This window comes from Streptomyces sp. NPDC059247 (genome assembly GCF_042754005.1).
Taxonomy (GTDB): Bacteria; Actinomycetota; Actinomycetes; order Streptomycetales; family Streptomycetaceae; genus Streptomyces.
Map to the genome: position 1 here is coordinate 1 of NZ_JBHYZW010000006.1, position 229,217 is coordinate 229,217.

At 73.4% G+C, this 229,217-nt stretch carries 195 protein-coding genes, 2 tRNA genes and 1 riboswitch (1 of these 198 running past the window's edge); of the genes, 76 read left to right on the forward strand and 121 right to left on the reverse strand.

The annotated features are described in order from the left end of the window. Positions 1–443: 443 nt before the first annotated feature. Positions 444–1,451, reverse strand: coding sequence for a stage II sporulation protein M (locus ACFXGN_RS13600; protein ID WP_384857760.1), 1,008 nt, complete (start codon positions 1,449–1,451; stop codon positions 444–446). Positions 1,452–1,571: 120 nt separating this feature from the next. On the opposite strand from ACFXGN_RS13600, the gene ACFXGN_RS13605 reads away from it, so the two are divergent. Next, on the forward strand, positions 1,572–2,585 hold the full coding sequence (locus ACFXGN_RS13605; protein WP_384857762.1) for an RDD family protein: 1,014 nt from the start codon (positions 1,572–1,574) through the stop codon (positions 2,583–2,585). A 19-nt stretch (positions 2,586–2,604) separates the two neighbouring features. Here ACFXGN_RS13605 and ACFXGN_RS13610 read toward each other — a convergent pair whose 3' ends face one another. From ACFXGN_RS13610 to ACFXGN_RS13645, 8 genes are all read right to left on the reverse strand, one after another. Continuing rightward, on the reverse strand, positions 2,605–3,219 hold the full coding sequence (locus ACFXGN_RS13610) for a hypothetical protein (protein ID WP_384857765.1): 615 nt from the start codon (positions 3,217–3,219) through the stop codon (positions 2,605–2,607). A gap of 132 nt (positions 3,220–3,351) precedes the next feature. Continuing rightward, positions 3,352–4,806: an adenosylhomocysteinase gene (gene ahcY / locus ACFXGN_RS13615; RefSeq protein WP_384857768.1), complete on the reverse strand. Its 1,455-nt coding sequence runs from the start codon at positions 4,804–4,806 to the stop codon at positions 3,352–3,354. A gap of 336 nt (positions 4,807–5,142) precedes the next feature. Then, the gene (locus ACFXGN_RS13620) at positions 5,143–6,108 is read right to left on the reverse strand and encodes a cation diffusion facilitator family transporter (protein WP_384857771.1); all 966 of its coding nucleotides are present in this window, start codon (positions 6,106–6,108) and stop codon (positions 5,143–5,145) included. Between the two features lie 66 nt (positions 6,109–6,174). Next, positions 6,175–7,326: a mannose-6-phosphate isomerase, class I gene (gene manA, locus ACFXGN_RS13625; RefSeq protein ID WP_384857773.1), complete on the reverse strand. Its 1,152-nt coding sequence runs from the start codon at positions 7,324–7,326 to the stop codon at positions 6,175–6,177. Positions 7,327–7,463: 137 nt separating this feature from the next. Next, positions 7,464–8,612: an SIS domain-containing protein gene (locus tag ACFXGN_RS13630; RefSeq protein ID WP_384857775.1), complete on the reverse strand. Its 1,149-nt coding sequence runs from the start codon at positions 8,610–8,612 to the stop codon at positions 7,464–7,466. A gap of 1,231 nt (positions 8,613–9,843) precedes the next feature. After that, positions 9,844–10,026, reverse strand: a complete 183-nt coding sequence (locus ACFXGN_RS13635) for a Trm112 family protein (protein ID WP_351791647.1) — start codon at positions 10,024–10,026, stop codon at positions 9,844–9,846. A gap of 102 nt (positions 10,027–10,128) precedes the next feature. Then, positions 10,129–11,493: a phosphomannomutase/phosphoglucomutase gene (locus tag ACFXGN_RS13640; protein ID WP_384857778.1), complete on the reverse strand. Its 1,365-nt coding sequence runs from the start codon at positions 11,491–11,493 to the stop codon at positions 10,129–10,131. 117 nt (positions 11,494–11,610) lie between these two features. Continuing rightward, the gene (locus tag ACFXGN_RS13645) at positions 11,611–12,036 is read right to left on the reverse strand and encodes a DUF3499 domain-containing protein (RefSeq protein ID WP_384858517.1); all 426 of its coding nucleotides are present in this window, start codon (positions 12,034–12,036) and stop codon (positions 11,611–11,613) included. Positions 12,037–12,335: 299 nt separating this feature from the next. Between ACFXGN_RS13645 and ACFXGN_RS13650 the strand changes: the two genes are divergently transcribed. Continuing rightward, entirely contained in the window at positions 12,336–12,791 is a 456-nt protein-coding gene (locus ACFXGN_RS13650) for a metallopeptidase family protein (RefSeq protein WP_384858519.1), read from the forward strand. A gap of 253 nt (positions 12,792–13,044) precedes the next feature. Here the strand turns inward: ACFXGN_RS13650 and ACFXGN_RS13655 are convergent, their stop codons facing one another. The 3 genes from ACFXGN_RS13655 to ACFXGN_RS13665 form a co-directional block, all read right to left on the reverse strand. After that, complete coding sequence (locus ACFXGN_RS13655; protein WP_384857781.1) at positions 13,045–14,571, reverse strand: DUF5719 family protein; 1,527 nt, start codon at positions 14,569–14,571, stop codon at positions 13,045–13,047. Continuing rightward, positions 14,568–18,353 carry a glycosyltransferase gene (locus ACFXGN_RS13660; protein WP_384857783.1) on the reverse strand — a complete coding sequence of 1,262 codons (3,786 nt, stop codon included), beginning with the start codon at positions 18,351–18,353 and terminating at the stop codon, positions 14,568–14,570. Before ACFXGN_RS13660 ends, ACFXGN_RS13655 begins: the two co-directional genes overlap by 4 nt. 425 nt (positions 18,354–18,778) lie before the next feature. Beyond that, entirely contained in the window at positions 18,779–19,042 is a 264-nt protein-coding gene (locus ACFXGN_RS13665; RefSeq protein WP_015033978.1) for a WhiB family transcriptional regulator, read from the reverse strand. A gap of 657 nt (positions 19,043–19,699) precedes the next feature. On the opposite strand from ACFXGN_RS13665, the gene ACFXGN_RS13670 reads away from it, so the two are divergent. The 4 genes from ACFXGN_RS13670 (at position 19,700) to ACFXGN_RS13685 (ending at position 23,183) form a co-directional block, all read left to right on the forward strand. Beyond that, positions 19,700–20,209, forward strand: coding sequence for a cysteine dioxygenase (locus ACFXGN_RS13670; protein WP_384857785.1), 510 nt, complete (start codon positions 19,700–19,702; stop codon positions 20,207–20,209). A 21-nt stretch (positions 20,210–20,230) separates the two neighbouring features. Continuing rightward, positions 20,231–21,187, forward strand: a complete 957-nt coding sequence (gene cofD, locus ACFXGN_RS13675) for a 2-phospho-L-lactate transferase (RefSeq protein WP_384857788.1) — start codon at positions 20,231–20,233, stop codon at positions 21,185–21,187. Further along, positions 21,184–22,491 (forward strand): coenzyme F420-0:L-glutamate ligase, encoded by a 1,308-nt coding sequence (locus ACFXGN_RS13680; RefSeq protein ID WP_384857791.1) that lies wholly within the window; start codon positions 21,184–21,186, stop codon positions 22,489–22,491. The genes cofD and ACFXGN_RS13680 overlap by 4 nt, the downstream gene beginning before the upstream one ends. 86 nt (positions 22,492–22,577) lie before the next feature. Beyond that, a complete protein-coding gene (locus tag ACFXGN_RS13685; protein ID WP_384857794.1) occupies positions 22,578–23,183 on the forward strand; it encodes a hypothetical protein in 606 nt (201 codons plus the stop codon). Positions 23,184–23,300: 117 nt separating this feature from the next. Here ACFXGN_RS13685 and ACFXGN_RS13690 read toward each other — a convergent pair whose 3' ends face one another. The 3 genes from ACFXGN_RS13690 to ACFXGN_RS13700 form a co-directional block, all read right to left on the reverse strand. Continuing rightward, on the reverse strand, positions 23,301–24,263 hold the full coding sequence (locus ACFXGN_RS13690; protein ID WP_384857797.1) for a DNA-3-methyladenine glycosylase family protein: 963 nt from the start codon (positions 24,261–24,263) through the stop codon (positions 23,301–23,303). Between the two features lie 178 nt (positions 24,264–24,441). Further along, complete coding sequence (locus ACFXGN_RS13695) at positions 24,442–25,524, reverse strand: sugar phosphate nucleotidyltransferase (RefSeq protein WP_384857800.1); 1,083 nt, start codon at positions 25,522–25,524, stop codon at positions 24,442–24,444. Positions 25,525–25,628: 104 nt separating this feature from the next. Further along, positions 25,629–27,446 (reverse strand): N-acetylmuramoyl-L-alanine amidase, encoded by a 1,818-nt coding sequence (locus ACFXGN_RS13700; RefSeq protein WP_384857802.1) that lies wholly within the window; start codon positions 27,444–27,446, stop codon positions 25,629–25,631. A gap of 136 nt (positions 27,447–27,582) precedes the next feature. Here ACFXGN_RS13700 and ACFXGN_RS13705 point away from each other — a divergent pair, with 136 nt between their 5' ends. From ACFXGN_RS13705 to ACFXGN_RS13720, 4 genes are all read left to right on the forward strand, one after another. Then, positions 27,583–28,335: a TIGR03089 family protein gene (locus ACFXGN_RS13705; protein WP_384857804.1), complete on the forward strand. Its 753-nt coding sequence runs from the start codon at positions 27,583–27,585 to the stop codon at positions 28,333–28,335. Positions 28,336–28,817: 482 nt separating this feature from the next. After that, positions 28,818–30,008, forward strand: coding sequence for an LCP family protein (locus tag ACFXGN_RS13710; protein WP_384857807.1), 1,191 nt, complete (start codon positions 28,818–28,820; stop codon positions 30,006–30,008). Positions 30,009–30,264: 256 nt separating this feature from the next. Continuing rightward, the gene (locus ACFXGN_RS13715; RefSeq protein WP_384857810.1) at positions 30,265–31,989 is read left to right on the forward strand and encodes an LCP family protein; all 1,725 of its coding nucleotides are present in this window, start codon (positions 30,265–30,267) and stop codon (positions 31,987–31,989) included. Between the two features lie 344 nt (positions 31,990–32,333). Next, positions 32,334–33,794, forward strand: coding sequence for an LCP family protein (locus tag ACFXGN_RS13720; protein ID WP_384858522.1), 1,461 nt, complete (start codon positions 32,334–32,336; stop codon positions 33,792–33,794). A 91-nt stretch (positions 33,795–33,885) separates the two neighbouring features. Here ACFXGN_RS13720 and ACFXGN_RS13725 read toward each other — a convergent pair whose 3' ends face one another. Further along, on the reverse strand, positions 33,886–34,917 hold the full coding sequence (locus ACFXGN_RS13725; RefSeq protein WP_384857812.1) for a glycosyltransferase family 2 protein: 1,032 nt from the start codon (positions 34,915–34,917) through the stop codon (positions 33,886–33,888). Positions 34,918–35,187: 270 nt separating this feature from the next. Here ACFXGN_RS13725 and ACFXGN_RS13730 point away from each other — a divergent pair, with 270 nt between their 5' ends. Continuing rightward, entirely contained in the window at positions 35,188–36,570 is a 1,383-nt protein-coding gene (locus tag ACFXGN_RS13730) for an LCP family protein (protein WP_384857814.1), read from the forward strand. A gap of 208 nt (positions 36,571–36,778) precedes the next feature. On the opposite strand, the gene ACFXGN_RS13735 is transcribed toward ACFXGN_RS13730, so the two are convergent. Further along, complete coding sequence (locus ACFXGN_RS13735) at positions 36,779–37,312, reverse strand: acyl-CoA thioesterase (protein WP_366443785.1); 534 nt, start codon at positions 37,310–37,312, stop codon at positions 36,779–36,781. Between the two features lie 130 nt (positions 37,313–37,442). Between ACFXGN_RS13735 and ACFXGN_RS13740 the strand changes: the two genes are divergently transcribed. Beyond that, positions 37,443–38,810: an LCP family protein gene (locus ACFXGN_RS13740; RefSeq protein WP_384857817.1), complete on the forward strand. Its 1,368-nt coding sequence runs from the start codon at positions 37,443–37,445 to the stop codon at positions 38,808–38,810. A 218-nt stretch (positions 38,811–39,028) separates the two neighbouring features. After that, positions 39,029–40,354, forward strand: a complete 1,326-nt coding sequence (locus tag ACFXGN_RS13745) for a UDP-glucose dehydrogenase family protein (RefSeq protein WP_384857820.1) — start codon at positions 39,029–39,031, stop codon at positions 40,352–40,354. A 66-nt stretch (positions 40,355–40,420) separates the two neighbouring features. On the opposite strand, the gene ACFXGN_RS13750 is transcribed toward ACFXGN_RS13745, so the two are convergent. From ACFXGN_RS13750 to ACFXGN_RS13765, 4 genes are all read right to left on the reverse strand, one after another. Next, the gene (locus ACFXGN_RS13750) at positions 40,421–41,344 is read right to left on the reverse strand and encodes a membrane dipeptidase (protein ID WP_384857823.1); all 924 of its coding nucleotides are present in this window, start codon (positions 41,342–41,344) and stop codon (positions 40,421–40,423) included. 137 nt (positions 41,345–41,481) lie between these two features. Then, positions 41,482–42,693: a dipeptidase gene (locus ACFXGN_RS13755; RefSeq protein ID WP_384857826.1), complete on the reverse strand. Its 1,212-nt coding sequence runs from the start codon at positions 42,691–42,693 to the stop codon at positions 41,482–41,484. Continuing rightward, the gene (purE, locus tag ACFXGN_RS13760) at positions 42,690–43,187 is read right to left on the reverse strand and encodes a 5-(carboxyamino)imidazole ribonucleotide mutase (RefSeq protein WP_384858525.1); all 498 of its coding nucleotides are present in this window, start codon (positions 43,185–43,187) and stop codon (positions 42,690–42,692) included. Before purE ends, ACFXGN_RS13755 begins: the two co-directional genes overlap by 4 nt. A gap of 47 nt (positions 43,188–43,234) precedes the next feature. Continuing rightward, the gene (locus tag ACFXGN_RS13765; RefSeq protein WP_384857829.1) at positions 43,235–44,428 is read right to left on the reverse strand and encodes a 5-(carboxyamino)imidazole ribonucleotide synthase; all 1,194 of its coding nucleotides are present in this window, start codon (positions 44,426–44,428) and stop codon (positions 43,235–43,237) included. 133 nt (positions 44,429–44,561) lie between these two features. On the opposite strand from ACFXGN_RS13765, the gene ACFXGN_RS13770 reads away from it, so the two are divergent. Then, positions 44,562–45,077 carry a GtrA family protein gene (locus ACFXGN_RS13770; protein ID WP_384857831.1) on the forward strand — a complete coding sequence of 172 codons (516 nt, stop codon included), beginning with the start codon at positions 44,562–44,564 and terminating at the stop codon, positions 45,075–45,077. A gap of 205 nt (positions 45,078–45,282) precedes the next feature. On the opposite strand, the gene ACFXGN_RS13775 is transcribed toward ACFXGN_RS13770, so the two are convergent. Both ACFXGN_RS13775 and ACFXGN_RS13780 read right to left on the reverse strand, forming a co-directional pair. Continuing rightward, positions 45,283–46,554, reverse strand: a complete 1,272-nt coding sequence (locus ACFXGN_RS13775) for an ATP-binding protein (protein ID WP_366443795.1) — start codon at positions 46,552–46,554, stop codon at positions 45,283–45,285. Between the two features lie 125 nt (positions 46,555–46,679). Further along, a complete protein-coding gene (locus tag ACFXGN_RS13780) occupies positions 46,680–47,357 on the reverse strand; it encodes a response regulator transcription factor (RefSeq protein WP_384857834.1) in 678 nt (225 codons plus the stop codon). Between the two features lie 428 nt (positions 47,358–47,785). On the opposite strand from ACFXGN_RS13780, the gene ACFXGN_RS13785 reads away from it, so the two are divergent. Next, positions 47,786–49,306 carry a peptide MFS transporter gene (locus tag ACFXGN_RS13785; RefSeq protein ID WP_384857837.1) on the forward strand — a complete coding sequence of 507 codons (1,521 nt, stop codon included), beginning with the start codon at positions 47,786–47,788 and terminating at the stop codon, positions 49,304–49,306. A 161-nt stretch (positions 49,307–49,467) separates the two neighbouring features. On the opposite strand, the gene ACFXGN_RS13790 is transcribed toward ACFXGN_RS13785, so the two are convergent. From ACFXGN_RS13790 to ACFXGN_RS13815, 6 genes are all read right to left on the reverse strand, one after another. Next, positions 49,468–50,871, reverse strand: coding sequence for a hypothetical protein (locus tag ACFXGN_RS13790; RefSeq protein ID WP_384857839.1), 1,404 nt, complete (start codon positions 50,869–50,871; stop codon positions 49,468–49,470). 14 nt (positions 50,872–50,885) lie between these two features. Next, positions 50,886–51,920 (reverse strand): hypothetical protein, encoded by a 1,035-nt coding sequence (locus ACFXGN_RS13795; protein WP_384857841.1) that lies wholly within the window; start codon positions 51,918–51,920, stop codon positions 50,886–50,888. Beyond that, positions 51,917–52,741 (reverse strand): hypothetical protein, encoded by an 825-nt coding sequence (locus ACFXGN_RS13800; RefSeq protein ID WP_384857844.1) that lies wholly within the window; start codon positions 52,739–52,741, stop codon positions 51,917–51,919. Before ACFXGN_RS13800 ends, ACFXGN_RS13795 begins: the two co-directional genes overlap by 4 nt. Further along, on the reverse strand, positions 52,741–53,436 hold the full coding sequence (locus tag ACFXGN_RS13805; protein ID WP_384858528.1) for a peptidase: 696 nt from the start codon (positions 53,434–53,436) through the stop codon (positions 52,741–52,743). The genes ACFXGN_RS13800 and ACFXGN_RS13805 overlap by 1 nt, the downstream gene beginning before the upstream one ends. A gap of 459 nt (positions 53,437–53,895) precedes the next feature. Further along, entirely contained in the window at positions 53,896–54,315 is a 420-nt protein-coding gene (locus ACFXGN_RS13810; RefSeq protein WP_351791560.1) for an ATP-binding protein, read from the reverse strand. Between the two features lie 75 nt (positions 54,316–54,390). Further along, the gene (locus ACFXGN_RS13815) at positions 54,391–54,762 is read right to left on the reverse strand and encodes an STAS domain-containing protein (RefSeq protein WP_384857847.1); all 372 of its coding nucleotides are present in this window, start codon (positions 54,760–54,762) and stop codon (positions 54,391–54,393) included. A gap of 223 nt (positions 54,763–54,985) precedes the next feature. Between ACFXGN_RS13815 and ACFXGN_RS13820 the strand changes: the two genes are divergently transcribed. From ACFXGN_RS13820 to ACFXGN_RS13830, 3 genes are all read left to right on the forward strand, one after another. Further along, entirely contained in the window at positions 54,986–55,909 is a 924-nt protein-coding gene (locus ACFXGN_RS13820; RefSeq protein ID WP_384857850.1) for an RNA polymerase sigma factor SigF, read from the forward strand. A gap of 156 nt (positions 55,910–56,065) precedes the next feature. Further along, positions 56,066–57,262, forward strand: a complete 1,197-nt coding sequence (locus tag ACFXGN_RS13825; RefSeq protein WP_384857852.1) for a DegT/DnrJ/EryC1/StrS family aminotransferase — start codon at positions 56,066–56,068, stop codon at positions 57,260–57,262. Further along, entirely contained in the window at positions 57,259–59,523 is a 2,265-nt protein-coding gene (locus tag ACFXGN_RS13830) for a lipopolysaccharide biosynthesis protein (protein ID WP_384857855.1), read from the forward strand. The genes ACFXGN_RS13825 and ACFXGN_RS13830 overlap by 4 nt, the downstream gene beginning before the upstream one ends. A gap of 81 nt (positions 59,524–59,604) precedes the next feature. Here ACFXGN_RS13830 and ACFXGN_RS13835 read toward each other — a convergent pair whose 3' ends face one another. The 5 genes from ACFXGN_RS13835 to ACFXGN_RS13855 form a co-directional block, all read right to left on the reverse strand. Then, positions 59,605–60,027 (reverse strand): hypothetical protein, encoded by a 423-nt coding sequence (locus tag ACFXGN_RS13835; RefSeq protein ID WP_384857857.1) that lies wholly within the window; start codon positions 60,025–60,027, stop codon positions 59,605–59,607. Continuing rightward, entirely contained in the window at positions 60,024–61,991 is a 1,968-nt protein-coding gene (locus ACFXGN_RS13840; RefSeq protein ID WP_384857860.1) for a hypothetical protein, read from the reverse strand. The genes ACFXGN_RS13835 and ACFXGN_RS13840 overlap by 4 nt, the downstream gene beginning before the upstream one ends. A gap of 252 nt (positions 61,992–62,243) precedes the next feature. Then, entirely contained in the window at positions 62,244–63,053 is an 810-nt protein-coding gene (locus tag ACFXGN_RS13845; protein ID WP_384857863.1) for a polysaccharide deacetylase family protein, read from the reverse strand. Further along, a complete protein-coding gene (locus ACFXGN_RS13850) occupies positions 63,050–64,357 on the reverse strand; it encodes a glycosyltransferase (RefSeq protein ID WP_384857866.1) in 1,308 nt (435 codons plus the stop codon). The genes ACFXGN_RS13845 and ACFXGN_RS13850 overlap by 4 nt, the downstream gene beginning before the upstream one ends. 745 nt (positions 64,358–65,102) lie before the next feature. Continuing rightward, the gene (locus tag ACFXGN_RS13855; protein ID WP_384857869.1) at positions 65,103–66,194 is read right to left on the reverse strand and encodes a GNAT family N-acetyltransferase; all 1,092 of its coding nucleotides are present in this window, start codon (positions 66,192–66,194) and stop codon (positions 65,103–65,105) included. 303 nt (positions 66,195–66,497) lie between these two features. Between ACFXGN_RS13855 and ACFXGN_RS13860 the strand changes: the two genes are divergently transcribed. After that, a complete protein-coding gene (locus ACFXGN_RS13860) occupies positions 66,498–67,709 on the forward strand; it encodes a cytochrome P450 (RefSeq protein ID WP_384858531.1) in 1,212 nt (403 codons plus the stop codon). A 52-nt stretch (positions 67,710–67,761) separates the two neighbouring features. Then, a complete protein-coding gene (locus tag ACFXGN_RS13865; RefSeq protein ID WP_384857872.1) occupies positions 67,762–68,133 on the forward strand; it encodes a VOC family protein in 372 nt (123 codons plus the stop codon). Between the two features lie 34 nt (positions 68,134–68,167). On the opposite strand, the gene hutI is transcribed toward ACFXGN_RS13865, so the two are convergent. Genes hutI through hutU form a run of 4 tightly spaced genes read right to left on the reverse strand, consistent with a single transcriptional unit; the run spans position 68,168 to position 73,711 of the window. Then, positions 68,168–69,415 (reverse strand): imidazolonepropionase, encoded by a 1,248-nt coding sequence (gene hutI / locus ACFXGN_RS13870; protein WP_384857875.1) that lies wholly within the window; start codon positions 69,413–69,415, stop codon positions 68,168–68,170. Between the two features lie 17 nt (positions 69,416–69,432). After that, entirely contained in the window at positions 69,433–70,773 is a 1,341-nt protein-coding gene (locus tag ACFXGN_RS13875; RefSeq protein WP_384857877.1) for a formimidoylglutamate deiminase, read from the reverse strand. Beyond that, positions 70,764–71,960 (reverse strand): allantoate amidohydrolase, encoded by a 1,197-nt coding sequence (locus ACFXGN_RS13880; protein WP_384858534.1) that lies wholly within the window; start codon positions 71,958–71,960, stop codon positions 70,764–70,766. Before ACFXGN_RS13880 ends, ACFXGN_RS13875 begins: the two co-directional genes overlap by 10 nt. A 17-nt stretch (positions 71,961–71,977) precedes the next feature. Then, positions 71,978–73,711, reverse strand: a complete 1,734-nt coding sequence (gene hutU / locus ACFXGN_RS13885; protein ID WP_384857879.1) for a urocanate hydratase — start codon at positions 73,709–73,711, stop codon at positions 71,978–71,980. Positions 73,712–73,814: 103 nt separating this feature from the next. Here hutU and ACFXGN_RS13890 point away from each other — a divergent pair, with 103 nt between their 5' ends. The 6 genes from ACFXGN_RS13890 (at position 73,815) to ACFXGN_RS13915 (ending at position 78,085) form a co-directional block, all read left to right on the forward strand. After that, positions 73,815–75,161: a diaminopimelate decarboxylase gene (locus ACFXGN_RS13890; protein WP_384857882.1), complete on the forward strand. Its 1,347-nt coding sequence runs from the start codon at positions 73,815–73,817 to the stop codon at positions 75,159–75,161. 33 nt (positions 75,162–75,194) lie between these two features. Then, complete coding sequence (locus tag ACFXGN_RS13895) at positions 75,195–75,674, forward strand: SRPBCC family protein (protein ID WP_384857885.1); 480 nt, start codon at positions 75,195–75,197, stop codon at positions 75,672–75,674. Between the two features lie 392 nt (positions 75,675–76,066). Then, positions 76,067–76,459: a hypothetical protein gene (locus ACFXGN_RS13900; protein ID WP_384857888.1), complete on the forward strand. Its 393-nt coding sequence runs from the start codon at positions 76,067–76,069 to the stop codon at positions 76,457–76,459. Continuing rightward, positions 76,456–77,232, forward strand: a complete 777-nt coding sequence (locus tag ACFXGN_RS13905) for a transcriptional regulator (protein WP_384857890.1) — start codon at positions 76,456–76,458, stop codon at positions 77,230–77,232. The genes ACFXGN_RS13900 and ACFXGN_RS13905 overlap by 4 nt, the downstream gene beginning before the upstream one ends. Continuing rightward, positions 77,232–77,666, forward strand: coding sequence for a roadblock/LC7 domain-containing protein (locus ACFXGN_RS13910; protein WP_384858536.1), 435 nt, complete (start codon positions 77,232–77,234; stop codon positions 77,664–77,666). The genes ACFXGN_RS13905 and ACFXGN_RS13910 overlap by 1 nt, the downstream gene beginning before the upstream one ends. A gap of 47 nt (positions 77,667–77,713) precedes the next feature. Beyond that, a complete protein-coding gene (locus ACFXGN_RS13915; RefSeq protein ID WP_384857892.1) occupies positions 77,714–78,085 on the forward strand; it encodes a hypothetical protein in 372 nt (123 codons plus the stop codon). 16 nt (positions 78,086–78,101) lie between these two features. Here the strand turns inward: ACFXGN_RS13915 and ACFXGN_RS13920 are convergent, their stop codons facing one another. After that, positions 78,102–78,941 (reverse strand): MurR/RpiR family transcriptional regulator, encoded by an 840-nt coding sequence (locus tag ACFXGN_RS13920; protein WP_384857894.1) that lies wholly within the window; start codon positions 78,939–78,941, stop codon positions 78,102–78,104. Between the two features lie 602 nt (positions 78,942–79,543). Further along, positions 79,544–80,935 (reverse strand): cystathionine beta-synthase, encoded by a 1,392-nt coding sequence (locus ACFXGN_RS13925; protein ID WP_384857897.1) that lies wholly within the window; start codon positions 80,933–80,935, stop codon positions 79,544–79,546. A 103-nt stretch (positions 80,936–81,038) separates the two neighbouring features. On the opposite strand from ACFXGN_RS13925, the gene ACFXGN_RS13930 reads away from it, so the two are divergent. From ACFXGN_RS13930 to ACFXGN_RS13940, 3 genes are all read left to right on the forward strand, one after another. Further along, a complete protein-coding gene (locus ACFXGN_RS13930) occupies positions 81,039–82,040 on the forward strand; it encodes an SGNH/GDSL hydrolase family protein (protein ID WP_384857900.1) in 1,002 nt (333 codons plus the stop codon). A 111-nt stretch (positions 82,041–82,151) separates the two neighbouring features. Continuing rightward, positions 82,152–83,372, forward strand: a complete 1,221-nt coding sequence (locus ACFXGN_RS13935) for an acetyl-CoA C-acetyltransferase (RefSeq protein ID WP_384857902.1) — start codon at positions 82,152–82,154, stop codon at positions 83,370–83,372. 424 nt (positions 83,373–83,796) lie between these two features. Next, a complete protein-coding gene (locus tag ACFXGN_RS13940) occupies positions 83,797–84,630 on the forward strand; it encodes a hypothetical protein (protein ID WP_384857905.1) in 834 nt (277 codons plus the stop codon). A 156-nt stretch (positions 84,631–84,786) separates the two neighbouring features. Here the strand turns inward: ACFXGN_RS13940 and ACFXGN_RS13945 are convergent, their stop codons facing one another. The 5 genes from ACFXGN_RS13945 to ACFXGN_RS13965 all read right to left on the reverse strand — a co-directional run bounded on the left by ACFXGN_RS13945 (position 84,787) and on the right by ACFXGN_RS13965 (position 88,707). Further along, positions 84,787–85,113 carry a hypothetical protein gene (locus ACFXGN_RS13945; protein ID WP_384857907.1) on the reverse strand — a complete coding sequence of 109 codons (327 nt, stop codon included), beginning with the start codon at positions 85,111–85,113 and terminating at the stop codon, positions 84,787–84,789. 113 nt (positions 85,114–85,226) lie between these two features. Next, complete coding sequence (locus ACFXGN_RS13950; RefSeq protein ID WP_384857910.1) at positions 85,227–86,123, reverse strand: Bax inhibitor-1/YccA family protein; 897 nt, start codon at positions 86,121–86,123, stop codon at positions 85,227–85,229. Between the two features lie 237 nt (positions 86,124–86,360). Beyond that, complete coding sequence (locus ACFXGN_RS13955; protein WP_384857912.1) at positions 86,361–86,840, reverse strand: hypothetical protein; 480 nt, start codon at positions 86,838–86,840, stop codon at positions 86,361–86,363. Positions 86,841–86,941: 101 nt separating this feature from the next. Further along, positions 86,942–88,288 carry a hypothetical protein gene (locus ACFXGN_RS13960; protein WP_384857915.1) on the reverse strand — a complete coding sequence of 449 codons (1,347 nt, stop codon included), beginning with the start codon at positions 88,286–88,288 and terminating at the stop codon, positions 86,942–86,944. A gap of 334 nt (positions 88,289–88,622) precedes the next feature. Continuing rightward, a tRNA-Leu gene (locus ACFXGN_RS13965) sits at positions 88,623–88,707 on the reverse strand. A 394-nt stretch (positions 88,708–89,101) separates the two neighbouring features. Here ACFXGN_RS13965 and ACFXGN_RS13970 point away from each other — a divergent pair. Beyond that, positions 89,102–89,872 carry an ABC transporter ATP-binding protein gene (locus tag ACFXGN_RS13970; protein WP_384857917.1) on the forward strand — a complete coding sequence of 257 codons (771 nt, stop codon included), beginning with the start codon at positions 89,102–89,104 and terminating at the stop codon, positions 89,870–89,872. Between the two features lie 55 nt (positions 89,873–89,927). Beyond that, positions 89,928–92,459: an ABC transporter permease gene (locus ACFXGN_RS13975; RefSeq protein ID WP_384857920.1), complete on the forward strand. Its 2,532-nt coding sequence runs from the start codon at positions 89,928–89,930 to the stop codon at positions 92,457–92,459. Positions 92,460–92,517: 58 nt separating this feature from the next. On the opposite strand, the gene ACFXGN_RS13980 is transcribed toward ACFXGN_RS13975, so the two are convergent. From ACFXGN_RS13980 to ACFXGN_RS14020, 9 genes are all read right to left on the reverse strand, one after another. Continuing rightward, positions 92,518–93,828, reverse strand: a complete 1,311-nt coding sequence (locus ACFXGN_RS13980) for a class I SAM-dependent methyltransferase (protein WP_384857923.1) — start codon at positions 93,826–93,828, stop codon at positions 92,518–92,520. A 205-nt stretch (positions 93,829–94,033) separates the two neighbouring features. After that, complete coding sequence (locus ACFXGN_RS13985) at positions 94,034–95,413, reverse strand: NAD(P)/FAD-dependent oxidoreductase (RefSeq protein WP_366443832.1); 1,380 nt, start codon at positions 95,411–95,413, stop codon at positions 94,034–94,036. A 369-nt stretch (positions 95,414–95,782) separates the two neighbouring features. Beyond that, positions 95,783–96,697, reverse strand: coding sequence for an exopolyphosphatase (locus ACFXGN_RS13990; RefSeq protein ID WP_384857924.1), 915 nt, complete (start codon positions 96,695–96,697; stop codon positions 95,783–95,785). Then, positions 96,694–97,302 (reverse strand): DUF501 domain-containing protein, encoded by a 609-nt coding sequence (locus ACFXGN_RS13995; RefSeq protein ID WP_384857926.1) that lies wholly within the window; start codon positions 97,300–97,302, stop codon positions 96,694–96,696. Before ACFXGN_RS13995 ends, ACFXGN_RS13990 begins: the two co-directional genes overlap by 4 nt. A gap of 39 nt (positions 97,303–97,341) precedes the next feature. Next, entirely contained in the window at positions 97,342–97,812 is a 471-nt protein-coding gene (locus tag ACFXGN_RS14000) for a septum formation initiator family protein (protein ID WP_366443836.1), read from the reverse strand. 90 nt (positions 97,813–97,902) lie between these two features. Continuing rightward, positions 97,903–99,189 carry a phosphopyruvate hydratase gene (eno, locus tag ACFXGN_RS14005; RefSeq protein WP_384857929.1) on the reverse strand — a complete coding sequence of 429 codons (1,287 nt, stop codon included), beginning with the start codon at positions 99,187–99,189 and terminating at the stop codon, positions 97,903–97,905. A 460-nt stretch (positions 99,190–99,649) separates the two neighbouring features. Then, complete coding sequence (locus ACFXGN_RS14010) at positions 99,650–100,363, reverse strand: transglycosylase family protein (protein ID WP_384857932.1); 714 nt, start codon at positions 100,361–100,363, stop codon at positions 99,650–99,652. A gap of 3 nt (positions 100,364–100,366) precedes the next feature. Continuing rightward, positions 100,367–100,539, reverse strand: a riboswitch (cyclic di-AMP (ydaO/yuaA leader). 258 nt (positions 100,540–100,797) lie between these two features. Continuing rightward, complete coding sequence (locus tag ACFXGN_RS14015; RefSeq protein WP_384857934.1) at positions 100,798–101,859, reverse strand: transglycosylase family protein; 1,062 nt, start codon at positions 101,857–101,859, stop codon at positions 100,798–100,800. 120 nt (positions 101,860–101,979) lie between these two features. Further along, complete coding sequence (locus ACFXGN_RS14020; protein WP_384857936.1) at positions 101,980–103,323, reverse strand: cytochrome P450; 1,344 nt, start codon at positions 103,321–103,323, stop codon at positions 101,980–101,982. A gap of 86 nt (positions 103,324–103,409) precedes the next feature. On the opposite strand from ACFXGN_RS14020, the gene ACFXGN_RS14025 reads away from it, so the two are divergent. Beyond that, positions 103,410–104,660, forward strand: coding sequence for a globin domain-containing protein (locus ACFXGN_RS14025; protein WP_384857939.1), 1,251 nt, complete (start codon positions 103,410–103,412; stop codon positions 104,658–104,660). Between the two features lie 76 nt (positions 104,661–104,736). Beyond that, positions 104,737–105,369: an NADPH-dependent F420 reductase gene (locus tag ACFXGN_RS14030; RefSeq protein ID WP_384857942.1), complete on the forward strand. Its 633-nt coding sequence runs from the start codon at positions 104,737–104,739 to the stop codon at positions 105,367–105,369. Positions 105,370–105,419: 50 nt separating this feature from the next. Here the strand turns inward: ACFXGN_RS14030 and ACFXGN_RS14035 are convergent, their stop codons facing one another. From ACFXGN_RS14035 to ACFXGN_RS14045, 3 genes are all read right to left on the reverse strand, one after another. Continuing rightward, positions 105,420–106,391 carry a nucleoside triphosphate pyrophosphohydrolase gene (locus ACFXGN_RS14035; RefSeq protein WP_384857945.1) on the reverse strand — a complete coding sequence of 324 codons (972 nt, stop codon included), beginning with the start codon at positions 106,389–106,391 and terminating at the stop codon, positions 105,420–105,422. 31 nt (positions 106,392–106,422) lie between these two features. After that, positions 106,423–107,073, reverse strand: a complete 651-nt coding sequence (locus ACFXGN_RS14040; protein WP_384857948.1) for a SurA N-terminal domain-containing protein — start codon at positions 107,071–107,073, stop codon at positions 106,423–106,425. Between the two features lie 79 nt (positions 107,074–107,152). After that, complete coding sequence (locus ACFXGN_RS14045; protein WP_384857951.1) at positions 107,153–108,148, reverse strand: glycosyltransferase family 2 protein; 996 nt, start codon at positions 108,146–108,148, stop codon at positions 107,153–107,155. Positions 108,149–108,275: 127 nt separating this feature from the next. On the opposite strand from ACFXGN_RS14045, the gene ACFXGN_RS14050 reads away from it, so the two are divergent. Then, positions 108,276–110,735: a YfhO family protein gene (locus tag ACFXGN_RS14050; RefSeq protein ID WP_384857954.1), complete on the forward strand. Its 2,460-nt coding sequence runs from the start codon at positions 108,276–108,278 to the stop codon at positions 110,733–110,735. A gap of 96 nt (positions 110,736–110,831) precedes the next feature. On the opposite strand, the gene fabG is transcribed toward ACFXGN_RS14050, so the two are convergent. From fabG to ACFXGN_RS14065, 3 genes are all read right to left on the reverse strand, one after another. Beyond that, complete coding sequence (fabG, locus tag ACFXGN_RS14055; protein ID WP_384857957.1) at positions 110,832–111,623, reverse strand: 3-oxoacyl-ACP reductase FabG; 792 nt, start codon at positions 111,621–111,623, stop codon at positions 110,832–110,834. A 121-nt stretch (positions 111,624–111,744) separates the two neighbouring features. Then, positions 111,745–112,257 (reverse strand): GNAT family N-acetyltransferase, encoded by a 513-nt coding sequence (locus ACFXGN_RS14060; RefSeq protein WP_384857960.1) that lies wholly within the window; start codon positions 112,255–112,257, stop codon positions 111,745–111,747. Positions 112,258–112,411: 154 nt separating this feature from the next. Continuing rightward, entirely contained in the window at positions 112,412–113,419 is a 1,008-nt protein-coding gene (locus tag ACFXGN_RS14065) for a helix-turn-helix domain-containing protein (RefSeq protein ID WP_384857963.1), read from the reverse strand. 1,506 nt (positions 113,420–114,925) lie between these two features. On the opposite strand from ACFXGN_RS14065, the gene ACFXGN_RS14070 reads away from it, so the two are divergent. The 3 genes from ACFXGN_RS14070 to ACFXGN_RS14080 all read left to right on the forward strand — a co-directional run bounded on the left by ACFXGN_RS14070 (position 114,926) and on the right by ACFXGN_RS14080 (position 116,493). Then, positions 114,926–115,336 (forward strand): hypothetical protein, encoded by a 411-nt coding sequence (locus ACFXGN_RS14070; RefSeq protein ID WP_384857966.1) that lies wholly within the window; start codon positions 114,926–114,928, stop codon positions 115,334–115,336. 81 nt (positions 115,337–115,417) lie between these two features. Further along, positions 115,418–116,125 carry an RNA polymerase sigma factor gene (locus tag ACFXGN_RS14075; RefSeq protein ID WP_384857969.1) on the forward strand — a complete coding sequence of 236 codons (708 nt, stop codon included), beginning with the start codon at positions 115,418–115,420 and terminating at the stop codon, positions 116,123–116,125. Next, on the forward strand, positions 116,122–116,493 hold the full coding sequence (locus ACFXGN_RS14080; RefSeq protein WP_384857972.1) for a hypothetical protein: 372 nt from the start codon (positions 116,122–116,124) through the stop codon (positions 116,491–116,493). Before ACFXGN_RS14075 ends, ACFXGN_RS14080 begins: the two co-directional genes overlap by 4 nt. 459 nt (positions 116,494–116,952) lie before the next feature. Here the strand turns inward: ACFXGN_RS14080 and ACFXGN_RS14085 are convergent, their stop codons facing one another. From ACFXGN_RS14085 to ACFXGN_RS14100, 4 genes are all read right to left on the reverse strand, one after another. After that, positions 116,953–117,330 (reverse strand): hypothetical protein, encoded by a 378-nt coding sequence (locus tag ACFXGN_RS14085; protein ID WP_384857975.1) that lies wholly within the window; start codon positions 117,328–117,330, stop codon positions 116,953–116,955. A 121-nt stretch (positions 117,331–117,451) separates the two neighbouring features. After that, positions 117,452–119,263 carry a protein kinase gene (locus ACFXGN_RS14090; protein WP_384857977.1) on the reverse strand — a complete coding sequence of 604 codons (1,812 nt, stop codon included), beginning with the start codon at positions 119,261–119,263 and terminating at the stop codon, positions 117,452–117,454. Further along, on the reverse strand, positions 119,260–119,868 hold the full coding sequence (locus tag ACFXGN_RS14095) for a hypothetical protein (protein ID WP_384857979.1): 609 nt from the start codon (positions 119,866–119,868) through the stop codon (positions 119,260–119,262). Before ACFXGN_RS14095 ends, ACFXGN_RS14090 begins: the two co-directional genes overlap by 4 nt. Before the next feature lie 181 nt (positions 119,869–120,049). Further along, a complete protein-coding gene (locus tag ACFXGN_RS14100; RefSeq protein WP_384857982.1) occupies positions 120,050–122,281 on the reverse strand; it encodes an N-6 DNA methylase in 2,232 nt (743 codons plus the stop codon). A 180-nt stretch (positions 122,282–122,461) separates the two neighbouring features. On the opposite strand from ACFXGN_RS14100, the gene ACFXGN_RS14105 reads away from it, so the two are divergent. Both ACFXGN_RS14105 and ACFXGN_RS14110 read left to right on the forward strand, forming a co-directional pair. Further along, positions 122,462–123,259, forward strand: a complete 798-nt coding sequence (locus ACFXGN_RS14105; RefSeq protein ID WP_384857985.1) for a DUF4190 domain-containing protein — start codon at positions 122,462–122,464, stop codon at positions 123,257–123,259. Between the two features lie 196 nt (positions 123,260–123,455). Further along, a complete protein-coding gene (locus ACFXGN_RS14110; RefSeq protein WP_384857987.1) occupies positions 123,456–124,232 on the forward strand; it encodes a hypothetical protein in 777 nt (258 codons plus the stop codon). A 168-nt stretch (positions 124,233–124,400) separates the two neighbouring features. On the opposite strand, the gene ACFXGN_RS14115 is transcribed toward ACFXGN_RS14110, so the two are convergent. From ACFXGN_RS14115 to ACFXGN_RS14125, 3 genes are all read right to left on the reverse strand, one after another. Continuing rightward, entirely contained in the window at positions 124,401–125,150 is a 750-nt protein-coding gene (locus tag ACFXGN_RS14115; RefSeq protein ID WP_384857989.1) for an N-acetyltransferase, read from the reverse strand. A 173-nt stretch (positions 125,151–125,323) separates the two neighbouring features. Continuing rightward, on the reverse strand, positions 125,324–126,010 hold the full coding sequence (locus tag ACFXGN_RS14120) for an HNH endonuclease family protein (protein ID WP_384857991.1): 687 nt from the start codon (positions 126,008–126,010) through the stop codon (positions 125,324–125,326). A gap of 270 nt (positions 126,011–126,280) precedes the next feature. Beyond that, positions 126,281–127,267 (reverse strand): hypothetical protein, encoded by a 987-nt coding sequence (locus ACFXGN_RS14125; protein ID WP_384858539.1) that lies wholly within the window; start codon positions 127,265–127,267, stop codon positions 126,281–126,283. Between the two features lie 164 nt (positions 127,268–127,431). On the opposite strand from ACFXGN_RS14125, the gene ACFXGN_RS14130 reads away from it, so the two are divergent. The 4 genes from ACFXGN_RS14130 to ACFXGN_RS14145 all read left to right on the forward strand — a co-directional run bounded on the left by ACFXGN_RS14130 (position 127,432) and on the right by ACFXGN_RS14145 (position 130,544). Next, on the forward strand, positions 127,432–128,049 hold the full coding sequence (locus ACFXGN_RS14130) for a TetR/AcrR family transcriptional regulator (protein WP_384857994.1): 618 nt from the start codon (positions 127,432–127,434) through the stop codon (positions 128,047–128,049). A gap of 114 nt (positions 128,050–128,163) precedes the next feature. After that, positions 128,164–128,505, forward strand: coding sequence for a PadR family transcriptional regulator (locus ACFXGN_RS14135; protein ID WP_384857997.1), 342 nt, complete (start codon positions 128,164–128,166; stop codon positions 128,503–128,505). Continuing rightward, positions 128,502–129,461: a hypothetical protein gene (locus tag ACFXGN_RS14140; RefSeq protein ID WP_384857999.1), complete on the forward strand. Its 960-nt coding sequence runs from the start codon at positions 128,502–128,504 to the stop codon at positions 129,459–129,461. The genes ACFXGN_RS14135 and ACFXGN_RS14140 overlap by 4 nt, the downstream gene beginning before the upstream one ends. 138 nt (positions 129,462–129,599) lie before the next feature. Continuing rightward, the gene (locus ACFXGN_RS14145; protein WP_384858000.1) at positions 129,600–130,544 is read left to right on the forward strand and encodes a phosphatase PAP2 family protein; all 945 of its coding nucleotides are present in this window, start codon (positions 129,600–129,602) and stop codon (positions 130,542–130,544) included. Between the two features lie 207 nt (positions 130,545–130,751). Here ACFXGN_RS14145 and mfd read toward each other — a convergent pair whose 3' ends face one another. The 3 genes from mfd to ACFXGN_RS14160 form a co-directional block, all read right to left on the reverse strand. Then, entirely contained in the window at positions 130,752–134,282 is a 3,531-nt protein-coding gene (gene mfd / locus ACFXGN_RS14150; protein WP_384858003.1) for a transcription-repair coupling factor, read from the reverse strand. Positions 134,283–134,793: 511 nt separating this feature from the next. Next, positions 134,794–137,364: an ABC transporter permease gene (locus ACFXGN_RS14155; protein ID WP_384858006.1), complete on the reverse strand. Its 2,571-nt coding sequence runs from the start codon at positions 137,362–137,364 to the stop codon at positions 134,794–134,796. Then, positions 137,361–138,149 (reverse strand): ABC transporter ATP-binding protein, encoded by a 789-nt coding sequence (locus ACFXGN_RS14160; protein ID WP_351786887.1) that lies wholly within the window; start codon positions 138,147–138,149, stop codon positions 137,361–137,363. The genes ACFXGN_RS14155 and ACFXGN_RS14160 overlap by 4 nt, the downstream gene beginning before the upstream one ends. Positions 138,150–138,421: 272 nt before the next feature. Between ACFXGN_RS14160 and ACFXGN_RS14165 the strand changes: the two genes are divergently transcribed. Continuing rightward, positions 138,422–139,948, forward strand: a complete 1,527-nt coding sequence (locus ACFXGN_RS14165) for an MFS transporter (protein WP_384858542.1) — start codon at positions 138,422–138,424, stop codon at positions 139,946–139,948. 66 nt (positions 139,949–140,014) lie between these two features. Continuing rightward, entirely contained in the window at positions 140,015–140,854 is an 840-nt protein-coding gene (locus ACFXGN_RS14170; RefSeq protein WP_384858008.1) for a hypothetical protein, read from the forward strand. Here ACFXGN_RS14170 and ACFXGN_RS14175 read toward each other — a convergent pair. From ACFXGN_RS14175 to ACFXGN_RS14215, 9 genes are all read right to left on the reverse strand, one after another. After that, positions 140,842–141,651, reverse strand: a complete 810-nt coding sequence (locus tag ACFXGN_RS14175) for an aldo/keto reductase (protein ID WP_384858011.1) — start codon at positions 141,649–141,651, stop codon at positions 140,842–140,844. The two genes, ACFXGN_RS14170 and ACFXGN_RS14175, sit on opposite strands and share 13 nt — an antisense overlap. Continuing rightward, positions 141,561–142,772 (reverse strand): JmjC domain-containing protein, encoded by a 1,212-nt coding sequence (locus ACFXGN_RS14180; RefSeq protein ID WP_384858014.1) that lies wholly within the window; start codon positions 142,770–142,772, stop codon positions 141,561–141,563. Before ACFXGN_RS14180 ends, ACFXGN_RS14175 begins: the two co-directional genes overlap by 91 nt. A 5-nt stretch (positions 142,773–142,777) precedes the next feature. Further along, positions 142,778–142,951 carry a hypothetical protein gene (locus ACFXGN_RS14185; RefSeq protein ID WP_384858017.1) on the reverse strand — a complete coding sequence of 58 codons (174 nt, stop codon included), beginning with the start codon at positions 142,949–142,951 and terminating at the stop codon, positions 142,778–142,780. Positions 142,952–143,175: 224 nt separating this feature from the next. Next, positions 143,176–144,024, reverse strand: a complete 849-nt coding sequence (locus ACFXGN_RS14190) for a helix-turn-helix domain-containing protein (protein WP_384858019.1) — start codon at positions 144,022–144,024, stop codon at positions 143,176–143,178. 20 nt (positions 144,025–144,044) lie between these two features. After that, complete coding sequence (locus tag ACFXGN_RS14195; RefSeq protein ID WP_384858022.1) at positions 144,045–144,569, reverse strand: DUF6879 family protein; 525 nt, start codon at positions 144,567–144,569, stop codon at positions 144,045–144,047. Further along, the gene (locus tag ACFXGN_RS14200) at positions 144,541–144,783 is read right to left on the reverse strand and encodes a hypothetical protein (protein WP_384858025.1); all 243 of its coding nucleotides are present in this window, start codon (positions 144,781–144,783) and stop codon (positions 144,541–144,543) included. Before ACFXGN_RS14200 ends, ACFXGN_RS14195 begins: the two co-directional genes overlap by 29 nt. A 168-nt stretch (positions 144,784–144,951) precedes the next feature. After that, a complete protein-coding gene (locus tag ACFXGN_RS14205) occupies positions 144,952–145,140 on the reverse strand; it encodes a DUF397 domain-containing protein (protein ID WP_384858028.1) in 189 nt (62 codons plus the stop codon). Between the two features lie 25 nt (positions 145,141–145,165). Next, positions 145,166–145,351 carry a DUF397 domain-containing protein gene (locus ACFXGN_RS14210; RefSeq protein WP_384858031.1) on the reverse strand — a complete coding sequence of 62 codons (186 nt, stop codon included), beginning with the start codon at positions 145,349–145,351 and terminating at the stop codon, positions 145,166–145,168. Further along, positions 145,348–146,214, reverse strand: coding sequence for a helix-turn-helix domain-containing protein (locus tag ACFXGN_RS14215; protein ID WP_384858034.1), 867 nt, complete (start codon positions 146,212–146,214; stop codon positions 145,348–145,350). The genes ACFXGN_RS14210 and ACFXGN_RS14215 overlap by 4 nt, the downstream gene beginning before the upstream one ends. A gap of 103 nt (positions 146,215–146,317) precedes the next feature. Here ACFXGN_RS14215 and ACFXGN_RS14220 point away from each other — a divergent pair, with 103 nt between their 5' ends. The 4 genes from ACFXGN_RS14220 to tgmC are packed head-to-tail and all read left to right on the forward strand — an operon-like array spanning position 146,318 to position 149,268. Next, on the forward strand, positions 146,318–146,884 hold the full coding sequence (locus ACFXGN_RS14220) for an ATP-binding protein (RefSeq protein WP_384858037.1): 567 nt from the start codon (positions 146,318–146,320) through the stop codon (positions 146,882–146,884). A gap of 10 nt (positions 146,885–146,894) precedes the next feature. Next, positions 146,895–147,167: a putative ATP-grasp-modified RiPP gene (gene tgmA / locus ACFXGN_RS14225; RefSeq protein WP_384858040.1), complete on the forward strand. Its 273-nt coding sequence runs from the start codon at positions 146,895–146,897 to the stop codon at positions 147,165–147,167. Beyond that, on the forward strand, positions 147,167–148,129 hold the full coding sequence (gene tgmB / locus ACFXGN_RS14230) for an ATP-grasp ribosomal peptide maturase (protein ID WP_384858043.1): 963 nt from the start codon (positions 147,167–147,169) through the stop codon (positions 148,127–148,129). The genes tgmA and tgmB overlap by 1 nt, the downstream gene beginning before the upstream one ends. After that, positions 148,126–149,268, forward strand: a complete 1,143-nt coding sequence (gene tgmC, locus ACFXGN_RS14235) for an ATP-grasp peptide maturase system methyltransferase (protein ID WP_384858046.1) — start codon at positions 148,126–148,128, stop codon at positions 149,266–149,268. The genes tgmB and tgmC overlap by 4 nt, the downstream gene beginning before the upstream one ends. A 160-nt stretch (positions 149,269–149,428) precedes the next feature. Here tgmC and ACFXGN_RS14240 read toward each other — a convergent pair whose 3' ends face one another. The 6 genes from ACFXGN_RS14240 to ACFXGN_RS14265 form a co-directional block, all read right to left on the reverse strand. Next, entirely contained in the window at positions 149,429–151,687 is a 2,259-nt protein-coding gene (locus ACFXGN_RS14240) for an FG-GAP repeat domain-containing protein (protein ID WP_384858049.1), read from the reverse strand. A 145-nt stretch (positions 151,688–151,832) separates the two neighbouring features. Beyond that, positions 151,833–152,216 carry a VOC family protein gene (locus ACFXGN_RS14245; RefSeq protein ID WP_384858052.1) on the reverse strand — a complete coding sequence of 128 codons (384 nt, stop codon included), beginning with the start codon at positions 152,214–152,216 and terminating at the stop codon, positions 151,833–151,835. Between the two features lie 288 nt (positions 152,217–152,504). Further along, positions 152,505–152,939, reverse strand: coding sequence for a VOC family protein (locus ACFXGN_RS14250; RefSeq protein WP_384858055.1), 435 nt, complete (start codon positions 152,937–152,939; stop codon positions 152,505–152,507). Between the two features lie 66 nt (positions 152,940–153,005). Further along, complete coding sequence (locus ACFXGN_RS14255; RefSeq protein WP_384858058.1) at positions 153,006–153,881, reverse strand: cellulose-binding protein; 876 nt, start codon at positions 153,879–153,881, stop codon at positions 153,006–153,008. Positions 153,882–154,045: 164 nt separating this feature from the next. After that, positions 154,046–156,514: an SUKH-4 family immunity protein gene (locus ACFXGN_RS14260; protein ID WP_384858059.1), complete on the reverse strand. Its 2,469-nt coding sequence runs from the start codon at positions 156,512–156,514 to the stop codon at positions 154,046–154,048. 7 nt (positions 156,515–156,521) lie between these two features. Beyond that, a complete protein-coding gene (locus ACFXGN_RS14265) occupies positions 156,522–157,511 on the reverse strand; it encodes an SMI1/KNR4 family protein (RefSeq protein ID WP_384858062.1) in 990 nt (329 codons plus the stop codon). Positions 157,512–157,777: 266 nt separating this feature from the next. Here ACFXGN_RS14265 and ACFXGN_RS14270 point away from each other — a divergent pair, with 266 nt between their 5' ends. Next, positions 157,778–158,290: a YwqJ-related putative deaminase gene (locus tag ACFXGN_RS14270; RefSeq protein ID WP_384858065.1), complete on the forward strand. Its 513-nt coding sequence runs from the start codon at positions 157,778–157,780 to the stop codon at positions 158,288–158,290. Positions 158,291–158,300: 10 nt separating this feature from the next. Further along, a complete protein-coding gene (locus ACFXGN_RS14275; RefSeq protein ID WP_384858068.1) occupies positions 158,301–158,792 on the forward strand; it encodes an SUKH-3 domain-containing protein in 492 nt (163 codons plus the stop codon). A gap of 117 nt (positions 158,793–158,909) precedes the next feature. Here the strand turns inward: ACFXGN_RS14275 and ACFXGN_RS14280 are convergent, their stop codons facing one another. After that, on the reverse strand, positions 158,910–160,283 hold the full coding sequence (locus ACFXGN_RS14280) for a sensor histidine kinase (RefSeq protein WP_384858071.1): 1,374 nt from the start codon (positions 160,281–160,283) through the stop codon (positions 158,910–158,912). A 149-nt stretch (positions 160,284–160,432) separates the two neighbouring features. Between ACFXGN_RS14280 and ACFXGN_RS14285 the strand changes: the two genes are divergently transcribed. The 6 genes from ACFXGN_RS14285 (at position 160,433) to ACFXGN_RS14310 (ending at position 165,381) form a co-directional block, all read left to right on the forward strand. Beyond that, positions 160,433–160,504 (forward strand) — tRNA-Gln (locus ACFXGN_RS14285). 110 nt (positions 160,505–160,614) lie between these two features. Beyond that, a complete protein-coding gene (glmU, locus tag ACFXGN_RS14290; protein ID WP_384858073.1) occupies positions 160,615–162,063 on the forward strand; it encodes a bifunctional UDP-N-acetylglucosamine diphosphorylase/glucosamine-1-phosphate N-acetyltransferase GlmU in 1,449 nt (482 codons plus the stop codon). A gap of 121 nt (positions 162,064–162,184) precedes the next feature. Then, a complete protein-coding gene (locus ACFXGN_RS14295) occupies positions 162,185–163,159 on the forward strand; it encodes a ribose-phosphate diphosphokinase (protein WP_366443889.1) in 975 nt (324 codons plus the stop codon). A 267-nt stretch (positions 163,160–163,426) separates the two neighbouring features. Next, complete coding sequence (locus tag ACFXGN_RS14300) at positions 163,427–164,005, forward strand: 50S ribosomal protein L25/general stress protein Ctc (protein WP_384858076.1); 579 nt, start codon at positions 163,427–163,429, stop codon at positions 164,003–164,005. A 172-nt stretch (positions 164,006–164,177) separates the two neighbouring features. Further along, on the forward strand, positions 164,178–164,774 hold the full coding sequence (pth, locus tag ACFXGN_RS14305) for an aminoacyl-tRNA hydrolase (protein ID WP_384858079.1): 597 nt from the start codon (positions 164,178–164,180) through the stop codon (positions 164,772–164,774). Between the two features lie 163 nt (positions 164,775–164,937). Next, positions 164,938–165,381, forward strand: coding sequence for a hypothetical protein (locus tag ACFXGN_RS14310; RefSeq protein ID WP_384858081.1), 444 nt, complete (start codon positions 164,938–164,940; stop codon positions 165,379–165,381). A gap of 136 nt (positions 165,382–165,517) precedes the next feature. Here the strand turns inward: ACFXGN_RS14310 and ppc are convergent, their stop codons facing one another. Beyond that, a complete protein-coding gene (gene ppc / locus ACFXGN_RS14315) occupies positions 165,518–168,247 on the reverse strand; it encodes a phosphoenolpyruvate carboxylase (protein WP_384858083.1) in 2,730 nt (909 codons plus the stop codon). A 281-nt stretch (positions 168,248–168,528) separates the two neighbouring features. Here ppc and ACFXGN_RS14320 point away from each other — a divergent pair, with 281 nt between their 5' ends. Next, positions 168,529–169,512, forward strand: coding sequence for an acyl-CoA desaturase (locus ACFXGN_RS14320; RefSeq protein WP_384858086.1), 984 nt, complete (start codon positions 168,529–168,531; stop codon positions 169,510–169,512). Next, the gene (locus ACFXGN_RS14325) at positions 169,512–170,186 is read left to right on the forward strand and encodes a TetR/AcrR family transcriptional regulator (protein WP_384858545.1); all 675 of its coding nucleotides are present in this window, start codon (positions 169,512–169,514) and stop codon (positions 170,184–170,186) included. The genes ACFXGN_RS14320 and ACFXGN_RS14325 overlap by 1 nt, the downstream gene beginning before the upstream one ends. A gap of 151 nt (positions 170,187–170,337) precedes the next feature. Here ACFXGN_RS14325 and ACFXGN_RS14330 read toward each other — a convergent pair whose 3' ends face one another. Continuing rightward, the gene (locus ACFXGN_RS14330) at positions 170,338–172,467 is read right to left on the reverse strand and encodes a S8 family serine peptidase (RefSeq protein WP_384858088.1); all 2,130 of its coding nucleotides are present in this window, start codon (positions 172,465–172,467) and stop codon (positions 170,338–170,340) included. 222 nt (positions 172,468–172,689) lie between these two features. Next, positions 172,690–174,330 (reverse strand): phospholipase A2, encoded by a 1,641-nt coding sequence (locus ACFXGN_RS14335; protein ID WP_384858091.1) that lies wholly within the window; start codon positions 174,328–174,330, stop codon positions 172,690–172,692. 233 nt (positions 174,331–174,563) lie between these two features. Between ACFXGN_RS14335 and ACFXGN_RS14340 the strand changes: the two genes are divergently transcribed. Both ACFXGN_RS14340 and ACFXGN_RS14345 read left to right on the forward strand, forming a co-directional pair. Beyond that, positions 174,564–175,202 carry a hypothetical protein gene (locus tag ACFXGN_RS14340; RefSeq protein ID WP_384858094.1) on the forward strand — a complete coding sequence of 213 codons (639 nt, stop codon included), beginning with the start codon at positions 174,564–174,566 and terminating at the stop codon, positions 175,200–175,202. A 195-nt stretch (positions 175,203–175,397) separates the two neighbouring features. Next, positions 175,398–177,155 carry an FG-GAP repeat domain-containing protein gene (locus ACFXGN_RS14345; RefSeq protein WP_384858097.1) on the forward strand — a complete coding sequence of 586 codons (1,758 nt, stop codon included), beginning with the start codon at positions 175,398–175,400 and terminating at the stop codon, positions 177,153–177,155. 84 nt (positions 177,156–177,239) lie between these two features. Here the strand turns inward: ACFXGN_RS14345 and ACFXGN_RS14350 are convergent, their stop codons facing one another. After that, entirely contained in the window at positions 177,240–178,082 is an 843-nt protein-coding gene (locus tag ACFXGN_RS14350) for a trans-aconitate 2-methyltransferase (RefSeq protein ID WP_384858099.1), read from the reverse strand. A 163-nt stretch (positions 178,083–178,245) separates the two neighbouring features. Here ACFXGN_RS14350 and ACFXGN_RS14355 point away from each other — a divergent pair, with 163 nt between their 5' ends. Continuing rightward, the gene (locus tag ACFXGN_RS14355; RefSeq protein WP_366443269.1) at positions 178,246–178,743 is read left to right on the forward strand and encodes a MarR family transcriptional regulator; all 498 of its coding nucleotides are present in this window, start codon (positions 178,246–178,248) and stop codon (positions 178,741–178,743) included. On the opposite strand, the gene ACFXGN_RS14360 is transcribed toward ACFXGN_RS14355, so the two are convergent. The 16 genes from ACFXGN_RS14360 to rsmI form a co-directional block, all read right to left on the reverse strand. Then, positions 178,702–179,472 carry a LuxR C-terminal-related transcriptional regulator gene (locus tag ACFXGN_RS14360; RefSeq protein WP_384858102.1) on the reverse strand — a complete coding sequence of 257 codons (771 nt, stop codon included), beginning with the start codon at positions 179,470–179,472 and terminating at the stop codon, positions 178,702–178,704. The two genes, ACFXGN_RS14355 and ACFXGN_RS14360, sit on opposite strands and share 42 nt — an antisense overlap. Before the next feature lie 241 nt (positions 179,473–179,713). Then, entirely contained in the window at positions 179,714–180,853 is a 1,140-nt protein-coding gene (gene galK, locus ACFXGN_RS14365; protein WP_384858104.1) for a galactokinase, read from the reverse strand. Then, positions 180,850–181,830, reverse strand: coding sequence for a UDP-glucose 4-epimerase GalE (gene galE / locus ACFXGN_RS14370; protein ID WP_384858107.1), 981 nt, complete (start codon positions 181,828–181,830; stop codon positions 180,850–180,852). The genes galK and galE overlap by 4 nt, the downstream gene beginning before the upstream one ends. Further along, positions 181,827–182,873, reverse strand: coding sequence for a galactose-1-phosphate uridylyltransferase (gene galT / locus ACFXGN_RS14375; RefSeq protein WP_384858110.1), 1,047 nt, complete (start codon positions 182,871–182,873; stop codon positions 181,827–181,829). Before galT ends, galE begins: the two co-directional genes overlap by 4 nt. 755 nt (positions 182,874–183,628) lie before the next feature. Continuing rightward, positions 183,629–184,312, reverse strand: coding sequence for a LuxR C-terminal-related transcriptional regulator (locus ACFXGN_RS14380; RefSeq protein ID WP_384858112.1), 684 nt, complete (start codon positions 184,310–184,312; stop codon positions 183,629–183,631). A gap of 213 nt (positions 184,313–184,525) precedes the next feature. After that, complete coding sequence (locus ACFXGN_RS14385; RefSeq protein WP_384858115.1) at positions 184,526–186,445, reverse strand: PQQ-binding-like beta-propeller repeat protein; 1,920 nt, start codon at positions 186,443–186,445, stop codon at positions 184,526–184,528. A gap of 13 nt (positions 186,446–186,458) precedes the next feature. Further along, positions 186,459–188,321 carry a PQQ-binding-like beta-propeller repeat protein gene (locus tag ACFXGN_RS14390; protein ID WP_384858117.1) on the reverse strand — a complete coding sequence of 621 codons (1,863 nt, stop codon included), beginning with the start codon at positions 188,319–188,321 and terminating at the stop codon, positions 186,459–186,461. A gap of 112 nt (positions 188,322–188,433) precedes the next feature. Continuing rightward, complete coding sequence (locus ACFXGN_RS14395; protein WP_384858120.1) at positions 188,434–190,239, reverse strand: ABC-F family ATP-binding cassette domain-containing protein; 1,806 nt, start codon at positions 190,237–190,239, stop codon at positions 188,434–188,436. 74 nt (positions 190,240–190,313) lie between these two features. Continuing rightward, positions 190,314–191,639, reverse strand: coding sequence for an acyltransferase (locus ACFXGN_RS14400; protein WP_384858122.1), 1,326 nt, complete (start codon positions 191,637–191,639; stop codon positions 190,314–190,316). 48 nt (positions 191,640–191,687) lie between these two features. Beyond that, positions 191,688–191,909, reverse strand: a complete 222-nt coding sequence (locus ACFXGN_RS14405; RefSeq protein WP_384858125.1) for a hypothetical protein — start codon at positions 191,907–191,909, stop codon at positions 191,688–191,690. 178 nt (positions 191,910–192,087) lie between these two features. After that, positions 192,088–193,059 carry a 4-(cytidine 5'-diphospho)-2-C-methyl-D-erythritol kinase gene (locus tag ACFXGN_RS14410; RefSeq protein ID WP_384858127.1) on the reverse strand — a complete coding sequence of 324 codons (972 nt, stop codon included), beginning with the start codon at positions 193,057–193,059 and terminating at the stop codon, positions 192,088–192,090. Next, positions 193,056–193,928, reverse strand: a complete 873-nt coding sequence (gene rsmA / locus ACFXGN_RS14415; protein ID WP_384858130.1) for a 16S rRNA (adenine(1518)-N(6)/adenine(1519)-N(6))-dimethyltransferase RsmA — start codon at positions 193,926–193,928, stop codon at positions 193,056–193,058. The genes ACFXGN_RS14410 and rsmA overlap by 4 nt, the downstream gene beginning before the upstream one ends. A 16-nt stretch (positions 193,929–193,944) precedes the next feature. Next, complete coding sequence (locus ACFXGN_RS14420) at positions 193,945–195,192, reverse strand: ubiquitin-like domain-containing protein (protein ID WP_384858133.1); 1,248 nt, start codon at positions 195,190–195,192, stop codon at positions 193,945–193,947. Between the two features lie 273 nt (positions 195,193–195,465). Further along, the gene (locus tag ACFXGN_RS14425) at positions 195,466–196,335 is read right to left on the reverse strand and encodes a TatD family hydrolase (protein WP_384858135.1); all 870 of its coding nucleotides are present in this window, start codon (positions 196,333–196,335) and stop codon (positions 195,466–195,468) included. Between the two features lie 41 nt (positions 196,336–196,376). Beyond that, positions 196,377–196,787, reverse strand: coding sequence for a hypothetical protein (locus tag ACFXGN_RS14430; RefSeq protein ID WP_384858138.1), 411 nt, complete (start codon positions 196,785–196,787; stop codon positions 196,377–196,379). 138 nt (positions 196,788–196,925) lie between these two features. Continuing rightward, complete coding sequence (gene rsmI, locus ACFXGN_RS14435; RefSeq protein ID WP_384858141.1) at positions 196,926–197,813, reverse strand: 16S rRNA (cytidine(1402)-2'-O)-methyltransferase; 888 nt, start codon at positions 197,811–197,813, stop codon at positions 196,926–196,928. Between the two features lie 52 nt (positions 197,814–197,865). On the opposite strand from rsmI, the gene ACFXGN_RS14440 reads away from it, so the two are divergent. Both ACFXGN_RS14440 and ACFXGN_RS14445 read left to right on the forward strand, forming a co-directional pair. Further along, positions 197,866–199,608 (forward strand): dolichyl-phosphate-mannose--protein mannosyltransferase, encoded by a 1,743-nt coding sequence (locus tag ACFXGN_RS14440; protein ID WP_384858144.1) that lies wholly within the window; start codon positions 197,866–197,868, stop codon positions 199,606–199,608. A 194-nt stretch (positions 199,609–199,802) separates the two neighbouring features. Then, complete coding sequence (locus ACFXGN_RS14445; protein WP_384858147.1) at positions 199,803–201,440, forward strand: penicillin-binding transpeptidase domain-containing protein; 1,638 nt, start codon at positions 199,803–199,805, stop codon at positions 201,438–201,440. A gap of 108 nt (positions 201,441–201,548) precedes the next feature. Here the strand turns inward: ACFXGN_RS14445 and ACFXGN_RS14450 are convergent, their stop codons facing one another. Further along, positions 201,549–201,773 carry a DUF6458 family protein gene (locus ACFXGN_RS14450; protein WP_384858150.1) on the reverse strand — a complete coding sequence of 75 codons (225 nt, stop codon included), beginning with the start codon at positions 201,771–201,773 and terminating at the stop codon, positions 201,549–201,551. Between the two features lie 175 nt (positions 201,774–201,948). Here ACFXGN_RS14450 and ACFXGN_RS14455 point away from each other — a divergent pair, with 175 nt between their 5' ends. Continuing rightward, positions 201,949–202,473: a YbaK/EbsC family protein gene (locus tag ACFXGN_RS14455; protein ID WP_384858153.1), complete on the forward strand. Its 525-nt coding sequence runs from the start codon at positions 201,949–201,951 to the stop codon at positions 202,471–202,473. Then, positions 202,470–203,321: an EamA family transporter gene (locus ACFXGN_RS14460; RefSeq protein ID WP_384858155.1), complete on the forward strand. Its 852-nt coding sequence runs from the start codon at positions 202,470–202,472 to the stop codon at positions 203,319–203,321. Before ACFXGN_RS14455 ends, ACFXGN_RS14460 begins: the two co-directional genes overlap by 4 nt. A gap of 47 nt (positions 203,322–203,368) precedes the next feature. On the opposite strand, the gene ACFXGN_RS14465 is transcribed toward ACFXGN_RS14460, so the two are convergent. Continuing rightward, entirely contained in the window at positions 203,369–203,785 is a 417-nt protein-coding gene (locus ACFXGN_RS14465) for an ATP-binding protein (protein WP_384858547.1), read from the reverse strand. A 284-nt stretch (positions 203,786–204,069) separates the two neighbouring features. On the opposite strand from ACFXGN_RS14465, the gene ACFXGN_RS14470 reads away from it, so the two are divergent. Continuing rightward, the gene (locus tag ACFXGN_RS14470) at positions 204,070–204,858 is read left to right on the forward strand and encodes a GntR family transcriptional regulator (protein ID WP_384858157.1); all 789 of its coding nucleotides are present in this window, start codon (positions 204,070–204,072) and stop codon (positions 204,856–204,858) included. Beyond that, positions 204,858–205,514, forward strand: coding sequence for a YdcF family protein (locus ACFXGN_RS14475; protein WP_384858549.1), 657 nt, complete (start codon positions 204,858–204,860; stop codon positions 205,512–205,514). The genes ACFXGN_RS14470 and ACFXGN_RS14475 overlap by 1 nt, the downstream gene beginning before the upstream one ends. Before the next feature lie 10 nt (positions 205,515–205,524). Here the strand turns inward: ACFXGN_RS14475 and ACFXGN_RS14480 are convergent, their stop codons facing one another. The 5 genes from ACFXGN_RS14480 to ACFXGN_RS14500 form a co-directional block, all read right to left on the reverse strand. Further along, the gene (locus ACFXGN_RS14480; protein ID WP_384858160.1) at positions 205,525–206,346 is read right to left on the reverse strand and encodes an SDR family NAD(P)-dependent oxidoreductase; all 822 of its coding nucleotides are present in this window, start codon (positions 206,344–206,346) and stop codon (positions 205,525–205,527) included. 79 nt (positions 206,347–206,425) lie between these two features. Continuing rightward, positions 206,426–207,748, reverse strand: coding sequence for a serine hydrolase domain-containing protein (locus ACFXGN_RS14485; protein ID WP_384858163.1), 1,323 nt, complete (start codon positions 207,746–207,748; stop codon positions 206,426–206,428). Positions 207,749–207,858: 110 nt separating this feature from the next. Continuing rightward, positions 207,859–208,605: an energy-coupling factor ABC transporter ATP-binding protein gene (locus tag ACFXGN_RS14490; RefSeq protein ID WP_384858166.1), complete on the reverse strand. Its 747-nt coding sequence runs from the start codon at positions 208,603–208,605 to the stop codon at positions 207,859–207,861. Beyond that, complete coding sequence (gene cbiQ / locus ACFXGN_RS14495; RefSeq protein WP_384858168.1) at positions 208,602–209,363, reverse strand: cobalt ECF transporter T component CbiQ; 762 nt, start codon at positions 209,361–209,363, stop codon at positions 208,602–208,604. The genes ACFXGN_RS14490 and cbiQ overlap by 4 nt, the downstream gene beginning before the upstream one ends. Position 209,364: 1 nt before the next feature. Continuing rightward, the gene (locus ACFXGN_RS14500) at positions 209,365–210,429 is read right to left on the reverse strand and encodes an energy-coupling factor ABC transporter permease (protein WP_384858171.1); all 1,065 of its coding nucleotides are present in this window, start codon (positions 210,427–210,429) and stop codon (positions 209,365–209,367) included. A gap of 133 nt (positions 210,430–210,562) precedes the next feature. Between ACFXGN_RS14500 and ACFXGN_RS14505 the strand changes: the two genes are divergently transcribed. Then, positions 210,563–211,099 (forward strand): SsgA family sporulation/cell division regulator, encoded by a 537-nt coding sequence (locus ACFXGN_RS14505; RefSeq protein ID WP_384858174.1) that lies wholly within the window; start codon positions 210,563–210,565, stop codon positions 211,097–211,099. A 39-nt stretch (positions 211,100–211,138) separates the two neighbouring features. On the opposite strand, the gene ACFXGN_RS14510 is transcribed toward ACFXGN_RS14505, so the two are convergent. Both ACFXGN_RS14510 and ACFXGN_RS14515 read right to left on the reverse strand, forming a co-directional pair. Further along, a complete protein-coding gene (locus tag ACFXGN_RS14510) occupies positions 211,139–213,340 on the reverse strand; it encodes an MMPL family transporter (RefSeq protein ID WP_384858176.1) in 2,202 nt (733 codons plus the stop codon). Between the two features lie 118 nt (positions 213,341–213,458). After that, positions 213,459–214,031 carry a TetR/AcrR family transcriptional regulator gene (locus ACFXGN_RS14515; protein WP_384858177.1) on the reverse strand — a complete coding sequence of 191 codons (573 nt, stop codon included), beginning with the start codon at positions 214,029–214,031 and terminating at the stop codon, positions 213,459–213,461. 251 nt (positions 214,032–214,282) lie between these two features. On the opposite strand from ACFXGN_RS14515, the gene ACFXGN_RS14520 reads away from it, so the two are divergent. Beyond that, entirely contained in the window at positions 214,283–218,086 is a 3,804-nt protein-coding gene (locus ACFXGN_RS14520; protein WP_384858180.1) for a S41 family peptidase, read from the forward strand. Positions 218,087–218,162: 76 nt separating this feature from the next. Here the strand turns inward: ACFXGN_RS14520 and ACFXGN_RS14525 are convergent, their stop codons facing one another. The 5 genes from ACFXGN_RS14525 to ACFXGN_RS14545 form a co-directional block, all read right to left on the reverse strand. Beyond that, positions 218,163–218,666 carry a GNAT family N-acetyltransferase gene (locus tag ACFXGN_RS14525; RefSeq protein ID WP_384858182.1) on the reverse strand — a complete coding sequence of 168 codons (504 nt, stop codon included), beginning with the start codon at positions 218,664–218,666 and terminating at the stop codon, positions 218,163–218,165. A 204-nt stretch (positions 218,667–218,870) separates the two neighbouring features. Next, the gene (locus tag ACFXGN_RS14530) at positions 218,871–219,056 is read right to left on the reverse strand and encodes a hypothetical protein (protein WP_366443234.1); all 186 of its coding nucleotides are present in this window, start codon (positions 219,054–219,056) and stop codon (positions 218,871–218,873) included. A gap of 98 nt (positions 219,057–219,154) precedes the next feature. Next, the gene (locus tag ACFXGN_RS14535) at positions 219,155–220,054 is read right to left on the reverse strand and encodes an SDR family oxidoreductase (RefSeq protein WP_384858186.1); all 900 of its coding nucleotides are present in this window, start codon (positions 220,052–220,054) and stop codon (positions 219,155–219,157) included. After that, positions 220,051–220,956 (reverse strand): alpha/beta fold hydrolase, encoded by a 906-nt coding sequence (locus ACFXGN_RS14540; RefSeq protein ID WP_384858189.1) that lies wholly within the window; start codon positions 220,954–220,956, stop codon positions 220,051–220,053. The genes ACFXGN_RS14535 and ACFXGN_RS14540 overlap by 4 nt, the downstream gene beginning before the upstream one ends. After that, positions 220,953–222,542: a flavin-containing monooxygenase gene (locus ACFXGN_RS14545; protein ID WP_384858192.1), complete on the reverse strand. Its 1,590-nt coding sequence runs from the start codon at positions 222,540–222,542 to the stop codon at positions 220,953–220,955. Before ACFXGN_RS14545 ends, ACFXGN_RS14540 begins: the two co-directional genes overlap by 4 nt. A 254-nt stretch (positions 222,543–222,796) precedes the next feature. Between ACFXGN_RS14545 and ACFXGN_RS14550 the strand changes: the two genes are divergently transcribed. Next, positions 222,797–223,444 carry a MerR family transcriptional regulator gene (locus tag ACFXGN_RS14550; protein ID WP_384858552.1) on the forward strand — a complete coding sequence of 216 codons (648 nt, stop codon included), beginning with the start codon at positions 222,797–222,799 and terminating at the stop codon, positions 223,442–223,444. Here the strand turns inward: ACFXGN_RS14550 and ACFXGN_RS14555 are convergent. Further along, a complete protein-coding gene (locus tag ACFXGN_RS14555) occupies positions 223,432–224,235 on the reverse strand; it encodes an exodeoxyribonuclease III (protein WP_384858194.1) in 804 nt (267 codons plus the stop codon). The two genes, ACFXGN_RS14550 and ACFXGN_RS14555, sit on opposite strands and share 13 nt — an antisense overlap. 51 nt (positions 224,236–224,286) lie before the next feature. Between ACFXGN_RS14555 and ACFXGN_RS14560 the strand changes: the two genes are divergently transcribed. The 5 genes from ACFXGN_RS14560 to ACFXGN_RS14580 all read left to right on the forward strand — a co-directional run. Continuing rightward, complete coding sequence (locus ACFXGN_RS14560; protein ID WP_384858195.1) at positions 224,287–224,766, forward strand: GNAT family N-acetyltransferase; 480 nt, start codon at positions 224,287–224,289, stop codon at positions 224,764–224,766. A gap of 158 nt (positions 224,767–224,924) precedes the next feature. After that, the gene (locus ACFXGN_RS14565) at positions 224,925–225,647 is read left to right on the forward strand and encodes a response regulator transcription factor (protein ID WP_384858554.1); all 723 of its coding nucleotides are present in this window, start codon (positions 224,925–224,927) and stop codon (positions 225,645–225,647) included. A 127-nt stretch (positions 225,648–225,774) separates the two neighbouring features. Beyond that, a complete protein-coding gene (locus ACFXGN_RS14570) occupies positions 225,775–227,763 on the forward strand; it encodes a sensor histidine kinase (protein WP_384858197.1) in 1,989 nt (662 codons plus the stop codon). Between the two features lie 323 nt (positions 227,764–228,086). Continuing rightward, positions 228,087–228,500 carry a hypothetical protein gene (locus ACFXGN_RS14575; RefSeq protein WP_384858200.1) on the forward strand — a complete coding sequence of 138 codons (414 nt, stop codon included), beginning with the start codon at positions 228,087–228,089 and terminating at the stop codon, positions 228,498–228,500. 143 nt (positions 228,501–228,643) lie between these two features. Beyond that, a protein-coding gene (locus ACFXGN_RS14580) for a class F sortase (RefSeq protein WP_384858203.1) crosses the window boundary here: on the forward strand, positions 228,644–229,217 show its 5' portion. 44 nt of this gene lie beyond the right edge of the window; only the first 574 of its 618 coding nucleotides appear in the window; its start codon is at positions 228,644–228,646; its stop codon lies beyond the right edge, outside the window.

A 229,217-nucleotide genomic window follows, 5' to 3' on the forward strand; every position in this document is an offset into this window, starting at 1 on the left:
GACCATCCGAAGATGGACGGGGTATCAACTAATCTGGCGTTGATTTTTGGCACGCTGTTGAGTTCTCAAGGTGCGGACGCTTCCTTCGTTCCTGTTCCCAGGCCCTCCGGGCGCTTCCTTCATTTCCGACTCTATCAGATCTTTCCGACCCGATTTCCTCGGCGCTTTCCGGTCCCTTTCGCTTTCGCTCCGGGGGCCTTTCGGCGTTTCCGACTTTATCAGAATCATTTGGGCCGACCTAATCGGTGGCTTTCGTGATTCGGATGAGAATCGGGGTGACTCCGTGGAATGAATTCCCGACCGGAGTGAGTGAAACCCTACTTGATTGCTGCCGAACTGTCCAGTTCTAGGCAACCGTTTGAATCTACCTCCCCACGCCGACCATGTCAATGGTTTTTGTGGGCACCGGAGGACCTTAGCAGGTCAGCGGGGTCGTACGCACATCAGGCGGCGGTCGGCAGGGCGGCGCCTCGGTCGGACTCCGCCAGGTCCCCCTGTTCGCCCCTGCGGGCGGCTCGGCCGCCGAGGACGTACACGTAGAGGAGGAAGACCAGCTCAGCGGCGATGCCGATGGTGATGCGGGCCCAGGTGGGGAGGCCCGACGGGGTGACGAAGCCTTCGATCAGGCCCGAGACGAAGAGCACCAGCGCGAGGCCCATCGCCATGCCGACGGCGGCCCGTCCGCGTTCGGCCAGGGCCGCCCGGCGGGTGGTCGGGCCCGGGTCGACGACCGTCCAGCCGAGGCGGAGGCCCGTACCGGCGGCGACGAAGACGGCCGTCAGTTCGAGCAGGCCGTGCGGAAGGATCAGGCCCAGGAAGATGTCGAGACGGCCCGCGGAGGCCATCAGGCCGATGCCGACACCGACGTTCAGCATGTTCATGAAGAGGATCCAGAGCACCGGGATGCCCAGGAACGCGCCCAGGACCAGGCACATGGCGGCGGCCTGGGCGTTGTTCGTCCAGACCTGGGCGGCGAAGGACGCCGCCGGGTGGCTGGAGTAGTACGTCTCGTACTGCCCGCCGGGGCGGGTCATCTCGCGGAGGTCGGCGGGTGCGCCGAGCGCCGCCTGGACCTCCGGGTGCGTGCCGATCCACCAGCCGATGAGGGCCGCGAGCAGGGTGGAGAGGAGTGCGGTGGGGACCCACCAGTGCCGGGCGCGGTAGACCGCGGCCGGGAATCCGGCGGTGAGGAAGCGGGCCGCGTCGCGCCAGGAGGCACGGCGGGTGCCGGTGACGGTGGCACGGGCGCGGGCCACCAGCTGGGTGAGCCGGGCGGTGAGCACCGGGTCCGGGGCGCTGGACTGGACGATCGACAGATGGGTGGCCGTGCGCTGGTAGAGGGCGACGAGTTCGTCGGCCTCCGCTCCGGTGAGCTTCCGGCCACGGCGGAGCAGGTGGTCGAGGCGTTCCCATTCGGCCCGGTGGGCGGTGACGTAGACGTCGAGGTCCATGATCGGCTGGTGCTCCCGGGCTTCGGCGGCGGACGGTCCGTGCTGCTGCGGCGCGCTGCCGGTCAGCTTGGCAGACTGGCGTTCGGAGGGGTCCGGAAGGTCGGGAGAAGGGTGGGTGCGGTGAGTGGTCTCGTGACGGGGGACGCTGTCGTCCTGGGGGTGCAGCCCGCGCGGCTGCCGAGCCGGACGCTGGCGGTGCTCATCGACCTGGTGGTGGTGTGGGCCGTGTACCTGCTGGTCACCCTGGTCCTCGCGGTCGCCACGGCTTCGCTGGACGAGGCGGCCGGCATGGCGCTGTCGATCGCCTCCTTCCTGTTGATCCTGGTGGGGGCGCCGATCGCGGTGGAGACGCTGACGCACGGGCGGTCCCTGGGGAAGCTGGCCTGCGGACTGCGGGTGGTGCGGGACGACGGGGGGCCGATCCGGTTCCGGCACGCGCTGGTGCGCGGGGCGATGGGGGTCGTGGAGATCCTGATGACCTTCGGCGTCGTCGCCTGTGTCGCTTCGCTGGTGTCGGAGCGCGGGCGGCGGCTCGGGGACGTCTTCGCCGGGACGCTGGTGGTGCGGGAGCGGATACCGGCCGCGGCGCGGACACCGGTGGTCCCTCCGCCGCCGCCGTGGCTGGTGGGCAGGTTCACCGGGCTCGACCTCTCCGCCGTGCCCGAGGCGCTGTGGCTGGAGGCGCGGCAGTACCTCACGCGCGCGGGTGAGCTGGATCAGGTGGTGGGGCGGCGGCTCGCGGAGCGGCTGGCCGACGAGCTGGTGGCGCGGACCGGGACGCCCCCGCCCCCGGGGGTGTCCGCCGACGCGTATCTCGCGGGGGTCGTCGCCGAGCGGCAGGCGCGGGACGCCCGGCGGGCGTTCGCTCCCGGGTCCTCCGCCTCGTTCTCGGCGTCAGAGGTGTCCGAGGCGTCCAAGGCGTCCGAGGTCTTCAGGGTGTCCGAGGTGTTCGGGGCGGTGGCCGGTGCGACGGGCGGGGTGCCGGGCGTCGGCGGGGGTGGGCCGGGGGGTGTTCCGCCGGGTCCCGTCGTCCCGGGCGGTCCGCCGGTGGCCGGGGCTCCGGACGCGGGTGGCTCCCCCGCCCCGGGTGGGGTTCCGGCTCCGGCCTCCACCGGGTTCGCGCCGCCCGCCTGAGGGGCCGGGCGCCGGTCTGTCAGGGGAAGACGGAGGGCGGGTCGTCCAGGTCCTCGAGTTCGATGCCGGGGGCCGCGAGGACGACGTCACCCGCGATGTGGACCGTGTGCCTCTCGCCCGTTTCCAGGTCGCTGACCTGGTATTCGTCCACGGTCAGGGGGCCGTTGTCAGTGGGGTGCGCTTCACTTCTCAGCAGGGCCCAGGACTGGTCGGTCGTGAGGGGGGCGAGCACGGGGTCCGTGAAGGCGACGAGCCTGACACGGGTCTCCGGGGACGCGGGGGTGAGGCGCAGGAGTCGTGTGAGGGCGACGAGGAAGGCCGGGGACGTTCCGGTGAAGGCGTGGGCGCGCACATTGCCTTCGTCGGCTTCGGCTCCGGTGGGGTCCGTACGGACCCAGGTGACGCCGTCGAGGGCCGCGCCGCGGACCTGCCAGCCGGCGGCGTGGAGTTCGAGCCGGAGGGGACGGCCGAGTTCGTCGACGGCCAGGTCGACGGAGCCCCGGTGGTCGCCGGTGGGGGTGGTGGTCGATGCGACGTAGCGCCAGCCGGAGGGGCCGGGCGCGCAGTGGAAGTGTTCTTCGCCGAGGGGGGTGTGGTCGTGCGGGTCGTGGAGCGAATATCGGCCGCGGGGCATGGGTCCTCGGGGGCTTCCGGGAGCGGTGGGACGGGGCAGGCCCCCGGCACGGGGTGCGGGGGGCCTGCCTGATTCCGTTACGGGTGGCCGGGGCGGCGGGGCGTCAGTGCGCGGCCGTCGCCTTCCGGGGCATCAGTAGCGGTAGTGGTCCGGCTTGTACGGGCCGTCGACCTGGACGCCGATGTAGGCGGCCTGCTCGGGGCGGAGGGTGGTCAGCCGGACGCCGAGGGCGTCGAGGTGGAGGCGGGCGACCTTCTCGTCCAGGTGCTTGGGCAGCACGTAGACGTCGGTCGGGTACTCCTCCGGCTTGGTGAAGAGCTCGATCTGGGCCAGGGTCTGGTCCGCGAAGGAGTTCGACATCACGAAGGAGGGGTGGCCGGTCGCGTTGCCCAGGTTGAGCAGGCGGCCCTCGGACAGGACGATGAGGACCTTGCCGTCGGGGAACTTCCAGGTGTGGACCTGCGGCTTGACCTCGTCCTTGACGATGCCGTCGATCTTGGCGAGACCGGCCATGTCGATCTCGTTGTCGAAGTGGCCGATGTTGCCGACGATGGCCTGGTGCTTCATCTTGGCCATGTCCCCGGCCATGATGATGTCCTTGTTGCCGGTGGTGGTGATGAAGATGTCGGCGGTCTCCACGACATCGTCGAGGGTCGCCACCTGGTAGCCGTCCATCGCCGCCTGGAGCGCGCAGATCGGGTCGATCTCCGTGACGATGACCCGGGCGCCCTGGCCGCGCAGGGACTCCGCGCAGCCCTTGCCGACGTCGCCGTAGCCGAAGACGACGGCCGTCTTGCCGCCGATGAGGACGTCGGTGGCCCGGTTGATGCCGTCGATCAGCGAGTGGCGGCAGCCGTACTTGTTGTCGAACTTCGACTTCGTCACGGCGTCGTTCACGTTGATCGCCGGGAAGAGGAGCGAGCCCGCCTGCTGCATCTCGTACAGACGGTGGACACCGGTGGTGGTCTCCTCGGTGACACCGCGGATCTCGGACGCCAGCTGGGTCCACTTCTGCGGGTTCTCGCCGAGGGTGCGGTTGAGGAGGCGGAGGATGTAGCCGTACTCCTCACTGTCCGCCGTCGACGGGTCCGGGGCCGAGCCGGCCTTCTCGAACTCGACGCCCTTGTGGACGAGGAGGGTGGCGTCACCACCGTCGTCGAGGATCATGTTCGGGCCGCCGGTGGGCGAGTTCGGCCAGGTGAGGGCCTGCTCGGTGCACCACCAGTACTCCTCCAGGGTCTCGCCCTTCCAGGCGAAGACCGGGACGCCCCGCGGGTCCTCGGGGGTGCCGTCGGGGCCGACGGCGATGGCCGCGGCGGCGTGGTCCTGGGTGGAGAAGATGTTGCAGGAGGCCCAGCGGACCTCGGCGCCGAGGGCCACGAGGGTCTCGATGAGGACGGCGGTCTGCACGGTCATGTGCAGGGAGCCGGTGACGCGGGCGCCAGCGAGCGGCTGCTGCTCGGCGTACTCGCGGCGGATCGACATCAGACCGGGCATCTCGTGCTCGGCGAGGGTGATCTCCTTGCGGCCGAAGACGGCCAGCGAGAGATCGGCGACCTTGAAGTCCTGGGGTGCGGCGGTCGTCATGACGGTGCTGCTCCTCGTGTGGTTCGGGTGTGAGGGTCGTGGGCGCCGGGCGCCACGGAACTGCCCTGGGCACACGGATGCCCGGGGTCTTCCACGGTGCCGTCGTCGGAGGCCCTCTCTCCCTCGGCCGGTCCTCACGGACCGCCCGACCGCCATCAGCAGCGACGTCTGGCTGGTCACGAATCTACACCGGTCGACCCGGCGGGCCACAGTCCGCATTCCGCCGACGACCGGCCCCCGGGGCTCGTACAGACGCGCGAGACCCCCGCGGCGGAAGGCGCGCGGGGGTCTCGGGACGGCGGGGCCCGGCGGGATCCGGCCGGTGGGCCGGGCCGGTCAGTGGGCGGGGGTGTCGGGTGTCTCGGCGGGGTTCCCGCCGGTCGCCGCGGCCTTCTCGCTGTAGATGTCCGGTTCCAGGTAGATGACCCGGGCGATCGGGACGGCGGCGCGGATGCGGGTTTCGGCGGCGTTGATGGCCTCCGCGACCTCGGTGGCCGATTCGTCGTGCCGGACGGCGATCTTGGCGGCGACGAGGAGTTCCTCGGGGCCGAGGTGGAGGGTGCGCATGTGGATGAGGCGGGTGACGGTGTCGCCGTCGACGACCGCCGCCTCGATCTTGCGGACCTCTTCGATGCCCGCGGACTCGCCGAGCAGCAGCGACTTGGTCTCGACCGCCAGGACGACCGCGATCAGGATGAGGAGGAGGCCGATGCAGAGGGTGCCGATGCCGTCCCAGACGCCGTTGCCGGTCAGCAGGGCGAGGCCGACGCCGCCGAGCGCGAGAACGAGACCGACGAGGGCGCCGAGGTCCTCCAGGAGGACGACGGGCAGTTCGGGGGCCTTGGCGCGGCGCACGAACTCCTTCCAGGAGAGGTCGCCGCGCAGCGGGTTCGACTCCTTGATGGCGGTGCGGAAGGAGAAGGACTCCGCGATGATCGCGAAGATCAGGACCCCGACCGGCCAGTACCAGGCTTCGATCGCGTGCGGTTCCTTGATCTTCTCGTAGCCCTCGTAGACGGCGAACATGCCGCCGACGGAGAAGAGCACGATCGAGACGAGGAAGGCGTAGATGTACCGTTCGCGGCCGTAGCCGAAGGGGTGCTGCGGGGTGGCGTCGCGCTGGGCCCGCTTGCCGCCGAGGAGCAGCAGGCCCTGGTTGCCGGAGTCGGCCAGCGAGTGGACGCTCTCCGCGAGCATGGACGACGAGCCGCTGAAGAGGAACGCCACGAACTTCGCTACGGCGATCGCCAGGTTGGCGGCGAGCGCCGCGACGATCGCCTTGGTTCCGCCTGACGCACTCATGGGTGTACGTGGTCCCTTCGTCGATGCACCGGCCCTGTCGCCGCGGTGCGGCCGGTCATTGTTGCATCAGGCCACGACGGTGGCGCGGAAGACCGCACCCGTACCGGTGAGTTCGAGGGGTTCGCCCGCCGGGACGAAGACCGATCCGCCGGGGGTGAGGGTCAGGTCGCCCGCCTTCGGGCGGCCCGCGACGGCGAGCAGGATCTGCGGGGTGGCGGCGGTCAGGTCGTTGGGCGCGGCGCCCTCGGCCCGTACGAACCGGGAGAGGCGGAACTCGTCGGTCGGGGTGTCGTAGACCTCCTCGCCCGTCGCGGACGCCTCGGGGCGCAGGACGCCCGGGTCGGAGGGCTCGAAGCGGACCACCCGGAGGAGTTCGGGGACGTCGACGTGCTTGGGGGTGAGTCCGCAGCGCAGCACGTTGTCGGAGTTCGCCATGATCTCGACGCCGAGGCCGTCGAGATAGGCGTGCGGGACGCCCGCGCCCAGGTAGAGGGCCTCGCCGGGCTGGAGCCTGACGTGGTTCAGCAGCATGGCGGCGATGACGCCGGGGTCGCTGGGGTAGTGGTGGGCGAGGCTCGCGTACGGGGCGAGGGCGCCGCCCAGGCGGTCGGCGGCGGCGGACGCGTCGGCGACGGTCTCCGCCATGTCCTCCGGGTCGGCGGTCAGCAGCGCCGTCAGGACCTCGCGGAGCGCGGCTTCCTCGGGCTGGGCGTGCAGCAGGTCCACGTACGGCTTGAGCGTGTCGACGCCCAGGTCCGCGAGGAGGTCGGCGGCCTCGGCGGGGGCGCGGAAGCCGCACAGACCCTCGAAGGGGGTGAGGGCGCAGATCAGTTCGGGCTTGTGGTTGGCGTCCTTGTACGTGCGGTGGGGCGCGTCGGCCGGGATGCCCGCGGCCTCCTCGGCGGCGAACCCGGTCCGCGCCCGCGCGAGGTCGGGGTGGACCTGGAGGGAGAGCGGGGCGCCCGCGGCGAGCACCTTGAGGAGGAACGGGAGGCGGGGACCGAACTTGTCCACGGAGGGACGGCCCAGTTCGCGTACGGGATCGGCTTCGATCAGTGCGTTCAGCGGTCCGCGGGCGGTGCGGGAGGGGGCGCCGGGGTGGGCGCCCATCCACAGCTCGGCCTGCGGCTCGCCGGTCGGTTCGGTGCCGAGCAGCCGGGGGATGGCCGTCGTGGAGCCCCAGGCGTAGGGGCGGACGGTGTTGACGAGGCGGTCCATGGTGCCTGCCAGCTCCTCGGGGTGGTGAGAAGGGTGCGGGGTGTCGGGAGACAGGTGACAGGGGGTGGGTGACGAGGGGGTTACGGGGGGTCGAGTACGGGTTTACGAAGGGGAGCGCGGGGGCTCGGGGGCGGGTTTCAGGGGGCCGTGCGCCCGTGGGTCGCCAGGGCGAGGTAGACCGCGGCGAAGTCCGTGACGGCGAGCAGTTCCGCCAGTCTCTCCAGGTCGCCGCCCTCCTCCGGTTCCAGTTCGCTGATGGCCGTGTCGTGGCCGAGGGCGAGTTCGCGGGCCGCGTGCGCGGCGGTCAGACCGTCCGCCGGGCGGTCGCGGAGCAGTACCACCCGGGCCCGGAGGGCCTGCGGTTCCTCCACCCGGTCCCGGAAGAAGTCGTCCGGGTCGGCGCCCGCCGCGAAGCCGCCCGCCAGCAGGACGCCGTGCGCGGGCAGTGCCTCCGGCAGTTCGGCCGCCAGCGCGGGCAGCCCGGCCAGGTCGGCGAGGACCGCGGCGAAACGGCGGCCCGCGGGGCCCGCCGCCGGGCCCTCCGTCCAGATCAGCGGGAGCGACTCGGTGAGTTCGGCGGCGAGGGTCTTCGCCGGGTTGCCGTAGGTGGCGACGGCCGGGCCGCAGCGTTCGGCCGTACGGTCCAGCCGGTCGGCGACCTTCTCCAGCGTCTCCGGCGGGGCGTCCAGGAGACCGACCCGGTCCAGGAGCGCGAGGAGCGGGGTGAACAGGGCCCACAGGGCGCCGGGACCGGCCGCGACGCCCTCGGTGTGCTCGTCGGGCGACTCGTGCGGGGCGACGGCCATCGGGACGAACAGGCCCACCGAGCCGCTGACGGTCTCCGCGAGCGGGGCCGTTCTCGGGGCGACGGCCACCACGGTGATCCCGCGCCGGTACGCCTGCTCCGCGAGGAGCGCCAGGCCCGGCTCCGAACCGTCCGTCGTCGGCAGCAGCAGGAGGTCCACGGGTCCGGCCCAGCCGGGCAGCGTCCAGCGCAGCGCGCCCGCCGCCGGGGCCACTCCGGTCGGCCGGAGGCGTACGACGGGGGCGGCGGCTCCGGCGAGGGCGCCGATCAGGTCGGCGACGGCCACGGCCGCCGCGCCGGGGCCCGCGACGAGGACCGCGCGGGGGCGGCCCTCGGGGCGGAGGTCGGCGATGCCCGCCTCCGTCGCGTGCCGGGCGGCGGTCCTGACCCGCGCGCCCGCCTCGGCGGCGGCGCGGAGGAGGCCCCGGCGGTCGGCCAGAGCGAGGTCGTCCGGGGCGTCGAGGAGCGTCTCGTCGAGCATGGGGCGGTGCCTCCCTGGGGGTGCGGGCTGTCGGTGCGCGGGGGCCCGTGCGGGGCGACCAGCGCGGGGTGCTTCGTGTACGGGTCCCCGGGCGGGTGGCCGGGGTGCGGGGTGTGCGGCTTCCGGTGCGTCCGGCCGCCGGTCGGACTCGGTGGGGCTCCCGCCGGTGCGGCCGGGAGGGCGGAGGTGCGGGCCTTCCCGTGAAGGGTGCTCGCCTTCGGCGGCTGCCCCTGGCGGGGTGGACGGGCCGGGGTCGGCCGTCCGGTGCGGGGTGGGCGGGGGTTTCGGTGGGGGCGGCCGTGGGAGCGGCCCTCCCGGACCGGACAGCCGGACCGACCTCCCGGACCAGCCACCCGGGCCGTCCACCCTGGCCGACCTTCCCGGACCAGCCACCCTGGCCGACCTTCCCGGGTCCGCTTTCCCGATTCTGTTTTCCAGGTCTGCCTTCCCGGGTCTGCTTTCCGGGTCTGCTTTTCCGGACCGTCCACCCTGGCCAGCCTTCCCGGACCGTCCACCCGGGTCGGCCTTCCCTGGACGGCTCTTCCGCGACAGCGCTCCCGGGCGGGGCCACCCGGGTGGTCTCTCTCCCCTGAGCGTCCTCCCGGGAGCGGGGCTTTCCGGCGGACCGGTGTCCGTCCGGAAGGGCCTTCTCCGGATGGACGGGGCCGGGAAGGCCCCTTCCGGACCGGTCCGTCCCAGGCAGGTTCGCCCGGGGCAGGTCCGCCCGGGGACCGGCTCTTCGGAGACCGGCCTTCCAGGAGCGGTGGCTCATGACCGGGTCCCTTCGTAGCGGTCCCCCACCAGATGGCTCTTTCCCCTGAGCTGCCCTTCCGGAACAGGTCGTCGGGAGTGGCCCGTGTCCCAGGCGGTCCGCTCGGGAGCTGCCCTTCCCCGAAGGGTCCGTCGTGGCGGGCTCTTCCAGGGGCCTTTCCGGGACGGCCCCTTGCAGCCGGGTCAGCCGGAGCCGTGCCTCCCCGGGTGGTTCCCTCCGGGGTGATTCCCTCCGGGGTGGTTCTTCCCGGGTGGTCCGGGCCGGGTTCTCGTCCGGACCACCCGGACGAGGACGGGGCTTCGTGGCTTCCGGTCCTGGGGGGCCCGGGGGCCCGGGGGTGGTCCTCGGTGTGCGGTCGGGTGTGCCCGCTCGAACACCGGCGGGCGGCTCCCGTCCCGTCCGCCGGGCCGGGCCGTCGGCCCCGGAGACGTACCCCCTCCTCGGGGGTGTGTCCCCGGGTCAGGACGGGCGGCGGGCCTCGTCCGTCAGGAGGACCGGGATGTCGTCGCGGACCGGGTACGCGAGGCCGCAGTCCTTGTTGGTGCAGAGGAGTTCGGGGGTCTCGTCCGCCGTGCGGTCGTTCAGCGGAGCGTGGCACGCGGGGCAGGCCAGGATCTCCAGGAGGCCGGCTTCGAGCGGCATGGGGTTTCCCTTCGGACAAACGGTGGTGGTGCTGCCCTGCGGGCCAGGTCAGCCTACCGCCGGGGGGGCGGGGACCGCCCCGTCCCCCGGCGGGCGCCCGGCTCAGTCCGTCGCCCGGACCAGGGCGAGGACCTCGTCGCGGACCTTGGCCATGGTGACCGCGTCACGGGCCTCGACGTTGAGGCGCAGCAGCGGCTCGGTGTTCGAGGCGCGGAGGTTGAACCACCAGTCCCGGGCCGTCACCGTGAGGCCGTCGAGCTCGTCGAGGACGACGTCCCCGTCCTCGTAGGCCGCGCGCACCTTGGTGGTGCTGGCCGTCTGGTCGGCGACGGTGGAGTTGATCTCGCCCGAGGCCGCGTAGCGGTCGTACGCGGAGACCAGGTCGGACAGGGTGCCGTCCTGGCCGCCGAGGGCGGCGAGGACGTGGAGCGCGGCGAGCATCCCGGTGTCCGCGTTCCAGAAGTCCTTGAAGTAGTAGTGCGCCGAGTGCTCGCCGCCGAAGATCGCGCCGCTCTTCGCCATCTCCTCCTTGATGAAGGAGTGGCCGACCCGGGTGCGGACGGGTTCGCCGCCGTGCTCGCGGACGACCTCCGGCACCGACCAGGAGGTGATCAGGTTGTGGATGATCGTTCCGCCGGGGTGCTTCGCCAGTTCGCGGGCGGCGACGAGGGCCGTGATCGCGGACGGGGGGACGGGCTCGCCGCGCTCGTCGACGACGAAGCAGCGGTCGGCGTCGCCGTCGAAGGCGAGGCCGAGGTCCGCGCCCTCGGCCAGGACACGGGCCTGGAGGTCGACGATGTTCTTCGGGTCGAGCGGGTTGGCCTCGTGGTTCGGGAAGGTGCCGTCCAGCTCGAAGTACATCGGGACGACGTCCAGGGGCAGCCCGTCGAAGACGGTGGGGACGGTGTGGCCGCCCATGCCGTTGCCCGCGTCGACGACAACCTTGAGGGGCCGGATCGCGGTCAGGTCGACCAGCGACCGCAGATGGTCCGCGTAGTCGGTGAGGGTGTCCCGCTCGGTGATCGTGCCCGGGGTCGCGGCGGCCTCCGGCGCTCCGGTCTCCGACCAGCGCTCGGTCAGTTCGCGGATCTCGGTCAGACCGGTGTCCTGGCCGACCGGGGCGGCGCCCGCGCGGCACATCTTGATGCCGTTGTACTGGGCCGGGTTGTGCGAGGCGGTGAACATGGCGCCGGGCAGGCCGAGGCTGCCGGAGGCGAAGTACAGCTGGTCGGTGGAGCAGAGCCCGATCAGGGTGACGTCGGCGCCGAGGCGGGCCGCGCCGCGCGCGAAGGCGTTCGAGAGGCCGGGCGACGAGGGGCGCATGTCGTGGCCGATGACGATCGCGTCGGCCCGGGTCACCCGTACGAAGGCCGCGCCGAAGAGCTCGGCCAGGGTCTCGTCCCACTGGTCGGGGACCACTCCGCGGACGTCGTACGCCTTCACGATCTGCGACAGATCGGCAGTCACGGATCCACCCTCCTGAGTTCTTCCACGCGGTGCGGCGCGTGTGCGGTGCGGCGCGTGTACGGAACGCCCAAACTACCCGGAGCGCCGGAGGGGGGACGCGACGGTGGCCGGTTGCGGTCAGTTCTCGGGGGAGCGCAGGACCCTGAGGTGCCCTCGGCGGCCGACCTCCATGGGGTCGCCGCCCCGGCCCTTGCCGCCCGCGTCGGCCGCGCGCTCCTGGGGGCGGGCCGCCTCCCGCACCGCGTTGGCCAGGGCTTCGAGGTCGTCGCCGCTGGGGCGGGGCGGGGCGGAACCGTCGGTGAGCCGCACGACCTCCCAGCCGCGCGGGGCGGTGAGGCGCTCGCTGTGCTGGGCGCACAGGTCGTAGCAGTGGGGCTCGGCGTAGGTGGCGAGCGGGCCGAGGACCGCAGTCGAGTCGGCATAGACGTACGTCAGTGTCGCGACGGCAGGGCGGCCGCACGCGGTGCGCGAACAGCGACGTACAGGGCTCACGACGTTGGACGGTACCGCACTCTTGAGCGGGCCGCGACGACTCTCCCTCAGGTCACTCCACCGTGTCGTGGCGCGGCCTCCGCCGCCGGGCCCTCCGGGCGGGCTCTCCCGACCTGCGGGGGAAGGCCCGCAAGGGCGTTCGCCCGGGAGTCGGCCCGGACGTTCCGGGGTACGGATCAGGCCGTCCACGGCCAGATGGCCGATCACCTCGGAGCACGGGAACGAGCGGACGATTGGCCGGATTGTTCTGGTTTCGACGCGGGGCCGGGCGGGCGGACGGGAGCGCGCCGGACGGCGGCGATGATGCTTCACGGTGCGCGGGGACCGAGGGGGGTTACGCTGCGTCAGTGATGGACAGTCCTGTGCCGCCGAGCCCCCAGCAGAGCCCCACGGAGCCCCCGGCGGAGCCCCGGGTGCGCCGTCGTGACCGGCACGGCCGGGGGATGCGCGGGCCCGTCGCCCCGCCGCAGGTGCCGCTCTCCGCGAGCCGGTCCGACACCTTCCGCGATCTGGTGCTGGACTCGGTGGAGCGGCTGGAGCGGCGCTGGCCGCAGCTGGCGGACGTCGAGTTCATGGTGATGGAGGTGCCGCCGCCGGTGCCGGGCGAGACGGTGCCGCTGGGCGGGTCCGCGCCCGCGGAGAAGGGCGAGCCCGCCCGGGTCGTCGTCTACCGGCGGCCGGTCGAGATCCGCTCCAAGAGCCGTGAGGACCGGGCGCTCCTGGTCCACGAGGTGGTCGTGGAACAGGTCGCGGAGCTGCTGGGCCTCTCCCCCGAGTCCGTCGATCCCCGGTACGGGCAGGACTGAGCCGTACGGGAGGGTCCCCGTAGGGGCCCCTCCATCAGGGGATGCCCGTACGGGGACCTGCTACGGGACCTGTACGGGCGGTGCCGTACGGGGCCGTGTGCGGGAGTCCCGGGCGGGGTTCCCCGTACGGGGTCCGTGCGGGGACTCCGTACGACTGCCCCTGCCCCTGTCCTCTGTCCCGTGGCTCCGTGGTCCTCACCTGGAGGGCCGTGCTTCCCCGTCCGTGGGGTGGCCGGTGTCCGGGGCGGGGCGGTCAGTCCAGGACGCCGAGGTCCTGGCGGGCCGCCGGGACCTCGACCATGCCCCGGTCGTCGAGGAGGGGCTGGACGGTGAACATCGGGACGCCGTCCTGCGGGAGCGACAGCATCCGCGACGCGTACACCTTGCCGCCGGAGACCGGTTCCACGGTCAGCGCGTAGGAGCCCTTGAGGCCCTCGGGGACGAGGTCGGTGACGGCGGTCGTCGTGCCCGCCTTCACGGTCACGGTTCGCGACACGGGCGTCCCCCCGGCGGACCCGGCCGAGGCGGTGATCTTCACCTGGGCGGCGGAGCCGACCGCCGTCAGGGCCAGTGTCGAGGCCTTGGCCCGGTTGTCGGCGACGGTCGCGCGGGCGGCGACCGGGGCCGTCGCGGGCACGAACGCGATCTCCGTGCCCGCTCCCTTGCCCCGGACGATCTGGAGCGCGGCGACGAACGGCACCGGCTTCTTCGGGTCGCTCGGGGTGAGGATCAGGGAGGCGGTCTGGCCCCGGGTGAGGTCCGGCAGGTCGAGGGAGGCCGTCATCCCGGACTTCACGAGGAGGCTGTCGGCGCCCGCCGGGACGATCGTGCCGGTCGCGGTGGCCAACTGGACCTTGAGGTCGGCGTCGTCGTCGCCGGGGACGTAGGCCGCCACGCGCACGGAGGTGGCGTCGGCCGGGATGCCGGGGAACACGGCGGTGCCCGCCGGGTCGGCGGAGGCCGGGAGCCAGTCCCCGCCGAGCTTCTCGTCGGAGGCGGCGAGGGCGGCGCCGATCCGGCCGCTGCGGGTGGTGACGTGGACGGTGACGTCCCACTGGCCGGGCTCGGCGGTCAGGGTGGACAGGAGGACCGGGACGGTGGAGCGGGCCGGGACCGGGATGCCCTCGGTGAACTGGGACTTGAGGGCGCCCTTGGCCCCGTAGAGCTGGATGTCGGCGACGGCCGCCGTGTCGTCCGGGTTGGTGAGGTGGACGTAGTCCTGGCGGCCCGTGGCGGTGGAGGCGGCCGGGAACCAGAAGTCGGTGTCGGGGACGCCGCAGGAGAGGCCGCGCAGACCGCGCGCGCCGCCCGCCGGGACGACGGTGGTCTGCTGGACGGTCCAGCCGGGGGCGAGGGAGCCGGTGGCGGCTCCGGCGAGCGCGGGGACGCCGCTGCCGTCGGCCTGGACGGTGACGGGCTTGCCGGGGGCGGTGACGGTGGCCGGGGCCTTGGCCGTCCCGGGCTTCTTGCCGGTGCCGTCGGCGGCGGCGTTCGCGGCGGGCCGCAGCTGGGCGGTGGCCCGCTCCGCCTTCCCGGCCTGGCCGTTCCGGTCCGTGCCCGTGCCCGGGGCGCTCGGCGGGGTGTACGAGGTGTAGAGGGTCTCGGCGATCTCGGAGGTGCTGGGGGCCGGGCAGACCACCGCGGCGCGCTGCACCGGCAGCCGGGCGGGGGCCTTGGCCTCGGGGGCGGCGGGGCCGCCGGGGGCGGTGAGGGACGCGAAGCCGGTGACGGCGGCGAGGGCCGTGGCGGCCGCGATCAGGGAGAGGGTGGTGCGCTTCACTGGTTGCTGCTCCCGTCGGGACGCTGCTGGTTCTCTCGGTCCTGGGCGTATCCCTGGCCGTAGCCGTACGGGTCGTAGCTCGGGGGGTTCTGGGGACCCTGGGGACTCCGGGGACCCTGGGGATTCTGGGGGTCGTAGTCCTGTCGGCCGTCGTACGCCTGCTGTCCCTCGTACTGCCGCCGCTCCTCGTACGTCGGCTGTCCCTCGTACGTCTGCGGCTGGGCGTAGCCCTGGTCCGGGTACGCCTGGTCGGGGTACCGCTGGTCCGGGTAGGGCTGCTGCGGGTCGTAGCCGTGCTGGGGGTACGCGTACGGCTGCTGCTGGTACGGGTCGGCGGAGTACTCCTGGCCGGGGTAGCCGGTCTGCTCGGCGTAGACCGGGGGCTGCTGCTGGGCGGGGACCCGCGGGTGTCCGGCGGTGTCCCACTCCTGGGGCTCGTACGTCTGCCGCTCCGGGGCGGGGGTCCCCTCCGGGTCGGTGCCGGGGTCTTCCGTCGCCGTCCCGGTCTCGGCCTCCGCCTCGGCGGCGGCGCGCAGTCGGCGGGCCCGGCGGCTGTCGCCCTCGGTGGCCTGGGCGGGGATCTCCGTCTCCTCCTCGGGCAGGTCGTCGTCGATCTGACGGCGGCGTCCGGGCAGGGCGAGGACGAGCAGGACGACCGCGAGGCCGGCCTGGATCCAGATCCACACGGTGTGGGTGAACGGCTGGTCGTACGTGACGTCGAGGCGACCGCCCCCGGCGGGCAGCTCGAAGCCCTGGGCCCAGCCGTCGACGGTGGTGCGGGGCAGTTCCTTGCCGTCGAGGGTGGCGGTCCAGCCGTCGTCGGCGCGGTCGGCGAGGCGCAGGACGCGGCCCGCGGGACCGGCCGGGACCTCGGTGTGCGCCTCGACGGGACCGGCGGCGACGGCGACCGGGGCGGCGGCCTTCGCGGTGTCGGCCGGGGCCGCATCGGGGTCCTTCGCGGCGGGCGGGACGATCATGATCCGGGCGATCTCGCGGTCGACGCGCCAGAGCGCGCTGCCGTCGAGCTGGCTGAGGCGGCTGAGACCGGGGGTGGAGTCGAGGACCCGGCCCAGTTCGCGCGGGGCGCCGTCGCGGACCAGGACGTAGCGGACGGCGTACCCGCTGAGTTCCTGGGTCTGGTCGGCGCCGGAGCCCGCGACCAGATGGGCGACGACGGAGTCGAGCCGCCGGTCGGGGTCGGCGGCGGCGGTGAGTTCGCCGTCGCCGAGGCGGGCGCCGGAGCCCCGGACCAGGGTGTAGGCGATCTCGCCGGGGGCGCCCGCGCCGAGGACGAGGGTGCGGGGCTGGTCGCGGGTGCCGCTCTCCTCGGCGACGAACGCCGGTACCTGCACGGGATCGCGGCGGGTCAGCGGGCCGTCGGCGCCACCGATCATCCAGCCGACGGCGGCGGCGGCCGGGCCGATGGCGCAGGCGAGGGCGATGAGGGCGGCGACGGGCTGGCGCCAGCCGAAGCCGTGGGCGGCGACGCGGGTGCGGCCCCCCTCGGCGCCGATCATGCCCGCGGCGATGAGGGCGGCGCCGTAGACGAGGGTGGCGGGTCCGGCCCAGCCGGTGCCGCCCGCGCCGTTCGACAGGACGGCGAGGAGGAGTCCGGCGAGGGCGGCGGCCCAGGCGGCGCGGACGGCGAGCTGCCGCTCCTCGCGGAGCAGTCCGGCCAGACCCGCGAGGACGAGGCCGAGCAGGAGGAGGCCGCCGGTGGTGCCGGGGCCGCCGGGGCTGGTGCCGAGCAGGTCGAGCGCGGTGGCCGTGCCCGTACGGACGTCGAGCCCGGCCTCGTGGAGGAAGGCGGCGGGGTCGGTCAGCAGGGTGAGCGACCAGGGCGCGAGGACGAGCAGCGGGGTGCCGACGGTGGCGAGGAAGCGCAGCCCGTACGCGGTGATGTCGGAGCGGCGGACGGCGAGCACGCCGAGCCCGAGGAGGACCGCGAGCGGCCAGACGACCGGGGTGAACGCGGTCGTGAGGGTGAGCAGGAAGGTGTACGCCCAGGTGGCGCGCCAACTGCCCCGGTCGGGCCGGTTGAAGCCGTGCGCGGCGACGGCGGCGCGGGCCGTGAGCGGCAGCAGGACCGCGAGGACCGCGGTGCCGAGGCGGCCGGTGGCGAGGGCGCCGGTGGCGGCGGGCAGGAAGGCGTACGCGATGGCGCCCCACGCGCGCAGGAGGCGGGACTCGACGATGCCCCGGGCGGCGAAGTACGCGGTGCAGCCCGCGAGCGGGACCGAGCAGACGAGCAGCAGGGTCAGCGCGGTGGAGGTGGAGCCGAGGAAGAGCGCGGAGAGCGCGGCCAGGACGGCGAGGTAGGGCGGGGCGCTCTGGGTGCCGCCGGTGCCGAGGGCGTGCCAGGAGTCGGCGTACCGCGACCAGAGGCCGGAGACGGTGTCGGGGGCGGGCAGCAGGGCACCGCCCGCGAGCGAGCCGCCCGCGAGGAGGTTGCGGCAGGCGACGAGGGAGATCAGGAGGAGCAGGGCGAAGAGGACCGGGCCCGGTTTGCGGGCGATCTTCTTCAGCCGGGCGAACTGCTCGACCTCCAGGTAGTCGGCGTCGTCGCCGCCGGGGCCCGACTCGACGACGCCGTGGCGGGAGCCGCCGGGCTCGGTCTCGGAGCCGCCGAAGTCGGCGGTGAACTGTTCGACGGCGGCGCGCACGGTGGCGCCGGGCGGCGGGAACAGCGGGCGGAGTTCGCTCGCGGGGACGGCCGGGTTCTTACGGCGCTTGCGGGCGGCGAGGATCTTCTCGGGGCGCAGCAGGGTCGTGAGGAGGCCCATGAGTTCGTCGACGGCCTGGACGGGGGCCTTGCCGACGAGGTAGGCGAGGGTGCGGAACAGGGTGCCGAGGACGAGACGGACGAAGACGTACGGGAGGGCGGCGCCCCGGGTGTTGGCGAGGAGGGTGTGGACGGCTCCGGCCTTGTCGACGCGGTGCGGGTTGGCGGCGGTGCGTCCGGCGCAGTCGACGGTGCGGCGCTCGCGGGCGGCGGCCTCGGCGTGCCGGAGGACGGCTCCGGGGGCGACGAGGACGCGGTGGCCCGCGGAGTGGGCGCGCCAGCACAGGTCGACGTCGTCGCGCATGAGGGGCAGGCGGCGGTCGAAGCCGCCGAGTTCCTCGAAGACGTCACGGCGGATCAACATGCCCGCGGTGGAGACGGAGAGGACGGAGCGGACCTGGTCGTGCTGGCCCTGGTCCTGCTCGCGGCGGTCGAGTCCGGTCCAGCGGCGGCCACTGCGGGCGATGGAGACACCGGCCTCCAGGAGCTGCTTGCGGTCGTACCAGCCGCGCAGTTTGGGGCCGATGACGGCGGCGTCCGCGTCGGAGTCGGCGACGCGGAGGAGTTCGGCGAGGGCGGTGGGCTCGGGGGCGCAGTCGTCGTGGAGGAGCCAGAGCCACTGGACCGGTTCGCCGTGCGGGAGTTCGGGGAGGTCGTACGCCTCGTCGTTCCACGTCCGGCTGACGGGGTCCCAGCCGCTGGGGCGCTTCAGATAGGGCAGGTCCTCGGCTCCGAGCAGGGGCGCGGTGCGGGACGCCTCCTCGACGGCGGCGCCGAAGCCGGTGCGGCGCGCGAGGTGCAGGACGCGGTCGGCTCCGAGGGCGTCGGCGAGGAGCTGGGCCGAGTCGTCGGCGCTGCCGGTGTCGGCGGCGACCGCGTTCTGCACGGGGCGTTCCTGGGCGAGCAGCCCGGCGAGGGCGTCCGGCAGCCAGCGTGCGCCGTCGTGGGTGACGAGCACGGCGGTGACGACGTGTCGCGGAAACTCAGGAGTTGAGGACATCGAGCTACGGGCCCTCCGGCCGGGGTCGCCCGCGGGGGGCGTGGGGTGCGTCTCGGACGGAGGCCCACACTAACGGCTGCGCGCGGAGCGGTCCGCCGCCCTGTGGACAGAGCGGGAGGAACGTGCCCCTCGCCTGTGGACAGGGACGGGAAAGGGCCTGGGGTGGACGGGGGACGGACGGGGTGGTCCATGGACGGGCGCGATGCACGGACCGGCACGGTTCATCAACGGGCGCGGTCCACGGACGGGAACGGTTCACGCGCGGCGCGAGGGCCGGGCTCCCGGGTGCCCGTGACGGTCTTCCGGGGAGACGCGGAACGGTCCGCCGCCTGTGGATGACGCACAGGGGGCGGACCGTTCCGTGGTGGTCTGCGGGGCGCGGTGTGCGCGTCGGGGCGCGGGGCGCCCGGCGGGCCGTGCGCCGTTCAGACGGCGGCCTTCTTCAGCCGGCGGCGCTCGCGCTCGGAGAGACCGCCCCAGATGCCGAACCGTTCGTCGTTCTGGAGGGCGTATTCAAGACACTCCGAGCGGACCTCGCAGGCGAGGCAGACCTTCTTGGCTTCGCGGGTCGAGCCGCCCTTCTCGGGGAAGAAGGACTCGGGATCGGTCTGGGCGCACAGTGCGCGCTCCTGCCAGCCGAGTTCTTCGTCCGCGTCCTCGACCAGCAGTTCCTGGAACAACTCGGTCATGTGCGCCCCTCGTCTGTTCTGTGCGTCCTCGTGGTGTCGCCGTCGCGTGCCCGGCCGAACGACACGAGTGAAATTACAAGTTTGTGCTCTGCGTGAGTCAAGCCGAGATCTGCTATTGGGTCCGGTATTCACTCTGCGGAACCAAGCGTATGCGGAAAGTGTTCAAATCACCAAAAACGTGACACAAGGCGCCAGCCCGACGATGCCGGGCACCTTCACCGGGAAAGACGTCCGGGGCGTGGATCCTGTTGCGATCCGGCCAGGGAAGCGAGCCGAATCACAGTCCGGTCACGCACGCCCGTCCGGCGGACCCGTCCGGCCCGTCGAAGCGCCGTCTGTCCTGGTCGGCGCGTGAACAAACCTTTCTCCACGCACAGTAACCGGATGAGTGAAACATTACCGTCAAATCGGGCATTGGGTTGACAGTCGGGTGGGCTTCCGGCCACCTTTGGTGGCATGTCAGCGACCGCAGCGCTCTCCGCGACCCAGCAGCATGGGTTCCGCGACGCTGTCCAGGCGCGCTGTTGCTGTTGCTGTCCCAGCTGTTGATGCCGTAGAGCTCCAGCTTCTCCTTTCAGCGTCACCCTGCGTCACTCGCGTCACCACTTCTCCGTGACCCCCCACCGCTTCTGTTTCTGCTGAGGAACCTCCCCACCCATGAACATGGACAGCGACCTTCAGATCGCCGGCGACATCCTCGAGGTCCCGCACCTCCTCCAGCCCGAGCGCGCCCACCCCGTCACCGTGGCCGAGTTCGCCGGGCTGGCGCGTTCCCTCGCCGCCGACCGCTCCCAGTGGGCCCCGTACGTCGAGTACGACACCACCACCCGCTGGTACCACCGGCTGCGCACCGGCCCCGGCTACGAGGTGTGGCTGCTCTCCTGGGTGCCCGGCCAGGGCAGCGGGAGCCACGACCACGGCCCCTCCTCCGGGGTGCTGGCCGTCCTGGAGGGCGAGCTGACCGAGCGCACGGACCGGGGCGCGCGGACGCTCACGCCCGGCGGGGAACGCGTCTTCGCGCCGGGGTACGTCCACGAGGTCGTCAACGACTCCCTCGAACCCGCCGTCAGCCTGCACGTCTACTTCCCGGGCCTCACCGAGATGCCGATGCACGAGTCGCCGCGCGCCCGGTGCGCCCCGGCCGCCCCTGAGGCCGTCGTCGCCTGACGGCCTGACAGACTGCTGCCCATGCGCATTGTGGTTCTGGCAGGCGGCATCGGTGGTGCCCGTTTCCTTCGCGGTCTCAAGCGGGCCGTGCCGGACGCGGAGATCACGGTCATCGGCAACACCGGTGACGACATCCATCTCTTCGGGCTGAAGGTCTGCCCCGACCTGGACACCGTGATGTACACCCTCGGCGGTGGCATCGACGAGGAACAGGGCTGGGGCCGCCGCGACGAGTCCTTCACCGTCAAGGGGGAACTCGCGGCCTACGGGGTCGGGCCCGAGTGGTTCGGGCTCGGCGACCGGGACTTCGCCACCCACATCGTCCGTACGCAGATGCTCGGCGCGGGCTATCCGCTGAGCGCCGTCACCGAGGCGCTGTGCGCCCGCTGGCGGCCCGGCGTGCGCCTGCTGCCCATGTCCGACGACCGCGTCGAGACGCACGTGGCGATCGAGGTGGACGGGGAGCGGCGCGCGGTGCACTTCCAGGAGTACTGGGTGAAGCTGCGCGCCTCCGTGGACGCCGAGGCGATCGTGCCGGTCGGCGCCGAGACCGCGAAGCCCGCCCCCGGCGTCCTGGAGGCCCTCGCCTCGGCGGACGTCATCCTCTTCCCGCCGTCCAACCCCGTCGTCAGCGTCGGGACGATCCTGGCCGTGCCCGGCATCCGCGAGGCGGTCGTCGCCTCGCCCGCGCCGGTCGTGGGCCTCTCCCCCATCGTCGGCGACGCACCCGTGCGGGGCATGGCCGACAAGGTGCTCGCGGCGGTCGGCGTGGAGTCCACGGCGGCGGCCGTCGCCCGGAACTACGGCGCCGAGCTGATCGGCGGCTGGCTCGTCGACACCGTCGACGCGGACGCGGTCGCGGACGTCGAGGCGGCGGGCATCCGCTGCCGGGCGGTCCCGCTGATGATGACCGACACCGACGCGACGGCCGCGATGGCACGGGAGGCGCTGGCGCTCGCCGAGGAGGTGCGCGGATGACCGGCGCGCCCCCCTCGTACCGCGTGTGGGCGCCGCTCGGGCTGCCCGAGGTGGCGGCCGGTGACGACCTGGCGAAGCTGATCGCGGGGGCCGTGCCGGAGCTGGCCGACGGGGACGTCCTCCTGGTCACCTCCAAGATCGTGAGCAAGGCCGAGGGCCGGGTGGTCGCCGCCGCCGACCGCGAGGAGGCCATAGACGCCGAGACCGTACGGGTGGTGGCCCGGCGGGGCGGCCTGCGGATCGTCGAGAACCGGCAGGGGCTCGTCATGGCCGCCGCCGGGGTCGACGCCTCCAACACCCCGGCGGGGACGGTCCTACTGCTGCCCGAGGACCCCGACGCCTCGGCCCGCCGCATCCGGGCGGGGCTGCGGGAGGCGCTCGGCGTGGACGTGGGCGTCCTCGTCACCGACACCTTCGGGCGCCCCTGGCGCGAGGGGCTGACCGACGTGGCGATCGGGGCGGCCGGGGTGCGGGTCCTCGACGACCTGCGGGGCGGGACGGACGCGCACGGCAATCCGCTGAGCGCGACCGTGGTCGCCACCGCCGACGAACTCGCCGCCGCCGGGGACCTGGTGAAGGGCAAGACGGCCGGACTGCCGGTCGCCGTCGTCCGGGGACTTCCGCACGCGGTCGCGGAGGACGACGGGCCGGGCGCGCGGGCGCTGCTGCGCCGGGCCTCCGACGACATGTTCCGGCTGGGCACCTCGGAGGCCGTACGGGAGGCGGTGACGCTGCGGCGGACCGTACGGGAGTTCACCGGCGAGCCGGTCGATCCGGGGGCGGTACGACGGGCGGTCGCGGCGGCGGTGACGGCGCCCGCGCCGCACCACACGACGCCGTGGCGGTTCGTCCTCCTGGAGTCGGCGGCCTCACGGACCCGGCTGCTCGACGAGATGCGGGACGCGTGGGTCGCGGACCTGCGGCGGGACGGGAAGTCCGAGGAGTCCGTCGCCAAGCGGGTGCGGCGCGGGGACGTCCTGCGGGCCGCGCCCTACCTGGCCGTGCCCTGCCTCGTCATGGACGGCTCCCACCACTACGGCGACCCGCGCCGGGACACCGCCGAGCGCGAGATGTTCGTGGTCGCGGCGGGCGCGGGCGTGCAGAACTTCCTGGTGGCGCTGGCGGGCGAGCGGCTGGGCTCGGCGTGGGTGTCCTCGACGATGTTCTGCCGGGACGTCGTACGGGAGGTCCTCGGCCTGCCCGCCGACTGGGACCCGCTGGGCGCGGTGGCGATCGGCCACCCGGCGACGGCCCCGAGGGAACGGGCCGCCCGGACGGCGGCGGAGTTCATCGAGGTGCGGTAGCCCGGGGGCGCCCGCGCGGAAAAGGCGTGCCGTCGGGCGGACCGGGGCACTAGCCTTCGCCTCGGCCGAGTGCGATCGGGGGGGCCATGTCCACGTCCAGCGGTCCGGGGCTCAGACGGTGTGTCGTCTGCGCGCAGCCCGTCAGCGCGAAGAAGCTCGTCCTCGTCGGTGACCGGCGGCCCGCGCACCGCGCGTGCCGCCCGGTGACGGGCGTGCCCGTCCGGGCGGCGGTCGCGGCGGCCACCAGGACCGCCGCCACGAAGCCGAAGCCCCCGAAGCCGATGAGCCGGGCCGAGATGCTGCGCCGGATCGAAGAGCTGCGCGCCCGGGACGCGCGCAAGGCCCGGGACGCGGAGAGGGAACGGGCCGCGAAGAAGGCGGCCACGGCGGCGAGGAAGGCCGCCGCGAGGGCCGCCGCGTCCGCCGGGAGGGTCGCGGGGAAGGCCGCCGTGTCCGCCGGGAGCGTCGCCGGGAAGGCCTCCGTGTCCGCAGGGAAGGCGGCCCCCGCGAAGAAGACGGCCGCCCCGAAGAGGGGCTCCGCCGGGAAGGCCGCTCCCGGACGGGGCCGGACGCCCTCCGCGCCCGGCGGCGGGGCCGGTGGCCAGGCTGCCGCCGCGCCCCCGCCGTACTACGGCGTGGAGATGAAGCGGATCGGCGGCCGATGGGTGCAGCTGCATCCGGACTCGGAGTAGGCGCCGGGAGGTGCTGGGAGCCGTGCCGGGGACCGGCTTTTTTCGGGTGTCCCCGGTCCTCCCGGCTCTCCGAGTTCTCCGGCTTTCTCCCGGTCCTCCGGGTCCTCCCGGCCGGGCTCAGATGCGGGTGATGTCGCCCGGGGTCATCCTCGGTGCCCTGCGGGGCGGGACGCGGTCGCTGAGGAGGATCAGGCGGACGGCGCGGTGGCGCTGGCCCGCGTAGGGGGCCAGGAGCTCCAGCATGGTGGCGTCGTCGGCCGTGCGGTCGCCCGCGAGGGCCCAGCCGACGATGCCCGGCAGGTGCAGGTCGCCCGTGGTGACCTCGTCCGGGGCGCCGTTGCTGCGCTGGACCGTCTCGGCGCTCGTCCAGGGGCCGATGCCCGGGACCCGTTCCAGGCGCTCGCGGGCCGCCGCCGGGTCCATCGCCGCGGCCTCCTCCAGCCGGGCGGCCACCCGTGCCGCGCGGACGATCGTCGCCGAACGGCTGCCGTCCACGTTCGCGCGGTGCCACTCCCAGGAGGGGATCGCCGCCCACCCGCGCGCGTCCGGCATCACGTACATCCCGTCGGGGGCCGGGCCCGGCGCGGGCTCGCCGTACTTCCGCAGGAGCAGCCGCCAGGACCGGTAGGCCTCGTCCGCCGTCACCTTCTGTTCGAGGACCGTGGGGATCAGCGTCTCCAGGACCAGACCGGTCCGGGTGAGGCGGAGCCCGGGGCGGCGCCGGTGCGCAGCCAGGAGCAGCTTGTGCCGGGGGACGAAGGCCCCGGGGTCGTCCTCGGCGCCGAGCAGCGCCGGGAGCCGGTCCAGGAGCCAGGGGCCGCCCGCGCCCCACGCCTCGGCGACGGCCCGCCCCTCGCGGACGGCGACCCGGAGCGTGCCGGGTCCCTCCGGGGTCCGGCTGGCCCGCCAGACGGAACCGTCCGGGGTGACCCGGAAGGCGGGGTCGGCGGGACCGCGCCGGAGCGGTCCGAGCGTGAGCCCCGGATCGAACGGGGCGTCCCCGGCGAACGGCACCACCACCTGCCCACCGCGCGCACGGGCGCGGGTGGGGCGAGCGGGGGGCGGAAAACGGCCGGCCATGTACGCGAGGGTAGTCGGACCGGGGGGAAGACCGGGCGGCCCGACGGACCCGGGGGGGCGTCGGGCGGCCCACCGGAGCGGAGCCGACAGGCGCCGTCGTACGGCCCCGGGCCCCCGGCCCTGGTCCGGTGGAGCCTCTCCCGGTGAGCCGCCCGGCGGGCCCCGCCGGGACCGGGTCCTACTGGTCCGAGGAGAAGCGGACCGCGCCCGGGGGGAGGGTCGCGTCGCACCAGATCCTGATGCCGTCGCGGAGTTCGTTGTCCGCGCCCACCTGGGCACCGTCGCCTATCACCGCGCCGGTGAGGACCGTACGGGCACCGATGCGGGCGCCCGCGCCGATCAGGGAGTCGGTGATCACCGCGCCGGGCTCGACCACCGCGCCCGCGAGGAGCGTCGAGCCGCTGATCCTGGCGCCCTCGCCGACCACCGCGTCGGCGCCGACGACCGTACCGTCGGTCAGCTTGGCGTCCGGGGCGACCCGGGCCGTCGGCAGGACCAGCCGGTCGCCGCAGCGGCCCGGCACCGCGGGCGACGGGGCGCGGCCGAGGACCAGATCGGCGGAGCCGCGCACGAACGCCTGGGGGGTGCCGAGGTCCAGCCAGTACGTGGAGTCGACCATGCCCTGGAGGTGGGCGCCCCCGGCGAGCAGCTGCGGGAAGGTCTCCCGCTCGACGGAGACGGGCCGCCCGGTGGGGATCGTGTCGATGACCGAGCGCCGGAAGACGTACGCGCCCGCGTTGATCTGGTCGGTGACGATCTCCTCCGGCGTCTGCGGCTTCTCCAGGAAGGCCGTGACGCGCCCGGTGGCGTCCGTGGGGACCAGCCCGAAGGCGCGCGGGTCGTCGACCCGGGTGAGGTGGAGCGAGACGTCCGCGCCGGAGTCGGCGTGGGTGGCGACCAGCGCCCGGATGTCGAGACCCGTGAGGATGTCCCCGTTGAAGATGAGGACCGGGTCGTCGGGGCCGGACCTGAGCCGGGACGCCACGTTGCGTATCGCGCCGCCGGTGCCCAGCGGCTCCTCCTCGGTCACGTACTCCAGGCTCAGCCCGAGCGAGGAACCGTCGCCGAAGTGCGGCTCGAAGACCTCGGCCAGATAGGAGGTGGCGAGCACGATGTGCTCGACGCCGGCGGCGCGGGCGCGGGCCAGCTGGTGCGTCAGGAAGGGGACGCCCGCCGCCGGAACCATGGGCTTGGGCGTGTTGACCGTGAGCGGTCGCAGCCTCGTTCCCTTGCCACCGACCAGGAGGATCGCTTCAGTCACCTTGTCGTCTCTGCTTCCTGTTCGGGGCCGGCCGGCTCGCCCGTCTCGGTCGTCCGTGCGATATGACCGGTCAGTTTATGCGGATGGTTGCCCCGATGACCCCATCAGCGCCTTCCCTGGTACTTCGCGGAGCTGGTACGGGCCGTGCCGAGCTTGCCGTACAGGCGGGCGCCGGGGCACTCGGTGGCGAATCCGTCGCGGTGTCCGGCGATGGTGTTGAACCGCACGCGCGTGCCCTTCTTGTACCGGTTTCCACCGCCGGAGGTGAGGTACGTCGTGCCCTTGGGGTTCACTCCGTGGAGCCCCAGCTTCCAGGCCGTCAGCCGGGCGACGGCGGTCACGGCGGCGGCGGGCGGGGTGGTCCTGCCGAAGGTGCCGAGGACGACGATGCCCATGCTGTTGGTGTTGAAGCCGAGGGTGTGCGCGCCGAGGACCGGCTTGGTCACGCCACCGGCCCGGCCCTCGTAGATGTTCCCGCACTTGTCGACGGCGAAGTTGTAGCCGAAGTCCCGCCAGCCGCTGCTCTTCACGTGGTAGCGGTAGATGCTCCGCAGTACGGAAGGGGCCTGGCGGCAGGTGTAGTTGTTGCCGGTCGCGCTGTGGTGCACGAAGGCCGCCTTGATGGTCTTCGTGTAGACGAAGCCCTTCTCGCGGAGCCGTTCGTCCGCGCCCCACCCCTTACGGGTGATGATCTTCGGGCGGGGGCCGAGGTACGGCTGGGCGGCGACCGCGGCGGGCCGCACGGCGAGAGCCTGCGCCGTCTGTGCCGCCCCCGCCACCTCGGCCGCCTCGGCCGTTCCCGCGCCCGTCTCCGGCAGGAACGGGAAGGCGACCTGGGTGGCCTCCTTCGACACGGCCGGGATCCAGGCCGAGCCGTACGGGGCGAGGTGGGCGTTGACCGCGCTCGCCGCCGCGGCGGCGGCGACGCCCGTGCCGAGCTGACCGGGGGAGCCGGGAGGACCGAGGGGCTCCGGAGGGAGCAGCGGCCCCGTCGCCGCGCGGGTCGCGGACGCACCGGCCCCGCCGTCCGCCCGGGTACGGACGTCCGCCCCGGACCGCGCCTCCGCAGCGGCGCCCGCGTCGGCACCGGTCCACGCGTCGGTACCGGTCTCCGCCTCCGTACTGGTCTCCGTACTGGTCTCCGGGCCGGTGCCGGTGCCGGAATCGGGGCCGGTACCGGCCTCCGTCCTCGCGCCCGTACTCGCCTCCGGGCCGGTCTCCGTCTCCGGCGTCACGCCCGGACCGGTCTCGGAGCCGGTCACGATGTCGGCACCGGCCCCGGCCTCCGTCGCCGTACCCGGCTCCGTGTCCGCCGTGTCCGCCGTGCCCGCCTCCCCGTCCGGTGCGGGCCGCCCGTCCGGGGTCGGGGACTCTCCGGGGTCCACCAGTTCCAGGCGCAGGCCCTCGGGGAGGGGTTCCTCGCCCTGGACGCGGACCTCCACGCCGTCCGAGTCGCCCACCCACAGCGGGGCCGTGGCGCCCTTGAGCCTCCGGTCCGCGCCCTCGGCGGTGTCCGGGTCGGCGCCGTGCTCCTCGTTGTGGGTCTCGACGTCCTGCCACTCCGACCAGGTGCCGGTTCCGGTGGCCCGGGTGCGGACCTGCACGGTGCCGTGCAGGGCGGCCTTCGGGTCGTCCCACACGACGCCGACGAGCGAGAAGGGCCTGACGTCACGTCGGGCGAGGCCCTGCTCGGCCGTGCCGTCGGGCCCGCCGCCCAGCGCGCGCGGGGCGGACCCGAGCGGGGCCAGCGGCAGCGACTGGGTGGAGCCGGGGAGTCCGGGTGCGGGAGGCAGCGCCGAGACCCCCGGTGGCCGTCCGGCCGCCGGGGACGCCACGGCCGTCGCGGGCGCGGCGAGGGAGACCGGCAGGGCGAGGACCGTCGCACAGGCGACGGCGATCGAGGAGGCGAGTGAGGCACGCATGGGCCGATCCTGCGGACCTCCGGGGCGTTCCGCGCGCCGGGAGCGGGCCGGGAGGCTGACGGGGCGTCGGGCCGACCGGTGGACGGCGTCACCGGTACGGCGGACCCGCCGCGCCCGTCCGCGTACGCTGTCCGGCGTGAACGCCAGCGACCGCACCCCCGCCGACCTGCTGCGATCCGCGCTCGCCGCGGACGCCGCCCGCCCCTTGGTCACCTTCTACGACGACGCCACCGGTGAACGGGTGGAATTGTCCGTCGCCACCTTCGCCAATTGGGTGGCCAAGACGGCGAACCTGCTCCAGGGCGAGCTGTCCGCCGCGCCGGGCGACCGGCTGGCGCTGCTGCTGCCCGCGCACTGGCAGACCGCCGTCTGGCTGCTGGCCTGTTCCTCGGTCGGGGTGGTCGCGGAGATCGGCGGCGACCCGGCGGACGCGGACGTCGTGGTCGCGGGGCCGGATGCGCTGGAGGCGGGGCTCGCCTGCTCCGGGGAGCGGATCGCGCTGTCCCTGGCCCCGCTGGGCCGCCGGTTCCCCTCGGTGCCCGCCGGATACGCGGACTACGCGGTCGAGGTCCCCAGCCAGGGCGACCGTTTCGCCCCGTTCGTACCGGTCGATCCGGACGCTCCGGCCCTGGTCGTCGACGGTGCGGAGAGCAGCGGCGCCCGGCTCGTCGAGCGGGCCCGCGCGGACGCGGCGGAACGCGGTCTGACCGCCGGTTCGCGGCTGCTGTCGGGGCTCGGATACGGGGACTGGGAGGGGCTGTCGGCCGGTCTGTACGCGCCCCTCGCGGCGGGCGGCTCCGTGGTCCTCTGCCGGAACCTGGACCGGTCGGCGGCCGACGCCCTGGCCAAGCGGGTGGAGAGCGAGCGGGTGACGGTCACGGCGGTCTGACCCGCCCGGCACCCGCCTTCGCCCCGCCCGGCGCCCGTCTCCACCTGTCCGCCCGCGCCCGCCTTCGGCCGCCCACCCGTCTCCGCCCGGCGCCCGCCTCCGCCCGCCCCGCCCGCGTCTCCGCCCGCCCCGCCCGCGTCTCCGTCCGGCGCCCGTCTCCGGGCGGCCCCGGGGCGGACGGGGCATCGTCCGGGCCCTCGCCGTTGTGGGCGGCTCCGCGCGCCCCCACCGGCACCCGGGCGCGCTCCGGGCGCGGCGGAACCCCGCCCCCGCTCACCCGGGCGCGGCCCGGGCCGGGCGGAAACCCCACTCGTTCGGCCGATCGACGCGCCGAGTCCCCCCGTCCGCGCGCCCCCGCCGGTACATGATCGGCCGGGGGGAGTCGACTCCTTCCGCACAACCACGCCCCGGGTTCTGCCGTCTCCCTCTACGGCCGGCGGTCGCCCGGCGCGCCGCCGACGCGACGAAGGACGGACTCAGACGTGACGGACCGCGCGGGCTCGCCCGCCGAACCGGATCCCCCGGAGGCGCAGGACACCGCGTCCGACGCCCCTCCCGCACCGGGCCGACGCCACTGGCTGCGGTGGACCGCGCTCGGCGTCGCGGTCGTGGTGCTGGGCGCCGCCGGGGTCGGATGGTGGTTCTACCGGAAGCTCGACGGCAACATCACCACGGACACCACCGCCGAGGCGGAGCTGCGGAAGTACGAGAAGGAGCGTCCGCCCGCGGGCACCTCCGCCGCCCGGAACATCCTGCTGATCGGTTCGGACACCCGGGCGGGCGCCGGGAACAGCCCGTACGGCAAGGACGAGGGCACCCAGCGGTCCGACACCACGATCCTGCTGCACCTGGCGGCGGGGAAGACGAGCGCGACCGCGGTCTCCCTGCCCCGGGACCTGATGGTGACGATCCCGGCCTGTCTGAGGCCGGACGGGAGCCGGACCCGGGAGCAGTTGTCGCAGTTCAACTGGGCCTTCGAGTTCGGCGGGGCCGCGTGCACGATCCGTACGGTCGAGAAGCTGACCGGCATCCGGGTGGACCACCACATGGTCATCGACTTCCGGGGCTTCAAGAAGATGGTGGACGCGGTCGACGGGGTGGAGGTCTGCCTCAAGGAGCCGGTGGACGATCCGGACGCGAAGCTGAAGCTGCCCGCGGGCCGTCAGACGCTCCACGGCGAGCAGGCGCTGGGCTTCGTCCGGGCCAGGAAGTCCATCGGGGACGGCAGCGACACGGAACGCATGGACCGGCAGCAGCAGTTCCTCGGCGCGCTCGTCAACAAGGTGCAGAGCGACGGGGTGCTGCTGAACCCGACGAAGCTGTATCCGGTTCTCGACGCGGCGACCCGGTCGCTCACGACCGACCCGGGGCTGGACTCGCTGCGGGACCTCTACGACCTGGCGCGTTCGATGCGGGCGATCCCGACGGAGAAGGTGCAGTTCCTCACGGTCCCCCGGCGCCCCTACTCGTACGACGCGAACCGGGACGAACTGGTGCAGCCCGCGGCGAGCCAGCTCTTCGCGGAACTCCGGGAGGACCGGCCGGTGGTGGTGACGCCGAGCACCGGGAAGACGCCGGGGACCGACGGCAAGCCCGACGACGGGGGCGCTCCCGCGCCCTCCGTGACGCCCACCTTCACGGGCCGGAACGCGGCGGAAGGGGTGTGTTCCTAGCGGGTGCCGCGAGGGCCACGGGTAAAGGGCGGACCAAGGGGAGGGTGGGGAGGGATGAGGTTTGAGCAAATTGCCCGGTTGTAAGGGGCGTGGAATTTGTCACGCGCGTCGCCCCGCGCTGAACTGGGCGGATAGTGTGACGCGATCCGGTGCACCCGTACCGCGTGGTCGCACTCGCCAAGGATCGAACGACCAGGAGAGCGGCGCCCTGTGGGGGAGGCGCCTCGCGTGGCACCGACGGAGGACTCGAGGAACCGTGGACGCGCACAGCCGTGGACGGGCGGACGACATCGATCCCGCCGACCAGTGGGTCCTCGACCCGCGAACGGGCAACTACGAACTGCGACTGGACCACTCCGCTGGGCAGTCGCAGGCGCCCGCCACGACGCACAGATCCACCGGACCCGTGCCCCCCGGGGCGCCCGTCGAAACCCCGGCCGCCGCGCCCGTGCCCGGACAGCGCCGTCGCCGGGTGGGCGAGCAGGGCGGCGGCCAGCAGCCGCCCGCGAGCCGCCGCAGGCCCAAGGGGGGCGGGTCCCGCAAGAAGAAGGTCCTGCTGTGGACCGGCGGGACGATGGCCTTGGTCCTGGTGGGCGGCGGCACCGGCGCGTATCTGATCTACCAGAAGCTCGACGGCAACATCTCCGTCATCGACCCCGTCGGCGCCGAGAGCAAGGGCTTTCGCAAGGGCGAGGCCTTCAACGTGCTGGTCATCGGCACGGACAAGCGGACCGGCGAGGGCAACGGGGGCTACGGCGACAAGGACAGCCCCGGCCACGCGGACACCACGATCCTCTTCCACGTCTCCAAGGACCGGACGAACGCCACGGCGCTCTCCATCCCGCGCGACCTGATGACGACGATCCCCGAGTGCGAGACCCGGCAGCCCGACGGGAAGATCCTGACGATCCCCGGCCAGGAGCAGGCCCGCTTCAACGTGAGCCTCGGCCAGGACGGCCGCGACCCGGGCTGCACCATGCGCACGGTCAAGGAGCTGACCGGGCTGACCGTCGACCACTTCATGATGGTCGACTTCAACGCCGTCAAGGAACTGACCACGGCCGTCGGCGGGGTGAAGGTCTGCGTCGAGAAGCCGGTCGACGACCGGAAGTCGCATCTGAAGCTGCCCGCCGGGGAGTCGGTCGTCCAGGGCGAGCAGGCCCTCGCCTTCGTCCGCACCCGGTCCAGCTTCGGCAACAAGAGCGACCTGGACCGGATCAAGATCCAGCAGCAGTTCCTCAGCTCGATGATCCGGCAGCTGAAGTCGAGCGAGACGCTGACCAGCCCGACGAAGCTGTACGGCCTCGCCCAGGCGGCGACCAACGCGCTCACCGTCGACAAGGGCATAGGTTCGCTCTCCAAGCTCCAGGACATGGCCGGGGAACTGTCCGGGATCGACACCAAGAACATCTCGTTCGCGACGCTCCCGGTGATCGACAACCCGGACGAGCCCGAGCCCATCACCGTGGTGCCGCACCCGACGCAGGCACCGGAGCTCTTCGCCGCGCTCCAGAACGACGTCTCGCTGACCGAGGTGAAGAAGAAGGCCCAGGACACCAAGAACGCCCAGGCACAGACCCAGGCGAAGCTCCTCCAGGGCACCCGTGCCGAGGCCGTCGACGTACGCGTCGACGTCTACAACGGCAGCGGGGTGCGGGGTGCGGCCCAGTCGACCATCAACTGGCTGCAGAACGAGCAGGGCGTGAGCCGCTCCACGAACCGGAGCAACGCTCCGGAGAAGGCGGCGAGGACCACGCTCGCCTACGCACCGAACCAGGCCGATCAGGCCCGCAAGCTCGCGGACATGATGGGTCTTCCTGCCACGGCGCTCAAGCCTGGCACGCAGGACGCCGCAGCGCGCGAGCCCATGACGCTCGTCCTCGGCGCCGACTTCAAGGGCGCGGGGGTGCCCGTCAGCGGCCCGGTGAAGGCACCGGACGTCGTGAAGGTAGAAGCTGACAAGCAGGTGTGCGCCAAGTGACCCGGAATCACCGGGGCTCGGCGCGCGCCTGACTGACGAGGGGACCTGGGGTGGGACAGAACAGCGTGCGCGGGGAGGGAACGCGGGACAGCGTTCCGCGCGCTCGTGAACGGGGCTGGGACGACGACCCGTACGACGCCGGTGGGACCACCGGCGCGGACGGCGGGGCGTCCGAGGAGGCCGGGGCCTCCGGCCCGACGCGGGCCGAGCGCCGACGCGGCACGGCGGGCGCCGACCCGGCGGGCGGCGGCGCGGGCGGCGGCCGGTCCGGTCACCGGCGCGGCGGCTCCCGGCGCGCCAAGAAGGCCGGCAAGCGCAAGGTGCTGCGCTGGGTCGCGATCACGATGTCGGTGCTGATACTCGGCACGGCCGGCGCCGGATACCTGTACTACGAGCACCTGAACAGCAACATCCGCGGCGGCAGCCGCGCGGGCGGTGAGAGCGGCGTCAAGAAGGCCACGCCGAACGCGCTGGGCGACACCCCGCTGAACATCCTGCTCATCGGCTCCGACAGCCGCGCCGACGCCAAGAACGTGGCGCTCGGCGGCGGCAAGGACCTCCGGGACAGCAAGCCGCTGGCCGATGTGCAGATGCTGCTGCACGTCTCGGCGGACCGGCAGAACGCCTCCATCGTCTCCATACCGCGCGACACGATCGTGCCCATACCGGAGTGCAAGGACGGCGGCACGACCCACCCCGCGACGACCAGGGACCCCATCAACGAGACGCTGGCGCGCGGTGGTCCCGGCTGCACCCTCACCACCTGGGAGAAGCTCACCGGGGTCTACATCGACCACTGGATCATGATCGACTTCGCCGGTGTGGTGGCGATGGCCGACGAGGTCGGCGGCGTCCCCGTCTGTGTGAAGACCGGCGTCTGGGACAAGCCGACCCGCATGGTGAAGGGCGGCTCCGGTCTGAAGCTGCCCCAGGGCACCACCGAGGTCCAGGGCAAGCAGGCCCTCCAGTGGCTCCGCACCCGGCACGCCTTCGGCAGCGACCAGAACCGGGCCAAGGCCCAGCACATGTACCTCAACGGCATGGTGGAGAAGCTCCAGAAGCAGAACGCCTGGAGCGACACCGGACAGCTGATGGGCCTCGCGGAGACCGCCACCAGGTCGCTCCAGGTCTCCGACGAGCTGAAGTCGGTGAAGAAGCTGTTCGATCTGTCGATGCAGCTCAAGAACGTGAAGATGAACCGTCTGACGACGGCGACGGTCCCGACGACCGAGTGGTCCCAGAACAGGAACAAGGTCGTCATGATCGAGTCGGCCGCCGACAAGATGTGGTCGATGATCCGGGACGACATCGCCTTCGACAAGAACGGCAAGGCCACCGGTCAGAAGCCCGAGGCGACCGTGTCCGCGAAGCCGAAGGCCGTCGCGGAGGACCCCGGCGCCTTCGCCGTGACCGTCTCCAACGGCACCGCGGGCACCGACCACATGGCCGTCGGGGGGCGCGCCAAGGACATCGCCGCGGTCCTGGCGGGCAAGGGCTTCTCCCTGGCCGCGGCGATCACGGACCAGACGCCCCGCGAGGACACCGTCGTCCTCTACCCGAAGTCCGGCGGCGACCAGGCCAGGGCGAACGCGGCCTCCGTGGCGAAGGCCCTCGGCGTCCCCGAGGGCAAGGTCAGGGCCGACGCGAAGACCGAGGGCATCGCCCTCGTCGTCGGCGCGGACTGGCGCGAGGGCTCCGCCTACAAGGCGCCGGTGTCGAAGGCGGGCGACCTGCCCGAGGGCGCCGACGACAAGACGACCTGCATGGACATCTACTCGGTCTACCGGTGGGACGGGAAGAGCTGACCCGCTCCCCCGCACCCGTACGACGACGGCCGGACCCCTTCCCGGGGTCCGGCCGTCGTGCGTGGTGCGTCGCGCCCGGAGCCGCCGGGGCTCAGACCGACTCGGTCTCGCCGGTGCGCACCGCCGGGCGGCGGCTCGCGATGACCTTCCTGGCCAGCGACCGGGGGCTCGTCAGGAAGCCGTAGCCCCAGGCCATGTGCATGGTCGCCAGCGCCACCGGGATGCGCAGCCGGGCCTTGAGCGGCAGCCCCTTGCCCGCCGGGACCGAGCCCGCCGTGATCGCGGCGAGGTAACCGGCCGGGACGACGAAGCCGAGCGGGGTGAGGACGGCGCCCACGACCAGGCCCGCGGCGATGGCGCAGACGGCGGCCGGCGGGGCCAGGTAGCGGAGGTTGATGGAACCCCGGTGGTAGCGGGCCACCACGTGGCGCCACCGCCCGTAGTCCTTGTACTGCTTGGCCAGGGCCCGCACCGAGGGGCGGGGGCGGTACTGGACGCGCAGCTCCGGCGAGAACCAGATCAGGCCGCCGGCCTCGCGGATGCGGAAGTTCAGCTCCCAGTCCTGGGCGCGGACGAACTCCACGTTGTAGCCGCCCTGCTGTTCGAGGGCCTCGCGGCGGAACACCCCCAGGTACACGGTCTCGGCGGGCCCCGCCTCGCCGCCCGTGTGGAAGGCCGCGTTGCCGACGCCGATCTTCGAGGTCATCGCGGCGGCGACCGCGTCCTCCCAGGCGTTCTCGCCCTCGGCGTGCATCACTCCGCCGACGTTCTGCGCGCCGGTCTCCTCCAGGAGCCGGACGGCGGTCGAGATGTAGTCGGGGGAGAGCATCCCGTGGCCGTCGACGCGTACCACGATCGGGTGGTGGGACGCCCGGATCGCCGCGTTGAGCGCGGCGGGTGTGCGGCCGGTGGGGTTCGGCACCGTCTGGACGCGACGCCCCTCCGAAGCGGTTTCGCGGACGAGCTCGGCGGCGATCTCGTCGGTGCGGTCCGTGGACGGCCCGAGCGCGATCACCACCTCCATCTCGCCGTCGTACTCCTGCTCCAGGATGTGACGAACCGAGGTGCGCAGGTACCGCTCCTCGTTGAGGACCGGCATGATCACGGAGACGGGGGGCAGCATGGTTCCTCGGAGTTCGGGGGTCGCCCCCCGGTAAGACGGTGGTTTGCCGCCACGTTACCGCGAACGGGGGACACCGGGCGCGCCCGCACGGGTGGCGCTCCCCTGCTCTGATCGTATGGGCCTACCGTTCTTCTCTTCCGGTTCCCCACGTCCCGCCCGCGGAGGTGTCCGTCCGTGCCCGCACCGCCCCGCACGCCCCGTCCGCGGCCCGCGGCCCGATCCGTGCCGGTCCGTCGGCCGAGCCGGGGCGGGCGGCGCCCCCGGTGGGGGATGCGGATGGCGACGGCGCTCTCCGTCACGGTCCTCGCGGCGGGCGGCATCGGGCACGCCGTGGTGACCGGGCTCGACACCGGGATCACCCGGGTCGACCCCTTCAAGGACATGAAGAACCGGCCGCAGGGCGGGCACGGGATGAACGTGCTCGTCGTCGGCACCGACGGACGGGACCGGATCACCCCGGAGGAGCGGGCGAAGTACCGGCTCGGCGGCGCGCCCTGCCACTGCACCGACACGGTGATGCTGGTGCACATCTCGGAGGACCGGGAGCGGGCGAGCGTGGTGAGCCTGCCCCGCGACTCGTACGCCGAGATGCCCGAGCACACCGATCTGACCTCGGGGAAGAAGCACCACGCGCATCCGGTGAAGCTGAACGCGGCGTACGCGGAGGGCGGTCCCGGCCTGACCGTGCGGACCGTCGAGTCGATGACCGGCGTCAAGATCGACCACTATCTGGAGCTGGACTTCACCAGCTTCATGCGGACCGTGGACGCGGTCGACGGGGTGCGGATCTGTACGACCCGGCCGCTGAAGGACGCGTACACCGGGCTCGATCTGCCCGCCGGAACCCATGAGCTGAACGGCGGCCAGGCCCTCCAGTACGTGCGCTCCCGGCACATCGACGGCGCCGCCGACATCGGGCGGATGCAGCGGCAGCAGCGCTTCGTGGCGGCCCTGATCGAGCGGATGACCAGCGGCGGGGTGCTGCTCAACCCGGTGCGGTTCCGGGAGGTGGCGACGACCATGCTCAGCTCGGTGCGGGCGGACGAGGGGTTCGGCACGGACCAGCTGCTCGCGCTCGCCAAGGCGATGCACGGCTTCGTCCCGGCGTCGTCGGAGTTCGTGTCCGTGCCGATCGGCGACATGAGCTTCCCGGTGAAGGGGATCGGCTCCACGGTGAAGTGGGACGCGGCCAAGGCGCAGAAGCTGTTCCAGGCGCTCCGGGAGGACCGGCCGCTGGCCCCGGCGTCCCCCGCCGCGACCTCGGCGAAGGCGCCGAAGGCGGTCGTGGTGGACGTGGCGCCGCGCACGATCCGCGTGCAGGTCTACAACGGCACCCGGACCGACGGGCTCGGCCGGAAGGTGGACGACGCCCTGCGCGGCACCGGCTTCGACACCACCCGGACCCCGATGACGGGTGCGGGACGGGAGCAGGAGCGGACGCTCGTCGAGTACGACCCGCGCTGGGACCGTTCGGCGAAGTCCCTGGCGGCGGCCCTGCCGGGCGCGGAGCTGCGGCCGGTCCCGGGGCGCGGCGGGACGCTGCGGGTGACGGTGGGCGCGGACTACAAGGGGGTGACGGCGGTACGGGCGGAGGAGACGGGCCGCACGGGCCCGTTCGAGGCGGTCACGGGGGACCGGGTGGTGTGCCCCTAGGGCTCTGCCGTACGGGGGTGCCCGTACGGGGGTGCCCGTAGGGAGCCTGCCGTAGGGGTGTGCCGGTGGGGGCGGGCCCGTAGGGGGCTGCCCGGGACCAGGGCGGGTCCTGGGCGGAGGTGCGGGGTCCCGGGGCGGAGGTGCGGGGTCCCGGGGCGGAGGTGCCGGACCCCTGGGCGGAGGTGCGGGGTCCCGGCGGCCCGGGGGATCAGTCCGTGTAGCCCTCCGCGGCGCGGCGCTCGCGGAGTTCCTTGATCGCCTGGCGGCGGGCGAGGCGGTGGGTGCGGCGGATCTGGGCCTCCTGGTTGCGCCGCTTGTCCCGCTCGGTCTCCGGGACGACCTGGGGGACGGGGCGGGGCTTGCCGTCCGCGTCGACGGCGGCGAAGACCAGGTACGCGGAGCCGACCTGAGTGGCGGGCGTCGACTCGTTCCAGCGCTCGGCGAGCACCCGGACGCCGACCTCCATCGAGGACCGTCCGGTCCAGTTGACCTGGGCCTTCACATGCAGCAGATCGCCGACCCTGACGGGCTCCAGGAAGACCATCTCGTCCATCGAGGCGGTGACGGCCGGGCCGCCGGAGTGACGGCCCGCGACAGCGCCCGCCGCGTCGTCCACCAGCTTCATGATCACGCCGCCGTGCACCGTACCGAGGAGGTTGGTGTCGTGGCTGGTCATGATGTGGCTGAGGGTGGTGCGGGAGGCGGAGGTGGGCTTGCCCGGGATATCGCCCTGATCTGTCATGCGCTCCACCATATGCCGGGCTCGGTGTCCGTCGCCGTTCGGTCGGGTTTGCATCAGCTTGGCAACAGCACCGGTCCTATCTTCCACCCGCCCTGTCGCCGGTGAAGTCCGCACCGGCACACTGGTCCGCATGAATGACTGGCCCGAAGACGGCGGCTACGGCCGCGGCGGCGCGACCCCCCAGCCCGAGGGACCGCGCCGGATGAGCCATGTGCGGCGACCGCAGATGCCGCAGCAGCCGCCGCGCCCCGACCAGGGCTACGGCCAGGGCCATGACCAGGGCTACGGCCAGGGCCAGGGGCGTCGGCAGGGCCACGGCCAAGGGCACCGCCAGAACCCCGACCAGGGCTACAACCCGAGCTTCACCCAGGCACAGGGCACCGGCTACGACTCCGGCTACAGCTCGGGCCAGGTCTACGGCGGCCAGCAGGGCGGCGGACCTCAGGGCGGCGGCCCCGGCGGTGTGCCCCCGCAGTACACGCCGGGCCCCGGCGGCGGCCGTCCCGGGCGGCCCGCCCCGGACTGGCGCAAGCGGATCAAGATCGGCTCGATCGTCCTGGTCGTGGGCCTCCTCGTCTGGGGCGTCGGCACCTACGCGTGGGCCAGCTCGCGGATGCGCAACGAGGTGGACCTCTCCAAGGTCATCGAGCGGCCCGCCGAGGGCGACTGCACGACGTATCTGATCGTCGGTTCGGACAGCCGCGAGGGCATGACCGCCGAGGAGAAGAAGAAGCTGCACACCGGCTCCGCCGAGGGCAAGCGGACCGACTCGATGATGATCCTCGCGGCCTGCTCCAGCGGGAACACGATGGTCTCGCTGCCCCGTGACTCCTGGGTGACCATCCCGAACTTCGTCGGCTCCGAGTCGGGCAAGGCGTACCCGGCGCGCGGCGGCTCCAAGCTGAACGCCGCCTACGCGATGGACGGCCCCGAACTGCTGGTGCGGACGGTCGAGTTCAACACCGGGCTGCGCATCGACCACTACGCCGAGATCGGCTTCGCGGGCTTCGCGAACATCGTGGACGCGCTCGGCGGCGTCGAGCTGAACATCGAGAAGGGCTTCAAGGACAAGAAGTCCGGCGCCGACTTCCAGGCGGGCACCCAGACCCTCGACGGCGAGCAGGCGCTGGCCTTCGTCCGGACCCGGTACGCCTTCGCCGAGTCGGACCTCCAGCGGACGAAGAACCAGCAGAAGTTCCTCTCCGCGCTGGCCAACCAGGCGGCGACGCCGGGCACGATCCTCAACCCGTTCGCGCTGTACCCGACGCTCGGCGCCGGTCTGGACACGCTGATCGTGGACAAGGACATGTCGCTGTACGACCTCGGCCAGATGTTCTTCGCGATGAAGGGCATCAACAGCGGCGACGGCAGGTCGATGAACATGCCGATCGCGGGCAGCGCGCCGCAGGGCTCCCTGAAGTGGGACATGCCGAAGGTGAAGCAGCTCGTCGAGCAGATCAAGAACGACCAGAAGGTCACGGTCGAGTCGAACCGCTGACCCTCCCCCGTACGTACGGGAAGGGCGCCTCCCACCGGGGGGCGCCCTTCCCGTACGTCCGGCCCACGGGAGGTAGCGTGCCGGACACGGCCCCTCCCGGCCCGACCGGACCCGCCCGCTACCGTCGGGTAACCCGAAGGGCGGGCCGTGCCGGGAGTCCCGACCTGGGCAGGACTATGCTCGGGCAGGCATTCGCCCGAGCTTCCCAGGAGAACCGCATGGCCCTCAAGATCACCGTGATCGGCACCGGCTACCTCGGCGCCACCCACGCCGCGGCCATGGCGGAGCTGGGCTTCGAAGTGCTGGGACTCGACGTCGTCCCCGAGAAGATCGAACTGCTCTCCACCGGCCGGGTCCCGATGTACGAGCCGGGGCTCGAAGAACTGCTCTCGAAGCACGTCGTGGGCATCGAGGGCTCCACCGGGCGGCTCCGCTTCACCACCTCCTGGGAGGAGGTCGGCGCCTTCGGCGACGTGCACTTCGTCTGTGTGAACACCCCGCAGAGGCACGGCGAGTACGCCTGCGACATGAGCTACGTCGACGCCGCCTTCGCCTCCCTCGCCGGGGTCGTCCGCGAGGGGGCCCTGGTCGTCGGCAAGTCCACCGTGCCCGTCGGCTCGGCCGAACGGCTCGCGGACGTCCTCCCCGAGGGCGTCGAGCTGGCCTGGAACCCGGAGTTCCTGCGGGAGGGCTTCGCCGTCCAGGACACCCTGCGTCCGGACCGGATCGTGGTCGGCGTCCGCGGCGAGCGGGCCGAGAAGCTGCTGCGCGAGGTGTACGCCGTCCCGGTCGGCGCGGGCTCCCCGTTCGTCGTCACCGACTTCCCGACCGCCGAACTGGTGAAGACGGCCGCCAACTCCTTCCTCGCCACCAAGATCTCCTTCATCAACGCGATGGCCGAGGTCTGCGAAGCGGCGGGCGGTGACGTGGCCCTGCTCGCGGAGGCCATCGGCCACGACGACCGCATCGGGGCCAAGTTCCTCCGCGCGGGCATCGGCTTCGGCGGCGGCTGCCTGCCCAAGGACATCCGGGCGTTCATGGCCCGCGCCGGAGAGCTGGGCGCCGACCAGGCGCTGACCTTCCTGCGCGAGATCGACTCCATCAACATGCGGCGGCGCGGCCAGATGGTCGAGATGACCCGCGAGGTCCTCGGCGGGAACTCCTTCCTGGGCCGCCGGGTCGCCGTCCTCGGCGCCACCTTCAAGCCCGACTCGGACGACGTCCGCGACTCCCCCGCGCTGAACGTCGCCGGACAGATACACCTCCAGGGCGGCCAGGTCACCGTCTACGACCCGAAGGGCATGGACAACGCCCGCCGCATCTTCCCGACCCTGGGGTACGCGGACTCGGCGCGGGAGGCCGTGCGCGGCGCGGACGTGGTGCTGCACCTGACCGAGTGGCGCGAGTTCCGCGAGCTCGACCCGGCGGAGCTGGCCGGGGTGGCCGCCTCCCGGGTGATCCTGGACGGCCGCAACGCGCTGGACGCCGAGCGCTGGCGGGCGGCCGGCTGGACGTACCGGGCGATGGGCCGCCCCCGCGCCTGAGGCGGCGGTGACCCGACGGGAGGAGGGGGGTGCGGACGTCCGCACCCCCCTCCTCCCGTCGTACGGTCAGGCCGCCGCGGGCCGGATGCGGTTCGTCCGGGACAGGAACTCCGTCTCCCGCAGCGCCCGGGTGACGTTGGCGTGGGCGAGCCCCACCAGTTCCTGGGCGGGCCAGCCCCGGCGGAGCAGCTCCGCGAAGAGCGGGACGTAGCCGACGGCCGGGGCGGTGGTGCCGGAGAGGCCCGCGCAGTGCGGACCGGCCAGGGCCCGTACCCGGTCGAGGACGTCGGCGACGGCGGCCGGGTCGTCGGTCACGGTCACCATGCAGACCGCGCCGTTCTCGCCGAGGAGGCCGAGGACGTCGTCGGCGAGGGCCTCCGGGGCCGCCCGGGTCAGCAGCGCGGGGGCGCGGGTGACCGCGAGGACCCGGCGGAGCGTGTCCTGGTCGGCGCCCGACAGGTCCACGGCCAGGCCGATGCGGTTCATCTCCCGTACCGCGCCGAGGGCGAAGCGGTCGTAGCGGGTGAGGCCGACGGCCCGTACGCCCAGGGCGTGGTAGGCCCGCAGGGTCGCGGCCGAGCCGCCGAGCGCGTTCCCGCCGACCGGCCCGAGCAGGGCGGCGACCCGGCCGCAGTTGCGGGCGTGGGCCATCTCGGAGGTGGTGTGCGCGAGGCGCAGGTCCTCGGGGCAGGCGGCGACGAGCGCGCGGACCGTGTCGATGCGCCGCAGGGTCCCGACGACGCCGTCGTCGCCGTCCACCCGCAGCGACCAGAACTGGGCTCCGGCCTCCGCCGCCCGGACGGGCGGCAGGTCCTCCGGGTCGAGGGACCGGGGCAGTTCGGTGTGCCCCTCGGTGACGGGCTGGGCGGCCAGCAGGGCGCGGGCCCGGCTGGTCTCGTCGGGCGGTGGGGGCGGCTCGGGAGCCCGGGGCTCGCCGCCGGTGGCGGGAACGGTGGGGAAGGGGGTGTGGGCGTCTAGCAGTTCCGCCATGGGGTACTCCGAACTCGGTGATGCAGTACCGCCCCGCCATGTGCGGCGGGGCAGTACCGTCCACCGTGCCACCGGGCCCCCGGGGGAGCGCGGCGGACTGAGCCGTCCGGGTGAGCCGGAACGGCCCGTACGACCCGTCAGGCGCCTTGCGGGACCAGGGTGTCCAGGGAGGCGGGCGTCGCGTTCGACGGGGCCGTACGGCCCTTCAGATCGCGCGAGACGGCCTCCGCGTCCCGGAGTGCGCGGACCGCGTTGGACCAGGTCAGCTTGGCGAGGTCCGGGTGCGACCAGCCCCGGTGCAGCAGCTCCGCGACCAGGTTCGGGTATCCGGCGACGTCGTCGAGTCCGGCCGGGGTGAAGGCCGTCCCGTCGTAGTCGCCGCCGATGCCGATGTGGTCGATGCCCGCGACCTCGCGCATGTGGTCGAGGTGGTCGGCGACCGTGGCGGCGGTGGCGACCGGGCGCGGGTCCGCCTCCTCGAAGGCGCGGTGCAGCGCCATCGCCCGCTCGGTGGTGTCGAGGTGGTCGAGGCCGTGCGCCCGCAGGTTCGCGTCGGCGCGGGCGGTCCACTCGACGGCCGCGGGGAGGATGAACTTGGGCACGAAGGTGGCCATGGCGACACCGCCGTTGGCGGACAGCCGCTCCAGGACGTCGTCCGGGACGTTCCTCGGGTGGTCGCAGACCGCGAGCGCCGAGGAGTGCGAGAAGATCACCGGCGCCGCCGAGGTGTCCAGCGCGTCGCGCATGGTGGTGGCGGCCACGTGCGAGAGGTCGACGAGCATCCCGCAGCGGTTCATCTCGCGGACGACCTGACGGCCGAAGGCGGAGAGACCGCCGACGCGGGGCGCGTCGGTCGCCGAGTCCGCCCAGTCGTTGTTGTCGTTGTGGGTGAGCGTCATGTACCGCACGCCCAGGGCGTGCAGCGCGCGCAGGGTGCCCAGCGAGTTGTTGATCGAGTGGCCGCCCTCGGCGCCCTTCAGGGAGGCGATGCGGCCCTGTGCGCGGGCCGCCTCCATGTCGTCCGCCGTACGGGCGGGGGCGAGGTCGGCCGCGTACCGCTCCAGGAGCTGGTCGACGATGTCGATCTGCTCCAGGGTGGCGCTGACGGCGTCGTCCCCGGCGAGCCGGCAGGGCACGTACACCGACCAGAACTGGGCGCCGACGCCACCGGCCCGCAGCCGGGCGAGGTCGGTGTGGAGCGCGGCGCTCTGGTCGGCGCCGATGTCCATCCGGTCCAGGTCGTAGCGCACGTGTTCGCGCAGCGCCCACGGCAGGTCGTTGTGGCCGTCGGCGACGGGGTGGTCGGCGAGCAGCGCGCGGGCCTCTTCGAGGCGGTCGGCGGCGCTCATCGGCCGAACCCGAAGGAGTCGGCGCCCTCGACCCTGGCCCGCAGCTTCTTGCCCTTCTCGGTGGCCTGCTCGTTCAGCTCCCGCTGGAAGCCCCGCATCCGGTCGAGCAGCGCCGGGTCGTGCGCGGCGAGCATCCGGACGGCGAGCAGGCCCGCGTTGCGGGCGCCCGCGACGGAGACGGTGGCGACGGGGACGCCCGCGGGCATCTGCACGATGGAGAGCAGCGAGTCCATGCCGTCGAGGTACTTCAGCGGCACCGGCACGCCGATGACGGGCAGCGGGGTGACGGAGGCGAGCATCCCCGGCAGGTGAGCGGCGCCGCCCGCGCCCGCGACGATCGCCTTGAGGCCGCGCCCGGCGGCCTCCTCGCCGTACGCGATCATCTCGCGGGGCATCCGGTGCGCGGAGACGACGTCGACCTCGTAGGGGACGCCGAACTCGTCGAGGGCCTGCGCCGCGGCCTCCATGACGGGCCAGTCGGAGTCGGAGCCCATCACGATGCCGACGACGGGGGCGGGGGCGGGGGAACCGCTCGTGCTGCTCACTCTGTGATCGTTCCTCGCAGGTATCCGGCGGCGTGGCGGGCGCGCTCCAGCACGTCGTCCAGATCGTCGCCGTAGGTGTTCACGTGGCCCACCTTACGACCGGGCTTCACGTCCTTGCCGTACATGTGGATCTTGAGCTGCGGGTCCCTGGCCATGCAGTGGAGGTACGCGGAGTACATGTCCGGGTAGTCGCCGCCCAGGACGTTGCACATCACGGTCCACGGGGCGCGCGGGCGCGGGTCGCCGAGGGGCAGGTCGAGGACCGCGCGGACGTGGTTGGCGAACTGGGAGGTGATCGCGCCGTCCTGGGTCCAGTGCCCCGAGTTGTGCGGGCGCATCGCCAGCTCGTTGACGAGGATGCGGCCGTCCGCGGTCTGGAACAGCTCGACGGCCAGGTGGCCGACGACGCCCAGTTCGCCGGCGATCCGCAGCGCCAGCTCCTGCGCCTGTCCGGCGAGCCGCTCGTCGAGACCGGGGGCGGGCGCGATCACGGTGTCGCAGACGCCGTCGACCTGGCGGGACTCGACGACCGGGTAGGCGACGGCCTGCCCGTGCGGGGAGCGCACGATGTTGGCGGCGAGCTCGCGGACGAAGTCGACCTTCTCCTCGGCGAGGACGGGGACGCCCGCGCGGAACGGCTCGTGGGCGTCCTCGGGGGTGCGGACGAACCAGACGCCCTTGCCGTCGTAGCCGCCGCGCACGGTCTTGAGGATGATCGGATAGCCCCCGGCCTCGGCGGCGAAGGCCGCCGCGTCCTCGGGGTCCGTCACGATGCGGTGCCGGGGGCTGGGGGCGCCGATCTCGTCGAGCCGGGCGCGCATCACCCCCTTGTCCTGGGCGTGCACCAGCGCGTCGGGCCCGGGGCGGACGGGCACACCGTCCGCTTCGAGGGCCCTCAGGTGCTCCGTGGGGACGTGCTCGTGATCGAAGGTGATCACGTCACAGCCCCGCGCGAAGGCGCGCAGCGTGTCCAGGTCGCGGTAGTCGCCGATGACGACCTCGCTCACCACCTGGGCCGCCGAGTCCTGCGGGGTGTCACTGAGGAGCTTGAACTTGATGCCGAGGGGGATGCCCGCCTCGTGGGTCATACGGGCGAGCTGACCGCCACCGACCATACCGACTACCGGGAACGTCACCCTCTTAGGGTATCCGCACCATCGGGGAACACTCGTCCGGCTGTGCTTTGGCACAACGAAGGGGTGGGTGGGGAGCGGCTTCCTCCGTGGTTTCCGAGGTACACGGGCGGGTGACGGGAGCGCTGGTTAGCATGGTCGGGTTGACGTCATCCGGACGCCACCCGACGGACGGGACAGAGCCATCACCATGAGTGAACCCGGCGCGCTGCGCACGCGACTCGACCGGCTCGCCCGGGAGGTCGCCAAGTTCGGTGCCGTGGGTGCCGTCGGGGTCCTGGTCGACCTCGGGGTGTTCAATCTCCTGCGCCACTTCTCGGACCTGCAGGTGGTCCGGGCGAGCGTCGTGGCCACCGTGGTCGCCATCGCGTTCAACTACGTCGGCTTCCGGTACTTCACCTACCGGGACCGGGACAAGAGCAGCCGCACCAAGGAGATGTCTCTCTTCCTCGTCTTCAGCCTGATCGGTCTGGTGATCCAGAACGGGCTGCTGTACACGGCGACGTACGGCTTCGGCTGGGACTCCTCGCTCCAGAGCAACTTCTTCAAGTTCTTCGGCATCGGGGTGGCGACCCTGTTCCGCTTCTGGTCGTACCGCACCTGGGTGTTCCGCGCGCTGCCCGCGAAGGAGGCGGTGCAGACCGCCGAATCGTTCCTGGAGCACGCCCCGCGCCAGGCGAGCCGCCGCCAGCCCGACCGGGTCTGACCGGCCCGGCCACCGCCCCGGGTCTGACCGGTCCGGCCACCGCCCCGGGTCTGACCGGTCCGGCCACCGCCCCGGGTCTGACCGGCCGGGCCACCGCACCGGGCTGACGGCCTTCCGGGGGCTTCCAGGGGCTTCCGGGGCCGTGTCCGGGGCTCCGGGCTTTTCTACGGAGCGCCCCGCCGTCACCGTACGGAGCGGCGCCCCGTCACCGTACGGGCCGTTCCCTGGGGGTGTCGGAGACGCTCCGGACCTCACGGCTCAGGAAGAGCGCGAAGACCGGCGGCTGCTGCTGGAGCAGTTCGAGACGGCCGCCGTCCGCCTCCGCGAGGTCCCGGGCGACGGCCAGTCCGATGCCGGTGGAGCTGCGCCCGCTGACGGCCCGCTCGAAGATCCGCGCGCCGAGGTCGGCGGGGACGCCGGGCCCCTCGTCGGTGACCTCGATCACCGACTGGTTGCCGGTGACCCGGGTCCGCAGGGCGACCGTGCCGCCGCCGTGCATCAGGGAGTTCTCGATGAGGGCGGCGAGGACCTGGGCGACGGCGCCGGGGGTGCCGACCGCCCGCATCCCCTGCTTGCCCGAGTGGACGATGGCCCGTCCGGCGCTGCGGTAGGCGGGCCGCCACTCCTCGATCTGCTGCTTGACGACCTCGTCGAGGTCGAAGGCGACGGCGGAGCCCGTCCGGGGGTCCCGGGAGTTGGTGAGCAGCCGTTCGACGACGTCGGTGAGCCGCTCGACCTGGGTGAGCGCGATCGTCGCCTCCTCCTTGACGGTGTCCAGGTCGTCGGCGAGGGCGACCTCCTCCAGGCGCATGGAGAGCGCGGTGAGGGGGGTGCGGAGCTGGTGGGAGGCGTCGGCGGCGAGTCTGCGCTCGGCGGTGAGCATCCGGGCGATGCGCTCGGCGGAGGCGTCGAGGACATCGGCGACCCGGTCGAGTTCGGGGACCCCGTACCGCTTGTGGCGGGGGCGGGGGTCGCCGGAGCCGAGGCGCTCGGCGGTCTCCGCGAGGTCGGTGAGCGGGGAGGCCAGCTTGTCGGCCTGCCGTACGGCGAGCAGGACGGCGGCGATGACGGCGAGCAGCGCCACCGCGCCGATGATCATGAGGGTGCGGCCGACCTCGGCGGTGACGGCGGAGCGGGACTCCTCGACGGTGACGGTCTCGCCGCGCTCGCCCTCCGCGAAGCCCTTGAGGACGTCGCCCCTGGGGCGGGTGCCGATCTCGATGGGGGAGCGGCCGGGGATGTCGATGACGGCGTACCGCTTGGCGCCGCTCTGCTCGGCGAGGATGTCGGGGTTGACCGGCTCGCCGCCGATCAGCCGGCTGTCGACGATGGAGACGATCCGCAGGGCCTCCGAGTCGACGCTCTCCTGGGCGCTGCTGGTGATGGTCCGGGTCTCCACGATCACGAGGGAGACGCCGAAGACGGCGATGACGACGAGCACCACGGCGAGCGTGGAGTTGATGAGGCGGCGGCGCACGGTGCGGTGTCAGCTCTTTCCGGGTCCGGGTCCGGGCCCCCGGGCGGCGGACCCTGGCGGTCCGGCCGGTCCCGTACGGGCCCCCGACGGTCCGGCCCTTCCCGGGCCGGACCCTGGCGGGCGGGTCAGCTCTTCTCGAAGCGGAAGCCGACGCCCCGGACGGTGGCGATGTAGCGCGGGTTCGCCGCGTCGTCGCCGAGCTTCTTGCGGAGCCAGGAGATGTGCATGTCGAGGGTCTTGGTGGAGGACCACCAGGTGGTGTCCCAGACCTCGCGCATCAGCTGGTCGCGGGTGACGACCCGGCCCGCGTCCCGGACCAGGACCCGGAGCAGGTCGAACTCCTTGGCGGTGAGCTGGAGCTCCTCGTCGCCCATCCAGGCGCGGTGCGACTCGACGTCGATGCGGACGCCGTGGGTCGAGGGGGCGACGGCGGGCTCGGTGGCGCCGCGCCGGAGCAGGGCCCGGACCCGGGCGAGGAGTTCGGCGAGCCGGAAGGGCTTGGTGACGTAGTCGTCGGCGCCCGCGTCGAGCCCGACGACGGTGTCGACCTCGTCGGCGCGCGCGGTGAGCACCAGGATCGGGACCGTGTGGCCTTCGGCGCGCAGCCGCCGGGCGACTTCGAGTCCGTCCATGCCGGGCAGTCCGAGGTCGAGCACGACCAGATCGACACCGCCCTGGAGTCCGGCGTCGAGGGCGGTGGGGCCGTCCTCGCGGACCTCGACCTCGTACCCCTCTCTCCGCAGGGCGCGGGCCAGCGGTTCCGAGATGGATGCGTCGTCCTCGGCGAGCAGTACACGGGTCATGGGGTGATGGTAGTCGGCGCGGGTACCGGGCAGGGGCGTGATCGGCCGGGCCCGGAGAACGCCTGCGGATCTTGCCGTGGTCGCGCGCGAGACCTTCGAATGTTCCCGTTCGGTTGCGTCACAGCCTGTGATCCATCTCTCAAGTCCTTCCATATCCGACAGTGTCGTGTCGTATGGTGGCGAGACGTCTGTAGCGGTACACGGGGACCTTTGGCCAGTTTCGCGAGCCGAGGTCCTCTTCTGCGTGAGGTCGGCCCTGCCGCACCTTGGAGACGGTGAATGACCTGTGGGCCGGGTTCCGGGACGCGACGACGCGTCTCCCGGGGCGTGGATCCCGGTGGGGCCGCCCGCGGCGCCGCCGGTGCCGGCCTCCCCCACCGGGCGCATCACGCTCACACGGCGCGCGTCCCGACAGAGCAAGGATCGACATGGCGTCCAGCCTGACGACGGCTTCGAGCGGAACCCCTGGTTCCGAGAAGACGTTCCTCGGCCACCCCCGTGGTCTGGCCACCCTCTTCTTCACCGAGATGTGGGAGCGCTTCTCCTACTACGGCATGAGGGCTCTTCTCGTTCTGTACCTGGTCTCCGGCGGCACGGACGCGGCCACCGGCAGCCAGGGCGGCGGCCTCGCCATGACCGCCGCCACGGCCACGGCCATCTACTCCGTGTACGTGTCGATGGTCTACCTGATGGCCATGCCCGGTGGCTGGTTCGGCGACCGCGTCTGGGGCGCCCGCAAGACCGTCGCCATCGCCGGTTTCATCATCATGGCCGGTCACGCCTCGCTGGCCCTGCCGGGCCAGGCGATGTTCTTCGTCGGCCTCGCGCTCGTCGCGGTCGGCTCCGGTCTGCTCAAGGCCAACATCTCCACGATGGTCGGCCACCTGTACAACGGTCCGGACGACCCGCGCCGCGACGGTGGCTTCACGCTCTTCTACGTCGGCATCAACCTGGGCGCCTTCGTGGCCCCGTTCGCCGTCGGCACCCTCGGCGAGAAGGTCAACTGGCACCTGGGCTTCGCCCTCGCGGCCGTCGGCATGGGCGCGGGCCTCGCCTGCTTCCTGGCCTTCACCAAGAGCCTGAGCCCGAAGAGCAACATCGTCCCGAACCCGCTCTCGCCGGAGGAGCGCAAGGGCGTCCTGGTGAAGGCGGCGCTCGTCGTCGCCCTCGCCGCCACGTTCTACGGGGTCGTCGTCGGCCTCGGCATGTACACCCTGAAGTGGGCGCTCGTCCCGATCACCCTCGCCGGTCTGATCATCCCGGTCGCCGTCCTGGTCCGCATCAAGCGCGACAAGGAGCTCGACAAGTCCGAGCAGTCGAAGATGACCGGCTACATCTGGTTCTTCGTCGCCGCCGCCGTCTTCTGGATGATCTACGACCAGGGCGGTTCGACGCTGGCCCTGTTCGCCGACGGCAAGACCGCCGACACCGTCTTCGGCTTCGGCTTCCCGGCCACCTGGTACCAGTCGCTGAACCCGCTGTTCGTGATGTCGCTGGCCCCGGTCTTCGCCTGGCTGTGGCTCTGGCTGGCCCGCAAGAACCAGGAACCGAGCACCGTCGTGAAGTTCGCGATGGGCCTGGTCCTGGTCGGCGCGTCCTTCTTCGTCTTCATCGTCCCGATGAACATGGCGGGCGACGGCACCAAGGTCTCCCCGATGTGGCTCGTCTCGATCTACATGATCCAGACCATCGGTGAGCTGTGCCTCTCCCCCGTCGGCCTCTCCGTCACCACGAAGATGGCGCCGCAGAAGTACGCCTCCCAGATGATGGGCGTCTGGTTCCTCGCGGTCACCGCGGGCGACTGCACCACCGGCCTGCTCTCGCTGGCGGGCGTCGACCTGAACGGGACGGGGGTGATCGCGATGGAAGCCTCCTTGGCCGTCTTCGCGGGCTTCGCGATCTTCATGTACCGCAAGAAGGTCCAAGGTCTGATGGGCGGCGTCCGCTGACGTCGGTCTGATGGGCGGGCGTCCGCCGACGCCTGCCTGATGGGCGGCATCAGCTGGCGCCTGCCTGATGGCGTCCGCTGGCGCCTCCCCCACCCGCTGTACGGCCGTGAGGGCCGCCGCACCCGTCCGGTGCGGCGGCCCTCCGTCGTTCCCGCCCCGTGTCAGCGCCTCAGCCGCGCCCAGGGGGTGAAGGTGAAGACCGCGCCGCCGAGCAGGATCACCGTGCCCGCGACCAGGGCGAGGGCGCGCAGGGCGCCGTCGTCGTCGGCGCCGGTCTGGGCGAGGTCCCCGCCGCCGGAACCGCCGGAGCCGCCGGGGGTCCCGGAGCCGCCGGACGCGGGGTCACCGCCGCCGGAGCCGCCGGTGACCCCGCCCTCCTGCTTGCTGGTGTCCAGCGTGAGGGAGGCCTGGACCGCGCCCTTGACCTGGCACGGGATCTGGATCTTGGAGCTGCCGAGGGTGACGTCGATGGTCAGCGTGCCGGGGCTGAGCGTGGCCTTGCCGGTCGCGCCGGGCCGGTACGTGCCCTTCATGTCCGGCAGGTTCACCGGGTCGCCCATGCCCAGGGCGGTCGCGTTGGGCGGTCCGGTGACCTTCACCGTGCCGTTGTCGGCGCCGCCGACCTTCACCGCCATGGACGCCTTGAGCGCCCCGGCGGGCAGCGGGGCGGGACTGTCCATGACGCCCTTGGCCGTCTTGACCGTGAGGGCGTAGCCACCGCCGTTTCGCCGGGCGTCGATCGTCACCTTCGATTCGATCGCGGCGGGACCGGGGGCCTGGCAGCTGAAGGAGACGGAGACCTCTTTGCCGGGGAAGGAGGTCTGGCCGCCGCTCCCCCCGGAGGAACCGCCGGAGGAACCGCCGGAGGTGGTGGCACCGCCCGTGGTGGTCGTGCCGCCCTTGGTGGTGCCGCCGGACGTGGTCCCGCCCGTGGTGGTCGCCCCCGTGGTGGTGCCGCCGGTCGTGGTGGCTCCCGTTGTGGTGCCCGTCGTCGTACCGCCGGTCGTCGTCGTGCCGCCCGTCGTCGGCGGGCCCCCGCCGTCCGTGACCTTGATGGTCGCGCCGACCGGCGCCGCCGCCTTCGGGGCGCACTTGGTGTCCGTCGACAGCGGCTTGGACACGTTGATCGTGTACTTGCCCGGGGTGAGCGTGACCTCGCCCGCCCTGGTCAGTCTCAGCTTCCCCTTCATCTCGGGCAGCACCATCGGGCTGTTCTTGGGGATCGGCGGGTTCTGCCGGGGCCCCTCCATCGCGACCGTGCCGCTCGCCGCGCCGCCCACGGTGAGGACGCCGGTCGGCTTGACCGTGTCCTTCTCCAGGTCGAGCACGTCGGGGTTCTTCGACGCGGCCTGCACCGTCTTCCAGACGATCTCGACCTCGTCGCCGACCTTCGCCTCCGCCGGAGCCGTGACGAGCACCTTCGTCGTGCCCTGCACGGGCGGAAGCCCGGAGATCGGCGGCGGGACGCACTCCGTCGCGTACGAGATCTCGGCGGCCCCGGCGGGAGCGGCGGAAATCAGGATCCCCGCGCCGCCGAGCACCAGCGCGATCCCGGCCGCGCTCATCCTCCGTTGCGTACTCACGCATGTCCCTTCGTCGTCGGGCTGCTCTCTGGGGCTGACGGTGCGGAGTCAGGACTGAACCACGGCAGGACCGCGGTGCTCTCGGGGTCCCCCGGCTCGCGGGGAACGGGCCCGGCGGGGGTGCGGGGACGGCGCCGGACGGCGGGGAATCCGGCCCCCGCCGGGGAGCGGACGGGCCGGGCGCGGTCCACGACGGCCATCCCGATCCGGAACAGCGCGGCCGGGACGACCACGGCGAGCAGCAGCCAGAAGAGCGTCACGCCCCACGGCCTGCCGACCCCCCACGGCTGCTCGACCAGGACCTTGTCCGCGTACGTCACGGAGACCCGGTAGTCGCCGTGCGCGCCCGCCGCGAGTTCCACCGGGAGCCGCACCCGGGCCTTCTTCCCCGGGGCGACCGTGCCGCGCCACCTGCGTTCCTCGTACTGCGGGGCGAAGACGCCGTGGCCGCTGCCGACCTGGAAGACGGGGTCCTTCACCGGCGTCGGGCCGAGGTTGCCGACGGTGAAGACGATCTCCCGGGAGGGCGGCGCCCCGAACCACACGAGCAGTCCGCCGGAGCCTTCGAGCCGGGCGGCGTCAAGGACGGCGAGCCGCCCGTCGCCGGAGGCCTCGGGGAGCGGGGCGGTGGGGTGCCCGGCGACGGCGAACGCCCGGTCGACGGCGTCCTGCGGTCCGGTGACCCCGGCCACGTGCACCACGCACGGGCAGGGCTTGGGCGGTTCGACGACGGGAAGCTTCGCGCTGAAGCCGCCCCGGGCGTCGACGGTGGCGGCCCGGCCCTCGGCGTTGGCGCAGGAGTTGGTGCCGCCGACGACGCCCCTGCCGGGGGCGCCCTGACCGCAGATCAGCAGCATGAGCAGCGAGCCCGGCCGCCAGCCGCTGCCGCTCACGGTGATCTCGCCGCCCTTGCCGCCCTCCGCCGCCGACAGCTCCACGGCCGGGCCGGGGGCCGCGGTCACGGGCGCGCCGGGCAGCAGCGCGAGGGCCAGGGCCGCGAGGAGGGCGGCGGCCGTACGGATCGTTCTCATGGTGTCGCTCCCGCCGGGGCTCGTGGGATACGGGTCGGGGCGCGCCGCCGCAGTGCCCGTACGGCCCCGGCGGTGGCCGCCAGGAGCAGTGCGGCGGCCCCGGCGAGCGCCGGGCCCGAGGCGAAGGCGGCCCCGGCGCGGGCGGTGGCGGGGCTCGCGCCGGGGGCGGTGGCGGTCAGCAGGACGGTGACGGAGTCGAGCGCGGGCGGGTCGGGCCAGGCTTCGGCGCGGGTGGTCCGCTCGCCGGGGCGGAGGGTCACGGGCAGCGGACGGTCAGGCCGGTCGAGGACGGTGCCGAGGAGCCCTTCGGCCCGTACGGCGAGCCGTGGGGCCAGGACCGTGCTGCCCCGGTTGACCAGGGTGTAGCGCAGGGTGCCGGTGCCGGTGTCGACGCGGACGTCCTCGACGCTGAGCGCGGCGAGGCGCGGGCCGGGGACCCGCAGCCGCAGGTCGACGCGGACCTCGCGGCCGTCGGCGACGGCCCGTACCGTGCCGCGGTGGTCACCGGGCGGGGTGTCGGCGGTGACGGTGACGGCGAAGGGCACGTCGGCGCGGGTCCTGGCGGGCACGGTCACGGACGGCGCGGCGAAGGCCACGGGGGCGCCGCGCCCGCTGAGGCGCACGGTGAGCGGCCGGGCGCCCGGGTTGGTGAGGGACAGGGTGTCCTGGAGGACGCTCCCGGCGGGGCCCTCCAGATAGACGTACGGGCGTCCGGCGGCGGGTGCCGCCGTCCAGGCCAGGTCCCCGGGGGGAGCCGCCGCGACCACGCCGCAGAGGGCGGTCGCGGCGGCCACGAGCCCCGGGCGCGGCGCCGCCCGCATCAGCGTGCCGTGCGCCGCGTGAGCCAGAGGACTCCGGCGGCGCCGGTCAGCAGGACGGTGCCGCCGAGGGTGCCGAGGGCCACGGCGGAGTCGAGGGGGCCGGTTCTCGGCAGTTCGGCGCCGGTTCCTCCGGAGGTTCCGGGGTCGTCGGCGGGCGGCGGGGCGTCGGAGCCGCCCGCCGCGCCGGTCACGTCGAGCACGAGCGAGGGCGCGGGGCTGTTCTCGGCGGTGCAGACGGCGGCGTCCATCCCGAGCGCGTGCACGGTGAGGGTCCCGGCGGTGAAGGTGACCTTGCCGTTCTTCTTCGGGGTGTAGGTACCGGTCAGGGTGCCGATGGCGATGGGGGTGTCGGGTGGGATGGCGGCGGTGTTGGGGGTGCCCTTGACCTTGACGGTGCCGGAGTCGGCGCCGCCGAGGACGAGTTCGGCGCGGGGGGTCATGACGCCCTTGGGGAGTTCGACGGGGCTGTCGGAGACGCCCTTCTCGAAGGACATGGTGATCGTGTACGAGCCGCCGTTCCTCACCGCCTTGATGTCCACGGGCGAGACGGCCTTCTTCGGACCGATCTTCGTCTCGCAGGCGTAGTCGACGTCGACGACGGCCGCGTGGGCGGCCGGGGCGGCGGTCAGCACGACCACGCCCGTCACCGTGGCGGCGGCCGTGAGCGCGGCGGCCGTTCTCCTTCGGTTCGGCACCTTGGACACCGGTAACACCCCTCACCGCAACGTAACTGACGGTCTTTCAGATTGGCCGTCAAGGTACGCCGGAGACTCCACGGAGGGAAGGCAGGGGAACGGGTGGAGTTGTGAAGGTCCTCGAAGCGTCCGGGGGGAGCCGGTCGGGAGGCCCCCGGCGGGGCGGGCGTCGGGGCTGGGCGGCGGGAGGGCGGGGGCGGACCCGGGGCCGGGGCCGGGGCCCGACAGGTGGGCGCCGGTGGGGGGCGCCCGGCGGGTGGGGCCGGAGCGGGGCCGGGCGGGCGCCGACGGAAGCGCGCCCGGCCGGTGGGACCGGAAGGCGGTGGGAAGGCACCCGGCGGGAGGGGGCCGGTGGGAACGGGCCCGGGGCCCGGTGGGAACGGGCCCGGGGCCCGGTGGGCGGGCCCCGGCGGCGAGGCCCGGCGGGTGGGCGGCCCGTGGTGTTCTCGCGCTCGACTTCTAGGCGGGCGAGGCCAGTTCGGCCCAGACCGTCTTGCCCGGGGCGCCGGGGGTGCGTTCGATGCCCCAGTCGAGGCAGAGGCGCTGCACGATGAACATCCCGTGCCCGCCGGGCCGCCCCGAGCGGTGCGGGGTGCGGGGCGCGGGCTGTCCGGCGCCCCGGTCGGTGACTTCGAGGCGCAGCACCTTGGGCAGCCGCAGGACACGGAGGCGCTCGGGGCCCTCGGCGTGCAGACAGGCGTTGGTGACGAGTTCGGAGACGACGAGCAGGACGTCCTCGGCGGCGGCCCTGCGGTCGGCGGTGGCGGCGGGCAGCCACCCCCACTCGTGGAGCGCGGTCCGCGTGAAGTCGCGGGCGAGCGGCACGGTGCCGCTGGTCTCGCCGAGGGCGAGGGTCCGGACGTCGGAAGCTTGGTCCATCAGCGCTTCACCTCACCGATCGACGGGACAAGGGGCAGGACGGGGGCCGTACGGGAGGACGACGCGGTGCCGGGCTCAGCCGCCGGGCAGCGCCGTGGCGAGCGTCTCGTGGAGGGTGAAGACCGCCTCCGCGCCTGTGATGCGGAACACCCGGGCCACCGTGGGGCGCATCGCCACCAGATGGACCCCGCCGCCCGCCGCCTCCGCCCGCAGCCGGGCGGCGAGCAGCACGTTGAGTCCGGTGGAGTCGCAGAACTCCAGGCCCGAGCAGTCGACGACCAGCCGGGACCGCCCCCCGTCGAGCGCCCCGTCGAGGGGGTCGCGCAGCAGGTCGGCGGTGTGGTGGTCGAGTTCGCCGGACGGGGCGAGGAGTTCGCTCGCGCCCACGGTGCGGACCTCGACCCGCAGCCGCGCGGGCGGTGCGCTGCCGATGTGCTCGCGGTCCATGGCCGTGCCTCTTCTCGCTCTCGCGGATGCCGACTGACGTGTCACGAACCCTACAAGCGAGACCCCCTTCCGCGCACACAAGGTCCACCACATATCAGGACAAAGCGAATTGTCGACACTTGCGGGCCCCCGTGTCGAACAGGTAGGGCTAGTAAGGAACATCCGACACGACCGGCCTCGGAGGCGCCGCAAACCGCAGCAGAGAACCCCGCGAAGGAGACCCATGTCACCCCGGCTCGACGCCCCGCGTACCCCCGACGCGCCGTCGGCAGCAGTCACCCTCGACCACCCGGCAGGCCCCCCTGCTCCTCCCGCCGGCCACCCCGCCGACCGGATCCTCGACGAGCTGGCGGAGCGCCCCCTCGACCGTGTCGGACCGGTCGACGCGCGGGCCCTGTCGAAGCAGCTCTTCGCCCGGCTCGCCGAGCTGGAGGAGGGCACCCACGACCACGCGTACGTCCGCAACACCCTCGTCGAACTCAACCTGGCCCTGGTGAGGTTCGCGGCCTCCCGGTTCGGCAGCCGCAGCGAGCCGATGGAGGACATCGTCCAGGTCGGCACCATCGGCCTCATCAAGGCGATCGACCGCTTCGAGCTCAGCCGCGGCGTGGAGTTCCCCACGTTCGCGATGCCGACCATCATCGGCGAGATCAAGCGCTTCTTCCGCGACACCTCCTGGTCCGTGCACGTGCCCCGCAGGCTCCAGGAGCTCCGCCTCGACCTCGCCAGGGCGGGCGACTCGCTCGCCCAGCGCCTCGACCGCTCCCCCACCGTGGCCGAACTCGCCGAGGAACTGGGGATCACGCCCGAGGAGGTCGTCGAGGGCATGAGCGCGAGCAACGCCTACACCGCGAGCTCGCTGGACGCCCAGCCCGCCGAGGAGGACGGCGGAGGCGGTGAGGCCACGCTCGCCGACCGGCTCGGCTACGAGGACCACGGCCTCACCGGCATCGAGTACATCGCCTCCCTGAAGCCGATGATCGCCTCGCTGCCCGCCCGCGAACGGCACATCCTCTCCCTCCGCTTCGTCTCCAACCTGACCCAGTCGGAGATCGGCACGGAGCTCGGCATCTCCCAGATGCACGTGTCCCGGCTGCTCGCCCGCACCCTCGCGAAGCTCCGCCGGGGGCTCACTCTGGAGGAATGACCTCCACCGCCTCCCCCGAGCCGCCAGACTGGCCGCGGAAAGGGCCCGTTCACGGTCTGCCGACCCGGACGGGCCCTTCCGCGCGACCGGAGGCCGTCGTCGACGCGCCCTCCGGGTCCGGGACACATCGAGCCCGGGGGCTCAGGGGGGAGACACATGCTTTCCGCGTACGCGGACCTGGAAGGACGTATGCGCGGGCGGCTCGGGGGCCGGGAGTGCCTCTACGTGCCGTCGTGCCGCTTCGGCCTCTACCTCGCGCTGCGCCACTGGTGCCCGCCCGGCGGCCGGGTGCTGATGTCACCGGTCAACGACGACGTCATCCTCTTCGTCGTCCTCGCCGCCGGGCTCCGCCCCGTCCAGGCGCCGCTGGACCCGCTCGACGGCTCCCTCGACGTCTCCGCCGTGCCCGACACCGTCTGGCGCGGACTGTCCGCCGTCCTCACCACCAATCTGTACGGCAACCCCGACCCGGCCCCCGAACTCCGCGCGCGCTGCGACCGGTTCGGCATCCCACTGATCGAGGACGCGGCCCACGCCATCGGCTCCACCGTCGGCGGACGCCCGGTCGGCGGCCACGGCGAGGCCTCCGTGTTCAGCCTCTCCAAGCACGCCGCCGCCAGGACCGGCGGCTTCCTCACCTTCGCCGACCCGGCCCACCGCGCCGAACTCACCGCCGCCCGGGACGCGTTGCTCCACCCGACCCGCGCCACCGCCGAACTCGCCCATCTGACGCGCCCGTACGCCGAGTCCGCGCTGCGCGCACTGCGCCTCACCGGAACCGCCCGCGCGGCCTTCCGGCTGCTCGGTCTGGACGAACGGGCGGGCATCCGGATGCCGTTGCGCCCCGACGAACTGAAACAGGCCCTGCCCGAGGCCCCCGCCCTCGCCCCCTTCCACTCCTGGGTCCGGGTCGACCTGCACGACTACCGGCTGCGGCCCGGCCCCGGCAGGCTCCGCCGCACCGCCCGCGCACTCGCCGCGCTCGACTCCGTGCTCGACGCCCATCGGGCGGGCACCGCACGGCTGTCGGCCAGCGAGTACGCGGACGGGCGGGCCGGTGCGCGGGCGCCGCAGCCGCTGTTCCGGGTCCCGCTGCTCGTCACGGACCGGGACGCGGCCGTCGCCGCCCTCGCCCGGCACCGGATCACCACCGGCTACCTCTACGATCCGCCGCTCGACACCTACGCGGGCGAGGTCTTCACCGACCCCTCGCCCGATCCGGCACCCGCCGCCTGGTTCGCCCGGCACGCCCTGCCGGTGGACCCGCGCCGCGCCGACCGGGCCCTCGCCGTCCTGCGCGCCTCCGGCATCACCCCGGCCCGGCCCCCGGCCCGCCCCGGCGGCGCCCGGTGACCGACACCGTACGACCGCCGGGCCCGGAGGGGACGGGCACCGGCCCGGCGCCCGCGCGCGGAGGAGCGGAGGACGGCCCGGCGCCCGTACGCCGAGGGGCCGAGGACGGTCCGGCGGACGACGGCCGGTCCACGGCCCCGGACCGGGACGGCCCCGGCACCGGTGCCGCCGCCGACGGCCCCGCGTCCGGCTCCGGCTCCGATTCCGACGAGCGCTCCGGCTCCGGCTCCGGCTCCGACGAGCGCTCCATGTTCCGCAACGCGTACGCCCTGATGCTCTCCACCGGCGTGTCCGCCGCCCTCGGCCTCGGCTTCTGGCTGGTCGCCGCCCGCCACTACTCGGAGGAGGCCGTCGGCCAGGGCTCCGCCGCCATCGCCGCCCAACGGCTCCTCGCCTCCCTCACCGCGACCACCATGATCGGCGCCGTCGTCCGGTACGTGCCCCGGGCCGGACGCGCCACCGGACCCCTCGTCCTGCGCCTCTACCTGGTCAGCAGCGTCGTCGTCACCGTGGCCTGCGTCGGCTTCCTGCTCACCCTCGACCTGTGGGGCCCCTCGTACGCCCCCCTCGGCACCCTCTCCGCCGGGATCTTCTTCACCGCCTCCTGCGTCGGCTGGGCGCTCCTCACCCTCCAGGACGGCGTCCTCACCGGGCTCAGACGGGCGGTCTGGGTCCCCGTCGGCAACGCCGTCTTCTCGCTCGGCAAGCTGGTCCTGCTCGTCGTCCTCGCCGCCGGGGTGCCGGTGCTCGGCGTCTTCGTCTCCTGGTCCGCCGCGATCGCGCTGTCCGTGCTGCCGCTGGGCTGGCTCCTCTTCCGGCGGCTCATCCCCCGGCAGGCGCGCGCCGACCGCGACCGCCGCCCGCCCCGGCTGCGCGAGATCGGCCGCTTCATGGCCGGGGACTCCGTCGGCGCGCTCTTCAGCCTCGCCATGATCAACCTGCTGCCGGTGATGGTCGCCGTCCGCTTCGACGCCGCCCACAACGCCTTCTTCTACACCGCGTACACCGTCGGCGGCACGATGGAGTTCATGGCCATCAACATGGCCTCCTCGCTCACCGCGCACGCCTCCCACAGCCCCGAGTCCCTCGCCGAGGGCGTCCGGGGCGCGCTGCGCCGGATGGCGCTGCTCCTCGTCCCCGTCGTCCTCGTCCTCGTCGTCCTCGCCCCGCTGGTCCTGGCCCCCTTCGGGCCCGACTACGCCGAGCAGGGCACGACCGTGCTCCGGCTGCTCGCCGCCGCCGCGCTGCCCCGTGTCGTGGTGGAGCTGTACATCGGCGTGCTGCGCGTGCAGGGCCGTACGGGCGTCCTCGCCCTGCTCCAGGGCACCATGTGCGTCCTGGTGCTCGGCGGCGCGACGCTCCTCCTCGGGACCGTCGGCATCGCGGGCGCCGGAATCGCCGTCCTCGTCTCCATGACGCTGATGGCGGCGGTGTCGGCGCCCGGTCTGCGGGCCGCGCTCAAGGGGTGGGCCGCCCCCGAGCCGCCCCGGGAGCCCGCCCGGACGAAGCCCCGCGCGGAGGACGGCTACGGCACCGACTGGGCCCGGGAGAGCGCCTATCTGCGGGGGGCGCACGACTCGGTGACGCCCGCGTTCGGGATTCCCGTGTACGTGGCGGGGCCGGACGGCGACGGCACGGCGGGCCGGACGGGGCCCCCGGACCCTCCGGCGGGGGCGGCCGTCCCGGACCGGGCGGCGCGGCTGCTGTGGCCGCTCCTCGCGGTGACGGCCGCGCTGTTCTGGCTCCCGCTCGTCCGGTCCGGCGCACCGGCCGTGACCCGTCTGTCGGGGACGGAACTGCTCGCCGCGCTGCCGCCGCCGACGCTCGGCGCGGGGCTGCTCCTCGTCGCGCTCCAGGGCGTGTCCGTCGCGCTGCGGCGCTTCCGGCCGGTCTTCGCCGGAGCGGTCCTGCTGGCGACCTTCCTCGCCCTGCACACCGCGCCCCCGCTGCTCGGGCTGCGCCCGGCGGACGCGGCGGGAGCGGGCGCCGCGCTGCTCGGCGGCGGGGCGGACCGGGCCGCCGCGCCGATCGCGCTCCAGGCGCTGTGCCTGCTGCTCGTGGTGGTGCTGCTGCGGGTGGCCGGTGCGGGCCCCCGGGTCACCGCCGGGGCGGTGTGGGTCCTGGTCTGGGCGGGCTGGGCGGGCCAGCAGGGCTTCGCCGCGGCCCCGCTCCCCCTCTTCCTCGGCCTGGCCGGGGGCACGATGGCGGTGTGCGCGTTCCGCGGGCTGACGTCGGGCCGGGGAACGCCGGGCCGGGGCTGACGTCGGGGCCGTACCGACACCGGGCCGGGCCCCCGCTCACGTACGGGACGGACCCGGGGCGCGTACGGGACGGGCCCGGTGTCACCGGTCGTCGCCGGAGCCCCGCGCGCGGAACCGGAAGGTCCCGGAACCCTCCGGTTCGGCCGCGCCCCGGGTGGCGGCGGGCAGCGGCAGCCCCGGCAGGAAGGCGACGACGGTGGTGAAGGCGGCGAGCGGCACCAGGAACGCGGGCACGGAGAAGCTCCCGGCCAGGAAGAGGAGGGTGGCCACGAGCGAGGCGAGGGAGAGGCTGATCGGCGCGGCCAGCGCGAACGACTCCAGCCGGGCGCCGGGCCGCAGCCCGCGCGGCTGCGGGTGGAGCAGGGCGGCGCCGGGCCCGAGACAGACGAAGAGCAGCACGGCGAGCCAGCGCGGCGGCGAGCCGTCCGGCAGCAGGGTCGCCGCCAGGGCCACCCACCCGGAGGCCGCGACGGCCGCCCTGATCCGGTTCGGGGACGCGTTCACGGTGCACCGCCTGAGGTGGAGGGGGACTTCGGGGTGGAGGAGGGCTTCGGCGTGGAAGAGGACTTCGGGCCGGAAGGGGGCTTCGGGGCGGAGGGTGGCTTCGGGGTGTACGCGAGGACGATGCCGTACGGCTCCTCCTCGACGGTCGTGAAGAGCGGGGACGCCTTCAGCCGGGTGCGCAGGACCGCGAAGCCGCCCGGGGGCAGCAGTCCCTCACCCGCCGTGTAGATGTCCTGGGTGCGGGTGAGGACGATGTGCGCGGTGGCACCGCGCGGGATGCGGTCGGCGAGGTAGCGGGCCGGGTCCGCGAGCATCTTCTCGTTCTCCGGCAGCTCCTGCTCGGCGAAGAACCAGTGCTCGACCTGGTCGTAGCGGTGCAGCGCCCGGGGGAAGGACCCGGAGGTGGCGAGGAGCAGACCGCCCTCGGGCAGCCGGTCGATGGCCCGGGTGACGAGCCGCGTCTCGGCGGGCGGGGTGTAGTACATCGCGTCCTTGCCGTAGTACGCGGGGAGGAACCCGGCCAGCAGGACGACGAGGACCACCGGCAGGGCCACCGCCGTCGCCCTGCGGCGGACGACCGCGCCCCGGCTGCGGCGGGCCCCGGCCGCGGCGGGCACGAGCGCCGCCGCGGCGAAGAAGGCGGCGCCCGGCAGCCCGAACAGATAGACCCTGAACAGCATTTCGCCGCCGTAGTCGTTGACCGCGAAGAGCGGGACGGGCGCGGCCGAGACGAGCAGCAGCGGCAGCGCGCCCCGGGTCAGCCTGCGGCGGGCGAGCACGGCGACGCCCGCGAGCAGGACGATGGCCAGGGCCATCGCGATCCCGGCCCGTCCCGCCAGTTCGGGCCCGGGTCCGGTGAGCTGACCCGCGTATCCGGCACGGGAGTTCTGGGTCAGCCTGCCGATCGATTCGCGCAGGGTGCCGAGGGTCTCCATGAACAGCGGCCGGCCCATGGTGAGGTCCCAGAGGAGCATCAGACCCGCCGCGACGGCCAGCAGTCCGTAGTTGCGGTAGCGGCGGGTGAGGGTGAGCGCGGCCAGGGACATGCAGAGCATCACCGGGGTGAGCTGGTGGACCGCGTTGACCGCCAGGATCAGCGGGGCGAGGATCGCCGCGCAGACCGCCCGCTGCCGGGTGGTGGTCGGCGGCGGCACGGTCGCCGCCGCCGGGTCGAGGTGCGCCCGGTCGCGCAGCCGCCCCGCCGAACCGGGCCGCACGAAGTGCCGCAGCACGACGGCGAGCACGGTCAGGTGCAGGATGTACGCGAGGCCCTGCGGCGCCAGATAGTCCTGGCCGACCCAGTTGGCGAGCTGGAAGATCCACACGGCGGTCCACACCAGCCGCCAGTCCTCGGTGAAGGTGCGGTAGATCAGCACGAGCACGGGCAGGGCTATCAGACCGAGGACGATCGGCGCCCAGTTGAGGTAGGCGGCGGTGCTGTCGACGCCGAAGGCGCGGACGAGGCCCGCGTTCAGGGTGAAGAAGCCCGGCCACTGGTCGTAGGCGGACATGTTCCCGGACAGGGCGGCGTGCGGGCGCAGTTCGCCCGCCCCGAGGAGGGTGTCGACGACGGCGTCGTGCTTGGACGCCCAGGGGTAGCGCGCGGAGTCGTACAGCACGGCCGGGACGGCCTTGAGGGCGACGAGCAGCGCGACGCAGTAGACGAGCGGCCAGCCCGGCGAGGTCCCGGCCCGCCGCAGCGTGACCAGGAATCCGGCGGTGAGCACGAGCAGGGACGCGTAGAAGGGGACGGGCAGCCGGTCCAGGAGCCCGTAGTCGGCCATGGAACGGAAGTCGGTCAGGGGCAGGGCCAGGCCCCAGAGCCCGAGGCCGAGCACCAGGAGGGCGGGCGGCAGCCAGGGGAGGTCGGGCGTTCCGGTGCGGGGCGGGCGCGCCCCGGCCGGGCGGGCGGGCGCCCGGTGGGGGTGCGGACCGGGATCCGGGGCGGCGGGTCGCGCGGGCACGCCGCCTCCGGTGACCGGTCCTGGCCCATGGTGCTGCACGGTTCCCTCTCCCCCCACCGCTCCCCCGGTGGAGCGGGAGACGGCGCCTCGGTCCTGTGTTTCGGTGCGGTGTTCCGGTGCGGTGTCCTGGTGCGGCGGGTCGGTGCGGTGCTCCGGCGTCGCGCTCCGGTGCGGCGGTCGGTCCTGTGGGTGATCCGACTCCCGCTCGAAGAAAGGGAGTCGACGTATCTCTGGATCCCGGCCCCGGCCCTCTCAGCCCGCGAACTCCCGGCCCTTCACCAGGGCGCGGGCCCTGCGGTACGCGCGCCAGCCGACGGTCGGCAGCGAGTCGGGGTACGGGGCGGCCCGCGCGCCCCGGCCCTCCATCCACCGCTCCACGTCGGCGACGGTGTGGCTCCTGCGGACGATGAGCCGGGCGATCCGGAAGGGTTCGTCGGCCGTGGAGCTGAGCGCGTGCCGGACGGCGACGGCGGACGCGTATCCGGCGGCCCGCGCGGCCCGTCGCACGGCGGGGCTGTTGTAGCCGTGCGGATAGGCGAGATGGCGCACCTCGTGCCCGACGACGTCCTCCAGGAGCGCCTTGGGGTCGCGGAGTTCGCGGCGGAGCGCGCCCGGCGGGAGGGTGTCGAGCTGCGGGTGGGTGGCGGTGTGGGCGCCGATCTCGATCCCGTACCGCTCCAGGCCCGGGACCTGCGCCAGGGTCATCATCGGCGCGGGCGGCAGCAGACAGGGCAGGCCCGGGGTGATGGCCCCGGTGGTCAGGTAGGCGGTGGCCGGGAGGCTCCGGGAGGCCAGTGCCTCGGCGGTCGGCCCGGCGAGGTCCGCGAAGCCGTCGTCGAAGGTGAGGACGACCGGCCGGGGCGGCAGCGGGGTCCCGGCGGTGAGGTGCCCGACGAGGGTCCCGACGGTGAGCGGGGTCCGCCCGCCGGTGGCGATCACGTCGAGCTGGCGCGCGAACTCCCTTGGTTCGACGGTGAATTCGGCGATCCAGTCGGGCGGATCGGCCATGACCGCGTGGTAGAGGAGGACGGGTACGCGGGCAGGGAGGGGTGCCCCTCTCATCGGTCTCCTCCCTTCGGGCGGGCCGTGCCGGTCGCGCGGGTCCGCAGATAGCCGACGGGCCCGTAGAGCATCCCGCGCCGCTCCAGCCGGGAGAGGCTGCGGGGCCAGGGGTGCCGGTGGGCGCCGTGCTCCCCGGGGACCGCGCCGCCGCCGGGGTCCGCGCCGCGCCGGGCGGTCATCGTCCGGGCGTGGGCGAGGCCGCGCGGCAGCCTGGCGAGCAGCGCGGGCAGCAGCCGGGGGGTGCGGACCAGGATCGCGGTGAGGTACGCGGTGAGGCCCGCGCCGTAGCCGTACGCCTGGTTCCGCAGATCCTGCCAGGTGTCGCGGTGGTGGTGCCAGACCAGTGCGTCGGCGGTGTACCGCAGGCGGTGCCCGGCGGCGAGGACGGCCACGAAGGCGTACAGGTCGTCGCCGCCCCTCGCCGCCGTCCCGGTGCCGGTCGCCGGGTCGAAGCCGCCCGCCCGGCGCAGTGCCTCGACGCGGAACGCCATGTTGGCGCCGGAGCCGAAACCGCCCGCCGTGAAGGGGAACAGCGGCTCGTCGGCGGGGGGCCGTGCCGGGTCGTACGTCCGGGGCGCGAAGCCCTTCGCGAAGCCGCCGTGCGCTTCGAGGAGGATCTGCGCGGGGGTGGCGAGCCGGGCGGGCAGGATCAGGCCGGTCACGCAGCCGAGACCGGGGTCGTCCGCGAACGGGCGGGTGAGCGCGGTCAGCCAGTGCGGGTCGGCGATCACGTCGTCGTCGGTGAAGGCGACGACGGGGCCTCCGGCGGCGGCGAGCCCGGTGTTGTGGGCGACGGCGAGCCCGGGGACGTCCTCGCGGAGGTACCGGACCCGGTCGGCGTACCGCAGGGTGACCAGGTCGTGGGTGGCGGTGGTGCGGGGCGCGTTGTCGACGACGATCAGCTCGAAGTCCGGGTGGTCCTGCGCGAGGAGCGAGTCGAGGGCGCGGGCGAGCCGCTCGGTCCGCTCCCGGGTGGCGACCACGACGGAGGCGCGGGGCGGAACGGCCCGGTCGTCGGTGGGGCGGGCGGCGGCGAGCCGTTCGGCGTCGGTGCGGGGGGTGCGGGCGTCCGCGAGCCGGGGCCGGGCGAGGGCGGCGAGGACCTCGGCGGGGTCCTCGCCCCCGGCGACCGTCCCGACGACGGTGGCGGCGGGACGGCCCCGGAGCCGTACGAGCGCGAGGACGTCCCCGGGCACGACGGGCGGCGGCCCGCCGGGCACGGCCCGGAACCCGAGCACGGCCCCGTCGGGCCCGTCGAGATCCAGCTCGACGACGGACATCGGCCGGGGCTCGGGACGACTCATCGACGGTGACTCCACGAACGGGAAGGGACGACGAAGACGACGCCCCCGGAGCCGCGCCTCGATCGCCGGAACGGGACCGGACGGGGACGCGGTACCGGTACCGGGAGCGGGACCGGGCGCGGGCGGGGGCTCGGGGACGGCAGCGGGACCGGGCGGGGGTCCGAGGGCCGGAGCGGGACCGGTCACGGACCCGGGCGCCGGAGCGGGACCGGTCACGGACCCGAGGACCGGACCGGAAGCGCGTACGGCCCCGGCGGCGGATGCCGGACCCCTCGCGGGCTCAGGGACCGGAACAGGGCCAGCCACCGACCCGGGCACCGGGACAGGGGCGCGCACGAGCCCGGCGGCGAGTGTCGGGCCGCGTACGAGCCCGGGAACCGGAGCAGGACCGGCCACCGACCCGGGCACCGGACCGGGACTGGTCACAGACCCGAGCGCCGGACCGGAAGCGCGTACGGCCCCGGCGACGGATGCCGGACCCCTCGCGGGCTCAGGGGCCGGAGCAGGATCCGCCACCGACCCGGGCGCCGGAGCGGGACCGGCCTCGGGTGCGGCGACGGGGACGGCCGTCGGCGCGTCGGCGGGGACGGCCGTCGGCGCGTCGGCGGGGACGGCCGTCGGCGCGTCGGCGGGGACGGCCGTCGGCGCGTCGGTGGGAGTGGCCATCGCACCCGTCACCGTGCCGGGTCCTTCGGTCGGCCCGGTACCTGGTCCGGCGGGGGGCTCGGGCGGGGCCACCGGCCCGTCAACGGGGGGTCCTCAGGCGGGCGAGGGTGTTGAGGGCGGTGCGGCCACGGGCGGCGAGGGCCGGGCGGGCGCGCACGAAGGCGTGGGCCCGCCGGAGCGGCTCCCGGCGCAGCCAGTGCAGCGCCGCCCGCGCGCCGGGCCGGACGACGGCCCCCTCGTACACGGTCAGCTCCCCCGTCTTCAGGGCGTCCTTGTACTCGGCGTCGCCGCGCCCCAGGTCGAGCAGCCCGATCCCGGCGGCGGCGGCGGCCTCCGCCATCCGCAGGTGCAGCACCAGACCGGGCGAGAACCTGGCGAACTCGGGGTCGTACGCGGGGAACCAGCAGGACAGCACGGTCGCCGACCGCAGCCCGAAGTGCGCGGCGACCGGCCGCTCCCCCGCGTACAGCACGGACAGGACACCGGAACAGCCGGGCGCCCTGAGCCCGTGCAGACCCCGGACCAGGGTCCTGATCCACTCCTCGGCGAACCGGTCGCGGCGGCCGGTCCTGCGGTACTGCGCGGACTTCCACTCCATGAGGGTGCGCAGGGCCGCCGGATCGCGCTCGTCGAAGACGAACCGGAGCTTCCCTTCCGCCTGCCGCCCGAGCCTGCGTTCCTTGGCGAGCGTGGTCCGCAGGAACTTGGGCGACCGGACGCGCAGCAGGGCCTCGTAGGCCGCGTACCCCGCGCCGACGTCGATCACGGGCGAGGTGAACGCCTCGGCCGCCGCGCCCTGGAAGACGGGCTGCCCGTCCTCCAGATTGTCGAACGCCCAGTCCACGAGCCCGCAGTGGCGCAACAGGGCCCGCGCGCCGGGCCGCAGACCGGGCCGCAGCACGGCACCCTGACTGTCGGAGACACCGAGCCCGATCGCCCGCCCCTGCCCCAACGGGCCCTTCTCGTAAGGGAAGAAGCCGACGGGTTCATCGCCCTCCCACCAGACGGCGACCCGTGACCGGGGCCGTACCCCGGCGACCGCCCGGGTGAACTCCGGTTCCATGAAGGGATTCCCGGGCGCTCCGGACGCGGCCCGCAGCGCGCGCCAGGCCGCGACCTCGCGCGCGCCCAGCTCGCCCGCCCCCACGATCCGTACGCGGACAGCGCTCACCCTGCCGACCCCCCGGTCCTCCCCCGCGTCCTGCCAGGACAGGACGGTACCCGTCCACCGCCCGCCGGGGCGGGCGATCTCCGCCTTTCCGTGACCGGACCGCGCGGGAACGGAGCGGGAACGGAGCGGGAACGCGGAGGCGGCAAGGCCGTCCGGCGGGTGCCACCCCTTCGGGCGGATTAGGGCGCGACGGTACTTAACCCGGCGGAAAACCGGGCATTCGTGCAGCTCGCGCCGGATCCCGCCCGGGTCCCCGGCATCCCCCACCCGGAGCACTGGAGCGCCACCCCGATGGAACCCGAGATGGAACCCGAGACGGAACCCGGCGTATGGTCCTGCCCCTTCGACTTCGCCGACGCCCTGGAGTTCGACCCCCAGCTCAAACAGATCCTCACGGATGATCCCGTGGCCCGGGTCCGGATGTCGTACGGGGCGGGCGAGGCGTGGCTCGTCACCCGTTACGAGGACGTCCGGACGGTCACCACCGACCGGCGCTTCAGCCGGAGCGCGGTCGTCGGCCGCGACTATCCCCGGATGACGCCGGAGCCGATCATCCAGGCCGAGGCCATCCACGTGATGGACCCGCCCGCCAACACCAGGCTGCGCAGCCTGGTCGCCAAGGGGTTCGCGCCGCGCCAGGTGGACCGGATGCGGATCCGCGTCCAGCACGTCGTGGACGACCTGCTGGACCGGGTGGAGAGTCAGGGCCCGCCCGCCGACCTGTTCGCGCGCGTGGCCTCGCCGCTGCCGCTGACGACGATCTGCGAGATCCTGGACATCCCCGACGCCGACCGGGCCCGGCTGCGCGGCAACGCCGCGACGATGGTGAGCGTCGGCGCGAACGGCCGGGAGGCGGCGGCCGGGGCCAAGGCCGAACTCCGCGCCTACTTCGACGCGTTGACCGCCCGGCGGCGCGTCGAGCCGGGCGACGACCTGATCAGCACGCTGTGCCAGGCCCGCGACGGCGACGAGATCCTCAGCGACGAGGAACTCTCCGTGATGGCCATGGTCCTGCTCATCACCGGCCAGGACACCACCTCGTACGAGCTGGGCAACATCTTCTACACCCTGCTCACCAGGCCGGAGGTGGCGGCGGCGCTGCGGGAACAGCCGGAGAGGATCCCGGAGATGCTGGAGGAGCTGCTGCGGTTCATCCCCTTCCGCAAGGGCGTGGGCATTCCGCGGGTCGCCCTGGAGGACGTGACGCTGAGCGGCGTCGACATCAAGGCCGGTGACGTGGTGCACGTCTCGTATCTGACGGCCAACCGCGACGCGCGCAAGTTCGACCGGCCCGACGAGCTGGACCTGGACCGCAAGGCGCCGCCGCACATGGCCTTCGGCTGGGGCTCCCACCACTGCCTGGGCTTCCCCCTCGCCGCCATGGAACTGGAGGTCGCCGTCGGCACCCTGCTGCGGCGCTTCCCGGACCTCGCGCTGGCGGTGCCGAAGGAGGACGTCCGCTGGAACACGACGTCGATCTGGCGCCATCCGCTGGAGCTGCCCGTGCGGTGGTGAATCCGGGAGAATCCCGCGCACGACCTCCGCCGCCCACCCCCGGGAGCCCGCGATGACCGTCCGGCGTGCCGTGCCCAACCTCCGTACCGCGTCCCCCGAGCGGACCGGCGGCTTCTACGGGCTGCTCGGTTTCGAGGAGGTCATGGACCACGGCTGGATCAGGACGCTGGCCTCGCCGTCCTCGCCCACGGCCCAGATCAGTCTGATGACCCGGGACCTGACGGCCCCGGTGGTGCCGGACCTGAGCGTGGAGGTGGCGGACGTGGACGCGGTGTACGAGACGGTCCGGGCGACCGGGGCGGAGATCGTGCACCCGCTGACGGACGAGGAGTGGGGCGTGCGCCGCTTCTTCGTACGGGACCCGGACGGCCGGGTCGTCAACGTCCTGTCCCACCGGCCCCGGCCCCCGGCAGGCCGGGCCTGATCCGGGCGGGCCCGCCGGGGCGGACCCGCCGTCGTCAGACGACCCGCTTCCCCGCCCGCCACACCTGGGTCACCAGGGGGACGCCCGGCCGGTAGGCCAGGTGGACGGGGGACGGGGCGTCCAGGACGGTGAGGTCGGCCCGCGCGCCGGGGGTGAGGCGGCCGATGTCGGTGCGGCGGAGGGCCGCCGCGCCGCCCGCCGTGGCCGACCAGACCGCCTCGTCGGGGGTCATGCCCATGTCCCGGACCGCGAGGGCGACGCAGAAGGGGACGGAGGACGTGAAGGAGGAGCCCGGGTTGCAGTCCGTGGAGAGGGCGACCGTCACGCCCGCGTCGAGGAGGCGGCGGGCGTCCGGCCACCGCGCCCGGGTGGAGAACTCCGCCCCCGGCAGGAGCGTGGCGACGGTGTCGCCCGAGGCCAGCGCGTCCACGTCGGCGTCGGTGAGGTGGGTGCAGTGGTCGGCGCTGGCCGCGTCCAGTTCCACCGCCAGTTGGACGCCGGGGCCGTAGCTGAGCTGGTTGGCGTGCACCCGGGGGTGGAGGCCCTTCGCCCGGCCCGCGGTGAGGATCGCGCGGGCCTGGTCGCCGTCGAAGGCCCCCTTCTCGCAGAAGACGTCGATCCAGCGGGCGTACGGGGCGCAGGCGTCGAGCATCTCGCCGGTCACCAGCTCGACGTAGGCGGCCGGGTCGTCGGCGTGGTCCGGGGAGACGATGTGCGCGCCCAGGTAGGTGACCTCGTCGGTGTGGGCGGCGGCGATGCGCAGGGAGCGGGCCTCGTCCTCGACGGTGAGGCCGTAGCCGGACTTGGTCTCGAAGGTGGTGGTGCCCTGGCGGAGGGCCTCGTCGAGGTAGCGGGTCAGGTTGCGTTCCAGGTCGGCGTCGGACGCGGCGCGGGTCGCGGCGACCGTCGTGCGGATGCCGCCCGCCGCGTACGCCTGGCCGGACATCCGGGCGTTGAACTCGGCGGTGCGGTCGCCCGCGAAGACGAGGTGGGAGTGGGAGTCGACGAAGCCGGGGAGCACGGCCCGGCCTCCGGCGTCGACCCCGTTGTCGGTGGCGGGTGCTTTGCTGGAAGCACCGACCCAGACGACCCGGTCGCCCTCGATGACGACGGCCGCGTCCTGGATCAGGCCCAGGGGGGATCCATCACCGAGGGAGGGATCGTTGGTGACGAGACTGGCGATGTTGACGATGGCGGTGGCGGTCGTCGCCACGGCGCTGTTCGCGCTGGTGGGGGCGGAGCTCGCCGCAGGGTTGTTCCTCGCCGCGGGGCCGGTGTTCATGGTGGGGGGTGCCTCCTTCAGCCGCGCAGGGCGGCGATCGAGTCCGCGAGGGCGGCGGCCACGTCGGGTACGGTCGCGTGCGCCCCGTCCCGGACGACATGACGGCCGCCGACGACCGTGTGCCGCACGTCCGCCGCTGACGCGGCGAATACCGCCGTCTCGGCTGCCAGACGCGGTACCGGTCCCGCTGTCCTGACCGAGTCGAGGGCGATCGTGGTGAGGTCGGCGGGGGCGCCGGGGGTCAGACCGGCCGTGTCGGGCCCGCCGAGGGCGGCGTGGCCGTCGACGGTGGCGGCGCGCAGCAGGGCGGCGGCGGTCCAGTGTCCTCGGGCCCGGGTGCGCAGGCGCTCGTTCAGCTCCATGGCCCGTGCCTCTTCGAGGAGGTCGACGACGGCGTGGCTGTCGCTGCCCAGGGAGAGCGGGGAGCCCGCGTTCTGGAGGGCGACGGCGGGGCCGATGCCGTCGGCGAGGTCGCGTTCGGTGGTGGGGCACATGCAGGTGCCGGTGCCCGAGGAGCCGATGAGGGCGATGTCTCCGGCGGTCAGGTGGGTGTTGTGGACGCCGGTGGTGCGGGCGCCGAGGACGCCGTGCTCGGCGAGCAGTTGGGTGGGGGTCATGCCGTGGGCGGCGAGGCAGGCGTCGTTCTCGGCGGTCTGTTCCGAGAGGTGGACGTGGAGGGGGGCCCGGCGTTCCCCGGCCCATCGGGCGACGGTGGCGAGCTGGCCGGCGGGGACGGCCCGTACGGAGTGGATCGCCGCCCCGACGCGTACGCCGTCGCGTTCCTTCAGGGCGCTCACCCGTTCGGCCCAGGCGTCGGCGGTGCCGTCGGTGAAGCGGAGCTGGTGGGGTTCGGGGGCGGCGCCGAAGCCGGAGGAGAGGTAGGCGGTGTCGAGGAGGGTGATGCGGATGCCCGCGTCGGCGGCGGCGGCGATCAGGGCCTCGCCCATGGCGTTGGGGTCGGCGTAGGGGGTGCCTCCGGGCGCGTGGTGGAGGTAGTGGAACTCTCCGACGGCGGTGATGCCCGCGAGGGCCATCTCGGCGTAGACCGCGCGGGCGAGGGCGAAGTAGCTGTCGGGGGTGAGGCGCTGGGCGACGGTGTACATGGTCTCGCGCCAGGTCCAGAAGGTGCCGCTGCCGACCTGCACGGTGCCGCGCAGGGCGCGGTGGAAGGCGTGCGAGTGGGTGTTGGCGAGGCCCGGAACCGTCAGCCCGCGCAGGATCTCGGCGCCCGGGGGCGGGGCGGCGACGCCCGTCCGGACCGTCTCGACGCGGCCCTCGGCGTTCACGTCCAGGGCGACGCCCGGCTCGACATGGGTGTCGAGCCAGGCGTGTTCCAGCCAGTAGGTCGTCAGCGGCACGCCAGCTCCTCCAGTACGTCGGCGAGTGCGAGGACTCCCGCCACGCAGTCGTCCTCGGCGGCGGACTCGGCCGGGGAGTGCGAGACGCCGGTCGGGTTCCGTACGAACAGCATGGCGGTCGGGACGGACGCGGAGAGGATGCCCGCGTCGTGTCCCGCGCCGGTGCCGAGGACGGGGACCTTCCCGGTGGTGCCGAGGACGCGGGACAGCTCGTCGCGCAGGGTGTGCGAGAAGTCCACGACGGGGGTGAAGGACTCGCGGACCACGGTGAGGTCGACGCCGTGCCGGGCGGCGTGGTCGCGGGCGGCGGTCTCGACGCCCGCGATGAGGGTGTCGAGGGAGTCCTGGTCGGCGGCGCGGGCGTCGAGCCAGCCCCGGACCAGGGAGGGGATGGCGTTGACGCCGTTGGGTTCGACGGCGACCTTCCCGAAGGTGGCGACGGCGCCCGCGAGTTCGGCCTCGCGGCGGGCGGCGAGGACGGTCTCCGCGTAGCCGAGCATCGGGTCGCGGCGGTCCACGAGCCGGGTGGTGCCCGCGTGGTTGGCCTCGCCCGCGAAGTCGTACCGCCAGCGGCCGTGCGGCCAGATGGAGGAGGCGATGCCGACGGGGTCGCCGGAGAGGTCCAGGGCCCGGCCCTGTTCCACGTGGAGTTCGACGAAGGCGCCGACCCGGGCGAGGCGTTCGGGGTCGGGGCCGATCGCCGAAGGATCGTGTCCGGCCGCTTCCATGGCCTGCGGGAGGCTGGTGCCGGAGGCGTCGCGGAGCTCGTACGCCTTCTCCTTCGTCAGCTGTCCGGCGGTGAGGCGGGAGCCGACGCAGGCGAGGCCGAAGCGGGCGCCCTCCTCGTCGCCGAAGTTGGTGATGGCGAGGGGGCGCCTGAAGCTGACGCCCCGGGCGCGGAGTTCGTCGAGGGCGGCGAAGGCGGAGACGACGCCGAGGGGGCCGTCGAAGGCGCCGCCGTCGGGGACGGAGTCGAGGTGGGAGCCGGTGACGACGGCGTCGCCCGCGGTGGGGTCGCCGAGCCAGGCCCACTGGTTGCCGTTGCGGTCGGTCTCGACGTCGAGGCGGCGGGCCTCGGCCTGCATCCGGAACCAGAGGCGGACGTCGGCGTCGGCGTCGGTCCAGGCGTAGCGCCGGTAGCCGCCGGTGGCGGCGTTGCGGCCGAGGGGCCGCAGCGACCGCCACATGGCGTGGAAGCTCTCGCTCACGCGGCGCCTTCCGTGGAACCGGAGCCGGAGCCGACGCCCGGGCCGACGCCGGGCCCGGCGCCCTCGCCGCCCCCGTCGCCCTCGCGCATCGGGACGCGGACGCCCTTCTCGTCGGCGACGGTCCCGGCGATGTCGTAGCCCGCGTCGACGTGCCGGATGACGCCCATGCCGGGGTCGTTGGTGAGGACGCGGCGGATCTTCTCCCCGGCGAGCGGGGTGCCGTCGGCGACGGTGACCTGACCGGCGTGGATGGAGCGGCCCATGCCGACGCCGCCGCCGTGGTGGAGGGAGACCCAGGAGGCGCCGGAGGCCACGTTGACCATGGCGTTGAGGAGGGGCCAGTCGGCGATGGCGTCGGAGCCGTCGAGCATGGCCTCGGTCTCGCGGTACGGGGAGGCGACCGAGCCGCAGTCGAGGTGGTCGCGGCCGATGGCGAGGGGCGCGGCGAGTTCGCCGGAGGCCACCATGTCGTTGAAGCGTTCGCCCGCGCGGTCGCGTTCGCCGTAGCCGAGCCAGCAGATGCGGGCGGGCAGGCCCTGGAAGTGGACGCGTTCCCCGGCCAGCTTGATCCAGCGGTGCAGGGACTCGTTCTCGGGGAAGAGCTCCAGGATCGCCTTGTCGGTCTTGTGGATGTCCGAGGCCTCGCCGGAGAGGGCGGCCCAGCGGAAGGGGCCCTTGCCCTCGCAGAAGAGGGGGCGGATGTAGGCGGGGACGAAGCCGGGGAAGGCGAACGCCCGGTCGTAGCCCGCGAGCTGTGCCTCGCCCCGGATGGAGTTGCCGTAGTCGAAGACCTCGGCCCCGGCGTCCATGAAGCCGACCATGGCCTCGACGTGCCGGGCCATGGACTCGCGGGCGCGGGTGGTGAACCCGGCCGGGTCCTTGGCGGCGGCGTCCGCCATGTCCTCGAAGGCGACGCCGACGGGAAGGTAGGCGAGGGGGTCGTGGGCGCTCGTCTGGTCGGTGACGATGTCGATCGGGGCGCCCTCGGCCAGCATCCGGGGCAGCAGCTCGGCGGCGTTGCCGAGGAGGCCGATGGAGAGCGGGCGGCGGGCGTCGCGGGCCTCGGTGGCGAGGGCGAGGGCGTGGGCGGGGCTGTCGGCCCGCACGTCCAGGTAGCGGTGCTCGATCCGGCGTTCGATGGCGCGGGGGTCGACGTCGATACAGATCGCGACGCCGTCGTTCATGGTGACGGCGAGGGGCTGGGCGCCGCCCATGCCGCCGAGTCCGGCGGTGAGGGTGATGGTCCCGGCGAGGGTGCCGCCGAACTTCTTCGCGGCGACGGCGGCGAAGGTCTCGTAGGTGCCCTGGAGGATGCCCTGGGTGCCGATGTAGATCCACGATCCGGCGGTCATCTGGCCGTACATGGTGAGGCCGAGCTGCTCCAGGCGCCGGAACTCCTCCCAGTTGGCCCAGTCGCCGACCAGGTTGGAGTTGGCGATCAGGACGCGGGGGGCCCACTCGTGGGTCTGCATGACGCCGACGGGGCGGCCGGACTGCACCAGCATCGTCTCGTCCTGCTTGAGGGTGCGCAGGGTGCGGACCATGGCGTCGAAGGAGCGCCAGTCGCGGGCCGCCTTGCCGGTGCCGCCGTAGACGACGAGCTTGTCGGGGTGCTCGGCGACCTCGGGGTCCAGGTTGTTCTGGAGCATCCGGAGGGCGGCCTCCTGCTGCCACCCCAGGGCGCTCAGTTCCGTACCGCGCGGGGCCCGTACGGGGCGGGGTCCTGACATGGCGGTGCCTCCTCGAATGTCGCTTGGTATTCACATCCTGTCGATATGAATAGTTGTAGTCAACAGGGCGGGGCCGCCCGCTCCCGCGCACCGGGGTGGTGGGATGGGCCCCATGGCCTCCTCCCGTCGCGACCTCGCCGTTCGAGCCTCCGTCGACCAAGGGCTCCTCTCCCCCGCCGAACCGGTCGCCGCCCTCCTCGACACCGAGGGCATCCGCGCCTCCGCCGCCGCCCTGACCAGCGCCTTCGCCGCCGTCACCGACGCCCCCGTGCTGCACGCCTTCGCCGTCAAGGCCTGCCCCCTCGTCCCCGTCCTGCGGCTGCTCCACGAGGCCGGACTCGGGGCCGAGGTCGCCAGCCCCGGCGAACTCGCCCTCGCCCGCGCCGCCGGGATCCCGCCCGGCCGCACCGTCCTCGACTCCCCCGCGAAGACCCCCGCCGAGCTGCGCGAGGCCCTCGCCCTCGGCATCGCCGTCAACGCCGACAACCTCCAGGAACTCGCGCGGCTCGACGCCCTGATCGCCTCCGCGCCCACCGCCTCACCCCTGGGGCTCCGGGTGAACCCGCAGGTCGGAGCCGGTTCCATCGGCGCGATGTCGACCGCGACCGCCACCTCCAAGTTCGGTGTGGCGCTCCGCGACGAAGGCGCCCGCGAGACCGTCGTCCGGGCCTTCCTCGACCGCCCCCGGCTGACCCGGCTGCACACCCACACCGGCTCCCAGGGCGTCCCGCTCGCCCTGATGGCCGAGGGCGTCGGGGAGGCGTACGCGCTCGCCGAGGAGATCAACCGGGCGGCCGGACGCCAGCAGATCGACACCCTCGACATCGGCGGCGGACTCCCGGTGAACTTCACCTCCGACGAGGAGACGCCGACGTACGCCGCGTACGCACGGCTGCTCGCCGACACCGTCCCCGGCCTCTTCGACGGCCGCTACCGGCTGGTCACCGAGTTCGGCCGCTCCCTGCTCGCCAAGCACGGCCTGGTCCTCGCCCGGGTGGAGTACACCAAGACCTCCGGGGGCCGGGCCGTCGCCGTCACCCACGCGGGCGTCCAGCTCGCCACCCGCACGGTCTACGCCCCCGAGTCCTGGCCGCTGCGCGTCCTCGCCTACGACGCCGGGGGCCGCCCGCGCACCGGGGAGGTCACCGTCCAGGACGTCGCGGGCCCCGCCTGCTTCGCCGGGGACCTGCTCGCCACCGGGCGCGCCCTGCCGCTGCTCCGCCCCGGCGACGTCGTGGCCGTCCCGGACACCGGCGCCTACTGCTTCGCCCACCACTACGCGTACAACAGCCTGCCCCGGCCCGCCGTCCACGGCTTCACCACGGACGAGGACGGCACGGTGGTGTTCACGGTCGTACGGGACGCCCAGACGCTCGCGGAGATCGTCGCCGAGTCCGGCGGCGGGCACGCGGACGCCCTGCTGCGGCGAACGGGGCGGCCCGTCCGGTAGCGCCCGCCGCGCGGCCCCGCTTCCATGGAAGCCATGACTGCAACCGGTTCGGACATCACCTCCGTCGTCGTCGAGCGCCGGGTCGCCGCCTCACCCGGGCGGGTCTGGGAGTCGATCACCGATCTGCGCGCGCTGCCCCGCGTCCTGTCGGGCGTCCAGCGGGTGGAGGTGCTCACCGAGGGCGGCTTCGGCGTGGGTACGCGCTGGCGCGAGACCCGCCGGATGCTGGGCCGGGAGGCCACCGAGGAGATGACCGTCACCGCCTGCGAGCCGCCCGACCGGTACGTCACCACCGCCGCCTCGCACGGGATGCGGTACGTCTCCGAGCTGAGCCTGGTCCCGGACGGGCCGGGCGGCACCACCCTGCGGATGGCCTTCTCCGCCCGGCCCGCCGACGGCCGCGCCCCCGGACTCCTGACCCGGCTGACCGCCCGCCTGGGCGCGAAGGCCGTGGCGAAGGCCCTCACGAAGGACCTGACGGAACTGGCACGAGCGGTGGAGAACCGAACCTGACGGGGCCGGACGGGTCCGGCGGGAACCCCGGAGCCGGTGCGCTCCGGACGGAGCCGGTGGGGAGGGGAGGGGCGGCCGACGACCGGAGCGTCCGGGGCCGGGGAAAGCCACGACCGGCGGGAAGCCGGTACCAGCGGGGAGCGGGGGCCGTCGGAGGCCCGCGCCGACGGGACGGGCGGAGCCCGTACGGCGGCCCGGGGCCGACAAGGCCGGGCCCCGCGGCCCGGTCACCGCCCGCCCGCCGCGGGCCCCCCGCACGTTCCGGGTCAATCTCCAACAGACACCGGCATGTTCCGATGGAAAATGCCGGAACGGCTTCCCCCCGGCGCTGCGTTCAGTAACGTCGCCGTCACTGCCGTACGTTCGCACGCCGCATCGGGAGGGGAATCCGTGTGCCCGGAATCGACGAGTGCCTGACGGAGGCCATGACCCTGCCCGGTGCCCGCGGCGCCTCCCTGGTCGACTGGACCAGCGGCCTCGCCCTCGGCACGGCGGGCGACTCACCGGTCGGGGACCACGAGACCACGGCCGCCGAGACCGCCGAACTCGCCCGTTCCGCAGCCGAGTTCGACACCTTCACCGCTCCCGGCGACACCCTGTCCGGCGAGCCGCAGGTCGAGGACCTGATCGTCACCACCCGCGCCGGATACCACGTGATCCGCTTCGTCGAGACCTCCTTCGACAGCAGCGTCTTCCTCCACCTGTGGCTCGACCGCGACACCGGCAACCTGGCCCTCGCCCGCATCCGGCTCCGGGACATGGCCGAGAGGCTGGTCCTCGGATGAGCGCCGTCGCCGCCCCCTCCCCGGTCTCCCCCATGCTGGTCCGGCTCGCCGCCGAGCGGGCCACCGGCGCCCTCCTGCGCGACCACGGCACCCTCTACCTCGTCGACGGGCACGTCGTGCACGCCGAGAGCCCCGTCTCCCCCGGCGTCGACGTCCTCCTCACCACCGGCGGGCGGCTGCCCCGCGAGAACTGGGACGAGGCCGTCGACCGGGCCGGGGCCCGCCGCGCGGTCGGCCGCTTCCTCGTCGAGAGCGGACGGCTCCACGACGGCGAACTGGAGATCTGCCACCTCGGCGCGGTCTTCGACGCCGCCTTCTTCGCCCTCTCCCCCGCAGCCGGACCGACCCGCTTCCGGTACGGGGTCGGGCACTGGTTCGGCACGGTGCGGCCGGTCTCCGCCGAGGCCGTCGGACGCGAGACGGTCCGCCGCCGCGAACTCCTCGACGCCGTCTGGCCGTACGGCTCCGTCGACACCGCCCCCGTCGTGCCCCGCCCCGCCGCCCCCGGCCAGACCGTGGGCGCCCGCCAGCGCGCCCTGCTCGCCGCCGCCGACGGACGGCTCACCCCGGCGGAACTGGCCCGGCTGCTCGGACGGCCCGCCTTCCACACCCTCCTCGACGTCCGCCGCCTCGCCGCCTCGGGACTCGTCGAGACCCCCCTCGACCCCGTACCGGCACCGCCCCCGGCCTCCTTACCGGGGCCGGTGTCGGTGACCGATCCCGACATCGCCCTGCTGCGCCGGCTCCGTGACGCCCTGGAGGCACACCCGTGATGAGGCGTGCCCTGCGCCTGCGCGCCGAAAGGAAACAGCTCATGACGGCAGAAGCCGAGGTGCTCGGCGAGCTCAGGAGGCTCCGGGCCCGGCTGCCCCAGCTGACCGGGGCGCTCGCGGCCAGCGCCGACGGGCTCGTGCTCGCCCACGACACCGTGGACGGCGCCGCCGAGAGCGTGGCCGCGCTGACGGCGGCGGCCCTCGGCGTCGGACAGCGGCTGACCGCCTCCACCGGCAAGGGCGGCTTCCGCGAGCTGCTCGTCCGGGGCGACAGCGGCTACGTGGCGACCTACGCGGCGGGCGCCTCGGCCGTCCTCACCCTCCTCGCGGAGCCCCGGATCAACGTGGGACGGCTCCATCTGGAGGCCCGCAGGTCCAGCGGCCGGATCGGCGAACTCGTCGACGGCGCCCTGGAACGCCGGGACCCGAACTGAAACGCAGCAAGCGAACCCGTACACCGAGAAGGAAGAAGTACGACACCATGGCGAACACCGAGACCTCGCTCAAGGAAGCCACCGCGATCGACGGCGCCATCGGCGCGGCCCTCGTCGACTACACGAGCGGCATGGCGCTCGGCACCATCGGCGGCGGCAAGGAACTCGACCTGAACATCGCCGCGGCGGGCAACACCGACGTGGTCCGCGCCAAGGTCCGGGCGATGGAGATGCTGGGCCTCGGCGAGGAGATCGAGGACATACTCATCACCCTCGGCCGCCAGTACCACCTGATCCGGCTGCTCCGGGGCCGCAACACGAACGGCCTGTTCCTGTACCTGGCCCTGGACAGGGAGCGCGCGAACCTGGCGATGGCCCGGCACCAGCTGAAGAAGATCGAGGCCGAGCTGGAGATCTGACCTCCGCCCGTACGCGCTACTCGACGAACAGGCCCCGCGCCGCCGCCTTGGCGTCGAACTCCTCCAGCCGCGCCTGGGCGTCGGGGAGTTCGTCGGCCATCGCCTCCAGGAGGACCCGGCCGAGCAGCATCGGCGCGCAGGCCGTGTCGAAGGCGAGCCCGGTGCCGACGGCCGCCGGGATCAGCAGGTCGCTGTGGGCGGCGACGGGCGCGAACGCCGATTCGGCGACGGTCACGACCGTGAGCCCGGCCGCCCGCGCGTATTCCAGGGCCTCGACGACCTCCCGGGGGTGCCGGGGCAGCGCGAAACAGAGCAGGGCCGTGGCCCCGGCCCGTACGGCCGCGTCGACGCGGTCCGTGAGCATCGAGCCGCCCTCGTCGAGGAGCCGTACGTCGGGGTGCACCTTGGCGGCGAAGTAGGCGAAGCCGCGCGCCTGCGAGGAGGCGGCCCGCAGTCCGAGGACGAGCAGCGGCCGGGAGCCCGCGAGCAGCCGCCCGGCCCGCTCCACGGGCGCGGGGTCGGCGAGGAGCCCGGCGAGGTGCCGGAGGTTCTCGACCTCGGCGAGGACGGCCTGCTGGTACTCGTTGAGGCCCTCGCCCCCGGCGCTGTCGGACCCGGGCGGGGCGACCTCGCGCAGATGGCGCCGGAGCGCCGGATAGCCGTCGAAGCCGAGGGCGACGGCGAAGCGGGTGACGGAGGGCTGGCTGACCCCGGCGAGCTCGGCGAGCTCGACGCTCGACAGGAACGGCACGTCGGCGGCGCGCCGCACCATGCAGTGCGCGATCCGCCGCTGCGTCGGCGTCAGCCGGTGCCCCTCGAAGAGCCCCTGAAGCCGACCGGCCGGGCTGTCGCTCATGCGGCCCCCTTCATTTATTCACCCTCAAATGACTCTGCATAAGGATATGCAGCAGCGGGAGGCGCGACCAGCCCGCGCGGAAAGCGGGGAGCCGGGGGGCGTGCCCGACCGGCGGAGGCGTACCCGACCGGGGGCGCCGGACCGGAGACGGCGGAGGCGCCGGACCGGAGACGGCGGAGGCGCCGGACCGGAGACGGCTCCGGGCCCCCCGCGTGACGCGAGGGGCCCGGAGCGCCTGGAAGTTTGCGCGGGGACCGCCTCACCCCCGGCTGGCCGGGGGGCGGGACGACGGCGGTCCCCGCGGGGACACGGGCCCGGGTCAGGGCCGGTCTCCGCGTCCGTGGCGTCGTCGGGAGGTCCGGGAGCCGCTCCGGAAGTCCGTGACGCCGACGCCCACCAATCTGCCCGACGCGTGTTAAGCGGGTGCTGCGCGAACGTGTCGGGCTCGTACCGGTTGGACGAACGGGACCGGGAGCCGGGGGCGGCCCGGCAGCCCCGTCGGCCGGTACGGGCAGCCGCCCGGCCCCGGGGACGGGACGGGCGGACGGGCTCCCCGTACCGGCCGACGCCACGGGCAGCCGCCCGCGTCCCGGCGGCGGCGGCTACTTCTTGCCGCCCCCGTTGGCCAGGAAGGCCAGCAGGTCCTGGCGGCTGACGACGCCGGTGGGCTTGCCCTCCACCAGGACGATCGCCGCGTCGGCGGCGTCGCCGAGGACGGACATCAGGTCGGCGACCGGCTCGCCGGAACCGACCTGCGGCAGCGGACGGCTCATGTGGTCCTCCAGCGGGTCCTCCAGGGCCGCCTTCTGGGTGAAGAGCGCGTCGAGCAGCTCGCGCTCGACGACCGAGCCGATGACCTCGGCGGCCATGACGTCCGGGTGACCGGCGCCCGGCTTCACGATGGGCATCTGGGAGACCCCGTACTCGCGCAGCACCTCGACCGCCTGGCCGACCGTCTCGTCCGGGTGCATGTGGACGAGCGAGGGCATGACGCCCTCCTTGTGGCGGAGCACGTCGGCGACGGTGGCGGAGGTGGTGTTCTCCAGGAAGCCGTAGTCGGCCATCCACTCGTCGTTGAAGATCTTCGACAGGTAGCCGCGGCCGGAGTCCGGCAGCAGCACCACGACGACGTCGTCGGGACCCAGCTCCTTGGCCACCTCCAGAGCGGCCACCACGGCCATGCCGCAGGAACCGCCGACGAGGAGGCCCTCCTCCTTGGCGAGGCGGCGGGTCATCCGGAAGGAGTCCTTGTCGGACACGGCCACGATCCGGTCCGTGACGTTCCGGTCGTAGGCGGTGGGCCAGAAGTCCTCGCCGACGCCCTCGACCAGGTACGGCCGCCCGGAGCCGCCGGAGTACACGGAACCCTCGGGGTCGGCGCCGACGACCTGGACGGCCCCGCCGCTGGCCTCCTTGAGGTAGTTGCCGGTGCCGGAGATGGTGCCGCCGGTGCCGACGCCCGCCACGAAGTGGGTGATCCGCCCGTCCGTCTGCGTCCACAGCTCGGGACCGGTGGTCTCGTAGTGGGAGCGCGGGTTGTTCGGGTTGGAGTACTGGTCGGGCTTCCACGCACCGGGCGTCTCACGGACGAGCCGGTCGGAGACGTTGTAGTACGAGTCCGGGTGCTCGGGGTCGACGGCCGTCGGGCAGACGACGACCTCGGCACCGTACGCGCGCAGCACGTTGATCTTGTCGAGGGACACCTTGTCGGGGCAGACGAAGATGCACTTGTAGCCCTTCTGCTGGGCCACGATCGCCAGGCCGACGCCGGTGTTGCCCGACGTGGGCTCGACGATGGTGCCGCCGGGGGCGAGCGCGCCGCTCCGCTCCGCCGCCTCGATCATCCGCAGGGCGATCCGGTCCTTGACCGAGCCGCCGGGATTGAAGTACTCGACCTTGGCCAGGACGGTCGCCTGAATGCCCGCTGTCACGTTGTTGAGCTTCACCAGCGGGGTGTTGCCGACGAGGCTGATCATCGAGTCGTGGAATTGCACCGTAATCTCCGGGGTCTCCGTAATGGTGTGGTCAGCGTATGCGTAGTCGGAGCGGGTTACGGGGCAGTTAGACCCTGAACGGCTTGAAGGAGGTGACGGCCCCATGTCGAGGGCGAGGGTGGCGCGGCGGATCGCGGCGGGTGCGGCGTACGGGGGCGGGGGCATCGGCCTGCTCGGAGTGGCGACGGTCGGGGTGCTCCTCGCCGAGGTGCAGATCGCGAAGCGGACCGTCGGCGTCGGCACGGCTCCGCTGCCGCCGGGGGCGGACGGGCTGTACGGCCGGGCGTTCGGCACGGACGACCCGCTGCGACTGGCCCTTCTGGGTGATTCCACGGCGGCGGGACAAGGGGTGCGGCGCACCGGCCAGACACCGGGCGCGCTGCTCGCCTCGGGGCTCGCGGCGGTGGCCGAGCGGCCGGTGGTGCTGCGGAACGTGGCGCTCTCCGGCGCCCGCTCGGACGACCTGGAACGGCAGGTGTCGCTGCTGCTCACCCAGCCCCTCGGGCCGCCGGACGTGTGCGTGGTGATAATCGGCGCGAACGACGTCACGCACCACATGCCGCCGACCCAGTCGGTGCGGATGCTCGCCTCGGCGGTGCGGCGGCTGCGGACGGCGGGCGCCGAGGTGGTGGTCGGGACCTGTCCGGACCTGGGGACGATCGAGCCGGTCTACCAGCCGCTGCGCTGGCTGGCCCGGCGGGCCTCCCGGCAACTGGCGGCGGCGCAGACGATCGTGGCGGTCGAGCAGGGCGGCCGGACGGTGTCGCTGGGCGACCTCCTCGGCCCCGAGTTCGCGGCGAACCCGCGCGAGATGTTCGGGGTGGACAGCTTCCATCCGTCGGCGGAGGGGTACGCGACGGCGGCGATGGCGGTCCTGCCGACGCTCTGCGCGGTGCTCGGCGTCTGGCCGGAGACCGACCGCATCGAGCCGTCCCGCCGGGAGAACGTGCTGCCGGTGGCGAAGGCGGCGGCCGAGGCGGCCCGGGAGGCGGGCACCGAGGTGACGGGCGCGCGGGGGCCGTGGGCGCTGCTCAAGCACCGGCGGAGGAGGCGCCTCCCGGTTCCGGCGGAGCACCCGGCGGCCACCGACGCCCCCCTTGCCTGAGCGCTCGCTTAGAAAAGAGGCCCGCATCACACGCCCGGCCCGGTGACCCGTGCGGTACGTACGGGTAACTTCCCTTTCTGTCCGCCCACTCCGCACCCTCATGGAGCCGTGATGCCCGAAGCCGTGATCGTCTCGACCGCCCGCTCGCCCATCGGCCGGGCCTTCAAGGGCTCCCTCAAGGACCTGCGGCCGGACGACCTCACCGCGACCGTCGTGGCGGCGGCGCTGGCGAAGGTCCCGGAGCTGGACCCGCGCGACATCGACGACCTGATGCTGGGCTGCGGTCTGCCGGGGGGCGAGCAGGGCTTCAACATGGGCCGGATCGTGGCCGTCCGGATGGGCCTGGACCACCTGCCGGGCTGCACGGTCACCCGGTACTGCTCCTCCTCGCTCCAGACCTCGCGGATGGCGCTGCACGCGATCAAGGCGGGCGAGGGCGACGTCTTCGTCTCGGCGGGCGTGGAGATGGTGTCCCGCTTCGCGAAGGGGAACTCGGACTCGCTGCCCGACACGCACAACCCGTTCTTCGCCGCCGCCGAGGCCAGGACCGCCGAGGTCGCCGCCTCGGAGGGCTCGACGTGGCACGACCCGCGTGAGGACGGCGTGGTGCCGGACGCGTACATCGCGATGGGCCAGACCGCGGAGAACCTGGCCCGCTGGAAGGGCATCGGCCGGCGGGAGATGGACGAGTTCGGCGTACGGTCGCAGAACCTCGCCGAGCAGGCGATCAAGAACGGCTTCTGGGCGCGGGAGATCACTCCCGTGACGCTGCCGGACGGCACGGTCGTCTCCGCCGACGACGGTCCGCGCGCGGGGGTCACCCTGGAGGGCGTGGCGGGCCTCAAGCCGGTGTTCCGTCCCGACGGCCTGGTCACCGCGGGCAACTGCTGCCCGCTCAACGACGGCGCCGCCGCGCTCGTGATCATGTCGGACACCAAGGCGCGTGAGCTGGGGCTGACCCCGCTGGCCCGGATCGTCTCCACCGGCGTCTCCGGTCTCTCCCCCGAGATCATGGGCCTGGGCCCGGTAGAGGCGTCGCGGCAGGCGCTGAAGCGCGCGGGCCTGACGATCGACGACATCGATCTGGCGGAGATCAACGAGGCGTTCGCCGCCCAGGTGATCCCCTCGTACCAGGAGCTGGGGCTGGATCTGGACAAGGTGAACGTCAACGGCGGCGCCATCGCCGTCGGCCACCCCTTCGGCATGACGGGCGCCCGGATCACCGGCACGCTCATCAACGGCCTCCAGTTCCACGACAAGCAGTTCGGCCTGGAGACGATGTGCGTCGGCGGCGGCCAGGGCATGGCGATGGTGATCGAGCGGCTGAGCTGAGCCGTAGCGGAGGGTGGGGGTCGCCTGAGGAACGAAGGCGGCACCCGCCCGCAGCGAAGGCGAAGCTCAGCGCGACCAGGGAAACGCGCGGCTGAGCTGAGCCGCAGCGAAGGCGTTTCTGACGGGCGCCGGTCCGGGTCGTGGCCCGGACCGGCGCCCGTCCGGTTATCCGGTCGGGCGCCCGTCCGGTTATCCGGTCAACATGCCGGTCAACCGCTCCGCGTCCCAGCCGTGACCGAATCTCCCCCAGGATGTGACCTATCTCCCGAGGAAGTTCGTTTCCGCAGGTCACAGCGGTTTCGGGACTAAACACCTGGCAGAAATACCTGTCCATTTCGTGACGTAATGCACTGACAGCGGGCCACGCCTCAGGACAAGCTGATGTAGGAAGTCGGGGGATCGACTCGGAATCGGGAGTACGTCAGTGAGCGCCATGCCTCTTGCCCTGCTGCTGACCACGGCCGCTGCCACGGCCGTGGGCGCCGCCGCCCTGCACGCCGTCCACGGTCTCCGAAAGCAGGTCACCGCCCTGCGGAGCGAGCTGGCGGCCGGGCACGGCGTCACCGTTCCCGCCGCCCGCACCAGCCCCGCCGCCGAGATACGGGCCGCGGTCGCGGAGGCGCTGGCCGAGGAGCGCGAGCGCGAACTCGCCGAGGCGCGGGCCTTCTGGGCCGCGCAGGAGGCCCGGGACGCGGCCGACGCCCCCTCCCTGCTGGGCGGTCTGGGCGGCGGCGCCGAGGAAACCGGCTTCTTCGTGCCGCGCCAGACGGACTTCGTGGGCCTGGAGGCGATGGCTCTGGAGGCCATGGAGGCGGAGGCCGCCGCGCTCGACGGCACCGACCCGCTGGACGCCTTCGACGAGTACCCGGAGGACTCGGCGGAGCTGGCCGCCGCCCGCCGACGGCACCCCTCGCACCCGGACTTCGTGCCGGTGCAGACGCCGGTCGTCACCGACCACGAGCGGACCGTCGCGCGCCTGGAGGAGCTGGCGGACACCCGTACCGCGCTGACCGATGTGCGTCCGGGCCCGCTCGGCACCCTCGACGTGTACGTCTTCGCCGACGGCACGACGCTCTGTATGACCCCGGGGCACCGGGAGACCGCGGAGCGCCTCGCGGAGGCCCTGCGCTCCGGTCTGACGCCGGTGCTGCTCGGCGGCTCGGGCGTCTCGGGCGCCTTCGCCCTGACCTTCTCGTACGGCGAGTCCGACGAGGAGAACGTCTACATCCTGGCGGACCGCGTCATCGCGTCCCTGTGATCCCCGGCCGGGCCCCCGCCCGGCCCCGGCCCTTCCGAGCCGTCCCCGCACTCCCCTGAGCCCCGCCGGGCCGCCCGTACGCTCCCGGGCCCGCCACCGGCCCCCTCCCGAGCCGCCCCGCGCTTCCCGGGCCCGCTCCGGGCCCCTGGGCGGCTCCTACAGCCCCGAGCGCTCCTGTGCCGCCCGCACCCGTTCCACGGCCTCCGCCAGTTCTCCCTCACGGGAGCCGGGGGCCGTTCGCATGATCTCGGCCAGATCGTTCCCGGCGACGGCCAGCTGGTCGGCCACGGCGAAGACCCCCGCGTCCCGCATGGTCCTGGGCTCCCGCTCCGGCTCCTCGGCGCGCTGGGCGCGCTCCGCCAGCTCCCTGGCCAGGGCCAGCCCCTCGGCCGCCGCACCGCGCTGGAGGCGGCTCTGCGGGGCGGCCCGCAGCCGGTCGGCGAAGCGCTCGACGGCAGCGGTCAGTTCACTCGTATCACGCACCCCGTGACCCTACGCGCCGCCCGGGACCGCCCGCCAGCGACGGCCCCCGGGGACGCGGAAGGGCCCGCCCGGCACGAAGCCGGACGGGCCCTTCCCCCGAGATCCGGGGAACGTCAGTCGTCGCCCTGCAGGATCGACACCAGACGCAGCATCTCCAGGTAGATCCACACCAGGGTCATGGTGAGACCGAAGGCGGCCAGCCAGGCCTCCTCGCGCGGCGCGCCGTAGGTCACGCCGTCCTCGACCTGCTTGAAGTCGAGGGCGAGGAAGCAGGCGCCCAGGATGACGCCGACGACGCCGAACAGGATGCCGAGGCCACCGCTGCGGAAGCCGAGGCCGTCACCGCCGCCGAAGACGGAGAACAGCAGGTTCGCCATCATGAGCAGGACGAAGCCCATCGTGGCGGCCATCACGAAGCCGTAGAAGCGCCGGTTGACGCGGATCCAGCCCGCCTTGTAGGCGATCAGGACACCGGCGAAGACCGCCATGGTGCCCAGGACCGCCTGGATGACGGCGGAGCCGCCGACGTACGTCGAGACGGCGGCCGAGATGACGCCGAGGAAGACGCCCTCGAAGGCCGCGTACGCCAGGATGACCGCCGGGGACGGCCTGCGCTTGAAGGACTGCACCAGCGACAGCACGAGCGCGATGACCGCGGCGCCGATGCCGATGCCGTAGGACTTGCCCAGGTTCGCCGGGTCGACCGGCAGCAGCGTCCAGGCCAGGACGGCGGTGAGGACGACCGTGCCGAGCGTCATGGCCGTACGGCTCACGACGTCGTCGATCGTCATCACGTCGGCACGGGTCTGCTGCGGGGCACCGAGCGTGTCCTGCGGGGCGTACGGGTTGGTCGCGTACGGGTTCGTCGCGGCCTCGGCGGACGGGCTGCCCGCCGCGTACGGGTTGGTTCCGACGGCGGGGCCCCCGGCCTGCGGCTGCGCGTTGAAACCGGCGTGGCCGGCGTCGCGGCTGAACCCCCGTCGCGAGAAGACCGGGTTGCTGCTCCTCATCTCACTCCTCCATGGCAGACCGCACGGCACGGCCTTGCGTCAAGAGTAATGCGTAGGCAAAAGAAACTCCCTAGTGCTCGGGGAGGATCTTTTCCCGTCGGGTTTCCGGTCCTCGTGCCCGCCGGAGCGCCCGGTTCCGGGACGCTCGGACCCCTCCGTCGGCCCGGCGGCCCGGCGGGGAGGCCCGGCGGACCGCCGGGCCGATCACCGGGCCTCCCCGCCGGGTCTCGCGCCGGGTCAGCGCAGGACGGACGAGAAGGAGTCCAGCTGGACCCAGCGGACGATGTTCGTCGTCGGCGGTTCGCCCGGCGCCGTCGCCGTGCCGAGGGCCGTGAGGACACCGGCGGCGCTCACCTCGACGCGGATCGCGTTGACGCCCTCGTGGTTGTTCCGCGCGGCTATGCCGCGGGTCACCCTGGACGGCCGGAGCGCCTGCGGCAGGACACCGAGCGGGGTGTCGCCGGTGAAGACGTGGAGCGCCGTGCCGCGCAGCTGGAGGAACTCCGTACCGGCGAGCCGGATGATCCGGGCCTGGAGCGGGGAGCCGGGCTCGGCGGTGACGTCCGTCACGATGTCCGTCCAGTCGACGACGGTCTGGCAGCCCGTGCGGGGATCGGCGGCGGCGGCCGGGGCGGCGGCGGCGAGCGGCACGCCGACGGCGGCGACGGGGGCGGCGAGCGCGGCGGTGAGCAGGGAACGGCGGCTGGTCGTGGCCATGGGGTGGTCCTCCGGATCAGGGAAGAGAAGGGAAGGGAGAGACGAAGGAAGGGGGAGCCGCTGGGCGGTGTGGTGCGGGTGCGGTGCGGAAGCCGGGGCCGTCAGCGCCAGACGGCGGAGACACCGGCCAGGTCGACCCAGGTGATCGCGTTGTCGGGGGTCGCGCCCAGCACCAGCAGTTCGCCGTGGATGTCGGCCTCCACCTGGCAGATCGCGCGCCCCTTGTGGTTGTTGCGGGGCGCGTTGTGCCGGATCCGCACGGTCGGGCGCAGCCGGTGCGGCAGGGTCGCGATCCGGAGGTCCTCGGTCAGCCCCGGGGAGACGGAGACGCTGCCCCGGAGCTGGAGGTAGGTGGTGCCGGCGAGGACGACGAGCCGCCCGCGCGGACGCTCCGCCCCGGGGCTGAGGCCCTTGCCGGTGTCGAGGGGGAGGTCCTCCCAGTCGGCCAGGACCTGCACCCCGTCGACGGGGGCGTCGGTGGGGTACCAGCAGATGGTGACGTCGCGTCGGCCGGTGGTGCCCGGGACCGTGTTGCTGAAGCCGAACAGCAGGCGGGGGCGGCCGGTCGCGGGGTCGGTCTCGGCGGCGAGGCCCTCCGGTTCGCGGCGCTTCAGACCGGGGGCGGCGGTGACGATCCGGGGCTTGGCGTCGAGCGGGAGCCCCGTCGTCCAGGAGAACCTCCTCAGCAGGGTGTGGCCGGGGAAGGTGCCCCGCTCCTCGGTGTACTTGGCCCACTGGTAGACGTACAGGACGCTGCCCAGGGTCTGGAAGCCCTGGAAGCTGAGGTTCTCGGCCAGGGGGACGGTGGTCGGCACGTTGTCGGCGACGACCGCCGTCTTCTGGGTCCTGTCCATGGTGACGGGGGTGCCGATCGGCGTCCAGGTGCCGGTGGCGGCCCCGGCGGCGTCGTAGCGGGTGAAGTACCGCGTCTTGCCCCGGATGTGCATGAGGGTGACCGTGGGGGGCGTGGTCGTCGGGTCGTACGAGGGGCCGGTGGCGGTGCTGCCGCCGGGCGGGGTGAACGTCGTGAGGTCGGGGTCCCCGGCGTCGCGCACCGTGAACTTCTCGTACGTGAAGCGCGTGACGGCGGTGCCGTACGCGACGGCGTCCTTCGGGTCGTCCGGCGTCGTGACGTGCAGCGGGCCGCACTCGGTCCACAGATAGGTGTCGGTGCCGACGGGCTCGGCGCCCAGGGACAGGCCGTGGCCGAACCCGACGAGCCGCATCCAGTCGATCAGGGCGCCGGTCCGCCGGTCGAAGCGGTTGAGGTACAGGTTCCCCGAGGTCCTCTCGGCGGTCTCCCCGGACTCCAGCTGCAGGACGAAGACGTAGCCGTTCTCGGTGTCGGTGGCGATGGCCTGCGGCGCCGGGTTCTGCGCGAGGCCGGCCGTCTGGATCAGCCGGCCGGCCGGGCCGGTCGGATCGATGCCGTTCTCGTCCGTCGTCATCGTTTTCCCCTCCCCCGTGGATCCCGTGCGGATCCACGTCCGGTGGATCATCACATGGGAGGAACCGCAGGTCACAGGGGTATGGATCGAGCGAAAGCGGCACGCCCGCGCGGCGGACCGGGGGCCGCCGCCGGGGTGGCGCCGAGGAGGACGCGACCGCGTCCTTCGGGGCGCGCGGCGACCCGCCGCCGGACCGGGCGACCGGTCGGGGAGGGCCCTCTCCGACCGGTCGGGGAGGAGGCTCTCCGACCGGTCGGAGAGGGGGTACGACGGGGGAGGGGAGGCGACGGAGAGGGGCGGAGCCGGGCCGCAGGCCGCTGTCGCCTGGGGCCCGTGGTGCCCGGAACCGGACTCGAACCGGTACGGCCCGAAGGCCAGCGAGGTTTAAGCTCGCCGTGTCTGCGTTCCACCATCCGGGCGTCGCGGCGTCGCGTAGCTCCGCGTTGGCACAGGAGCCTATCGGGACGCTTCCCTCATTCAGCGGAACATCCCCCCGATGTTGTCTTATTTTATTGACGTCTGAGGGTGCGTCAGTGCAGGTGGAAGGCCTTTTAGCCGAACCGCGACGGGGGTCGCGGGCGCAAAGCCACACCTCATGGAATGACGAAAAGTCGCCACACTTCTGTCACCTCGGCGGAAGTTCGCCATCACCCTTCGTGTCAGGGGCGCCGTCATACCTCAGGAGGAGAGCCGGAGGGGCCGGTCCGACTCCAGGCTGCCCCGGGAACGGGCACAGGGACGGACGATTCGAACGAGAACGTTCGACACGATGGAGGTGTTCCCCAGACAGCCCCGCAGTGACAGGAGTCCCCCGTGACCACCTCCCCCACCGTGTCCCGCGCCACCGCGGTGGCCGCCCGCGCCACGGACCTCTCGAAGGTCTACGGCCACGGCGAGACCCAGGTCGTCGCGCTCGACCACGTCACCGTGGACTTCCGGCAGGGCGAGTTCACCGCGATCATGGGCCCCTCGGGCTCCGGCAAGTCGACTCTCATGCACTGCGTCGCGGGTCTGGACTCCTTCTCCTCCGGCTCGGTCCGGCTCGGTGACACGGAGCTGTCCACCCTCAAGGACAAGCACCTCACCCAGCTCCGCCGGGACAAGATCGGCTTCATCTTCCAGGCGTTCAACCTGCTGCCGACCCTGACCGCCCTGGAGAACATCACGCTGCCGATGGACATCGCGGGCCGCAAGCCCGACAAGCGGTGGGTCCAGCAGGTCATCGACATGCTCGGCCTCTCCGGCCGCCTCAGCCACCGTCCGACCGAGCTGTCCGGCGGCCAGCAGCAGCGCGTGGCCGTGGCCCGCGCGCTCGCCTCCCAGCCCGAGATCATCTTCGGTGACGAGCCCACCGGAAACCTGGACTCCCGCTCCGGCGCCGAGGTCCTCGGCTTCCTCCGCAACTCGGTCCGCGAACTGGGCCAGACCGTCGTCATGGTCACCCACGACCCGGTGGCCGCCTCCTACGCCGACCGCGTGATCTTCCTCGCCGACGGCCGGATCGTCGACGAGATGCTGCACCCGACGGCGGACGGCGTGCTCGACCGCATGAAGGCCTTCGACGCCAAGGGCCGCACCAGCTGACACCCGGCGTCAGCCCGCCCCCGCCCGCCGCCCGACCCTTCCTCAGGACACACCCATGTTCCGTACCGCCCTGCGCAACGTGCTCGCGCACAAGGCGAGACTGCTGATGACCGTGCTCGCCGTGATGCTCGGCGTGGCCTTCGTCTCCGGCACCCTCGTCTTCACCGACACCCTCTCCCAGGCCTTCCGCAGCCAGTCGGCGAAGAGCTACGACGACGTCGCCGTCTCCGTCTCGATGTACCCGGACCCCGAAGAGGCCCGGAAGGCCCCCGGCCTCTCCCAGAAGAACGTCGACGACGTCGCGAAGCTCGCCGGGGTCGCCTCCGTCACCCCCCGCGTCGACGGCTTCGCCGGAGTGCCGGACAAGAACGGCAAGCTGATCGGCGTCGGCTGGTCCAACAAGGGCACCAACTTCGCCCCCGGCAAGGACGGCAAGGACCGGGCGTACGACTTCGTGAAGGGCGCCGGGCCGACCGGGGCCGGACAGATCGCCCTCGACCAGGAGACCGCGGCCAAGGGCGGCTACCAGGTCGGCGACACCGTCCGGGTCGCCACCAACGGCCCGGTGAAGGAGTACGCCCTCACCGGTGTCTTCACCACCGAGGACGGCGCCGTCAACGCGGGCGGCAGCCTGGTCCTCTTCGACACCGAGGTCGCCCAGAAGCTCTATCTGAAGCCCGGCTTCTACCGCGACATGACCGTCACCGCCGCCCCCGGCGCCGCCGAGGGCAAGCTCCTCTCCGAGGTCACCAAGGTCCTCCCGAAGTCCGCGGACGCCGAGACCGGCACCGCGCTCGCCGACACGCAGGCCAAGCAGATCGAGGACGGCCTCGGCGCGCTCAACAAGGTCCTCCTGGGCTTCGCGGGCATCGCGCTCTTCGTCGGGATCTTCCTGATCTCCAACACCTTCACCATGCTGGTCGCCCAGCGCACCAAGGAACTGGCCCTGATGCGCGCGGTCGGCGCCTCGCGCCGGCAGATCACCCGCTCGGTCCTCGCCGAGGCCGGACTGGTCGGCCTGCTCGCCTCCGCCGTCGGCTACGTCCTCGGCATCGGCCTGGCCGTCGGCCTGCGTTCCGCCATGGCCGCCTTCGAGATGAAGGTCCCCGGCGGCGACCTGGTCCTCACCGCCACCCCGGCCCTGAGCGCCTTCGGCGTCGGCGTCCTCATCACCGTCCTCGCCGCCTGGCTGCCCGGCCGCCGGGCCTCGCGCATCCCCCCGGTCGCCGCCATGAGCAGCGTCCACGCCTCCGCCAGCACCAAGTCCCTGGTCGTACGGAACTCCATCGGCGCGGCCGTCACCGCCCTCGGCGCGGTCCTCATCGTGCTCGGCGCGGGCCAGGGCGGGGACCAGGGCCAGATGCTCATCGCGGGCGGCGCCTTCCTCACCCTCATCGGGGTGATCATCCTGATCCCGTTCCTGTCCCGGCCCGTGATCGCCCTGATCCGCCCGGCCTTCGTGAAGCTCTTCGGGGTCTCCGGCAAGCTCGCCGGACTGAACGCGGTCCGCAACCCGCGCCGCACCGGCGCCACCGCCTCCGCGCTCGCCATCGGCCTGACCCTGGTCACCGGCCTCTCGGTGCTCGGCGCCACGGTCGGCTCGTCCCTCGACAAGACGACGACCGACCAGATCAAGGCCGACTACATGGTCAGCATGGCCAGCGGGGACACCCTCAGCAAGGACGTGCTGACCGCCCTGGAGAAGACCCCCGGCGTCACCGCGGTCTCCCCGCAGCAGTGGGGCAACATCGAGGTGAAGGGCGCGTACAGCTCGGTCTCCGGCGTCACCCCCGGCGCCATCGACAAGCTCCTCAAGCTGGAGGTCGTCCAGGGCTCGATGTCCTCCCTCGGCGGCGACACCGTCGCCATCGACACGAAGATGGCGGAGAACAGCCGTCTGAAGGTCGGCGACGTCGTCCCGGTCCAGTTCATGGACAAGCAGAAGGGCAAGGTGACCATCGGCGCGGTCTACGAGCCCAGCGCCTTCGTCTCCTCGATCGTCGCCGACCACCGGCTGGTCGAGAAGCACGAGGACGACGCGCAGACCCGCGAGATCTTCGTCTCGACGTCCGGTGGTGCCAGCGCCGCCCACGAGCGGGCCCTGTCGAAGGCCATGGGTGACAACCCGGCCATCACGGTGATGGACCACAAGGACATCCGCGACTCCTTCGGCGGCCCGATCAACATGATGCTGAACATCATGTACGGACTGCTCGGCATGGCCCTGATCATCGCCGTCCTCGGTGTCGTCAACACCCTCGCCATGTCCGTCTTCGAGCGGCAGCAGGAGATCGGGATGCTGCGGGCGATCGGTCTCGACCGGCGCCGCGTCAAGCGGATGGTCCGTCTGGAGGCCGTCGTCATCTCGGTCTTCGGCGCGATCGTCGGCATCGGCCTCGGCAGCTTCCTCGGCTGGGCCGTCGGCGAGACCCTCAGGAACAGCCTGCCCGGCTACGAGCTGGTCCTGCCCTGGGACCGGATCGGGATCTTCCTGGTCCTGGCCGCCCTGGTCGGCGTCCTCGCCTCGCTGTGGCCCGCCCGCAGCGCGGCCAAGCTGAACATGCTCGCCGCCATCAAGGCCGAGTAGCACCGCGCGCGCGAAGGGCCGGTCCCCCCTGGGAGGGGGGACCGGCCCTTCGCCGTTGTCAGGCCGTGCCCTCGTTCCAGACGCGCGGGCGCAGCGCCGTACCGCTGTGCCCCGACACCGGGGTCCGCACGGCGAGGAACTGGTTCACGCCGATCCGGTTGCGTTCGAAGGCGACGGCGGAGGCCGCCATGTAGAGCCGCCAGATCCGGGCCCGGCCCGGGGAGGTCAGCCGGACCGCCCGGTCCCAGTCCGCCTCCAGGTTGGCCACCCAGCGGCGCAGGGTGAGCGCGTAGTGCTCCCTGATCGCCTCGACGTCCCGCACCTCGAAGCCCGCGTCCTCCAGGGTCGTCAGGGTGCGGCCCATCGGGGCGAGTTCGCCGTCGGGGAAGACGTACGCGTCGATGAAGGGATCGACCTCGTAGGACTCCTCGTCGGGCTCGGGGCGCCGGGAGATCTGGTGGTTCAGGAGCCGCCCGCCGGGCTTGAGGAGCCCGTGGAGGATCCCGGCGTACTCCCGGTAGCGGACGGCGCCGACGTGCTCGGCCATGCCGATCGAGGAGATCGCGTCGTACGGGCCGTCGGTGACGTCCCGGTAGTCCTGGACGCGGATCTCCACGAGGTCGGCCAGTCCCTCGTCGGCGACCCGTTTGCGGGCGTACGCGGCCTGCTCGCGGGAGAGGGTGACGCCGACGACCCGGGCGCCGTACGCGCGGGCGGCGTGCAGGGCCATGGAGCCCCAGCCGCAGCCCACGTCGAGGAGCCGGTCGCCCTCCTTCAGGTTCAGCTTGCGGGCGATGAGGTCGAGCTTGTCCCGCTGGGCGTCCTCCAGGGACGCGTCCGGCCCGTCGGAGGCCCAGTAGGCGCACGAGTAGACCATCGACGGGCCGAGGACCAGCTCGTAGAAGTCGTTGCCCACGTCGTAGTGGTGACTGATCGCCTGCCGGTCGCGGCCCTTGGTGTGGCGGCTCCCGCCCCGGCCGCGCATCTCCTCGGCCGGTGGCCGCGGCGGGACCGCGGGACCGGCGAGGCGCAGCAGCCCCCGGACGGCGGCGCGGATCCGGGGGTCGCGCGCGGAGGCGAGCAGGCTCCGGGGGTCGTCGCCCCGCTCCCATAGCATCCCGGAGAGCCGGTCGAGGAGCGCGTACAGATCGCCCTCGACGTCGATCTCCCCGGCCACCCAGGCGCGGGCCAGGCCCAGTTCGCCGGGCTTCCAGATCATCCTCCGCAGGGCGCGGCGGTCGCGGACGATCAGAACGGGGCCCTCCACCGGTCCGGCCTCGCTGCCGTCCCAGGCCCGCAGGCGTACCGGGAAGGGTTCTCCTGACAGTTCTTCGGCAAAGGTCGTCAGCCGCGACGCGGCGTCGGCCATGATGCGCACCTCCGTGATCTCGGGCCCCAGAAACGTCCGTCGACAAGGGAACACCGTTCGGGGGCGCGCGCAGTCCCGGCACAACACAACGACTCGGCAAAACACGCGAAGGGCCGTCCGCACCACGGATGGCGGACGGCCCTTTGCGGGGGTGTGACGGTATTTCGGGGGGCGGGGGTCCGTAGCGGGTCCCCGGCCCCCGCGATCAGGAGGCCTTGGCCTTCTCCTGCGCCGGGGCGGCCGGAGCGGGAGCGGGCTTGGCGGCCTCGTAGAACTCCTCGCGCGGCGTCTCGATGGCGCCGAGCGAGACGACCTCGCGCTTGAGGAACATCGCGAGGGTCCAGTCGGCGAAGACGCGGATCTTGCGGTTCCAGGTCGGCATCGCCATGCCGTGGTAGCCACGGTGCATGTACCAGGCGAGACGGCCCTTGACCCGGATCTTCACCTTGCCCATGACGATCATCGCGACGCCCTTGTGCAGACCGAGTCCGGCCACGGCGCCCTTGTTGGCGTGGCTGTACTCCTTCTGCGGGAAGCCGCGCATCCCCGACACCACGTTGTCGCCGAGGACCTTGGCCTGGCGCAGGGCGTGCTGGGCGTTCGGCGGGCACCAGGCGTTGGGGTTGCCCGCGCGGCGGCCGACCATGTCCGGGACCTGGGCGTTGTCGCCCGCGGCCCAGGCGTAGTCGAGACCGTTGACCTGGAGCTTCTCGTTGCAGTCCACGTGGCCGCGGGGGCCGAGCGGCAGACCGAAGCGGGAGAGCGCCGGGTTCGGCTTCACGCCGGCGGTCCACACAATGGTGTTGGAGTCGACCTCCAGGCCGTTCTTCAGCACGACGTGACCGTCCACGCAGGAGTCCATGGAGGTCTCCAGGTAGATCTCGATCCCCCGGCTCTCCAGGTGCTCCTTGCCGTACTGGCCGAGCTTGGGGCCGACCTCGGGAAGGATCTTGTCGGCCGCGTCGACCAGGACGAAGCGCATGTCCTCGCGCGAGACGTTCTGGTAGTACTTCGAGGCGTCCCTGGCCAGGTCCTCGACCTCGCCGATGGTCTCCGCGCCGGCGAAGCCGCCGCCCACGAAGACGAAGGTCAGCGCCTTGCGGCGGACCTCCTCGTCGGTGGTCGAGTCGGCCTTGTCGAGCTGCTCCAGGACGTGGTTGCGCAGGCCGATGGCCTCCTCGATGCCCTTCATGCCGATGCCCTGCTCGGCGAGGCCCGGGATCGGGAAGGTGCGGGAGACCGCGCCCATCGCGATGATCAGGTAGTCGAACGGAAGCTCGTACGACTCGCCGACGAGCGGCGCGACCGTGGCGACCTTGCGGTCCTGGTCGATGGTGGTGACCCGGCCGGTGAGCACCTCGGCTCCGCGGACGACGCGTCGCAGCGGGACGACGACGTGACGCGGCGAGATGCTGCCGGCGGCGGCTTCGGGGAGGAAGGGCTGGTAGGTCATGTACGACCGCGGGTCGACGACCGTGACGGTCGCCTCCGCGTAGCGCATCTTCTTGAGGATGCGCCGAGCTGCGTACAGGCCTACGTACCCGCCGCCTACTACGAGGATCCTGGGACGCTCCGTGGTGCTCATGGCATCGAGTATCCACCCCCTCGGAGGGGGGTCCTCGTGCGCCCCTTCACAAGGTCTTCGGGTCCTTCTGCTACACTCCGCCGCCCACGTGATCCATGTCATGGTGCTGCAAAGGAACCGGGGTGCCCGGGCGAACGTTGTTCACCCCTTGTGAACTGGCCAGGAGGGCCCCCGTGGGGGCCCTCGACGCCCCCTCGTTCACACGATGGAAACGTCGAGCGAATCGGCCTCCGCGCCTGTGAAAGGGCCCTATGGCACCCCCCGGAGGGCCGGAAGACCCCCCTCAGGTGCCGCCAGGGCCCTTTTCCTTGTGAAGAAGTTCACGAACTTTCCCGACGCCGTGTCGTCGGACGGGACGATAGATGCCCGCTATGCCACGGATAGGGCGATCCCATCGAGGATGTCGTGCTCGCTGACGACGACCTCGTGCGCCCCGACCCGCTCCACGATCTCCCTCAGCACCAGCGCACCGGCGACGATCACGTCCACCCGGCCCGGGTGGATCACCGGGATCGCGGCCCGCTCGGCGTGGGTGGAGGTCAGCAGCCGCTCGGTCACCTCGGCCACCTGGGCGGCGGAGATCCGGGAGTGGTGGACCTTCGCGGAGTCGTACGCGGGGAGCCCCAGGGCGATGGCGGCGACCGTGGTGACGGAGCCCGCGAGACCGACGAGGGTCCCGGCGTCGGCGATCGGGACGGCCTCGGCGGCCAGGTCGAGGGCGGCGCGGACGTCGGCGCGGATCGCCTCGGCCTCCTCGGCGGTCGGGGGGTCGTGCCGGACGTGCCGCTCGGTGAGCCGGACGCAGCCGATGTCCACGGAACGGGCGGCCTCGACGTGCCGGTCGCCGGTGACGAACTCGGTGGAGCCGCCGCCGATGTCCACCACCAGGTAGGTCCGGTCGGCGGGCAGCTCGCCGGTGGCCCCGGCGAAGGAGAACGCGGCCTCCTGCTCGCCGGTGATGACCTCGGGCTCGACGCCCAGGATCTCCACGACCCCGGCCACGAAGTCCGCGCGGTTCTCGGCGTCGCGGGAGGCGGAGGTGGCGACGAACCGGAGCCGCTCGGCGCCGAGCTCGCGGATGACGGCCGCGTACTCCCGGCAGGCGGCGAAGGTCCGCTCCAGCGCCTCGGGGGCGAGCCGTCCCGTGCGGTCGACGTCCTGGCCGAGCCGGACGATCGTCATCCGCCGGTCCAGCTCGGTCAGCTCGCCCGTCGTGGGGTCCACGTCGGCGACGAGCAGCCGGATGGAGTTCGTACCGCAGTCGATTCCGGCGACCCGGGTCACTTGCTCTCCTCGTCCTCTGCGTCCACGGGCCCGGAGGCGGGGTGGCCGCCGTCGGAGGCCTCGGCGGTCGGGCCGTCCTTCTCCGCCGGGGCGCACGGGGTGACGCAGGGGCCCTTGGCCCACCACTCGGGGAGCAGGGCGAGCGCCTCGTCGCCGAAGGGGTTCACACCGGGGCCCGCGACGAGCGAGTGGCCGACGAGGACGTGCAGGCACTTGACCCGGTCGGGCATCCCGCCCGCGCTGGGGAAGCCTTCCAGGACCTCGATGGCGTCGCGGCGGGCGAGGTAGTCCTCGTGCGCGGCGCGGTAGGCGGCGGCCAGCTCCGGGTCGGTGGCGAGCCGGGCCTGCATCTCCTTCATGACCCCGTTGGCCTCCAGGGTGCCGATGGCCGAGGCCGCCCGGGGGCAGGTCAGGTAGTACGTGGTGGGGAAGGGGGTGCCGTCGGGGAGCCGGGGCGCGGTCTCGACGACGTCCGGCCGGCCGCAGGGGCAGCGGTGGGCGATGGCGCGCAGCCCGCGGGGCGGTCGGCCGAGCTGGAGTTCGAAGGCCGCGATGTCCTCGTCGGTGGGCTCGGTGCGTGCGGTCTGCGGAGGGGGCGTTTCCATGTCTGCCTTGTTCGTGTGTCGCGTGCGGAAGGGGAGGGGTCAGGGGCGGTCGGCGTGGTCGACGCCGTCCCAGAGGTTGTCGTACCAGGGGCGGTCGGCCGCGCCCTGCTCGGCGCGGGGCCGTCGCTCCGCGTCGGGGTCGTCCACGGTGAAGCCGGTCTCGCCGGGCATCAGGTAGTGCAGGTGTTCGCGGGCGAGGCGGCGGACGTAGGCCGGGTCCTGGAGGCGGGCCTTCTCGTCCCTGAGTTCCTCGACGCGCCGGGCCGCCTCGGCGGCCTTGCGCTGCTGCTCGGCGATCTCGCCCTGCTGGGACACGTAGCTCCGCATGGGATAGGCGAGCGCCACCACGAGGGAGCAGACGACGAGGGCGAGGAAGGCCGCGCGGCCGGTGAGCCGGGAGCGGCGGGCCTGGCGGCGGGTCTGGGAGCGGTAGACACGGGCGGCGGTCTGCTCGCCGAGCAGCCTGATCCGGGTCGCGGTGGAGAACCGGTCCCGGTTCTTCGCGGCCATGTCGTGTCGCCTCCCCTGTTCACGCGTACGTCCCCGCACACGGTACGGGACCGAGTGCGGGGACGGACGGAACTACCGGGTGCGACTCCGTCAGCCCTTGAAGCGCGGGAAGGCGCTGCGACCGGCGTAGACGGCGGCGTCGTCGAGGATCTCCTCGATGCGCAGGAGCTGGTTGTACTTGGCGACGCGCTCGGAGCGGGCCGGGGCGCCGGTCTTGATCTGGCCGCAGTTGGTGGCGACGGCGAGGTCGGCGATGGTGACGTCCTCGGTCTCGCCGGAGCGGTGCGACATCATGCACTTGAAGCCGCTGCGCTGGGCCAGCTCGACGGCGTCCAGGGTCTCGGTGAGCGAGCCGATCTGGTTCACCTTGACGAGCAGGGCGTTCGCGGAGCCCTCCTCGATGCCACGGGCCAGGCGCTCCGGGTTGGTGACGAAGAGGTCGTCGCCGACGATCTGGACCTTGGTGCCCAGCTTGTCGGTGAGGACCTTCCAGCCGGCCCAGTCGTCCTCGAAGAGCGGGTCCTCGATGGAGACCAGCGGGTAGGCCGCGACCAGCTCCTCGTAGTACTCGGTCAGCTCGGCGGCGGAGAGGGACTTGCCCTCGAACTCGTACTTGCCGTCCTTGTAGAACTCGGAGGCGGCGACATCGAGGGCGAGCGCGATGTCCTTGCCCGGGGCGTAACCGGCTTCCTTGATCGCTTCGAGGATCAGGTCCAGCGCGGCACGGTTGGAGTCGAGGTTCGGCGCGAAGCCGCCCTCGTCGCCGAGGCCGGTGGAGAGGCCCTTGCGCTTCAGGACGCCCTTGAGCGTGTGGTAGACCTCGGTGCCCCAGCGGAGGGCCTCGGAGAAGGACTCCGCGCCGATCGGGGCGATCATGAACTCCTGGATGTCGACGTTGGAGTCGGCGTGCGACCCACCGTTGAGGATGTTCATCATCGGAACGGGCAGCAGGTGCGCGTTCGGGCCGCCGAGGTAGCGGAAGAGCGGGAGGTCGCTGGCCTCGGAGGCGGCGTGCGCGACGGCGAGGGAGACGCCGAGGATGGCGTTGGCGCCGAGCGACGACTTGTCCGGGGTGGCGTCCAGGTCGAACATGGCCTGGTCGATCAGGCGCTGCTCGGTGGCGTCGTAGCCGACGAGCTCCGGGCCGATCTGCTCGATCACGGCGAGGACGGCCTTCTCGACGCCCTTGCCCTGGTAGCGGTTGGGGTCACCGTCGCGAAGCTCGAGGGCCTCGAACGCACCGGTGGAGGCGCCGGACGGAACAGCAGCACGGCCGGTGCTGCCGTCGTCGAGGCCGACCTCGACCTCGACCGTGGGGTTGCCTCGGGAGTCCAGGATTTCCCGGGCTACGACGACGTCGATGGACGGCACGAGCATCTCCTTATGGGATGTGACGCTGGATGTGACGCAAGGTCGGCGCAGGGTCGGCTTGGCCTTGCGTCAAGAGCCTAACCGGCTCGGCGGCTCCGGCCAGCCGGGCGCCCGCCCCCTGGGACGAAAAAGGGCCCAAGGACATGCATTCAGGGGCGAAAGACCCCAGATCTACTGGACGGTAACCGAGAAGTCGCCCCGAAACCGCCGGGGCGGCCCTCCCGGGGCGCGGACGAGGGGGGTCCGTCCGTGACGGGGGATCCGGAAGGGGGGAGAGGAGTCCGTACGGGGCGGGGCTCCGTACGGACAGGGCGCGGGGCGTCCGTACGGACAGGGCGCGCGGCTCCGGACGGCGGAAACCCCGGACCGGTGCGCACGGGGGGGGGAGGCGCGCCGGTCCGGGGTGGTCACCGCGGGAGGGTCGTCGGTGCCGTACGGGCCGCCGGACCCGTGCGGACCGCCGGGCTCACTTGAGGTGGAGCTGCTGGCCCGGGTAGATCAGGTCGGCGTTGTCGACGACGTCCTTGTTCAGCTCGAAGAGCTTGGCCCAGCCGCCCGCGACGCCGTGCGCCTGGGCGATCCGGCTGAGGGTGTCGCCGGTCACGACCTTGTACTCGCCGTCGCCCTTCTCGACCTTCTTGCCGGTCGGGGTGGTGACGGTCGCCTTCGGCGCGGTCTGCTGCTGCGCGGCCTTCTTCGGGGCCTGGCGCTGCTCGCTGCGGGTCGTCGGCTGCTCGGCCGAGCGCTGCTGCTTCGGCTGCTGGGTGACGGTCTTGGGGGCGCTCTCGGCGGCGCCGCCGTCGTAGGAGGCACGGGAGAGGCCCACGCCGCAGCTCGGCCACGCGCCCTTGCCCTGGCCCGCGAGGACCTTCTCGGCGATGGCGATCTGCTGGGACTTCGACGCCAGGTTGGCGGTCGGGGCGTAGGCGGTGCCGCCGTACGCGGCCCAGGTGGAGGCCGCGAACTGGAGGCCGCCGGTGTAGCCGTTGCCCGTGTTGATGGACCAGTTGCCGCCGGACTCGCACTGGGCGACGCGGTCCCACTCGGCGGCGGTGGCGGCCGAGGCGGTGCCCGCGGTCATCAGCGGGGCGGCGACGGCGACACCGGTGACGCCGACGAGCGTGGCGACCTGGGTGACCTTGGAGGGACGGCGGTGTTTGCCCTTACCGGAAAACAGCATGGAGATTCTCCTCACCGACGCCTGCGAGGTGAGCTGTCGGGTTCGGGCCAATGAGTTGCCCGGCCGCGTGTCCAGCACGCGGCTCCACCCCGAGCCGATCGTCGGCCGTCTGTCTCAACGGCCGGGGTCGGCACTTACCTTGGGTCCCCCGCTCCTGCCTTCGGCGCTTGCGCGACGACTGTTCCCGACGGCCGACGGCAGGATTCGGCGTTTCGGTCGACGGGGCCCGCGGTGGCGAGCGGTGATGACCGTAGACACAGACCCACCGGAAGTTCAAAGAGGCGAATGACGGACATTCCGCCCCTCCTTGCCTTCCGGCGGGGAGTGTTTGCGCAGGTGAGAGGCGACGGGAGCAAAGTTTGCGGGTGTGACGCGCCAGTTGGGGCGAAGAGACTCATGTCTCAGTTGCCCAGAACCGGACATATGACCCCGAATCACTCCGCCCGCGCGACCGGACTCTCCGTCAGTTCAAGGCTCTGACCAGGGAGGATGAGGTCCGGGTCGGTACCGACCGTCTTCCGGTTGGCGTCATAGAGCGCGGTCCAGCCTCCGGGCAGCTCGTTCTGCTGCGCGATGCCGGACAGACTGTCGCCCGCCTTCACCGTGTACGCGCCCGAAGTGCCCTGACTGTCCGTTCCGCCGGAATTCGTGGAGGCGTCGGCCACGGGCTTCGCCGCGGTCTCCTCGGAGAGGCTGTCACCGGGCGCCGCGTGGCGACCGGTCTCGACGGATCCGCCCGGACCCACGGTTCCCTCCGGAGCCGCGTCGCCCCGGTGCTTGCCCTTGCCGGACCCCGTGGCCGGGGTGCCGGTCGTCGGCTCGCCGGACGTGCCCGGCGCGGCGGACCCGTCGGGCGCGGTGGTGGCGGGGGCGGGGGCGTCCGGGGAGGCGGGCGCCGTCGGACCGGTCGGCCCGCCCGTCACCGGCGCACCCGTCGAGGGCGCGGCGGGGCTCGTGGACGTCGCCGGGGCGGTGGGCGCCCCGGTGCTCCGTCCGGCCGCGCCCCGGGCCGCCTCCGCCGCGCTGGAGGACTGCGGGCCCGTCGTGCGGTTCGACTCGGCGACGGGGCCGCCGGAGGGCTTCGGGAGGTCCGCCGGGCCCGGGTTCACCTTCGGCCGGGCGCCGTCGTTGACGAGTCCCGCGATCGGCGCGCAGCTGGCCCACGCGGTGGAGCCCTTGGCGAGGGCCTTCTCGGCCACCGCTATCTGCTGGGCGCGGCTGGCCAGGTCGGGGCTGGGCGCGTAGGCGAGACCGCCGTACCGCTCCCAGCTGTCCTGGGTGAACTGGAGGCCGCCGTAGCGCCCGTTGCCGAGGTTGGCGCTCCACTGGCCGCCGGACTCGCACTCGGCGACCCGGTCCCAGGTGGCGGCGTCGGCGGCGGACGCCGAGCCGGTGGCGAGCAGGGGAAGCGCCATGGCGGACCCGGTCACCCCCGCGGCGACGACGAGGGCGGGGGCCTGACGGGGGCGGCGGTGTCGTCCGTTCCCGGAACGCATAGGAGCGCCTTTCGCGTGACAACTGGGGTGGTCGAACTGAGTGGTCGAACTGAGTTGTCGGGGAACGTAGCCCTATTCGAACGCTCATCACAAGTCGATGCACCCGCGATCACGTGAAGATCACATTTCTGATGCTCCGTCAGTCCTATGGAGGGGGGCGACCGGAGAGAACTCCACCGGAAGGGTGCGCAGCCCCCGCATGATGAGCCCGCCGCGCCACCGCAGTTCGGCCGGGTCGGCGGCGAGCCGCAGGTCCGGGAGGCGGGTCAGCAGGGTCGCCAGGGCCGTCTGTCCTTCGAGCCGGGCGAGCGGCGCGCCCAGGCAGTAGTGGATGCCGTGCCCGTACCCGAGGTGCTGGTTGTCGCGCCGGGCGAGGTCGAGGACGTCCGGTCCGTCGAACCGCTCGGGGTCCCGGTCGGCGGCGGCGAGAACCACGAGCACCGGGTCGCCCGCCGGGATCTCCTGCCCGCCGATCGTCAGCGGCCGGGTGGCGTACCGCCAGGTGGCCATCTCCACCGGCCCGTCGTACCGCAGCAGCTCCTCGATCCCGGTCTCCAGGAGCCCGGTCTCCCCGGAGGTGACCGACTCCTGGAGCCGGGCGCGCTGCTCCGGATGCCGGAGAAGCGCGTAAAGCCCGTTTCCTACCAGATTGACGGTGGTCTCGAAACCGGCGAAGAGCAGGATGAAGGCCATCGCGGCGGCCTCGTTCTCGGTGAGGTGCTCGCCGTGGTCGGAGGCCCGGATGAGACCCGAGATGAGGTCGTCCCCGGGCTCCTCGCGCTTGCGGTGGATCAGCTCCGCGAGATAGCCGCGCATCTTCTTCACCGACCGCGCGACCCCGCCGCGCGGCCCGCCGCCGTGCCGGATCATCATCCCGGCCCAGTCCCGGAAGTCGTCCTGGTCCTCCTCGGGCACCCCGAGCAGGTCACAGATGGCGTAGATGGGCAGCGGGAAGGCGAACTCGTGGATGAGGTCCGCGCTGCCCCGCTCCACGAAGGAGTCGATGAGCCGGTCGGTCAGCTCCTGCACGCGTGGGGCGAACTCCGCGACCCGGCGGGGGGTGAACGCCTTGGAGACGAGCCTGCGCAGCCGGGTGTGGTCCGGCGGGTCGATGTTGAGCAGATGGGTCATCAGCTCGGCCTTGCGCTCGCCCGGGATGCCCGTCTTCCCCTTCGCGTGCGGGGACTCGGCGTGGTGCGCCGGGTTCTTGGAGAGCCGCTGGTCCGCGAGGGCCTGCCGGGCGTCGGCGTACCGGGTCACCAGCCAGGCCTCGACCCCGCTCGGGAGGGTCGTGCGGTGCACCGGCGCGTGCGTCCTGAGCCAGGCGTACGCGGGGTAGGGATCGCTGGCGAACTCCCAGGTGAAGAGCTCGGGCGCGGGCCCGGAGACCGGGCACGAGGAGGCGCCGGGAACTTCTCCGGGGGCGGGGCGAGAGGCAGGTGCTGGACCGGGGGTGGTGCTCACCCCCCGACCGTACAGGCAGGTTCCGCCGGGTCCGGGTGTGGAGATTCCGTGAGGACGGGCCGGACGGGTGCCCTACATTCCTGACGGTGGACCCTCAGATGCTCAGGAGCACGTTCGCGGTCGTCGAGAGACGGGCCGAGCACGCCGTCACCTACTTCTACGCGCATCTCTTCCGGCAGGAGCCGTCCCTGCGCGAGCTGTTCCCCGGGGACATGCGGCCCCAGCGCGACCGGCTCTTCGCCGCGCTCACCCATCTGGTGGACCGTCTGGAGGACCCGGACCTCCCCGCGTACCTGGGGCGCCTGGGCCGCGACCACCGCAGGTTCCTCGCCACCCCCGCCCTCTACGCCTCGGTCGGCACCAGTCTGCTCGCCGCGTTCGCGCACGTGGCGGGGGCCGCCTGGACCACGGAGGCCGAGAAGGCCTGGACGGAGGCGTACGCGCACCTGGCCGAGCTGATGCTGGCGGGCGCCGACGAGGCCGTGGCGGCGGGCGAGCCCGCCTGGTGGGACGCGGACGTCGTCCGGCACGAGCGGCACGGCCCCGACCTGGCCGTCCTCACCCTGCGGCCCCGGCGGCCCCTGCCCTTCCTGCCCGGCCAGTACGTCAGCGTCGCCTCGCCCCGCGTGCCCCGCGTCTGGCGCACCTACTCCCTCGCCGACGCGCCCCGCCCGGACGGCACCGTGGAACTGCACGTGAGCCGGGTCCCCGGCGGGGTGATGAGCACGGCGCTCGTGCACGGCACGGCGCCCGGCGGGGTGCTGCGGCTCGGGGCGCCGGACGGCGCCCTCGTCGCCCGGACGGAACCGGGCGGACAGCGCGCCTACATCTGCGCGGGCACCGGCTGGGCGCCGGTGAAGGCCCTCCTGTCGGAGGCGGTCGAACGCGAACCGGCCCTGAAGGGAAGGCTGTTCGTCGTGGCGCGGGCGAAGGAGCTCCTGTACGGGCGCCGGGACGTGGAGCGGCTGGCCGCCCGGCTCGACGGGCTGAGCGTCACCTACATCACCTCCGCGCCCGGCCACCCCAAGGACCAGGCGACCGAGCGGCTCGTGCAGTCGCTCCGGTCCTGTGTCCACTGGTCCGCGCACGACGTGTACCTCGCGGGGCCGCCCGGCTTCGTCACGGAGGTCGTCGAGGTCCTCGTGGAGCTGGGCACCGCTCCCGACCGCATCCACCACGACGCCCTGCCGCCGGTGAGCCCCTTCGCCGTCCGCCCCCGCACCGCCGCCGAACGCCTCCTCGGCCCACCGGCCCCCCTCTGGCACAACCCGGCCGCCCGCGCCCCGCGCACCGGCGCCGCGTCGTGGGGCAGGCGGGAAGGTGACGACAGGCCCTAGGTCTGCGGTCCCCGGTCCACCGGCCGCCCCGGGCGGGACCCGCGGCCGATGTCCGCCGGGGCGGGCGGCCCCTAGCGTGGCGGACATGCGCTTAGGAATCCTCGGAACAGGAAACGTCGCCCGGGCACTGGCCCGCGGCTGGAGCGCCGCGGGGCACGAGGTGCTCCTCGGCTCGCGGTACCCCTCGGAGCGGACCGCCCTCGGGCTGCCCGTGGCGGGGCTGCGGGAGACCGCCGCCCACGCGGAGGTGCTCGTCAACGCCACTCCCGGCACCGTCTCGGTGGAGCTGCTGCGCTCCATCGGCGCGGCGGCGCTGGAGGGCGTCCCGCTGATCGACGTCGGGGTCGGCCTCTCCGACGACTACACGGAGCTGTCGCACCCCAACAGCAGTCTGGGCGAGCAGATCCAGCGGGCCTTCCCGCTGACGCCCGTCGTGAAGACGCTGTGCACCATGGACGCGACCGTGATGACCGATCCGGGGGGTCTGGCGGGCCCCAGCACCGTCTTCCTCTCGGGCGACCAGGAGGAGGCCAAGCGGACCGCCGGACGGCTGCTCGCCGACCTCGGCTGGGCGCCCGGCTCCCAGCTGGACATCGGCGGGATCACCACCGCGCGCGGCCAGGAGCACTTCGCCCTGCTGTTCATGGGCATCGCGGGCGGTCTGGGCTCCCACGCCTTCAACGTCCGGGTGGTCGCCCGCCCCGCCTGAACCCGCCCGTGCGGGCCGGGCCGGTGCGGGCCGGTCACGGCCGCGCGGGCTCAGGCGCCCGGCGGCAGGCCCTCCGCCGCGCGGATCGCGTCCCGGTACGTCCGGGCCGCCGCCCGCAGCGCGGCCTCGGGGTCCACGCCCGCCGCCTCGGCCCGTACGGCCAGGCCGAGCAGTTCGTATCCGATGCCGTCCCCGGCGGGCGGGGGTACGTCGAGGCCCGCCGTCCTGGCCCGGCCGCCGAGCTTCGCGGCGAGCGCGAGGCCCGGCTGGGCGACCGGCACCCCGTCGGTGACGGACTCCCGCCGCTTCTCGACCGCCTTGGTCCGCAGCCAGTGCTCCCGCACCTCCTCGGGCGTCTCGGCGGTCTCGTCGCCGAAGACGTGCGGGTGGCGCAGGATCAGCTTCTCCACGAGGGTCCCGGCGACGTCGTCCACGGAGAACGGCTCCTCCGGGTCCTCCTCGGCGATCCGGGCGTGGAAGACGACCTGGAGGAGGACGTCCCCCAGTTCCTCGCGCAGCTCGCGCCGGTCGCCGTCCTCGATCGCCTCGACGAGCTCGTACGCCTCCTCGACGGCGTACTTGGCGAGCCCCCGGTGGGTCTGGCGCGAGGACCACGGGCAGGACCGGCGGATGCGGTCCATGATCTGTACGAGGTCGAGCAGCCGGGCGCCGGGCAGGTCGTAGGAGCCGGGCAGCAGTTCCAGGTCGGGCATCGCCACCCGGCCCGAGCCCGCGAGCCGGGCGAGGCCGTCGGTGAGGGCCCGGTCGCCCTCGCCGGAGGGCAGCACGAGGACCGTACGGCCCCCGGCGCAGGCGGCGACGAGCTCCTCGGCGGTGGGCCGCAGCGGCTCGACGGCGATCCCCGCCTCCCGCAGGTACGGCAGCTGGGGGTGGTCCTCGTCGGGGCAGAGCACCCGGTCGGCGGCCCCCAGCGCCCGCCAGGCGGGCCAGGACAGCAGTCCGGGTGCCACGCGGTGGCTGGCGGTGAGGAGGACGACGCGGCCGGGGCTCTCAGATGTCACCCCTCGAACCTACCGCTGTTCCGGAAGGGCCTCAGGCACCGGCCGGGGCGGCGGCGGGGTCCCTGGTGATCTGCCGGAGCCAGGGGCTGCCGTCGTACGCGGTGTCCAGGCGGACCTGGGTGTCGTCCCAGCGGCCGTAGCGGGGGTTCACGTCGATGGCGAGCGCCTTGGAGGCGGCGGAGAAGACGTCCGTCAGCTTCTGCTGGCCCTCGGGGCTGTCGGTGACGCCCAGCTTGGCGGCGATCTTGTTCATCAGGACGTTGCGCCGGACGACGGCCTCGATCTGGTCGGGGGCCACGCCCTGCTCCTGGAGGAGGGCCGTCGCCAGCCGGTCCTCGCCGCCGCTCTGGCGGACGAAGGCGGTGCGGGTCTCCTGGAGCTCGGCGCGGGTCGCGTCGACGCCGTTGTCCCGGGCGACCCGGTCGACGACCCGGTCGAAGATCATCACGTTGAGCTTGCGGCGGGGCAGGTCGCCGGTGGCCTGGACGAGCTGCGCGGCCTGCGGGGAGCCCTGCTGGGCCGCCCGCACGTCGTCCACCTGGGCCTGGAGGCTGGAGACGTCGATCCGTTCGCCGCCGACGACGGCCGCCGCTCCTGGGTGGGCGTCGCTCCCGCAGGCGGTGAGCAGCGGGGCCGCGGCGAGCAGTGCGGCGGAGACGGTGAGCGCGGTGCGGCGGTGCAAAGGAGCCTCCCGGGCGGTCGTGCGTCAGTGGAACGACCTTGCGGTGATCGATGGTAGGCAGTCGCCGGGGCCGAAACCACTACTTCGGTGCGACTGTTTCCCACAACGACTCACCGGTATGCGGGGTGTCGGCCCGTATCGGCTCCGTCTCGTACCCCTCGTGGGTCTCCTGCACCAGGTAGTGGGGCCGCCGCTTGACCTCGTAGTAGATGCGGCCGACGTACTCGCCGATCAGTCCGGCCATCACCATCTGCACCCCGGCGAGGGCGGTGACGGTGACGAGGAGGGTGACGTAGCCGGGCGTGTCCACGCCGTTGACCAGGGCGTCCCCGACGATCCAGGCGGCGTACCCGAGGGCCACCAGGACGAGCAGCAGACCGAGGTGGACGGCGGCCCGCAGCGGCTTGTTGTTGAAGGAGAGCAGCCCGTCCAGGCCGTAGTTGAGGAGCTTGCCGAAGGTCCACTTGGAGCGGCCCTGCTCCCGGACGGCGTTCTCGTACGAGAAGGTCGTCGTCCGGAAACCGACCCAGGAGAACAGGCCCTTGGAGAAGCGGTTGTACTCGCCGAGGCCGAGGACCGCGTCGACGGTGCGGCGGGACAGCAGCCGGAAGTCGCCGACGCCGTCGACCAGCTCGACGTCGACGAGCCGGTTGATCGCCCGGTAGTAGAGGCGGGCGGTCAGGGTGCGGGTGACCCGGTCGCCCTCGCGGGTGCGGCGGGCGACGACCTGGTCGTAGCCCTCGGCGTGCAGCGCGACCATCCGGTGCACCAGCTCCGGCGGGTGCTGGAGGTCGGCGTCCATGAGGACGACGGCGTCCCCCGCGGCCTGCCGGAGGCCGGCCAGCATCGCCGCCTCCTTGCCGAAGTTGCGGCTGAAGGAGACGTACCGGACATGGCGGGGGTCGCGCGCGGCGAGCTCCTGGAGGAGCGGGAGCGTCCGGTCGCGGCTTCCGTCGTCCACGTAGACGATCTCGAACTCGCCTGCCAGGCGGTCGAGTTCGCGGGTCACATGGTCGTGGAAGCGGGCGAGGACGTCCTGCTCGTTGAAGCACGGGACGACGATCGAGAGCAGCACGCGGACCACGACAACGGAGCGCGGTGACCCGGCCGGTCCGGCGGGGTGGCGCGCAGAAGACCATTGCGTGAACGGGGCCGCCGGGGCCCGTTCCGGCCCGCCGGGCGCTGGCATATTCGACACCGCCATGCCGAAGACCACGCGCCCGTACCGCCGTTCCGTCCCGCGTCCCGCGCCCGTCGCCGCCGCCCCGCCCGTCGCCGCCGCCCCGCCCGGCAGTCCCGTCCCGCCCGGCCGTCCCGTCCGGTCCGGGCTCCGGTCCTGCGCGCTCACCGCCCTGCTCTCCGTGGCGGCCGTCTGCGGCGGGGACGCCGTCGCCCGGGTCTTCCCCTTCGGGCCGCGCCACCGGGCCGTCAACGACCTCGCCAACCAGTTCGTGCCCTTCCACGCGCACCTGTGGGACCTGCTGCGCGGGCGGGCCGACGGGGGGCTGTTCCTGGACTGGCGGGCGGGCTGGGGCACCTCCTTCCTGCCCGACTACGGCACCTATCTCTCCAGCCCCTTCGCCCCGCTGGTCGCGCTGTTCCCGCGCGCGGACATCGAGTACGCGGTGTACGCGGTCACCGTCCTGAAGACGGCCGTCGCCGCCGTCGCCATGACGTTCCTGCTGCGCCGTCTCGGCACCGCGCCCCGCTGGTGGTGGGCGCCCGTCCTGGGCGCCGCGTACGCGCTGTGCGGCTGGTCGCTCGCCGAGGGCACCTACAACCCGATGTGGCTCGACGGGCTCATCGCCTTCCCGCTGCTCTGCCTGGTCGGCGAGTGGGCCCGGGAGGCCCGGCGCCCGCTGCTCGGCCCGCTGGTGGTGGCGGTCTGCTGGACGGCGAACTTCTACACCGCGTACATGGCGACCCTCGGCGCGGCCCTCGTCCTCCTCGTCCGGCTCGCGGCGGGCGGCTCCCTCCGCCCCCGCGTGCTGCTGCGGGCGGCCGTCACGACCTGCGCCGGGATCGCGCTCGCCGCGCCCGTCCTGGTCCCCGTCTTCCTCGGCTCCCGGCACGCCCACCCGGGTCTGGTGCGGGAGTTCGCCCCGGCGCCCGTCACCGACGTCCTGGCCCGGCTGCTGCCCGTCACCTACGGTTTCGCCACCCCGGCGCTCTTCGTCGGCACGGTGGTGCCGCTGCTGGTGGCGGCGCCGCTGTTCCGCCGGGACGTGCCCGCCCGGGAGCGGTGGCTGTGGCCGGGGCTCTGCGCGGCGGTCGCCGCCTCCCTTCAGTGGGGCCCCACGCATCTGGTGTGGCACGCCTTCGCCACCCCGAACGGCAGCCCGTACCGTCAGACCTTCGTCCTCTCCGGTGTCCTCGTCGTCGCCGCCTGGACCGGTCTCACCCACGGCCCGCCGGACCGGCGGGCGCTGCTCGGCGGGACGGGGACCGTCCTGGCCCTGACGGCGGGGGCGCTGCCCAGTCCGCTCCTCACCTCCTGGGCGCTGTCGCTGACCGGTGCCGGTCTGGTGGCGGTGGCGGGCGCGCTGCTGCTGCCCCGGCGGGGGCGGTACGGGGTGCTCGCCGCGCTCCTGGTGGCCGGGACCGTCGTCGGGCAGGCGGCGGCGACGACCGCGTACGCCGACCGGGAGCGGCTCGTCCGGCTCGACGACTACCCGCCGCTGGGGCCCGAGCAGGACCGGCGGGCGGCGGCGCTCGCGGCGGCCGACGGCTGGCCCGCGTACCGCACGGACCCGGGGCTGCCCCGGGTCGCGGGCAACGATCCGCTGCTGCTCGGCGGGCAGGGCGCCGCCTACTACAGCAGCCACACCCCGGCGGTCCTCACGGCGACGCTGGGCGCGCTGGGCGGCGGCTGGACGTCCCGGGGCCGCAACCTGCAGAGCCTGGACGGTCCGGTGACGGACGCGCTGTTCGGGGTGGGCGCGCGGTGGCGGGACGGGCGGGTGGTCCGCGCGGACGCGCTGCCGCTGGTGACGGTCCGGCCGGAGGGACCGCCGCCCCGCTACGGCCGGTCGCCCTTCCGCAACCAGGAACTCCTGCTCGGCTCGCGGGTGTACGGGTCCCCGGTGGCCGGGGCCTGCCCGGTCGGCACCGAGGTCTTCCTGTGGGCGCCCGACGCGACGGGACCGGCCCGGCTCGGCGGCCGTGAGGTCCGGCTGCTCGGCGGGCAGCCGAAGCGGCGGGCCGCCCTGGTGTCCCTGGGCGTCCAGCGGCGGGCGGGCGAGCGGCCGGTGGTTCCCGCCCCCGGCGGCACCCTCGGCTGTCTGGACCGGGACCGGCTGCGGGCGGCCGTGACGGCGCTGCGCGCCCGCGCGGCGACCGGGGTCGCCGTCACCTCGACGGGCATCACGGCGACGCTGCCGCCCGGCACGAGGGGCACGGTGGTGGTGGCGGTGCCGAGGATCGCGGGCTGGCGCTGCGAGGGCGCGCGGGCGGAGTCGTACGGCGGGCTGCTCGCGGTCCGGGCCGCCCCCGGAACCACCGCCCTGAGCTGCTCCTTCCGCCCGCCGGGCCTCCGCGCGGGCCTGGCGGCGGGCGCGGCGGGGGCGCTGGCGCTGGGCGCGGGGGCGTGGTGGCGGTGGCGCGGGCGGACGAGGGGGGCCGGGGCTCCGGGGCGGGGTGCCGGGGCCTCGGCGCGGGTCTGAGCCCGGCGGCACCGGGCCCGCGCGGCCGGGCCCGTACGGGCGATGACGGTCGGGCCGGGGCATCGGGAGCGGGGGCGGTCCCGGGCGCCCCCGGGGTCAGGGGGTGCCGGGGGACAGCGCGTCGAGGGATTCGGGGACCGTCTGGCCGCCGTCGACGGTGAGGGTCTGTCCGGTGATGAAGGCGGCTTCGTCCGAGGCGAGGAAGCGCACGGCGTGGGCGATGTCCTCCGGCTCTCCCAGCCGTCCGACCGGGATCGAGGCGGTCATCCGGCTCAGGTACTCCTCGCCCAGCGCGTCCAGGCCCTCGGTGCGGACGTTGCCCGGCAGGACCGCGTTCACGGTGATCCGCAGCGGCGCCAGTTCCAGGGCCGCGCCGCGCAGGAAGCCGAGCTGTCCCGCCTTGCTGGCGCCGTAGTGCGACCAGCCGCTGTAGCCGGTGGTGGGGCCGGTGATCGAGGAGGTGAGGACGACCCGGCCGTGCCCGGCGCGTTCCATCGCGGGCAGACAGGCCCGTACGGCCAGGATCGAGCCGCGCAGGTTGACGCCCAGGACCTCGTCGATGTCGGCGGCGGTCATCTCGCGCAGCGGCTTCTCGGGGAAGATCCCGGCGTTCGCGCACAGCACGTCCAGGTGTCCGTGGCGGCGCTCCGCCTCCGCGGCCATCTCCTCCACCGCGTCGGGGTCGCGCAGGTCCGCCCCCAGACCGGTGACCCTTCCGCCGGTGGCGTCCGCGATCTCCGCCGCCGCCCCGGCCGCCGCGCGGGCGTCCCGGCCCGTGAGCGCGACCGCCGCGCCGCTGCGGGCGAACAGCTCCGCGATGCCTCGTCCGATGCCTCGGGTGCCGCCGGTCACGAGGACCGACCGGTTCTCCCACCGGGTGAACGTCATGGGGTGTCGTCGTCCCTTCCGCCGGGCCTCCTCCGGCCCGCGCCGCCGGAGGGTCATCGTAGGGCGGGCGCCGCGCTCCGGGAGGGACTTCCGGCCACGGCCCCGTACGGGTCCCGTCCCGTCAGCGGGCGGCCCCGGGCAGGTGGAGCTCCCAGCGGACCTCGCCGTCCTGCTCCTCGCCGGTCGGGGCGAGTCCGGCGGCGCGGGCGACGGCGGCGGAGGCCGTGTGCTCGGGGTGGATGTGGGCGAGGACCGTCCCGACGCCCCGGTCGGCCAGCAGCCCCACCAGGCCCGTCGCGGCCTCGACCGCGAATCCCCGGCCCTGCCAGGGCGTCCCGATCACCCAGGAGATCTCGGCGGTCCGGCCGTCGTCGGTGACGGTGGCCTGGACCGTGCCGGCCGCCCGGCCGTCGGAGCGCAGGCGGACCGTCCAGTTCGCCCACACCGTCGCGGGGTCGGGCGAACCGGCGGCCAGCCGCTCGTACCGGGCCAGGAGTCCGGCCCGGGAGAGCGGGGCGCCGCCGATGAAGAGGTGCAGTGCGGGGTCGGCGAGGACCTCGGACATCTCGTCCGCGTCGGCGACGGCGAGAGGCGTCAGGTCGAGCCGCCGGGTCCGCACGGCGGTGTCCCTCACGGCGGTGTCCCGTGCGGGGTTCTTCTCCGGTGTCGGCGGCACCGCGTACTGCTCAGGCTCTGAGGTCCCAGACCCCCTGACCAACGTTGGTGGTCCTCATTGTCGCGCATCCCTCCCCCCGTGCTCCGTCCGGCGGTTCGCCTGCGGTTCCAGCCTAGGAACGGGACGCTCCGCCCGGTGTGCGCGGAGCGCGGGCCTCCTTGATCCTCAGCGCACGGAATTCGGTGGGGCTGACCCCGTACGCCTCGCGGAAGGCGCGGCTGAAGACGGCGGGGCCGCTGAACCCCCGGCGCGCGGCGATGGCCTGCACCGGGTGGGCGAGCAGTTCGGGACTCGCGAGGTCGTCCCGGCACCGCTCCAGACGGCGGCGCCGGATGCGCGCCTGGACGGTCTCCCCCTCGCCCTTGAACAACTGGTGGAGGCTGCGCACCGAGAGGTTGTGGTGGGCGGCCACGACGGCGGGGGTCAGCTCCGGGTCGCCGAGGTTGTACTCGATGAAGAGATGGACGCGGCGGAGCAGCGCCCGGGAGCGCACCTCGGCCGGAAGCCGGTCCTCGGCGTCCGCGTGCCCCGCGAGGCAGGCCGCCGCCAGGTCGATCGCGGTGGCGCCGAGCCGGGCCAGTTCCTCCGGGGCGCACCCGCCGCCGTGGGTGACGAGCGAGCGCAGGAAGTCGACGAGGACGGCGCCCACCCCGCTCCGGCCGGACATCCGGTGGGCGAGCATCCCGTCCAGCCGCCCGGCGCGCAGCGGCAGCGCGTCGCGCGGCAGTTGGAGGATGACGAGCTGCCCCGGGTCGCCCTCGGAGACGTACCGGGCGTCGGAGGGCCGGGAGGTGTCCCAGAAGACGAGGTCCCCGGCCTCCGCCGCGCAGTCGTTGCCGTTCTGGTCGAGGGTCATGGCGCCCCGGGTGACCAGTCCGAGCTGGTACTGCTCGGGGTCGCCGCGCCGGATCAGGGCGGGTGTCCTGCGGGACCGCAGCGGGGAGTAGGCGACCTTGGAGAGCTGGACGCCCCCGAGGTCGAGCAGGGCCACGTCGGCCGTGAACTCCTCGGGGCGTTCGCTGGTCAGGGCGGTGGGCATGACCTCGCGGGAGATCATGTCCGCGAACCACTCGAACCGCTCCCGGTCGGGCAGTTCCCCCGACGACACCACTGACCACATCGCGCGCTCCCCCGGACTCGGTCATGCTCCTGGTGGCCAGAATGCATCGACGCGTTCCCGTTCGTCGCGGGGGTTGACCGGCGTGTGGCGCGATCCGCCCGCCCGGGGGCCACTCACCCGGCCACGGCCGCCCGGCCGGTCCGCCGCTCCCCGGCGGGCCCGGGCCCCTCGGTGTGGCGGAAATCCGCCGCGCCGACCGCCGGGAGCGCGGGTGGAGCTGCGGGTGGGCCGGGCGCCGGGCGGGGACGGTGCCGTACGCGGCGAGGGGCGCGCCCGCCCCGGACTCCCCGGCGCCGGTCTCCCCGGGCGCCGCCGCCCGAGCCGGGTCCTCCGCCTCCGGCCGCGCCCCGGATCAGGCGCCGCGATCTCCCAACTGCCCTCCTCCGGCGAGGTGATCGAGCCCGTTCCGGATCGGGTGCCGCCGTCGGCCGGTGACCGGTGTCCGCGCGGGCCGTTCCCCCCGGACCCCGGTGTGGCCCGCGCGGGCGCGGGCGATGGTAGACCGGTTTCCCCGCCTCGCCGGGACAGCCGCGGCACGGCGGCGGAAGGGCCGTGGGGGCGCGGCCCCGCCCCGCCGCCCCGTGGGCCGACTCGCGCGCGGGCCCGACCGCTCTCCGTCGCCCTCCGGCCGGGCCGGGAGCCGGGCCGGGAGCCGGGTCGTCGCGCCCGTGCCGTCGCCGTTCCGCCGTGCCCGGCGCTCCCGCGCCCGGGGCCGCGACCGGGCACGAGTCCGTCACCTCGACGAGGACCGCCCGGGTCACCAGCGGGACCCCGGCGGCGGAGAACGACGGAGAGCGGCCGGGACGCGCTCCGTTCCGGTGCCGCGTCCGGGGCGGCCCTCCGACGGGAGCGTCCGGATGACGACGGCCCCACCTCCGGCGCGGCGGCTCCTCCCGGCGGGGGCTCGGCGCTGCGGAGCGGGGTGTCCTCGCACGACGGGGGCCTGGTGCTCTGGAGCGGGGCGGCCTCTCTCGGCGGGGGCTGACGCTCCGGAACGGGGTCCCGGCGCTCCGGAGCGCGATGTCCTCGCACGACGGGGTCCCGGTGCTCCGGAGCGGGGCGGCCTCTCCCGGCGGGGGCCCGGCGCTGCGGGCGCGATGTCCCCCCACAGCGGGTCCCGACGCTCCGGAGCACGGCGTCCCCCCACAGCGGGTCCCGACGCTCCGGAGCGGGACAGCCTCTCCCGGCGGGGGCCCGGCGCTGCGGGCGCGATGTCCCCCCACAGCGGGTCCTGACGCTCCGGAACGGGGTCCCCGCACTCCGGAACACGGCGTCCCCCGCAGCGGGGTCCCCGCCGGGCCCGATCCTTCCGGGCCCGATCCTTCCGGGTCCGCCCCGCCCGGCCCCTTCGCCCACCGGCCACGACCGAGGGGGCCCGCCGAACGCTCTTCGAAAGTTTTCCGGTGACGGCCGCAACCCCGGGGGGTGCCGCACGTCTGGTGGGGTGAAGGCGCCCTTCACCGCTCCACCAGACCGTGTCTCCGATCCACTTCTCGGGAGAACCCCATGACCAGCCACTCCACGCGGATCCGCCGCCCCCGTCACCGTGTCCTGGGTGTCGTCGCCGGTGCCGCCCTGCTCCTCGGCGGCGGCTTCGCCGCGCAGGCGTTCGCCGACTCCGGCGTGAAGCCCGCCCCGGCTCCGGCCCCGGCCACCGCGTCGGACAGCGCCGCGCCCGCCGTTTCGAAGCCCGCGTCCGCCGAGCCCGCCGCCGCCCCGAGCGTCGTCACCCCGGGCAAGTCCGTCCCGGGCAAGGTCGCCCCGGCGCCCGCCCCGGCCGTGGAGCCGACCCGCGCCCCCGTCGCCGTCAAGCCGACCCCGGCGCCCGTCCCGGCCGACGGCGGTACGGTCGTCACTCCCGCACCGGCCGGGGTCGCGCCGCAGGTCGTCAAGCCCGGCACCGGCGTCGGCAAGTAGCGGCGAGCGGTGGTTCCCGGGGGAGCGGGCCGGGCCCGGCCCGCTCCCCCTTCCGCACCGGACCGATCGAGGACCCCGCCGTTGTCGTACGCCGTACCCGCACCCTTCCCCGCCCCGCGACCCTGGTGGTCCCGGCTGCTCACCCGCGCGTCCCGGACCGCTGACGCGCCCGCGCCCGGCCGGGGGTTCGCCCGCCGTCTGCGCGCGGTCGGCCCCCCGCCGGGCCGGACGCGTCCGTACGACACCGGGCCGCCTCCCGCGTACGGTCCCGGGACCGCGTACGGCCAGGAGCCGCCGCCCTCGCTCACCGAGCTGTACCAGGCGCGGCGGCTCGACATGGTGCGGCTCGCGCTGTTCCTCGTGGACGACCTGCACACGGCGGAGGACGTCGTCCAGGACGCGTTCACGGCCCTGTGCCGCAGCCACGGCACCGCCCTGGGCGGGCTCAGGGACCCGGGGGCGTACCTGCACACCGCCGTGGTCAACGCCGCCCGCTCCGTACTGCGCAGGCGCCGCACCGCGCGCGCGTACACCCCGCCGCACCCGGGCGCCGGGGCACCCGTCGACGAGGGGCTGCTGCTCGCCGAGGAGCACCGGCGGGTGCTCGACGCCCTCGCCCTGCTGACCCGCCGCCAGCGCGAGGTCCTCGTGCTGCGCTACTGGTCGGAGCTGACCGAGGAGCAGATCGCGCGGACGCTCGGGCTTTCGCGCGGCACGGTCAAGTCCACCGCGAGCCGGGCGCTCGACGCCCTGGAGAAGAGACTGACGATGCCGGAGACGGACCGATGAGACCCGGGAGCCCGTCCGCCGAGGAGCGGCGTTCCGCCACCGAGGAGCGGCTGCGGGCCGCGTTCACCGCACGCGCGGCCCTCGTCACCCATCGCGAGCTGCGCCGCGACGAGCCCCCCCGGGGCCGGGCCTGGGGGACGCACCGGGTGCGCGGGCTGGCCGTCGCCGGGTTCGGGGCGGCGGTCGCGGTGGCCGCCGCGTATCTGCTCGTCCTGTCCCCCGGCCCGGCCGGGCCTCCGGTGCCCGAGCCGCCCGCCCGGCCGCCCGGCACGGTGGAACGCCCGGTGTCACAGACCCCGCGACCGGCGCCGGTCGCGCCCTCCGTACAGCCGGGCGAGACCTCGCCGGGTCCGGTACGGACGTTCTGAGCCGACGCCCAGAGTTGACGGGGCGGGGCGGGGCGGCCGGGTCCCGGTCGACTACCTGGACGGGCACCCGGACGACCGGCACCGCCGGGTCCGGATGGCCCGCCCGGAGAAGGAGCGCGTCGACTCCGTACCCGACGAGCGCGTCGTACGGGGCGCCCGGGTCGAGCGCCGCCGCATCGAGGGGGACGACGGTGTCACCCCGGGGGGGGCGAGGTGGTCCCGCAGGACGCGGGTGCCCGTCTCCCCTCGGACGTCCGGCCGGGTCACGACGGCGGCGATCCGGTTCCGGCCGGTGGCGACGGCAGTGGCGGCGGTGGCGCGGGCATGGGCATAGGCATAGGCGTGGGCATCGGGAGATTCCCCCCGGGACAGGTGCGGGTGCGAATGCGAATGCGGGTCGTCCCGCCCCTCGCGTCCGCCGCCGGGCCACCCGTCACCAGTCCGCCGCCGCCCCTGGCGTCACGCGGCGGGGACCGCTTCGAGGCAGAGGACGAACTTGTCCGAATCCAACTGCTGGGCGAGCGCGGAGAGCTGACCGCCGCACTTGTTCACGTCGAAGGTGTCGTCGATGACCTTGACGACCTTGAACAGGTCGGCCTTCCCGGAGCCGCAGTCCGTGGTGTCGACCTTCGGGTCGTCGTCCGGTCCGGTGACGGTGACGCACTCGCCGGCCTTGGCGTGGACCGGGGCGTCGCCGGTCAGATGGGGCAGACCGAGCTTGACGGCGAGGGCCACGGCGATGGCGACCACGACTCCGCCGACCTTCTTCAGGAGCGCGGCGCTCTTCTTCGCGGGGGCGGGCTGCTCGGGAGTGAAGGGCGCGGGCGGCGTCGTCATGAGGGATTCCTTGGAGACGTGGGCATGATCAGACGCGAACGCTACATCCACCAAAAAAGACAAAAGGGATCACGAAGATCCACTTCTCGATCATTTGCCGAGTCGTGACCCTGCCGGACCGTCAGGGACGCGGGCCCAGTTGCCGCTGGTGCTCCAGGGTCCGGCGCAGCTCCACCGGGAGCGGGTGGTAGGGGCCGTAGGCCCGTTCGGTGTCGAACAGCAGGCGCTGAAGCGCGTCCTGGCCCGCCGGGTACCGGCCCGTCGCCACCAGGAGCAGCCCGATCCGCTGCCGGACGTCGAAGGAGCGCGCGGTGTCCCCCTCGCGCTCGAAGTGCGGCAGCACCGCGCGGAACTCCGCGAGCGCCCCGGCCGTCTCCCCCAACTGCTCCAGACAGAGCGCCGCGTCGTAGCGGAACCGTACGGCCTGCGGGTCGGCCGGGCCCGCTTCCGCCTCCCGGTCGGCCGTGAGGCGGCGCAGCTCCGGCAGCGCCCGCCGGTACTGGCCGTCGTCGAGGAGCGTCGAGGCGTACTGCTTGCGCAGGATGCGGACGACCGGCGAACCCTCGCCGTGCTGGGCGGCGGCGACCGGCAGGATCCCGCCGAGGACGTCCACCGCCTGGGTCAGCGAACCCTCGCCGAGCAGCCGCTTGACCTCGTCGACGGCGGCGGCCACGTCGAGCGGCGCGGGCGCCTGCCGGTACGTCCCCGGGGCGGCGCCCGGACCCGTACGGGGATCGGGGGACGGGGTGGCGGCCGGTGGGACGGCCGGGTCCGCGCGCGGGTCGGCGGGCGGGGCCACGGGCCACGCCAGGGGCGCGGGAACGGCCGGGAAGGGAGCGGCGGACCCGGTGTCGTAAAGCGGGACCGGAGGACCCGGGGCCGGACTCGGGGCCGATGCCGGGACAGGTACAGGGGCCGGGACAGGTGCAGGGGCAGATGCCGGGAAGCCCGGCGCGAGTCCCGTCCGTGGCGGGGCCGTCAGGTGCGGTGGGGCCGTCGGCGGACCGTCCGTCGGGGCCGTCGGGCGGTCCGGCCACGGCGCGTGCGGGCGGAGGAACGGCCGGGTCGGGTCCATCGGGCCCACCGGCGCCCCGCGCGCCGGGAGCAGCGGCAGCAGGTGCTCGTACACCTCGTGGGCGCCGGAGGGGCGCTCCCCGGGGTCCTTGGCGAGCAGTCGCAGGACGAGGGACTCCAGGGCCTCGGGCACCTCGGGCCGCAGCCCCCTGAGCGGCGCGGGCGGCTCGTACAGGTGCCGGTGGAGGACCCCGAGCGCGGTGGACCCGGCGAACGGCACGTTCCCGCTGAGGAGTTCGTGGAGGAGCACGCCGAGCGCGTACAGGTCGGTGGAGGGGCCCACCGCGCCGCCCATGGCCTGCTCGGGCGCCATGTAGGCGGGGCTGCCGATGGGGGAGCCGGTCTGCGTGAGGCGGGTGGTGTCGGCGTCGAGGACGGAGGCGACACCGAGGTCGAGGACGACGAGCGAGCCGTCCGGACGGACCATCACGTTCCGCGGCTTGAGGTCCCGGTGCACGATCGGCACCGCGTGCACCGCGGCGAGCACCGCGCACAGCTGCGCGGCGACGCAGACGGCCCACTCCCACGGGTAGGGGTCGTGCTCGGCGAGGTGGTCCGCGAGGTCGGCGCCCGCCACGTACTGCATGACGAGGTACAGGTCGTCGCCCTCGCTGCCCGCGTCGTGCACGGTGACCAGACCGGGGTGGTCGACCTGCGCGGTCACCCGGCACTCCCGTACGAAACGGCGGCGCAGTTCGTCGGCGGCGGTCGCCGGGCCGCTCAGGGTGGCGGGCCGGAGCAGCTTCACCGCGACCCGGCGGTCGAGCCGTCCGTCGTACGCGGTCCAGACCTGCCCCATGCCGCCCTGTCCGATGACGGTGGCGAGCTCGTACCGCCCGCCGACGACCCGCCCGTTCACGCCCGGCCGTCGCCGGGGCCGTCGCGGCGGGCGTCGTCGCGGCGGTCGTCCCGGCGGAGGAGGTCGCTCAGTTCGTCCAGCTCGGCGCGGACCTGCTGGATCCGGGGCGGAGGGACGGCGTGCGCGGGGGGCGGCTCGGCGGTGTACGGGTTCAGGGGCGCGGGCCCGCCGCTGGGCACGGTGGCGGCGGTGGCGGGGTCGTACCCGAGCGGCGGCCGGTGCGGGAGCGCGGTCCGCGCCCGGTCGAAGTGGCGGATCTCCGCCACCAGGTAGTACGTGAGGGAGCCCGCCGCCAGGAGGACCATCGTGCCGACGCCGAGGAAGGCCTCCACTCCGCCGACCTCCTTCTCGTCGGCGGTGGCCACCATGTACGCGAAGAGCGCGGCCGATCCGAGCAGCGCGATCCCGAACAGCGCCCAGTCCGCCGTCCTGCGGGTCACGACCGCGAGCCGCAGCAGCGGCGCCCAGCCGAGGAAACCGCAGCTGAGCAGGGCCAGCGCGCAGAACAGCACGCGCAGCGGGACGAGCCCTCGGGGGGCGGGCTTCCGGGGGGACGGCGCCGACGGGGGCGGCGGGCCCTGCGGGGCCTGGGGAGGGCCGTACATCTCCTGCTGCTCCTGCTCGGACGGATCTGGGGTGCGGAGACGAGCGTATACACCGGGACGGACAACGGTTCGACGTTGTGCCGAACCGTTGTACGGGGCCCCGTAGGGGTGTCCCGTACGAGACCCCCGTACGGGACACCGCCATGCCGGACCGCCGTCCGCTCCGGCCGGTCCCCCGGGGTCAGGGCTCCACGGTGCCGTCCGCGAGGCCGTCGTACAGGCCCTGGACGAGCTGGTCGCCGAGCCGGGAGGCCTCCCGCAGGGCGTCCTCGAACGCGGCGAGGGCGCGGAACCGCTCGCCGAAGCGGCGCTGTTGCGCCAGGGGCAGGCGGGGCAGTTGGAGGCGGCGGACGTCGAGCCGGGTCGCCGTGGAGGCGTAGCTGCTGGCCCGGCGGTTGTTGCCGGTGGCCCGGAGGAAGCCCGCGAGGAACCAGGGGTCGAGCGCCGAGGGGTCGGGGCGCAGCAGTTGGAGGTTGCGGCCGAGGGCGGCGCCCGCCGTGGCGGCGTCCACGACCCGGACGGCCGCGCCGCCGCCGAGGACCGGGACGACCACGTCACCGGCGGCCAGCAGGACGGGCTCCTCGGGCGGGCCGTCGGGCAGGATGCCGGTCGGCGGCTGTCCGGCCAGGACGTCGTGGTCGGTGAGGACGGCGACGGAAGCACCGGCGGGGGCGGTGCCCGTGCCGCCCGCGTGGAGCGTCAGGGCGCCCGCGCGGGCGAGTTCGCCGACGGTGGTGGCGGGGCGGCCGGGTCCGGCGGGGCCCGCGGGTCCGGTGACCGGCGGCGGGGTGAGTTCCCGGGTGCGGAGCAGGGTCTCCGTGAGGCGTTCGCGGACCCCGGCCAGCTGGGTCGCGCCCTCGGCGGCGACGGGGGGCGGCAGGTGCCGGGCGGGGGCCAGGTCCACGTCGTCGTCGAGCAGTTCGATCACGGGGACGGAGCGGCTGGCCCCGGGCTCCTCCGGCACGGTCCCGTCCCGGTCGAACGGCGTCCAGGCCGCCAGCACCGCGGCGCGGACCGAGGGCCAGTCGAGCCGGTCGCGGCCCTGGCCGTCCCTGCCCTGGCCGGTGTGTTCGGAGGCGGTGTCGACGAGGAGGAGTTCGGCGGGCGGGCGGGCGCCCGGGACGGGCCTGCGCAGCACCCACAGGTGCAGCGGGACGCCGTACGGGGGCGCGGCACCGGCCGGCAGGGCGACGACGGCCCGCAGGGCGCCCCGGCGGAGCAGGTCGGCGCGGACGCGGCGGCCCGAGCGGCGGGACGCGGCGGCGGGCGGCATCAGGAGGACGGCAGTGCCGCCGGGGCGGAGCCGGGCCAGGGAGTGCTGGACCCAGGCGAGTTCGGACTCGGTGCGGGCCGGGAAGCCGTACTCCCAGCGCGGGTCGTAGGCGAGTTCGTCGTGGCCCCAGTTGCGTTCGTTGAACGGCGGGTGGCAGAGGACCGCGTCGGCGGCCAGGGCGGGGAAGCCGTCGGCGCGCAGGCTGTCCCCGGACCGGACGCGGATGTCGGCTTCGGCCCCGGCGGAGAGCGCGAGGCGCAGGGCGGTCAGCGCGGCGAGTTCGGGGTCGGCGTCCTGCCCGCAGACGGCGCCGGGCCGTCCGACCGCGCTGAGCAGGCTCCCGGTGCCGCAGGCGGGGTCGAGGACGGTGAGGGGGGGTCCGGCGGGGGGTCCGGCCGGGCCGTCCTCCGCGCTCGTGGTGCCGGTGGCGCCTGTACTCGTGGTGCCTGTGGTGCTCGTGGGGGTGCCGGGCGCGGTGGCGGTCCCGGCGGTGGGGGTGTCCCGGCCGGTGCGGGGAGCGGCGCCCGCGAGGGCCGCCATGAGGGCGGCGGGTCCCGGCGGAGTGAGCGTGTACTGGCGCGGGTTGGCGTCGAGGTGGCGGCCGAGCAGGAACTCGAAGGTCTCGCGGACGCCGGTCTCCGCCGCCAGTTCGGCGACCCCCCGCAGCAGGGGGAGGGAAGGGGCGAGCGCGGGCGCGGTGGGGGTGTGGACGGGGCGCTCGGGGCCGAGGCGCTCGGTGAGCGTCTCCTCCAGGGCGACCGGCAGCACCTCCACCAGCCGGGCGTCGGGAAGCTCGGCGAGCGAGGGCCAGGCCGCCGACCGGTTCCGTACGAGCAGGAGCCCGCAGCCCGCGTGGACGAGGGCGGTGACCGCGCCCTCCGGGTGGCCCGCGATCTGCTGCCAGACGCGCTCGCGGAGCGGGACCTCGGCCAGTTTTCCCTGGTCGCGGAGCCAGCGTTCGATCTCGGCGAGGGCGAAGGAGGGGCTGGTCTCCGTGCCGCCCACGGGCTTGGGGAAGTCGGGGTGGCGGCGCCGCCAGTTGCTGACGGCGGCCCGCCCGACCCCGGCGAGCCGGGCGATCCCGGCGGCAGTGACCTCTGTCGCTCCCGGCTCTGCTGCGCTCTCCGGCACCTGGTCCATCTCCCTGGCTCGTCCGCTGGCGTGTCCTTGTGTGACTCCGATCTTACCGACGAACACATTCCGCACCACTTCACAGCGTGAGCCGATCCGTTTTTCGTGAACCGTGTTGACTCGGTTCACAGGCTCTGCTGTGATTGACCCATCGCGCCAGACATCTTCTCCGTCCGGGAGGACACACTCATGTCGTACGACACTCAGGTCCCGCCCGCCGCACCGCACGCGGCGATGCGCAACGGGCTCGGCACCGCCGCGCTGATCCTCGGCATCATCGGCACGCTCGCCGGGCTGATCCCGCTGCTCTTCTGGCTCGCGGGCATCCTGGGCGTGATCGCCCTGATCCTGGGTCTGGTCGGCAAGGGCCGGGTGAAGCGGGGCGAGGCGAACAACAAGGGAGTGACGCTGACCGGCGCGGTCCTGGGCCTCGCGGCGCTGGTCCTCTCGGTCGTGGGCCTGGTCATCACGGTCACGGCCGTCAGCGACGCGGTCGACGAGATCGACAAGGCCGTCAAGGACGCGGCCCCGAAGGACCCGTCGGCCGAGGCGCCCGCGGGCAAGGGCGACTCCACGGCCAAGCCCGACAAGGGCAAGGCCCTCGCGGACGGTGACACCTCGGTCTACGACGACGACGTGAAGGTCACGGTCTCGGACCCGAAGGCGTACGCGCCCGGCGAGTTCGCGGTCGGCCACACCAAGGGCAACAAGGCCTTCCAGGTCACCGTCGTCATCGAGAACGCGGGCAAGGACAAGTTCGACACCGCTCTCGTCCAGGTCAGCGCGCGGGCCGGGAAGAACAGCGTGACGGCCGAGCAGATCTACGACGACAAGACCGGCACGGGCTTCGAGGGCACCGTCCTGCCCGGCAAGAAGGCCACGGTGACGTTCGCCTTCGACACCCCGAAGGACGCGAAGAACCTGACCGTCGAGGTCAACCCGGGCTGGGACTACAACGCCTCGCAGTGGGACCTGAAGCTCGGCTGACCGGCCCCCCGCACACCGGACGGCGACCCGGCGCCCCCGCACCCGGAGGGCGGGCCGACCCCCCGGCCCGCCGCCGCCCCGAGACCGCCCCACCCTGCACACCCGGCGCACCCGGCACACCGCCGCGCATCCCCCGCACCCCCCGCACCCCCTCGCTCCCCTCCCCCGCGCCTTCCCTCACGGAGACACCGGCACCATGCAGCCCCAGCCCCACGCCCGCACCCGCACCCGCACCCGCACCCGCACCCGTCATACGGCCGTCGTCGCGCTGCTGTGCGGTGCCCTCGCCCTCGGTTCGGCCGCCTGCGGCCCCTCCGGTGGCGACGCGAAGACGAAGGGCCCCTTCGGGGACCTGACCGGCTCGCAGATACTCGACAAGGCGATGGCCGCGACGAAGTCGGCGAAGTCCCTCACCGTCGCCGTGGACATCACGTCCGGGGGCGAGCCGCTGAAGGCCCGTCTCTCCCTCGACACCGCGAAGAAGTGCGTGGGGACGCTGAGCGTCGGCGTCGCGGGCACGGCCGAGATCGTGAAGGCCGACGACCGGGACGTGTACCTGCGTCTCGACGAGGCCATGCTGCGGGACGAGTTGAAGGACGAGAGCCCGGAGATGCGGGACGCGGCCCTGGAGCAGCTCAGGGGCCGCTGGACGAAGTCGCCGGTGAGCGACCCGGACACCCGGGACATGGTGGCGCTCTGCGACCTGAAGGCCCTGGTCTCGGACTTCGAGGAGGGCGCGGCCGGGACGGTGCGGGGCGAGGAGACCACCGTCGGCGGGCAGAGGGCCCTGAAGCTGACGGAGTCCGGGGGCGGCGAGACGAACACGGCGTACGTGGCCACGGAGGGGACGCCGTACCTCCTGAAGGTGGTCACGACGGGCGGCACCGAACCGGGGACGATCACCTTCTCCCGGTACGACGAACCGGTCGTCGCGAAGACGCCCGGGGCGAAGGACGTCGTCGACCTCGGCTGACCGCCCGGGACGGACACCCACACCGCCGGGACGGCCCCCGCCGGGGCCGGGCCGTACGAGCGCGGGACAGCGGGACAGCGGGACAGCGCGAACAAAAGAAAAAGGGAGAGCCGGGGCCACCACAGGGGAGTGGCCCCGGCTCTCCTTCCGGCTCTCCGGATACCGCCGTCAGGTCAGGTCGTGGCGGACCCATATGTTCGGTTCGACGTAGACGGCGTAGCCACGGGTGGCCTCGCAGTGGACGGGGACGAGGGCGCCCTCCACCTCGACCGGGCCGTCGGTGTCGAAGGGCAGGCCCGTCCAGGACCGCCACTGCTCCACGGAGCCCGCGACCGTCATGGACGCCGGGGCGACCGCCGCGATCGTCCCGCCCGCGCGGACGTGGACGCGGAGCCACGGGTCGTGCGGCAGGCCGTCGCCCTCACGGGTGCGGAAGGCGTACTCGTGGATCGGGGAACCGGCTTCCAGGTGCTTGCCGTTGGGGCGGACGGGCGCGACGAGTTCGGCGAAGCCGCGCCGGGCCGCGTTGGCCCGCATGGCCGCCAGCATCCGGTGCGAGAGTCCCTGGCCGAGGGAACCGGTGTCGACCGTGATCTCGATGGCGCTGACCGTGTCGGCCTCCCGGCCGTGCTTCAGGTCGGAGAACGCCCAGAGCAGGATCTCGTCCCAGCCCCGGGAGGGCAGTTCGCGGCGGCCGTCCGCGTCCAGCCGGAAGGGGACGCTGAAGCCGCGTGCGACGACCTTGCCCCCGGCGTCGGTGGCGACGAGGACGTACTCCGGGAGTTCGCGCACGATCCGGCCGATGTTCGCCCAGCCCACCGGGTCGTACATCATGAACTCGGGCCAGAGGTCGAGCATGTCCCACATCGGCCCCTCCAGTTCGGGGCGTTCCGCGAGGGTCGAGATCTTCAGTTCCATGAGGGCAGGCTAGGAAACGTCTTCCACCTGCACAAACGTTTTTTCGGCGCCCTCGTGGCCGCTCGCCCGATCCCGACCTGACCCCGACCCTGATCCTGATCCCGAGGGACCGATGCCGAGGGGCCGATGCCCCGGTCCTCCCGCGCAAACGTTTCTCCCGAAGTCGTCGGGGGCTACGGGAGCCGCTGCTGCGGGCAGGTGCCGAGGACCCGCTTCATCGCGTCCCGCTCCCCCGCCGTCACCCACACCCCGTACTTCTTCTTCACCGCGACCTGCCGGGCCACATAGGTGCAGCGGTAGGCGGTGTTCGGCGGCAGCCAGGTCGCCGCGTCCCCGTCGGACTTGCGGCGGTTGGTGACCGAGTCGACGGCGAGCAGGTTGAGCGGGTCGTTGGCGAAGCGGCGCCGGGTGTCGGCGTCCCACTTCCGCGCGCCCTTCTGCCAGGCGTCGGAGAGCGCCACGACATGATCGATGTCGACCTTGCTGCGGCCCCTGACGTAGGGGACGGTGGTGCCGGTGTACGGGTCGTCCGTGAGGGTGCCGGAGGCGACCTTGCAGCGGCCGTCGGTGAACCGGACGCCGGTCAGGTCCCGTTTGAGGATGTCGTCCCGGGTCCCGCAGCCGTTGCCGTCCACGTCGGCCCAGGCGCGGCCGAACTCCTCCCGCGCGTAACCCGTCTTCGGGGCGCGGCCCTTGACGGTGAGCGCGTCCACGGCGGCGAGGGCGGTGCCGCGCGCGGCGGGCTTCCCGCCCGGATCCCCGCCGGACCCCGGGGAGCCGGTCCCGGGCGAACAGGCGGTCAGGACGAGCGCGGCGGCGGCGAGCACCGAGGCGGTGAAGGTCTGTCGATACGTCAGCACCCCGGAATACTAGGGCGGTCGGCGGCGGGAGCTTCGTACCGTTGGTCCCGAATCGGACGGGCCCAAGGCCCCGGACCCGGCGGCGCGGCGGACCCGTGGCGCGGTGACTCGACGACTCGACGACTCCGGTGCTCGGCGGAACCGGGGCCTGAGGGAACCGGGTCCCAGCGGACCCGTCGCCCGGCGGCTCCGGCACTCCGCGACTCGGCGACTCCGCACCCCGTGACCCCATGACTCGGTGACTCCGTGACTCCGTGACTCCGCCGGGGGTCAGACCTTGCCGATGCCCAGGGTGTTCTCAGCGGGCAGCAGTCCGGAGCCGATCGCGGCGAGCCAGGGGCCGCCGAGGAGTTCGGCGAGCCGGGCGGTGGCCTCGGGGCCGAGGGCGTCCCAGGGGGTGGCCGCCAGTTCGTCCGTACGGCGCTCGATCCCGGCGCGCAGGGCGCGGCCCTCCTCCGTGGCGGCTCCGTCGGGGGCCAGGAGCCCACGGTCCGTCAGACGGGCGCGGGCGGAGGCCCATGCGGCGCCGGTCCAGCCCCGGCTCGCGAACACGGGCGCGGGGGCGGCGCCGACGGCCGCGAACGAGACGAGCGACTCGACCGGGTCGAGTCCGGCGGCGAGCAGCGCGGCGACGTGCCCGTCCCCCCGGTGCTCGCGGAGCACGGTCGCCGCCTGCCAGAGATCGAGGTGCGGGACGCCGGTCCAGGGCAGCTCGGCGTTGGCGGCGGCGAGCGGGCGCCCGGCGACCCCGGCGACCGCGCTGATCCCGCCGGTCCCGCTGAGCGCACTGTCCCCACTGCCCCCACCGACCCCGCTGTCCTCACCAGCCCCACTGGTCGCGCCGACCCCGGCATCAACACCGCCATCGGCGGACCAGGTGGCCCCGCCCCCTCCCCCGATCGCCTCCGCCGCGCGGCGGGCCAAGGACGCCGCCTCGGTGAGGTCCGGGCCGGTCAGGGCGTCCGCCCCGAGGACGGAGCGGTAGGTGCGGTCCACCGCGCGGAGCCGGGCGGCGAGGACCTCCACGGGGGACGCGGTCTCCCAGACGGCGGGGACGTACCGGGCGACCGTCCCGGGGCTGAAGCTGTGGAAGGCGGAGGCGACCCGGACCGGGCCCGCGGGGCCCAGGGGCGCGGCCCGCCAGGCGAAGTAGGAGGGCCAGCGCTCGGTGGTGTCGTAGCCGAGCGCGGCGGCTTCCCCGAAGGCCTCGGGGGCGTAGTACAGCAGCGCGTGCAGGGGTTCGAGCAGGTGCCACATCTGACGTACACGTCCGGTGTCCACGACGTCTCCCTCATCTCGGGCCCGAGGTCTCGGGCCCGAAGCCTCTCGGCTCCGGCCTCTCCGACCCACATCTTGACACTGACTAGATTGCGCCGGGTCCGGTAACTTGTCAATGACTAGATCAGGGCTAGGCTGCTGCCATGACGAGACGGAACACCTACCACCACGGCGATCTGCGACAGGCGGTCCTCGCCGCCGCCCTCGGCGTCATCGCCGCCGAGGGCCCCGGGGCGCTGAGCCTCCGGGACCTCGCCCGGCGCGCGGGCGTCTCGCACGCCGCGCCCGCGCACCACTTCGGAGACCGCACCGGACTGCTCACGGCCGTCGCCGCGCAGGGGTACGGGCTCCTCGCCGACGCCCTCGCCGGTGTCGGCGGGCTGCGCGAACGCGGTGTGCGGTACGTGCGCTTCGCGACGGAGCACCCGGCGCACTTCCAGGTCATGTTCCAGCCGGAACTGCTGCGCGCGGACGACCCTGACCTCGTCGCCGCGAAGGACCGCGCCTCCGCCGAACTCCGTACCGGCGTCACCGGTCTGCCGGACGTCCCCGACCCCCGTACCGCCGGGATCGCCGCCTGGTCCCTCGCGCACGGCTTCGCGACCCTGCTCCTCAGCCGCAACCTGGACGGCCCGCTGACGGACCGGGACCCGGAGGAACTGTTCCGGGCGCTGACGGCCCTGACGTTCGGAACCGGGGCGCCGGGGGGCACGGGAACGCCGGAGGCGGACGACGGACCGGACGACTCCCCGACCCGCTGACCACACTCACCCCGCGATACCCCACGACACCCCCGGCCGTCCGAGCCACCCCCCGGCCGAAAAGATCCCACCCGGCTGAAAAAGATACTTCGGCACTCGATATATGCTCGCCGTATGACACGACAGAGCCCGTCCCTGACGGAAGCGCAGTACTTCATCCTCGCGGCGCTCCTGGACGGGCCGCTGCACGGCTACGGGATCGTCAAGGCCGCCGAGCGGGCCACCGACGGGCGGCTGAGGATCGCCGTCGGCACCCTCTACGGCGCGCTGGAACGGCTGGAGAGGGCCGGTTACGTGACCCCCGGCGACGAGGAGATCGTCGACGGCCGGGCCCGGCGCTACTACCGGCTCACCGAGGACGGCGGCGGGGCGCTCGACCGGGAGGCGCTGCGGATGCGGCAGGCGGCGGCCCTCGTCCTCGGCCGCGCGCGGGAGGCCGGGGCGGCCCCCGCGTGAACCGCCTGCTGCTCATGGCCTACCCCGAGCCCTACCGCTCCCGGCAGGGAAGGGAGCTGCTGGACTGCCTCGCCGAGGCGTATCCCGGCCGCTCCTGGCCCCCGCCCCGGGAGCTCGCCGCCGTCGCCCGCGCCGGGGCGCGGGCCCGCGCCCGCGCCGTCGTGGACGACCGGACCCGCCCGTGGTGGCTGGACGGCATCCAGCTGGCCGCCCTCGTCCTGGCCGCGCTCGCCCTCGTGCCGTACCTCCAGGACGTCTGGCACTGGGCGCTGCGGATCGATCCCGGGCAGCACGCCATCGCCTTCGACCACGCGGGCTGGTACCCGTGGGCGGAGGGCCCCGGCACCCGGACCCGGCTGCTGCCGTACGGGCTGCTCCCGCTGGTCTGCCTGGTCGCCCTGCTGCGCGGCCGGGCGTGGCTCGCGCTGCCCGCCGCCGCCACGATGGTCTACGCCGGGGCGGCCTTCCCCCACGGCACGCTCTTCGGCGACGAGGGCAAGAAGGGGCTCGGCTACTACGGCCTCGGCTCCCCCCTCACCGCCCAGGACCTGGTGCTCTCCGGGCTGCTGTGCGGAGCCTGCGCCGTCCTCGCGGTCCGCCGTCCCGGACGGCTGCGGCGCCACTCGTACGGCTGGCTGGTGCCCCTCGGGCTCGCCCTGTTCACCGCCGGGTCCCTGCACGTCACCGCGGTCAGCCCGTCGTTCCAGCGCGGTCTGTTCGTCCTGGAGATCGCCGGGCTCGTCGTCGCGTGGGTGGCGACGGCCGCGACCGGTGACCGCCGGTGGCTGATCCCGGTGGCGGCGTTCGCGTTCGTCCGTACGCAGGCGATCGTCCTCCAGCCCGACGGCTTCATGCGCTCGCTGCCGGACCTGGTCGTCCTCCTGCTGCTCGTCGCCCCGCTCCCGGCGCTCGCCGTCGCCGCCCGACACCGGCGGGACCGGGCGCTCCTCGACTAGGACCTGTCGCCGAACTCCCGCCCGCCCCACGACCGCCCGCCCCACGACCGCCCGCCCCACGACCGCCCGCCGCCAGAAGCAGGGCACCTCCAGGCCCGCGCCCGGCCGCCCGTACGCCCACGACCGACAGAGAAGGCCATGACCCAGCACATCTCCCCGCCTCCGACTCCGACTCCGTCCGCGTCCCCGTCCCCGTCCGCGCGTACGGACGCCGGGTACGGACCCGGGCCCGGTCCGGACCCGGCGGCCCGGTCCTGGCTGCCGCCCGCGCTCTGCCTCCTGGCCTTCGTGGCGCTCTATCTGGTCGCGGTCTGCACGCCCTTCGGGCAGCGGGCGGAGAACCACCTGTTCAGCGGGGAGCAGGGCGCCATCCCCGCGTGGGTCTACGGCGTGGCCGGGGGGGAGTACGGATCGTGGGCGCTGCCGCCCATGGAGCAGACCGCCCTGCCCACCCTGTTCGTGGGCACCGCGCTCATCGCGGCCGTCGCCGTGCTGCGAAGGCGCTGGTGGCAGGGGTTGGCGGCGGTCACGACCGTCGTGGTCACGATCGGGGCCAAGGAACTGGTCTCGATGTTCCTGCCCCGCCCCGATCTGGTGGGCGCGGAGGAATCGCTGATCGAGTCGAGCTTCCCCAGCGGGCACGCGGCCGTGCCCGTGGCGCTGGTCCTCGGCGCCCTCCTCGTCGTGCCGCCCCGGGTCCGCCCGTACCTCGCCACGGCCGGGATGCTGTGGTCGGTCTTCGCGGCCTCCGGTGTCCTGGCGACCTACCACCACCGGTCGAGCGACTCCCTGGGCTCCACGCTGCTCGCCTGCGCCTGCTACCTGGTCGCGGCCCGGCTGCTGCCGGAGCGGGACGCCCCGGCCTCCCCGTGGCGCCCCCGCGCCCTGGCCCCGGTCGCCCTGGCCGGGGCGGCGGCCGTCGCGCTCCTCTCCGGCGCCCGGGACGACTCGCTCCTGGAGTCGCTGGTGTTCGCGGCGGCGGGCTTCCTGTGCGCGGTCCTGTTCTGGCTGACCACGGCCCGGGGCACGGCGGCCGTCACCGGCGGCCCCTCGGCGGCCGTCACGGGCCGCACGGCACCCTGACACCCGTACACGAGGACCGGGCGCCCCGTACACGAAGGCCGGGTCCGGCCCCCGTACGACGAAGGCCGGACCCAGTCCCCGTACGACGAAGGCCGGACCCAGTCCCCGTACGGGAAGGCCGGGTGACCCCCGTACGGGAGGACGGGCGGCACCCCGGGCCGGGCGCCGCCCATCATCGCGCCGGGCCGGGCCGGTCGCGCCGGGGCGTCAGCCGCCGAGGATCGTGGTGAGGAACTCCCCGGTCCAGGCGAGCAGTTCGCGGCCCACCACCGGCTTCCCGCCGATCTTCCCGCCGGTCGGGCGCGGCACCAGGATCTGGTGGACGGCAGGCTTGATGACCACGCGCGGGTGGAGCCGCTTCAGGCGCAGTTCCTGCGACTCGCGCAGCTCCACCGGGGCGAACCGGATGTTGGAACCCTGGAGGACGATCTCGCCGACGCCGCAGGCACGGGCCAGCATCCGCAGGCCCGCGACCAGGAGGAGGTTCTCGACCGGCTCGGGCAGCTTGCCGTAGCGGTCGGTCAGCTCCTCCCGTACGGCCCTGATGTCCTCCTCCGAGTTGGCGGCGGCGATCGACCGGTAGGCCTGGAGGCGCAGCCGCTCCCCCGGCGCGTAGTCGTGCGGCACATGGGCGTCGACCGGAAGTTCGATCTTCACTTCCAGGGGTGCCTCCTCCTCGGTGACGCCCTCCATCTGCGCCCGGTAGTCCGCGACCGCCTCGCCGACCATCCGCACGTACAGGTCGAAGCCGACGCCCGCGATGTGGCCGGACTGCTCGCCGCCGAGCAGATTGCCCGCGCCCCGGATCTCCAGGTCCTTCATGGCCACGTACATGCCCGCGCCCATCTCGGTGTGCTGGGCGATCGTCGCCAGCCGCTCGTGCGCGGTCTCCGTGAGGGGCTTCTCCGGCGGGTAGAGGAAGTACGCGTAGCCCCGCTCGCGGCCACGGCCGACGCGCCCCCGCAGCTGGTGCAGCTGCGACAACCCGAAGTTGTCGCCGCGCTCGACGATCAGGGTGTTGGCGTTGGAGATGTCGATGCCGGACTCGACGATCGTGGTGGACACGAGGACGTCGAACTTGTTCTCCCAGAAGTCGACGACGACCTGTTCGAGGGCCTGCTCCGACATCTGGCCGTGGGCCGTGGCGATCCGCGCCTCGGGCACGATCTCCCGCAGCCGGGCCGCCGCCCGGTCGATGGAGTCGACCCGGTTGTGGATGTAGAAGACCTGGCCCTCGCGGAGCAGTTCGCGGCGGATGGCGGCGCCGATCTGCTTCTCCTCGTACGGTCCGACGAAGGTGAGGACGGGGTGCCGCTCCTCCGGCGGGGTGGTGATCGTGGACATCTCGCGGATGCCGGTGACGGCCATTTCGAGCGTACGGGGGATGGGGGTGGCCGACATGGTGAGGACGTCGACGTTGGCGCGGAGCTTCTTCAGCTGCTCCTTGTGCTCGACGCCGAAGCGCTGCTCCTCGTCGACGACGACCAGGCCCAGGTCCTTGAACTTCGTCTCGGACGAGAACAGCCGGTGGGTGCCGATGACGATGTCGACGGAGCCCTCCCGCAGCCCCTCCAGGGTCGCCTTCGACTCGGTGTCCGTCTGGAACCGGGACAGCGCCCGCACCTTCACCGGGAACTGGGAGTACCGCTCGCTGAACGTGCCGAAGTGCTGCTGCACGAGCAGGGTGGTGGGGACGAGGACGGCGACCTGCTTGCCGTCCTGCACCGCCTTGAACGCGGCCCGCACCGCGATCTCCGTCTTGCCGTAGCCGACGTCGCCGCAGATCAGCCGGTCCATGGGGACCGTCTTCTCCATGTCCTCCTTCACCTCGGCGATGGTGGACAGCTGGTCGGGGGTCTCGGCGTACGGGAAGGCGTCCTCCAGCTCCCGCTGCCAGGGGGTGTCGGGGCCGAAGGCGTGGCCGGGGGCCGCCATCCGCGCCGAGTACAGCTTGATCAGGTCGGCCGCGATCTCCTTGACGGCCTTCTTCGCGCGCTGCTTGGTCTTCGTCCAGTCGGCGCCGCCGAGCCGGTGCAGCGTCGGCGCCTCGCCGCCGACGTACTTGGTGACCTGCTCCAGCTGGTCGGTGGGGATGTACAGCCGGTCGCCGGGCTGCCCGCGCTTGGCGGGGGCGTACTCGACGAGGAGGTACTCGCGGGTGGCGTCCTGCACGGTCCGCTGGACCATCTCCACGTACCGGCCGACACCGTGCTGCTCGTGCACGATGTAGTCGCCGGGCTCCAGGGTCAGCGGGTCGATGGTCTTGCGGCGCTTGGCGGGCATCCGCTGCCCGTCCTTGCCCGCCGCCTTCTGGCCGGACAGGTCGGTCTCGGTGAGGACCGCGAGGCGCAGCGCCGGGTCCACGAAGCCGTGGTCGATGGAGCCCCGGACGACGTGGACGACGGCCGGGGAGATCTCCGCCAGGTCGGTGTCGAGCCGGGCGGCGATGCCCTCGCCGCCGAGGACCTCGACCGTACGGGTGGCGGGGCCGTGGGCCTCGGTGACGTAGACCGTGCGCCAGCCGTCGGACAGCCAGCCCTTGGTGTCGGCGAGCGCGCGGGCGGTGTCGCCCCGGTAGGACTCGGGGGCCCGCATCCCGAGGGTGAGGGTGTCGCCGGTGGCGGTCTCGTCCGCCGCGAACGGCGACACCGACCACCAGGCGATGCCCAGCTCGCGGGCCCGGTCGCGGACGTCCGCGATCCCCCACAGGGAGGCCGCGTCGACGTCGATCGGGGCCTCGCCGCCGCCCGCCGTCGCCGCCCAGGACGCCTGGAGGAACTCCTGGCTGGTGGCGACCAGGTCGGCGGCCCGGGTCCTGACCCGCTCGGGGTCGCAGACCACCGCCATGGAGCCCTGCGGCAGCACGTCGAGGAGGAGTTCCATGTCGTCGACGAGGACCGGCGCCAGGGACTCCATGCCCTCGACGGCGATGCCCTCCGCGATCTTCCCGAGGAGTTCGCCCAGCTCGGGGTGGTCCTCGGCGAGGGCCGCCGCCCGCTCCCGTACGGAGTCGGTGAGGAGCAGCTCCCGGCAGGGCGGCGCCCACAGGCCGTGCTCGGCGACCTCCAGGGACCGCTGGTCGGCCACCTTGAAGTAGCGGATCTCCTCGACGTCGTCGCCCCAGAACTCGACCCGGAGCGGATGCTCCTCGGTGGGCGGGAAGACGTCCAGGATGCCGCCGCGCACGGCGAACTCGCCGCGCTTCTCGACCAGCTCCACGCGCGCGTACGCGGCGGCGGCGAGGCCCTCGACGATCTCGTTCAGATCGGCCGTCCCGCCGGACCTGAGCGCGACGGGCTCCAGGTCGCCGAGGCCCTTGACCTGCGGCTGGAGCACGGACCTGATCGGTGCGACGACCACGCTGACCGGTCCGGCCGCCGGGTCGTCGGAGCGCGGGTGGGCGAGGCGGCGCAGCACCGCGAGGCGACGGCCGACGGTGTCGGAGCGGGGCGAGAGCCGCTCGTGCGGCAGGGTCTCCCAGGAGGGGAACTCGGCGACGGTGTCGGGGTCGAGGAGCGAGCGCAGGGCGGCGGCGAGGTCCTCGGCCTCCCGGCCGGTCGCGGTCACCGCGAGCACCGGGCGCCCCGAGTCCCGGGCGAGCGCGGCGACGGCGAAGGGCCGGGCGGCGGCCGGTCCGACCAGGTCCACGTGCGGGCGGTTGCCGTCGGCTGCGGCCTTCACCGCCTCCGCGAGGGCCGGGTCCTTGACGACTACGTCGAGCAGGCCGTGCAGGCTCATGAAGCTTTCCATCCCGGAGGGTGACGGGGGCGGGCAACGCGAACAGCCCGACACGTGGTCACGGGCCGGGGTGCTCCCGGGCGCGTACGGCCCGGTGCGCCCAGCCTACGACGTGGCACGGACAGCCGCCGGGGTGAACCGGGGTCCGGGGCCTCCGGCCGGGTGACGGAAGGGGCCCGGGGGCCCGGCTCCGGTCCGGTCAGGGCCCCCGCCACTGCTCCGGTCCGGTCAGGGCCCCCGCCCCCACGGCGAAGCCCGTACGGGGACACCCGTACGGGAACGGCGGGACAGGAACGGTGGGACGGGAACGGTGGGCCGGGGGCACCCGTACGGGAACGCCCTGACGCGGACGCCGCGGTGCCGCGCGGCCGTACGGCCCCGGGCGGACCTGGCAGGGTCCTTCCCGGGGCCGTACGGGGTCCTGGGGCGCGGCGGGGCGGTCGGCGCCCGTCGCTTCCGCCCACCGCCGCGGCGCGCGGCGAGCCCCCCGTGACCCGCCGCGCGCCGTGCGCTACTCGCTGGCGATGGCGTTCAGGACGTTCATCCGGCCCGCCCGGAAGGCGGGGACGAGGGCCGCGAAGAGGCCGACGAAGGCCGAGCCGACGAAGACGGTGAGGATCGTCGCCCAGGGGATGTCGAGGACGCCGAGCCCGTCGAGGGCGAGGAGCTTCTGGGCGGAGGTGCCCCAGCCCATGCCCAGGCCGAGGCCGAGGAGCGCGCCGAAGAGGGCGATGACCACCGACTCCAGGCGGATCATGCGGCGGAGCTGGCGGCGGGAGAGGCCGATCGCCCGCATGAGGCCGATCTCGCGGGTCCGCTCGACGACCGAGAGGGCCAGGGTGTTCACGACCCCGAGGACGGCGACGACGATCGCGAGGGCGAGGAGCCCGTACACGATGTTGAGGAGCTGTCCGACCTGGTCCTGGAGGGCCTTCTTGTAGTCGGCCTGGTTGTTGACCTGGTACTGCGGGTAGGGCGCGAGGGCGTCCTTGAGCGCCTGGTACGCCTGGGTCTCCTGGCCGTCCTTCGCGCTGGCGAGGAGCAGCAGGCTCTGCGGCATCCGCTCGGCGGGCAGGTGCTCGGCGAGGGTGGTGACGCTGGTGTACATCGCCCCGTTGTCGACGTTGCCGATGTCGGCGGTGATCGCCGCGACCTTCAGCCGTGCCTTGTCGCCGCCCTTGAAGGCGACGGTCAGGACGTCGCCGACCTTGACGCCGTGCTCGGTGGCGTAGTCGCTGCCGACGGACATGGCGCCCTTGCCGTAGGCGTCGGCGAGCTTGCCGGCCGTGGTCTCGCGGCGCAGGTCGTCCATGTACGTGGGGTCGGTGGCGGCCAGGTCGGCGGTGGTGGTCCGGCCGCGCGGGTCGGTGACGGTGGCGTCCACCCACTTGTACGAGGTGAGGTGGTCGAGACCGGGGGTCTTCGCCAGGGCCGCCTGGGCCTGCGGCACGATCGGCTGTCCCGTACCGGACTGGACGATGAAGTCGGCGCCCACGGACCGGTCGAGTTCGTCGGTGGCCGAGGCGACCATCGAGGAGCCGACGACGGAGAGGCAGGCGACGAGCGCCAGGCCGATCATGAGGGCCGCGGCGGTGGCGCCGGTGCGGCGCGGGTTGCGGAGCGCGTTGCGTTCGGCGAGGCGGCCGACGGGGCCGAAGACCCGCAGGACGACGACGCCGAGGGCGCGGACGACGAAGCCCGCGAGGAGCGGTCCGATCACGACGAGGCCGAGCAGGGAGAGGACGACGCCGAGGGCGAGCCAGAGGGAGCCGGGCTTGGCCTCCTCGGCGCGGGCGGCGGCGACGAGTCCGGCGGCCCCGGCGGCGGTGAGGGCGAGGCCCACGGCGCCGCGGACCCGGCCCGCCCGGCCGTCGGCGGGGGTGCCCGCGTCCCGGAGGGCGGCCATCGGGGAGACCTTCCCGGCGCGGCGGGCCGGGACGTAGGCGGCGAGGACGGTGACGACGACACCGAGGACGAGGCCGATGGCGGGGGTCGTCCACTTCACGGTGAGGTCGCGGGTGGAGAGTTCCATGCCGATGGACGACATGACCTTCATCAGGCCGACGGCGAGGCCGACGCCCGCGACGGCTCCGGCGGCGGAGCCGAAGAGGCCGAGGAGCAGCGCCTCGACGAGGACGGACCGGTTGACCTGCTTGCGGCTGGAGCCGATGGCCCGCATGAGGCCGATCTCGCGGGTGCGCTGGGCGACCAGCATGGAGAAGGTGTTGACGATGAGGAAGATGCCGACGAGGAAGGCGATACCGGCGAAGCCGAGCATCGCGTACTTCATGACGTCGAGGAAGGAGCCGAGTTCCGTCCGGCCCTCGTCGGCGGTCTCGGCGGCGGTCTGGAGCTTGTAGGCGCCGCCGAGGGAGGCGGCGATGTCGCGCTTGAGGGTGTCGTCGCTGACGCCGGGCTTCGCGTCGGCGGTGATCTGGGTGAACAGGCCGGTCTTGCCGAGGAGTTCGCGCTGGGCGGTGGCGGTCTCGAAGTAGACGACGGTGGCGCCCGGGTTGGTGACCTTGAAGTCGACGAGGCCGGAGATCTTGGCGGTGAAGTCGCCGGTGACGGAGATCGTGCGCAGGGTGTCGCCGAGCTTCAGGCCGTTCTTCTCGGCGGTGGCGCCGTCCACGACGACGTCGGTGGGGCCGCGCGGTTCGTGGCCGGAGGCGAACTCCACCGAACGCAGTTCGCTGTCGCTCCAGTTGGCGGCGATGGTCGGGGCGCCGCTGGTGGGACCGATGTTCTTGTCGCGGGAGTCGACGACGGTGACGCCGGTGGAGACGACGGTGCCCCGGGCGTCCTGGACGCCCTCGGTCTTCCGGACCCGCTCGACGAGGGAGGCGGGGAGCGCCTCGGGCCGGCCGGTCTGCGGGGTGCCGCCCGCGTCGGAGCCCTTGGGGCCGATGGTGACGTCGGAGGCGGTGACCGCGAAGAGCTTGTCGAAGGTGGTGTTCATGGTGTCGGTGAACACGAGGGTGCCGCAGACGAAGGCGACGGAGAGCAGGACGGCGACGGCGGAGAGCGCCATGCGTCCCTTGTGCGCGAAGAAGTTGCGCAGGGAGGTCTTCAGGACGCTCATGAGGTCCGCCCGCGCGCGTCGAAGTCCTTCATCCGGTCGAGGACGGCTTCGGCGGTGGGGCGCTCCATCTCGTCGACTATCCGGCCGTCGGCGAGGTAGAGGACGCGGTCGGAGTAGGAGGCGGCGACCGGGTCGTGGGTGACCATGACGATCGTCTGGCCGAGTTCGTCGACGGAGGTGCGGAGGAAGCCGAGGACCTCGGCACCGGCGCGGGAGTCCAGGTTTCCGGTGGGCTCGTCGCCGAAGATGATCTCGGGCCGGGCGGCGAGCGCGCGGGCCACGGCCACGCGCTGCTGCTGGCCGCCGGACAGCTCGTTGGGGCGGTGCTTGAGGCGCTCCGACAGTCCGACGGTGTCGACGACCCGGCGGAGCCAGTCGGCGTCCGGCTTCCGTCCGGCGATGTCCATCGGCAGGGTGATGTTCTCGATGGCGCTGAGGGTCGGCAGCAGGTTGAACGCCTGGAAGATGAAGCCGATCCGGTCCCGGCGGAGCTGGGTGAGCTTCTTGTCCTTGAGCCGGGTGATCTCGGTGTCGGCGAGGTGGATCTCGCCGCTGGTGACGGTGTCGAGTCCGGCGAGGCAGTGCATCAGGGTCGACTTGCCGGAGCCCGACGGTCCCATGATGGCGGTGAACCGGCCACGGGCGATGTCGACGTCGACGTGGTCGAGCGCGAGGACCCGGGTCTCGCCCGAGCCGTACGCCTTGACGACCTGGCGTGCCCGTGCGGCAACGGCCGAACTCCGTCCGGTACCCCCGGACTTGGGGATGGTCACAGCCGTTGTCACGGTTCTCTCCTCGGAGCAGTGGGTGGTTGTAGGTCCAAGTTAAGGAGCCTGTAGGCGAGTTCTCCTCCTCCGCCGGTACGAACGACCCCTGGCCCGTATGGGGGAGAGGCCCCTAGGGGTTCCTCCACCCGTGGTCCGAGTGGGACCCTGGCCCCGCCCATTTAGATGTATGGGGAAAAGAGGGCGCGGTGGGGGAACCGTACGTACGGAAGGCCGTGGCGGCGGGCCCGGCGGCGCCACCGGCGCCCGGCCGTGGCCTGGTCCTCGCGCTGATGCTGGGCATGGGTCTGGCCGCCGTGGACGGCACGATCGTGGCCACCGCCGTGCCCCAGATCGTCGGCGACCTCGGCGGGCTCTCCGTCTTCTCCTGGCTGTTCTCCGGCTATCTGCTCGCCGTGACCGTCACCCTGCCGGTGTACGGCAAGCTCAGCGACACCTTCGGCCGCAAGCCGGTGCTGGTCGCCGGGGTCGTCCTCTTCCTCGTCGGCTCCCTGCTGTGCGCCGCCGCCTGGGACATGGCGTCCCTGATCGCCTTCCGGGTCGTCCAGGGGCTCGGCGGGGGAGCCCTCCAGGGCACGGTCCAGACGATCGCCGCCGATCTGTACCCGCTGAAGGAACGGCCCAGGATCCAGGCGAAGCTGTCGTCCGTGTGGGCCGCGTCCTCGGTCGCGGGCCCGGCGGTGGGCGGCCTCCTCGCGGGATACGCGGACTGGCGCTGGATCTTCCTCGTCAACCTGCCGATCGGCCTGCTGGCGCTGTGGCTGATCGTCCGCCATCTGGTGGAACCGGGTGACCCTCCGGCGAGGCGGGCCCGCGCACACGGCCGGGGGCGGGGCGGCCGGATGCGGGGGGCCGCGCCGGGCGCGCGTGTACGGGTGCCGGGCGCGCGCGTACGGATCGACTGGCCCGGTGCGCTCGGGATCTTCGCCACGGGGGCGCTGCTGCTGACGGCGCTGGTCCAGGGCGGTGTCGCCTGGCCGTGGCTGTCGGGGCCGTCCCTCGGGCTGTTCGCGGGGGCGGCGGTCCTCGCCGCCGTCACCGTCGTGATCGAGCGGCGCGCGGCCGAGCCGGTCATCCCGGGCTGGGTCTGGCGCCGCCGGACGATCGCCGCGGTGAACCTCGCGCTGGGCGCGCTGGGCCTGCTGATCGTCGCGCCGACGGTGTTCCTGCCGACGTACGCGCAGTCGGTGCTGGGCCTGGGGCCGATAGCGGCCGGGTTCGTGCTGTCGGTGATGACGGTGAGCTGGCCGATCAGCGCCGCGTTCGCCGACCGGGTGTACAACAGGATCGGTTTCCGGCTGACGGCGGTCGTCGGCATCTCCCTGGCGCTGCTCCTGCTGCTGGCGTTCCCGTTCCTGCCGTTCCCCGGGGAACCCTGGCAGCCCGCCCTGCTGATGCTGCTGCTGGGCGCGGCCATCGGCCTGTTCCAGCTGCCGCTGATCGTCGGGGTCCAGTCGACCGTCCCCTACGGGGAGCGGGGCACGACGACGGCGTCGGTGCTGTTCTGCCGCCAGGTCGGCCAGAGCGTGGGCGCGGCGCTGTTCGGGGCGCTGGCGAACGGCGTGCTCACCTCCCGCCTCGGGGCGGGCGGCGACCTGGACACCCTGGCCCGCGCGCTGGACGACCCGGAGTCGCTGCCCCCGGAGACGACGGAGAACCTGCGCCGAGCGGTGGACGCGGCGGTGGACCACGTCTACCTGGGCGCGGCCTGCGCGGCGGCCCTGGCCCTCCTGGTCCTCCTCACCCTGACCCCCCGCCGCTTCCCGGTACTGGGGGAGACGACGGGGGACGGGGGGTGACCCGATGCCGCTCATGCCTCACCGCCTTCGGCCGGAAGGCGGCCGGGCGTTGGTAGGTTCGGATTCATGACACTGCGTTCGGTGGATCTGCGCGATGAACTCGCGGAAGCGGTGCTGGAGCGTGTGGAGCGGTCACTGGGGGTGCGCCTGGACCGGGAGACGCTCGTGCGCAAGCGCCGTTCCCTGGGGGCCCGCACGGACCGCGACACATGGGTGCGCATCGAGCGGCGCGGGCTCGACAGGGTCGGGGTCCAAGGCGGGGACGGCATCGCGTCCGCGGAGGCCCTGCGCGGGATCGCGAAACCGGCGTGGTTCTCGGGCACCGCGTGGCGGGACGAGTCGGAGCCGGTGGTGTGGCGGGCGGATGAGACCGAGCTGCTGCCGGACGGTCCCGTGGGCAGCGCGGTGCTGAGGAAGGACCCGGGCCTTCCCCCGGAGTGGTGGGACGCGCTGAACGCCTCTCTGGACGCCCTCGCCACGCAGCGCACCAACCGGATCGCCACACCGGACACCGAGACCCTCACCCCGGAGCTCGTCACCGGCACGATCCACGGGGTCTTCCCCGGAGTCGACACGGCTGTCACCGAATGGCGCCCGGCCCATGCGGATCTCAACTGGGCGAACATGACGGCACCGGTGTTCCGCGTCTTCGACTGGGAGGACTGGGGCATGGCCCCGCGCGGTCTGGACGCGGCGCAGCTGTGGGGCGCTTCCCTCGGCGTCCCGGCGCTGGCCGATCGCGTCCGCAGAGAGCGGCGTGAGGACCTGGAGAGCCGGGAGGGCGGACTGATGACACTGTTCGTCGCCGCGAAGATCCTCAGCTCCGGCGCCGCACCTGGCGACCCCCGGACGGAGGCCGCCCGGGCGACGGCGGACCACGTGGTGAAGGACCTTCAGACGGGCTGACGCCTGGCCCTGAGAAGCCTTCGGTACTCCCGGATCACCTGGTCGTCGACGTCGTACGCCATGGCATCGATCAGTTCCCGGAGGTGGCCGACATCGTTGGTACCGACCGCCACCGCGTCGACCGCAGGCAGCCGGTAGGCGGAGCGGAACGCTGCCTGGACCTTCGTGGGCGACCGGGAGGGCTTCAGGAACAGTCTCGGATCGAACCTCCCCCACACGGACTCCGCGACACTTCCTCCGAAGGGACTCATCCCCCAGACCTGAGAAGGTCGCCAACTCTCCACCAGGACCTCGGTCGCCTCCAGCACATCGATGCTCACCAGCAGTCCTGACCGGATCATGAGGATGTCGGGACGGGGCACGCCGAGGCCCACGAGTGGGCGTGGATCCCAGCTCGACACACCCCATCCACCACACAGGCCCGCCCGCGCGGCTTCAGCCAGGACCGTGCAGGCCTGGGCCAGCGTCTCGGCGGCGGGGCACCCCTGCTCAGGATTGTGGAGGAGCACTGCGTCCGGCTCCCGCCCCAGGTCCTTCGCTACCCGCTCGGCTCCGGCGCGGAGCCTGTCGGAGTCGAGGGAGTGGCCCTCCGGGAAGTACCCGACCTTGGTGGAGACCGAGAACTTCGGCAGCAGATCGCCGGCGCCTCTCTTCAGTACCTCGTGTGAGCGATGGCTGAGGTAGTTCGAGGCGGTGTCGAGACGCGTTATGCCGAGGTCGAAGGCTGCTTCGAGTACGTCACGGGCGTGACCAGACCGGTATAACCCGAGGATGACATTTCTGTCAGTGGTTCGCACAGTCCCTCCCTGATGAGCAGGTCTGCCAGGGTGACGGTGTCCTCGTCAGCACCGGCGAGGTGCACCGGATGCCCCGACAGAAGTACGCGAAGGCCCGGTTCCGCCCGCCCCTGGAGGGTCAGCCTTCTGCCGCCCCCGCGGACGCGGACCGTGTCGCCACAGCGAACGACACAGGGGGCGAACTCGGTGACGGCCACGACCCCCTCCGGTCTGCCGAACGCGGCCACTTGGGGTAGATGGCGTGCGGGCGGAGTGCCGGACCGCAGTTCCTCCAGGTACCGATCGGGGCTGTAGGCGGCCGCCAATGCCCCGATTCTGTCGGCCAGCGCATCGTGTCCGGTTCGCTCGACGCCTTCCAGATCAAGGCGGAAGTCCTCATCCGCGCGGGAGACGTCGGACAGGAAGTTGACCCATGTCACTCCGGTCCGTCTGGTGAACCCGAACGTCACGTGGAGCGAGTGGCCGTCGTCACCGGAACCGAGACGGGTCGCAGTGTGCCAGAACCCGCGCGGGATGTGCATGACGTCTCCAGCCCGCATGGTGCCTTTCCACATCACCTCCTTCGAGGGGGCACGGTTGCGTTCCGCGTCGCGGTACATGGGCACCGGACGGGACGCGCCCCGCACCTCCCAGGATTTCTCGCCGGAGAGCTGTACGGCGATGACTTCGTGGTCGTCCCAGTGCAGGGGGAACCCATCGGTTTCCCCGACCGCAAGGTAGGCATTGGCGGAGGTGAGCTCACCGGACCACCAGCCCAAAGCCCGACAGGCGACTTCCAGTGTCGGGTCGAAGAAGTCCACGTGGTCCAGGACCACGGTGCCACCGTCGTTGAGGATCCGTCCGAGGGCTGCCATGTCGGCCTGGCTCACGGCTTGCCTGCGTCGGTTGACGTTGGTGGACAGGAACATGGACGGGTGGATCTCGTCACCCTTGGCGTAACAGCGCAACTGCGGATTGGCCAGGTGGCGCCGCTTGATCAGATCCAGGAGCCTCGCCGGGGTCAACAGGCGTACGGGCAGGTCCGGGTCCGCGAGACGGCCGTGAGCGAACGCGTGCCCTGCGGAACTCGGCCCCTCCCAGCCGAGGGCCCTCTCAATGTGTGTGACGAGCCGGTGCTCCATAACCCTTACGCCTTGGGGAGGTTCAGGTCGCGGTTGTCTCCGTCGTCGCCCGCGCTGTTCTGCGAACTGGTGATGTCGGACCGCTCGGACTCGCTTCGGTCATGCGCGGTTGCCAACTCTTCCACGGCGATCAGGAGCGCGGGGCTGGTCCCCGCCTGGGTGGCTTTCTGTTCTGTCATCTTGATGCCCTCCCTCTTCTGCTCCCCTGCCCGGGTCCGGGCATGAGGTCCGGGCGGTTCCGCCCTGCGGCACGGCAGCGGGACGGGGGCAGACGTGGCACAGCGAACGCTGTCATGCGTCGGTCCAGGTCCACTGCTCGGAGTCGCCGTTCCCCTCGGAGCCGTCAACACCCTAGGAAGAGGCCGGAGTCAGCCTCAACAGAATTGCGTTCTCTTGCACGGACTCACTTGAGAACGTCCATCGCCTCGATGATGCGGGCCTTGGCCGCGTCGCCGTAGACAGCCATCTTCGTCAGCTCGGCGAAAGCACGCGTGTAGTCGGCGATTTCGCGCGGCTGGGTCACATTGATCTCAGCAGTCAGGGTCTCCACCACGACGCGCCGGTCGTCGTAGAGGTAGAACGCCTCAGGGGGCCACAGGGTGCGTGAGGCCGTGGAAGGGATAATGCCGAGCGAAACCGAAGCGAGCGGCAGGACGGCGAGGAGGTGCCGGAGCTGGTCCACCATCGTCTCCGAGTCTCCGATGCGGGAACGCAGGACCCACTCCTCCATGACGACCGCGAAACGGTGACCGCCTTCGTGGAGAAGGCGCCCACGGGCGACACGGGAGGCAACGGCCTCGGCCACGTCATCAGGGGTGCCCAGGAACCGTGTGACGGCGTGGAACACCGCAGTGGCGTACGGGGCGGTCTGGAAGAAGCCGGGTACGACGTTCGAGACGTAGGCCCGACAGAGTGCCGACCGCTCGTGCAGCGTGTAGAAGTCCTCTTGCACCTTGCGGAGGCCGTTGCGCTGGAGTCTGCGCCACTCGATGTACATGGATTCGACCGCACGGGCGCTGGCGACGAGGTCAGCGGTCTGGTCCTCGGCCCCGCAGGCGACGCACCAGGCACGGATGTCAGCATCCGACGGCTGCGTCTTCGCATTGATGATGCGGGACGTCTTCGCGGCGTTCCATTCACACCGGGCAGCCAGCTCGTGCCCCTTGAGACCAGCGTCCAGCATCATCTCCCGCAAGCGGGTGGCCAGGGCCTCGCGCGCGGCCTGGGCACTGGAGGACGGCAAGGGAGGCACGAACCGAAGGCCCTTGCGTCTCAGACGGTGTACTGCTCGTGCGGAACGGCGCGCTCCCACACCGACTCGAACGCGGTCGCGCAGAGTCCCACGACAGCGGGGTCCTCGGTGAAGTCGGTGTGGGTCCACCGGCTGTCACCGCCGAAGACGTTGAACTGGACCAAGCGGTCGTCGAACAGCCAGAAGTCGTTTCCGGGCAGGGCGATGTCCGAGGCCCGGCGCCTCGGCAGCCAACGGACCAGTTCTCCCGCTCCCACCACCACTGCGGTACCGGCGTGCTCGAACCGGATGTAGTCGGTCACCGGCTCGGACACGATCCGTGCGCGACGCATGACGACACCGCGACTGACAGCCTCAGCCACGAGGTCGACCCAGAGCGACCAATAGGGGGAGCACGGGTCGGTGTTGGCGATGCCCGTTCGCCTCCACTCCTCGAAGTCGTCGGCCTCACCGGCGACGGCGTACGAGTCCCGCGTCTCAAGGTGCACAGCAGATCTCCGGGCCTGCTTCAGCAGCTCACCGAAACTCTCGACGCTCTGCGACATCGCACGCCTCCCTGATCGCCTTCACCATTCTGGCCGGAATCCGCACCACCGTCTCGTGGTCCGGGATCGGTCCGAACGCGAGGCAGTCCGCCTGCGTGTCGCTGTCGATCTTCCAGCCCTGGAGCACCAGATCCGAGGTCTCCTCGTCCACGAACACCGTCGGTGAGCCGTTCACGCCGGACTTCTCGTCCTTGGCGACAAACCGTAATGCCATGATCCACTCCTGTGTCGAATGGGTCGCGCTGTCTCGCTCGCACGACACGCTTCCGAACCCGCGCATGGCCGTCAAGACCGCCCGGCGTCTGTCACACCCGGGCACGCGTGGGCTCTGCCGGTCCAACACGGACAGACAGAGCCCTTGCGCGTACAGGACGCGGTTGTCCTACCGGGCCGTGGCGAGCCGGAGGAACCCGCCCCAGGCACCAGGGGACACGTGGAGCCCCGGCCGGGCGATGTCCTTGGAGTCCCGCACGTGCACGGCTCCGACGCCGGGGGCGATCTCGACGCACTGACCGCCGTCGCCACCGCTGTAGCTGCTCTTGAACCAGGCGAGCGATTCCGTGCCGTTCACAGCTCTCGCTCCCACCGTGGTCGCCCTACTTCCCGACGAGCCCGAGGAACCCGTCCCAGGCGACACGGGAGACCTGAAGACCCTGCCGGGTCACGTCCTTGGAGTCCCGCACGTGCACGGTTCCGAGGCTGGGGGCGATCTCGACGCAGTCGCCGCCGTCACCGCCGCTGTAGCTGCTCTTGAACCAGGCGAGAGGTTCCGTGGTGTTCATAGCTCTCCCAACAACTTCTCGATGAACTCCAGCGACTCTCGCGGAGGGAGAGCCTGTGACCGGATGATTCCATAGCGCGCAGCAGCGAGAACGGCCTGCTTGGGATCGGTCTCCAGAGCGCTGGTGCCCTGTGTCTCCACGTAGACAAACCTCTTGCCGTCCTCACGGGTCAGGACGGTGAACGGCCCTTCCAGACCAGCGTGGTCCCTGTTGGCAAGCGGCATGATTTGAATCTCGACGTTCCTCCGCTGGCCGATGAGGAGCAGTTGCTCCAGCTGTCCGCGCAGCACGTCCTTGCCACCGAACTCCCTTCGCAGCACTGACTCGCACATGACGAAGCTGAGCAGGGGCGTAGGGCGTCGGTCGAAGATCTCCTGCCGGGCCAGTCGTGCGCTCACTCGCTGCTCGATCGTCTCCGCATCGAGCGGCGGGCGTCGATTGCTGAGCACCGCTCGCATGTACTCCTCGGTCTGCAGCAGCCCCTTGACCACCAGGGTGTCGTACGCCAGCAGCTCGGCGGCCTTCTTCTCCAGCTCCGCCATCCCCTGGAAGAAGACCGGGTACTGCGCCTTGTCCAGCTGGTCCTTCCACACCTTGAGCAGCCCACCCGCGTCCAGTTCGTCGTCCGAGCGGTCGATCGCTCGCGGCGGTGGGATTCTGCGGCCCTGCTCGAAGGAGGCGATCGTGGAGGCCGAGTAGCCCAGGCGTCGGCCCAGTTCCTCCCGCTCCATGCCCGCCCGCGTGCGCAGGGTCTTGAGGCTCTGCCCGAAGGCCGCCACCACGCCCTGACCGGACTTGTCCGCCGACCGTCCGGCATCCACCGGGCCGGGTTCCGGTGCCGCGTCCGTCTGCTCTTCCGCCATCGCGCCCCGCCTCTCGTACCTGCACCGACACGTGCCGTACAAGGCCGTCACGTCGGTGCGTCACCACTGGTCACGCTACGCCACCAAGAGGAGCTTGGTAGGCATGACGGACAACCTCAACCGCCCCACCGAGACCACCCAACTCGGCCACCCCACCGATCGCTTGGACGCGCACGACTTCTCTCTTCGCTTCACCTCCACGCCCCGGGGCGCCCGGCTCGCGCGGCGGCTGGCGGGGGTGCGGCTGGACGGGTGGGGGGTGCCGTACGGGAGCGAGCCGCACGAGGCCGCCGTCCTGGTGGTCGCCGAGCTGGCGGCGAACGCGGTGCGGCACGGGCACGTACCGGGCCGGGACTTCCATCTGCTGCTGCGCGTCACGGCGGGTCCCCGCCCGGTCGTACGGATCGAGGTGAGCGACACCCGGGCGGAACGGATCCCGCCCCGCCCGGAGACTCCTCCGGCCCCCGCTCCCGGCCTGGCGGAGGGAGGCCGGGGACTGCTCCTGGTCGACGCCCTGGCCGACCGGTGGGGCTGGTACCCGAGGGGCCGGGCCCCGGGCAAGACGGTGTGGGCGGAGTGCGCCCTCGCTCCGGGGGACGGGGAACCGACTCCCGCCATGGGCACGACGAACGCCGTGCCCATGGCACTTTCGGCATCGACAGGAAGCTGAGGCACCACAGATGACACAGACACCCGCACCCTGGGGCACACAACGCATGGGGCCGTACGCGGCCACCACGACCGTCCCTCGGCACACGCCCCTGATCGACCCCGAGACCCAGATCGCCGTGATCGTGGACGAGCACGGCCGGACGATCGAACTGGGTGACCACGGCACCAGCACGAGCGGCCTGACGCCGACCTCGACCACCCCCGGTGACGGGTCCGGTCCGGGTGGTGCGACCGACGCGGACAGTACCGAGTCGTACGACCAGGACCAGGGTTCCGGCTGATGCGGGGCGACGGTCCGGTGCTGGTGCTGACCAACCCGTCGGACGTGACGGCGGACGTGGTGCTGCGGCTGCTCGCCGACCGGCGGGTGCCCGTCGTCCGCTTCGACCCCGGCACCGACCTGCACACGGGCGCCTCGCTGACCGCCGCATACGGCCGGGGTGGTCGGCGGGGCACGCTTCGCACGGCGAGCCGGGCGGTCGACATCGGCCGGGTCCGGTCCGTCTGGGTCCGCAGGCCCTCACCCCATCAGGGCCCTCGGGAACTGTGCGGTCAGGACCGACGGTTCGCCGCGGAACAAGCCCTGTGGGGCTCGGGGGGCGTCCTCGGGTCACTACCGGACGCGCACTACGTCAATCACCCCTGGAACAATCGGGCCGCCGAGTTCAAGCCCGCTCAGCTCTCGACCGCGCAGAGCTGCGGATTCCTGGTCCCCAGCACGGTGATCACCAACGAACCCGAAGAGGCACGGGCGTTCACCGCCCGCCAACGGGGCGGAGTCGTCTACAAGCCCCTGTGGAACACGCCCTACCGCGTGGACGGCCGGCCGCACTGCGTGTGGGTCCGGGAGGTGCGGGCGGAGGAGATCACCGATGCCGTGTCCGTCTGCCCGCACCTGTTCCAGGCCAAGGTGGACAAGGCGTTCGACGTGCGGGTGACCGCCGTGGGCGGCCGACTCTTCGGGGTCAGGATCGACAGTCCCGATCTCGACTGGCGTCACCGTCAGGACCTGATGACGTGCGCCCCGGTCGAGGTACCGGACCCGGTCACTCGCGCGGTAGCCGCGTACCTCACTGAATTCCGCCTCGTCTACGGCGCGTTCGACTTCGCCGTCACGACCGGAGGCACCTGGTACTTCCTGGAGTGCAACCCGAACGGCCAGTGGGCGTGGCAGCCGACGGAGACCACCTCGGCCATCGCCCGCGCCGTCGCCGACCAATTGGAGAAAGGCCCCGGCACATGAGCACATCGGCACGGCTCCGCGAGGACCTGGCGGAGAGACTCACCGAGGACGGCACCCTCACGGAGCCCGGATGGCGTGCCGCCGTCCGGTCGGTGCCGCGCGAGTTGTTCACCGGTTCGTACTTCAGACAGGTGCCGGAGACCGTGCCGACCGCCTACCGGCCGGTCCGGGAGGGCGAGCCCGGATGGCTGGAGGGGGTCTACCGCGACGAGACGCTGGTCACCCAGCTCGACGGCCGGATCAGACCCGACGACGTACCCGGGGGAACCGTGACCGGCTCCCCCTCGTCCTCGTCCACCCTGCCGTCACTGGTCCTGCGCATGTGGCAGCGACTCGGCGCCGAGGCCGGGCACCGGGTGCTGGAGATCGGCACCGGAACGGGGTATTCGACCGCCCTCGGCGCCCACCGTCTCGGGGAAGCCCTCCTCACCAGCGTCGAGTACGACCCCGTGGTCGGCGGGAGCGCCGCCGTGGCGCTCCGGGCGGCCGGGTTCGCACCTCGGTTGATCATCGGTGACGGGCTGCGCGGCGACCCGGCCGGAGGCCCGTACGACCGGCTGATCGCCACGTGTTCGGTCCGGTACGTCCCACTGCCGTGGCTGCACCAGGTGCGACCGGGCGGGCGGATCCTGGTCACCCTGTCCGGCTGGAGCTACGCCAACGCCCTCGCCCTGCTGCACGTCACCGGTCCGGGGGAGGCCACGGGCCGGTTCCTGCCCGGCTGGACCAGCTTCATGATCGCCCGGCCGCACGACCGCCCGCCCCGGCCGGTGCTGGCCCTGCTGCCCGGAGACGAGCGTCCGAGCAGGATCGACCCCGCGAAGCTCGACGACTGGACCGGCGGTTGGGTCGCGCAGCTCGCGGCACCCTCGGCCGAGCGCATGGGAGCCGGAGCCGAGCAGATCCTCTGGGACGTGTCCACCGGTTCACAGGCCCGGACGGCCCCCGCTCCCGAGGGCGGATGGACCGTCGTCCAACGCGGTCCCGTACGTCTGTGGGACCGGGTCGAGCGGGCCGTTCAGCGCTGGCAGGCCGCCGACGAGCCCCCGCAGGAGGGCTTCGGCATCACGGTCTCGCCCGCCGGTCAGCGGGTGTGGCTGGGCACTGAGGACGGCCCGGGGTGGTTCCTGCCGATCTGAGCCGACACCCGGTGGGACCTGGCTCAGCGGCGGCCCCCGGCCAGGAGGTCCGGGGGCCGCCGCTCGTCGGTGGCCCCGCCGACCGGTGGGGCCGGTGCCCGAGGGCCGGGCGCCGGGGAGGGCGGTCCGGGCGGGGTGCGGCCCCGGCCGGACCGTCCCGCTAGAACACCGGGCCGTACCCCGCCGACGGGAGGACGTTCGTCTTCGTGCCCGGCTTGAAGGGGGCCTTCCAACTGCCCGTACCGGCGTAGAAGGTGGCGGCGCCCGCCTTCGTGGCGATCAGGTCGGCGCGGCCGTCGCCGTTGGCGTCGCCGACTCCGACGAGGCCGGTGAAACCGCCCCAGCCCGCGCCGATCCGGGTCGGGGCCGCGAACGTGCCGTCGCCCTTGCCGAGGTACAGCCAGAGCACCCCCGCCTTGTCCCGGGCCAGCAGGTCACCCGCCGGACCGCCCGCGAGGTTCCCCGTGGCGGAGAGCTCGTTGTAGATCCCCCAGCCCGCGCCGATCCGCTTGCGCGGGGCGAACGGCGCGGTGGCACGGCCCGTTCCCGGGTACAGCCAGAGGATCCCCGACTTGTCGGTGGCCAGGAGGTCGGACCGTCCGTCGCCGGTGACGTCGCCGCCCGCCGCGATCTGCTCGTAGACCTGCCAGCCCCCGCCGATCCGCGTCGGGGCGGAGAAGGGCCGGGACCGGTCGCCCGTGCCCTGGTAGAGCCAGAGGACCCCGGACTTGTCCCGGGCGACTGCGTCGGCGGCTGCCGTGCCCGCGATGTTCCCGGTGGCCTCCAGTCGGTCGTAGACCTGCCAGCCGCCGCCGACCCGGGTGGAACCGGCGGCCACGGGGGAGCCGCCCGGCGCGGTGGTCCGGGTGCCCAGGCGCCACAGGGCGCCGTCGGCGCTCCGCGCGAGGAGGTCCGCCGTGCCGTTGTCGTCGTAGTCGTGCGCGGCGGCGGGCCGGGTCACCGTGAACCGGCCGGTGGACACGTGCGCGGGTCCGATGCCGTCGTCCGGGCCGACCGTGAGCCGCCACTCGTACGCGCCGGAGCGGGCCGGGCCCCAGGACGCGCCCTGCACGTCCTGGCCGTCCCAGCGCCAGCCGATCCGGCCCGGCTTCCCTGCGGCACCGTCGCCCACGGGCACGTCCCGGACGAGCGACTGCCCGCTCCCGAGGTGCTTCAGCTCGATCCGCGCGGCGACGTCCCCGCGCGACACGTCCCAGCCGAAGTCCACCCCGCCCGCGAGCCGTTCACCCGTGAGCGTCGTCGGGACGGTCGAGCCGGTGACGGTGACGACGGTCGTCTGTCCGGTGGACGCGACCAGTTCGACCGTGGGACGGCCGCCGCCCGGCCGGGGGGAGATCCGGTAGAGGCCCTCGCCCCGCTCAGGGGTTCCGCCGCGTACCAGGAGGCTGCCCCCGGGGCCGATGACGGCGGACGAGAACGCGGTGAGGGCGACGGACTTCTCGCCGGTCTCGATGGACTGGAGGGTGAAGGGCCGCCTGGTGGGGGTGGGGCGGCCGGGCGGGTACGCCTCGTCGATGTGGGCGGTCTCGCCGGTCGCCACCCAGCCGTCGACCAGGTACAGGGGGTCGTCGAGGTTCCCGTCCGGGAACCATCGCTCCACGCCGCCCTTGCCGCGCTCGAAGGCGACGATCCCCTTCCCTGCGGACCTCAGCTCCCGCCAGGCGACATGGGTGGACGAGACCGTGCCGTCCTGGGCGTACTCACCGTCGAGCTGGAGGTAGGCGGGTCCGAAGCCCGTGGTGAGGTCGACGACGATCCGGGCGGGGATCCGGGACGGACCGAGCCAGCATTGGTAGAGCACGGAATCGGCGCCGGTCCAGCTGTCCCCGCCCGAGTAGCAGTCGTGGCTGTCTCCCCAGAAGACCCGTTCGAGCTTCGGCACACCGGCTTCGATCGTCGCGGTGTACTGCTCCCACACCTTCTCCCCCGGCCGGGTCAGCAGGAGGGTGCGGCCGGCCATGCCCGTCAGGTGGTAGCCGCCGAGGGCGTCGAGGTCGATCTCCACCGGGGCCGAGCCGGACGCCGACAGGTCGTGGACCGTCAGCTTCCGGCTCGTGTAGTCGGTGTCCTTGTCGCCGGTGACGACGAGGTCCGTGCCTCCGCCGAGGGCGTAACGGCCGGGCAGGACGACCGACGAGCCGTCCTCGTACCGGGTCCAGCGGATCTCCGGCGCGCTGCCCCGGGTCTTCGTCAGGAAGCCGCTGGGGCCCGCCCCGACGACGTCCGCGTCCAGCGGGAAGGACAGCACGGTCCCTCTCGGGTCCTGCCGGTCCTGGACCGTGGCCCCCGGGACGGCGGCCGTGGCCGGGAGCGTGGTGAGCGTGCCGCCCGTGGCGGCGAGGGCGACGGTGACCGCGACGGCCGCGAGACGGCGCCCGTTCGTACGTACGAAAGTCAAGTTGGTGTTTCCTCCCCTGGAGAACGGGAGATTACCGGACGATCTGATACCGGTTGCCATCGGTTTCCCCCACCTGGCCACCGCCGGTCCCGGCCCCGCCACCATTGGACCGCCCTCGGCCGCCGCCCGGAGGACACCCCGGCCGCTATCCGGCCGCCCGCTTCCGGGGCGACACGCAGAAGGGGTGACCGGCCGGGTCCAGGAGGACCCGCCACAGGTCGGGGCGGGGCTGCGGTTCCGGCAGGGTCGCGCCCCACTCCACGAGCCGGGCCACCGCCTCTTCGAGGTCGTCGACGTCGAAGTCCAGGTGCAGTTGCTGGGGCACGCCGGGGGCGGGCCAGGTCGGCGGCCGGTGGTCGTCCACCCGCTGAAAGCCGAGGAGCAGCCCGCCCCCGTCCCCGCCGCCGACCGCCGCGAAGTCGGCGTCCGAGCGCGGGTGCAGCGGCAGCCCGGTCGCCCGGTGGTAGAAGTCGGCGAGGACCAGCGGGTCGGCGCAGTCGAGGTTGACGGCCGTCGGTGTCATCAGCATGGCGGGAGCCTAGGACCTGCCGTCAAACTCCCGCCTGCCCCACGGCGCCCGGCACGCGCTCTCGCCGCACCGGGCGAAAGCCCTGAGGCGTGCGAGGGGAGCCCGTGCCCCACGGCGGGCAGGCCCCGGCCCTCGTCCCGGAAGTCCTCCCGATCGGGCAGGCCCCGTACCGGACCGCCCACGGGCACGGGTCGGGCCGCCCCTCGTCCAGGTGGACCGTCCAGGTGTCCCCCACCGCGCGCCGCAGGGCGACCGGACCGCGTGACCCGCCGCCCCGCCCGACCCGGCTCAGTCCAGGCAGAACTCGTTCCCCTCCACGTCCTGCATCACGAGGCACGACTCGTTGAAGCCGTCCGCGCGGAGCAGGTACAGGCGCGTCGCCCCGAGGGCTTCCAGCCGGGCGCACTCCGCCTCCAGGGCGGCCACGCGCTCCTCGCCCACCAGGCCGGTGCCGACCCGGATGTCGAGGTGCAAGCGGTTCTTGACGGTCTTGCCCTCGGGGACGCGCTGGAAGTACATGCGGGGGCCCACCCCCGTGGGATCCGCGCAGACGAACCCGGCGCCCTGCCGCTCCGGCGGCAGCGAGCGGGTGTACGCGTCCCAGTCCGCGAACCCCCCGGGCGGCGGCGGCACGACGTACCCGAGCACCTCGCACCAGAAGCGGGCGACGCGCTCGGGCTCGGCGCAGTCGAACGTGATCTGAAACTGCCTGATCGATGACATCGGCGCACCCTAACAGCGGGCCCCGTCGGTCATCCTCCCCTTTTTCCGGGGGTGTTGGGCGGGCTCCTACCGCTCGTCGTCCCCCGGCGCCACCCGTCCGGTCAGGGCCGCGAGCGAGTGCCGGATGTGCTCCATGTGCGCGTGGATCTCCTCGCGCGACTCGTCGTGCTCCCGCAGCACCCGCTCGGTCTCCCGCTCGACCCGCTCCGCGCGCAGCCTGGCCTCCGCGAGCACCTCGCCCGCCCGCGCCTCCGCGTCCTCCTGCCCGTGCCGGGCCTGCTCCTCGGTCCGCGCCAGCGCCCGGCGGACCTCCCCGAGCCGTGCCTCGGCCGCCGTGAACAGCTCCTCGTGCCGTGCGTCGAGCGCCGCCGTACGGGCCCCCTCCGCGCGGTCGGCCTCGTCCCGTCCGGCCGTCTGCTCCGCCTCCTGCTCGGCGAGGAGCCGCGCCGCGCGCCGCTCGGTCTCCTCGAAGGCCTCCCGCGCCCCGGTCAGCCGCTCCTCCGCCTCGCGGCGGGCCTCCGTCGTGAGCTCCTCGGCCCGGCCCCCGGCCGCCTCCAGGGTCGCGCGGGCCGCCCCCTCGGCAGCCGTACGGAGCCCCTGCGCGTAGACCCGCGCCGCCTCCGCCGCGTCCAAGGCCGCCGTCTCCACGGCCTCCGCGAGGGCCTGCGACGCGGCCTCGGCCTCCCGTACGAGCCGTTCGTCCTCCTGCTCGGCGAGTCGCAGGATGCTCCGGGCCCGGTCGCCCAGGGACTCGTACCGCTGCGGCGGGAGCGCCTCGGCGTGCGCGCGCAGCCGGGCGGCCTCGGCGGCCATCTCCTCGGCGAGGGCGGTGAGCCGCGCGACCCGCTCCCGGGCGCCGTCCCGCTCCCCGGAGAGCGCGGCGAGGTGGCGGTCGACCTGCTCGGGCCGGTACCCGCGTCCCCGTCCTACGGCGAAACTCATCCTTGGCGCCCCTTCCCTGTGACCGAACGTCCAGGATGCTTGATAAGAACGGACAAAAGGCGCCCAACGTGCATACACGTCGAGCGCCTTTCATCACATTCTGTCTTACCGGATCATCGCAGAACGGCTGTTCTCCGCAAGTTCCCGAAGTTCCCGCGAGACGCCTACAGCAGGCCGTCCCACATCTGCTCCAGGAGCACCGACCACCAGTTCTCCGGCGACGACAGCGCCGCCGGATCCAGCATCGCCAGCTGTGCCTGGAAGTCGACCGTCCAGCGGCCCGCCTGCTCCGGATTGAGCCCGAACCGCAGCCGCCACATCCGGCCGAGCAGCGCCATCGAGCGGGTGAACTCCGGCAGCCCGGTGTTCACGAACTGCGGCGGCACCGACTGCCCGCCGGGCCCCGCCTCCACCGGCACCGCCACGATGTGCGCGGTCCCGTACTGGACGCAGAGCGCCCGGCCGAAGTCCGAACCGAGCACCAGGTACGAACTCGCGTCCGGCGCGGCCCGGACCTGCCGCTGCGCCGCCAGCTCCGCCAGCGTCGGCACCACCGGCATCGCGGGCTGCGCCCAGAAGAACGGCCCGAAGTCGGCGGGCAGCCCCGCCCACACCAGCGTCCGCGCCACCAGCTCCGGCACGCCCTGCCGGGACACCGCGTGCTGGTCGAACCGCAGGACGCCCGGACCGAAGGCCCCGGCCAGCTCCTGCGCGACCGCCTCCGGCGGGACCGGCGGCGCGGGATGCACCGGCGGCAGCGGCGCCCGCACCGGAGCGGGCCGCGCCGGACCGTCCGCGACCTGGTGCAGCTCGCCCTGGTGGGTGAGGAGCTGCCGCATCCCCTGCTGACGGCCCGCGTGATCGCGTCCGTACGGGGCGATGCTGGTGATCCGCGCCTGCGGCCAGGTCTCCCGGATCATCCGCGCGCAGTAGCCGCCCGGCAGTTCGCAGGACGCCAGCTCGGTGTGCAGTTCCAGGACCTGCTGCGGCGGCACGTTCATCGCCCGCAGCTCGTGCAGGATCTGCCACTCGGGGTGCGGGGTGCCCGGCGCCGAACGCCGGATGATCCGCGCCTCCGAACCGTCCGGCGCGCGGTACCGCAGCACCGCCTGGTAGCCGGGGCCGACCGTCGGCGTCCCCGGCGGGGTCTGCGGATAGCCGTACGCGGGCGGCGGCATGTGCCCCCCGTGCACCGGCGGCGGCGGACCGGGAGGACCCGGCGCGGCCGGAGCGGCGGGACCGGGGTGCGCCAGCATCGTCGCGGCGTGCGCGACACCGCCCTGGCCGCCACCGGGCACGCCCGGCGGCGGGGGCGGGGGCGGCGGAGCACCCGGACCGCCCTGGTTCGGGTGCGCCAGCATCGTCGCCGCGTGGTGCACCGGCTGCGGCGGCGCCACCGGACCGGGCGGCGCCGGAGCGGGCGGCGGACCGGGCGGACCGGGCGGGGACGGCTGTACGGGCGAGGGCGAGGGCGCGTCGGGCCCGAGCTGCGGCACCAGCCGCGTCGGCACGTAGGCGGGGGCGGGGGCGGGGCCCGGAGCGGCGGGCGCGCCCGGTGCTCCCGGCGGCGGGGTCGGGGTCGCGGGACCGCGCCCGCCGTCCGGTGCCGCCACGGCGGGCGGGGACGGCGGGGACGGCGGGGACGGGGGCGGCGGAGTCGCGGGTCCGGTGCGCGGAGGGACGGGCGGGGCCGTCGGAGCCGTACCGGACGGCGCGGGGGCGGCCAGGTCCAGGCGCGGGGCGACGGCGGTCGGCGGCAGCGCGCTGCCGCCCTTCATCAGGGCGGTCGGCGCGTCCGCGCCCACCGAGGGCGGCGGGGCGTCCTCGTCGTCCGTCCCCGACAGCGGCGGCGCGAAGACCGTCGCGGGCAGCGGCACCGCGCCCCCGGCGCCGCCGGAGCTCGCGTTGGCGTCCGCCCACGGGCTGTCCACGGACCCGGCCGGAGCGGCGGGCGGACCCGCCGGAACCCGGTCCGCGTCCGTCGGCTCTCCCCCGGAAACGGAAGAAGAGGAAGAAGAGGAAGAGGGGGAAGAGGAGGAAGAGGGGGAGGGCGAGGAAGGGGAAGAGGAGGAGGGCGAAGGGGACGGGACCGCCGGAGGCATCGGTACCGCCGGGGGCGTCGCCGCCGACGGCATCGACGGGGCCGAGGACTCCACCGACGCCGAAGGCCCCGACTCGCCCGCGCCCACCGGCTCCGACGCGTCGTCCACCGAAGCCGACGCGCTCGCGTTCTCCTGCGACACGTTCGGCTGCTTCGGCAGCCCGATCTTGTCCGCCGCGTCCTGGAGCCACTCCGGCGGAGTCAGCAGGAACGACGTCTGGTTCAGGTCGATCCGGGCCGCCGGTACCGCCGCCTGCGCGGGCACGTCCGCGGCGGCGCCGTACTCCTCCTCGTACCGGCGGATCACCTCGCCCACCGGGAGGCCGGGCCACAGCGTGGCCTCCCCGCTGTCCCGGGCGATGACCAGCCGCTGGCGCCCGCCGTCGGAGACCGGACCGCCCTCACGGTCCTCCGCCCACACCACGAACCCCAGCTCGAACTCCCGTACCCGCACCTCACGGTGCTGGTACCCGGGCAGATCGCCGTTGATCCACTCCTCGGCGCGCTCCTGCGCCTGCGCGAACGTCACCACAGCCCACTCACTCCCCCACCGGGACCGCACGCGCGAAGCCGCCGTCCACCATCAGGTTGGCCACCGTCTCCAGCTCCGGCGGATTGCCCGCGAGCCGCTGGAGGAACGCGTCGAAGTCCGCACCGCACGGCAGCAGCAGCCGCTCCACCCGCTCGGCGACCGACCAGCCCGCCGCCGTCGCACCGGAGTCCCGGGCGTCGTCGTACGCGCAGAACCACACCGAACCGACGGCCGCACCGCGCACCTTGAGCGCGATCAGACCGCCCTGGACGAACGCGACGCCCAGATAGTCCTTGGTCAGATGGTCCCGCAGGCACTTGTTGACGTAGACGAGGTCATTGATCCCCGCCTCCTCCCGCACCGTGAAGAACGGCTGGTCCACCAGGAGCCCCAGCTCCGCGTCGAGCGCCGCGCCCACCGGGGCGCAGCCGCCCGCCGCCCGCAGGAACGAGCGGTACGCCCCCGGGAGCCGGTAGCCGAGGTCCTCCTCGACGCCCTGGACCTGCTCCTCCGACACCGACACCAGGCCCCTGGGCAGCCCGAAGTGCGCCGGACGGGTCTCCTGGAGCGGGCGGGTGCCCCGCTTGCCGTGGTCGACCGCCGCCGTCGCCACCCCGCCGTGGTGCCGCAGCAGGGCCTTCACCTCGACCGGGACCAGTTCCATCCGACGGCCGCCCGGCACGTGGTGCCAGGTCCAGCCGTGCGGGGTCGCCACCGCCGGGATCGTGTCCCACAGTTCATGGCCGGTCGACGCCATCGCCGCGTTCGCCGACACGTAGTCCGTGAGCCGCAGCTCGTCGACGCCGAAGCCCTCCGGCGGGTCGGCGATCTCCGCCGCCGCGCGCGCGTACGACGAGAAGTCCGGGTAGCCGGACGCGTCCACCCGCACCCCCCGGGGATGGCGGGAGGCCCGCACCGGATCGGGGAAGTGCACGACCTGCCCGGCGTAGGCCGCGTTCGGTGGCGCGGTGTCCTGCCCGAGCCGACCTGTCGTCATGGCGGTTGCCCCCTGCGATGGCGTCGCCGGCCGCTGCTCCCGGCAGCCGCCGACTCTCCTGCACTGATGCCGCACAGCCTATGCGCTGCCACAAGAGCCCGAACCGGGCCGATCCGACGGTGACCAGCTGTCACGAAGCCATGACAGCCGCACCCTGATTCCGACACACCGAAAGCGGGTTCCGACGCCCCAGCTTCCCCATATGGCTCCCTATTTGGCAGGCTGTCCACGCAACTCGGGGGATTGCAGGAGGGGATACCAGCACCATGCACACCGCACCGACGCCCACACAGGGTGACCCACGTCTCAACTGGAGCAGCGACGCCGACACCGGCCGGGCGCCCGCCCTGAGGCACCGCCGCGACGGCATCCTGCCCACCGTGGGCGCCGCCCTGTCGGTGCGCGGCGAGACCCTCACGTGCACCGCGGGGCGCGGCGACCGGCCGCCCGTCCTGCACGCCCTCGTCCAGGACTTCCTGGACACCCTCACCAGCGGCCAGCGGGAACGCTTCACCGGACGCTGCCCCGAGGCGATCCTGCTCTCCCGGCACCTCACCGCCGCCGAGAGCGGGCGGTCCAAGCGCGCCCAGCGCAAACCGCTCACCCACGGCGAGGCCCGCCGCTCCCTCAAGCAGGCCAAGATCACCACCCGGCGCATCCGGGAGGACGGCGACCCGCTGCACGGCAGTTACGCGGCCCCCTGCCGTTCCTGTACGGCGATGCTCGCCCACTTCGGCGTGCGCGCCGTCGATCCCACCACGCCCGCAGAGAACGGCTGACCGCACGCCCATGCCCGACCACCTCAGCACCACCCGCTTCCCGGTCAACGTCGACGCCGCCCTCCGCGAGGCCGGCTGGCAGCCCGGCCGCTGGGACATCAGGCTCGCCGAGGAATGGGCCGACGCCCTGCGCGCCCACGTCTCCCCCGCGGGGCACCGGCACAGCGTCTTCCCCGCCGCCGTCGAGGCATGGGCCGAGTTCGGCGGGCTGAGCATCGCCGCGCCCGGCCACGGGCGTCAGATAGCGCCCGCCGCCGTCCGTTTCGACCCGCTCGCCGGGCTCCACCTCTCCCGCACCCTCGCGGACCTCGGCCGCGCCCTGGACACGGAGGTCGCGCCGCTCGGGGAGGAGGGCGACCACCAGGCGGTGCTCGCGATGGACGCCGAGGGGCGGGTGTACAGCCTCGACCACGCGGGCGACTGGTACCTCGGCAAGGACATCGACGCGGCCCTGTCCACCCTGGTCACGGGCGCCCGCCCGGTCCGCCTGACGGCGGGCTGAGGGGACGTCGGCCCCGGGTCCCGGAGGTCAGCCCCGGGCCCCGGGCCCAGACAGCGCCCCCGGGGCACGGGGGTCCGGGGCCCGTATCAGCCCCCGGCCCCGGTCCGGGGCCCGGCATCAGCCCCCGGCCGCCCTCGGCGCCGTCGGGAGGACCGCCGAGACCCGGAAGCCGCCCGCGTCCGTCTCGCCCGAGACGAAGACGCCGCCGAGCCGCAGGACCCGCTCGCGCATCCCGACCAGGCCGTTGCCGCCGCTCGGCAGCCGTACGTCGGGGGTGGTCACGTCCGAGGGGCACGGGCCGTTCTCGACCTGCATGGCGACCTCGGCCTCCCGGTGCGCGAGCCGCACCACGACCTTCGCGCCCACCGCGTGCTTGTGGACGTTGGTCAGCGCCTCCTGCACGACCCGGTACGCCGTCCGCTCCACCTCCGGCGGATACGCGCCCGCCGCACCGGACACCAGCAGCTCCACGACCGTCCCGGCCAGCCGCGACTGCTCGCACAGCGCCTCCAGCGCGTCCAGCCTCGGCCCGGCCCCGGCCCCGGCCCCGGCGGCGGCCTCGGCGGCGGCGGCGGCGGCCCGGCCGACGGCGGCCAGCGGCACGGCCGCCGGGGCGACCCGGCCCGGAACGGGGGCCACGACGGCGCCCGAGCCCTCCCGCAGCACCCCCAGCATCTCCCGCAGCTCCGTCAGCGCCTGCCGTCCCATGTCACCGACCAGGGCCGCGTTCCGCACGGCCTTCTGCGGGTCCTTCAACGCCACCGCCTGCAACGCCGCCGCGTGCACCACCATCAGCGACACCCGGTGCGCCACCACGTCGTGCATCTCGCGGGCGATCCGCGTCCGCTCCTCCTGCCGCGCCCACTGCGCCCGCTGCTCGGCGCGGTCCGCGAGCAGCGACAGCTCCTGCTCCAGGCTGTCGGCCCGCTCCCGGAGACTCTCCATGAGCCTGCGCCGGGCCCCTATGTAGAGGCCGAAGAGCAGCGGGGGCGCGTTGAGCCCGAGCGTCATGAAGAGCGAGACGACCGGCACGTACCAGCCGCTGGGGTCGATGTCCGGCGAGCCGCCGTCGACCTGGGCGACGTCCTGCCGCATCCGCAGCACGGTGACGACGAAGACGGCGAGCGTCGACATCCCGGCGAGCACGGCGGTGATGCGGCGCGGCACCTCGGAGGCGGCGAGCGAGTAGAGCCCGACGATCCCCATGAGGAAGCCCATCTCGGCGGGCGCCACGGCCATGGAGACGAGGACGACCGCGATCGGCCAGCGGCGCCGTACCAGCAGCACGGAACCGACGGCCAGGCCGAACAGCACCCCCACCGGCACCGGCAGCGAGGCCTTGTCGGCGAACGCGGCCCCCTCGACCGCGCACTCCAGCGCCGACAGCAGGGCGAGCCCGACATCGAGCACGGCTCCCCGCCGTCTCCCCCACCACCACCGACTCCCCGCGCGGACGCCCGTGGCGTCCCGGTCTGCCCCCGTTGTGCTCATGCCCATCACCCTACGGGCGCACCCCGCCCGGTGGCGTGCGCCGCAGGTCCCCGCCCCGCGCACCGTCGCACTGAGGGGTCCGGGTACGGCATAGTGGGGGCCGTCGGCCCAACGGTCCATCAATTTGTCCGTTTTGGCTGGCTATGCCATCCCCTGTGGTGTAATTGGCAACACGGGTCACTTTGGATGATTTATTCCAGGTTCGAGTCCTGGCAGGGGAGCGGCGCGGTCCGGGTCCCGGCCTCGTCAGGCCGGGACCCGGACTCATGTCCGGCCCCTTGCCCCCCGGTATCCTTCGTGCGTCCACCACCCAAAGCCGAAGGGCATACCCGTGAGCGCCAACCGCCCGGCAGCCGTCGTCGTCCTCGCAGCGGGTGAGGGCACCCGCATGAAGTCGAAGACCCCCAAGGTCCTGCACGAGATCGCCGGACGGTCCCTCGTCGGACATGTCGTCTCCGCCGCCCGGGAGCTGGGGCCCGAGCACCTCGTCGTGGTCGTCGGGCACGCCCGCGAGCAGGTCAGGGGCCACCTGGAGGAGCACTACGCCGGTACCCGTACCGCCGTGCAGGAGGAGCAGAAGGGCACCGGGCACGCCGTCCGCATCGCCCTGGAGGAGCTCGGGGAGACGCCCGGCGGGACCGTGGTCGTCGTCTGCGGCGACACCCCGCTGCTCTCCGGCGACACCCTGCGGGAGCTGGCCGCCACGCACGCCGCCGACGGCAACGCCGTCACCGTGCTGAGCGCCGAGGTGCCGGACTCCACCGGTTACGGCCGGATCGTGCGCGACCCGGCGACCGGCGCCGTGACGGAGATCGTCGAGCACAAGGACGCCACCGAGGAGCAGCGCGCGCTGAAGGAGATCAACTCCGGCGTGTTCGCGTTCGACGGACAGCTCCTCGCGGACGCGCTCGGCAAGGTGCGGACCGACAACAGCCAGGGCGAGGAGTACCTCACCGACGTGCTGTCGATCCTGCGCGGGGAGGGCCACCGGGTCGGCGCCTCGGTGGCGGCGGACCACCGCGAGATCCTGGGCATCAACAACCGCGTGCAGCTCGCCGAGGCGCGCGTCCTGCTGAACGGGCGGCTGATCGAGCGGGCGATGCTCGCGGGCGTGACGGTCGTGGAGCCCACCTCCGTCCAGGTGGACGTGACCGTGACCTTCGAGCCGGACGCGGTGATCCTGCCGGGCACGCAGCTGATCGGCGCCACGCACATCGCCGAGGACGCGGTGGTCGGCCCGAACACGCGCCTGACGGACACCAGGGTCGGCAGGGGCGCCCGGGTGGACAACGCGGTGGCGGTCTCCGCCGTCGTCGGCGACGGCGCCTCCGTCGGCCCGTTCGCCTACCTCCGTCCGGGCACGAACCTGGGCCCGAAGTCCAAGGCGGGCACGTACGTCGAGATGAAGAACGCGACGGTGGGCGAGGGCACGAAGGTCCCCCACCTCTCGTACGTGGGCGACGCCACGATCGGCGACTACTCGAACATCGGCGCGGCGAGCGTCTTCGTGAACTACGACGGCGAGACCAAGCACCACACCACGATCGGCTCCCACTGCCGTACCGGTTCGGACAACATGTTTGTGGCTCCCATCACGATCGGGGACGGCGCGTACACCGCCGCCGGGTCCGTGATCACGAAGGACGTGCCGGCCGGTTCACTGGCCGTCGCTCGGGGCCAGCAGCGGAATATCGAGGGCTGGGTGGCCCGCAAGCGGCCCGGGAGCGCCGCCGCGCAGGCAGCCCAGGCGGCTTCGGAGGGGTCCGCCGGCGAAAGCTGACCGGAAACAGGTACGTCGAACACGGCGTACCGTGATACGTGCACACAAATTCGGCTGGCTCGTACACGCGCACGACAGCTCGTGGATCGCGACCAGAGAACACGTCTGAGGAGACAGTGCTGTGACCGGGATCAAGACGACCGGCGAGAAGAAGCTGATGCTCTTCTCCGGCCGCGCCCACCCCGAGCTGGCCGAGGAGGTCGCGCACCAGCTGGGCGTCGGCCTCGTTCCGACCAAGGCGTTCGACTTCGCCAACGGTGAGATCTACGTCCGCTTCCAGGAGTCGGCCCGCGGCGCGGACTGCTTCCTGATCCAGAGCCACACGGCTCCGATCAACAAGTGGATCATGGAACAGCTGATCATGATCGACGCTCTGAAGCGGGCCTCCGCCCGGAGCATCACCGTGATCATCCCGTCGTACGGCTACGCCCGCCAGGACAAGAAGCACCGCGGTCGCGAGCCGATCTCGGCGCGTCTGGTCGCGGACCTGCTGAAGACGGCAGGCGCCGACCGCATCCTGACGGTGGACCTGCACACGGACCAGATCCAGGGCTTCTTCGACGGCCCGGTGGACCACCTGTCCGCGCTGCCGGTCCTCGCGGACTACGTGGCCGCCAAGGTCGACCGCTCCAAGCTGACGATCGTCTCCCCGGACGCGGGCCGCGTGCGGGTCGCCGACCGCTGGTGCGACCGTCTGGACGCCCCCCTCGCGATCGTGCACAAGCGCCGCGACAAGGACGTCGCCAACCAGGTCACCGTGCACGAGGTCGTCGGTGACGTGAAGGGCCGCGTCTGCGTCCTGGTGGACGACATGGTCGACACCGGCGGCACGATCTGCGCCGCCGCCGACGCGCTCTTCGCGCACGGCGCGGAGGACGTCATCGTGACGGCCACCCACGGCATCCTGTCCGGCCCGGCGGCCGACCGCCTGAAGAACTCCAAGGTCAGCGAGTTCGTGTTCACGGACACCCTGCCGGTGCCCGGCGCGCTGGAACTGGACAAGATCACGGTCCTCTCGATCGCGCCGACGATCGCGCGCGCGGTGCGCGAGGTGTTCGAGGACGGTTCGGTGACGAGCCTCTTCGAGGAGCACTGAGCCTCCGCCCCACAGCGGACCAGGGAGCCGTTCCCCCGACCGGGGGAGCGGCTCCCGGCCGTTTCCGGGCCGCCCCCGCCGCCGGGTTTCGGTGATCGAATTGGGTGGTAGGGGCGGGGACCGGTAGACTGCTGCAGTTGCTCGGCGAGGGAGGCCGGACCCGTAGGGGTCCCGGCGGTCCGTTATCGACGCGCTCTTCGTAGCAGGCCATCGCCAGTCGTGGCCGGGTGACCACCTTTTTCGTCACCTTTCCACGAGGAGCGCATCATGTCCGAAGTCAAGATCGCCGCCGCCGTCCGCAGCGAGTTCGGCAAGGGCGCCGCCCGCGCGATCCGCCGTGCCAGCCAGGTCCCCGCCGTCGTCTACGGCCACGGCACGGAGCCGGTCCACATCACCCTCCCGTCCCACGAGCTGGCCCTCGCGCTCCGCACGCCGAACGTCCTGCTCTCCCTGGACCTCGACGGCACCAACGAGCTGGCGATCCCGAAGGCCATCCAGCGCGACGCCATCAAGGGCTTCCTCGTCCACGTCGACCTGCTCCTCGTGAAGCGCGGCGAGAAGGTCACCGTCGAGATCCCGGTCCAGACCGAGGGCGAGCTGGCCCCCGGCGGCAACCTGCTGGAGAACGTGCTCTCCACCCTCTCCCTCGAGGCCGAGGCCACCCACCTCCCCGAGTCCGTCACGGTCTCCGTCGAGGGCCTGGAGGCCGGTGCCTCCGTCCTCGCCAAGGACATCACCCTCCCGAAGGGCTCTTCCCTGGTGACCGACGCCGACGCCGTCGTCATCCAGGTCGTGGCCACGCAGGCCGAGGAGCCGGCCGCCGAGGCCGCGGGCGACGAGGCCTGAGCCACGGGCTCCCTCTGAACGCCACGGGGTGGCGGGCCGCACGGCCCGCCACCCCGTTTCGCTGTCCTCCCCCCTCCTGCTCTCCCTGCTCTCCCCTCCCCCTTCCCTTCCCCTTCCCTTCCCCTCCGCTCCCTTCCCGCTTCCGGTACACACCCGAGGAGACCTGACGCACATGACGGACGACGCGAACGCCCCCTGGCTGATCGTCGGCCTCGGCAACCCGGGGCCCGAGTACGCGGCCAACCGGCACAACGTGGGCTTCATGGTGGTGGACCTGCTCGCGGAGCGGATGCGCGGCTCGTTCAAGCGGGCGCAGAAGGCCCAGGCGCAGGTGCTGGAGGGCCGGATGGGCCCGCCAGGACCCGCGAGCCGCCGGGTCGTGCTCGCCAAGCCGATGTCGTACATGAACCTGTCGGGCGGTCCGGTGACCTCGCTGCGGGACTTCTACAAGGTGCCGACGGCGAACATCGTGGCGGTCCACGACGAGCTGGACATCGACTACGGGGTGCTGCGGCTGAAGATCGGCGGCGGCGACAACGGGCACAACGGCCTGAAGTCGATGACCAAGGCGATGGGCCCCGACTACCACCGGGTGCGCTGCGGGATCGGCCGCCCGCCGGGCCGGATGCAGGTGGCGGACTTCGTCCTGAAGGACTTCTCCTCGACGGAGCGCAAGGAACTGGACTGGTTCGTGGACCGGGCGGCGGACGCGGTGGAGTGCCTGATCGCGGAGGGCCTGGAGCGGGCCCAGTCCGCGTACAACTCCTAGGACGGGCGCGGACGGAACACCGCGTACAGGCGCGTACGGAGCACCACGTACAGGCGTGTACGGAGCGGCGCCCGGCCGGTACGCCGGAGAGGTCCGGTCCGTCCCGGTCCGCCCGTCTTCCGGGCCCTGGACCCATGTCCGTACGACTGTACGATCGCGGGTCATGACGCACGTCCGCAACGCCGCCATGGTCCTCGTCGCCCTCCTGCTGCTCGTCGCGGGCGTCTGGACCTCCTGGAACTCGGCCCAGCACGTCCTGCTCCCCAAGGGGCGGGAACACGGCACCCTGACCGTGACCGGCTGCACGGAGGAGAGGTGCGACGGCCGTTTCGCGCCGGAGGACCCCGGCTCGGCCCGCAGGACGCTGACGATCACGCGCTCGGTCGCGGCGGAGCCCGGACAGACCCTCCCCGTGGTGGTGAAGCCGGGCACCGACGAGGGCGTACGGAGCGGCTGGGGCGGCGGGCTGCACGCGTGGCTGCCGTTCGGCGGGGCGCTGCTGCTCGCGGCGCCGCTGGTCGGCGGCGGACTGCGGCTGTCCAGGACGGCGTGGACGATGGCGGGCACCGGCGGGACGCTGCTGGTGGCCGCGTTCTTCGCGCTCTGAGACACCGGGACCGCCGAACCGGCCGCGACCTCGCCCGACCCGCCACCACCGGTCCCCGCCCGGACACGGCCGTGCCCCCGTGGAGTCCTTCCACGGGGGCACGGTCGTGTGGCGCCGGTACGGGACCGGCCCGGTGTCAGCCGGTGTTGCGCAGGCCCGCGGCCACGCCGTTGACGGTGAGGAGCAGGGCCCGCGCGAGCAGCGGGTCCGGGTCCTCGCCGCGCTCGGCGGCGGCGCGCTGGCGGGCGAGCAGGGCGACCTGGAGGTAGGAGATCGGGTCCAGGTAGGCGTCCCGGATGGCGAAGGTCTGCTGGAGCACCGGGTTGGAGTCGAGGAGCGTCTCGCCTCCGGTGACCTTGAGGACCTCGGCGACGGTCAGCGCGTGCTCCGCCTCGATGTCGTCGAAGACGTGCTTGAGCTCGTCCGGCACCAGGGTGTCGACGTAGTGCCGGGCGATCCGCAGATCCGTCTTGGCCAGCGTCATCTCGACGTTGGAGAGGAAGTTGCGGAAGAAGTGCCAGTGCTCGTACATCTCGCCGAGGACCGGGTCGAGACCGGCCTCCCGCAGCGCCTTCAGACCGGAGCCGACACCGAACCAGCCGGGGACGATCTGGCGGGACTGGGTCCAGCCGAAGACCCACGGGATGGCGCGGAGTCCGTCGAGGGAGACACCGGAGCCGGGGCGGCGGGAGGGCCGTGAGCCCAGGTGCAGGTCGGCGAGCTGGTCGACGGGGGTGGAGGCGAGGAAGTACGCGGGCAGGCCGGGGTCCTCGACGAGCTTGCGGTACGCGGTGTGGGCCGCGTCCGAGACGGTGTCCATGGCCGCGTCCCAGCGGGCGAGGGCCTCGTCGGACTGGCGCGGCGAGGTGTGCAGGGCGGACGCCTGGAGGGTCGCGGCGACGGTCAGTTCGAGGTTCTCGCGGGCGAGCGACGGGATCAGGTACTTGTCGGAGATGACCTCGCCCTGCTCGGTCACCTTGATCTCGCCCTCCAGGGTGCCCCAGGGCTGGGCGAGGATCGCGTCGTGCGAGGGGCCGCCGCCACGGCCGACGGTGCCGCCCCGGCCGTGGAAGAGGCGGAGCCGTACGCCGTAGCGGTGGGCGACGTCGCGCAGCCGCCGCTGGGCGCGGTGGATCTCCCACTGAGAGGTGGTGATGCCGCCGAACTTGGAGGAGTCCGAGTAGCCGAGCATGACCTCCTGGACGTCGCCGCGCAGCGAGACGAGGCGCCGGTAGGAGGGGTCGGCGAGCATCTCGTCGAGGATGACGTCGGCGGCCTTCAGCTCGTCGGTGGTCTCCAGGAGCGGCACGATGCCGATCTCGGCCCAGCCCGCGTGCAGATCGACCAGACCGGCCTCACGGGCGAGGACGGCGGCGGCGAAGACGTCGTCGGCGCCCTGGCACATCGAGATGATGTACGACTCGATGACCTCGGGGCCGAAGCGCTCGAAGGCCTCCTTGACGGTGTGGAAGACGCCGAGGGTCTTCGCTCCGGCCGCGTCCAGCGGGGCGGGCGTGGGCGCCAGCGGGCGGCGCGAGCGCAGCTCCTTGGCGAGCAGCTTCCGCCGGTAGTCGCGGGGCATGTCGGCGTACCGCCAAGACTCCTCGCCGAGGCGGTCGAAGAGCTGCCCGAGGGCGTGGTGGTGGGCGTCGGCGTGCTCGCGGACGTCCATGGTGGCGAGCTGGAGGCCGAAGGCGGAGAGGGTGCGGATGGTGCGGTCCATCCGCCCGTCGGCGAAGAGCCCGCCCCGGTGCTCGCGCAGCGAGGTCTGGATCAGGGTCAGGTCGTGCAGCAGCTCGGTGGTGCCGAGGTAGTCGCGGCCGGGCTGGTGCGGGGTGCCGGCGGCGAGGCGCTCGCGGGTGTTGACGAGCTTCTGCCGGACGCAGGTCGCCTTGAGCCGGTAGGGCTCCTCCGCGTTGAGCCGCTTGTAGCGGGGGCTGATCTCCGGGAGGAGTTCCAGGTCGCGCCGGAGGGAGTCCAGGAGTTCCTGGGTGGCTCCGGTGTAGCGGACGGAGTTGGAGAGCAGACCGCGCAGGAAGTCGACGAGTTCGAGGGCGTCGGTGATGCCGTGCTCGTGCTGGAGGATCAGGACGTCCCAGGTCACCTGGGGGGTGACGTTGGGGTTGCCGTCGCGGTCGCCGCCGATCCAGGTGCCGAAGGTGAGCGGGCGGGTGCCCGCGGGCAGCTCGAAGCCGACGCGGTCGAGCTCGGCGGCGAGGTCCTCCAGGACGTCGCCGACGGCCCCCGCGTGCAGCTCGTCGAGGTAGTAGATGGCGTTGCGGGCCTCGTCGGCGGGCTCGGGGCGGACCACCCGGAGCTCGTCGGTCTGCCAGATGAGGTCGATGTTCTCCGCGAGCCGCAGGTCGACCCGGCGCCGGTCGGCCTCGATGACCGGGGTCTCCAGGAGGGCGGCGACCCGGCGCAGCTTGTTGAGGACCGAGCGGCGGGCGGCCTCGGTGGGGTGCGCGGTGAAGACGGGGCGCACATTGAGGTTCTTGATCGTCTCGCGGACGTGCTCGGGGTCGCCGTCCTTGAGCATGTCGGCGGTGCGCGCGAGGAGACCGCCCTCGACGGCCCGCCGCTCGCGCATCTCGCGGCCCCGGTGGACCTGCTCGGTGACGTTCGCGAGGTGGAAGTAGGTGGAGAAGGCCCGTACGAGCTTGGCGGCTGTCTCCAGCTCGACACCGCGCAGCAGCTCGGCGGCGGCCTCACCGTCCTCCCGGGTCAGACCACGGACCCGCTCGACGAGGTCGAGGAGGTCGTGGCCCTCCTGGCGGACGAGGGTCTCGCCCAGCAGGTCGCCCAGTCGGCGGATGTCGGCGCGCAGCTCGGTGCTGGCGGTGGGGGTCTGGTCGGCACTGCTCACAGGTGCGGCTCCTTGCAGTGTTTGAGCACGTCTGGAGGGGTTCTGGAGGCTTGCGGACCGCGCTGTCCGACGCACCCAGGATAGGTGCCCGTCCCGGCGGCGGGGGCGCTGCCCCTGTTGCGCCCCCTTGCCGCGCGCCACGGCACTGCCATACTTACGACGCCGTAGGTTACGGAGGCGTAGCCACGGCCGTGTTCTGTCAGATTTTCTTCGTGTTTCCGCGTGTTTCCCGCTGCCCTCCGGCAGTCACCCACCCTCACTCCCACCCCCAAGGGACATCCATGACCATCAGCCCCGAGGTGACCTCGGTGCCCGAGGCGCCGGACGACGCCCCGGTCCAGCCCTCCGCGACGCTCGGCGGGGACAGCAAGCGTTCGATCGAGCAGATCTCGCTGCTCCTCTTCATCACGGTGCCGTTCCTGGCGCTGCTCGCGGCGGTGCCGCTGGCCTGGGGCTGGGGGGTGAGCTGGCTGGACCTGGGGCTGATGGTGGTCATGTACTACATCGGCTGCCACGGGATCACGATCGGTTTCCACCGGTACTTCACGCACGGCTCCTTCAAGGCGAAGCGTCCGCTGCGGATCGCGCTGGCGGTCATGGGGTCGATGGCGGTAGAGGGGCCGCTGGTGCGCTGGGTGGCGGACCACCGCAAGCACCACAAGTTCTCGGACGCGGAGGGCGACCCGCACTCGCCGTGGCGGTTCGGGGAGACGGTTCCGGCGCTGATGAAGGGCCTGTGGTGGGCGCACATCGGCTGGATGTTCGACGAGGAGCAGACGCCCCAGCACAAGTACGCCCCCGATCTGATCAAGGACCCGGCGATCCGGGCGATCTCGCGGCAGTTCGTCCTGTGGACGGTGGTGTCGCTGGCGATCCCGCCGCTGGTGGGCGGGCTGGTCACGATGTCGTGGTGGGGCGCCTTCACGGCGTTCTTCTGGGGCTCGCTGGTACGGGTGGCGCTGCTGCACCACGTGACGTGGTCGATCAACTCGATCTGCCACGCGGTGGGCAAGCGTCCGTTCAAGTCGCGGGACCGTTCGGGCAACGTGTGGTGGCTGGCGGTGCTGTCCTGCGGCGAGTCCTGGCACAACCTGCACCACGCGGAGCCGACGTCCGCGCGGCACGGGGTGCTGCGCGGGCAGCTCGACTCCAGCGCCCGGCTGATCCGCTGGTTCGAGCTGGCGGGCTGGGCCTCCGACGTGCGGTGGCCCGCGAAGTCGCGCATCGAAGCCCGGCGCCAGAACCCGTCCGCAGACGCGGCATGATGGAAGACGTGGCGATCGACGGCAGGACCAGCGGCAGCGAGCAGAAGCCCCGGCGGGGGCGCCGGGTGCGGATGACGGGCGCGGAGCGCCGGGAGCAGCTGCTGGACATCGGCCGGACGCTGTTCGCCGAGAAGGGCTTCGAGGGCACGTCGGTCGAGGAGATCGCGGCGAAGGCCGGGGTCTCCAAGCCGGTGGTGTACGAGCACTTCGGCGGCAAGGAGGGGCTGTACGCGGTCGTGGTCGACCGGGAGATGCGCCAGCTCCTGGACGGGGTGACGGGCGCGCTGACGGCGGGGCACCCCCGGGAGCTGCTCGAACAGGCGGCGTTCGCGCTGCTCGACTACATCGAGAACTACACGGACGGCTTCCGCATCCTGGTGCGGGACTCGCCGGTGGCGCAGTCGACGGGCACCTTCGCGTCGCTGATCAGTGACATCGCCACGCAGGTGGAGGACATCCTCGGCCTGGAGTTCAAGGCCCGGGGCTTCGACCCGAAGCTGGCGCCGCTGTACGCGCAGGCCCTGGTGGGCAGTGTGGCGCTGACGGGGCAGTGGTGGCTGGACGTCCGGAAGCCGAAGAAGGCGGAGGTCGCGGCCCATCTGGTGAACCTGGCGTGGCACGGCCTGGACGGCCTGGAGGCGAAGCCCCGGCTGATGGGCCACCGCAAGAGCTGAGAACGGCGGCCGGTTGCCTCCGGGGCCGGACGGTGACCGCCCGCCCGCCGGGGGTACCGGCGGGCGGAATCACTTGCCTTTCCTCACGGGTGCGGGACCGGGATCCGGCCTCGGAGGCGTCCCGGAACACTTCGCTCCCGCGAGGGCCGGGTCAGCTGATGGACCGGATGGTGTGCCAGCCACCGCTGCCGACCTGGATGGACGGGCCGTCGATCGGACGGGGGCGGGCGAACGGGGGATCGTCGGGCTCCAGGCCTCCCTGGTAGAACTTCAGGGTGCCGTCACCGGCGGTGGCCCACATGTCGGCGACCCCGTTGAGGTCGGCGTCGGCGGCACCGGCGATCAGGGGCCGGTGGGACAGGGTGTAGCCGCGTCCGTACTCGTCCCCCCGGTGGAAGAAGTACTGCTCCGCGGACCTCCCGTAGTGAAGGGTCAGGGCGCCGGTCTCGGCCCCGCGGTACAGCAGGTCGGGGACGCCGTCGTTGTTGACGTCGCCGGGGGCGGCGAGGGTCCCGTCCAAGGGCCATCCGTAGCCGAGGGAGACAGCCGAGGAGACAGCCGGCTTGGCGGCGCTGGTGCCGGTGTAGAACGAGAGTCCCTCGTGGGTGTTGGCGAGGAGGTCGGGGTGTCCGTCGCGGTTGACGTCACCGGGAGCAAGGATGCGTGTACCGGCGCTCAGGGTGGCGAGCTTGATCCGAGCGCCGAGGGTGCCGTCACCACGGTTGGGGTAGACCCAGAGGTCGCCGGCGACGACGGCGACGATGTCCTCCTTGAGGTCACCGGTCCAGTCGCCTCGGTGCGCCATCGAGGCGCCGCCCCAGCCGCCGGTGCCGATCTGGATGCGTGTACCGAGTCCACCGGTGCCCGTGCCGGGGTACAGCCACAGCTTGCCCGCGTCGTCGATCGCGACGAGGTCGGGCTTCCCGTCACCGGTCATGTCGCCGGGAACTGCGGGAAGCGCGCTCCTGTCGAGCTGGATCCGCGGAGTGGTGGCACCGGTGTAGGTGATGGCCCTGCCGTTGCTCTTGAGCAGTGCTTCGAGCTGGTCGACGCCCAGGTTGGGGTAGGTCTGCCTGAGCACGGCCAGGGCCCCGGTGACGTGGGGGGCGGCCATGGAGGTGCCGTTCTTCGTGCCGTAGCCGCCGCCGGGTATCGAGGAGACGATGCCCGTGCCGGGCGCGAGGAGGTCGAGCAGCGGTCCCCGGTTGGTGAAGGAGGAGAGCTGATCGTCGTCGGTGGTCGACCCGACCGTGATCGCGGACGGTATGCAGCCGGGAGCGTTGACGGCGTCGGTGTGTCCGTTGTTGCCCGCGGCGACGACCGTGGCGACGCCCGCGGCGCGCAGGGCGTCCACGACCGGCTTGCGGAGGTCCTGGTCGCAGGCCGTGGTCCAGCGTCCACCACCCAGGCTCATGTTGGCCGCGACGATATCGGTCCCGGCCTTCTTCAGTGCGAGGACCTTCTCCAGGCCCTTGACCTGGGAGCTGGTGAAGCTGGCCACGCACGGGCTCAAGCCGGCCCCGCACAGGTCCTCGGAGTCGAACTTGGAGAACACCTGGATGGCAATGACGCTCGCACCGGGCGCGACGCCGCGCCTGGGCGCCCCGCTGAGGCCCGCTCCGTTGCCCGCGGCGATGCCGGCGACATGGGTTCCGTGGGAACAGTCGAGGTTCGGGACGGCGCACGGGCCGGTGTCCGTGTCGGCGCTTCCGGGGCCCTCCTGCGCGGCGGAACCGTCAGGGCACAGGCTGGTGGACCCGGCGACCGGGTCGTTGTCGGAGAAGCACGCTTCGGCCTTGACGCGACCCGAGAGGAACGGGTGGTTGACGGCGACTCCGGTGTCGAGGACGGCGACGGTGGTACCGGCGCCCGTCTTTCCGGCGGCGAAGGTCTTGTCTCCGCCGATCTTGACGGTGGATTCGTCCAGCGTGGGCTTGACCGGGACGTCCTCGGTGACGCTGACGACTCCCGGCTGGGCGTTCAGCTTCTCGAGACCCGCCCTGTCCACCCTGAGGGTGGTCATCGGCAGTGTGCTGTACGACACGAGGGTCTGGCCCGCGTCGGCGACGGAGGCCAGGTCGGTCCGCTGAGCGGTGACGACGTTGACGCGGACGGTGGCACCGTTCCGCGTCTCGTCGAGCAGCGAGGGGGCGACCGGGCCGCCGTCCTCTGCGGCGGAAACGGTGGTGGCGAGCGGGCTGGCGTTCACCGGGGTCGCGGTGAACGCGATGGCCACCACTGCCGTGGTGGCCATGACCACGCCGCCCAAGGGGCTCTTCAACGTGATGCTCCAGAAAAATGTGACAGGTGCGAGCGCGCACCGAGGCGAAAAGACGTGGCTGGCGACGGGCCCGGGGTGCGGGAAAGGGAGGCGACGTGACGCGCGGGCCGGGCCGGAAGGTGGGGCCGGGTGCGGAGTTGCCGCACCCGGCCCCATCGGCCCGGGCCTACCGGGCCCGGCTGGGCGCTGTGCGCGATGTGCTGCCGAGCGCCGCTGGCGCCCTTACCTGGTGGCGTCGGCGCCGTTCTTCGGGTTGCCGCCCCACCGGCTGCTCACGCCCTTGTAGTACGACCACGCGTAGCTGTTGCACAGTCCGCGCTTGTTGATGGCGTAGGCCTTGCAGCTGTAGGTCTTCATCGTCGTGTAGAAGGCGTTGTCGACATTCGACTTCTTGTTGCGGTCGAGGTAGTACGCGTAGCCCTTGTACGTGTTGCCGATGAGGCCGTAGCCGTAGTCGTGCATGTCGCACGCGGTCCGGAGGTTGAACCCGGCAGGCCGGCTGATGTTGGGGCCCGGGGTGCTGCAGCCGTCGTAGTCGACGCCCACGACCCAGTGGCCCGTCGGCGTCCGCTTCCAGCTCGGCTGCTTCCAGCCGTAGTGCGCGGCCCAGGCGGCGCAGCCCCTCTTGAGGTACCACAGCCAGTCCGTCGCCGCGGAGCAGGAGCGCGGATACGCCTGCGGGTCGGTGATCTCACCGCTGACGAAGTCGGTGGCCGGCGGGCCGCTGGAGTCGGGGGTGTTGATTCCGGAGGCGCCTTCGAGCGGCGCGTCCGAGGTCGGACGCTCGGGACCCACCGGGAGGACGTTCGGAGAGGCCGATCCGGCCGGGAACGTCAGGTCCCACTCGCCGTTGGACGGCGAAGTGACCGCGGAGACCCGACCGGTGGTGTCGTACTCGTACCCGGACACCACGTCGACGCCCTCGACCGGGTTGGCCACGGAGCGGAGCAGACCGGAGGCATCGTACGAGTACCGGGCGAGCGTCTGGACCGTGGCGGCGTCGGTCAGGGTGATCTCCCTGGCCCGGCCCGCGTACTCACCGGTCTTCGCGCTGGTGGCCGTCGTGGCGGTGGAGTACTTGACCGTCAGGAGGCGGGACGCCGTCTGCCCGATCTCGGTGTCCTTGACGGTGGAGATCCGGCCCGAGGCGTCATAGGTGACGGTGGTGAGCGCGTTGTCGGAGGTGTTGCCCAGACCGGTGACACGCCAGTTGTCGGCCCCGGAACCGACCTGCTTCCAGGTGTAGGAAGGCGTCAGCTCGTTGTAGTTGACCGGGGCGCCGGCGTCGCTGTCTGCGGACAGGTCCGCGTCCGGCACCGACGCGGTCATGGTGTTCACCTCGACACCGGTGGACACCATCGTGCCCGTCGCCGCGTTGAACCTCGTGGTCTCGGTGAAGGTGTCGCCCTCGGGCGTCGCGTACTTCCGGAGTCCGCCGCCGTCCGGGTAGTCGATGCTGCTCTTCAGGGTGTACGTCACCGCGGACCTCGTGGTGAGGCTGGTGATGACGGCGCTGCTCCCCTTCAGCTCCAGCTTGCGGTTGAGCTGGCCCCCCACGAACTCGGCTTCCCAGCCCGGCCCGAAGACCCCCATGTCCTGGCGGGACACGGGCGCGGACTCCGGCTTCGAGAGTCCGTCCGGCTGGACGGAGACGGTGTGGCTGCGGCTCATCAGGCCGACGGGCACATCGGTCTCGTAGATCTCGAACGACCGGTCCGCGGTGGAGTAGACACCGGGACCGACCTGCTGGAGCGTGCCCTCCGCCAGCGGCGGATCGACGGCCGCGACGCCCGCGGCGGGCGTGGTCGCCCCGGGAGCCGACCACGCCGCCTCCTGCGGAAGCAGCAGAGCCAGGGATGCCACGGTCAATACAGGAAGCGCGTTCTTTCTACGCACGAGTTCCCCCCTCGTGAAGAAAATATGAAGATCCAAACGGATCGGGGTGGACGCTAGATCGAGACGAACCCGCTTGCAAGTCTTTTAAGCGGCCTGAGCGTGAGCTCCCGATCGCGCCTCGCACGCCTGTGACCTCGCACTTCCGTCACATGAGTACGAGTACTCATGTGACGGGCATGACCCTCGGGGAAGCTGACCGCATGACACATGCCCTCACACCCGGCGGCCCGTTCGCTCGGCCCGGACGTACCCTCACGGTCGCCGTCCTCGCCGCTCTGGCCCTTGCCGGCTGTGGCGGGCAGGACGGGCCGGGCCCGCGCTCCGAGCACGAGGCGCGTGTCACATCGTCGTCGGCCGACCAGGCTGCGTTCGCGGCGATGCTCGACACGGTCGCCCGGCCGTGTCCTCCGCCCGGCACGGCCCCCGGCGCCCCGAAGCCCGCCGGTCCGCAGCAGCAGCGCCTCGCCCCGGGCGGGACTCCCCCCACCGACCCGGTCGAACCCGGCGCCCCCACCGGGCCCGAAACGGTGCTGAACGCCCGCGACTGGTGCGCAGGTGTCCAGCACGAACAGCGCGTCGTCGAGACACTCCAGGCGGTCGCGAAGCCTACCCCCGCAAACGTCCGCAAGGCCCTGAACAGCCTCGGATACATCGACGAACACATCCACGGCCTCATCCAGGACGGCGCGACCACGCGCTTCCACCTCGACCTGCGTGAGAGCGGCGGCCGGCTCTGCGAGGCGGGCACGGCAGCGGGTGAGGCGACGGAGATGACCCCATGCGTGGCCCCCGCCACCGGAGCGTTCACGGCGGAGAGGGCCGAGGGCCGGCCTTCCTGAAGCCCTGGCCGACGGGGCACCGCAAGAGCGGATGTGACGGAACGTGAAAACGGGTGGCGGCCCTGTCCGAGGGCCCGGGTACACTCCGCAGCACATCGGGGGGTGTCCGCCCCGCGTGTGCGCCGACCGGCGTGCGCGGACGTCGCGGACCCGCTCCCCGGTCCTTCGTTCTCGACATCCCCAGGGGGGGATCTCTTGCGTTCTGCCTTCGCAGGTTTCTCCGGTTCTTCCGGCTCTTCCCGCGCCGCGCGCCGCGTCACCACGTGCACCGCGCTGGTGCTCTCCGCGGGCATGATCTTCTCGACGCCCGCCGTGGCCGACTCCGCGCCCCGCCCGGTCCCCGAGGCCCCGAGCCACACCCGTAAGGCCCCGTCGCAGCTGGACCTGTCGGCGCTGGCCGGGACCTCCGGCCACGCCCGTACCGCCCAGGCGTCCGCCGTCGTCAAGCCTCGCTTCGACGTGGACGGCGACGGCAGGTCCGATCTGATCAACCGCGAATGGGACGGCGCCGTCTACACGGTGCTGACCTCCGAAGCCCAGGGTGACGCCTGGAAGGGCCTGGGCGGTTCGGAGGTCCTCACCCACGACATCATCCCCATCGGCAACCAGAACGGCAGCGCGGGCCCCGAGGTCCTGACGCTCACCAAGTACGGGCGCCTGGAGCTGTTCTCCGACGCGAACGCGACCTCCGGCACCTTCCGCTGGGGCGGCAACGGCTGGAACATCTACAACAAGGTGTTCTCCCCGGGTGACGTGAACGGCGACGGCAAGGCCGACCTCATGGCCCGCCGTCACAACGGCGACCTCTACCTGTACCTGGCGACCGGTTCGCGCACCGCCCCGTTCGGCGCGCCGCGGAAGGTCGGCTACGGCTGGGGCCTCTACGACCAGATCGTGGGCGTCGGCGACAACGACGGCGACGGCAAGGGCGATGTCGTGGCCCGGGACACGAACGGGGGGCTGTTCTTCTACGGCAGCACGGGCAACACGTCCGCCCCGCTCAAGAACCGCAAGTCGATCGGCACCGGCTGGAACATCTACAACCAGATCGTCGCCGCCGACGACGCGAACGGCGACGGCCGGGCCGACCTGCTCGCACGGGACCGCAAGGGCGACCTGTGGGCGTACCCGGGCTTGGGCGACGGGCGGGTCGCCGGGCGTCAGCGGATCCCGTCGGACGGCCCGTGGATCAGCGTCGACCAGTTCGGCGGGGGCGGCGGCGTCCCCTCGTCGGGCAAGAACGCCTTCGTGGCCCGGGACGCCCGGGGGACGCTGTTCTGGTACGCCGGGCTGAACAACGGCCAGGTCAAGGCCCGCCAGCAGTGGGGCACCGACGGCGGCTGGGCCGGGGCGAACATCACGTACGTCTCGTCCACGGACCGGGACACCTTCGGGGACCTCCTGGAGACCTACCAGGGACGCCTGTACAAGGGCGACGTGGACCTCGGCGGCGGCTGGCAGATCTACAACCTGCTGATCGGACCGGGGGACCTGAACGGCGACGGCAAGGGCGACCTGCTGGCCCGGGACCGCTCCGGCGTGCTCTGGCTCTACCCGGGCAACGGCGAGGGGACGAGCCTCGGGGCCCGCGTCCGCATCGGCTCCGGCTGGAACGCGTACAACCGGGTCCTCGGCGCCGGTGACTACTCGGGCGACGGCCGTACGGACCTGCTGGCCCGGGACGGCTCGGGTGTCCTCTGGATGTACCGGGGCACGGGCTCGGCCACCACGCCGTTCTCCGGCCGGGTGCGGATCGGCGCGGGCTGGGGCACGTACAAGCAGCTCGTGGCGCCGGGTGACCTCGACGGCGACGGCAAGGGCGACCTGCTGGCGGTGGCGTCCAACGGTGAGCTGTTCCGGTACCTGTCCACGGGCAAGGACAACGGCACCCACACGCTCTCCCCGCGCGTGAAGATCGGTACGGGCTACCAGATCTACCCGAACCTGTACTGAGGTACCGCGACGCCCCGCACCGGAACTCCGGTGCGGGGCGTCCGCGTGTCGGGCGGCGGGACGGGTCCGCCGGGGTCAGTGGGGTCAGTGGGGTCTGCGGGCCACGGCGAAGATCCGGCGGAACGGGAAGACCGTGCCGTGCGGCCCCGGCGGGTAGGCCTCGCGGAGCAGCTCGCGGTACTGCCCGAGGAAGGCGTCGGCGGCCTCCGGGTCGTCGGCGAGCGTGGTGAGCACGGGCCGCAGGGCGGTGCCCTTGACCCAGTCGAGGACGGGGTCCTCGCCCTGGAGCAGCTGGCAGTACGTGGTCTCCCAGACGTCCGTCTCGCAGCCCAGACCGGTGAGCCGGGTGAGGTAGTCGGCGGTGTCGAGGACATGGACGTAGCGGCGCCCCTGGTCGCCGAGGCGGGCGCGCCACTCGGGGGTCTCGCACAGTTCGCCGAGCAGCGCGTGGCTGGGCGAGGTGAAGTTGCCGGGGACCTGGAAGGCGAGGACGCCGCCGGGGCGGAGCCCGTCGATCCAGCCCGCGAAGGACTCGGAGTGGCCGGGAACCCACTGGAGGGCTGCGTTGGAGACGATCAGGTCATGGGGCTCGTCGGGGGTCCAGTGGGCCGCGTCGGCGGGCCGGAAGTCGATCCAGCCGCCGCCCCCGGTGCTGCCCGACCAGTCCTTGTCGGCCCGTTCCAGCATCTCGGGCGACAGGTCGTATCCGGTGATGTGGGCGTCGGGCCACCGGTCGGCGAGGAGGACCGTCACATTGCCGGGGCCGCAGCCCAGGTCGGCGATGCGGGCCGCCCGGTCCTGGGACGGCAGACGGGGTATTCGGGCGAGCAGGTCGAGGAAGGGCCGGGTGCGGTGGCCTGAGTGTCGGAGGTACTGCTGCGGGTCCCAGGTGGGTGTGGTCGGTACGACGGATTCCGCGGAATACATGTTCGAAGCCCCCTTGCTGGCACGAGTTGCCGAAGCGGAACGGAGTTCCGGGCGGGTCCCTTCCCCGCCACCCGGGGAAATATATCTTGAAACCAAGATACTCGATATAGAGATACTTGAACTCAAGAGACTTTATGTCAACAGACCCTCTACACTGATCGTCATGGAGGACGAGGTCGACCGACTGGTCGCTGCATGGCGCCGCGAGCGCCCCGACCTCGACGTGGAACCGCTCGAGGTGCTCAGCCGCGTCTCACGGCTCGCCCGGCACCTCGACCGCGCCCGTCGGCTCGCCTTCTCCGAGCACCAGCTGGAGCCCTGGGAGTTCGACGTCCTCACCTCCCTGCGCCGGGCCGGAGCGCCGTACCAGCTCTCCCCCGGCCAGCTCCTCACCCAGACCCTGGTCACCTCCGGCACCATGACCAACCGCATCGACCGGCTCACCAAGAAGGGCCTCGTCGAGCGGCTGCCCGACCCCAGCGACCGGCGCGGCGTCCTCGTCCGGCTCACCCCCGAGGGACGCGACCGGGCCGACGAGGCCCTCGCCGGACTCCTCGCCCAGGAGCGCGCCATCCTCGCCCAGCTCTCCCGCGCCCAGCGCGGCGAACTGGCCGCGCTGCTACGCCGGCTGACCGCCCCGTTCGACAACCTCCCCGGCTAGCTCCGGCAGCGGCGCGGGACCCACCCCGGCCCGCCGGGCCAGCGCCACCGCCGCCAGCGTCGAGTGCACGCCCAGCTTCCCCAGCACGTTCTGCATATGGGTACGGACCGTGTGCGGGGACAGGAAGAGCCGCTCGGCGACCGCCTTGCGGCCCAGCCCCGCGACCATGCAGCACAGCACCTCCCGCTCGCGCGGGGTCAGCGCCTCCACCAGGCGCTCGCCGTCCGTCCGGTGCTTGCGGACCTCCGTCAGCTCCCGCAGGACCCCGGTGAGCAGCGCGGGCGGCAGATGCGTCTCGTCCCGCAGCACCCCCCGCACCACCGCCAGGAGCCGCTGGAGCGAGCAGTCCTTCGCCACCCAGCCGGAGGCCCCCGCCTGGAGCGCGAGCGCCGCCCGGTGCGGGTCGTCCTTCTCCGCGAGGACGACCGTACGGACCGCGGGCTGCACCCCGCGCACCCCCGCCACCAGCGAGATCCCGTCGACGGCGCCCTCCGGGTCGTCCGGCACCGCGCGGGCCACCGAGCCCGGCGGGCCCGCGCCCAGCTCGGCGTCCACCAGCAGCACGTCGAACCTGCGCCCCTCCGCCGCGCCGCGCTCCAGACAGCGCATGGCGGCCGGGCTGCTTCCCGCGGCGGCGACGTCCACATCGGGCTCCGCCGCCAGCGCGGCGGCGAGCGACTCGGCGAAGACGCGGTGGTCGTCCACCACCAGGACACGGATGCGTGCCACGGACACCCCCAAGTGTCGAGGAACGGGACCGACGCGGGCACGGCGCCGGAGGCGGGTCCGCCGATGCGCGTCCGCCGCCGTGCGTTGACTGCTACCCCCGCTTCCGGCGCCGTACCCGAACGGGTCTCGACCCCTAGACGGCACCGGCCCCCACCGGCGCCGTCCCTCAGGTTAGGGGCGGGGCGGCACGGCGGGGGCCGATTCGCGGAACTGTCCGAACTCGTGCGGACCCGTGCGGATCTCAGAGCCGGCGCGCCCCCGCCGAGGGCACGGCCGGGAAGATCCCGGGGGCCGCGTACCCGGCCCCGGCGAAGGCGCCGGTGACGGCGGCGGCGACCGCGTCCGCCCGGTCGGCGTCCACCAGGACGAGGGCCGAGCCGCCGAAGCCGCCGCCGGTCATCCGGGCGCCGAGCGCCCCGGCGGCGACCGCCGTGCCGACGACGAGGTCGAGCTCGGGGCAGGAGACCCGCAGATCGTCCCGGAGGGAGGCGTGGCCCTCGGTGAGGACCGGGCCGACCGCCCGGACGTCCCCGGCGCCGAGCAGCGCGATCGTCCGCTCCACCCGCGCGTTGTCGGTGACGACGTGCCGTACGTACCGCTGGACCGTCCCGTCGGTCAGCCGCGCGAGGGCCTCGGGCAGATGCGCGGCACTCACGTCACGCAGGGCGCGGGCGCCGAGCGCCCGCGCACCGGCCTCACAACCGGCGCGCCGCTCCGCGTACGCGCCGTCCCCGAGCGTGTGCTTCACCCGGGTGTCCACGACCAGCAGCCGCAGCCCCTCGCGGGCCGGGTCGAAGGGGATCTGGCGGTACGACAGGTCCCGGGTGTCCAGATGGAGCGCGTGGCCCTCCACCGCGCAGGCGGCGGCCATCTGGTCCATCACCCCGCAGGGCACGCCGACGAAGGCGTTCTCGGCGCGCTGGGCCAGCCGGGCCAGCGCGGGCCGGGACAGTCCGAGCCCGAACAGCTCGTCCAGGGCGAGCGCGACGGCGACCTCCAGGGCCGCCGAGGACGACAGGCCCGCCCCGGTCGGCACGGTCGAGGTGAGGTGCACGTCGGCGCCCGTCACCGGGTGCCCGGCCTCCCGCAGCGCCCAGACGACCCCCGCCGGGTAGGCCGCCCAGCCGCCGCCGGACAGCGGTGCGAGGGAGTCGACGGACAGCTGGACGATCCCGCCGTCGACGTCGGCGGAGTGCAGCCGCAGCACCCCGTCGTCCCGGCGGGAGACGGCGGCGACGGTGGTGTGCGGCAGGGCGAGCGGCAGCACGAAGCCGTCGTTGAAGTCGGTGTACTCACCGATCAGGTTGACCCGCCCGGGGGCGGCCCAGACGCCGTCGGGCGCGGCCCCGTAGAGCGCCTCGAACGCGGCGGCGGCGGTCACGCCCGCTCCTCTTCCCTGGCGCGGGCGAAGGCCCAGGCGTCGGCGACGATCCCGGCCAGATCGGGGCGGGACGGCGTCCAGCCGAGCCGCTCGCGGGCCGTGCCGGTGGCGGCGACGAGGACGGCGGGGTCCCCGGGGCGGCGCGGCGCGGTGGTCTCGGGGACCGGGTGCCCGGTGACCTTCCGGACGGTCTCGACGACCTCGCGGACGGAGAAGCCGTTGCCGTTGCCGAGGTTGCAGACCAGGTGCTCGCCCGCCGTCATGGCGTCGAGCGCGCGGAGGTGGGCCTCCGCGAGGTCGGCGACATGGATGTAGTCGCGGACGCAGGTGCCGTCCGGGGTGGGGTGGTCGTCGCCGTGCACCGCGATCGCCTCGCGGCGGCCGAGGGCGACCTGGAGGACCAGCGGGATCAGGTGCGACTCGGGCTCGTGGCGCTCGCCGAGTCCGCCGTACGCCCCCGCCACGTTGAAGTAGCGCAGCGAGACGGCGGCCAGACCGTGGGCGGCGCACTCGCCGCCGATCATGTGGTCCACGGCCAGCTTGGACGCCCCGTAGGGGTTGGTGGGGGCGGTCGGCGCGGTCTCGGGGACCGGCACCACGGCCGGTTCGCCGTAGGTCGCGGCGGTCGAGGAGAACACCAGTCGGCGCACCCCCGCGGTCCGCATGGCGGCCAGCAGGGCCATGGCGCCGCCGACGTTGTTCTCCCAGTACTTCTCGGGCCTCGCCACGGACTCGCCGACCTGGGAGGAGGCGGCGAAGTGCAGGACGGCGTCGTAGGAGCCGTCGAGCAGGCGCGCCACGTCCTGGACGCGGCCCTCGACGAACTCGGCGCCCGCCGGGACGCCCTCGCGGAAGCCGGTGGAGAGGTCGTCCAGGACGGTGACCCGGTGGCCCCGCTCCAGGAGGTGGGCGGCGACGATCCCGCCCACGTATCCAGCCCCGCCCGTCACCAGGTACTTCTTCGTCTCGCTGCTCATCTGTCGGTCGCCACTTCCCTGAGTCGTCGGGCCGCTTCCTCCGGCCGTACGTCGTTCATGAACGCGCCCATGCCGGATTCGGTGCCCGCGAGGAACTTGAGCTTCCCCGGGGCCCGCCGGACGGTGAACAGCTCCAGGTGCAGCCCGAAGTCCTCCCGCCGGGCGTCCGTGAACGGCGCCTGGTGCCAGGCGGCGATGTAGGGCGTCGGCGGCTCCCCCGGGCCGAAGATCCGGTCGAAGCGCCTCAAGAGTTCCAGGTAGACCTGTGCGCACTCTGTGCGGGCGGGCCCGTCGAGCGCGAGGAGGTCGGGGACCCGGCGGCGGGGGTACAGGTGCACCTCGTACGGCCAGTGGGCGGCGTACGGCACGAAGGCGGTCCAGTGCTCGGTCTCCAGGACGATCCGCTCGGCGTCGGCGCGTTCGCGGGCGAGGACGTCGTCGAAGAGGTTCCGGCCGGTCTCCGCCCGGTGTTCGTCGATCCGGCGGCGGATCGCGGCCGTCCGGGGGGTCACGTAGGGGAAGCCGTAGATCTGGCCGTGCGCGTGGGGCAGGGTGACGCCGATCTCCCGGCCCCGGTTCTCGAAGCAGTAGACCTGCTCGACGCCGGGGAGGGCGGCGAGCGCGGCGGTGCGGTCGGTCCAGGCGTCGAGGACGAGGGCGGCGCGCTCCTCGGTGAGGTCGGCGAAGGAGAGCGTGTGGTCGTCGGTGAAGCAGACGACCTCGCAGCGCCCGGCGCCGCCGGAGAGCGAGGGGAAGCGGTTCTCGAAGACCACCACCTCGTAGTCCTCGTCCGGGATCTCGCTCTCGTGCCCCGCGCGGGCGGGGCAGAGCGGGCAGGCGTCGGCCGGGGGGTGGTGGGTGCGGGACTGCCGGTGCGAGGCGACGGCGACCGGGTCACCGGTGAGGACGTCGACGCGGATCTCGGAGCGGGAGACGACGGGACTGAGGGGGCGCGGGTCGACGGCGGTGCGGACGGTGTCGTCGCCCGCGTCGTAGTAGATGAGTTCGCGCCCGTCGGCGAGCGTGGTGACGGTCTTCTTCACGGGTGCCCTCCCGGGCAGATCAAACAGAACCACACACAAGGAACCACATTCAAACATCATCGTCAACGGTGCCCGCCGGGCGGCGGGGGATCATGACCAGCGACCGGGCGGGGCAGGTCGGTCGGACCCGTCGGACCGGGCGGGCGCGTCGGACCGGACGGGCGCGTCGGACCGGACGGAGGGCCCGGACCCCGCCGGACCGGGCGGGTGGGTCCCGCCGGACCCGAAGCGGACCTGGGCGGACCCGGGGCGGATCGAGCCGGGGCTGGGCGGGGCGGGATACGAGGTCCCGGGCCTGGTCTGCGGTATCCGAACGCCCCGGGGAGTACGACGGACCGGACTGGCCCGGCCGCCTCCAGGGCAGGCCCGGGAGCACGAGGAACCGGCCGGGCCGCGCCGGAGCAGACCCCAAAAGAGCAGCACGGCCGGGCCTGGGGCAGCCAGGAAACACGATGACCCGGCAGCACGACGGCCCGGCCCAGCCCGGCCACCCCCGGAACAGGCCCCGCAGCCCGAGACCCCGGACCGACCGGGCCGGGACCGGCCGGGCACACAACGACCCCCGGGAACACGACGGCCCGGCCCAGACCAGCCCCCCGAAGCAGACCCCCAGCCCGAGGCCCCTGACCGACCAGGCCCGGACCAGACCCGCACCCGCCCAGGAGCCCGAGGGCCCGGCCCCCGGTCACGGGTCACGGGTCACGGGTCACGGGTCACGGGTCACGGGTCACCGGTCCCCCTACGACGGCACCGGATCAGGTTCGTCCGCGGGGGCCCGGCAGTGCGCGGTCGAGGAGGCCCGTGCGGGCCGCCAGGGCCGCCGCTTCGAGGCGCGAGCCCACTCCCAGTTTCATCAGGACCCGCTGCACATGCGTCCGTGCCGTGCTCGGCGCGATCCCCATGCCCGCCGCGATCACCCGGGTGTCCTCCCCCTCCGCGACCCGGACCAGGACCTCCACCTCACGCCGCGTCAGCAGCCGCAGCAGCCGCTGCCCCTCGTCGTCCGGCTGCACCGAGGGGTGCAGCAGCTCCGCGAAGGCGGACCTGAGCAGTTGCGGCGCCACCGCCGACTCCCCCGCCCGCGCCTTCATCAGGGCCCGCTCGACGCCCTCGATGCGCTCGTCGTGCCGTACGTACCCCGACGCCCCGGCCGCGAACGCCGCCGCGATCCCGCGCGGCGACGGCACGGGACCGAGCACCACCACCGCCACCTGCGGGCGCTCCCGCTTGATCCGGACGACCGGGTCGAAGACCCCCGGCGCGGCCGGTTCGGCCGTACCCAGGAGGCAGACCTCCGGCGCACGGCTCACCACCAGCTCCGCCGCGCCCGCCACCGGCGCCGCCGCCGCGAGCACCCGGTGCCCGCGCAGCTTCAGCGCCGAGGCCAGCGCCTCCGCGAGCAGGCGGTGGTCGTCCACCACCACGAGGCGTACGCCCATCCGGTCTTCCCCCAGTCCCTCCGCGCCAGCCGTCCCCCGGCAACGCCTGACCCGGCAAGGTACACGCTCCCCCGCCGCCCCTCGCCCCAACCCCGGGCACGCACCCCCTCCAGGCGCCGAATTCCCCCCGTCCCGGTGACGGACCGGGCGCCCCGGGGACGCGCGCGGGCCCCTCCGATGGTCCGGAGGGGCCCGCGTCGGTGGGTCTCGGCGTCAGGGCGTGACGGCGAAGGAGACCACCAGGTACTTCTTCTCGGTGGCGCCCTCCCTGGGCTTGCTCACCAGGTCGTCCGCGAGGAACAGGCGCCCGTTCGCGTACAGCATCTCCGAGCCGCTGAGGCTGACGCTGTTCTCCATCTCCCGGACCGGCCGCTCGCCCGGGTTCTCCAGGAGCAGGGTCTCCTTCATCGTGCCCGCGTCGATCGACACGATCCGGCCGCCCTTGTCGTAGGGCGGTTCCTTGTACGCGATGAGGGCGCCGCCGTCCATGCGCAGCGGGACGTAGGTGTACTTGTCGCCCGCGTCCGCCTTCTCCGGCAGGGTCCGGCCGGTGCTCAGATCGAAGGCGATGATCTCGTTGGTCTCGTCGCCGTACTCGCCGCTGGAGCCCTCGTGCTCCTCGGTCGGCACGTACAGCCGCCCGTCGCCCACCAGGATGCGCTGGCATGACTCGACCTTGGTCGAGCGGCAGCGGCCCGCGTACTGGTCGGCCGGGGCAGTGATCTTCGTCTTCAGCTTGCCGGTCTTCTCGTCGATCGAGAAGAAGTCCGAGATGCCGCTGCCGTCACCGGCGGTGTCGCCGACGTCCGCCGCGACCACCAGCGGCTTGGTGGAGACCACCGAGGAGTACTTCACGCCGGTCGGCATCTTGTACTGGGAGAGGGGGGCGCCCGTCATCGGGTCGAGGTTCTGGATCGTCACGTACTGGCTGTCGTACGCGCCGCACCGGCGGACCGCGACCAGGCCCTCGCCGCCGCCGTACCCCAGGTCGCTGCAGTTGTCGTTGTTGGGCTGCGGCTTCCAGCGCGGGTTGCCGTTGGCGATGTCGAAGGCGGCTCCGCCGTCGATGCCTCCGGCCGCGACCGTCCGCCCGCTGAGCGTGACCTCGCCGAAGCGGAGCTTCGCGTCCCCGGCGGTGCCGCCGGTGACCGAGGTCGACCAGAGCAGCCTGCCGGTGTCCAGGTCGACCACGCCGACCTCGGTGCACGCCTCGTAGTAGCGCGGCGCGGTCCGCTTCTTCGCCTCGAAGAGGATCGCCGTCGTGTTCTGTGCGGTCCGGTGCCGGGACGCGCCGCAGACCTGACCGGTCAGCGGGAGCGTCCACCGGACCGAGCCCTTGGCCGGGTCGTAGCCGACGAGCGAGTTGAACCCGGTCTTCACGTACGTCTTGTCGGTGAGCCAGGAACCGGACATGTCGGTGACGTCCGGGACCTTGGGGACCTCGACCGAGAAGGCCAGCTTCGAGCGGGTGTTCGCGGGCGGCTTCTCCTTGCCCTCGCCGCCGGGACCGTTGCCGCCGCCCTTCCCGCCGTCGGTGCCCCGCGAGGTTCCGGCCGAGTCCTCGGCCCGCTGGCCCTTGCCGCCGCCACCGTCGGAGTTGGCGTACCAGATGCCCCCGCCGACGATGAGGACGACGGCGACGGCCGCCGCGACGACGATCTGGAGCTGCGCCGAGAGCTTCCGCCGACCGCCGCCCGGCGCCGGGGCGGGGGGCTGGCCGTACGCCTGCTGGGGCTGGGTCGGATAGCCGTACGACGGCTGCGGCGGCTGCCCGTACGGGGGCTGGGCCGGCGGCTGGCCGTACGCGGGCTGGGCCGGCTGCCCGTAGGGGGGCGGCTGCTGGCCGTACGGGGCCTGGGGCGGCTGCCCGTACGCGGGCTGGCCGTACGGGCCCTGGCCCTGGCCCGGCTGCGGTTGCGCCGGGTAGCCGTGACCGGTGTCCGGCTGACGCGGGTATCCGTAGCCGGGTTCGGGCTGCTGGGGCGGGTAGCCGTACGGCTGGTCCGGGCCCGGCGCGTGCTGCGGATAGCCGTAGCCGGGCTCCTGCGGCGGGGGCGTCGGGGCGCCGAAGCCACCCTGCGGGTCCGGCGGCTGGTCCGGGGGCTGGTTCGGCGGCGGGGGTGGCTGCGTCATCGGTCCTCGTACCTCACTTGCTGAACGCCATCATCGTCTTGACCAGCTTCTCTTCCGTGTCGTTCGAGGCGGAGACCCGTCCGCTGGCCACGACGAAGGTGCCGTCGCCGTAGGCGTAGCCCGGACTGTAGAAGGTGGTCTCGATCTCGGAGGCCGACTCCGGGTGCTTGAGCAGCATCTTCGGCGCGCCGCCGGTCGGGGCGAGGGTGGCGACCCCGCCGCCCCGCTGGAACCCGGCCTTCACGTACAGCAGGACCTCGGAGCCCTCCATGCCCAGCGGGATGACCGCCTGCTCGCTGGGGGACTTGGCGCGCCACTTGGACTTGCCGGTGTCCAGGTCGAAGGCGACGACCTCGTTCCCGGTGCGGTAGCCGCTCTCGGTGGCCATGTAGAAGGTGTTCGCGTCGGCCGCGACTCCGGTGCAGCCGTCCAGGTTGCGGCCGAAGACGACGAAGCCGCCGCCGCACGAGGGGGCGAACTTGTCCTTGCCGCCCTGGATCTGCGAGCGCAGCGAGCCGTCGGGGGCGAGCGCGAAGACCGTCCACTTCTTCTGCTCGCGCTGGGTGGCGGAGACCACCAGCGGGTCGACCGAGTAGATCTTGTCGACCTCCCAGTCGGGCTGGAGCCTGAAGGTGAACTTCGGCTTGCCGGTGGCCGGGTCGACCGGGCCGACCGCCTGGATCTTCTTGCCGCCGCTGCCGGAGGAGCAGTCCATGGCGGAGACCAGCCTGCTGCCGCCCGCGTAGGCGAAGGGCTTGCAGCCGGTCGTGGGGGCGGTGAACAGCTGCCGTCCGTCGGCGAGCGAGAAGCCGTAGGCGCTGCTGGTGCCCGCGACGGTCAGCGTGCCGCCGCTGATGGCCAGGGTGTTGTCGGAGAACGCGAAGAGGCCCTTGGGCTTCGGCACGTCCTTCTTCCAGCCCGCCTTGCCGGTCTTCAGGTCGATCTGCTGGAGGGCGGTGCACTTGGCGCCGTCCTTGGCGCTCTCCGCGTGGGCGAAGACCATCAGTCCGTCCGCCGACGGCTTCGCGGGGGCGGCGCACAGCTTGAACGGCAGGTCGACGTGCCACTTCACGGAGCCGTCGGCCAGGCTGTAGCCGTCGACGCCCTTGTACATGGCCTTGACGACGGTGTCGCCCACGATCCACGGGCCGAACACGTCGGAGCCGTTGCGGGGCAGGTCCACGTCGTTCTTGAGCAGCCAGGCGACCTTGGCCTCGCCGTCCTTGCGGCCCGCGTTGAGGTCCTCCTCGCCGTTGGACCCGTCGCCCGAGCCGTCGCCCTTGTCCACGGACTCCGAGGGCTTCGGCGCGGCGGAGGACGAGGTGGAGGCGGGCGGTGCGGCGACCGGTTCCTTGTCGTCACCGCTGCCGACGACGGCCCAGGTGGCGACGGCGGCCACCAGGACGGCTCCGGCGGCCACGGCGGCGACGACACCGGTCCGGCCCTTCAGGGGCCCGCCGCCACCGGTGGGCGGCGGGGTCGGGGCGCCCGGGTACATCGGCTGGGTGGGCTGCCCCCCGTAGGGGTTCTGCTGCTGCCCGTAGGGGTTCTGGGGCTGCCCGTAGGGGCCCGGCTGCTGCCCGTACGGGCCGGGCGGGCCCTGCTGCGGGTAGCCGTACGGGGGCTGCTGGCCGTAGGGACCCGGCTGCCCCTGCTGCGGATGGCCGTATCCCGGCTGCTGCCCGTAGGGGCCGGGCGCGGTCGGCGGGGTCCCCGGCGGACCGGCGGGCGGCGGCGGAGTCCCCGGCGCCCCCGGCGGGACGGGCGGCACGCCCGGCTGCGGGGCCTGCCCGTACCCCGGGGCCTGTCCCCGGCCCTGGTCCGGGTCCTGGGGGGCTCCGAAGCCCGGCGGCTGATTGCTGGGCGGCTGGGTCATCTACGGTTCCCCCTAGGCGTGAGCGACGTGTCTTTCTACCACTCACGCGATGGCGCAAAAGCGACCGGTCCGCCCCTTGTACCCAAGGGAGGACCGGCCTGTGATGCCCTCGTTATGCGTCCTCGGCCAGTTCGAGCCAGCGCATCTCCAGCTCGTCGCGCTCGCCCACGAGTTCGCGGAGTTCCGCGTCGAGCTTCGCCACCAGCGCGAAGTCGGTGGCGTTCTCCGCGATCCTGGCGTGCAGCTTCTTCTCCTTGTCGGAGACCTTGCCGAGCTGCCGCTCGACCTTCTGCAGCTCCTTCTTCGCGGCGCGGGTGTCGGCGGCGGAGACCCCCGGCTTCGGCTGCGCGGGCGCGGCGGCGGACGCCGGGGCGGCGTTCTCCGTCATCGTCCGGCGCCGCTCCAGGTACTCGTCGATGCCGCGCGGCAGCATCCGCAGGGCCCGGTCGCCGAGCAGCGCGAACGTCCGGTCGGTGGTGCGCTCCAGGAAGAACCGGTCGTGGGAGATGACGACCATGGAGCCCGGCCAGCCGTCGAGGAGGTCCTCCAGCTGGGTCAGGGTCTCGATGTCGAGGTCGTTGGTGGGCTCGTCGAGGAAGAGGACGTTCGGCTCGTCCATGAGGAGCCTCAGCAGCTGGAGGCGGCGGCGCTCACCGCCGGACAGGTCGCCGACCGGCGTCCACTGCTTCTCCTTGCCGAAGCCGAACTGCTCGCACAGCTGCCCGGCCGTCATCTCACGGCCCTTGCCGAGGTCGACGCGGTCGCGGATCTGCTGGACGGCCTCCAGGACCCGCAGGCTGCCGGGGAGTTCGGTGACGTCCTGGGAGAGGTACGCGAGCCGGACGGTCTTGCCGACCGTGACGGTGCCCGCCGGGGGCTGGATCTCGCCCTGGCTGACGGCGGCGTCGGTGAGCACCCGCAGGAGGGAGGTCTTGCCCGCGCCGTTGACGCCGACGAGCCCGATGCGGTCACCGGGGCCGAGCTGCCAGGTGAGGTGCTGGAGGAGGGTCTTGGGACCGGCGGTGACGGTCACGTCCTCCATGTCGAAGACGGTCTTGCCGAGCCGGGCGTTGGCGAACTTCATCAGCTCGGAGGTGTCGCGCGGCGGCGGCACGTCGGCGATCAGCTCGTTGGCCGCCTCGATGCGGTAGCGCGGCTTGGAGGTGCGGGCGGGGGCGCCGCGCCGCAGCCAGGCCAGCTCCTTGCGCATCAGGTTCTGCCGCTTGGACTCCTCCGTGGCGGCGATCCGCTCCCGCTCGGCCCGCGCGAAGACGTAGTCGCTGTAGCCGCCCTCGTACTCGTGCACCGCGCCGCGCTGCACGTCCCACATGCGGGTGCAGACCTGGTCGAGGAACCAGCGGTCGTGGGTGACGCAGACGAGCGCGGACCGGCGCTCCTGGAGGTGCTTGGCCAGCCAGGCGATGCCCTCGACGTCGAGGTGGTTGGTGGGCTCGTCCAGGACGAGGAGGTCCTGGTCGTCGATGAGGAGCTTGGCGAGGGCGATGCGGCGGCGCTCGCCGCCGGACAGCGGGCCGATGACGGTGTCCAGGCCGTTCTCGAAGCCGGGCAGTCCGAGCCCGCCGAACAGACCGGTGAGCACGTCGCGGATCTTGGCGCTGCCCGCCCACTCGTGGTCGGCCATCACCCCGATGACCTCGTGCCGGATGGTGGCCTCGGGGTCGAGCGAGTCGTGCTGGGTGAGGACGCCCAGGCGCAGCCCGCCGCTGTGGGTGACCCGGCCGGTGTCGGCCTCCTCCAGCCTGGCGAGCATCCGGATGAGGGTGGTCTTGCCGTCGCCGTTGCGGCCGACGACCCCGATCCGTTCCCCTTCGGAGACACCGAGCGAGACCCCGTCGAGGAGGGCACGGGTGCCGTAGACCTTGCTGACGGCCTCGACATTGACCAGGTTGACGGCCACGTTGACTCCTGTACGGGATGATCGATCGACATCCCAGGGTACGTCCCCGCGCGGCCCCCGCCGGGCGCCCGCCGTCAGGCCCCCGGACCCCGGGTCCGGCGGGAGCGGGCGCCCCGGCCCGCCCGCTCCACCAGCAGCCGGCCCGCCAGGACCAGGGCGAGGGCCGCCGGGGCGGTCACCGGCACCGCGATCAGGGTGGCCGAGTGGCCGTCCAGGAGGCCCCCGAAGCCGGTCACGGAGAGCCCCAGGACGCCCAGCAGGGCCAGGACGGTCCCGAGGGCGGCGGCCGGTCCGCCCCCGGTGGCCGACGGGCCCGGCGCCGCCGGGGCCTCGAAGCGGCGGAAGACGGCCACGAGCCCGGCGGTCAGCAGGCCCGCCGCCGCGAACCGGAGCGGCACCTGCGCCCACCAGGCGCCGGTGGCGGGGGCGGGCAGCGCCCGGCCGGAGCCGAACAGCGCCGCGTACACGCCGAGCATCGCCGTCAGGTGCCAGAGGAACGCGGTCATCGCGATCCCGTTGGCGGCGACCACTCCGCGCCACACCCCGGCGCGGGCCACCAGCCGGGTGCCGGGGCCCTTGAGCAGTTCGACCGCGCCGACCAGCCAGAGGCCGTGGCAGAGCAGGGCGAAGGTCGGCGGGGCCATGTTGGAGACCTCCTCGCCGGGCATCCCCACCATGGACAGCGGGTACGGGCCGAGGGCGACCAGACCGGCGGCACCGGCCAGCCCGGCGGCGGCGAGCACGGCGGGGCGGCGGATCATGCCGTCGGCGCGCAGGAAGCCCAGTTGGTGGACCGCCAGCCAGACGAGGGCGAAGTTCAGGAACTCGACGTACGGCAGGTGCGCGGCGAACCGCAGGACGTCGACGGCGAGCGCGCCGCCCGCGAGCGCCGCGAACGCGCCCCAGCCCCAGCGCTCGTGCAGCCGCAGCAGCGGCGGGGTGAGGGCGACCATCGCCAGATAGACCCCGATGAACCACAGGGGCTGGGTGACCAGCCGCAGCGCGACCCCGGTCGGCCCGCCGTCCGCGCCAGTCAGCTGGAGCAGCAGCGCGGCGGCGCCCCACACCCCGGCGAAGACCGTCGTGGGCCGCAGCAGCCGCTGGAGCCTGGCCCGCAGGAAGTCCGCGTACCCGGGCCGCGAGCGGTGGGCGAGGGCGTGCGAGAAGCCGCCGACGAAGAAGAACACCGGCATCACCTGGAACACCCAGGTCACCGCCTGGAGCTCGGGCACGACGGCGAGGAGGTTCCCGACCTGTCCTTCGGCGGTGACCGCCGCCATCAGCCAGTGCCCGAGCACGACGACGCCGAGCGAGGCGACCCGGAGCAGGTCGACGTACCGGTCGCGGCTCGCGGGGGTGGCGGCGGCGAGGTCACGCGCGCGGAGTCGGCTCTTTCCCATGCCGGTACGGTCCCGCGCGCGCCCGGCAGGCCGACAGGGCGCGGATACTCAGCCGGTCGCTGAGTACCGCTGCTCGCGCCACTGGCGCCAGTGGCGCAGGGCGAGCACGGCGTAGTGGACGCAGGCGACGGCGAGGACGACGAGGAACAGCACGTAGCCGACGCCGTCGGCGTAGGGCTCCGTGACGAAGCCGATGCCGATGACGAGGCCGCAGAGCACCAGCACCGCCTCGACGGCGGCCCTCCGCAGCGGCCGGTTCCGCTCCGTCATGTCCCTGCCTCCCCCGTGCCTCTCCGGTGCGCCCCTCGTGGACGCACGGTGCCATGGTGACACAGCGGCGCGGAGCACTACCGGGAAGAACCGGCTGGTGGGACGCCACCCGGGGGGACCCGTCCGGGAGGCCCGGCGGGTCAGCCCGGGCCCGGCGGGTCAGCCAGGGTCCGGCGGGTCAGTCCGTGAGGACGGTCGCGCCCGGCGCCGGGGACGTCGCCGTCCGGGCCGTGCGGCAGGTGCCCGAGGCGATCAGGGCGGCGGCGACCGCGGCGGCGGCCTCCGCGTCCTTCACCAGGAACGCCGTCGTCGGGCCCGAGCCGGAGACCAGGGCCGCGAGGGCGCCCGCCGCCGTGCCCGCCGCCAGGGTCTCCGCGAGGGACGGGCGCAGCGAGAGCGCCGCCGTCTGGAGGTCGTTGGCGAGGTGCTCCGCGAGGGCCGTGGTGTCACCGGTGCGCAGGGCGTCCAGGAGCACCGCCGGGGCGGCCGGGACGGGCACCTCGACGCCCTCGGTGAGCCGGTCGAACTCGCCGTACACCGCCGGGGTCGACAGACCGCCGTCGGCGAGGGCGAACACCCAGTGGAAGGTGCCGCCGACCGGCAGCTCCCCCAGCCGCTCGCCGCGACCGGTGCCGAGCGCGGCCCCGCCGACCAGGCTGAAGGGGACGTCGCTGCCGAGTTCGGCGCAGATCTCCAGGAGCGTCTCGCGCGGGGTGTCCAGGCCCCACAGCGCGTCGCAGGCGAGCAGGGCGCCCGCGCCGTCCGCGCTGCCGCCCGCCATGCCGCCCGCGACCGGGATGTCCTTGGCGATGTGCAGGTGCACGTCGGGGGAGATGCCGTGCCGGGCCGCGAGGAGTTCGGCGGCGCGGGCGGCGAGGTTGCTGCGGTCCAGCGGCACCTTGTCGGCGTCCGGGCCCGAGCAGGTGACCGTGAGTTCCGCGGCGGGGGTGGCGGTGACCTCGTCGTGGAGGGAGACCGCGAGGAAGACGTTGGCCAGGTCGTGGAAGCCGTCGGGGCGGGCCGCGCCGACCGCGAGCCGCACGTTGACCTTGGCGGGGACGCGGACGGTGACGCCCGCCGGGGAGCCGTCCTGCCCGGTCGCCCGGCCGCCGTCGCCCCGGGCCGTCCCCGGCTCCGTAGCACCGCTCATGCCTTGGCCTCCGCGATCCGGGCGAACTCCTCCACGGTGAGCGCCTCGCCGCGGGCCTGCGGCGAGATGCCGGCCTTCACCAGGGCCTCCTCGGCGGCGGCGGGCGAGCCCGCCCAGCCGGAGAGGGCGGCGCGGAGGGTCTTGCGGCGCTGGGCGAAGGCCGCGTCGACGACCGCGAAGACCTCCCGGCGGCTGGCGGTGGTGGCCACCGGCTCGGTGCGGCGGACCAGGGAGACCAGCCCGGAGTCGACGTTCGGCGCGGGCCAGAAGACGTTGCGGCCGATGGAACCGGCGCGCTTGACCTGCGCGTACCAGTTGGCCTTGACCGAGGGCACGCCGTACACCTTGTTCCCGGGGCGGGCGGCGAGCCGGTCGGCGACCTCCGCCTGCACCATGACGAGGGTCCGCTCGATGGTCGGGAACCGCTCCAGCATGTGCAGCAGGACCGGCACGGCCACGTTGTACGGCAGGTTCGCGACGAGCGCGGTGGGCGCGGGGCCCGGCAGCTCCTGAACCTGCATCGCGTCGGAGTGGACGAGCGCGAAGCGGTCGGCGCGCGCGGGCATCCGGGCGGCGATCGTGGCGGGCAGCGCGGCGGCGAGGACGTCGTCGATCTCGACGGCCGTCACCCGGTCCGCGGCCTCCAGGAGGGCCAGGGTGAGGGAGCCGAGACCCGGCCCGACCTCCACGACCACGTCGTCGGGCCGTACCCCGGCCGTGCGGACGATCCGCCGGACGGTGTTGGCGTCGATGACGAAGTTCTGGCCCTTCTGCTTCGTGGGGCGCACGCCGAGGACGGCGGCCAGCTCACGGATGTCGGCGGGGCCGAGGAGGGCGTCGGGGCTTTCGGGGCCGGTCGTGGTGCTCACCGGTACAGCCTACGGCTCACCGGTACAGCCTCCGGCCGCAATGGGGCCAGGGACCCGCCCCGCGCCGCACGTACAGCTTCTTCGCCCGGTACGTCTGCTCGGCGGCGGGCGCGTCCTGCGCGGTGCCGGTGCCGCCGAGCGAGCGCCAGGTGCCGGGGTCGAACTGGTAGAGCCCGCCGTACGTCCCCGAGGGGTCGACCGCGTCCGGGCGTCCGCCGGACTCGCAGGCGGCGAGGGCTTCCCAGTCGAGTCCGTCGGCGCCCGCGACGGAGGTGGGCAGCGGCCGGGTGCCGACCCGGACCAGGCTGCCGACGGGTTCGCGGACGATCTCCTCGCCGGTCCTGCGGGGCTTCTGCCGGACGCCGTCGACGGTCCGCAGGCTGTACGTGACCCGGCGGACCCCGGTGACGCCCTGCCGTTCGACGACCTCGGTCCCGGCGAACAGCTCCGGGTCGCGGGTCCGCTCGACGGCGTACGGCACGGTCTCCTCGCGGACCTGCTGGGAGCCGGTGATCCGCAGCACGTTCACGGTCTGGCCGTCGCGCGGGAAGGAGCCGGGGGCGACCGAGGTGGCGTCCTGCCCGGAGAGGGTGATCCCCGCCTCGGCGAGCGCCTCGCCGACGGTGGCGGCGTTCGTCCGGACGGTCCGCTCCCGTCCGTCGGCGAGGAAGGTGACGCTCCGCTCGGTCCGCACGTCGAGCGCGAGTCCCCGCCGGGAGATCGCGGCGCCCCGGGAGACCGAGAGGTGGGCGCCCTCCGCGCGGACCCCGAGCTGGCGCAGCGCGCCCTCGACGGTGCGGGCGGTGGTCCACACCTGGCGGCGCTGTCCGTCGAGGGTGAGGGAGACCGGTCTGCCGTAGCGGACGACGATCTCGTCGCCGCCCTCCAGGGTCTGGCCGGGGGCGGGCGCGACGATGTCGTGGTCGCCGACGGTGAGGCCCTCCTCCGCGAGGAGTTCCCCGACGTCGTCGGCGAAGGTGTGGAAGGCGCGCGGGGCGCCGTCCACGGAGAGCAGGACGGCCTTGTCGTCGGCGACGAAGGCGCTGGTGCCCCCGGCGAGGACGGCGACGACGAGGGCCTGCGGGACGAGTCGGCGCAGGCTTCCCCCGGCGGACCCGGCGGCCTTCCGGCGGCGGGCGACCCGCCGTGCGCCGGTCCGGGGGGCGGGGACGGCGAGCGGTGCCGTGGAGGTCGGCTGTTCGTGGACCGGCGGGGGCGCGGCAGCCCGCCGTCCGGCGCGGTGACTGCCCTGGGAAGTGCTCACGAGGCCGGGACCCTAGGGCCCCGGACCGACACCTTCCGTCACGACGCGGACACTTCCCGTAATCGTTATGGATCGGTAGTGATCCGTGGCCGTGGACCGGGGGCGGTCCGTAGGCGTGGATCAGCGGTGACCCGTGACTGTGGACCGGGGGTGACCCGTGGCCGTGGACCGGCTGTGATCAGTGGCCATGGAGCGGTGGCGGTCCGTGGTCTTAGACCGGCTGTGACCAGCGGTGATCAGCGGCGGTCCACGGTCATGGGCCGGTGGTGGTGGTCAGTAGTCGAAGGCGCGGGCCGTGTTCGCGGCGACGGCTCCGGCCATCTCCTCCTCGCCGATCCCCCGCACCTCCGCCATCGCCCGGAGCGTCACGGGGATCAGGTACGGGGCGTTCGGGCGGCCCCGGTAGGGCGCCGGGGTGAGGAAGGGCGCGTCGGTCTCGACCAGGACGAGCTCCAGCGGGGCCACCGCGAGCGCGTCCCGCAGGTGCTGGGCGTTCTTGAAGGTGACGTTGCCCGCGAAGGACATGTAGTAGCCCTTGGCCGCGCAGATCTCGGCCATGGCCGCGTCACCGGAGTAGCAGTGGAAGACGGTCCGCTCGGGCGCGCCCTCCTCGTCCAGGACCCGCAGCACATCGGCGTGGGCGTCCCGGTCGTGGATGACGAGCGCCTTCCCGTGCCGCTTGGCGATCTCGATGTGGGCCCGGAAGGAACGCTCCTGCGCGGCGACGCCCCCGGGGCCCGTACGGAAGAAGTCGAGGCCGGTCTCGCCGACCCCCCGTACGTACGGGAGGGCGGCGAGCCGGTCGATCTCGGTGAGCGCCTCGTCGAGGGCCGCCTCGCCGCCGCCCTCCCTGACGCCCTGCCTCGACAGGCCCTCGGGGTCCCCCAGGACGATCCTCGGCGCCTCGTTCGGGTGCAGGGCGACCGCCGCGTGCACCCGCTCGTGGGCGGCGGCGGTCTCCGCCGCCCACCGGGAGCCCTTCACGTCGCACCCCACCTGCACCACCGTGGTCACGCCGACGGCGGCGGCCTTGACGAGGGCCTCCTCGACGGTGCCGGACTGCAGGTCCAGATGGGTGTGCGAGTCCGCGACCTCCACCAGGAGGGGTTCGGGAAGCGGCGGCGGGGCGTCCTTGGCACTCATGCCCCCGATCGTACGAGGCTCGGGCGCGGCCCCGCGCGGGGTTACTGGTGGCGGCGGAACGGGTGCAGGAGGTCCGAGAGGTGCCAGTGGTGCGGCACCGGGGGGTCGCCCTCGGTCAGTTCCTGTCCGATGGGCCCGGCGGGCCCCACCGGCCGGGTCTCCTTGGACCCGCGCCGGTGCTTCTCCGTCGCGGCGATCAGGTCGAGCACCGACGACACCTGTCCGGCACGCATGATGCGGACGACATGGCCCCCGCAGTTCATGCAGGTGGGGCTGGACAGCGGGGACGGGACCCGCTCCCCCTCCGCCTTGTAGACGACGAACGCGTGGCCGGACGCGTCCACGTGGTGCTCTATGTCGTACGCCTGCTCCCAGCCGTATCCGCATCGCATACAGGCGAAGGCGTACGCCTCGTGAGCGACGGATATGCCGGTACCAGTGATCTCACTCATGCCAGCTCCTCTCCACTGATCAGTGGACGCCTTTTCCGGCCGGAGCGCATCAGCGTGAAGCGAACCATGGAAGGCTTTTGGCCCTTCCCTTGCCAAGTGCCCCGCGGAGTGAGCCGGTGCGGCTTTCCCCTTTGCTTTTCAGGTTAGTCCTTTACCTTTTCCGGGGGCCGGAGCAGCCGCGTTCTTTGCCGCCACCACGGCATCGAAGACCTCGCGCTTGGGCAGCCCCGCCTCGGCCGCGACCGCCGCGATGGCCTCCTTGCGCCGCTCGCCCGCGTCCTCGCGGACCTGCACCCTGCGCACCAGTTCCTCCGCGTCGAGCTCCGCGGGGCCGGTCTCCGGGGCGCCCTCCACGACGACGGTGATCTCTCCCCGTACGCCCTCCGCGGCCCAGGCGGCGAGTTCGGCCAGCGGGCCCCGCTTGACCTCCTCGTAGGTCTTGGTCAGCTCGCGGCAGACGGCGGCCCGCCGGTCGGCGCCGAAGACCTCGGCCATCGCGGCGAGCGTGTCGTCGAGCCGGTGCGGGGCCTCGAAGTAGACGAGGGTCCGCCGCTCGTCGGCGACCTCCCGCAGCCGTCCGAGCCGCTCGCCCGCCTTCCTCGGCAGGAAGCCCTCGAAGCAGAAGCGGTCCACGGGCAGGCCCGAGAGGGCCAGCGCGGTGAGCACCGCGGACGGCCCGGGGACGGCCGTCACCTTGATGTCCTGCTCGACGGCGGCGGCCACCAGGCGGTAGCCGGGGTCGGACACGGACGGCATCCCCGCGTCGGTCACGAGCAGCACCCGGGCGCCGCCGACCAGCGCCTCGACCAGCTCCGGCGTCCGGGCGGACTCGTTCCCCTCGAAGTAGGAGACGACCCGGCCCGAGGTGTGGATGCCCAGGGCGCGCGTCAGTCCGCGCAGCCTCCGGGTGTCCTCGGCGGCCACGATGTCCGCGTTCTCCAGTTCGGTGGCGAGTCGGGGCGGAGCGTCCGCGATGTCACCGATGGGGGTCCCTGCGAGTACCAGCGTTCCTGTCACACGGACCATCCTCCCAGCCCGGACGGGCGACGCGCACAGGCGCGTTCCCTACGATGGCGCGGTGACCAGTACCGCACCCGAGGCCCTGGAGGGCCGGCACTCCGTGGCAGAGCCCTCTTCATGGCAGCGGCGGCTGCGGCGTTTCGGCTACGAGCCGCCCGCCGGACGCGCCGCACCCATCGGGCTGCGGGAGCGGCTCGTCCCCCCGTACACCCGCCCCTCCCCGAACCTCACGGCGCTGCTCGGGCTCTCGCCCGAGCGGGCCGAGCGTCTCTGGCGGTGGGCCGCCTGGGGCGGTCCGCTGCTGGTCACGGCCGTCGCCGGGGTGCTGAGGTTCTGGAACCTCGGCAAGCCGCACGCGGTGATATTCGACGAGACGTACTACGCCAAGGACTCCTGGGCCCTGATCAACCAGGGGTACGAGGGGGCGTGGCCGAAGGACATCGACAAGACGATCCTCAGTGATCCGGGCGCGGTGCTGATCCCCACCGACCCGGGCTATGTCGTCCACCCGCCGATGGGCAAGTGGATGATCGGCCTCGGCGAGAAGATGTTCGGCTTCGAGCCGTTCGGCTGGCGCTTCATGGTGGCGCTGCTCGGCACCCTGTCGGTGCTGCTGCTGTGCCGGATCGGCCGCCGGATGTTCCGTTCGACGTTCCTGGGCTGTCTGGCGGGGCTGCTGCTCGCCGTCGACGGGCTGCACTTCGTGATGAGCCGCACCGCGCTCCTCGACCAGGTGCTGATGTTCTTCGTGCTCGCCTCCTTCGGCTGTCTGGTCCTGGACCGCGACTGGGCCAGGCGACGGCTTGCGGGGGCGCTGCCCGAGGACGAGGAGGGGGTGCTGCGGCCCGACGCGGAGATCGCGGAGACCCTGCGCCTGGGGTGGCGCCCGTGGCGGATCGCCGCCGGGGTGATGCTGGGCCTGGCCGCCGCCACCAAGTGGAACGGGCTGTACGTCATGGTGGCGTTCGGCCTGATGACGGTGTTGTGGGACGTCGGCGGGCGCCGGACGGCCGGGGCGGTCCGCCCGTACCTCGCGGTGCTCAGGAAGGACGTCGTCCCGGCGTTCGTGTCGGTGGTGCCGGTGGCGCTCGCCACCTATCTGGTGACCTGGACCGGCTGGCTGGTCAGCGACAAGGGCTATTTCCGGCACTGGGCGGCCGACCAGGACAAGCTGTACGGCGGCGGTACCTGGGGCTGGCTGCCGGAGTGGCTGCGCAGCCTGTGGCACTACGAGTCCGAGGTGTACACCTTCCACGTGGGGCTCACCTCGCCCCACACGTACCAGTCGAACCCCTGGTCCTGGATCGTCCTGGGCCGCCCCGTCTCGTACTTCTACGAGTCCCCCGCGCCCGGCACCAACGGCTGCCCGGCGGACGCCCGGGAGAAGTGCGCGCAGGAGGTCCTGGCCCTCGGCACCCCGCTCCTGTGGTGGGCCGCCTGCTTCGCGATCCTGTACGTGCTGTGGCGCTGGGCCTTCCGCCGGGACTGGCGCGCGGGGGCCGTCGCCTGCGGGATCGCGGCGGGCTGGGTCCCGTGGTTCCTCTACCAGGAACGCACCATCTTCCTTTTCTACGCGGTGGTGTTCGTACCTTTCCTGTGCCTGGCGGTGGCGATGATGCTGGGCGCGATCATCGGCCCCGCGGGTTCATCGGAAAGACGCCGCACATTCGGTGCGGTGGCCGCCGGATGTCTTGTGCTCCTCATCCTCTGGAATTTCATTTATTTCTGGCCGATCTACACCGGAACGCCGATTCCGCTGGACCAATGGCGTCATCGGATGTGGCTCGACACCTGGGTGTGACGGACGCCCCGGCGGATGCCCCGACGGACGTGCCGGACGTCGTGAAGGACGCCGTACCGGGCGTCGTTCCGGGCGTCGTTCCGGGCGTCGTGAGAACGTCCCGGCGGACGTGACGGAAGCCGCCCGGCGCTGCTCGACTTTTCCTCCCCTTGACTGATTGACTCATGGGCCGAACGGGGAGGGGAGGCGCAGCCATGCGCAGCGGAGTCAAGGTGGCGGTCGTCGGGGGCGTCTTCGTCGTCGTCGCGGGCGGGGTCGGATACGGGGGCTGGAACCTCTGGAGCGGGGTCACGGGCGGGGACAGGACGGTCGGCGTCCGGGCCGGTGACACGGCGGGGACCGGGCCCGTCAGCGCCGAGGAGACCACCGCCACCGCCCGGGAGTTCCTGACCGCGTGGGCGGCGGGCGAGTCCGAGCGGGCCGCGCAGCTGACCGACGACCCGGTCACGGCGGGCCCGGCGCTCCTCTCGTACGAGGAGGGCGCCAAGGTCGCCCGGTCGGTGATCACCCCGGGGACCCCGACGGGGACGAAGGTGCCGTTCACCGTACGGGCCACGGTCACCTACGACGGCGTCAGCAAGGACCTGTCGTACGCCTCCGAGCTGACCGTGGTGCGCGGCAGGACCACCGGACGGCCGCTGGTGAAGTGGGCGCCGACCGTGCTCCACCCCCGGTTCACCGCCGGTGCCGCCCTGCGCACGGGCACCGCGAAGACCGCCTCCGTGAAGGCCGTCGACCGTGCGGGCGTCGAGCTGACCGCGGCGAAGTACCCCTCGCTCGGGCCCGTCCTGGACGCGCTGCGCCAGCGGTACGGCTCGAAGGTGGACGGCACCAACGGGGTCGAGACCTGGATCGACTCGGGCAGCGAGACCGTCCCCGACACCACCCTCCTCGTCCTGAGGAAGGGGAAGCCGGGCGTCCTGAGGACCACCATCGACGCGGGCACGCAGGCGGCGGCGGAGAAGGCGGTCAAGGGGTACGCGCAGGCGGCGGTGGCCGCGGTCGAACCGTCGACCGGCGCGATACGGGCGGTCGCCAACAACCCCTCCGGTGGCTTCAACACGGCCTTCGAGGGGGCGCAGGCCCCCGGCTCCACGATGAAGATCGTCACGGCGGCGATGATGCTGCAGCACGGTCTGGCGACGCCCGGCGGCACGGTGGAGTGTCCGGCGACCGCGACGTGGGACGGCTACACCTTCGAGAACCTCGACCGCTTCGAGATCGACGGCGGGACCCTCACCGACGCCTTCCGCCGCTCCTGCAACACCACCTTCATCAAGGCGATCGTCCCCCTCAACAAGAAGGGGATCGCGGGCACCGCGCTCGGCGACACCGCCCGCGATTCCTTCGGCATAGGGCTCGACTGGCAGGTGGGCGTACGGACCTCGGACGGCAGCGTCCCCGCGTCGGAGTCGACCGAGACGGCCGCCTCGTACATCGGCCAGGGCAAGATCACGATGAGTGCCCTGAACGTCGCCTCGCTCTCCGCGACCGTGAAGAACGGCGGCTTCCGCCAGCCGTACCTGGTGGCGCGGGAGGTCGACGACCGGCCGTTCGCCACCGCCGACCGGCTCTCCCCCGAGGTCTCCTCGGGGCTCCGCCGAATGATGAACGCGGCGGCGACGAACGGCACGGCGGCGGAGGCGATGGCCGGGGTCCCCTCCCCCAAGGGCGCGAAGACCGGTTCGGCGGAGGTCGGCGACCAGGCCACCTCGAACAGCTGGTTCACCGGCTACTCGGGGGACCTCGCGGCGGCGGCGGTCGTCCAGTCGGGCGGCCACGGCGGCGACTCGGCGGGCAAGGTGGTCGCGAGGGTGCTGAAGGCGGGGTGAGCCGCCGGACGCGATGACCCCGCGTGTGGGGAGCGGGTGACGGGGCGGGTGACGGAGCGGGTGACGGGAGCGGGTGACGGGAGCGGTCCCGCCCCCCGCCGCCCCGCCTCAGCGGAGGTCCCGACGGTGGTCGTCGTCGGTCACCACCGGGGCGGCGGGCACGATCACGCGGCGGCGGCGCAGGACGCTGGCGTAGACGACCGTTCCGATGAAGCCGACGACCATCAGGATCAGCCCCACCAGATCGAGGTTCACCCCGTCGAGCTCCCAGTCGGTGGCGAAGGTGAGGATGGCTCCGACGGCGATCAGGATGATGCAGGCTCCGAGGCCCATGGTGTTCCCTCCCTGGTGTCGGTTCGGACCCCACCCGGGTACCCCGGTCCCGGGCGTTCACCCCCGGCGCGGCCGGAACGCCTCCCAACGAACCCTCGGGGCTGGCCCCTTGGGGCGGGGCCGAGGGGCGGAAGTCGGTCGCGTGTCCCGTACACCGACCGCTACGGTGCGGGCCATGAGCGCTGAGAGCACCGGGCCCCCCGAGAGCCCCGGGCACGCCCCCGAGTCCCCCGCCCACCCCCGGTTCGCCGCCGCCCTGCGGGAGCTGGGCCTCGACGTCGAGGTCCGCCGCTTCCCGGACGCGACCAGGACCGCGCGGCAGGCCGCCGACGCGATCGGCTGCCGGGTCGAGGAGATCGCCAAGTCGCTGGTCTTCGCGGCCGACGGGGTGCCCGTCCTCGTCCTGATGGACGGCGCCTCGCGGGTGGACGTGGAGCGGGTGCGCCAGGAGTTGGGCGCGCGGGAGGTGACCCGCGCCGACGCGAAGGCGGTCCGGGAGACCACGGGGTACGCGATCGGGGGCGTCCCGCCGTTCGGCCACCTCGTACGGACCAGGGTGCTCGCCGACCGGGGGCTGCTCGACCACGACCTGGTGTGGGCGGCGGCGGGTACCCCGCACACGGTCTTCGCCCTGGACCCGGAGTCCCTGGTCGCCCACGCGGGCGCCGTGCTGGTGGACGTGCGCGAGACCCCGGCGTGACCCCGCTCGTCACCCTCGCGGTCCTCACCGCGGCGATCACCCACGCGAGCTGGAACGCGATCGCCCACCACATCAAGGACCAACTGCTCTCGTTCACCCTGATATCCGGGGGCGGCGCGCTGATCGGCCTGGTCCTGGCCCTGTTCGTGCCGCTGCCCGAGGCGGGGGCGTGGCCGTACCTGGCGGTGTCCGCGCTGCTGCACATCGGCTACATGGCGCTGCTGATGCGGTCGTTCAGCCTGGGCGACTTCGGGCAGATGTACCCGATCGCGCGGGGGACGGCGCCGCTGGTGGTGACCGCGCTCGCGGCCCTCTTCCTCCACGAGGTCCCGGACGGACGGCAGTTGCTCGGCGTCGCGGTGGCGTGCGCGGGCCTGACGGGCCTGGCGCTGTGGGGCGTCCGGGGCGGGGACGGCGGCCCGCGGTGGCCCGCGCTGCTCGCGGCGGGCGCGACGGGCCTGTCGATCGCGCTGTACACGGTCGTGGACGGCGTCGGCGTCCGCGCCTCGGGCACCCCGCTCGGCTACATCGCGTGGCTGATGATCCTGGAGGGCCTGGCGATCCCGGCGTACGCCCTGTGGACCCGCCGGGCGGCCCTGCTCCCCCAGCTCCGCCCGTACGCGGCCCGTGGCCTCCTGGGCGCGGCCCTCTCGGTCGCCGCGTACGGCCTGGTCCTGTGGGCCCAGACGAAGGCCCCCCTGGCCCCCGTAGCGGCCCTCCGCGAATCCTCGATCATCGTCGGCGCGGCCCTGGGCACCCTCCTCTTCAAGGAGCGCTTCGGCGCGGCGCGCCTGGCGGCGGCGACGGTGATGGCGGTGGGGATAGGGCTGATGCTGACGGCGGGGTGACGGGCCCGGGCGCCACCCCCTACGGAACCCGGCTGCCACCGGCCCGGTCACGCGTCGCGCCAGCGTCGCGTGCCGTCCACCGGCAACTCGGCCCAGACCGACTTGCCGGGACCGTTCCTCTCGCTGGTGCCCCACGCCGCAGACAGGGCTTCGATCAGGGGCAGCCCCCTCCCCCCTTCCGCGCTGTCTGCCTGAAGGGCCGTCAAGGGCTTCTTCTCCGAAGCGTCGTGCACTTCGACACGCAGAACTCCACCAGCGCGCAGGAAGCGGGTTTCGATCTCGCGACCGCGCACCCCGGCATGACGCACCGCATTCGTCAGGAGCTCCGTCAGCACCAGGCAAGCCGTGTCCTCGACCTGGCTCCATCCCCATTGCTCGAGCACGCATCTCAGTTCCCGCCTCGCCAGAGGCACGCTCCTGGGGCTTCGTGGCCAGCGCAGTACGACCTCGCCTCCCTCACGCATCCCGGAAGGCAGGGCATTCGCAACTTGGTCACACGATTCGGCCGGGGTTCCGGTGGAGGAGGCAACAACCTCACGGCCGGAGTGGAGAGGAGGGAAGGCAGGATCGTTCACGTTGGCGCTCCTCGAAGGCTGGCGTTGGCCATGCCACTGCGTCCAGACACAGAGGCACATCCATTCACCCACTGTCCTAGGACTACGACACGAGAACCACACCTTGACGCACAGTCCCAGGACTGTCAACAGTCCTGGGACTGTGTTTGACTGGAGCGGCGAAAGGAGCTGCTGTGACACCCAAGTGGCGGGAACTGGCGGACAGGCTGGCTGAGCGCATCAGGAGTGGTGACTACGCCGTCGGCCAACGCCTCCCACACATTCGGGACCTCGTGGATGCGGGCGAGGGGTCGAAGTCCACCGTTCACGCGGCGTACAAGGCCCTGGAAGCAGAGGGGCTCGTCACCTCATCACGCGGACACGGCACTGTCGTACGACCACAGCAACCCCTGAGGCGGCTCGGCATCTCGCGGTACGACAAAGCCAAGTGGCGCGACGGCGACGAGGTTGCGTTCATTGCCGACCGGGTCGCCACCGGCCGGGCGTACAAACGAGGGGAGCAGACTCAGACGGTCAGCCGGGTGACGGCCTCCGACATCGTCGCCGCAGCCCTCAGCGTTCCCCGAGGGTCCGAGGTCTATGAAAGGGCCCGCCTGGTCAAGGAGGGCGGCCAGCCAACGCATACCCTGACCAGCTACTACCGCCCCGAACATGTGGAAGGGACCCGGCTCGTCGATCCCACTCCGGGACCAGCTGGACGAGGCGGCGGCTTCCGGGTGCTCTACGAAGCCGGGTACGAGATCCACCATATGCGCGAGGAGCTGAGGGCTCGCGCGGCCTCGGCCGAGGAGGCCACCAAGCTGCGGCTCGCGCCCGGAGAGTGGGTGGTGGAGTTGCATCGGACCGCACTCGCGGCAGACGGTACCGTCGTGGAATTCGCCATCGGCATCCACGCGGCCACCCGATTCGCGTGGACCTACGAATTCAAAGTTCCCGACAGCTCTCCGAAGGAGACCCGGTGATCATCCCCTGCGAGCTGGAGGACGACGCCCAACTCCTCTGGGAGTTCCAGCGGATGGGGCACGCGCCCCGGCCGTGTTCCGTGGTGCTCGGGCTCGGGAGTCATGATCTCGGGGTCGCCGACGTCGCCGTGTCGCTGTACCGGGGCGGGTTCGCGCCGCTGATCGTCTTCAGTGGGGCCACCAGTGCCACCACCCGGGAGCGGATGCCCCGGGGCGAGGCCGTGCACTACCGGGAGCGGGCCCTTGCGCTCGGGGTGCCCGGGGACGCCGTGCTCGTCGAGACGCGGGCGCGGAACACCGGGGAGAACATCCGGTTCAGCCGTGAACTCCTCGCCGCACGCGGGCCGGACGTCGCCTCCGTGCTGCTCGTCAGCAAGCCCTACGAGGAGCGGCGGGCCTACGCGACCGCCCTGCGCGGCTGGCCCGGGGTCGACGTCGTCTGCGCCTCCTCCCCGCTGGCGCTCGACGCGTACGCCGAGGAGATCGGGGACGTACGCCTCGTGCTCGACATGCTCGTCGGAGCCGTACAGCGGCTGCTCGTCTACCCCGCCCTGGGGTTCACCGCCGAGCAGGACGTCCCCCCGGCCGTCGCCGACGCCTACCGGCGGCTCCGGGACCGGGGGTTCACCGGGCGGCTCGTGCCCGAGCCGGGGTGAGCGGGGGCCCTCAGCCCTCCCCCACCACCTCGCCGAAGTGCGTGTTCACCGCGAGCAGACCGCCGTCGACGCGCAGGACCGTGCCCGTGATCCACGACGCGTCCCGGGAGGCGAGGAACGCGACCGCCGCCGCGATGTCCTCCGGGCGGCCCACCCGGCCCAGCGGGTAGACGCGGGACGCCAGCGCCGCCAGGATCTCCTCCCGGCCCGCCCAGCCCGCCGTCGCGATCGTCCCCGGGTTGATCTGGTTCACCCGGACCCCGCGCCGCGCCGCGTCCCCCGCCAGCGTGCGGGTCAGCGACGTCAGGCCCGCCTTCGCCGCGCTGTAGGCGTGCCCGCCGAAGTCCGCCTCCGCGTTGACCGAGCCGATCGTCACGATCGCGCCCCGCCCGCCCGCCGCCGCCAGATGCGGCAGCGCCGCCCGCGAGCAGCGGACCGCCCCCATGAACGTGATGTCCTGCTGCGCGCTCCACACCGCGTCGGGCTCCTCCTCGAAGAGGTCCCGGTCCGGAGTCACCGCGCCCAGCGCGTTGTTGACGAGGACGTCCAGACCGCCGAACGCGCGGACCGCGTGCGCCACCGCCGCGTCCACCGACGCCTGGTCGGCGACGTCGCAGCGCAGCGCCTCCGCGCCGTCGATGCCCGCCGCCGTCCGTTCCGCCTCCTCCTCGTCGACGTCCGTGACGAGGACCCGCGCGCCCTCCGCCGCGAGCCGCCGTGCCGTGGCCGCGCCGATGCCCCGGGCCGCGCCCGTGACCATGACCGCATATCCGGCGAAACGTTCCCTCGGGTCCGGGACTCCCGCCCCGCCCTTCCCGTGCGTGTGATCCATACGGTCGATCACAGCAGCCGGTGCCGCCGTGCGCCACCCCCCGAAGACCTGAACTCGCCCCGGTCCGGCGCCCGTCCGTTCAGACGGTGGCGTCCACCGCCGCCCGGACCGCCCGGACCAGCGCCTGGGCGCGCGGGTCCGCCGTGACCGTCCTGCGCATCCCGTTGGTGACGTACCCGAAGGCCACCCCGGCGTCCGGGTCGGCGAAGCCGAGCGAACCGCCCCGCCCCGGATGCCCGAAGGACGACGGGCCGAGCAGCGGCGACGCCGGGCCGTGCAGCATGTGGCCGAGCCCGAAGCGGGTGCCGACCAGCAGGACCCGGTCCGGGCCCGCCGACTCCTCCGTGCCCGCCAGCGCGAGGCTCTCCGGGGTGAGGAGGCGCGGGGCGCCGTCCACCGGCCCGAGGAGGGAGGCGTAGAAACCGGACAGGGCGCGGGCCGTCGCCACCCCGGCCGAACCGGGCAGTTCGGCGGCGAGATACGCCGGGTCGTTCTCGTCGGGCCGGGGATCGATGGCGCCGAAGGCGCGCCGGGTGAGGGATCCGGGGTCCTGGTACGCCTCCGTGACGGAGCGCTTGGGGCGCAGCCGCAGGGCGCCGCTTCCGGGCGGCTCGACCTCCTCGACGGGCCCGATCCGGCCGACCCGGTGCGCCTCGGCGGCGGGCAGGCCGATCCACAGGTCGAGGCCGAGGGGGCCGGTGATCTCCTCGGCGGTCCAGCGGCCGATGGTGCGCCCGGTGACCCGGTGGACGAGGCCGGAGAGCAGCCAGCCCAAGGTGTGGGCGTGGTAGCCGTGGGCGGTGCCCGGCTCCCAGACCGGTGCCTGGGCGGCGACGGCGGCGGTCGCGGTCGCCAGGTCCGTCGCCTCGGCGAGGGTGAGCGGCCGGTCGAGGACGGGGACGCCCGCCCGGTGCGCCAGGAGCTGCCGTACGGTCACCCGGTCCTTGCCCGCGGCCTTGAACTCCGGCCAGTACGCGGCGACGGGGGCGTCCAGATCGAGGAGTCCGCGCTGGTGCAGCAGGAGGGGGACGACGGCGGCGACGCCCTTGGCGGCGGAGCGGACGACCTGGGCGGTGCCGGCCGTCCACGGGGCGGGGTCCCTGCCACTGTCCCCGGCGACCCCGCTGCCCCCTCCGTCCCCTGCGACCCCGCTGTCCCCAGCGCCCCCGGCGTCTCGGGTGTCCCCGGCGGCCCGGCCGTCTTCGGCGGCCCCTCTGTCTTCGGCGCCCCTGGCGGCTCGGGCACCCCCGACGTCCCTGGTGCCCGCCCACAGGTCGACGACCGCGCGCCCGTCGTGGTGGACGGCGACGGCCGCGCCCCGCTCGCCGCGCTGCTCGAAGTTGCGCAGGAACGCGTCCCTGACGGGCTCCCAGCCCGCTGCCACCGTGCCCTGGACGTCCACGTCCCCGCTCCTCACCGACCGCTCACCGGATATCGACCCTCCATGGTGCAACGCGGCGGGCCGGGGACGGATTCCGGGGCTGGTTCCAGGGGCGGATTCCGGGGGGCGCGTCAGGCGACGGACTGCGGGACGAAGCCGAACGGCAGTTCGAGGCGGTGGCGGGCCATCAGTTCCTCGTCGGCGAGGAGGACGCCGGTCGGCCCGTCCACGGCGATGACGCCCTCGCTGAGGACGACCGCGCGCGGGCAGAGTTCCAGGGCGTACGGCAGGTCGTGGGTGACCATGAGGACGGTGACGTCGAGGGCGCGGAGGATGTCGGCGAGCTCGCGGCGGGAGGCCGGGTCCAGGTTGGAGGAGGGCTCGTCGAGGACGAGGATCTCCGGTTCGGTGGCGAGGACGGTGGCGACGGCGACCCGGCGCCGCTGCCCGAAGGAGAGGTGGTGCGGGGGCCGGTCGGCGTACGCGGTCATCCCGACCCGGTCGAGGGCCTTCCGCACGACCTCGTCGAGGGCGGCGCCGCGCAGCCCCGCGGCGGCCGGGCCGAAGGCCACGTCCTCGCGGACGGTCGGCATGAACAGCTGGTCGTCGGGGTCCTGGAAGACGATGCCGACCTTCCGCCGGATCTCGGCCATGTGGCCCCTGCCGACGGGCAGTCCGGCGACGGTGACCGATCCGGCGCCGCCGGTGAGGATGCCGTTGAGGTGCAGCACCAGGGTGGTCTTGCCCGCGCCGTTGGGGCCGAGGAGGGCGACGCGTTCGCCGCGCGCCACGGTCAGGTCGACGCCGAACAGGGCCTGGTGGCCGTCGGGGTAGGCGTACGCGAGGCCGCGCACGTCCAGCGAGGGGGCGGCGGTCATGTGATGCCTCCCAGGAGGCGGACGAGAAGGGCGGTGACGGGGAGCGCGGCGGCGTACGCCCATTGGGCGCGGGTCGCGGTGACCTCGTCGAGGACGGGCATCGTGCCGGTGTAGCCCCGGCTGACCATGGCGAGGTGGACCCGCTCGCCGCGCTCGTAGGAGCGGATGAAGAGCGCGCCCGCCGACTTGGCGAGGACGCCCCAGTGGCGGACGCCCCGCGCCTCGAAGCCGCGCGAGCGGCGGGCCACGGACATCCGGCGCATCTCGTCGGTGATGACGTCCCCGTAGCGGATCATGAACGAGGCGATCTGGACGAGGAGCGGCGGCAGCCTCAGCCGCTGGAGGCCGAGGAGCAGGGCGCGCAGTTCGGTGGTGGAGGCCAGGAGGACGGAGGCGGCGACGCCGAGGGTGCCCTTGGCGAGGACGTTCCAGGCGCCCCAGAGGCCGGGGACGCTCAGGGGCACCCCGAGGACCCGGATCTGTTCGCCGGGCACCACGAACGGCATGAGCAGCGCGAACGCGACGAACGGCACCTCGATGACCAGCCGCCGCAGCAGGAACCCGGCCGGGACGCGGGCCTTCGCCGCGACGACGGCGAGGAGCAGGGCGTAGAGGGCGAAGGCCCAGACGGCTTCGCGGGGCGTCGAGACGACGACCAGGACGAAGCCGAGGACGGCGACGAGCTTGGTGTGCGGGGGCAGCTCGTGGACCGGCGAGACCGCGTGCCGGTAGAGCTTGTGCGCGTGCCCCGCCCCCATGTCAGACGGCTTCCGTACGGGTCTCGTCGGCGTGCGTACGGGGCTCCCCGTGGCCCCGGCGGCGGCGCACGGTCCAGAAGGCGCCGGTGCCGACGGCGAGGGTGGCGCCGACGCCGATCACCCCGGCGAGGCCGCCGGAGAGCCGGGGGGCCTCGACGCCCTTGACGCCGTAGTCGGCGAGCGGGGAGTCCGCGGCGGCGTGCTCCTCGGCCTTGGCGTCGATGCCCTTGTCGGCGGCGACCTTCTCCAGGCCGTCGGGGCTGGCGGAGGCGTAGAAGGAGACGAAGCCCGCGAGGACGAGGGCGGTGACGACCCCGGCGGCCCACAGCTTCCTCGGGGAGCGGGCGGGGGCGGCGGGGGCCGGGTCGGGCGCGGGCGCGTCGACCAGTTCGCCGCCGACGCGGAGCCTGAGCGGGGCGGTGAGGCCCCGGGCGCCGTGGACAAGGTCGGGGCGGACGGCGATGACGGCGCCGACGGTGAGGGTGGTGATGACGGCCTCGCCGATGCCGATGAGGACGTGCACGCCGACCATGGCCGTGAGGACCTTGGGGACGGGGACGTCGGTGGTGCCGCCGATCGCGTAGATCGCGGTGAAGGCGGCCGCCGCGGCCGGTACGGAGACCAGGGCGGCGACGAAGGAGGCCACGGTCACGGAGGCGCGGGTGCGGGGCAGCAGGAGGACGAGGCCCCGGAAGAGCGCGTAGGCGACGACGACGGTGACGACGCCCATGACGGTGATGTTCACGCCGAGGGCGGTGAGGCCGCCGTCGGCGAAGAGGACGCCCTGCATGAGCAGGACGACGGCGATGCACAGGACGCCGGTCCAGGGGCCGACGAGGATCGCGGCGAGCGCGCCGCCGAGCAGATGTCCGCTGGTCCCGGCGGCGACCGGGAAGTTCAGCATCTGCACGGCGAAGACGAAGGCCGCGACGAGCCCGGCGAGCGGGGCGGTCCGCTGGTCCAGCTCGCGCCGGGCCCCGCGCAGGCTCACGGCGACGGCGGTCGCGGCGACGACACCGGCGGCGGCCGACACGGGAGCGTTGATGAATCCGTCAGGTACATGCACAGTCCGCATGATGAGCGCTGCTGCGAAGGGCTTGCAAGAGCGCACAGGTCACAGAACGGCGGCGCATGGCCGCGCGGGACCGGGGAAGGAGTGGGACATTGGTCGACAAGAGGACAAACCCGAGGAGCCTTCGATGGCCGCCGCAGACGACCGCCCGGTCGAGGACCGCCCGGTCGAGGACCCCCTGACCGAGGGCCTCCGGGCCGGGCACCACCGGGCCGAGGACGATCCATGGACCGCGCGCGCCGTGCCCGAGGGGCTCGGGGCGGGGGGCCACCCCGACGGCGGGACGGCGGCGTCGGCCGCGTCGGCGTCGGCGGGCCGGGACGGTGCGGTGGACGACCGGACCAAAGGCCGGATCATCACCGACGCCCCGCTGTCCCGCCCCGTGCCCGTCTCCCTCCGGTACGACCCCGGCTTCTCCCCCGCGACCGTCCGGCTCGGCTTCCCGGGCTCCGTCGAGTGGTCCTTCCCGCGCGCCCTCCTGGAGACGGGGCTGCGGGCCCCGACCCGGCGCGGCGACATCGGGGTCTGGCCGTGCGGGCGGGTCCAGACGGTGGTGGAGCTGCACACGGAGGACGGGGTGACGGTCGTCCAGTTCGACAGCCAGGCCCTGCGGCGCTTCCTCCGGCACACGTACGCCGCCGGCACCCCGATGACGAGGCGCTGACGGCGTACGGAGCCGGGGCGGGCCCGTGAGGGCCCCCGGTCAGACCTTCACCAGGTCCCGTTCCCTGGGCCCGTCGGCCGGGTCCGGCTTCGCGAGGGACTCGCCCTCCACGTCGACGTTGGGCAGGAGGCGGTCCAGCCACTTCGGCAGCCACCAGGCCTTGTGGCCCAGGAGCGCCAGCACGGCGGGGACGATCGCCATCCGGACCACGAAGGCATCGAAGAGGACCGCGACGGCCAGGCCGAAACCGATCATCTTGATCATCTGGTCGGTCATGCCGATGAAGCCCGCGAAGACCGCGATCATGATCACCGCGGCGGCGGTGACCACCCGGGCGCTGTGCCGGAAGCCGGTCACGATCGCCTCGCCGGGCCGCTCCCCGTGGACGTACGCCTCCCGCATCCGGGTGACGAGGAAGACCTCGTAGTCCATCGCGAGACCGAAGACCACGCCGACCATGAAGATCGGCATCATCGACATGATCGGGCCGGTCTGCTCGACCCCGAAGAGACCGCCGAGCCAGCCCCACTGGAAGACCGCGACGACCGCGCCGAGGGCCGCGACCACCGAGAGCAGGAAGCCGAGGGCCGCCTTCAGGGGGACGAGGAGCGAGCGGAAGACCAGGGTCAGCAGGACGAAGGCCAGACCGACGACGAGGGCCAGGTACGGCACCAGGGCGTCGTTCATCTTCTCCGAGAAGTCGATGTTCATCGCGGTGGCGCCGGTGACGAGGACGTCGTCGCCGGTGGCGTCCCGGATGTCGTGGACGAGGGTCTCGGTGGCGGCGGAGGACGGCCGGTCCTTCGGCACCACGGTGATCATGGCGGCGTCGCCCGCCTTGTTGGGCGTGGCGGGGGTGACCGCGGCCCAGCCTTCGAGGCCCTTGATGGTGGCGACGGTCCGGTCGGCGGTCGCCTTGTCGCCGTCCACGACGACGAGCAGCGGGCCGTTGAAGCCGGGGCCGAAGCCGTCGGACAGGGCGTCGTAGGCGCGGCGCTCGGTGGCGGAGACCGGCTTGACGCCGTCGTCCGGGAGGCCCATCTCCAGGGAGGCGGCGGGCAGCGCGATCGCGCCGAGGCCGAGGACGCCGACGAGCAGCACCAGGATCGGGCGGCGGAGGACGAAGCGGGCCCAGCGGGTGCCGCCGTTGGGCTTGTCCGCGGGCTTCGCGGCGCCCCCGGCATCGCCCTCGCCGGGCTTCCCGCGCTCCTTGGACTTCCCGCGCTCCTTGCGGCCGACGATCTTGTCCCCGGCGAAGCCGAGCAGCGCGGGGATCAGGGTCAGCGCGATGAGGACGGCGATGACCACGGTCCCGGCGGCGGCGAAGCCCATCTTCGTCAGCATCGGGATGTTGACGACGGCCAGGCCGACGAGGGCGATGACGACGGTGAGTCCGGCGAAGACGACGGCGGAGCCCGCCGTGCCGACCGCGCGGCCCGCGGCCTCCTCCTTCTCCCGGCCCTCGGACAGCTCCGCGCGGTAGCGGGAGACGATGAAGAGGGCGTAGTCGATGCCGACCGCGAGGCCGATCATCATGGCGAGGGTGGAGGTGGTGGAGCCGAGGTCGAGGACGCTGGCGAGCGCGGTGATCGTGGCGACGCCGATGCCGACGCCGATGATCGCGGTGAGCAGCGGCAGTCCGGCGGCGACGAGGGAGCCGAAGGTCATCACGAGGACGATGCCCGCGACGACCACGCCGACTATCTCGCCCGCGCCGGTCGCGGGCATGGTCTGGAGGGCGTCGCCGCCGGCCTCGACGGTCAGGCCCTTGCCCTGGGCGTCCTGTCCCGCCTTGGTCAGTGCCTCGCGAGTGCCGTCGGTCAGCTCCATCCCGTTGACCTTGTAGGAGACGGAGACGTAGGCGGTGGAGCCGTCCTGGGAGACGGCCTGCGCGGTGTAGGGGTCGGTGACCGAGACGATCTGGTCCGAGCCCGACTTCAGCTGGGCGACGGTGTCCTCGACGACGGCCTTGTGCGCCGCGTCGGTCATCTTCTGGCCCTCGGGCGCCCGGAAGACGACGCGGGCGGTGGCCCCGTCGGCTCCGGCGCCGGGGAAGCGCTCCTCCAGCAGGTCGAAGGCGCGCTGGGCCTCGGTGCCGGGTATGGAGAAGGAGCTGGAGGTCGCGGTGGGGGCGGTGGCGGCTCCGATGCCGGCGACGGCCAGGAGCGCCACCCAGAGCAGGGCGACGAGCCGTCGGCGCCGGAAGGCGGAACGGCCGAGCTTGTAGAGGAACGTGGCCACGGGGGCGTACTCCCGGTGTGGGGTGGAAGACAGGGCATGGGGAGCCGGCCCGACGGCGTGAGCGGTACGCGTCAGGATGTGCTGGTGCTCCGGCGCGCGGCCGGGGCGGAAGGGGGGATCAGACGCCGAGTGAGGGGAGCACGACGGCGTCGACGTACGCTCTGAGGAAGGCGGCGTCGACCGACCGGTCCTCGATGAGCGGCCGAGCGACGAAAGCGCCGATCAGCATGTGGGGGACGAGCTTGAGCGCCGGGTTGTCGGCGGCGACCTCGCCCCTGCGGACCGCGCGGGCCATGACTTCGTCGAGGCAGTTCATCTCGGGTTCGACGAGCAGTTCGCGAAGGGCCCGGTGCAGTTCGGGGTTGGTGTGGACGGCATGGGCCAGACCCCGCATCAGCGCGGAGTCCTTCTCCATCTGGCAGTCGTCGGTCCGTTCGAGGAGGGCCCGGAAGTCGCCGCGCAGCGTGCCGGTGTCGATCTGCGAGAGGTCGGCCGGCTTGTTGTGGCGCAGGGCCCTGGCGACCAGCTCGGGCTTGCTCCCCCACTGGCGGTAGAGGGTGGCCTTGCTGGAGTGGGTGCGGGCGGCGACGGCGTCCATGGTGAGGGCGTCGTAGCCGACTTCGCGCAGGAGGTCGAGCACGGCTCCGTACAGCTCGGTCTCCCGCTCGGGAGTGAGTCTGCTGCGGGCCATGGCCGGGGCTCCTGTCCGGAGGGTGTCCGTCGAAACGACTTTCGTACGGTCCGAGATTACCCCCGGCCCCTAGCGAAACGAAACCGTTTCGTACGTGTCCTGAACCACACCGCCGCCGGGAACTCGGGCGGCCCCGGCGCCGAAGGCCGGGACGGACCCGCACCACCGGGGGCCGGGGCCGCCCCTCCCCCGTGAACACCCGCAAACACGTACGAGTTGCCGCGCCCCCTCCCCGCGGAAAGCATGAGGAGGTGAGTGACGACGCCGCGTATCTCCGATTCCCGCACCTCCACGAGGACCTGCTCTGCTTCGCCGCCGAGGACGACCTGTGGATCGCCCCGCTCGTCCCCGCGGGCCACCGGCCCGGCCGGGCATGGCGGCTCACCGTCGACCGGACCCGGGTCGGACACCCCCGCTTCTCGCCGGACGGGCGCCACCTCGCGTACACGAGCTGGCGCAGCCTCGACCCCGAGATCCATCTCGTCCCGGTCGACGGCGGGTCCGCCCGGCAGCTCAGCCACTGGGGCTCCACCGACACCCGGGTCTGCGGCTGGACGCCCCCCGGCGAGGACGGCCGCTCCGACATCCTCGCCGTCTCCTCGCAGGGCCAGCCCTTCTCCTACTACTCCTGGGCCTACACCGTCCCCACCGACGGCTCCCCCGGCGGCCGGATGCCCTGGGGCCCGGTCTCCGACATCGCCGTCACGGAACACGAGGGGGAGCGCCGCACCCTCCTCCTCACCGGGAAGCCGCCGCACGAACCGGCCGCCTGGAAGCGGTACCTCGGCGGCGCCACCGGCCGCCTCTGGCTGCACGGCCGACGGCTGCTGCCCGACATCGGCGGCCATCTCGACTGCCCGATGGCCGTCGACGGCCGGGTCGCCTTCCTCTCCGACCACGAGGGCGTCGGCAACCTCTACTCCTGCCTGCCCGACGGCACCGGGCTGCGCCGCCACACCGACCACGACGCCTTCTACGCCCGGCACGCCTCCAGCGACGGCCACCGGGTCGTCTACCAGTGCGCGGGCGAACTGTGGATCGTCGACGCGCTCACCCCCGACTCCCGGCCCCGGAAGCTGGAGGTCCGGCTCGGCGGGCAGCGCGTCGGCCGCCGCCGCTACCAGGCGCCCGCCGCCCAGCACGTCGACGCGGTCTCCGTGGACGAGACCGGCCGCGCCAGCGCCGTCTCCGTCCGCGGCAGCCTCTACTGGCTCACCCACCGCGACGGCCCCGCCCGCACCATCGTCGACGCCCCTGGCGTCCGGGTCAGGCTCCCCGAGATGCTCGGCAGCGGCGGTCAGGTCGCGTACGTCACCGACGCCGAGGGCGAGGACGCGGTCGAGGTCGGCCATCTGCCGCGCGCCAGCGGCGACCGTCCCCCGCGCCGGCTCGCCTCCGGCGGACTCGGCCGGATCGAGGAACTGGTCTCCGACCCCGAGGGCGAACGACTGGCCCTCGCCACCCACGACGGCCGACTGCTCCTGGTCGACGCGACGGAGGACGAGGACGGGGAGGACGGGGAGGACGAGGACGGAGAGGGCGAGGAGGACGCCAGGGACGGGGAGGACGCCGGGGACGGGGAGGACGCCGGGGACGCCCGGGACGGGGACGGCGCGGACGGCGGAGGCACCAGGGTCGGCGGAGACGCGACGGGCTCAGAGGCCATCGGCAGTGCCGGGGCGGCCGAAGGCACGGGCAGCCCCGGGGCCACGGGAGGCACCGGCGGCCCCGAAGGTGCCGAAGGCAGCGGCCGGACCAGCGACACCAGCAGCACCAGCGGCACCAGCGGCACCAGCGGCACCAGCGGCACCAGCAATGCCTACAGCACCAGGGCCACGGAAGCCGCCGCCCCCTCCGGCGACGCCGACCCCACCGACACCCCTTCCGGCGAGGCGACCACCGCCGGAACGACCGCCGGACAGACCACTCCCAGACAGACCGCTCCCGGACAGACCGGCCCGGAAGGCCCCTCCCACGGAGGGGCCCCCACCGGACCGGCCCCCGCAGAACCCGCTCCCACCGGACGCGTCACCGAACTCATCCGTTCCGTCAACGGCCCCGTCCGCGACCTCGCCTTCTCCCCCGACGGCACCTGGCTCACCTGGTCGCACCCCGGCATCGGCCGCTCGCTGCGCTCCATCAAGATGGCCCGGATCGCGGGCCCCGGCCCCCGTACCGTCCTGGACGTCACCAACGGGCGCTTCGAGGACGAGAACCCCGTCTTCACCCGGGACGGCCGCTACCTCGCCTTCCTCTCCTGGCGGGGCTTCGACCCGGTGTACGACGTGCACACCGGCGACCTGTCGTTCCCGCTCGGCTGCCGCCCCTATCTCGTACCGCTCTCCTCGGCGACCCCCTCGCCGTTCGCGCTGCTCCCCGACGGGCGCCCGGCGGCGGGGGGCCTCGATCCGGCCGACGACGACACCGAGTCCGCCGACGGAACGGTCACCGTGGAGACCGAGGGGCTGGCCGAGCGGGTCACCCCGTTCCCCGTCGCCGCCTCCAAGTACTCCGCCCTGCACCCGGTCAGCGGCGGCGGTCTCGTCTGGCTGCGCTGGCCGATCTCCGGCGCGCTCGGCGAGACCTTCGCCAATCCGGCCGACACCTCGGGCCGCCCCACCCTGGAGCACTTCTCCATCACCAAGGCCCGCAGGAGCGAACTCACCAAGGAGATCGACTGGTTCGCGGTCAGCGGCGACGGCAGCAGACTGGTGGTCGCCGAGGAGGGCGAGCTGCGGGCGGTGCCCGCGACCGAGCCCGCCGACGGCGACTCGACCGTCTATCTGGACCTGCGGCGCATCCTCCACGAGATCGACCCGGGCGCCGAGTGGCGGCAGGCCTTCGACGAGGCGGGCCGGATCGTCCGCGCCTACTTCTGGGAGCCCGGCATGGGCGGGGTCGACTGGACGGCCGTCCTCGACCAGTACCGGCCGCTCGTCGAACGGGTCGCCTCCCCCGACGAGTTCGCCGATCTGCTCCGCGAGGTCCTCGGCGAACTCGGCACCTCCCACGCCTACGTCACCCCCGCCCGCCGCAACGAGGGCCCCCCGCACTACCAGCGCCCCATGGGCCTGCTCGGCGCCAACCTGGTTCCCCGCGAGGCCGGTTGGACCGTGAAGCGCATCCTGCCGGGCGAGTCCTCCGACTCCAAGGCCCGTTCCCCGCTCGCCGGTACGGGCATCCGCGCGGGCGCCGTCCTCACCCATGTCGACGGGCGGCCGGTGGACCCGGTCACCGGGCCGTACCCGCTGCTCTCCGGCACCGGCGGCACCACCGTCGAGCTGACCTTCACACCCGCCGGGGGCGAGGGCGGGGCCCGCCCTCGGCCCCGCCGGGTCGCCGTCGTCCCGCTGGTCGACGAGCGACCGCTGCGCTACCAGGACTGGGTGGCCAAACGCCGGGCGGTGGTCAGACAGCTCAGCGGCGGTCGCTGCGGCTACCTCCACATCCCCGACATGGGCGGCTCGGGCTGGGCCCAGTTCAACCGCGACCTGCGGATGGAGGTCTCCCGGCCCGCGCTCATCGTCGACGTCCGGGGCAACGCGGGCGGCAACATCAGCGAACTCGTCATCGAGAAGCTCACCCGGAAGATCCTCGGCTGGGACCTCACCCGCAACGCCCAGCCCGTCAGTTACGCCTCCAACGCCCCGCGCGGCCCCGTCGTCGCCCTCGCCGACGAGGCCACCTCGTCCGACGGCGACATGATCACCGCCGCGTTCAAGCTGCTGGGCATCGGCCCGGTCGTCGGCCAGCGCACCTGGGGCGGGGTCGTCGGCATGACCGGCCTCCACCGGCTCGGCGACGGCACCCGGATCACCGTGCCGATGAACGCGGCCTGGTTCCCCGAGTACGGCTGGTCCCTGGAGAACCACGGCGTGGAACCGGACCTCGCGGCCCTGCGCACCCCGCTCGACTGGGCCGAGGGCCGCCACGCGCAGCTCGACGACGCCGTCCACGTGGCGCTCTCGCTCCTCGCGAAGACCCCGGCGGCCGGTCCCCCGGGCTACGAGGACCTCCCGGACCGCTCCCGCCCGGCCCTGCCGCCGAGGCCGTGACACCCCGCCGGGACCGGGGTCCCCGGCCCCGGCCCCGGCGGAGGTCCGGCCCCCGTTCCCGGCGGAGGTCCGGTCCTCAGGAGGCGGTCCCGTACGACAGGCCCAGGTCCAGTTCGTACGAGGTCCCCGCGCGCCCGCCCAGCGTCACGCTGCCGACCGCGCCGAACCCGGCCCGGCCGAGCACCGCCCTCGACCCGTCGTTGTCGAGGGTCGTGACGGCGGTCAGCCTGCTCAGCCCGTACGCCTCCCGGGCCAGCCTGCACACCTCCCGCACCCCGGCCGTCGCCACGCCCCGCCCGGTCGCCCGCCGGGCCACCCGGTAGCCCAGCTCGGCTCCCCCGTCGGCGACGTCGAGGAGGTTGAACCGCCCGAGGACCTCCCCGTCCTCCCCCACGAGCACATGGAAGTGGATCGTCCCGGTCTCCTGCTCGTCGAGGAGCGCCCGGTGCCGTTCCTCGAAGGCGGTGAAGTACGCGTCCCCCCGGTCGGGCACGGACGCGGCGAAGTAGGCCCGGTTCTCGCGCTCGAAGGCGAGCAGGGCGGGTGCGTGATCGGAGCGCAGTCGCTCAAGTACGGCCATGGCCGTCACGGTACGAAGATCCGCCGCCCGGTGCGTACGACTTTTCGGCCGGAGGCGGCCGGTCCGGCGCGGCGCGGATCCCGCCCGCGCTCCGGACGGGCGCGCGGGCCCGTACCCCGGATGGCCCCGCGCCCGCGCGCGAGGAGGCGCACCCGGTGCCCTCACCGGGTGCGCCTCGCGCGGACGGGGCCCGCGGGGCCGCCGTCAGGCGTCGTAGTCCTGGTCGAAGCGGTCCTGGGCCTCCTGCTGGGCCCGCTGCGTCTCGCTCTTGCCCCGGTCGCCCGCCTGGGAGGCACGCTCGGACGCCTCGTCCTTCGCCTTGCCCGCCGCCTGCCTGGCCTGCTCCTTGAGCTGTTCCGCCTTGTCCTTGAACTGGTCCTGGATGCCCATGAAGGTCACTCCTAGAAGGGTGTGAGGGGGACGGGGCGGTGTGCCCCGTGGGCCTCGACCAGCCTCGCACGGGCGAACATTCCACGCATGTCGATCGGTTACGGACGGCTACCGGTGGGGGAACCCCCGGTCCTGGCCTTCTCGTCGGCCGCGCCGCCCGCCCCCACGAGCCCCTTGGGCACGGAGCCGAGCCGGGGTCCGAAGCGCTTCATCTCGCGCTGCCCGACGGTCGCGATCATCCCCGGCAGGTACCCCCGGAGCGACTGCATCCCGCGCAGCCACCACTGCGCGTACACATGGGCCGAGCGCCGCTCGATGCCCGCCACGATCCGGTCGACGGCCGGACCGAGGGGGTACGTGCGGTTCGCCGGCCACGGCAGCCGCTGCCGCAGCTCCCGCATCACGTCGTCCTCGTCGGCGCCCCGGACCATGTCCGTGTCGGTCCAGGAGAGATAGCCGACGCCGACCCCCACCCCCTTGTACGCGACCTCGGCGCGCAGGCTGTGGGCGAAGGCCTCGACGCCCGACTTGGAGGCGCAGTACGCCGTCATCATCGGCGCCGGGGTGAGCGCGGCGAGCGAGGCGATCTGGAGGAAGTACCCCCGGGACTCCATGAGGACGGGCAGGAACGCCCGGCCGGTCACGGCGCCGCCGATCAGGTTGACCTCGATGACCCGCCGCCAGGCCGCCGGGTCGGAGTCGACGAACGGGCCGCCCGCCGCGACCCCGGCGTTGGCGACGACGATGTCCACCTTCCCGAACCGTTCCTTCACCTCGGCCGCGACCCGGGCCATCGCCTCGTGGTCGGTGACGTCGGCGTGCCACCAGTCGGCCTCGGTGTGCAGCCGCCCGGCGACCTCCTTCAGCTGCTCGGGCTCCAGACCGACGAGCGCGATCCGCGCCCCGCGTGCGGACAGCTTGCGGGCGAGGAGCTCCCCGACGCCACGGGCGCCTCCGGTGACGACCGCGACCTGTCCTTCCAGGCTCACCCGGCTCATGCCTTCTCCTTCGTCTCCAGGTACGTGCTGGTCAGTTCACGGATGCGGGCGGTGACGGCCTCGGGGGCCTCCACCGGTGTCATATGACCCATGCCCGGAAGTTCGAGCAGTCCCACGCACTGCGGCAGCGCCGCGGCCATGGCCCGGGAGTGCGGGGGCGGGGTGAGCCGGTCGGCGGTGCCGACGAGGACCGCGACCGGCAGGTCCAGGGCCCGCAGGCCCGCCTCCAGGTCGATCCCGGCGAGGACCCGGGACCAGCCGACCCGGGCCCCACGCGGGCAGGCGTGCACGATCCGGGCGCAGGCGTCGACCCGGTCGGGGGCGGAACCCGGGCCCATCGTCGCGTACTTGAGGATCTTCTTCGAGACGGCGTTCACCGGGCCGAACGGCGCCTTGGCACCGAGGACGGCGCGGGTGAGCCGGGTCCGCCGGGCGCTGGGGCGGCCGGGGACCACGGTGGCCTCGGCGGTCAGCCGCGACGGGCCGGTGGAGCAGAGCAGCAGGGCCGCCGCGTGGGCCCTGAGGCCGGGCCGGTCGGCCGCCGCCATCAGGGTCATGCCGCCCATGGAGTGTCCGGCGACGACGGCCTTCTCGCCGGGGGCGAGGGTGGCGGCGAGGACCGCTTCGAGGTCGTCGGCGAGCGCCCGGACGGCGTAGCCGGAGGGCCCGGCGGGGGCCGGGGAACGGCCGTGGCCGCGCTGGTCGTAGGCGATGACCCGGTGGTCGGCGGCGAGGGAGCCGATCTGCGCGGCCCAGAAGGCGATCGAGCAGGTCCAGCCGTGGGCGAGGACGACGGCGGGCGCGCCCTCGGGGCCGTAGGTCTCGACGTGGACGGGGGAGCCGTCGGCGGAGACGACGGTGAGCTCCCGGGACGGGGACAGCGGGGTCGGGCGCCTGCTCACCGGGCGTTCTCCTTCGTACGGGGGGTGTCGCCGTCCTTCGGGGCGCTGTCCTTCGGGGCGCCGTCCTTCGTCGCGCTGTCCGCCATCGCGCTTCCCCCGGCGGCGGGGGCGGTCGGCCGGGGGGCGCGGATCACCTCGTACTCGGAGAGGTCGACCTGCCGGGTCTCGCGGCGGAACTCGCCGGTCGTGCCGGGCCACAGGGTGGTGTTGCGTCCGTTGGCGTCGAGGTACCAGCTCTCGCAGCCACCGGCCCAGACGGTGCGTTCCATCCGCTTCTGGACCTTGCGGTTCCAGGCGCCGACGGCGGAGGGCCGGACGGCGAGGGCGGCGCGCCCGCCGAGGACGTCCAGCTGGCGCAGGTAGTCCGCCAGGTAGTTGAGCTGGGACTCGATCATCAGGATCATCGAGGAGTTCCCGAGGCCCGTGTTGGGGCCGATGACGGTCAGGAAGTTGGGGAATCCGGCGGCGGTGGCGCCGCGCAGCGCCTCCATGCCGTTCTTCCAGGACTCGGCGAGGGTCCGCCCGTCCGCGCCGACGACCCGCTCGGCGATCGGCAGGTCGGTGACGTGGAAGCCGGTGCCGAAGACGATCACGTCGGCCTCGGTCTCGGTGCCGTCGGCGGCGACGAGGGTCGAGCCGCGGACTTCGCGGAGCCCGGCGGCGACGACGTCCACATTGGGCTGTACGACGGCCGGGTAGTAGGTGCTGGAGAGCAGGATGCGCTTGCAGCCGATGCGGTACGAAGGGGTCAGCTTGGCCCGCAGGACGGGGTCCTCGACCGCCTTGGCGAGGTTGGCCCTGGCGAGCTTCTCGACGAGCCCGAGCACCCCGGGATGCTTGGTGAAGGCGCCGACCTGGAGTTCCCGGATGCCCCAGAGGAGGCCGCGGCGCGCGGTGCCGGTGGCGGGCACGGCGCGGTGCAGCCAGCGCTCGGGGCGGCTGACGGCCCGGTCCATGCGGCGCATCACCCAGGGGGGCGTGCGCTGGAAGAGGGTGAGCCGTCCGACCTCCGGCTGGATCGCGGGCACGATCTGGATGGCGGAGGCGCCGGTGCCGATCATGGCGACGCGCTTGCCGGTGAGGTCGTGGTCGTGGTCCCAGCGGGCCGAGTGGAAGACCTTGCCCGGGAAGCCGTCGAGCCCCGGGACGTCGGGGATCCTGGGGTCGGAGAGCGGTCCGGTGGCGGAGACCACGACATCGGCGCTGAAGCCGCCGCGGCTGGTCTCGATCTCCCAGCGGAGCGCCTCGGCGTCCCAGGCCATCCGCAGGACCTCGTGGCCGAGGCGCAGATGGGGGCGGACCCCGAAGGTGTCGGTGACGTGTTCGAGGTAGGCGCGGATGTGCCGCTGGCCCGAGAAGGTGCGGGGCCAGTCGGGGTTGGGCGCGAAGGAGAAGGAGTAGAGGTGGGAGGGGACGTCGCAGGCGCAGCCGGGGTAGCTGTTGTCCCGCCAGGTGCCGCCCACGGAGTCGGCCCGTTCCAGGACCACGAAGTCGGTGATGCCCTCGCGGCGCAGCCGGACGGCGGCGCCGATGCCGCCGAATCCCGATCCGATCACCGCCACCCGTACGTGCTCGTGCTTCGCCATGCCGCCTCCCGCGCGCCCGGCTGATCGCGCCAGCAATCACTGGCACAGTCGGGACTGTAGAGCAGCGGCCTACCCAGCGGTAGAGGTACGACGAGGGAAAGTTACCGGCGGTACAACATAGGCTGGCGGGCGTGACGGACGGATGGGACGAAGGACCGGGCAGGGCGCCGGGCGCCCGCGCGGCGACGGGCGGAGACCCCGGCGGGACGCCGGGAGGCGCCACGGCGACCGGCGGGGGCGTGCGCGAGTACCGCATGGAGGAGCTCGCCGCCGCCGCCGGGATCACCGTGCGCACCCTGCGCTTCTACCGGGAGCGCGGCCTGATCCCGCCGCCCCGCCGGGAGGGCCGGATCGCCTGGTACGACGAGCGGCACCTGGCCCGGCTCCGTACCGTCGCCGCCCTCCTGGAGCGCGGCCACACCCTCAACGGCATCGCCGACCTCACCACCGCCTTCGAGAGCGGGCGCAACGTCCGCGAGGTCCTCGCCCTCGGCGCCCCCGGCGAGGAGGAGCCGGTCCGCCTCACCCCCGAGGAGCTGGCGGACCACTTCGCGGGCGAGGTCACCCCGGACAACCTCGCCGCCGCCCTGGACCTCGGCTACCTCGTGACCGACGGCGAGGAACTGGTCCACATCAGCCGCAGGCTGCTCGACGTCTCCGCCGCCCTGGTCCGCGAGGGCGTCCCGCTCGCCGAGGTCCTCAAGGCGGGCTCCCGGGTCCGTGAGCACGCCGACGCGCTCGCGGACCTCTTCGCCGACCTGCTGCGCACCCATGCCGCCGGGGACGACCCGTGGCGGCTGCGCCCCCTGGCGAAGAGCGTCGTGGAGGCGGAGCTGTCGATGGCCCTCGACCGCCGTCTGGGCACCGCCCCCCTCGCTCCCCCTCGGCCTCAGAGTTCGTAGACGACCGTGACGGGGGCGTGGTCGCTCCACCGCTCGGCATGGGTCTCGGCCCGCTCCACGTACGCCTTGACCGCCTTGGCGGCGAGGCCGGGGGTGGTCATCTGGTAGTCGATGCGCCAGCCGGTGTCGTTGTCGAAGGCCCGGCCCCGGTAGGACCACCAGGAGTAGGGGCCCTCCTGGTCGGGGTGGAGGGCGCGCACGACGTCGACGTAGCCGCCGTCCTCCGCGTCGAGGAGCCGGTCGAGCCAGGCGCGCTCCTCGGGCAGGAAGCCCGCGTTCTTCTTGTTGGACTTCCAGTTCTTGAGGTCGGCCTCGCGGTGGGCGATGTTCCAGTCGCCGCAGACGACGACCTCGCGGCCGTCGGCGGCGGCCCGCTCCCGCAGCCCCTTGAGGTAGGGCAGGAACTCCTCCATGAACCGGTACTTCTCGTCCTGGCGCTCGGTGCCGACCTCGCCGGAGGGCAGATAGAGGCTGGCGACGGTCACACCGGGCAGATCGGCCTCGACGTACCGGCCGCTGTCGTCGAACTCCGCCGACCCGAAGCCGACGCGCACCCGGTCCGGCTCACGGCGGGTGTAGAGGGAGACGCCCGCACGGCCCTTGGCGGCGGCGGGCGCGTGGACGACGGACCAGCCCTCGGGCGCCCGCAGCTCCGGGGGCAGCTGCGCCTCCTCGGCGCGCACCTCCTGGAGACAGACGGCATCGGCGGTGGTCCCGCCCAGCCACTCGACGAAACCCTTCTTGGCGGCGGCGCGGAGCCCGTTGACATTCGCTGAGGTGACAGTGACCATCCCGGGAGGATACCGACTCCCCTCCTTTCGTATAGATGTACGATGCATCGCATGAAAATCCAGCCGACGCCCTACGACCACCCCGACGCCGTCGCGCTCGACGCCGAGGTCCAGGCGGAGTACGCCGCCCGCTACGACGACGAGGGCGACGTCACACCGCTGGACGCCGGGATGTTCGTCCCGCCCCACGGCCTCTACCTGCTCGCCTACGACCCCGAGGGCCGCCCCGTCGCCACCGGCGGCTGGCGCACCCAGGACGAGAACGACGCGGGCTACGCGAACGGCGACGCCGAACTGAAGCGCATGTACGTCGTCCCCGGCGCCCGGGGCCTCGGTCTGGCCCGCCGCGTCCTCGCCGCCCTGGAGTCCGACGCCCGCGCGACCGGCCGCGTCCGCATGGTCCTGGAGACGGGCGTCGCCCAGCCGGAGGCGATAGCCCTCTACCTCTCCAGCGGCTACGAGCCCTGCGCCAAGTTCGGCCACTACCGCGACCACCCGGCCAGCCGCTGCTTCGCCAAGCCGCTGGTCTGACACCGGGGGCCGGGAACGGCCGCCGACGACACGGCGAGCGGGAGCGCCCCGGCGACCGCCGGGACCGGGTGAGGGTGCCGTACGGGCCACCGGCCTTGTACCGCAAGCCCGTTCGCCCCTCGTGCCTGTCTACGATCGGTGCCGTGTGCGCACATGTGATGATCGCCGAGGACGACGACAAACAGGCCGAGCTGGTCCGCCGCTACCTCCTGCGCGAAGGGCACTCCGTCACCCTGGTGACGGACGGCCGCGCCGCCGTCGAGGGCGTCCGCCACCGGCCCCCCGACCTGCTCGTCCTGGATGTGATGATGCCCAGGATCGACGGCCTGGACGTACTGCGGATCCTGCGGGCCGAGGCGTACGGACTCCCCGTGCTGATGCTCACCGCCCGCTCCACCGAGGACGATCTGCTCCTCGGGCTCGACCTCGGCGCCGACGACTACATGACCAAGCCGTACAGCCCGCGCGAGCTGATGGCCCGGGTCCGCACCCTGCTGCGCCGCACCGCGCCGCGCGGCGGGACCGCCCCACCGGCCGACGAGCGCCTGCTGACCGTCGGGGAGCTGGTGGTCGACCCGGAGAGGCACGAGGTCAGGGTCGGAGGCGGCGGCATCGACTGCACGCCCGGCGAGTTCCGGATCCTCGCTGCGATGGCCACCGAGCCGGGCCGGGTCTTCACCCGCCAGCGCCTGCTCCAGGAACTCCACGGGTACACCCGCTACATCGGTGACCGGACCGTCGACGTCCACATCATGAACCTGCGGAAGAAGGTCGAGACCGAGCCGAAGCGGCCCGAGAGGCTGCTGACCGTCTTCGGCGTCGGCTACAAGCTGGTCGACCCCGCCACGGTCCCGGGACGCGGCGACCGTGCGACGCCGTAGCCGAGACCGTACGAGAGGGGCCGACGGGATGGGAGAGTCCAGCGGTACGGAGCGCGGGACCGGCACGGGAGGGATGAGAGGTACAGGAGGTCCAGGAGGGATGGGAGGTGCAGGAGGTACGGGAGAGGTGAGCGGGGCCCGGGACGCGCACCGCGCCCGGCGGCTGCCCCTGCGCAAGAGCCTGCTGGCCCGGCTCCTCGCGGTCTCCGCCCTCGTGGCCGTCTGTTCCGTCGCCGCCACCGCCTGGCTCGCCGCGCAGACCACCACCGGCGCCATCGAACGCGAACAGGGCCGCGATCTCGCCAAGGACGCCCGGATCTACCGCGCGCTCCTGGGCCACGCCGCCACCAACCCCCAGTGGGACGGGGTCGAGCGCAAGGTCAGGGAGCTGGCCGCCGCCGACGACCGGCGGATCGTGCTCGTCAACCCGCGCAGCGGGCTCGTCGTCGCCGACTCCTCGACCGAGAAGAACCCGCCCGCGCTCCCCGAGACGCCCTCCGCGTCCATCGACCCGCTGAGGGTCGACGCCGCCTTCGGCGACGCCGTCGACAACGACGCGCCCGGCGCCCTGACCTCCGCGAACAGCGGCAAGGGCAGCATCGATCCGCGCGCCGTGGGCCCGTTCCAACTGCCCGGCACGGAACGGGCCGCCCTGCGCGAGCTCGCCGACGGGGTGGTGTCCTGCCTGCGCGGAAGGTACTCCCTGAACGCCGAGCGCATGACCACCCCCAGCGGTCGCTCCTACATCCGGACGGCGGGTCTGGAGACCGAGCGGTACCAGCACTTCTGCGGCCTGGCGGAGCTGGCGCGGCCCACCGCCACCGAGCAGAAGGCGGTCGCGGCGCTCAACAGGCTCTCCAACACCTGTCTGGGCCGCAGCAAGCGCACCGCGATCCCCCTGTGGCTGAGCCACGGCACCCAGGGGGAACCCCGGATCCTCATCGGCGACCGGAGCGGCCCGGACGAGTCGACGATCTTCCCCCTCGACCAGCGGCCCCCCGGTCCCCCCGGGGCCTCGGACAAGGTCCGGATCGACGTGGTCGAGGTGCGGGGGATGCCCCACCGGGTCGACAGCACGGTCGAGAACTGTGTGGACACCGCCCGCCGCCAGCAGCTCGTCTCCCATGTCGCCGCCCCCGCCGAGCTCTACATCAGCGACCCCGACGGCAGCCCCACCGCGCCCGGCTTCGACCTCTCCCCGGACGACACCGCCCGGGTCGCGGGGGTCGCCGCGCTGGTCCTCGCGCTGACCGTCGGCGCCTCCGTGCTGGCGGCCACCCGGCTGGTCCGGCCCCTGCGGGCGCTGACCTCGGCCGCACAGCTCATGAAGGACGGGGAGGCCACCGCGCCCGTCCCCGTGCGCTCCGACAACGAGATCGGCCGGCTCGCCGCCGCCTTCAACGACATGGCCGCGCACCGCGCACGGCTGGAGCACCAGCGCCGCGAGATGGTCGGTGACGTCGCCCATGAACTGCGGACCCCGCTGAGCACCATCCGGGGCTGGCTGGAGGGAGCCCAGGACGGCGTCGCCGACCTCGACCCCGCCTTCGTCTCCTCCCTGCTCGAAGAGGCGGTGCAGCTCCAGCACATCATCGACGACCTCCAGGACCTGGCCCAGGCCGATGCGGGCGAACTGCGGCTGAACCCCGCGCCGCTGGAGGTGGGGGAGCTGCTCACCCAGGTCGCCGCCGCGCAGGCACCGCGCGCCGAGACGGCCGGGGTCCGCCTCGCGGTGACCTTCCCCGACGGGCTGCCGGACCTCAGTGCGGACCCGGTCCGGCTGCGGCAGGCGGTCGGGAACCTGGTCTCCAACGCCGTGCGCCACACCCCGCACGGCGGCACGGTCACCCTGCGCGCCCGCGCCGCCGGTTCCCGGCTCGCCGTCGAGGTCGAGGACACGGGAAGCGGGATCCCGGCCGAGGATCTGCCGTACGTCTTCGACCGGTTCTGGCGCGCCGACAAGTCCCGCAACCGGCGGACCGGCGGCAGCGGGCTCGGGCTGGCGATCGTACGGAAACTGGCGGAGGCGCACGGCGGCACGGCGACGGCACGCAGCACTCCGGGGAAGGGGTCGGTGTTCACCCTGGAGCTGCCGGTGGCGGTGGACAAGGGCTGAACGGGCGGCCCGGATGCCCCACCGGGCCGGACGGGTCCGGCCGGGGCTTGTCGCCGTGCGGTACGGACGGACGCACGGCGGTACGACTGCGGCCGGGCCGGATCCCCCAAGGCCCTCCCCCAAGGCCTTACTCCAGGGCTCTGCCCCGGGGCCCGGATCCCCCTCACGGCCCGGATGCGCCACGGCCCTGATGCGCCACGGCCCGGCGCGTCCGGCCGCGACGCGGGGCTGACCTGGAGGCGACAACACCCTGACAGGTTCTTCATACGTCTTGGCCAGCCTGGACCCCGTACCCGATCCCAGCCTCCGAACGGAGTCCCACCATGACAACCACGTCCTCGCGCCGTGTCCTGAGGGCCCTCGCCGTCACGACCGCCGCCCTCGGCAGCGTCCTGGTCTCCGGCAGCGGCGCGTTCGCCGACACCGCCCCCGCTCCGACGAGGATCGCCGTGGCCGACAAGGTCGTGTGCAAGCCCCCGTCGGACCAGGGCAAGGGCACCGCCGAGACCCGTGTCACCGGCAAGGACGGCACCGTCTTCTGCCTCCAGCCCTCCGAGCGCGAGCGGTCGGCCGCGGTGCCGCGCGGCGGCGTCGCCGCGGGCGAGCGTCCCGCCACGGTCCAGGGCAGTGGCAGCCCCACCACGATCGTCGTCGGGGCCACGGCCGCCGCCGTCACCCTGGCCGCCGTGGGCACCGTCGTGATCCGCCGCCGCGCGGCGCACCACGACGCCCGCTGAGCCACGACGACGGCACCGGCGCAACCGAGAGCACCGACAGCCGTACGCCGGGCCGGTCCGTCGCGGTGACGCCCCCGTCACCGTGGCGGCCCGGCCCGGCCGCCGTTCCTCCCCCTGAACCCGTGTCACCGGAAGGCTTCCCCATGCACCGTCACCGCCTGCCGTCCTGGTACGCCGTCGGGCTGGCCCTCGCCCTCGCGCTGACGGGCTGCTCCACCGAGACCGGAGCCGGAACCGGAGCCGAGGCCGGGACCCGGACCGCGACCGGGGCCGCGAAGGACCCCGCACCGCCGTCCGCACCCGCCACGCCCGGCACGGCCGTCGCCGACCCCGTGCACGTCTCGATCCCCGCCATCAAAGTCAGCAGCGCTCTGATGCGCCTCGGGCTCAACCGCGATCGGACGGTCGAGGTACCGCCGCCCGAGAAGGGGATGACCGCGGGCTGGTACACGGGCGGAGCGGCCCCGGGCGAGAAGGGCGCCGCGGTCCTCATAGGACACAACGACACCAGGTTCGGCCGCGCCGTCTTCCACGATCTGAAGAAGCTCACCAAGGGCGCCGAGATCACCGTCCGCGACGCCCGCGGCAAGGACCTCACCTTCACCGTCACCGCGACCGAGACCGTACGGAAGACCGCCTTCCCCACCCAGCGGGTCTACGGCCCCACCGCCACGCCCGAACTGCGCCTCGTCACCTGCGACGGCGAGTTCGACGCCG

Coding starts and splice junctions, on each gene's coding strand:
- ACFXGN_RS13600 (WP_384857760.1), bottom strand. CDS start 1,451: ATGGACCTCGACGTCTACGTCACCGCCCACCGGGCCGAATGGGAACGC.
- ACFXGN_RS13610 (WP_384857765.1), bottom strand. CDS start 3,219: ATGCCCCGCGGCCGATATTCGCTCCACGACCCGCACGACCACACCCCC.
- ahcY (WP_384857768.1), bottom strand. CDS start 4,806: ATGACGACCGCCGCACCCCAGGACTTCAAGGTCGCCGATCTCTCGCTG.
- ACFXGN_RS13620 (WP_384857771.1), bottom strand. CDS start 6,108: ATGAGTGCGTCAGGCGGAACCAAGGCGATCGTCGCGGCGCTCGCCGCC.
- manA (WP_384857773.1), bottom strand. CDS start 7,326: ATGGACCGCCTCGTCAACACCGTCCGCCCCTACGCCTGGGGCTCCACG.
- ACFXGN_RS13630 (WP_384857775.1), bottom strand. CDS start 8,612: ATGCTCGACGAGACGCTCCTCGACGCCCCGGACGACCTCGCTCTGGCC.
- ACFXGN_RS13635 (WP_351791647.1), bottom strand. CDS start 10,026: ATGCCGCTCGAAGCCGGCCTCCTGGAGATCCTGGCCTGCCCCGCGTGC.
- ACFXGN_RS13650 (WP_384858519.1), top strand. CDS start 12,336: ATGGACAGTCCTGTGCCGCCGAGCCCCCAGCAGAGCCCCACGGAGCCC.
- ACFXGN_RS13660 (WP_384857783.1), bottom strand. CDS start 18,353: ATGTCCTCAACTCCTGAGTTTCCGCGACACGTCGTCACCGCCGTGCTC.
- ACFXGN_RS13665 (WP_015033978.1), bottom strand. CDS start 19,042: ATGACCGAGTTGTTCCAGGAACTGCTGGTCGAGGACGCGGACGAAGAA.
- ACFXGN_RS13670 (WP_384857785.1), top strand. CDS start 19,700: ATGAACATGGACAGCGACCTTCAGATCGCCGGCGACATCCTCGAGGTC.
- cofD (WP_384857788.1), top strand. CDS start 20,231: ATGCGCATTGTGGTTCTGGCAGGCGGCATCGGTGGTGCCCGTTTCCTT.
- ACFXGN_RS13680 (WP_384857791.1), top strand. CDS start 21,184: ATGACCGGCGCGCCCCCCTCGTACCGCGTGTGGGCGCCGCTCGGGCTG.
- ACFXGN_RS13685 (WP_384857794.1), top strand. CDS start 22,578: ATGTCCACGTCCAGCGGTCCGGGGCTCAGACGGTGTGTCGTCTGCGCG.
- ACFXGN_RS13690 (WP_384857797.1), bottom strand. CDS start 24,263: ATGGCCGGCCGTTTTCCGCCCCCCGCTCGCCCCACCCGCGCCCGTGCG.
- ACFXGN_RS13700 (WP_384857802.1), bottom strand. CDS start 27,446: ATGCGTGCCTCACTCGCCTCCTCGATCGCCGTCGCCTGTGCGACGGTC.
- ACFXGN_RS13720 (WP_384858522.1), top strand. CDS start 32,334: ATGTCGGTGCTGATACTCGGCACGGCCGGCGCCGGATACCTGTACTAC.
- ACFXGN_RS13725 (WP_384857812.1), bottom strand. CDS start 34,917: ATGCTGCCCCCCGTCTCCGTGATCATGCCGGTCCTCAACGAGGAGCGG.
- ACFXGN_RS13730 (WP_384857814.1), top strand. CDS start 35,188: ATGCGGATGGCGACGGCGCTCTCCGTCACGGTCCTCGCGGCGGGCGGC.
- ACFXGN_RS13735 (WP_366443785.1), bottom strand. CDS start 37,312: ATGACAGATCAGGGCGATATCCCGGGCAAGCCCACCTCCGCCTCCCGC.
- ACFXGN_RS13740 (WP_384857817.1), top strand. CDS start 37,443: ATGAATGACTGGCCCGAAGACGGCGGCTACGGCCGCGGCGGCGCGACC.
- ACFXGN_RS13745 (WP_384857820.1), top strand. CDS start 39,029: ATGGCCCTCAAGATCACCGTGATCGGCACCGGCTACCTCGGCGCCACC.
- ACFXGN_RS13750 (WP_384857823.1), bottom strand. CDS start 41,344: ATGGCGGAACTGCTAGACGCCCACACCCCCTTCCCCACCGTTCCCGCC.
- ACFXGN_RS13755 (WP_384857826.1), bottom strand. CDS start 42,693: ATGAGCGCCGCCGACCGCCTCGAAGAGGCCCGCGCGCTGCTCGCCGAC.
- purE (WP_384858525.1), bottom strand. CDS start 43,187: ATGGGCTCCGACTCCGACTGGCCCGTCATGGAGGCCGCGGCGCAGGCC.
- ACFXGN_RS13770 (WP_384857831.1), top strand. CDS start 44,562: ATGAGTGAACCCGGCGCGCTGCGCACGCGACTCGACCGGCTCGCCCGG.
- ACFXGN_RS13780 (WP_384857834.1), bottom strand. CDS start 47,357: ATGACCCGTGTACTGCTCGCCGAGGACGACGCATCCATCTCGGAACCG.
- ACFXGN_RS13785 (WP_384857837.1), top strand. CDS start 47,786: ATGGCGTCCAGCCTGACGACGGCTTCGAGCGGAACCCCTGGTTCCGAG.
- ACFXGN_RS13790 (WP_384857839.1), bottom strand. CDS start 50,871: ATGAGCGCGGCCGGGATCGCGCTGGTGCTCGGCGGCGCGGGGATCCTG.
- ACFXGN_RS13795 (WP_384857841.1), bottom strand. CDS start 51,920: ATGAGAACGATCCGTACGGCCGCCGCCCTCCTCGCGGCCCTGGCCCTC.
- ACFXGN_RS13800 (WP_384857844.1), bottom strand. CDS start 52,741: ATGCGGGCGGCGCCGCGCCCGGGGCTCGTGGCCGCCGCGACCGCCCTC.
- ACFXGN_RS13810 (WP_351791560.1), bottom strand. CDS start 54,315: ATGGACCAAGCTTCCGACGTCCGGACCCTCGCCCTCGGCGAGACCAGC.
- ACFXGN_RS13815 (WP_384857847.1), bottom strand. CDS start 54,762: ATGGACCGCGAGCACATCGGCAGCGCACCGCCCGCGCGGCTGCGGGTC.
- ACFXGN_RS13820 (WP_384857850.1), top strand. CDS start 54,986: ATGTCACCCCGGCTCGACGCCCCGCGTACCCCCGACGCGCCGTCGGCA.
- ACFXGN_RS13825 (WP_384857852.1), top strand. CDS start 56,066: ATGCTTTCCGCGTACGCGGACCTGGAAGGACGTATGCGCGGGCGGCTC.
- ACFXGN_RS13845 (WP_384857863.1), bottom strand. CDS start 63,053: ATGAGAGGGGCACCCCTCCCTGCCCGCGTACCCGTCCTCCTCTACCAC.
- ACFXGN_RS13850 (WP_384857866.1), bottom strand. CDS start 64,357: ATGAGTCGTCCCGAGCCCCGGCCGATGTCCGTCGTCGAGCTGGATCTC.
- ACFXGN_RS13860 (WP_384858531.1), top strand. CDS start 66,498: ATGGAACCCGAGACGGAACCCGGCGTATGGTCCTGCCCCTTCGACTTC.
- ACFXGN_RS13865 (WP_384857872.1), top strand. CDS start 67,762: ATGACCGTCCGGCGTGCCGTGCCCAACCTCCGTACCGCGTCCCCCGAG.
- hutI (WP_384857875.1), bottom strand. CDS start 69,415: ATGAACACCGGCCCCGCGGCGAGGAACAACCCTGCGGCGAGCTCCGCC.
- ACFXGN_RS13880 (WP_384858534.1), bottom strand. CDS start 71,960: ATGTGGCGGTCGCTGCGGCCCCTCGGCCGCAACGCCGCCACCGGCGGC.
- hutU (WP_384857879.1), bottom strand. CDS start 73,711: ATGTCAGGACCCCGCCCCGTACGGGCCCCGCGCGGTACGGAACTGAGC.
- ACFXGN_RS13890 (WP_384857882.1), top strand. CDS start 73,815: ATGGGCCCCATGGCCTCCTCCCGTCGCGACCTCGCCGTTCGAGCCTCC.
- ACFXGN_RS13895 (WP_384857885.1), top strand. CDS start 75,195: ATGACTGCAACCGGTTCGGACATCACCTCCGTCGTCGTCGAGCGCCGG.
- ACFXGN_RS13905 (WP_384857890.1), top strand. CDS start 76,456: ATGAGCGCCGTCGCCGCCCCCTCCCCGGTCTCCCCCATGCTGGTCCGG.
- ACFXGN_RS13910 (WP_384858536.1), top strand. CDS start 77,232: ATGAGGCGTGCCCTGCGCCTGCGCGCCGAAAGGAAACAGCTCATGACG.
- ACFXGN_RS13915 (WP_384857892.1), top strand. CDS start 77,714: ATGGCGAACACCGAGACCTCGCTCAAGGAAGCCACCGCGATCGACGGC.
- ACFXGN_RS13920 (WP_384857894.1), bottom strand. CDS start 78,941: ATGAGCGACAGCCCGGCCGGTCGGCTTCAGGGGCTCTTCGAGGGGCAC.
- ACFXGN_RS13930 (WP_384857900.1), top strand. CDS start 81,039: ATGTCGAGGGCGAGGGTGGCGCGGCGGATCGCGGCGGGTGCGGCGTAC.
- ACFXGN_RS13935 (WP_384857902.1), top strand. CDS start 82,152: ATGCCCGAAGCCGTGATCGTCTCGACCGCCCGCTCGCCCATCGGCCGG.
- ACFXGN_RS13950 (WP_384857910.1), bottom strand. CDS start 86,123: ATGAGGAGCAGCAACCCGGTCTTCTCGCGACGGGGGTTCAGCCGCGAC.
- ACFXGN_RS13955 (WP_384857912.1), bottom strand. CDS start 86,840: ATGGCCACGACCAGCCGCCGTTCCCTGCTCACCGCCGCGCTCGCCGCC.
- ACFXGN_RS13960 (WP_384857915.1), bottom strand. CDS start 88,288: ATGACGACGGACGAGAACGGCATCGATCCGACCGGCCCGGCCGGCCGG.
- ACFXGN_RS13975 (WP_384857920.1), top strand. CDS start 89,928: ATGTTCCGTACCGCCCTGCGCAACGTGCTCGCGCACAAGGCGAGACTG.
- ACFXGN_RS13980 (WP_384857923.1), bottom strand. CDS start 93,828: ATGGCCGACGCCGCGTCGCGGCTGACGACCTTTGCCGAAGAACTGTCA.
- ACFXGN_RS13985 (WP_366443832.1), bottom strand. CDS start 95,413: ATGAGCACCACGGAGCGTCCCAGGATCCTCGTAGTAGGCGGCGGGTAC.
- ACFXGN_RS13995 (WP_384857926.1), bottom strand. CDS start 97,302: ATGGAAACGCCCCCTCCGCAGACCGCACGCACCGAGCCCACCGACGAG.
- ACFXGN_RS14000 (WP_366443836.1), bottom strand. CDS start 97,812: ATGGCCGCGAAGAACCGGGACCGGTTCTCCACCGCGACCCGGATCAGG.
- eno (WP_384857929.1), bottom strand. CDS start 99,189: ATGCTCGTGCCGTCCATCGACGTCGTCGTAGCCCGGGAAATCCTGGAC.
- ACFXGN_RS14010 (WP_384857932.1), bottom strand. CDS start 100,363: ATGCTGTTTTCCGGTAAGGGCAAACACCGCCGTCCCTCCAAGGTCACC.
- ACFXGN_RS14015 (WP_384857934.1), bottom strand. CDS start 101,859: ATGCGTTCCGGGAACGGACGACACCGCCGCCCCCGTCAGGCCCCCGCC.
- ACFXGN_RS14050 (WP_384857954.1), top strand. CDS start 108,276: ATGCCGAAGACCACGCGCCCGTACCGCCGTTCCGTCCCGCGTCCCGCG.
- fabG (WP_384857957.1), bottom strand. CDS start 111,623: ATGACGTTCACCCGGTGGGAGAACCGGTCGGTCCTCGTGACCGGCGGC.
- ACFXGN_RS14065 (WP_384857963.1), bottom strand. CDS start 113,419: ATGTGGTCAGTGGTGTCGTCGGGGGAACTGCCCGACCGGGAGCGGTTC.
- ACFXGN_RS14070 (WP_384857966.1), top strand. CDS start 114,926: ATGACCAGCCACTCCACGCGGATCCGCCGCCCCCGTCACCGTGTCCTG.
- ACFXGN_RS14080 (WP_384857972.1), top strand. CDS start 116,122: ATGAGACCCGGGAGCCCGTCCGCCGAGGAGCGGCGTTCCGCCACCGAG.
- ACFXGN_RS14085 (WP_384857975.1), bottom strand. CDS start 117,330: ATGACGACGCCGCCCGCGCCCTTCACTCCCGAGCAGCCCGCCCCCGCG.
- ACFXGN_RS14095 (WP_384857979.1), bottom strand. CDS start 119,868: ATGTACGGCCCTCCCCAGGCCCCGCAGGGCCCGCCGCCCCCGTCGGCG.
- ACFXGN_RS14100 (WP_384857982.1), bottom strand. CDS start 122,281: ATGGACCAGGTGCCGGAGAGCGCAGCAGAGCCGGGAGCGACAGAGGTC.
- ACFXGN_RS14105 (WP_384857985.1), top strand. CDS start 122,462: ATGTCGTACGACACTCAGGTCCCGCCCGCCGCACCGCACGCGGCGATG.
- ACFXGN_RS14110 (WP_384857987.1), top strand. CDS start 123,456: ATGCAGCCCCAGCCCCACGCCCGCACCCGCACCCGCACCCGCACCCGC.
- ACFXGN_RS14115 (WP_384857989.1), bottom strand. CDS start 125,150: ATGGAACTGAAGATCTCGACCCTCGCGGAACGCCCCGAACTGGAGGGG.
- ACFXGN_RS14125 (WP_384858539.1), bottom strand. CDS start 127,267: ATGTGGCACCTGCTCGAACCCCTGCACGCGCTGCTGTACTACGCCCCC.
- ACFXGN_RS14130 (WP_384857994.1), top strand. CDS start 127,432: ATGACGAGACGGAACACCTACCACCACGGCGATCTGCGACAGGCGGTC.
- ACFXGN_RS14135 (WP_384857997.1), top strand. CDS start 128,164: ATGACACGACAGAGCCCGTCCCTGACGGAAGCGCAGTACTTCATCCTC.
- ACFXGN_RS14145 (WP_384858000.1), top strand. CDS start 129,600: ATGACCCAGCACATCTCCCCGCCTCCGACTCCGACTCCGTCCGCGTCC.
- mfd (WP_384858003.1), bottom strand. CDS start 134,282: ATGAGCCTGCACGGCCTGCTCGACGTAGTCGTCAAGGACCCGGCCCTC.
- ACFXGN_RS14155 (WP_384858006.1), bottom strand. CDS start 137,364: ATGAGCGTCCTGAAGACCTCCCTGCGCAACTTCTTCGCGCACAAGGGA.
- ACFXGN_RS14165 (WP_384858542.1), top strand. CDS start 138,422: ATGCTGGGCATGGGTCTGGCCGCCGTGGACGGCACGATCGTGGCCACC.
- ACFXGN_RS14170 (WP_384858008.1), top strand. CDS start 140,015: ATGACACTGCGTTCGGTGGATCTGCGCGATGAACTCGCGGAAGCGGTG.
- ACFXGN_RS14180 (WP_384858014.1), bottom strand. CDS start 142,772: ATGGAGCACCGGCTCGTCACACACATTGAGAGGGCCCTCGGCTGGGAG.
- ACFXGN_RS14185 (WP_384858017.1), bottom strand. CDS start 142,951: ATGACAGAACAGAAAGCCACCCAGGCGGGGACCAGCCCCGCGCTCCTG.
- ACFXGN_RS14195 (WP_384858022.1), bottom strand. CDS start 144,569: ATGTCGCAGAGCGTCGAGAGTTTCGGTGAGCTGCTGAAGCAGGCCCGG.
- ACFXGN_RS14200 (WP_384858025.1), bottom strand. CDS start 144,783: ATGGCATTACGGTTTGTCGCCAAGGACGAGAAGTCCGGCGTGAACGGC.
- ACFXGN_RS14210 (WP_384858031.1), bottom strand. CDS start 145,351: ATGAACACCACGGAACCTCTCGCCTGGTTCAAGAGCAGCTACAGCGGC.
- ACFXGN_RS14215 (WP_384858034.1), bottom strand. CDS start 146,214: ATGGCGGAAGAGCAGACGGACGCGGCACCGGAACCCGGCCCGGTGGAT.
- ACFXGN_RS14220 (WP_384858037.1), top strand. CDS start 146,318: ATGACGGACAACCTCAACCGCCCCACCGAGACCACCCAACTCGGCCAC.
- tgmA (WP_384858040.1), top strand. CDS start 146,895: ATGACACAGACACCCGCACCCTGGGGCACACAACGCATGGGGCCGTAC.
- tgmB (WP_384858043.1), top strand. CDS start 147,167: ATGCGGGGCGACGGTCCGGTGCTGGTGCTGACCAACCCGTCGGACGTG.
- tgmC (WP_384858046.1), top strand. CDS start 148,126: ATGAGCACATCGGCACGGCTCCGCGAGGACCTGGCGGAGAGACTCACC.
- ACFXGN_RS14245 (WP_384858052.1), bottom strand. CDS start 152,216: ATGCTGATGACACCGACGGCCGTCAACCTCGACTGCGCCGACCCGCTG.
- ACFXGN_RS14250 (WP_384858055.1), bottom strand. CDS start 152,939: ATGTCATCGATCAGGCAGTTTCAGATCACGTTCGACTGCGCCGAGCCC.
- ACFXGN_RS14255 (WP_384858058.1), bottom strand. CDS start 153,881: ATGAGTTTCGCCGTAGGACGGGGACGCGGGTACCGGCCCGAGCAGGTC.
- ACFXGN_RS14265 (WP_384858062.1), bottom strand. CDS start 157,511: ATGACGACAGGTCGGCTCGGGCAGGACACCGCGCCACCGAACGCGGCC.
- ACFXGN_RS14270 (WP_384858065.1), top strand. CDS start 157,778: ATGCACACCGCACCGACGCCCACACAGGGTGACCCACGTCTCAACTGG.
- ACFXGN_RS14275 (WP_384858068.1), top strand. CDS start 158,301: ATGCCCGACCACCTCAGCACCACCCGCTTCCCGGTCAACGTCGACGCC.
- ACFXGN_RS14280 (WP_384858071.1), bottom strand. CDS start 160,283: ATGAGCACAACGGGGGCAGACCGGGACGCCACGGGCGTCCGCGCGGGG.
- ACFXGN_RS14300 (WP_384858076.1), top strand. CDS start 163,427: ATGTCCGAAGTCAAGATCGCCGCCGCCGTCCGCAGCGAGTTCGGCAAG.
- pth (WP_384858079.1), top strand. CDS start 164,178: ATGACGGACGACGCGAACGCCCCCTGGCTGATCGTCGGCCTCGGCAAC.
- ACFXGN_RS14310 (WP_384858081.1), top strand. CDS start 164,938: ATGACGCACGTCCGCAACGCCGCCATGGTCCTCGTCGCCCTCCTGCTG.
- ACFXGN_RS14320 (WP_384858086.1), top strand. CDS start 168,529: ATGACCATCAGCCCCGAGGTGACCTCGGTGCCCGAGGCGCCGGACGAC.
- ACFXGN_RS14325 (WP_384858545.1), top strand. CDS start 169,512: ATGGAAGACGTGGCGATCGACGGCAGGACCAGCGGCAGCGAGCAGAAG.
- ACFXGN_RS14340 (WP_384858094.1), top strand. CDS start 174,564: ATGACACATGCCCTCACACCCGGCGGCCCGTTCGCTCGGCCCGGACGT.
- ACFXGN_RS14350 (WP_384858099.1), bottom strand. CDS start 178,082: ATGTATTCCGCGGAATCCGTCGTACCGACCACACCCACCTGGGACCCG.
- ACFXGN_RS14355 (WP_366443269.1), top strand. CDS start 178,246: ATGGAGGACGAGGTCGACCGACTGGTCGCTGCATGGCGCCGCGAGCGC.
- galE (WP_384858107.1), bottom strand. CDS start 181,830: ATGAGCAGCGAGACGAAGAAGTACCTGGTGACGGGCGGGGCTGGATAC.
- ACFXGN_RS14380 (WP_384858112.1), bottom strand. CDS start 184,312: ATGGGCGTACGCCTCGTGGTGGTGGACGACCACCGCCTGCTCGCGGAG.
- ACFXGN_RS14385 (WP_384858115.1), bottom strand. CDS start 186,445: ATGACGCAGCCACCCCCGCCGCCGAACCAGCCCCCGGACCAGCCGCCG.
- ACFXGN_RS14390 (WP_384858117.1), bottom strand. CDS start 188,321: ATGACCCAGCCGCCCAGCAATCAGCCGCCGGGCTTCGGAGCCCCCCAG.
- ACFXGN_RS14400 (WP_384858122.1), bottom strand. CDS start 191,639: ATGGGAAAGAGCCGACTCCGCGCGCGTGACCTCGCCGCCGCCACCCCC.
- ACFXGN_RS14405 (WP_384858125.1), bottom strand. CDS start 191,909: ATGACGGAGCGGAACCGGCCGCTGCGGAGGGCCGCCGTCGAGGCGGTG.
- ACFXGN_RS14410 (WP_384858127.1), bottom strand. CDS start 193,059: ATGAGCGGTGCTACGGAGCCGGGGACGGCCCGGGGCGACGGCGGCCGG.
- ACFXGN_RS14425 (WP_384858135.1), bottom strand. CDS start 196,335: ATGAGTGCCAAGGACGCCCCGCCGCCGCTTCCCGAACCCCTCCTGGTG.
- ACFXGN_RS14430 (WP_384858138.1), bottom strand. CDS start 196,787: ATGAGTGAGATCACTGGTACCGGCATATCCGTCGCTCACGAGGCGTAC.
- rsmI (WP_384858141.1), bottom strand. CDS start 197,813: ATGGTCCGTGTGACAGGAACGCTGGTACTCGCAGGGACCCCCATCGGT.
- ACFXGN_RS14445 (WP_384858147.1), top strand. CDS start 199,803: ATGCGCAGCGGAGTCAAGGTGGCGGTCGTCGGGGGCGTCTTCGTCGTC.
- ACFXGN_RS14450 (WP_384858150.1), bottom strand. CDS start 201,773: ATGGGCCTCGGAGCCTGCATCATCCTGATCGCCGTCGGAGCCATCCTC.
- ACFXGN_RS14455 (WP_384858153.1), top strand. CDS start 201,949: ATGAGCGCTGAGAGCACCGGGCCCCCCGAGAGCCCCGGGCACGCCCCC.
- ACFXGN_RS14465 (WP_384858547.1), bottom strand. CDS start 203,785: ATGCGTGAGGGAGGCGAGGTCGTACTGCGCTGGCCACGAAGCCCCAGG.
- ACFXGN_RS14480 (WP_384858160.1), bottom strand. CDS start 206,346: ATGGATCACACGCACGGGAAGGGCGGGGCGGGAGTCCCGGACCCGAGG.
- ACFXGN_RS14490 (WP_384858166.1), bottom strand. CDS start 208,605: ATGACCGCCGCCCCCTCGCTGGACGTGCGCGGCCTCGCGTACGCCTAC.
- cbiQ (WP_384858168.1), bottom strand. CDS start 209,363: ATGGGGGCGGGGCACGCGCACAAGCTCTACCGGCACGCGGTCTCGCCG.
- ACFXGN_RS14505 (WP_384858174.1), top strand. CDS start 210,563: ATGGCCGCCGCAGACGACCGCCCGGTCGAGGACCGCCCGGTCGAGGAC.
- ACFXGN_RS14515 (WP_384858177.1), bottom strand. CDS start 214,031: ATGGCCCGCAGCAGACTCACTCCCGAGCGGGAGACCGAGCTGTACGGA.
- ACFXGN_RS14525 (WP_384858182.1), bottom strand. CDS start 218,666: ATGGCCGTACTTGAGCGACTGCGCTCCGATCACGCACCCGCCCTGCTC.
- ACFXGN_RS14530 (WP_366443234.1), bottom strand. CDS start 219,056: ATGGGCATCCAGGACCAGTTCAAGGACAAGGCGGAACAGCTCAAGGAG.
- ACFXGN_RS14535 (WP_384858186.1), bottom strand. CDS start 220,054: ATGAGCCGGGTGAGCCTGGAAGGACAGGTCGCGGTCGTCACCGGAGGC.
- ACFXGN_RS14545 (WP_384858192.1), bottom strand. CDS start 222,542: ATGGCGAAGCACGAGCACGTACGGGTGGCGGTGATCGGATCGGGATTC.
- ACFXGN_RS14550 (WP_384858552.1), top strand. CDS start 222,797: ATGGAGGAGCTCGCCGCCGCCGCCGGGATCACCGTGCGCACCCTGCGC.
- ACFXGN_RS14555 (WP_384858194.1), bottom strand. CDS start 224,235: ATGGTCACTGTCACCTCAGCGAATGTCAACGGGCTCCGCGCCGCCGCC.
- ACFXGN_RS14560 (WP_384858195.1), top strand. CDS start 224,287: ATGAAAATCCAGCCGACGCCCTACGACCACCCCGACGCCGTCGCGCTC.
- ACFXGN_RS14565 (WP_384858554.1), top strand. CDS start 224,925: ATGATCGCCGAGGACGACGACAAACAGGCCGAGCTGGTCCGCCGCTAC.
- ACFXGN_RS14575 (WP_384858200.1), top strand. CDS start 228,087: ATGACAACCACGTCCTCGCGCCGTGTCCTGAGGGCCCTCGCCGTCACG.